This window comes from Ligilactobacillus sp. JN-6 (Y).1 (assembly GCF_058111525.1).
On the sequence record NZ_CM176599.1, the window covers coordinates 1,384,116 to 1,614,801 of the forward strand.

The following is a 230,686-nucleotide window of genomic DNA, read 5'->3' on the forward strand; positions in this document are numbered from 1 at the left end:
TGATATACTTTAAAAGTTGTCGTTTCAAGTAATTAATGATTGCTTTAGATAGTCAGCTGTATAAATTAAATTAAATAATTCTTGACAGGAAATTAATATTTTGATATCATACAGTTGTTACGGAGAACAACAAGTAATAAGTAAGTAGATCTTTGAAAACTGAACAAAGTTTCGACAAATCAAATGTGTGAGGTCGCTTATCCTAGTGATAAGTGCAAACAACATTTGCGAAGTCAATTCGCTAGTAAAATTTATGAGTCACAAACTTTAAAATGAGAGTTTGATCCTGGCTCAGGACGAACGCTGGCGGCGTGCCTAATACATGCAAGTCGAACGCAAACTGCCGACATTGAATGCTTGCATTCAGCGTTGGCAGGGCGAGTGGCGAACGGGTGAGTAACACGTGGGCAATCTGCCCAAAAGTGGGGGATAACACTTGGAAACAGGTGCTAATACCGCATCGACCGGCTGACCGCATGGTCGGCCGGGTAAAGACGGCTTTTAGCTGTCGCTTTTGGATGAGCCCGCGGCGTATTAACTAGTTGGTAAGGTAACGGCTTACCAAGGTGATGATACGTAGCCGAACTGAGAGGTTGATCGGCCACATTGGGACTGAGACACGGCCCAAACTCCTACGGGAGGCAGCAGTAGGGAATCTTCCACAATGGACGCAAGTCTGATGGAGCAACGCCGCGCGTATGAAGAAGGTCTTCGGATCGTAAAATACTGTTGTCAGAGAAGAACACGGGATAAAGTAACTGTTGTCCCGCTGACGGTATCTGACCAGCAAGTCACGGCTAACTACGTGCCAGCAGCCGCGGTAATACGTAGGTGGCAAGCGTTGTCCGGATTTATTGGGCGTAAAGGGAACGCAGGCGGTCTTTTAAGTCTGATGTGAAAGCCTTCGGCTTAACCGGAGAAGTGCATTGGAAACTGGGAGACTTGAGTGCAGAAGAGGAGAGTGGAACTCCATGTGTAGCGGTGAAATGCGTAGATATATGGAAGAACACCAGTGGCGAAAGCGGCTCTCTGGTCTGTAACTGACGCTGAGGTTCGAAAGCGTGGGGAGCGAACAGGATTAGATACCCTGGTAGTCCACGCTGTAAACGCTGAATGCTAGGTGTTGGAGGGTTTCCGCCCTTCGGTGCCGCAGCTAACGCACTAAGCATTCCGCCTGGGGAGTACGATCGCAAGATTGAAACTCAAAGGAATTGACGGGGGCCCGCACAAGCGGTGGAGCATGTGGTTTAATTCGAAGCAACGCGAAGAACCTTACCAGGTCTTGACGTCTTTTGACCATCTGAGAGATCAGCATTTCCCTTCGGGGACAAAATGACAGGTGGTGCATGGCTGTCGTCAGCTCGTGTCGTGAGATGTTGGGTTAAGTCCCGCAACGAGCGCAACCCTTATTGTCAGTTGCCAGCATTCAGTTGGGCACTCTGGCGAGACTGCCGGTGACAAACCGGAGGAAGGTGGGGATGACGTCAAGTCATCATGCCCCTTATGACCTGGGCTACACACGTGCTACAATGGACGATACAACGAGTCGCGAGACCGCGAGGTTCAGCTAATCTCTGAAAGTCGTTCTCAGTTCGGATCGTAGGCTGCAACTCGCCTACGTGAAGTCGGAATCGCTAGTAATCGCGGATCAGCATGCCGCGGTGAATACGTTCCCGGGCCTTGTACACACCGCCCGTCACACCATGAGAGTTTGTAACACCCAAAGCCGGTGCGGTAACCAGTTGGAGCCAGCCGTCTAAGGTGGGACAGATGATTGGGGTGAAGTCGTAACAAGGTAGCCGTAGGAGAACCTGCGGCTGGATCACCTCCTTTCTAAGGAAAAATTACGGAAACTCACACGATTTGTACAGAAACTTTGTTTGGTTTTGAGAGGTCTACTCTCAGATCCGTTCTTTGAAAACTGAATAACATTTATTTCTTGATCAATAATTTTATTAAACCGAGAACACCGCGTTTGAAAGAGTTTCAAACAAGAATTCAAAAATGAAGTAGTAAACGCAAACTCATGACCCATTTATCTACGATAAATGTCAGGTCAAGTTAGGAAGGGCGCATGGTGGATGCCTTGGCACTAGGAGTCGATGAAGGACGTGACTAACTGCGATATGCTTCGGGAAGCTGTAAGTAAGCAATGACCCGGAGATCTCCGAATGGGGCAACCCGATGACTGTAACGAGTCATGATCGCTGGCTGAATACATAGGTCAGGCGAGGACAGACGCAGGGAACTGAAACATCTAAGTACCTGCAGGAACAGAAAGAAAGATCGATCCCCTTAGTAGCGGCGAGCGAACGGGGGACAGCCCAAACCAAGAAGCTTGCTTCTTGGGGTTGTAGGACTGGACATTTGAGTTAGCAAGAAGCACTGTAGCTGAACGACTTGGGAAAGCCGGCGAGACAGGGTGACAGCCCCGTAAGCGAAACAGTCCTTCCTCAGTCCAGGATCCTGAGTACGGCGGAGCACGTGAAACTCCGTCGGAATCCGGGAGGACCATCTCCCAAGGCTAAATACTACCTAGTGACCGATAGTGGACCAGTACCGTGAGGGAAAGGTGAAAAGCACCCCGGGAGGGGAGTGAAACAGTTCCTGAAACCATGTGCCTACAATTAGTCAGAGCCCGTTAAGGGGTGATGGCGTGCCTTTTGTAGAATGAACCGGCGAGTTACGTTAACGTGCCAGGTTAAGGTGGAAAGACCGGAGCCGCAGCGAAAGCGAGTCTGAACAGGGCGAATGAGTACGTTGACGTAGACCCGAAACCAAGTGACCTACCCATGTCCAGGTTGAAAGTGCGGTAAAACGCACCGGAGGACCGAACCCGTGTATGTTGAAAAATGCTGGGATGAGGTGTGGGTAGCGGTGAAATTCCAAACGAACTTGGAGATAGCTGGTTCTCTCCGAAATAGCTTTAGGGCTAGCCTCGGGAGTTAAGGATCGTGGAGGTAGAGCACTGTTTGGACTAGGGGCCCGTCTGGGGTTACTGAATTCAGATAAACTCCGAATGCCACTGATCTTGTCCCGGGAGTCAGACTGCGAGTGATAAGATCCGTAGTCGAAAGGGAAACAGCCCAGACCACCAATCAAGGTCCCTAAATATGTGTTAAGTGGAAAAGGATGTGGGATCGCACAGACAACTAGGATGTTGGCTCAGAAGCAGCCACCATTCAAAGAGTGCGTAATAGCTCACTAGTCGAGTGATCCTGCGCCGAAAATGTAACGGGGCTAAACACATTACCGAAATTGTGGATCCGACCGTCAGGTCGGGTGATAGGAGAGCGTTCTAAGGGCGACGAAGCCGGACCGTGAGGACCGGTGGAGCGCTTAGAAGTGAGAATGCCGGTATGAGTAGCGCAAGGTCAGTGAGAATCTGACCCACCGTAAGACTAAGGTTTCCTGGGGAAGGCTCGTCCTCCCAGGGTCAGTCGGGACCTAAGCCGAGGCCGCAAGGCGTAGGCGATGGGCAACAGGTGGAGATTCCTGTACTGGACCGGTCTGTTTGAGCGATGGAGGGACGCAGGAGGCTAACGGAGCGTGCAGCTGGAAGTGCACGTCCAAGCAGCGAGTTGCAGGACGAGTCAAATGCTTGTCCTGGCGGAAGATGAGCTGTGATGGGGAGCGAAATTTAAGTAGCGAAGGAAGTCAGGTCACACTGCCGAGAAAAGCTCCTAGCAAGGATCGGTCCACCCGTACCGCAAACCGACACAGGTAGTCGAGGAGAGTATCCTCAGGTGAGCGAGTGAACTCTCGTTAAGGAACTCGGCAAAATGACCCCGTAACTTCGGGAGAAGGGGTGCTGGTCTGACGACCAGCCGCAGTGAATAGGCCCAGGCGACTGTTTATCAAAAACACAGGTTTCTGCAAAATCGTAAGATGATGTATAGGGGCTGACGCCTGCCCGGTGCTGGAAGGTTAAGAGGATGAGTCAGCGTGAGCGAAGCTCAGAATCGAAGCCCCAGTAAACGGCGGCCGTAACTATAACGGTCCTAAGGTAGCGAAATTCCTTGTCGGGTAAGTTCCGACCCGCACGAAAGGCGTAACGATCTGGGCACTGTCTCAACGAGAGACTCGGTGAAATTATAATACCCGTGAAGATGCGGGTTACCCGCGACAGGACGGAAAGACCCCATGGAGCTTTACTGTAGCTTGATATTGGGTGTTGGTGCAACTTGTACAGGATAGGTAGGAGCCGTAGAACACGGGACGCTAGTCTCGTGGGAGGCAGTGGTGGGATACTACCCTCGTTGTATGAACACTCTAACCCGCGCCGGTTGATCCCGGCGGGAGACAGTGTCTGGTAGGCAGTTTGACTGGGGCGGTCGCCTCCCAAAAGGTAACGGAGGCGCCCAAAGGTTCCCTCAGAATGGTTGGAAATCATTCGCAGAGTGTAAAGGCAGAAGGGAGCTTGACTGTGAGACTGACAAGTCGAGCAGGGACGAAAGTCGGGCTTAGTGATCCGGTGGTCCCGCATGGAAGGGCCATCGCTCAACGGATAAAAGCTACCCTGGGGATAACAGGCTTATCTCCCCCAAGAGTCCACATCGACGGGGAGGTTTGGCACCTCGATGTCGGCTCATCGCATCCTGGGGCTGTAGTCGGTCCCAAGGGTTGGGCTGTTCGCCCATTAAAGCGGTACGCGAGCTGGGTTCAGAACGTCGTGAGACAGTTCGGTCCCTATCCGTCGCGGGCGTAGGAAATTTGCGAGGATCTGTCCTTAGTACGAGAGGACCGGGATGGACACACCGCTGGTGTACCAGTTGTCTTGCCCAAGGCAGCGCTGGGTAGCTAAGTGTGGTCGAGATAAACGCTGAAAGCATCTAAGTGCGAAACTCACCTCAAGATCAGATTTCCCATTCCTTTCTGGAAGTAAGACCCCTGAGAGATGATCAGGTAGATAGGATGGCAGTGGAAGTGCCGCGAGGCATGGAGCGGACCATTACTAATCGGTCGAGGACTTGACCACAGAGTGGCGCAGGACTCGGTAAAAGCAGCGAGCAAGGATGAATGTTAGTCAGTTTTGAGGGAGCGGATCTCTCAAAGAAAGAAATACGAGTGCGGTGGTGCGGGCACGAAGGCTACACCTGTTCCCATGCCGAACACAGCAGTTAAGCTTCGTCACGCCGAGAGTAGTTGGGGGATCGCCCCCTGTGAGGGTAGGTAGCTGCCGCGCATTATTAGGTCATTCCTTTTTTTAGGGATGGCCTTTTTTAGTGGTTTAATATTTGATTTTAAATTTTTAACAGTCCGGACTTTTTTATTAAAATTGGCGTTATCTTAAATTTTGGATAACCGGATTCTCGATATTCAAGAGATTTATAACAAAATTTTTGACGATGTTGCGTATATCTCGCCTTTATTGTAAGATTTGAGAAGTGGTGGCATTCCTCTCTTTTTAATAAAAGGAAGCCCCCTGATAATTAGTTCAAGAAAAAAGCAACTATTATTCCGAAAATTAACTACATATAGAACCTATAAAGTAAGTTTCAACTATGTGAGATTAAATAAAACATAGTACTGTTGGATCTGCTCAACAACGCAAAAAGTGTAACCAAGTAATGATCTGTGGCTTTTTGTTAGTTATATTGTTTAAAATACGTTAATATTAGTAAAGAAAGTGATAAATAGAAAGGTGATGGAAGATCGATACATGAAATCAAGAATGGAACTTAAGCAAGAAGCAAAGGGTCTTTTGAAAGGACATTGGGGTAAAGCCATTGGCTTAAATATTCTACAGATCTTACCCATTTTTTTGGTTATTTTTATCGTAGCTGCGGTTTTTGTAATAGTCTTTGCGTCTTTATCTCAAAGTCCGGATGGTAGTTTCGCCGATGGAGTTGCTACAGGAGCTGCAAATGGCGAGAGTAGGACATCTTTTTTTACCAATATTTCTTCTTCTTTGATCGAAACACTTTTCATGGTTGGTGTTAATTTCACTTTATTGGATTGGTTACGCACCAAAAATTCAGATTTCAGCGTTGTGCGGGGGATCTTTAGTGTTTTTACTAAAAGAGATTTCTTGCCGGTAGTGGTTTTGTGGATCATTCAAGGCTTATTTGAATTTTTCTGGACATTGCTTTTCATTATCCCAGGGATCATTAAGTCATATGCATATTCACAGACTTACTATATTTACAAGGATATTGCAGACGATGGCGGCGATGAAGATTTAAATTATTTAGATTATGTGACCAAGAGCCGCCAGTTAATGAGAGGTCACAAATTTGAATTCTTCGTTTTACAACTAAGTTTTATAGGGTGGGATCTTTTAACTATATTGACGCTTGGAATTGGACAAATTTGGTTGATCCCATATAAGAATGCAACATACATGGCCTATTATCGTTCCTTAGCCGGCAATCAATTTAAAAAAGATGTATCCCCTGATACAGATAATGATGCTTATTTTGAAGCATAACAACTGGACAGCAAAAACGAACTCAATTAGCAGGGTAAGTAAATTTACCAGCTAGTTGAGTTTTTGACTTTGAGTTACTCTGAATAAGAGTGTTCTAAAAATTTAAGTAGAAATAAAAAAATTAACTTGCTAAAGAGCGGCAAAATGCCTAATGTATTAATTAAGATAATAAATAATTAAGGATGATCAAAATGGAGAAAGCTGGAATTTTTCATGATGCACAAGGCGCCATGCTTTTTGAAAGTGGTGTAAATGCCATCACGCTTCGTTTTAAAAGTAAACACGATGATGTAGCCAGGGCAGAATTGTTATATAGTGATCTGTATGCTGAGACAGATCCCGAGAACGGTTGGCACCCGGATGTGGCAGGAATGAAAGTTGTGTTGAAGAGTAGTGAGACAGATTATTGGAGTGTTACTGTCCAATTGCCTAAGACCCGCAGGTTAAAGTATGCTTTTCATTTGGTAGCATCCACTGGTGAAGAATACATTTATGACTCGCTTAAGATAGAGCTTTTTACGGCTGACAGTTTAACACATAGTACACCATTTATTGTGCCATATTCATATCCAAATGAAGCTTTTAAGCAGCCAGCCTGGATCCAAAATACTTTATGGTATCACATACTTGTAGATCGGTTTGCTAATGGTGATCCGCATTCTGATCCAGATGATGTAGTTGAATGGAGAACAAAAGAACCATCAGATACAAATTTTTTTGGAGGAGACCTCCAAGGGATCAAGGATCATTTAGAGCATCTTGGAACGTTAGGAGTAAATGGTTTGATTTTAAGCCCGATTTTTGCGGCTTTCTCTAACCATAAATATGACGCAGTTGATCCATATAGTATTGACCCTTATTTTGGTAGGAAAGAAAATTTTAGGAGTTTAGTTGAAGAAGTTCACGAACATGGGATACATATTGTTTTAGAAATAGTGTTGGATCACCTAATGGATTTTTCTCTTCAATGGCAAGATGTTAAACAAAAGGGGGAAGAGTCTGCATTTTTTAATTGGTTTTTGATAGACTCACTACCTTTAGAATATACACCAACTGATGAGCCAAGTTTTTCAACTGATATATCCTATCGTGTTAAAGGTAATGACCCACATCAGCCTAAACTTAACTTGCATAATGTAGAAGTTCGCCAGTACCTGTTTGATTTAGTTAAATATTGGATCACTACTTTTGATATTGATGGCTTCAAAGTCCTGAACTTACAGGAAATGGATGCAAGTTTTTTAAACGAATTAATAAAGATCATTAAAAAAATCAAACCAAGTTTTTGTTTAATGAGTGAAACTAATAGTCAAGCGCCTGCTTTGCTCAATGGTTCGCTTTTAGATACAGCTGTAAATAGAGATGTAATTCAGATTTTAAATGACTACTTCGTCCAGAAAAAAATAAATGTGTCCGAAATGGTCACTGCACTAAATGACAATATGATGGAATATAAAGAGGCAAGCAACAAATCACTGTTGCTTCAATTTGACGGGCCTAATTCGCCGCGTTTAATGTCATTGTGTGAAGAAGACGGACAATTAGCCCGTTTATTACTTGCTTTTGTTTATTTGCTACCATTATCTCCTAGCCTATACTATGGCACTGAATTTGGGTTAAAGGGTGGTCAAGTTCCTGCTAATCGTGAATGTATGCCCTGGAAAGCTAGCGAACAAGATCAAACGATGTTTCGTTTCGTAAAGTTGCTCGGTGAGTTTCGCAATAAAAACAATTTGATTTTAAATGAAGGCAGTTTTAATTGGGTGCAAGTCAGCAATAAGAAAGATTACTTGAGCTTTACTCGGGGTTCAAATGGCAAACGTATTTTTGCGTTATTTAACGTTGGTTATGGCAGTATCAAGTTTATTTTTCCACCTAAAGCAAAACTGATCCTTAGCCAAAATTTGATCAAGGATCAAAATCGGATCGGACATAATGGTTTTGTGATCGTTGAAGCATAAAAAATACTTATAGTAAAAAAGAAGCGGAAAACCGCTTCTTTTTTGTTTGTTGCTTGATCAAATTTAATCGCAAGAGTCAATTCAAACAACTCTTTCTAAGGCTTATTAAGGATGAATATAAGTGTATTGGCTGGCATTAGAGATCGTTTGATAGTTAGGACCGCCTGGGTTAGAAAAGCCCATGCCGCCTTGAGAAATAGTAACGGTATTGCCGCTGACACTTTCTACATAAGCAACGTGTCCGGCGGAACCATCAGCTGTCCATTGACCACCAACTGACTGACCAGGATGGAAGACAACTAATGAACCGGCTGTTGGTTGGTTATTAACTGCAAATCCTTGTGAGCGTGCAGATGAATCCCAATTTCCGCCGTTGCCCCAGTAATTGCCAGCCCAACTTGCTCTATTTTTAGCAAACCACGTACATTGACCATAAGCATAGGTATTGCCGGCAACGTTAGTAGCTTGTCCATGTTGCTGATCAGGTTTAGCAGCAGGAGTAGTTTGAGTGTTATTGCTGCTGTTACTTGCTGATTGCTGTGGCTTAGAAGCTACATTAGTAGTTGAATTATGGCTTTGTTGAACATTGTTATTCGATGCTGATGTGTTAGGTTGCTTTTGAGTGTTTTGCTGTTTATTACCAGCATTTTGAGCAGGTTTTGCAGCCGAAGGATCCTTCGCTGGATCATTGATCGTCAAAGACTGGCCAACTTGCAAAGCTGACGATGATAAAGCATTTGCCTCACGAATAGAAGCAACCGTGACACCATAATCGTTAGCAATTGTAAAGAGTGATTCACCGCTCTTTACTGAATGTGATGAATGGTTAGCTGAGACCTTAGATTGAGCCTGGGCGTTATTTTGAACGGCATTGGTCTTAACAGGTTGAGCTTCTTGTTGCGACTGATCACTGTTTGAACTAGCTTGAGTCTTGGCAGGCTGAGCTTCTTGTTGCGACTGAGCACTGCTTGAACTAGCTTGAGTCTTGGTAGGCTGAGCTTCTTGTTGCGACTGAGCACTGCTTGAACTAGCTTGGGTCTTGGCAGGGTGAGCTTCTTGTTGCGACTGAGCACTGCTTGAACTAGCTTGAGCCTTAGTAGGTTGAGCTTCTTGTTGCGACTGACTATTACTTTGGCTAGCTTGTATCTTTTGCTGTGGAGCTGCTTTTGCTTCAGCTTGTGGAGCTTCAGCCCTTTTGGCAACTGGAGTTTCTTGTTTAGACTCCTCCTGTTGCACATTTTCAGTTTCAACTTGCTTAGAAGGCTGTACAGCTTTTTGAGACTGTTGTGGCTGAACACTTGGTGCACTTCCCTTAGCCGGAGTCACTGGAGTAGCTTTTTTGGCTTCAGTGGATGCCTGTTGTGCCCTTGCCTGTTTAGGAGCAGGAGTTGCAGCTTTGACAGCAGTCCCTTCAATTTTAAGTGTCTGCCCAGGTACGATCACGCTGTTAGTTCCTAAGGCATTTAATGAACGAATGTGATCAACGGAAGTACTGTACTTTTGAGCGATAGACCAAAGAGAATCGCCAGCTTTTACTTCATATGTAGAAGTTGCATTTGGCGTTTTTTCCTTAGGAGCTGCTTTAGTAGTTGCTTTTGCAGCTTTGTCAGGAATTTGAATAGTATGGCCTTTAAAAATCAAATGTGACTCTGAATCAACATGGTTTAATTCCTCGATCGACTTGATCGAAACCCCATACTTCTGAGACAGACCCCAAACAGTATCGTTTTGGGTCACCTTGTGTGTAGTATTGGCTGAGACTGTATTACCGCCAGCGAGAAATAAACCAGCGAGTCCTACAGTACCCAGTATCAATTTTTGCGATTTTTGTTCCAAATATTGTCACTCCCTATCTTTTTTTCTAATTTGTTCTTACAACTGAATGATTATATTCTAACTCATTAACGTATGAGTGCAAGGAAATAGCTCCTAATCTTTAAATTAGAGAACAATTCCGTCACACACTTAAATTATACCTTATTTTTGACAAAATAAAAAGCCATCCAATTTGGATGACTTTTCTATAATTATTAGTTTTGGTGGATAAATTGTACACCGGATGCACTAACAGTCTGAGTATTAGGGCCGCCAGGATTTGAGAAGCCTGTGCCGCCTTGCTGGATCGTTACTGAATTACCACTTACACCAGTAACATAAGCAACGTGACCTGCACCTGGAGCAGCTACCCAGTCGTATGCTCCGGAGCCGACTCCGTGAACCGTTTGGCCACCGCCAAATACAGCAATTGAGCCAACAGAAGGTGTGCTATTTACTGTGAAACCAGCACTTCTAGCAGAACTAGCCCAGTTTTGACCATTACCCCAATTATTTCCAGCCCAGTTAGCTACATTCTTAACATACCATGTGCATTGTCCGTATGGGTAGGTATTAGCACTGCTGCTGTTGCTAGCAGCCTTCTTTTGCTGTGTTGGTTGTTGTTGAGTTTGAGTCTTTTGAACCTGTTGTTTTGGTGCTTGATAATTTGAACGGTCCGAAACATTAGGAGTACTATTGTTACTTTGAGCAGCAGGTTGCGCAGCTTTAGGCTGAGCTTGAACTTTTTGTTGTGGCTGAGTCTTAGGCTGAGCTTGTGACTTTTGCTGCTGTTGCTGACTTTGAACGTTGTTATTATTTTGTGAACGAACTTGAGCGGCTTGAGCCTGTTGCTTAGCAGCGTTAGGATCCTTAGTAGGATTATTGATAACCAATGATTGTCCGATCTTAACTGCAGCGTTATTCAACGCATTTGCTTGCCGGATAGAATCAACTGAAACACCGTACTTATTTGCAATAGTGAACAATGATTCACCTGAAACAACCGAATGGTTTACATGATTAGCAGCAACTTGCGGTTGAGCTTTAGGTTGCTGATCCTGTTTTTGTGGCTGAGCAGGTTTCTGAGCTTGAACTGGCTGTTGCACCTGTTTTTGCGGTTGTGCCTGTTGTTGAGGTTTAGCTTGTTGCTGTGGCTGAACCTGCTTTTGCGGCTGTACAGCTGGTTTAGCTGGTTGGGCAACTGCCGTACCAACGACCTTTAATGTTTGGCCTGGTTGAAGAGCTGAAGAGCTCAAGTTATTCAGTGCCATTAACTTTCCAACACTGATCTTGTGGGCTTGTGCGATCGTCCAAAGTGAGTCGCCGGCTTTTACAGAGTATGTAGAAGTTTTGGCTGTTTGTTTTGGAGTAGTTGCCTTAGCAGGTTTAGCCTTAGCGTTTTTTTCAGGGATCTGAATATCTTGTCCAGGATAAATCATATGAGAATTTGAGCTAATATGATTTAACTGTTCAATAGATTGAACGGCTACACCGTATTTTTGTGAGAGACCCCACACTGTATCGTTATTTGCTACTTTATGAGTTGAGTTAGCTGAAACACTTGTAGTACCAGCTAAGAATAAACTAGCTGCACCGACAGTACCAACTAACAATGATTTTGTTGAATGATTCAATGTCTTCACTCCTGATTAATTTGTAATTTTAGTATTTGTTTGATTTCTACAACTGAATGATTTTATTATAACACCTAATTATTGCAGTCCAATTCAAATGAGTTTACAAAATGGTATAGTCCTGTAACAAAATTGCTGAAAGGTTGATATGTTGGTACTCTATAGAATTTTTTAAATTTAAATTTGACGAAGTGATTTTCAATATTTACTTGGAACAAGTATATTTTAATGTTTGAAGTGCTTTTTTATCTACAATGTTACAAAAAGATTACTCAATTTTTAAGAGGTTAAACATTGAGAGTACTTACCGGTATTCAAAAAAATTAACCGGCGGGAATTTTTTTGGTTAGGTTGTATTACAAAAATGTTTCTTAAAATTACATATGTGTTACAGAAATTTGGAGGAAAGTTTCTAAAACATGCTGTTAAAATACTATGAAATCGGCAACCGCTATTTAAGTCATTGAATCTAGTATTACAAATTTCTAAAGCAAAAGTGGTATAATGAAGTTCCTTGGCAGGGGCACTATACAGTTAGTCTTTATGAAAAACAGTGGGGTTTATTATTCCCGCTGTTTCTTTTTTTGTTTATTGATGGAGGAAGTTGTAGTGAGTACTAAAATGGATAGAATTAAGAAAATAACTAAACAGATCGAACGTGACCCACAAAATCAAGATTATACAAGTAGAGGTATTGGGCCATTATTTTTAGCAGATCCACGTGCCAAAATATTGATCGTTGGTCAGGCACCAGGACGAGTTGCCGAAAAAACAAGGTTGACTTGGAATGATCGTAGTGGGGATCTCTTGCGTGAATGGATGGGTGTTTCACGTGAAGAATTTTATCATTCTGGCTTGATCGGTATAATACCGATGGATTTTTACTTTCCAGGAGTGGGGAAGGGCGGGGATATGCCGCCACGTCCGGGATTTGCTCAAAAATGGCATGGTCCACTGAGGGAAACCATGCCTGAAGTTGAGCTGACCTTGTTGGTTGGCAGTTATGCTTGTCGCTATTATCTTGATCTAAAGAAAAGCGCTCGTTTGGCGGATGTTGTTCATGACTACCAAAATTATTTACCAACGTATTTGCCGTTGGTCCATCCATCACCACGCAACAAACGCTGGCTGAAAAATAACCCGTGGTTCGAGACAAAAGTGATCCCTAACCTCCAGAAACGCGTTGCCAGACTATTGAGACGTTAAAGTTCAGTTTCTGCTAGGATATTTTGATAAGCCTGATAAGTTTGGTCGTCAAAACAAATGATTTTAACGCTAAGAGAAAAACTTAAATCAGCCAGTGTCCGAATTGCGATCAGTGCGGCCTGGTTTAGTGGGAAACCATATATTCCAGTACTTATGGAAGGAAAGGCAATACTTTGACAATTGTGTTTTAAAGCTTCTTTCACACAATTTTTGTAGCAGTTTGCCAGTAATTGTTCTTCGTTATTGTTTCCACCATGCCAAACCGGTCCCGGAGTATGGATAATATAGTGGGCAGGTAGATCAAATCCAGGTGTCGTTTTAGCCTCACCAGTCAGACAACCGCCTAATTTCCTACAAGCTTCATCTAGTTTAGGGCCAGCTGCATGGTGTATCGCGCCATCGACACCACCACCGCCACGCAGACTTGTGTTAGCCGCATTAACTATTGCATCGACCATTTGAGTAGTTATATCTCCTTTGATAATTGTAATGTTAGTCATTTGATTCACTTCCACATATATTTTTACATTTAGTATAAAAAATTGTTGTCTATAAAACAAAGAAAACGCTATGTGGTAGTCTCTAAAAGAGATGACATAGCGTTTTTATTATTGATTATTTTTGATCAGTTACGGATAAGTTTAGCCGGGCAACACTTCTGAGAATCATTAAACCTAAGATCACCTCGATCGGAAACATGATCAAATTTTTAGGGCCACGAACCGCGATCAAGGCTGCCCAGGGAGCTTGGTATAAAACATGGATCCACAAAGTGTTGAAGAAGATATTAGTAACTAATGTTTGTACGGCCTCATACAGAACTAAGCGCTGCCAGGTTATTTTTTGGTTGTGTAAGAATAAACCTGTGATCACTCCAGAAATAAAGGCGGTCAATGTAAAGCCGATAAAAAATTGAGAACTCGTTGCTAGTAAGGTATTTGCAATTAGGTCATCCAAGATCTTAGCAACACCGCCAAGCCATGGACCCAAGAAATAGCCTAACAACATGGTGCCAATGAAGCCAAAGCTTATTTTGACTAGCGATTCCGAACCAACAGCCAACTTTCCTAAAATTACGTTTAAAGCGATCAAAAAAGCAGCTAATGATAAGGTCCGTGTAGTTAGTTTTGGACTTCTCCAAGATAGCATCGTCATAATAAACATCTCCCTAGATTATATTAGGTTGCGCTAAACTAGCTTAATTTGCTGCAAACCTTATTAAGGGGGAGACAAGCACCGAGAATATTAAATTTTTGGTGAATGCGGAAAAATAGCGCGAACCTATGACGGAGGTCCTTCTGTCGATGTTCACATTCCGTTCCATCGACCCTTGACGTTACAATCCCTACCCCTAACTGTTTAAATATAGCACAGACTATTATAAAATACTAGCAGCTAAGCTTACAAAAAGTAAGATAATTTCTAAAGGTGATTTAAAGGCGCCATAAATTACAACAAGATCCTTGATATTTATATTGTGGAAGTAAGCAAGTCAAATATTAGTTATGAGCCGTGCTGACCTTTTGTTTTAAGATCGCGCCGCCATAGAGTAAGGCTTCGATCACAGTGATGAAAAAGCTGACTGGCCAGTCGGTGACAAAACTAAGATATAATCCTAACCAGACTCCCACTAAAACAAAACAGAAGGTTAAGGCAATCATTTTATTTAATGAATGAACGAAATATTTTGCAGCCTGCGCTGGGATAGTCAATAAGACGAAAATTAATAATGAACCTACTATCTGAGCTGTAATACTGATCGTTAGAGCTAATAAAACCAAGAAAATGATCGAGATCAGTTGATTAAAACGCTGGTTGTATTCCGCCCCTTGAGAATCGAAGGAATTATAGGCAAGCGGACGAAATAACAAGGCGACGATCAACAATAAAACAATACTTAATAGGACTAAGGTGAGCAGGTTGGACCTGTCGATCCCGACAATACTGCCGAAAAGAATGCTCGTAGCATAACTCGATTGTTTTTGAGAGAGTGACAGAAATAAGATCCCCAACCCTAAAAAAAGGCCTGAAAAAACACTGATCGATGCTTCACGACGACCAACTTTTTCACCAGATAACCCGATAAATAAACCACTGGCACAAGTAAATAACAGCATACCAAATAAAGGCGGGATCCCCGCAAATACACCGAAGGAGGCTCCAGAAAAGCCGATTTCAGATAGTGTGTGAGTGAAAAAGGAGGTTTGCCGTGCGACAACGAAAACTCCCATGAATGCACAGATCAAAGCGATAAAAATACCGGCAATAAACGCATAACGCATAAAATTATATTCCAGCATTACTTAGTAACCTCCTTTTGACTTAAACTAGCAGTTTGAGACTGTAATTTTAGTTCAAAGTCGCCATATTTTTCGATCAATTCCGGATCATGGGTAATAAAGAGTACGGTTAGATCCCTGGCGCGCATGATGGATTTTAACATTTGCAATAAAAAGTTTTTGGATTCGGTATCTAAGCTGGCCGTTGCTTCATCCAGTATCAAAAGCTCCGGATCAGAGCACAAAGCTTGCGCTAGATACGCTCGTTGCTTTTCACCGCCGGAAGCGTGACCTAGTGGTTGAGACGCTATCTTGGCCAGCTTAGTCTCTTCCAAGATACCCTCGACTTTGGTCTTCATTTGCTTAGAATTCCAGGGTAAAAATCTTTTCTTGAGTCCAAATGATACAAAATCGCGGATACATAAGGGGTAATCATCATCGATATTGCGTAATTGTGGAACGTATTGGATCTTGTTGCGGCCGATTTTTGCTTGAACATGTTGAGTGCGATGATGACCCAAGTCCTCAAGGATGTGCTTGATAAGAGTTGTTTTACCTACACCATTTTCACCTGTGATACACGTTAATTTGTTTTTTGGAAACGAAAAATTAAGGTCGGAGAATAAAAGACGGTCAGGGATCCTGAGGTCTAAATGTGTAACAGTTATAATATTTTCCATGAGATCATTACTTTCTTTGAATTTATTGTAAAGGGTACTGAAATTTTAATTTATTGATGCTTACATAGAATGGTAGTTTCTGAAAACTATAATGATAAATCACCCTTAATACAATCACTTCGAACAATCGTACAGTTTATAAATGTTGCTGTCAAGCATGTTTGCTAGCGTAAGTGAAACAATTACTATTTACAAAAGCTTCAAATTTATGCTGTACTCAAGAAAACTGACACAAAATTACTATTTACAATGGGAAAAATAATTTTTTGTGGTCGTTGCATGTCTAAAGATTTCATCTATACTTAATATAGTGGAACTTTCCACAATAAAACATATGGTGGTTCGTAAACATCCCACCTAAAAAAACTAGGAGGTTTTTCATTATGGAAAAATCAAATCAGGCTGTTTCGGAAATGACCAAAACAGCTTTGATAGCGGCACTTTATGTCGTGCTCACGGTAGCGCTGATCCCATTGGCCTATGGCCCGATTCAGTTGCGTTTGTCAGAAATGTTAAATAATCTAACGGTATTCAACAAGCGTTATATTTGGGCAGTAACTTTGGGCTGCTTAATTGCAAACCTGTGGTCGTCGATGGGAGTGGTCGATGTCGTTTTCGGAACTTTAGGGACCCTAGTTATGACCTCGATCAGCTGGTTTTTGAGCAAACGTACATCATCAGTCCCATTAAAGTTGATCATCAGTGTGGTAGTTTGTACGTTGATGTCTTGGAGCGTAGCTTTGGAGTTACACATCGTAAGTCAGGCTCCGTTTTGGTGGACCTTTTTGACGGTCGGCATTGGTGAATTCATTGCTACGGCTGTCGGTGCAGTTTTGACATATGTAATTTCACAACACTTTGATCTAACTGCATAAAGGGCCAGTTTGAACTTGTAAGGATGCGGAGGAGCGTTAATTATGACATTTGAAAAAATACTACCTGAATTAAAAGTAGGCAAAAAAGCCGTTCGCCAAGAATGGGGCGGAAGTGAAAAGTATATTTTTGTTGTTGATGGAGATACCAGAAATGGCGAGGCCATCAATCCTTATTTTTTGATTAGAACAAAAGAAGAACCAGCTTTATCACAATTTATGCCAAATTCTTGTGATATTTTGGCTGATGATTGGAAGCTGGTCGAATAATGGCAGAAAACTTACCTTTTAGGAAACGTGTAGTTATTGTGACCGGTGCAGCCTCCGGTATTGGCCTGGCTCAAGCTGAACTTTTTCTAGCTAAGGGCGCTCGAGTGTGGGGCGCTGATATTCAGGAAACAAAGCCGGTCAAACAGATGGTGGGCAAATACCAAAAATATTTTTCCTTTGTTCGGTGTGATGTCCGGCAAAAAGCAAAAATAACTGCATTGGTCGATCAAGTATTAGCAGTTTCTCGACAGATCGATATTTTACTAAACACGGCAGGTATCTTGGATGCTTACCGTCCCACTTTAGAAACAAGCGAAGAGCAATGGGATAATGTGATGGCAACTAATTTGAAAAGCATGTTCTTGCTTACTAATAAGTGTTTGCCGCAAATGCTGACGCAAGGATACGGAACGATCGTTAATATGTCCTCGATCGCTGGTTTGGTAGCTGGCGGAGGTGGCGCAGCATACACAGCCGCCAAACATGCTGTAATCGGCTATACTAAACAGCTCGATCATGATTATGCAGGTCGCGGTATCCGAGCTAACTGTATTGCACCGGGGGCTATAAAAACTCCGATGAATAAGGCTGATTTTGAGGGGGAAGGACGAATGGCAAAAGAAGTAGCCGCTCAAACGCCTGCTTTGCGATGGGCACTTCCAGAAGAAGTTGCGTTGTTAACTCTGTTTTTAGCTTCTGATAAAGCTGATTATATTCATGGAGCGGTAGTCCCGATCGATGGTGGGTGGACCGAAAAATAGAAAGAAGCTCAACAAGCATATCACCGTGATATGCTTGTTGAGCTTTTATTTATCGTAAGGGCTTAAAATTGTATTCTGACCCGATTTGCTTTCACAATGAATGTATGGGATTCGATGTCATGGTAAAACTAACGGGTAGAAATTCTTGCTTACTTGAACTATAAACACTAAGCGATGCAAGCAAACCTAAAATACAGGGCTTATTTTTTTGCCTGCCATTCGTCTTTGAACTCAGAAAGAAAATCAAGCATGAAGCGTTGCCGATTTTCTGCGATCTGCTTGGCGCTGACAGTGTTTAACTTATCCTTGATCTTCAATAATTTTTCATAGAAATGGTTAATGATCGTTTCGTTTTGTAAGTTACGGTATTCTTCTTTGGTCATTGATTCGCGCGGTTTGATACGGGGATCATAGATCTTTTCAGAATGGTGACCACCAAAATAAATAGCGCGTGTAACTCCAATAGCACCGATAGCATCTAACCAATCGGAATCTTGAACGATCTGTCCTTCAAGCGGCAGTTGGACGGCATTTCCATCAAGCGTATGGGCAAAAGACATGTTTTGAATAATGAATAAAACTTTTTTAGACTGTTGAGGAGAAACTTCGCTCTCAGTTAAAAAACTTTGCACGTCATCTAAGGCTGCTTGTGGGTCAGCAACTAACTTGTCGTCGATCACATCGTGTAAGTACGCTGCGGCTAAAGTTACAAGGAGATCGGCATTTTCTTGTGCACTAAGCTTACGTGCCATTGCTACGACTCTTCTAATATGGTCAAAACCGTGGCCGGTCCTATCCTGAGTCATGTGAGCATGTGAGTACTCAGCTATTTTATCTAATTGTTGTTCACTGTTCATGAATAACCGCTCCTTATATATAAATTTTGATACAAATTTGGACAAGTATAGCACATGGTTGACGGAGTGCAAAGATATAAAATGTGCTTATTTTCCTTTTTTTGTAGAATCCGCGATAAATTTTGAGTAAATATCAATTAGATAAGGTGTAAAGAAAGCATCAGAACCATGAGGACAGTTTTTGAGCTTATATAGATCAACTTGGGTGTCCAAATGGTCCAAGAATTTAAAGAATGACAAGCTTTCTTGATAGTCTACTTGCTTGTCGTTATCACCATGGATCAACAAGAAAGAAGGTAGTTTACGTTTTCCTGCTAATTTAGATAAACTTGGAAGATCAAGGGAGTTGAACTTTCCTGAAATGGTGAGGCAGCTCCGAAAATGAAGAGGCAAAGTATGAACATCTTCTCGGTTGATCTTTTGTTGACCTGCACCTAAAACGGCTCCAGCAGCAGCGTAGGCGCCGTGTCCTTCACCCATCGCTATTATTCGGTTAGAGTCTAGCTGGTATTTCCACGCGTGCAGCATTAAAAAACGCCCCGCCGAATTAAAATTTTTCAGTGGTTCTCGTTTTATTTCATCTAATAAAGCAACTGCATAGCCCTTGTAAGTAAACTGTAATAGCGCATTCAAGCGGTCGACCTTATCGGCAGGTGCAAATAAAATGACTGGATAATGCGGCTGTTTTTGTCCGCTTAAATTTGGTGGAACACACAAGGTTAGTTTTGCAGTTTGATGGAGGTCTTTATAGTAAACAAGATCTTGCCAAATATGTGTGTGCTGTTCTTTGAGCGGTTCTTCTAATTCATAGATATGATTTGTTTTTTGCAACTGATGAGCCTCCTTAAAAACAGAGCGGAGCATGGCGTCCAGAAGGCAAGTCCGTTAGGCGCAACCTGCTGCCATGCGCAGCTCGACTAGAAAAACAGGGCGGAGTGAAGCGAGAGAAAGTGAGCACTATCGTAGTCTAGCCATATAGTGCGGTCTTGGCACTGTGAGGTCTGAGCTAGATAAGCGGAATCGCTTGTCTAAACCCTGTTTTAGAAAATTGTTTTTCTTTTCCTATATATGTTACTCTATTCTTCGCGTGAAAGGTTGTATTTCAGACTTAAATAATTTAAACTGTAGGAAGTGCGTGAAACATTATTTAAGCTGTTTTGTTTCACAAAAAGAAACGAAGAGGACCTAAATGAAACCAGCAGAATTTTATAAGACACTACAAAAACAGAATATCGAACTAACGCCACGACAGCAAGAACAATTTGCTACATACTTTAAATTATTGGTGGACTGGAATCAAAAAATCAATTTGACTGCCATCACAGCCGAAGAAGATGTGTATTTGAAACATTTTTACGATTCTTTGATCCCTGCTTTTTATTTACCAGAATTACGCAAAGAAGCATTATCTTTTTGCGATGTCGGTGCCGGTGCTGGCTTTCCATCTCTGCCTTTAAAGATCTTGTTTCCGGCGTTAAAGGTCACGATCGTCGACTCATTAAACAAGCGGATCAAGTTCTTAGATGATTTAGTCAAGAAGTTGGAGCTCGAGGATGTGACTTTGATCCACGCTAGAGCCGAGGACTTTGGGGCACGTAAAAGTGAGGTTAGAGAGAGTTTTGATATTGTCGCAGCCCGTGCGGTCGCTAAATTACCAGTTTTATCGGAATTGTGTTTGCCTTTGACGAAGGTCGGCGGAAAATTCGTCGCTTTAAAAGCTCAAAAAGCAGAAGATGAGTTAGACCAGGCCAAATATGCATTTCAAATACTAGGTGGTCAACTGCAAGAAGATATTGAAACTCAGCTACCTGAGAATGGTGAACAAAGGCATATTATTGTGATCAATAAAGAAAAGACCACTCCGAAGAAATATCCGCGTAAGGCTGGCACACCTAGCAAAGAACCCTTAGTAAAATAAAAAGCTCCAATTAGGCTGATCATTAATAGTATTTTGTAATGTAAATATATAGCATCGAGGAGGCAAGTCATGGCATTTTCATTTTTTGGCAAGAATAAACACGAAGAACAACCACATAAAAGTGATGAAATTGTCCAGATCCCTTTAACGGAGATCATCTCTAACAGATTTCAACCCCGACAAATCTTTACTAAGGAAAGTATCTCCGAATTGGCGGATACGATCGATGAACATGGATTGTTGCAACCGATTATTTTACGGGAATATGAGTCCCACAAGTATGAGATCATAGCGGGTGAGCGACGGTTTAAGGCCATTGAGACTTTAAATTGGGTAAAGATACCAGCTATTGTGCGTAAAATGTCTGATACTGAGTCTGCTTCAATGGCTGTTATCGAAAATTTACAACGTGAAAGTTTGACGGCTATCGAAGAAGCTCAGGCTTATCAACAGTTAATGAAACTGAATGATTTGACGCAGGGGCAGCTAGGCCAAGCAATAGGTAAAAGTCAGTCGTTCGTGGCTAATAAGTTAAGGTTGTTAAAATTATCAGCTCAAGTTCAACAGGCCATTTTACAACGTAAACTCACTGAAAGGCACGGGCGGGCACTTGTCAGCCTTGAACCACAGGAACAAGATAAAATACTGGCTCAAATCGTAAAACAAGACCTATCAGTCAAAGAAACTGAACAGTTGGTCCAAAAAAATGCCAAGAAAAAGTCGCGGCCTAAAAAGAAACCGAAAGTTCACACCAAAGGGACTTCTAGAAGCATGAAGGTTGCGGTCAATACGATCAAGAAGTCAGTCAAAATGGTCCAAGATGCAGGCGTTGAATTAAAAACGAGTGAAGAGGATGTTGCTGGCTTTCATAGGATGATCATTGACATTCCCTTAGATGATACAGAGCAAAGAGATAAGGACAAATAATTAGGAGGTAATCATTCCGATGGGAGTAGTTATTGCGTTAGCGAACCAAAAGGGCGGCGTTGGTAAGACAACGACTGCGATCAATTTGGGAGCCGGACTGGCAGAAAAAGGTAAGAAGGTCCTCTTGATCGATTTGGATGCTCAAGGCAACGCAACAAGTGGTTTGGGTGTTAGAAAATCCGAAATAGAAGAAGATATCTATGATGTTTTGGTTAACGAAACACCAGTTGAAGACGTGATCATCAAGACAGACACAGAAAATTTGGATCTGCTTCCTGCTACTATCCAGTTATCGGGTGCGGAAATTGAGTTGACTTCGCAAATAGCGCGCGAAAAACGTTTGTCAGATGCGATCTTGCCGATAATAGATGATTATGATTATGCTTTGATCGACTGTCCTCCATCATTGGGCTTATTGACGATCAATGCTTTTACCACCTGTGATAGTATCTTGATCCCCGTTCAAAGTGAATATTATGCTTTGGAAGGATTGAGCCAGTTGATGAATACTGTTCACCTGGTTCAAAAACATTTCAATCCTGATTTGTACATTGAAGGGGTTTTGTTAACGATGTTTGATTCCCGCACAAATCTAGGTAATCAAGTTGTGGAAGAAGTTCGGAAGTACTTCAAGGAAAAGGTGTATAAGACTATCATTCCACGCAGTGTGCGTTTATCTGAAGCACCAAGTCATGGAATGTCGATCATCGAGTATGATCCAAATTCTAAAGGAGCTTGGAAGTATATGTCATTGACCAAGGAGGTTTTAGCTGCCCATGGTGAATAAGAAGAAAAATTCAAAGGGATTGGGTCGTGGGATAGAAGCTTTGTTTGAAGATTTTTCGGAGGAAGCTTCTGAAAATGAAACTGTTGCCGAAATTTCTTTAACTGAGATCCGCCCGAATCCGTATCAGCCTCGAAAAAACTTTGACGAAAAGGGCTTGTCGGAATTGGCAGACTCGATCAAAAAAAGTGGTGTTTTTCAACCGATAATAGTAAGAAAGTCAACTGTTAAAGGATATGAGATCATTGCTGGCGAGCGGCGTTTCCGTGCTTCAAAATTGGCTGAGAAAAAGACGATCCCAGCAATTGTTCGTGAAGTTGATGAAGAACGAATGATGGAGATCGCGGTTTTAGAAAATCTGCAGAGGGAAGATCTAAATCCGGTCGAAGAGGCTGAAGCATATAATACTTTGATGGAAAAATTAAACTTGACTCAAACTCAAGTCTCTGATCGTTTGGGCAAATCACGCCCCTATATTGCAAACTATTTACGTCTGCTAAGTTTGCCGACTGAAGTAAAAACTATGATCCGGCAAGAAAAACTGTCTATGGGACAAGCACGGACCTTATTGTCTGTTAAAGACAAGAAAAAAATATTGGGTCTGGCTAAGAAGGCTGTAGCAAAGAAAATGACTGTTCGCCAGTTAGAAGCGGCAGTTGATGCCTTGAACGGTGATTTAAAAAAGCAAGTTAAAACAAAGCACAAAAAAACTTCTCCATTCATTAAAGAAAGCGAAGAGCTTCTTGGTGAAAAATTTGGAACAAAAGTCGCTATTAAGGGCAATGAAAAGTCTGGCAAGGGAAAGATCGAGATCAATTACCTGTCAAATGATGACTTAAACAGGATCTTAGATGTTTTGAATATTCGTTTGGATTAAGCAGGTGAGAAGATGTACGAATTACATGATTTTGTAGAAATGAAAAAGCCGCATCCTTGTGGCACAAATCGCTGGGAAATTGTCAGAATGGGGATGGATATTAAAATCAAATGCACAGGTTGTGGTCGTTTGGTAATGTTATCCCGCAAAGAATTTGAACGGCGCATGAAAAAAGTATTAGCTAAGTAAGCAGTATTGAAAATAGAAAGTAAGGAAGAGTGAAATTAGACTATGGCATTGACAGCAGGTATCGTAGGTTTGCCTAATGTTGGTAAATCAACATTATTTAACGCAATTACAAAAGCGGGCGCTGAGATGGCCAACTATCCATTCGCCACGATCGATCCGAACGTGGGTATGGTTGAAGTACCAGATAGTCGTTTGCAACGGATCGATGAGATCGAACCAGCTAAAAAAATCATCCATACGACCTTTGAATTTACCGATATTGCTGGGATCGTTAAGGGTGCCAGCAAGGGCGAAGGTTTAGGAAATAAGTTTTTGGAAAATATTCGCCAAGTTGACGCGATCGTGCACGTTGTTCGAGCTTTTGATGATGACAATGTGACACACGTATCTAACAAGATCGCGCCCTTAGACGATGTTGACACGATCAATTTGGAATTGGTTTTGGCAGACCTTGAGGCCGTTAACAAGCGTTATGCGAAGGTTGAAAAAGTTGCCCGCACGACGAAAGACAAGGAAGCTATCGCTGAATTTAAAGTTCTCGAAAAAATCAAGCCGGTGTTAGAAGATGGCAAGTCAGTCCGGACGATCGAATTCAACGAAGATGAGCAAAAAATCGTTAAGGGCCTGTTCTTGTTAACTGCCAAACCAGTTTTATACGTAGCTAACATTGCTGAGGAAGATATGGCTGATCCGGAAGCAAGCAAATATTTTAAAGAGATACAAGAATTTGCAGCCACTGAAGGTTCGCAAGCTTTGGCCGTCTGTGCACAAACCGAAGAAGAAATCGCTGAGCTAGATGATGATGACCGCCAAGATTTCTTAGAGGCTGAAGGTGTTGAAGAATCCGGCTTGGATCGTTTGATAAAAGCTTCGTATAAATTGTTGGGCTTAGCAACCTTCTTCACTGCTGGTGGTAAAGAAACACGTGCCTGGACGTTCAAAAAAGGGATGAAAGCCCCGCAAGTTGCAGGTGTTATTCACTCAGATTTTGAGCGTGGTTTCATCCGAGCAGAAACAGTTTCATTTGATGACTTGGATAAATACGGCAGTATGCAAGCGGTCAAAGAAGCTGGCAGGTTACGCTTAGAGGGCAAGGATTATGAAGTTCAAGATGGTGACATTATTGAATTCAGGTTCAATGTCTAAAACAGGGAGGAGTGAACCGAAAGACCTCGAACACTAATGGGCTCTGCATTATGATGTGTAGGCTTCACATCCTGATGCCAGAGTAGATCAGGCAGAAAGGTCTGGTTCATGGAACTCGACTAAAAAACAGAGCGAAGTGTGGCGTTTAGAAGGTGAGCATATCGAACTTAGATTTGATAGTGCGTTTTTTGCACTATGAAGTCTAAGTAGGATAAGTGGAACTTTCTGCCATACGGAGCCCGACTAAGAAAACAAGCCATTTAAGCTGGGGTTACACCGTAACATATTTTTATAGGCAGAAAATCGCTTTGGCCTATGACAGACACAGCTTTTAAAATTAACATTTGGCTAGGAGAATGGAGGACTTTTCTTGAAAAAAGGAACAGTTAGGGAGAAAAATGAAAAGGCCGCAAAAAAGCAGGCTCAACATCAAGAGCATGCTGAAGTTACTGTATGTGATGGTGAATTTGCTGGATTGACTAAGCGCAGCGAAGATTTCATGTTTCATTTGAATAAAAATTTGGATGAGCATGATTATGATCCTGTAAAAAAAGAAGAAGTATTAAACGAAACTTATCGTGAATTATTGGACAAGCAAAAAAGTGGTATTACAGCGGCTAAATTGTACGGCCCTGTGACAACATATGCTGAGAAAATTATTCACGGGCATAATCAAAAAAAAGAAGAACGTTCTACCAGTAACGTCTTTTGGCTGATGGCGTTGGATAATGGTTTGATCATGTTCATTATGTTCTGCTTAATGTATGCTTTAGTGGGATTTTTCGATCAAGGCAAGAATTCAGTCAACGGCGGCTGGGTCACCTTACTTGGTACATCGGTCATCGCCGGTGTCGGATTGGCATTCTTCTACGTCATGATGGACCCTAATAGATCTAAAGGATCAAATCATAAAATCGCGCGTGGGATCATCGTCACGCTGGAATTAATTGCAATTTGGATGGTAGCGTTCGGTTTGATCGCGCTGGTACCAGCTAGGTTTAATCAAACATTGAACCCAGTTATCTACGTAATTTTAGGTGTTGTTGCCTTTGGTGTCAGATATTTCTTGAACCAAAAGTTGCATTTCCCCAAAATGGGTCGTACTGCTCAAAGAAGGTAATAATAAAAAACAAGTCAGTTCTTCACATTTGTGAGCTGACCTGTTTTTTCGGGCGCAGAAATTTGAAATTGTCTGAGTTTCGCAGTCCGACTAGAATTTGAGTAGTTGAGTTTTACGCTTAAACGTTTGGTAATTGTTTCATGCCAGTATATTTACGAATAGCTTCAGCAACACCGCCATTATCGTTCGAACTAACAACGTGTGTGGCGGCTTTTTTTACTTTAGGAAAAGAGTTTTCTACAGCGATCCCGATACCGGCTTCCTTGATCATTGGCAAGTCATTTTCTCCGTCGCCGATAGCCATTGTTTGTTCTAAGGGAATGTGCGTCAGTTGAGCAACGGCTTCGACTGCTTTCATTTTTGAAACATTTTGATCAACGATCTCCAAATATGTTGGTTTTGAACGGAGGTAACTTAGCTGCAATCCAGGCTGCTTGTCTAGCTGTTCTTCTAAAATATTGATCTGGGCAGGATCGCCCATACAAAGGATCTTATGTATGGGTTGATCCTCAGACCCTAATTGTTGATCGAATGGTGCGACTGTTGCTGATCCTCCTGTGATCTCTTCTTCTTGTTCGACCCAGTCGTTATGCTGTTGGACTAGCCACTTTTTTCCGGGAAAAACATTAACGCTGACAGACAGGTTTTGTTGGTCCACGATCTCCAAAATATTAGGCAAAACATTGGTATTCATTGTTTTTTCAAACAAAGTAGTAGTCTGGGTCGAATCTTTTGCTGTTTGTAAGACCAAGGCACCATTTAAACAGATCTGCAACGAAGCACAGCCAAGTTGCTTTGCCAGTGCTTGTAACCCCATTGGTGGACGAGCGGAAGCCAATACAAAGGTCCCACCAGCACCAACATAATCTTGAATTGCTGAGCTGACCTGAGGTAAAAGCTTATTTTCACTTGATGTCAATGTGTTATCTACATCGCTGAATACTATTTTTATCTCGAGCATTGATTTTCCTCCTGACCTATTCAGTTTTATCTTACAATTATTTGAAAGTCTTATCAAACAGAATCAATGGTCTATGTATGTTATGGAATACACTATCATGATAAAACATGGTAAAATTTATATAAATATATAGAACTCAAGGGGTGTTTGAGATGCCGTTGCTTGTAGTGGTCATTAGTGTTGTGTTGCTAGTAGTTTTGATCGTTAAATTTAAAATGGAAACTTTTAGTGCTTTGCTTTTGATCTCACTGTTAGTTGGCGGAATCTTGGGGATCCCCCTTGCAAAATTACCGCAGGTGATCGTTGACGGGATGAGTGAACAGCTGGGTGATTTGGCGTTGATCATTGGGTGCGGCTCAATGATCGGTAAACTACTTGCAGATGCTGGTGGGAGTTATGTAATTGCAAACAGGTTGATCGGTCGTTTCGGTAAGGCAAAAATGCAGCTTGCGGTTGTGTTGGCCTCCGCGATCATCGGCTTTGCACTTTTCTTTGAGGTTGGCTTAGTGGTTTTGATCCCGATAATTTTTGAGATCGCCCGTGAATTGAAGGTTCCACTAGCCAAATTAGCATTACCGATGGGGGCCACTTTAAATACGATGCATGGGCTGTTGCCTCCTCATCCGGCACCAACAGCTTTGGCTGAGATCGTAGGAGCGGATATTGGGGATGTGATATTAGTCGGGGTAGTAGTAGCGATACCTGCAATGCTGATCTCTGGACCTTTATGGAACGCGGTTTTACAACACTTTTTTCCTGGGATCTATCGTTATCAGACTAAGCTAAATGGTTTTGATGAAGATGAAAACTTGCTGCCAGGACAAAATTTACCTAAGTTTTCTACCAGTCTTTTGACTACGATGATGCCGGTGATCCTTATCGGTATCTTGACGATGATCCGTCAATTTGTGGATTTATCTCCAGCATTTGCTTCTGTGATCAAATTTTTTGCTGATCCTGATGTCGCGATGGTCGTGTCTTTATTATTTGCTATTTATACGATGGGTAAAAGACAGCAACGTACGATGAAACAGATCACCCATTCTTTAAACAAGGGGATCAAGCAAGTCATACTTGTTGTTTTTCTGACTGGTGCAGGCGGAGCGTTCAAAGCTGTTTTGGAGCAAGGAGGGATCACTACATACATTTCTGGTTTGTTTGGAGGGATCCATTTTTCTCCGATCGTCGCTGGCTGGCTGATCGCCGCCTTAATGCATGTTTCTTTAGGCTCATCTACGGTAGCTGCTATGACCTCTGCAAGCCTCATGGGGCCATTGATAGTGCAAACTAGCGCGGATCCAATACTAGTTGTTTTAGCTATCGGAGTCGGGAGTATCTTTGGTGATAACGTGACAGATGCTGGTTTTTGGATGGTAAAGGAGTATTTCGGTTTTTCTGTTAAGGAAACTTTTATTACATGGACGACAACAACAGCAATGATTGCTCTATCCGGCTTAGGTGTGATCTTGTTAATAAATGCCATTTGAGAAAAGCAAATTTTTTGATTCTGTCTTTTTCTGTCCTATGATGTAATTAGTTGTTAAAAATAGCGATGCGAGAATAAAAAGGGTGGTTTTTTGAGTAAGCTGGAAAATATGATCCCTATGACAATAGAGGTCAGGGATGCTTATGTGCATAATTTGAAACATATCGACGTTGATATTCCTTTACATCAAGTAGTGGCGATCTCCGGATTATCAGGGTCAGGTAAGTCTTCTTTAGCCTTGGGTGTTTTATATTCAGAAGGTTCGCGAAGATATTTAAGTGCTTTGTCTACTTATACAAGGCGCAGAGTGACACAGGCAAGCCCAGCTCAGGTATCAGCTGTCAAATACTTGCCTGCAGCTATTGCGTTACGTCAACGACCAAGCGTGCCCGGAAGTCGTTCGACAGTCGGAACGATGACAGAGACCTTGAATGTCTTGCGTCTGATGTATTCGCGCTTGGCTTCGCACCGTTGTCCAAATGGACATCAAGTACCACCAACGATCGAAGTTGCCCGTAAAATGGCAGTTGCAGGAGATGAGATGGGAAAGATAACTTGCCCGGTTTGTGGAGTGAAGTTTGCGGTCCCTGCTGCCGAAGATTTTGCATTTAATTCGACCGGCGCTTGCCCAACTTGTGGCGGCAGTGGACAAGTCCGTCAAATAGACCCTGAAACTTTGATCGCGGATCCGACTAAATCGCTCCAAGACGGGGCAGTAGCTTCGTGGCACTTGCCAGGTCGAAATTTCATGCCTTACGTGATCGAGCAGTTGGGTGTCCGGATCAATGTTCCATATCAGGACTTGACGGAAAAAGAGAAAGACTTGGTTTTACATGGTGAAAAGAAGCAATATCAAATTACGATCCCGTCGTCTACCGGCCGTGTTTTCAGTATGGATCATGCTTTATATGAAAATGCTTATCAAGCAGTTGAAGATACTGCCAAAAATTCAACTAACGAACGGACTTTGGCACGGCTAGATCGATTTTATAATTTTGCACAATGTCCAACTTGTCATGGAACCCGGTTGGCGCCACATTTATTGACGAGCTTGCTCGATGGTAAAAATATTGCCGAAGTCAGTGCAATGACACTTGAAGAAATAGCTGATTTTGTCAAGCAGCTTAGAGGACATTTGCCAGAAAATATGAAGACAATGGCTGAGCAGATCATCAAGGAGCTGACACAATCGTTGACCCCCTTGCTAGAACTGGGCCTTAATTACTTGTCTTTAGATCGTCCTGGAGCTTCTCTGTCAACTGGAGAATTACAGCGGATCCAGCTGGTCAAAACTTTGCACAGCCAGACAACAGGGGTTTTATATGTCTTAGATGAGCCCTCGATCGGACTACATCCGGCTAACGTGACTGGCTTGATCGACATTATGCACAGGCTAGTTCAGATGGGAAATTCAGTGGTGGTAGTTGAGCATGACCCAACTATTATCGCGGCTAGCGACTATATTATTGAAACCGGACCAGGAGCTGGGAAGGTTGGTGGGCAAATCGTTGCCTCTGGTACTCCAACACAGATCATGCAAAATGATGATTCCTTGATCGCACCGTATTTGTCGCGTGAAAAGGAATTGACTCAGCGTAGACTTATTCCTGAAAAAGAAACTTTTGCTGAAGGCAGCTTAGGTATACATGTGACTGATAAGTTTAATTTACATGATGTTTCAGTTGACTTTCCCCTCAAACGTTTGTCGATCGTTTCAGGATTTTCCGGAGCCGGTAAAACTAGTTTAATTTTAGATTCATTGATACCAGCGATCCAGGCACAGCAAAAAAAGCGTCCGTTGCCTAAGCATGTTGAGCGTTTAAATAATGATGAAATAAAAACTGTCAAGATGATCGATTCGACACCAGTTGGTAAAAACGTTAGGTCAACTGTGGCAACTTATTCAGGAATATTTGACCAGATCAGGTCGTTATTTGCCTCAACTCCTGCAGCTAAGCGTAAAAAATACACAGCCAGTCGTTTTTCTTATAATGTCAAGACAGGCGCGTGCCCTACTTGTAAGGGCACGGGAGTTATCAATTTAGACATTCAATATTTGCCGGATATGGAAGAAACCTGTCCAACGTGTGGTGGGCGTAGATATAATGATGATACTTTAAAGATCAAATGGCATGAATATTCGATCGCTGATATTTTGTCTTTAAGCATTGAAGATGCTCTTCCTGTATTTAAAGACCAACCTGCGATCTACCATACTTTACAGTTATTGAATGAGATCGGATTAGGTTATTTGATCCTAGGCGAAGGAACGCCTGCACTTTCAGGCGGTGAGGCACAGAGGTTGAAGTTGGCCTCACAGATGGGACGAGAACAAACTGGCACATTGTTTGTGTTCGACGAGCCAACAGTTGGTTTGCATCCTAAAGACGTTGAAGTTTTGCTTGAAGTTCTTGGAGGGTTATTGGAACAAGGAGCAACGATCATAGTGATCGAACATAATTTGCAGATGATAGCAAATGCTGACTATTGTCTTGACTTAGGACCTAAAGGCGGGAAACAGGGCGGTCAAGTCTTGGTTGCTGGCAGTTTAGAGCAGCTACGGCTGAGTTCAAGTTCGCTTACCGGCCAATATCTGCGTAAAGAGTTAAAAAATAGCAGTAAATAAATCAAAAAACGAAAAGATGAGGGCGAAAAATGGCAGGCATAGATGGACAATTGGCACTCGCATTGGCTAGTAGGCTTCAAATAGAAGAATTTCAGGTCGCAGCGATGATCCAAGACAATACCGGCAAAACTTTTACTTTGCGGGAACAAAATGTATTTCCTGGAGCTAGTTTGTTAAAAATTGGTATCGCTGACTATGTGAAAAATATTTGGCAACAAGAGCCTGGTATTTTGAAGCAAACCTTACATGTTCAATCTGAGCAACGAGTGGCTGGAGCAGGTGTCATGCACCATTTGGCACAAGACAACTGGAGTATACGCGATGTGGTGGCATTGATGCTATCTACTTCTGATAATACGGCTGCTAACATTTTGTTGGATCATTTTGGTATAAAAAATGTTAATGATTGGTTAGCAGACACCTTTCCCGGCATACAGTTACAGCGCAATTTTATTGCCCCAGTGGTCGCTGGCAAAGATAATTTTTTGACAGCAGAAGCCTTTTTGCCGGCTTGGCAGGCACTTTTTAAACAAGAAAATGAATTTACTGCCTTTTGCCAAACTGCATTGCATGAGCAGACAGAACGCGGTAAGTTGGTCTATTACGCCGATGACTTACAATTTACCGGTGATATGTATAATAAGACGGGCGACCTGGCCAATGTTGAACATGATTGTGCTCGTTTGAGATCGGGGCAAAAATGGTTCGATTGCATCGTGCTGACAAAGTTTGTCGAGCCTAAGGAACATCAAGCTGCTTTGGAATTGCAACGCGATATTGGGAAATTATTGATGCAAAGTTTAATGAGTGAGTAATACTGGTGAACTTTTGGTGGGTTTACCTTGCTGATGTAATTATTATTTTTTAGAAGCCTATTTTTTATTACCGCCTTCTAAGGGATCCTATGTGATTATGATTAGTTCTTTAGTAGTTTACGCCAGCTATTATTTGTTGAAAAAAGTGTGAAGAATAAATCTTAGTTTAAGCTAGATAAATAAATTTAAGGATTTGTTTATCTGGCTTTTTTTTTAACATAAATTATTTTTGGTGTCCCTTGCAAAATTAAGTCAAAGATCGAAGCGCATTTTTAGCCGGTGAAATGGACTAAAATAATGGGTATAAAACTACCTGCTTTTGTGAATTTTAATAGTTTCTACCGCAAATGTGATCAGATATAACGTGCCTAAAATACTATCTATCGCTACAATTAAAAGTGTAACTATTGTTTCTTTACTAAAGAGAGCAGCAATATTTAAAAGTGTTACTGGAGTTACCAGAAAGTTTAAAGCTTTGAACCATTTAGAATATGGTTGCAATATTTTATTCTTTTTTAATAATTCATCACCTGCTAGATATTAGCGCGTTTGAATAACATTAATTCAAGTATCAAAGTTTTTCGATCATAAAATTATACTGTTAAATGTGCACCTGAAATATTTGAAGAAAAATGCTTTAATTTGAAAAAGGTGTTTGTTGAATGTTTTTTGTGCAAAAGTAGTGTTTATTCACTATTATTAATTGCTGTTAGGTTTAAAAATTTATATAATAGAGATAGGAAATAGTTGTTGTTAACTCTAAGCAAATAAAGGAGCAGTGTTCAAAATGAATAAAAACATGTGGCTTGCCATTGTTATCGCTGTTTTAGTGGTACTTAGTATTATTTATGAATACATGACGCACAATTTTTCATGGGGGATCATTTTGCTCCAAGTTTTGTTTTTGGTTTATGCTTTACTCCAATTTAATAAACGGTAATGATATGCGGCCGTAGGGGTTGAATATTCTAAGGCACTCACTATTAAAGAGATGAGTGTGCTTTTTTGCGAAGGAGGGCCATATTAATGGCAGAACTTTATTTAATGCGACATAGTCAAACGTTATTTAATCAATTACATCGGATTCAAGGCGCCAGTGATTCACCACTAACGCAGAGAGGGATCGAAGATGCAAAAGAAGTAGGTGCTTATTTCAAACAACAAGGGATAAAGTTTGATCATGCCTACTCATCTACTCAGGAACGAGCTTGTGACACTCTTGAATATATAACAGACAAGACTCAAGGGATTAAAAGAGTGGAATTTTGGAGTATTTGAAGGTCAAAGTGAACAAATTAACCCTAAAGATGATTCAAAACGGCATTCTTATGGTGATTTTTTCTGCAATTTGGGGGAGAGTCGGATCTGCAGGTTCAAAAAAGGATGAATGATACATTGACTGAGATCATGAACCAGCCTGACCATGAACGTGTACTGGCTGTAAGTCATGGTGGAGCTTGTTTTATGTTTTTACAAAAATGGTTGCCTTATGAAGAAATTCTGCAACGTGTCAGTGATTTTCATAACTGTTGTATTTTAAAATTTACCTTCGAAGATGATAATTTTTCTTTTGTTGAAGCAACCAATGTCAAAGACCTTAAAAAAAAGACACGTGGAAGCTAGCTGTTGTGGTTGTTTGTTGTGAGTGATATCTTGAAGTTAGGAAAAGTTTAAAATAGGGGATGGACCAATAATGAAAACGCTCAATTTATATTTAGTACGCCATGGCCAAACTTACTATAATATTTTTAACAAGTTGCAGGGTTGGAGTAATTCACCATTGACGCAAAAGGGGATCGATGGAGCCAAGGACATTGGGCAACGACTGGCCGAGGTCCCATTTGCTGGCGCATTTTGTTCGGACACGGGTCGTGCGATCGCTACTGCCCAAATTATCCTAGCTGAAAATCAAACTTCAAACGTTAAGGAACCTAAACCTGCTCCTTATTTCCGGGAAGAATTTTATGGTTATTACGAAGGCACGGATATGAACCAATCCTGGTATTTGGCAGCCGGACCGCACGGACTCAAGACTCTTGGGCAAATTGTTGATAAATATTCATTTGATACCGCTAAAGATTTCTTAAAAGAAGCTGACCCGTTTGGAATGGCAGAAAATCATGAAGAGTATTGGGAGCGTGTTGATCAAGGGTTTGAATTGATCGCTTCAGATGAGAACCTTCATGATGGCGACAATGTCTTAGTCATTTCTCATGGTAATACATTGTTGAGTTTGATGGACAGATATGCAGCTGGACGCTATGACCTTAGCGAACGTCCTGCAAATGGCAGTTTGACAAAGTTAAAACTTGTTGACGGGAAGATCGAAGTTGTGAGCTATATCGAATAGCGGATACATGATGGCAAATTTGAATAAATAAATCGTGTTAAATAAAGCAGCTGGCGTAACTATATTTTGCAATATAATTACACTAGCTGCTTTATTGTTATACGGGATCGCTAAGTGATGGTCGCTGTAGAGAGCATTTTGTTGGATGTTAGGAGATTGTTTTTGAATCGATACGAGTAAAGAGGCTGATTAATTGGTCGTATGTATGGAAGTTGAACGTCCGGTCAAACGCTGACCGGCCTAAAGTATGAAAGATGAGCGTCTGGTCAAGGAACGACTGGCCCAAAGTAAGGAAGATGAGCGTTCGGTCAAAGTCCAACCGGGTAAAATTTGGTGAAAGCTATTTACACAAACTATAAAAATATAAAACTGCTTCATAACCAGAGGCAAGAGCCCTAGCTATGAAGCAGTCTGATAATTGGGTCTGAATTTTTTCAATTTATGTTAGTTATTTTTACTTGGAGCAAGTTGACGCAAGCCTGGTAGTGAGATCATTACTAAGAAACTGACGATATAAAGAGCTGACAAGAAGCCCATTGTGACGGCCAAGTTAAAGTGATCCATCAAAAGTCCGATAGCAACAGACGAGAAACCGCCGATCGCTCTACCAACGTTCATGATCAAGTTATTAGCTGTGGAACGGATCTCCGTTGGATATAAGCGACTGATCACAGCACCGTAGCCGCCGAACATGCCGTTTGAGAAAAAGCCGATGATCGCTCCGATGATCAACATTGACACATTTGTTTTGGCAAATAAGATTGCGAACATCACAGATGCTGAGCCTAATAAGAAAATTGTGAATGAAACGCGGGGGCCCAGTTTATCCATCAATTGGCCAAAGACGACCATGCCGAGGCTCATTCCGAGAATGGTTGAGACCATCCATAAAGAAGAGCCTGAAACTGTCAAACCTTGTTGTTTTTGCACAATGACAGGCAACCAGTTCATTAATCCGAAGTAACCAGCGATTTGTACGATAGTCATTAACATCAAACCAAGTGTTTGGATCGCTTTGTGTGGAGTATCAAACAGTTTTTTGAAAGAGGGCTTATTACGAGTTTCTTTTTCTTGTTTTTGAGCTGCGATAAAATCGGGAGTTTCCTTGACATGGCGACGAATGAAGTAAGTTAATATTACCGGTACGACTCCCAATAAAAACAAGGCATTCCATCCAAAATGCGGGATGATCAGGGCTGCCATCACGGCGGCAAAGATGGCACCGATTTGACCGCCGATCGCAGCGATCGAAGACATCCTGCCTATTTGATCAGAACGAAAGTTTTCAGCTAGTAAAGCTATCCCTACACCATATTCACCGCCGGCACCGACTCCTGCCAGAAAACGCATTAAGTAGATCGTCGGCAGTGAATGTGCAAAAAACATAGCTCCCGTTGCCAAGGCAAAAATAAAGATCGTGTAAGAAAAAGTTCTAACACGACCATACCGGTCACCAATAATGCCAAATAAGGCGCCACCGACCAACATGCCAATGTTAGTTAGTGAACCGATCAAACCAGCCTGGCCGCTTGAGATCCCGAGCTCTGAAATGATAGAAGCTAAGGAGAACGATAAAAACATGATATCCATGTTCTCGAGGGTAAAACCTGCTGCTGTAGATGCCGTTACCCATTTTTGCTGCTTAGTAAAGCTGTCTTTTGCCGTTGCTTCGACAGAATGATGCACTTGTTCCATATTCAATTCCTCCAAATGGCGCTCTCTGACACCGGTTATTTGTTCTTAAACATTCTTGCATAGTTAGTGAAAAAAAACAAGGAAAAAATGATAAAATCTCACAATTACAGTGTTATGGGAGACGACTTGTTGTAGAATGGGGGGTGTTACTTGAAAATTGGAGGAAATATGTATGAAAGCAATTCGTCACATGGAAAATGTGCATCGGCTTGTGATAAAAATTGGTACTAGTTCCTTGATCCATACCAATGGTAAGATCAATTTACAGGCGATCGACCAGTTGAGTTACACATTAACAGGCCTAGTCAATGAAGGTAAACAGGTAATATTAGTGTCCTCCGGTGCCATAGGTGTTGGTATGGGACAGCTGGGGTTGACTAAACGTCCCGGACAGATTCAAGCACAACAGGCGCTCGCTTCGATCGGTCAAAGTGAATTGATGACCGTTTATCAGCAGCGTTTTGCAGTTTATGGGCAGAAAATCAGCCAAGTTTTATTAACTCACGATGTTTTGGATTTTCCTGAAAGTCGACAACACGTACATCAGACAATGGAACAGTTGCTAAAGTGGGGGGTGATCCCTGTAGTTAATGAAAATGATACAGTTGCTGTTGATGAATTGGATCATCATACAAAGTTTGGTGACAACGATCAGCTTTCAGCAATTGTTGCGACACGGTCAAATGCGGATCTGTTGGTCATGCTTTCAGATATTGATGGTTTCTATACTAAGAACCCTTACAAGTTTACCGATGCCAAATTGATCGATGTTTTGCATGAGATCACTGAAGATTCGATACGCAAAGCCGGAGGTGCGATCACCGAACTAGGAACTGGCGGAATGACTACTAAATTAAAGGCTGCTCAAAGTATTTTGAACAATGACAAAATGATGGTTTTGGCTAATGGAGCAGACCCGTCCATTATTTTTAGGATCATGAATAATGAGCCAGTAGGCACGTTATTTATTGCCGCTCAGGCTAAGAAAAATAAAGAGGTAATTTAAGATGACAGAATTACTGAAAGATATGGGTAGTAAAGCACAACAGGCTTCAACAAGCTTAGCACAGCTGGCAACTACACAAAAAGATCGAGTACTTGAACAAATTGCTGTGTCGCTGGAAAAACATATCCCAGAAATCATAGAGGCTAATGAATATGATGTTGAACATGCTAATGGCTTGGATCAGAAGTTCGTAGATCGTTTGACGCTTGACCGAGAAAGGATCTTAGCAATGGCAGAAGGCGTACGCCAAGTGGCGGGTTTGCCTGACCCGATCGGTAAGGTTGAGCAAGGTTGGACTACTGAGGCCGGCTTACAGATCAGTCAACGGCGCGTTCCGTTGGGAGTGATCGGTATGATTTTCGAGGCGCGGCCAAACGTGACGGTCGATTCGGCTGCTTTGTGTTTTAAGTCGGGGAATGCTGTGATATTACGCGGAGGTAAAGAAGCACTGCAAACTAACATCAAACTAGCTCAGATCATACGTGATGTATTGCAAGAAGAAGGCTTGCCGGTCGATGCGGTCCAGATCATACGCGAAACTTCCCATGCTTTAGCCCAGGAGTTTATGCAATTGACAGATCACCTGGATGTTTTGATCCCTCGTGGTTCAGCGGGCTTGATCCAAACGGTGGTAAGAAATGCTTCCGTTCCCGTGATCGAAACAGGGGCAGGAAATTGCCATATTTATGTCGACGAAACTGCGGATCTTCAAATGGCCTGTGATATAGTTGTGAATGCAAAGACACAACGACCATCGGTTTGTAATGCGGCGGAGAAGCTGGTTGTTTCTAGTGAGATCGCGTCAAGCTTTTTGCCGCTAGTTGCTAAGGCTTTGCATAAGTACAACGTGGAATTACGTGGTGATGAGCGAGCTTGTGCAATACTCGGTGACCAGGCAGTCGCAGCTTCAGTGGACGATTGGGATACTGAATATAATAATTACATTATGGCGATCAAAGTTGTTGACTCATTGGATGAAGCGATCATCCATATCAATCAGCATAATACCAAACATTCCGAAGCCATTATTACTAAAGATTATCAGCATAGTCGCGAGTTTACTTCACGGATCGATGCCGCTTGTGTTTATGTGAATGCGTCTACGCGTTTTACCGATGGATTTGAATTCGGTTTTGGTGCCGAGATCGGAATTTCAACGCAGAAACTACACGCCCGTGGCCCAATGGGATTAAAAGAACTGACAACTACTAAATATGTGATCTTGGGCGAAGGACAGATCAGAAAATAAAATAATAAAAGATGACAGTCGCAGCAATTCCTTATGTTAGCTTGATAGGGAAAATTCCTGACGACTGTCATCTTTTTTGTTTATTCATCTAGTTCTTTAGCGGTTATATTGTAGCCACACACCGTATCAAAATCACCGCTCTTAACCGCAGTGTAGTGTCTTGGTCAGGAACGGATCGAACTGTCAGTTCATGAGCGTTATGATTAGAAGCCCTTGAATAATTGGTCTATCTGATCATACTCGTCTTGGCTTAAATTAACATCTACGGCAGTAATGTTGCTCTTGACTTGGTCTGCGTTCCGGGCACCAGGAATGACAACACTGATGTCTGGATCTTTCAAATACCAAGCAATGATAGTTTGGGCGACCGTTGCATCGTGAGCCTTTGCGATAGCGCGTACTTTGTCTAAAGCAGAGGTTATTGTCTGATATTGGTCTGCAGTATATTGCTTAAATTTGCTACCATCATCAGGACCATATTTACCAGTCAGCAAACCTGCAGCCAGTGGGAAGTATGGTACAAATGAGATCTGATTTTCCTTTAAGTAAGGGAATTCCGTTTGTTCAGCATCACGATGGACCAAACTATAATTGTCTTCAGCGATGTCCACGAGACCATCGGCGTTTGCTTCCTTGATTTGAGCAGGGGAGAAGTTGGAAACACCGATAGCACGGATCTTTCCAGCTTCTTTAAGTTCATTTAAAGCACCCACAGCTTCAGCTTTTGGAGTACCTTCGTCTGGGAAGTGAATGTAGAAAATATCAATATAGTCTGTGTTCAAACGTTTTAAAGCGTCATCAACTGATTTTTTCAAAAATGCAGGCGAATTGTTAAATTCTCCGTTTTTGCTTGGATCGTGAGCAGCCTTTGTGGCGATTACGATTTTAGAACGGTCATACTCTGAAATGACGTCCCCAATGATCTCTTCTGAACGGCCATTACCATAAGCAAAAGCAGTGTCTAACAAAGTAATACCTGAGTTTAGGGCTTCCTTAACTAGTGCATAACCATTTTCATCTTGTAGATCGTTAAATAAATTATGGCCGCCGACCTTGTTAGTTCCTAAGCCTAGTGTATTAGAAACTGTGACGTCACTCTTGCCGATCTTGATTTCATTAGTCATCAAAAATCCTCCTTATAAAATATAGAACATAGCAAGCCGCTCGATCCGCGAACATTATCGGAGTCAAGCACTGCAACGCGCCCTTCACGATGCGGTGTCTAACTTGGATAAGTGGAACGACTTAGCTTGCGCAGCTCAACTATGAGCAAAGTTACACCTAAATTTGTTTTCGGCTGCGCTTTACTGTTCAATTTCAGTATAGAAGAAAGTGAAAGTAAATCAAATTATTTTGTTTCTATAGACTGGAGAAATTTTTACTGTAAGTTTTTGATCTCTGCAATTGGCCTAAAGACCTAACTCTAACAGCTAATAATAATTTATAGGTGCAAGGTGAATTTCTTTGCCAAATTAAGCGGATCATTTTTTAACTTACCGTATTCATCGATTAAAGCATGAAATTCTTGTGCGTCGTTAGGTGAAAACTTCATTTTGCGTTCAACTTTTTGTTTTAATTGAACATAAGTAAAATTTTGGCCTATTAATGCGGCAAATAATTTTCGAGCATAAGCATCTGCTACAAAAACAGAACGGTCAAAAAGATATAATAATAAGACGTCTGCTGTTTCCGCACCAATTCCTGCAATTTTTAACAGCTCACGACGCAAGTCGGCCGTTTGTAGTTGGTTCAGACTATGAAAGTGCTCTTGATACATAGCTAAGATATTTTTTAAATAGTTTGCTTTGGCATGGTAAAAACCACTTGGCTTGATCAGTTTTTCTAGCTGTTCATTTGGCAATTGACGGATCGTAGTGGCATCGAAGGCAGTTGCTTGGCGTAAGTTCTCGAGCGATCGGGCAGCAGAATCCCAGTTCGTATTTGGAACTAAGATCATACCGCATAACATTTCCGGAACGCTTTCTGCCGGCCACCAATTTTGTGGACCAAGGTAGTTTGATAATGTTGCATAAAGTTGTTCTAAATTAGTGGACAAATTTATTTCCTTTCTTGAAAATTTGAGGTGAAATTGTGAATTTATCGTAACACTTTGAATAATAACATAGAAATTCAGTCTTTTTTTTATTATAATGACTGTGAAAGAAGAATTAATGAAATAGGTAAGCCGAGTAAGTATGTCATTTGCAAAAGCTATGTAAATTTAAGAAAACAATGTTAAGTGGTTGTTGTAAATTTTCAGTCTGAAAAAATAGTTGTGGAGGATAAATCGATAATGCAAGAAAATGCGGGGATCAAATTATTTGCGCTTAATGGAAACCTAGAGTTAGCAAAAGAAATTGCTGATCGTATGGGTGTTACTTTATGTCAAGCTTCTGTTAAACATTTTAGCGATGGAGAAATCCAGGTCAATATTGATGACAGTGTGCGTGGCGACGATGTTTTTATTGTCCAGTCGATCTCAGCTCCAGTCAACGAAAACTTCATGGAGTTGATGGTCATGATGGATGCTTTGCAGCGTGCTAGTGCTGGCTCGATCAATGCTGTCATTCCATACTATGGCTATGCTCGTGCCGACCGTAAGGCGCGCTCCCGTGAACCGATCACGGCTAAATTAATTGCCAATTTCATCCAACTTGCGGGTGCTGATCGTGTGATCACAATGGATCTGCATGCCGGTCAGTTGCAAGGTTTTTTCAATTGTCCAGTCGATCACCTATTGGCAATTTACGTGCAAGCACAATACTTTAAGGATTCTGGAATAGCTGATGATGTAGTCGTAGTTGCTCCTGATCACAATGGTGTTAAGGCTGCTCGTAATTTGGCAGAATTGTTGAAGGCTCCGATCGCGATCGTAGATAAACGCGATGGCGCTCGAATCGACCCTAAAAAAGCAATGGTCATTGGCGATGTTAAAGATCATAAGTGTATTGTGATCGATGATTTGATCGACACTGGAAGCAAAGCTCTTGATGCAGGGCTTGCATTAAAAGCAGCGGGTGCCGGCGATATTTATACTTGTGCAACACATGCGATCTTGTCTGGCAGTGCAGCTGAAGAATTACAAGAATCTGCATATAAGGAAGTTGTCGTCACTGATACGATCCAGATCCCAGAACAAAAGCGGGTCGATAAGTTAAAAGTCTTGTCAGTTGCACCGATTTTCGCAAAAGCATTGTCATTGATCTACCACAATCAATCAGTTGATACATTATTTAGTAAAAAAGATAATATATAATTTACGCGTGGTGCTAGTTCGTAATAATTTCATTTTTGTCAAAATCGAAAAAGCCGAGATTATAAACAAAAACTGTCAGTTCAATTTTTAACCCAAAGTCGATAACTGACCGCGTTAAATTAAGTTCAATACCGTAATTATCTACTAAAACTGCAAAACGTGCTTCGATCGTGCGGCGTGATCTTTTTAAAGCAACACTATTATTGTCCTAAATCACCTTGTAAATTACGCCGTTTTTGTTTGAACTTTAAGTGGTCCAATATGGTTATACTCCTTTTTGTTTGATTACTTAAAGGTCTAACCATATTGGGCTTTTTTGTAAAATTTGGGACAAAATTTTCTAATGTTACGAACTAGCACCGCGCGTTGTATGATTTAATTAGCCATATAAACCATAACAATGGACGGTATGGCTTTTTTAAATCGTTTGATATGGTGTTCCTCATAAAATTAAAATTAAATTAGAAAAATGGTTGTAAGTGATTTAGTTTTGATGCTAAAATTTAAACATGTGAAAAATAATGTGAAATGAGGGATTTTTTTGACAAAAGATCTAACTGCCAAAGACCTGCAAGAATTTAAAGCAGATTTAGACAAGACTCCTGCTAGTCAAGTAATAGCTCGAACTGTGCAACAAAATGGTATTCTAAAAGCGAGTGCTGATCATTCTTTTTTGAAAAATTTAGACAGAACTTTTTCGGTGGAAGTTGAAACTGATTCTGTAACTAACCAAAAACAAAGCGGGCGTTGCTGGCTATTTGCCACACTTAATACGTTGCGCCATGATTTTGCGAAAAAGCATCAGATCAAGGACTTCCAGTTTTCGCAAAACTATAATTCATTTTATGACCGATTAGAGAAAGCCAACAAAATGCTGGAATGGTCGCTTGATTTAATCGATCGTCCCGATGATGATCGTGAGTTTTTGTCGATGTTGCAATGGGGAAATGGTGACGGCGGTCAATGGGCCAACGGAGCGGCATTGATCAATAAATATGGCTTGGTCCCTCAGAGTGTGATGCCTGAAACATATAACAGCGATAAAACGAAAGAAATTTCGGACGTGTTGAACTATAAGCTAAAGAATGATGTTGTTGATCTACGAGCTTGTTATCAAGTTGGAGCAAGCGAAGACGAGCTGCGTGCTAGCAAGAAAGAAAAAATTGGAGAGGTTTACCGCATGTTAGTTTATGCATTTGGGCAACCTCCTGTTAGTTTTGACTTTGAATATCGTGATGATGATAAAAAGTATCATATCGACCGTGATCTAACGCCGCAACAATTTTTTCAAAAATATGTTGCAGTAGATTTTGACCAATATGCCGTATTGGCGGATGCTCCTGACCATGAAAGTAGACAAAATTTCAGTTTGCCGAGCCAAAATTATATTTTTAACGGTAAACCGGTGGAACTTGCTAATGTGGGTGTGAAAGCAATGAAAAAGGCTGCCATCGCTTCCTTAAAAGATGGTAAGATAGTTTGGTTCGGTTGCGATGTAGGACATTATTCTGACAGACAACTAGGGATTTTAGCTCCAGAATATTTCCAGAAAGCTGAATTATTCAACATCGATTTGACGATCAATAAGGCTCAACGTTTGGCAACACGTGAAGGAGAATGTTCACATGCGATGACATTAACTGGTGTCGACTTAGTTGAGGGAAAGCCCATCAAATGGAAGGTTGAAAACAGTTGGGGCGATAAAGTCGGTGAAAAGGGCTATTTCGTTATGTCGGATGAATGGTTCGATCAATATGTTTATGAGATCGTGGCGAAGCGCCAGTACCTTACTGCAGATGATCTGCAAGTAGTAGACGCACCAGCCAAAGAATTGGCACCGTGGGATTCATTAAGCTAAAAAGTGAAAAAATACCGTGAAACTATTTACTGAGTTTCACGGTATTTTGCGTTAAATTTTAATGAAAATTTTTTCTAGATTTATAAATTTTTGTAGACGGTCTTTCTTTGAACTAATTTGACGATCTCAACGATCAAGATCATTAAGATCACTGCACCAAAGATCATTCCCCATTGAGTAAGATTTAAAATTGTCACATGGAAAATATTGTTAAAACCAGGAATGAAGATCGTGCAAGCTAAGAGAATGCCAGAACCCAAGACCGCCCAATTGAAGAATTTATTTTCAAATGTTTTTGTTGTGAAGATCGAGCGGTGGATCGACTTACAGTTAAATGCATGACTCAGTTGCAACATGCCTAATGTGATGAAAGACATCGTTAAAGCATCAGCGTGGACCATCTCGGAGCTTTGGTGTATGGGGTATAAGATCGCAAGCAGGTAAACGCCTAATGTTAGAAAACTTTCCAAAATACCCTGGTAAATGATACTTGAACCAACACCATTTGATAAGAAAGTCGAACTTTGTCCCCGTGGCTTATGCTCCATCGCATCGGGTTCTCCCTCTTCCACTCCCAATGCAATGGCAGGGAAAGTGTCAGTTACTAAGTTGATCCATAGAATTTGGACTGGTAAGAAAATGTCCCAGTTGGCAAATGTCATGATCGATAGCGTCAAGACTTCCCCCAAGTTGGCCGATAGCAGGTATTGAACTGCTTTTTGAATATTGGCAAAAACTTTACGTCCTTGCTCAACTGCCGTGATGATCGTGGCGAAGTTATCATCTGCCAATACGATGTCGGCAGCTCCCTTAGAAACTTCGGTCCCAGTGATACCCATTCCAACACCGATATCTGCTGTTTTGAGAGCAGGCGCGTCATTGACGCCGTCACCTGTCATAGCAACGATTTTATCATGACTTTGCCAGGCTTTGACGATCCGGACTTTATGTTCAGGCGAAACACGGGCGTAGACGGAATATTTGTCAATATCTTGCCGTAACTGCTCATCCGAAAGTTCGTCCAATTGACTCCCTGTCACTACACCTTGACCATTACCTTTTTCAATGATCCCTAAGCGAGTTGCAATTGCCTGGGCGGTCTCTTTATGGTCACCTGTGATCATTAACGGGCGGATCCCAGCTGCTTTGGCTTCCTTGACTGCATCTTGAACTTCTGGACGCTCAGGATCGATCATTCCAGTCAGACCTACAAATATCAAATCATTTTCATAAGCTTCCGAAGTTGCTTGTTCAGCAACTTTGTTGACAGGCTTATATGCATATGCAAGTACACGTAAGGCTTGATGTGCTAAATGACTATTGGTCTCTTCGATCTTTTGGCGGTCTTGATCAGTGATATCTTTAACTTCATCGTTGATAGCAATTTTTGTTGTGCGCTTCAACAAGACATCAACAGCACCCTTGGTCAAACAAAAAACTTCATCATTTCCATTTTTCACGATCGCACTCATTAGCTTGCGGTCCGAGTCAAACGGTACGGAATCGATCCGCTCGTATTGCTGTTCAACTTCTTGTGGGTCATCTTTTTTGTCGATGAAATATTGTATCAAAGCAGTTTCTGTAGGATCACCGAGTAAACCGTCTTTAGTTTGTTGGCTGTCATTTGCTAGCAACATGATCGAGGCCATCCGAGAAGACAACGGTAAAGAATAGTCGCTAACTTTTACTAGTTTTTGATCTGTAAAGATTTGTTCGACCGTCATTTTATTTTGTGTCAAAGTCCCGGTTTTGTCGGAAGCAATGATCTCAGTAGTACCTAATGTTTCGACGGCTGGTAACTTACGGACTAGGGCGTTTTGTTTGGACATCGTCTGAGTTCCTAATGCCAAGGTGATCGTTACGATTGCCGGCAGTCCTTCTGGAATAGCTGCAACTGCTAGTGAGATCGCGGTCAGCAACATGTCAAATGGAGTCTCACGACCAGTTACAGTTCCAAAGATAAAGATAATAGCTGCAATAGCCAAGATCAAGATACTTAGGATCTTACTGAGGTTATCGATATTTTTTTGTAACGGAGTGGTTGTTTGCTGTACTCCCGAGATCATACCGGCGATCTGACCAACTTGCGTGTCCATTCCGGTCCCCGTTACAACGGCTTCAGCAGTTCCGTACGTCACGTTGGTGTTCATGAAAGCCATGTTGTCTTGATCACCGATCCCAGGCTTTTCATCTGTCAGCACATCACTATTTTTTTCTGTTGGCACTGATTCACCGGTCAAAGCGGACTCTTCGATTTTTAGATTGTGTGCTTCTAAGATCCTGGCGTCAGCAGGAACAACATCACCGGCTTCTAATAAAACAATGTCGCCAAGTGTAACATTGTTGCTTTGGATCTGTTGGATCTGACCGTCTCGGCGGACTCTGGTATAAGGTGTCGTCATTTCTTGCAACGCATCGATCGCGTTTTCTGCTTTGGATTCTTGGAAGACACCAAAAGCAGCGTTTAATACAACTACCAAGAAGATGATCAAAGCGTCAGAGGCTTCGCCGATCAGTAAAGAGATGACCGTTGCGATCAATAAGATAATGATCATCAAGTCTTTAAATTGATTGATAAATTTTTGAAGGATAGTAGTCCTTTTTTCACCAGCCAACTCATTTTTACCGTATTTTTGAAGTCTGTTTTCTGCCTGCCTTTCTGTTAAGCCATCCTGTGTTACATCAAGTTTCTTTAAAACATCTTGGGTGGGATCTTGATAGTAGTTTGCATTCAATCGCTGGACCTCCTTGTGAAATTTTGAGTGAATGTATTTAAAACGGCAAATTACCGTTCTTAAGGTTATCCTACCATATGCTTTGAATAAAAAGAAAATGATATCCTTGAAAAATGCTAAAGATTTAATTAATTTATTTTGGGGGTCAAAACGGAACAAATATAGTCAGTGATGAAGGCAAATAATCAATCACTTTAGCAAGAAAAATTAAGCTGATTGTTTGTTCGGAGCTCTCAAATAATTGAAGGATCCATAGTTAAATACCCGTTTATCATTAGGAAACAGCTCATTGGTGCATGATAATTTGACAGAAAAACTTGAAATTATTCGCAATTTTCGGTAGAATACTTCAGTGCATAGTTATCTGAAGGGAGGAACATGAAATGTCACATAATGATCATATCGGTACAGCTAACGACCGTCGTAAAGTTAACAATGTCAACGTTAAGAATCGCCGTAAACAGCATCTTGCAGTTCTTGACTTCTTGAAGAAACAAGAAGAAGCTGAAAAGGCTGCTAAATAGTTTCAGCACTGCTTGGCCTCATGCCTAGTGGAGCTGACCTTAAGTGAGATCATAGCACGGTGTTTCCGGCTCGAGCGGAATGGCCGCGTTCTTAATTAAGGAGTTAGTTTCAATTAATTGAACAAATTGATAGCTCCACATGGGCCCATTATTTGAGCACATGTGGATTTATTTTTGCTTTTAATTAATTAAGCCGGTTTGTTTTTTTGCAGTCTGCGGTCGTTTAGTGCATACTACGCTAGGTAGTGGTTGCGAATTTTTAAACAAGTTGGACCAAAAATATTTTTCCGATCAGATAATCATTTGGAAACGTTCGGTGAGCGAACTTGAATGGATAGAAAAAGCCACAGGAGATAGGAGAATTAAGTAATGAGTATTTTAGAAGTTGACCATCTATCAATGGCTTTTGCAGATAAACAGTTATATGAAGATGCATCATTTCGTTTAAATAAAGAAGATCACATGGGGATCATTGGTCAAAATGGAGCGGGCAAGTCCACATTGATCAAATTATTGACAGGAACTGAATTGCCAGACGAAGGAACTATCAAATGGCAAAATAAAGCCACAGTTGGTTATTTAGATCAGTATGTGAAAGCTGGCGCTGGTCAAACGATCGAAGAGTTTTTGCATACAGCTTTTGCTGATTTGTTTAAAATGGCGGATAGGCAGGCTGAATGTTATGCTCAATACGCACAGGACCCTAAAGACGAGTTGCTAGAAGAAGCCGGCAAGATCCAAGAAAAATTGGAAGCTGCGGATTTTTATGCTATCGATACCAAGGTCGCTCAGGTCATGACTGGCTTAGGGATCGACACGATCGGAGTAAATAAACAAGTTAGCGAGTGTTCTGGCGGCCAGCGTTCGAAGATCATTTTGGCAAAACTGTTGTTGGAAGAACCAGACGTTTTGTTGCTGGATGAGCCGACTAATTATTTGGATACAGCACATATAGAGTGGTTGACCGACTATTTGAATTCATTTGCAGGCTGCTATATGGTCATTTCCCATGATTTTGAATTTTTGGAAAAAATAACCAACTGTATCATTGATGTAGCCTTTGGGAAGATCACCAAGTATACGGGCAGTTTTCGTTCGGCTGTCAAACAAAAGGAAGTCAAAAAAGAAGTTCAGCGTAAAGCTTATGAAAAGCAGCGTCAACAGATCGAAAAAGATGAAGCCTATATTAGAAAAAATAAAGCCGGCACGCGGTCGACTATGGCTAAATCTCGGCAAAAGCGTTTGGACAAGATGGAACGGATCACCCCGCCAAGCGACAACTTGCAGGCACACTTCAACTTTCCTTACGTTAGTTTGATGTCATCGGAAGTTTTAACAGTGCAGGGTTTATCGGTCGGTTATCAGAGCCCTTTATTAGAGCCTGTCACTTTTTCTATGTCGCATGGCGAAAAAGTTGCCCTTCAAGGTTTCAATGGTGCGGGTAAGTCCACTTTGATCAAGTCTATTTTAGGTGAGATCCCAGTTTTTGCTGGTTCTGCCAAATTTGTGGATGCGGCTCAGATAGCTTATTTTGATCAGGACTTGGCGTGGGATGACCCTGATCAGTCACCGCTAAAAACGATCCAAAATGAATTTCCTAAATTAGAACCGAAAACGATCCGGCAAAGATTAGCACGAGCCGGTTTGAATGCGTCAAATGCCATGAAACCGATGAAACTGCTGAGTGGTGGGGAACAGACCAAAGTCAAGCTATGTACCTTAGAGTTGATCCCGAGTAATTTTATCATTATGGATGAACCTACTAATCATTTGGACTTGAAATGTCAAATTAAGTTAGAAATAACATAGCTGTTTATCTGTGATGTTTTCCATGAATACCTCAATTGGTGTTTTATAATTTAATGATTTTCTTGGAATATGATTACGCCGGCTACTGACTTGTTGAACTAAAGCATTTGGTAAATTGCGAAAATCCATGCTCTTGTTGAGACCATCTCGTCTAATTAGTCCATTATTATTTTCGTTTAAGCCACGCTGGTTAGGAGCCCCAACTTCGGCAAAATAAGTACTAATATCATGCTTATTTGCGATTTCTTTCCAACCAGTGAATTCTTTACCATTATCAAAAGTAATTGACTTGAAAAGGTGTTTTGGCTGTTGGGACAACCATTGATTAAGATGTTTGTTAACGCATTCAGCCGATTTTTGTTGGATGTTTAAAATGATTTCAACTTTGGAGAGACGCTCAACTAAGGTCATAACTGCACCTTGATGTGCTTTGCCTTGGACGGTGTCTGCTTCTAAATGACCAAATTCATGTTGAAAATGAGGATAATCCTGATAGCGTTGATAAATACTTCTGCCGAGTCGGCCAGCTTTACCACGCCGTTCAACGTAACCATTTGGATGCCTTTTACCTTTCATTGGCAACAATTTCACATTGAAAACACCTCTTTGAAAAAGTCGGTATAAGGTTCTCATACTACAACTGATCTGTATCTCAGCTCGACCAATAATCGTATCAGGGGTCCAACCTAATGCGAGTTTCTGCTTAATGTATTTGGTTTCATCTTCTGGTAATTCAATTGCTTTTCGACCGCAATGAGTTTTATTAACTCGATGATTTTCTTGAAATTGACTAATTGAATTACCAGCATCTAGAAACCGGTAAACACGATAAACGGTTTCGCTGGAACGTTTAAGAGCTTTAGCGGCATGATAGGCTTTAATATCTTGTTTCCAAAAATTATATATAAAGGTTAATTCACGTGTGGTAAGATGTTTATAAGTCATTTGTGGTTACCTCTCTTTTGATTAGGGATATTCAAAAGTCTACCACAAATGGCTTTTTTATTTCTAACTTAATTTTACAAACGACGGGATGACGAAACGAAGCATGCTCTACGTGACTCATTGCAGTCTTTTGAAGGTAACGTGTTGTTAGTGACGCATGAACCCGACTTCTATGAGAGTTGGATCGACAAGGTTTTTGACGTCGCTGCTGCTAGGATCCAAAAATAAAATCTGTTAGATTAAGTCAAATGTTTGCTGATAGGAGCATTTGGCTTTTTTGTATACAAAATGAAGTGATCCGGAGAAAGGTGAGCACTAGCCAGCTTTGACACTTAGTCCTATTATTCGACTTGTTGGCGAAGTTGGATAGGCGGAAACTTTTGGTTACGAAACAGGACTAAGATAAAAAATCAGCATTGGACCGGATGGAAATTAGCGAAAGCTCCCACCAGTTGCTAACAGAGCTAGGAGAGTCGACAGAGATCCTAAATGCACAGCAATAAATTCCTAATTTGCAACATGACTACCAACTATTTTGTGAGTTCGAATTACAAAATAGTTGACTAAATCGATGAATGCGCTTACGATTTTCAACGGGTGGAGCATAACCATTAATTTAATGTAACAGGGTAAACTAAATTTATCTGAGGACTGGTATTTATAATAATTAGGAGGAGAAATTTTTCATGGTGCAAATACACAATAAACATACATACCATTTAGTTTTGGCTACTTTGTCGGCAGCTGCATTTTTTGGTGGGGTTTTTTTGATGGGGAAAATCAAACCTGAGGTGCACGCAGACCCAGTACCGTCGGCTCAGATCAACGATTTGCCGATTTCTGATAAACAGTATCGAGACGCTTCTGCCAGTGAGTTGGCTCAAATGATCCGCGAGGGCAAGGTTACTAGCCAGGAGCTTGTTAAGCACGCAACGGCGCTGGTCAAAAAAGAAAATCACGATTTAAATGCGGTCATCACTTTGCGTGAGGACAAAGCACTTAAGGAAGCGGGTGCTTTGAAGGATACAGGACAGCCGTTTTACGGGGTCCCGATTTTGATCAAAGGGCTAGGCCAGGAACTTAAAGGCGAGTCCAACACAAGAGGGTTACTACCTTTAAAAGGGAGAAATGCCGCTGAAACTTCGGATTATATCAAACGCTTGCAAAAGCTTGGATTCGTGATCATTGGTCAAACTAATTACCCTGAATTGGGCCTGACAAATGTAACTAAATCTAAACTTTATGGCGACGCGCATAATCCTTGGGATCCGAAATATAACACTGGCGGTTCTTCCGGCGGTGGAGTCGCAAGCTTGGCCAAAAGTATCGTGCCATTAACAACAGGAAATGATGCTGGCGGCTCCTTGAGGATCCCTGCTTCGTGGACTGGTGTTATTGGATTGAAGCCAACTCAAGGTGTGATCGTAGGCGATGATACCGTTCCTTCAAGCGTGAATTTTGCCAATGCAAAGAATGTTGATGACCTTCAGAAATATTTTGCCGGGATGACCAATGAAGATAATAAGCAAGAATTGGTCAAAGACCCGCCAAAAGGCCTCAAGAAATATCCAATAGCGTATTCTACTAAATCGCCAGTAGGGACAAAGGTTAGCAAAGATGCAGTCAAAGCGGTCAAACGAGCAGTCAAGTTTTTACGTTCTCAAGGCTACACTGTGGTGAAGAAAAACGCGCCGGTCAATGGTAAGAAATTGATGATGACTTACTATACAGAATCAACGCCATCTGGAACGAGTGCTAATGAGTTGATCAAAGAAAAGACGGGGCAAAACATGAAGTACAAGGATGTTTCACCGATGACTTGGGCTTTGTATCAGGCTGACAAAAAACAGCCGAGATCTATGGAAAAGCAGATCGCTAAAGAAAATAAGTTGGTCGACAAACAAATGACCGCATTTCATAAGAAATACCCGCTATATCTCACGCCAACGACAGCTAAAACAGCTGCTAAAAATAGTGATCCGGCTTATCTGCCAAAATATACTAAAAAGTTGCACAATATATCTAAGCTGGGCCATAAAAAACAGATCCGTCTGATTTATGCTGCTTGGCTACACGGATTAGCGAAAACGCCTTTTACTCAGTTAGCCAATGTTTCGGGTGAACCAGCACTTAGTTTGCCAACTTATGTTTCCAAAAAGGGGTTACCTCTTGGGATCCAGCTGGAAGCAGCTAAGGGGCAGGATCAATTATTATTGCAGATCGGGCAATTGTTCCAAGAAAAAGAGCAATTACACTTTTTGGATGATCAGCAGACACAGAAATAAACCATTTAACGTTCTTCCAGGGCCTGTGGAAGAACGTTTTGTTTTAGTAAATTCAGCTTTTCTGCAATCAAACTGTGAAAAATGTAAGTCGTTGTTTCTGTTTACTAAAATAAAACCACTAAATCGGGAAATCAAATTTGGCTAGTTGTCACAAAGACAGTCAAATCATACAGGGAGCTGTAGTATAATAAAAGTAGAAATTTTGAAACAAAGGAGGATCGAAATGAAGGACGAAAATAAAATGACGCTTAAGCAGGAAAAAATATTTAACTATATCAAGAAAAACAAAAAAAGCGTTAAGGATTACAGTTTACGGCAATTGGCGGCAGAATTAAATGTTTCGCCTGCTTCTGTAGTCAGGACGATTCAGAAGATGGGGTACAAACATTATTATGAATTAGGTAATCAGCTTGAAAAGGAAATACACGATCCCATTGAGTATGATGATACGACTTTACTAGCTAAAAGTTTCTTGGAAAATTTGGATAATATTGAAATGTATGATCAAAAGATCCAAGCTTTTAAGAAATTAACTGCTTTTTCAAAGACTTTCCTTTTTTATGGAGCTGGAACTTCTAGTTACCTTGCTAGCTATGGCACCAGGCAATTTGTTAACAATGGTTTTGACGCTTTTTCAATTGATGATCCTTTTTATCCCGCTCAGTTAAATAAAAATCCAAATTCAGAAAGAACCTTTATTGTTTTGTCTGTTAGTGGTGAGACTGAACAGACTTTAGATATTACAGCTAATTTTAAAGATAAAGGTGCTAAAATAGTTAGCATTACTAATAAAAAAGAAAACTCGGTTGCTGGTATGTCGGACCTCAATTTTTCGTATGAGGTCAAGTCGCGTGTTATTGGACAAACTATTAACTTAACTAGCCAGATCCCGGTTATTTATATCTTAGAGCGACTAGCACGTGAATTAAGACCGTAACAATTATTACTAAAAAGTTCGAAAATAAAGAAAAAAGTTTAGAAGACAATGCTGATGAGCACTGCATTCTAAACTTTTTAAATTAGTTGCTAGTAAAACAATTATTGTTGTTTCTTTAATGCGGAAATTTCTTCATAAACATCAACAAAATCTTTTGCTAAATCAACAAAAGTAATTGCTGTCATTAAGTGATCTTGGGAATGAACCATTAGCAAAGTTACTTGCGTGTGCTCACCTTGAGCTTCTTTTGTCAGCATACCTGACTCGTATTATGCGCTTCAACTAAGGCTTTTTGTGCCTCGTCTAATTTAGCGTGAGCTTCATTGGGATCGCCAGATCTAGCTGCTTTAATGGCCTCGACAGCAAATGATTTTGCGTTACCTGCGTTAATGATCAAGCCCATAGTGGTTTGTAATTGTTCTTCTTCGGTTTGTGTTTCTTTTTTATCTTGTTCAGACATTATAATATAAACCTCCATCTAAAGTCATCATGTATCAAACGATCATTCACTCATTAGATCATAAGTTTGTTGGATAACTTTTTGACCATCCATCATACCGTAAGCCTGCATATCGATAACAGAAACAGGAATATTTTTATCTGCTACTTTTTTCTTGAAGTCTGCTTCCATTTAGCAAACCTGGGGGCCTAATGAAATACAATTGATGTTTTTAGAGTCTAATTGTGAATCGGCTTCAGCAGCTGGAACGGCAAAAACTTCGGCATCCTTTCCCAGACTATCTGCAGCTTGTTGCACTTTTTGTGACTAATAAACTGGTGCTCATACCTGTGGCTCAACATAACATTATTGTTTTTTCTCCATCATGCTCATATTCTTTCATCAATAATTAAGCGGCATTTTTTTCTGCCAAAACTTTTTCATGATCCATACTTCTAAAGAATACTAAGTAAATTAATCCATCCAAAACAATATTAACGATCTGCATTACTGCACCTGAAATATGTCCAGTTGCTAGGTAACCAGAAATGATCGGTGGAGTCGTCCATGGGACCATGATACCCATAGTTTTAGCGACCAACCCCCAGTTCATAGCCATATATGTTGTCAAAACATTTGTTAAAGGCGCAGCTATGAATGGGATCACCATTTTATAATTCATAACAATTGGCATCCCAAAAATAATTGGCTCATTAATGTTAAATATTGCGGGGCCGACTACTAATTTACCTAAAGTTTTGTACTCTTTACTTCTGGATGCAAATGCGATCATGAAAGCTAAACCTAGAGTAGCTCCTGACCCTCCCATATGGACAAAGTTGTCATAGAACTGCTGGGTCACAATATTAGGCAAGGCCTTGCCTGCTTGAGCTGCAGCAGCATTTTGTGCCATCGAACCTAACCAAATGGACATCATTACCCCGCTGACTGTATTCGAACCGTGGATACCAAAAAGCCATAAGACACAAATAATAAGTTCAGTTACTAGAGCTCCTGGCAAGGAATTATTCAGGTGACTCAAGGGGGTTTGCAGTACAAAATTAATGATATTAGGGATACTTTCCATTGGGGTTGCTTCAACGACCACCCGAATGACCCAAACTAGTAATAAGGATAGTGCGCCGGGGAACAAAGAAACAAATGAGTTGCTGACAGCAGGTGGTACGGTTGCCGGCATTTTGATAGTTAAATTCTTGTGTACAAGCCAAACGTAAAAGTCGGTAATAAACAATCCGACCAAAATAGCTATAAATAGACCAGAAGAATCTAATTGTTCTAATGGGACCCATAGAGCACCTGATTTGTCGGTCTTTAAAGGAATAGTTAATATAAAGGCGCCTACAGATACGATCATAGCCGAAAATGGATCAACTTTATAACTTTTGGCCAGATTATAAGCAATACCAGCAACGGCAACTAATCCCATGATATGGAAAGAAGCATTAGCCGGATATTGAATAATGGTAGCCCAGTTACTCCCAAAAGTATGTGACATAAATGTTTGATAACCTTTAATAGGGAATTGCGCAATGATCATAAAAATGGAACCGATGATGATCATTGGTACTGCGGCTGTCATTCCATCACGTAAGGCTACCAAATGTCGCGAGCTAGCCATTTTCCCAAATACCGGGATCACTTTTTCTTGTAAAAAATTACCAGGTTTGCTCAAATCAATTACCCCCTAATTTAAATCTTGACCATTGGATCCAATAACTCTTTGATACCAATAAAAAGAATCTTTTTTTGAACGAGCCAAGGTCCCATTGCCTTCATCATCTTTATCAACGTAAATAAAACCATAACGTTTGGACATTTGTCCGGTACCGGCTGAAACTAAGTCAATACATCCCCATGGAGTATAGCCCATTAAATCTACACCATCTTGAACAACTGCCTTTTTAGCCTCTTCGAGGTGAGCTCGTAAATAATCGATGCGGTAATTATCGTGAATACTGCCGTCTTTTTCTATCTTGTCAACGGCACCAAGGCCATTTTCTACGATAAATAAAGGTAAATGATAGCGATCGGTCAGTTCGTTTAAACCATATCTTAAGCCGGTCGGATCAATTGCCCAGCCCCAATCACTAACATGCAAATTTGGATTATCGACGTCTGCGTCTACCGGATCTTTGAGGCGGTCTGCGCTTACTTTTTTAGCGCTGACAGTCGTGGATTTGTAGTAGCTAAACCCGATATAATCGACTGTGCCTTCTTTTAAAACTGTCTGATCTTCAACGGTGATGTCTGGACGATAGCCATTTTGTTGAAGATATGTTTCTACTCCTTGTGGATATTCTCCCCAAGCTTGAACGTCTGAAAACCAAAAGCGACGTTGGTTGGCTTTTTGAGCTAGTAAAATATCTTCAGGATCTGAAGAAGCAGGGTAAGTAGGGGTGTAGCTGATCATTGAACCAATTTTGAAGTCTGGGTCGATCTTCTTGCCAGCTTTCACAGCTAAAGCACTAGCAACTACTTCATAATGCGCTGCTTGATACATTACAGCTTCGTTGTTTTGACTATCATGTAAGAGAACACCTGAATTAGTAGCCATTGAAAAATCATTATTGAAATCGGCCTGATTATCAATTTCATTAAAAGTCATCCAGTATTTAACAGAATCCTTGTAACGCTCAAAGCAGGTCGTTGCAAAATTAACGAAAAAATCGATAGTTTTACGACTAGCAAACCCGTTGTACTTTTTCACTAAATTCCATGGCATTTCAAAATGAGACAAAGTCACTACTGGTTCAATCCCGTATTTATGACATTCTGCAAAAACGCCATCGTAAAATTTTAGTCCTTCTTCATTTGGCTTATCTTCATCCCCGTTGGGAAAGATCCTTGTCCAAGCAATTGAAGTTCTGAAGCAATTAAACCCCATCTCAGCAAATAATTTAATGTCTTCCTTATAGTGTTCATAAAAATCTATCGCTTCATGGTTAGGATAATTTTTTTCCGGCAACACTCCATCAGTAATCTCTCGTGGAACACCGTTTGCGCCCGCAGTCATAACATCTGCGACAGAAACTCCTTTGTTGCCTTCTTTCCAACCTCCTTCAAGTTGGTGGGCAGCAACCGCTCCACCCCATAAAAAATCTTTCTTAAAGCCATCCATATGTATATTCTCCTTTCTTAGATAACGCTTACAAAGCACATTATAGCTTTTTGTTTCTAAAATTCAAGTATAAAATTAAATTTTATGAAACATGTTTCTGAATGAACTTATACTACAATGATAAAAACTAATTGAAAATGATAGGGTTGCCGAAATTCGGACCAGTTAGTGAGTTTAAAATGGCTGAATTATGAGAATTATTTGGGGAATGTAAAATTTACTTGTGTAAAATGCTAAAATAGAATGGAATACTATTTGAATAAAGGAATGATTTAAATGAACGAAAGCGCATGTACTACGATCTTAGTCGGTAAGAAAGCAAGTATCGATGGCTCAACGATGATCGCGCGTAATGATGATACATTCTTGCCGTTAACGCCACAACGCTTTGTGATGCAGCCGGCTGTTTCTGGGCGTAAGGAAACTTTGAGATCAAATATCAATGGTTTTAAGGCGCCGCTTCCAGAGTCAGGTTATAAGACAACTTTTACTCCTAACGTTGAAGTTGACAAATGGGGTGTCTTTAATGAGACTTCGATCAATGAAAAAAACGTAGCAATGTCATCGACTGAATCAGTCTACGGCAATGAACGAGCTTTAGCTTATGATCCATGGGTCGAAAAGGGCTTGGCAGAAGATTCCTTGCAAACGATGGTTGCACCATTTATTGATTCAGCTCGGGATGGTGTGCAATACTTGGGCAATTTGATCAAGGAATATGGTTCCCCCGAAGGAAATGGGGTCTTGTTTTCTGATTCAGATGAAGTTTGGTATATGGAAATCGTAACGGGTCATCACTGGGCAGCAACACGTATCCCAGACGATGCTTATGCGATCGCAGCTAACCAAGTAGCTCAAGATCATATTGATTTCGATGATCCTGAGAATTTTATGTGGTCGGATGGACTCCAAGAGTTTGTTGAAGAACATCACTTGAACCCAGCCAAAGATGGTTTTAATTTCCGCAGGATCTTCGGCACTGACAACGAAAAAGATCGCCACTACAATACTCCTCGTGTTTGGTATGGTCAACGGTGCTTTGACCCAGAGATCGAACAAGACCCGCAAAGCAGTAACTTGCCGTTTATTTGTCATGCAGATCGGTTATTGTCTGTGGAAGACTTGGAGGATGTTTTAAGTTCGCATTATAATGAAACACCATATGACCCAATGGGACACGGTTCTGAAGCAGATAAGAAGAGATTTCGGCCGATCTCATTGAATCGGACACAAAACTCACACGTTTTACAGATCAGAAATGATGTGCCGCAACAACAGGCAGCCTTAATGTGGATCTGCTTTGGAGTGCCAACATTTACGCCGTACGTTCCATTTTATAGTAATGCTAACGATACTGATCCGTCATGGAGCGAGACATCACGTGATTATAATATCAAGGACGCATATTGGATGTACCGGACATTGTCAATGTTGACGGAATCTCACTATGCGAACTTCTTGCAAGAAAATCGTGATTATTTAACAGATGCTAAGGAAGAACAACATCGTTTGGTTGCAGAAACAGACAAGAAAGCTGCTGAACTTAGTGGGCAAGAATTAGTCGATTATTTAACTACTAGAAACCACGAAATGGTTGCGGAAATGCGTGACCGGACGATGAAAGAGATCGGTAGCTTTGTCAAGCAAGGACTGCAATTGTCTAAGTTGACATTTAACATGGATGCTAATTTGTAATAATTTAAGGGCCTGCCGTAAATCAGTAGGCCTTTTTTGTGTTTTCGTTAAGAGAGAAGAGTTAATTTGAAATTAGTGATCGTCATTTCAAATAAATTGTCAAATAAGGGACGGATCTCTATCCGGTTGACCACGGTAGACCGGATAAGCGTCGGCGAAATATCTCACCAGTCCAGCAGGAAACGAGCACAACAGCCAGGGGTAAAAGCGTGTTAGAATAAACAAAGAGATATAGATATAGTGTTCAGATAAAGGATGGAGAAAATTGAATGGACAATAAAAAAGCACTCCATGAAAACTTAGAGAACTGGGATGATCGCGCGAAACTGCATGCAAATGGCGGCTATGGTGACCTAAAGGAGTTCGCAGCTGACCCACATGCGATCAGTCCTACAGTTAAACGTGACTTAGAAGTTTTACAGCCCTTTTTGCCGAATGGTTCAGTTGCAGGGCAACGTTTGCTGCACTTACAGTGTCACATTGGAAATGATACACTCAGTTGGTGGCGATTGGGAGCTAGATCCGTGTATGGACTGGATTTTTCAACCAGGTCGTTGGATCAGGCCAAAAAATTAGCAGAAAGTGCCGGTGCTGACATCACTTATGTTGAAGGTGATGCTCGTTATGCTTCAGTCGCGTTGCCTGATAAATTTGGACAGTTTGACGACATCGTTACTAGTGCGGGAACGATCACCTGGTTGCCGGATCTAAAGGATTGGGCACAGTCGATTGCTGACCTGTTAGCTCCAAATGGGATCTTTATGATCCGCGATAATCATCCATTGTTGTTTGCTTTAGATAATGAAGGTTTTGAGATCAAGGAAAACTATTTCAGCGGCACTGAGACTTTTTATGAGGACGATAGTTCATATGTAGTCAATGACAATGCAAAGACTGATGCCAAAATTAAACATACTAAAAATCATAACTGGGCTCATGATTTTCAAGAGATCGTGTCTGTCTTGCGAGCAGCAGGTTTAACGATCGAAGATTTAGGGGAGCACCGAACTACGGATTGGCAGTCTTTACCAATGCTAACTTATGACCCGAGAAATGAAGAGTGGACGATGCCAGCTGATCATCCGCAGATCCCACTGACATTCTCGCTCGTAGCTCGTAAAAATTAGCAAACTTTGCTTTTTTCAAATTTGTCAGTATAATGTTTGCTAGAAATTCTTAGAGGGTGTGGGATAAAATAATGCAGATCGCGGTTAAAGAATTTATAGAAAAGATAACTAATGAAAATTATGAGATCAAACAAGTGGAAGCTGCCAAAAGTGATTTTGCTAAAAAAGGCGAGAAACTGGTCGATCAAATGATCACAAGCTTTTTGCAGATCACTGATAGCGATAAATTAGTAGAAAGCAGGCTTTTGTTAAAGACAGAGGGAGAACCGGTCATTATCAGTTTAGAAAGCGGCGTGATCAACTTGCCGTTTGAAAATGTTGGTCAAGTCGATAATTTCTTTGATCAACCAGAAAATGAAGTGAACGTTATTGTTAATTTGATCGTTAAGGCACCATCAGTCAATGCATCTGGGTTACGTATCGATCAGGTTGGAACAGTGGATGAGTTGCAAAAACGGCCTGGGGAATTGGGTAACAAAATTTCTGATAGAATACAAGAGTTGTTGGATACTATTCAGGCAAATACAGCTAGTGAAAAATAAACTGGCTGAATTAACAGTCATCGAGGGAAAAGTACATGGAAAATATTTTGGTCGTGATCCAAAATGTCAGGGATCAAGTCAGCAAAAAAGAACGCATTTTATGTGATTATATCCTGGAAGAACCAGCTAAAGTAATGCAGTTATCTGTGCAAAGCTTGGCCAAACGTTGTCAAATCAGTGCAGCCACAGTCGTTCGCTTTTGTCGCCGTTTGGAACTTAATGGGTATGCCGACTTAAAACTCCGGTTATCTGCGGCAGTGCAAGAGGCTCAGGGAGAAGAGTATGCCGAGATCAAGCCTGGGGAAAGTGCGGCCGATATTAGTGGTAAATTGCAACTGCACTTTGAAAATGCGCTGAAGGTGACGACTAAAAAATTAGATGACCAAGTAATTGAGAGGGTCGTGACCGCGATCCATGAAGCGCATCAAGTGCAGCTTTTTGGAGTCGTGTCGTCTTCTCTTGTGGTGCAGGATATGTATCAAAAATTGAGTCGGGTCGGTGTTAGTGCCATGGTCAATAGTGACGTTCATTTGGCAGCAACGGCTTTAGCTGCCGGGAGTGATGAAGATCTGTTGATCGTCGTTTCGACTAGCGGCACGACTAAAGAAGCCGTTTCTTTGCTGCAGTTCGCTAAGGAAAAGAAGATCACTACGATTTTGATAACTGCAAATGTTGACTCTGTCGGAGCTTTGTTGGCGGACCATATACTTGAATCGCAAAACTTGGGTGAGTCAGTTATCAGACCAGGTGCTTCGACCTCTTTGGTGACAGAATTTTTTGTAGCGGATGTTTTATTATTTCGCTACGTGGCACGTTATTATGCGGAGGTCTTGGTTAAGTTAAAAGACTCGCGCAAGTTGATCGAATATTTGAATAATAACTAATTGTCGGCACCTCGGTAGGTGTCTTTTTTGCCTGAGAACTACTTTTTGATTGATATTTAAGAAATTTTATTTCATAATTGTAACAGCTAAGTTTAATACGACTGAATAATATTTGAATAATGCGTTTTCAAATGCTAAAATTTGGTTGGTTAGACATTAAAAAATGGAGAGGGGTACATAAATGCAGGTTGATCTAAGCAATTTGACGACTGAACGTCGTAATGACGCTACAATGAATTTGGATGAATTGTCTGTAGAAACGGCTGCGAAGCTGATGAATCAAGAAGATCAAAGAGTTGCTCCTAGTGTTGAGCAAGTATTACCGCAGATCTCTCAAGCAGTTGGTCAGATCATTTCGGCTTTTAACAAAGGAGGCCGCCTAATATACATGGGGGCTGGGACTAGTGGACGCCTAGGTGTGTTAGATGCCGCAGAATGTGTTCCGACCTTTGGTGTTTCTAAAGAAATGGTAGTTGGATTGATCGCAGGTGGTGCACAGGCAATGACGGTCGCAGTCGAAGGAGCAGAAGATTCCTTGACCTTGGGGCCACAAGATCTACAAGATTTGAATTTGACAGAAAATGATGCGGTCGTGGGTATCGCAGCTAGTGGTCGGACACCTTATGTGATCGGCGGCTTAAAATATGCTGCCAGTGTTGGTACTGCTACGATCTCAGTAGCATGTAATCCAGAAGCAGAGATCTCTAAGTATGCTCAAACGGCGATCGAAGTTGATTGCGGGCCAGAATTTTTGACTGGTTCAACACGTCTAAAATCAGGGACAGCTCAGAAGCTGATCTTAAACATGTTGTCGACCTTATCCATGATCGGGATCGGCAAAGTTTACAATAATTTGATGGTCGATGTGAAAGCAACGAATGAAAAACTGGTCGAACGCTCTAAGAGGATCATCATGCAGGCAACGGGTATCAACTATTCTAAGGCCGAGCATTATTTGGATGAGGCACAGTTAAATGTCAAAACGGCGATCGTGATGGCAAAAACAGGCCTGAGTAAAGTGCAGGCAGAAGAAAGATTGGCCGACGCAGGTGGTTTTGTTAAGAAAAGTATCACAGATAAATAAAAGGGGGCTGTTTTATTATGGCTGATGAATTTAATGCTAAAGAAGTCGCGGAAAAAATTTATAAGTATTCCGCGGTATAGACAATGTGGAGTCCTTTGAAAATTGTATGACTCGGATCCGGCTCGATATCTATGACCATGATAAGGTCGATGAAGCCAAACTTAAAGAGCTTCCCGGAGTGTTGGGCGTTGTCAATGATGAACAATTGCAGGTTGTTATTGGGCCCGGAAAAGTTAACAAAGTTGACGCAGCAATGGAAGCTTACTCTGGCAATAAGTCTGGCGAAAAATCTGACAGTAATCGGACTTTAGCTGCAGAACGTGCCGCAGAAGTTAAGGCTGAAACTAAAGAAAAACAAAAGAAGTCGCCATTTAAATCATTGTTGAAAGATATTGCTAATATCTTCGTTCCAATGATCCCAGCTTTTGTTGGTTCTGGTTTGATCGCCGGTATCGCAGCAATTATTTCCAACTTGATCACTTCTAAGACCTTAACAGGTGATAGTTGGAATCAAATATCTCTAGTTCTTAATATTATCAAAAATGGTATGTTTACATACTTGCCTATCTATACTGGGATCAATGCCGCTCGTGTTTGGGGAGCAACACCAACACTTGGCGGAGTTACTGGTGCGGTAGTCCTACTAACGGGTATGGATCCTAATGCACCGATCAAGAACCTTTTTAATGGCAGTGCATTAGTTGCTAACCAGGGCGGTATCATTGGCGTTATCTTGGCAGTATGGGTGCTGTCTGTTATTGAAAAAAAGATGCACCAGTGGATCCCTGATTCGATCGACATTATTATCACGCCAATGGTCAGTTTATTGCTGGTCGGTTTGGCAGAGATCTTTATTATCATGCCGTTAGCTGGTTTTGTTTCCGATGGTTTAGTTGGGGCGATCAACTGGGTGTTGAACGTTGGTGGTGCTTTCTCTGGCTTTGTGCTGGGCGCATTGTTCTTACCGATGGTAATGCTAGGCTTACACCAGATCTTAACACCTATCCATGTGCAAATGATCAGCCAGACTGGTAATACGCCCCTGTTACCTATCCTAGCTATGGCTGGCGGTGGCCAGGTCGGTGCTGCGATCGCGCTTTGGATACGTCTGCGTCATGATAGGAAGTTAGTCGACATGATCAAGGGTGCTTTACCAGTTGGTTTCTTAGGGATCGGTGAGCCGTTGATCTACGCTGTAACATTGCCATTAGGCCGGCCATTTATTACTGCATGTATCGGTGGTGGTATCGGTGGTGCTGTGATTGGTGCTATCGGCAAGATCGGCTCCATTGCCATTGGACCATCAGGTTTGCCTTTGATCCCACTGATCGACCATGGTCGTTGGTGGGGCTATGTTATTGGCTTGATCGCATCTTATCTCGGCGGTTTCATTGCCACTTACTTCTTCGGCATCCCGAAGGACAAGTTGGCAGTTGAAAAGGCTGACGCTGCTGCAGAACAAGCCGGTGCTACGGTCGAAGAAACTCAAGAGGATAATTCTACGAAAGAAGAAGTTCAACCACAAGCAGATACTGCAATTGAACAGGAAATTTTACAAGCAGCTGTTAGTGGCGACCTCGCAGATATTACGTCTTCTGTGGACGATGTATTTTCCCAGAAGACGATGGGCGATGGTTATATCGTTGAACCAACGAGTGGTGAAATTTACGCACCAATTAATGGAACGATCAGTTCAGCCTTCCCTACCAAACATGCTTTGGGGATCACTTCAGCGGGTGGTTTGGAGATCTTAGTTCACTTGGGGATCGATACTGTTGACCTCAAAGGTGCACCATTTGAGGTCAAAGTTTCTGAAGGGCAAAAAGTTGCGGCTGGTGACCTCTTAGTTAATGCTGATTGGCAAGCTGTCACAGATGCTGGCAAATCCTCCGAAACGATCATTGCCATTACTAATATGGATCAAGTCGCTGATTTTGACTTAACTAAGACAGGACAGGTCTCTGCCAAAGATGAAGTCGGCGAGATCAAATTGAAATAAAATAGTTTGATGAAATTGGGTCGCCACGCATGTTTTGGGCGGCCCTTTTTTTATTAATTAAGCAGTTTGCCATCAATACCTAATGTAAGTATAAAAAAATAGTTGACAAACCTTATTTTAACGCTTAATATCAAAGACATTAAGAATATATAAAACGTTGAAGAGAAGAGTAGTTTTCCTTAGTACATTTTAAGAGACCTTCGGTGGCTGCAAAGAAGGATGGAAAGAGAAGATGAAGATGAGCTCTGAAGTTGACTGTTAGTGCAAGCTGATAGTCCGCTGATCGCGATACCATCACAGTCTTGTTAGAGACTAAGCGGCTATAACTGTAAAGTAATGGCAATCAAGGTGGTACCACGGGGTCCTCGTCCTTTTTATATAAAGGAAGAGGGCTTTTTTTATACACAGGAGTGGAGTAATAAGTTGTTAGCGTAGTTTAACGAGGTCTTTTGTTCGGCAGCTTCGGTTAAAAAAGAATGGAGTTTTAAAAAAGGTTAACGAAATATATTCGCAGAAAACAGCTAGAGTTCAGATGAAAATACCATGATCATTTGTAATAACATAAGTTAGAAAGTAGGACAGGTCTAATGATAGAGTTAAAAAACATTTCTAAAACCTTCCAAACAAAGGAAGGAGAAGTTAAGGCTGTACAAGATGCCAGTTTGACGGTCGACAGCGGCGAAGTCTACGGAATAGTTGGATTTTCCGGTGCGGGTAAAAGTACTTTGGTTCGAATGTTGAATGGCCTAGAAATGCCGACGTCAGGTGAAGTTTTGATCGACGGAACAAGGACCGATACGTTGAGTGGTGAAAAGCTGCGTGACCAGCGTAAAAAGATCGGCATGATCTTTCAACACTTTAATTTACTTTGGTCGCGGACTGTTTTGGGAAATATCATGTTTCCGATGGAGTTAAGCGGGCTTTCCAAGAGTGAACGTGTTGAAAAGGCACGTAGATTAGCTGACCTCGTTGGGCTGGGTGATCGAGTGAATTCATATCCGTCACAGCTTTCTGGCGGTCAAAAGCAACGGGTCGGTATTGCTAGAGCGTTGGCTAATGATCCGGATATTTTGATCTCGGACGAAGCAACGAGTGCTTTGGACCCACAAACGACAGACGAGGTATTGGACTTGTTAGACAGCATCAATCAAAAAATGAACCTGACGATCGTTATCATTACTCATGAGATGCATGTTATTCGACGTTTGGCAGATTCTGTCGCAGTGATGGATGATGGTAAGTTGATCGAAAAAGGACCAGTTTCGACGGTCTTCACTGATCCACAAGAAGAATTGACTAAGCGCTTTGTCAGTTCAGAGGTGGATAAGAGTCAAACTCCGGATATTCAACAGATTACGGCTGATTTGATCAAGAAGTATCCCCAAGGCAAGATCGTTTCGCTTAAGTTTCATGGAGATCAGGTCAAGTTGCCGATCGTGACTGAAATGATCCGCGAATTTCCAAATGTAACAATGAGTATTTTGGAAGGTTCGATCCATCAGATCGGTGATAAGCAGAGTGCAATAGGATCGTTATTTGTGCAACTGCTAGGGGAGCCTCAAGATATTGATGGTGCCTTGGACTTCTTAAATAAAATGCGTGTAGAAACGAAGGTGATCAATAATGGGTGAGCAGGGACTTGCTTCATACTTTCAGTTTAATAATGTTGACTGGGCAAATGTTTGGACCGCAGCATGGGAAACTTTATGGATGACAGTTTTGTCTGTCGCGATCGTAGCTATTTTAGGTATTTTATTAGGCCTATTATTATACCAAACAGATGGCAGCAAGAACCCAGCGGTTAAGATCTTAAATTGGATAGTGGGCTTCTTCGTCAACGTCTTCCGGTCAATACCGTTTATTATTTTGATCGTCTTACTTTTGCCGGTGACTCAAGTTATCGTTGGTGCCATTACCGGTGCCAAAGCTGCGATCCCTTCTTTGGTCGTATCAGCAGCTCCGTTTTATGCCCGCCTGGTTCAAATTGCGTTTAACGATGTCGACAGTGGCGTGATCGAGGCTGCATACTCAATGGGGGCAAGCAGCTGGCAAGTTGTTCGTAAGGTTTTGATCCCAGAAAGCATGCCGGCCTTAGTCTCAGGTATCACTGTGACGGCGATCTCATTGATCGGCTATACGGCCATGGCTGGTGCAATAGGTGCCGGCGGACTGGGTCAGCTGGCTTACACAGATGGCTTCCAGTCATATAACAACGCTATTACCTTGGCAGCAACAGTCGTGATAGTGATCATTGTGTTTGCATTTCAGTATTTGGGGGATCTGGTCACTAAAAAGGTTGATAAGCGTTAGTGATCGGTTTTAATTAACAGGATAAAATTAAAAACTAGGAGTTGAATAACATGAAAAAGAAACGTTTATTGAGTTTATTGACCATTGCAGCAGCCAGTGTTTTTCTGTTAGTCGGATGTGGTTCTAAGGATAGCTCAAGCCAAAAGACCACGACCATCACGGTCGGGGCTTCATCTAATCCACACGCAAAAATTTTGGAGCATGTTAAGCCACAGTTGAAAAAGCAAGGCGTTAATTTAAAAGTCAAGGTCTTTGATGATTATGTAATGCCTAATAAGGCCTTAGCTTCTAAGGAATTAGATGCTAACTACTTTCAACATAAACCGTTTTTAAATAATTGGAATAAAAAGAACAAGGGTAATTTAGTTGATGCTGGTGGTGTTCATTTGGAACCGATCGGTGTTTATTCCAAGAAGTATAAGGATCTAAAGGATCTGCCTAATAATTCAACAGTTTTAGTTTCCAGCAGTGTTGCTGATTGGGGTCGAGTTTTGCAGATTTTTAAAGATGCTGGTTTGATCACCGTCAAAAAGGGTACTAACCTTGAAACTGCAACATTTGATGACATAGCAACCAATAAGAAAAACTTGAAGTTCAAGCACACCTATGAACCTAAGTTGATGCCTAAGTTGTATGAAGCAAATGAGGCCGCAGCCACTGTGATCAATGCTAACTATGCAGTGCAGGCTGGTTTAAATCCACCTAAAGATAGTATCGCATTGGAGAAAAAATCTTCCCCGTACGTAAACATCGTAGCTGTTCGTAAGGGTGATACTAAGAAACCAGCTATCAAGAAACTAATGAAAGTCTTGCAATCAGATTCAACACAAAACTGGATCAAAAAGCAATATAAGGGCGGCGTACTTCCGTCTAAGTAGATGTAAAAATATGTGGTATCGAAAGGTCGTTGTTAAAAGCAGCGGCTTTTTTGTATACACCGGTCAAAATTTGGGGCGAAATTAGGGGTAAACCAGGACTTCAGGCTAATAAAAGCAATTTGGTATTTCAACTAGCATAGTGCTAAGTAACTAAGGACTTAAATTTTCCTTCCTTCTGACAGCGAAGTTTATACATAACTTTGACAAAAGGTGCTATTATATATTTAGAATAAATATAAGTATATTTTAGAAATGAGGAATGACTTAATGTCAAGTGGTCAAGCGATCACGAATTTGATCATCGTATTGATCGTATTCTTTTTTGCGGCTTTTTTCGTTGCGTCGGAATTCGCCATTGTAACTTTGCGTAAAAGTGCGGTAGAAAGTGCTATTGAGAACGGAAATGGCAATCAGCGCAAATTAAAATTAGCCTTACAGATGATAAATAATATGAATGAATATTTGTCAACTACACAGGTCGGAGTTTCGTTGACCGGGATCATCTTAGGTTGGATCGGTGCTGATTCATTAACTAAGCTCTTTCTCGATTTGTTTGGGGTTTTACCTGTTAATCATACAACGGCTGTTTCGATCAGTGCTATTTTGGGTGTTGTTTTATTGACCTACTTGGAAGTCGTCTTGACTGAGATCGTACCGAAAAATATCAGTATCGATATGCCGATGAAAATGATGATGTTCATTGTTACTCCGTTACATTATTTTCACATTGCCTTTTACCCATTTGTTTGGTTATTGAACGTTTCCGCAACTGGGATCGTGCGTTTGATAGGGTTAAAACCTGCGGGTGAAGATGATGACGTTTTATCTCAAAACGAAATTTTGAATATCTCTAAAAACGCTGTTACTGGGGGGTCGATCGATCGTAATGATTATTTGTATATGGAGCGCGCTTTCGAATTTAATGATAAAGTCGCCAAAGATATCATGGTCGATCGGACTAGTTTAGAAGTTATTGATGTGACAGATACAGTGGACGATGTCACTGATCCTTATTTGGAACAAAAGTTTAGTCGTTATCCGGTTGTAGCTAATAATGATAAAGATAAGATCTTGGGCTACGTCTATATCTATGATATTGTACGGCAAGCCCAAGTTGATGGTTCAGTTCGTGTCGCCAAGTTAATGCGGACGATCAGTACTGCTCCAGAGGTTACTCCTATTCAAAACCTATTGAAACAAATGATTCAAAAGCACGTTCCAATGGTAGTGATCTTGGATGAATATGGTGGGACTAGTGGGATCGTGACCGACCGAGATATTTATGAAGAATTGTTTGGTACGGTCAAAGATGAGGCTGATGACGTTTCACCTGATGATATTATTGACAATGGTGATGGGACATATAGTGTTTCTGGTAAGACTACTCTCTATGATTTTGAACGCTATTTTCGTTTTAAAGACAAGTATTTTCAAGAGTCTGAATCTGTAACTGTTGCCGGGTACTTACTTGAAAACTATAAGATCAAGCTTGGCAGCCAGATCCAAATCGGTCAGCTTAATATAAAGGTAACAGAGTTCAATCGAAATTATATTGAATGGATGATCGTTGAAAAGTTGCCGGAAGAAAAACCTGTGTCTAGTGACGATCCAGAAACAAACAACTCGACTGAAGACTAGTCAATATGTTTAAATAGTAGATGAAGGTGAAAAAGACGGGAGATCAAGCCCCGTCTTTTTTTAAATAAAGCTTTTCAAAAGCGATTGATTTTGTTATCGATAAGAAGTTTGAAGGGGTGACTGTTTTGGAAAAAGATCGGATGTTAAAACTCAAATTTGGTGTGAACTTTCGCGAAATGGGTGGTTATCCAACCAAGAATGGCCAAGTAACTCAGTGGCACAAACTTTTACGGAGCGGTAATCTTGGTGAATTAGCACCAGAAGATGTGGATTATTTGAAAGATTACGGTCTCAAATATGTGGTCGACCTACGTTCAGAGTCGGAGTCCACTTATTTTCCAGATAAGATGCCTGAAGGGGCACATTATTACAACTTATCAGTGTACCCATTCGCATCGTCCTTATTTAAAAATTTAGGCGTTGTTGGTTCGATGAAGCTGAAAACTGGCAACTTGTCTTTTGTTGATGAATCATACGCGCAAATGTTGGCAGATCCGCACGCCCAACATGTTTATCGCAATTTGTTCCAACTGTTATTAAAAAATGACCGTCCCGCTGAAAGCTTGGTATTTCATTGTGCAGCTGGCAAGGATCGGACTGGTGTCGGCGGATTTTTGGTCTTGAATGCTTTGCAAGTTAAAGAAGAGGCAATTTTGAATGATTATTTGATGACCAATCTTTATTATTCTAATGCTTCGAACGATATGATAAATAACATTTTGACTGATAATGACCAGGATAGTTTGGCTAATGAGTTGAACTCTAATTTGGCTGTAGCCGGTGAAAACTTTGATACTCTGTATCATACAGCTGACACAATATCTGGCTCTGTGCAAAACTATTTGCAAGACAAGATGAAATTGTCGGATGAAGATCTTGAAAAGTTGAGTAAGTTGTACCTCAAATAGTGAGAAGGGATCATGTGACCGAAAAAGTTAATGCGCAAACTTATCGTTCTCCGTTGGGAGAATTATTGTTGGCTAGTGATGGGCAAGAGTTGATCGGCTGTTGGTTTGAAGGACAGAAGTATTTTGCTGCGGGGGTGGACCAAGCGCAGATCCAAGTGCAAGAAGACCGAGTTTTGAATCAGGCCGCTGTTTGGCTCGACCAGTATTTTGGCGAACAAAGACCTGATTGTAACTTGATCAAGTTAAGACCACAGGTGACCACGTTTAGACAGTCTGTTTTACTTGCTTTACGAAAAGTACCTTACGGGCAAACGATCACTTATCAAGATTTGGCTGCTGTAGTAAAAAACCTGGCCATGTCTGCCAAATACGCGCGTTCTGTCGCTGGAGCTGTCGGTCACAATCCGCTCAGTATTTTTATTCCATGCCATCGGGTGATCGGCAGTGATGGTTCCTTGACCGGGTATGCTGGCGGTTTGCAACGAAAGCAAGCTTTATTAGAACTTGAACATGCGACTTTAAATCAATACTAGAAGGGATTTTGCCATAATGTGCAAAGTCCCTTTCTTGACAAAATTATCGTCCTTAAATCAGGCACCAAAAAGGGAGACAGGAATTTGTTTTTAATTTCTGGCTCCTTTTTGAGTGTAAACACTATTTTTTTACGTTCTTAGATTCCTAAATGAAGAACAAGTTGACTCCGATCACGAGCGCCCCGAGGATGATCCGGTACCAACCGAAGGCTTTGAAATCATTGTTCTTAATGTAGTTCATTAAGAACCGGATAGACAGGTAAGCTACGATAAATGAAACGATCATACCAACTAATAAGATCACTCCTTGTTGCCCTCCCAGTGAACCACCTTTGGCGAAAAACTTAACGATTTTCAATAGTGATGCGCCAAACATCGTCGGGATCGCTAGGAAGAAAGAAAATTCAGTTCCGACATAACGAGAAGCCCCGATCAAGATGGCGCCTAAGATCGTTGCACCTGAGCGTGAAGTTCCAGGTATCAAAGAGAGAACTTGGAACATACCTATAAAAAGAGCAATGCTGTATGGTAGGCTGCCAAGATCTGAATATCTCGCGTGGACGTCTGATTTTTTCTTTTCATTACGATTCTCGACAACGATGAACAGGATACCGTAAATAATCAAGGTTGCTGAAACAACCGCCCAATTCATCAAATGTTCGTCCATCCAGTCATTAAGCGGTAAGCCGATGATCACCGATGGCAAAACCGCCACGACTACTTTAAACCAGAGATCCCAGGTATTTTTCTTCTCCTGTCCCGATTTTTTGGGAGACAAGGGATTAAGTTTGTGGAAGTATAAGACGACCACAGCGAGAATGGCACCTAATTGGATCACAACATTAAACATATCTGTAAATTGCTTAGGCTGCTGCATCTTGATGAATTCATCGACCAAGACCAAGTGGCCAGTTGAACTGATCGGCAAGAATTCAGTGATCCCCTCGACGATGCCTAAAATTATCGATTTTATAATATCCAAAAGAAATTGATCCTTTCTTGCGTTAAATATGTACGCTATTTGTTTAGTAACAGAAACTATCATAGCTATTTTTTGGATTGTGTTCAAGTTTTCATACTAAATTTATGGAAATTTAATTTTTATAGGAGATATTACTCGCTTTCTTTGTTTCAGTAAAAAAGTAAGGAATATCCTTTCTAAAACCCTAATTTCAAACGCATAAAAAAGGCTCAGCTCTCAAACAAGAGAGCTGAGCCAAACACATTGATGTGTTAATTTTCAAATATTAGTCAAAGTCGACACTGTGTGGGAAACGTGCAACAGGTGCTGTACCCTTGAGTTCTTCTTCAATACGGAGAAGTTGGTTGTACTTTTCAACACGTTCTGAACGTGCCATAGCACCAGTCTTGATTTCGCCAGATTCTGTGGCAACAGCGAAGTCAGCGATGAACGTATCGCCAGTTTCACCCGAACGGTGTGACATCATAACTGTCCAGCCATTCTTCTTAGCCATGCGGATCGTTTGCAATGTTTCTGTAACTGTCCCGATTTGGTTAAGCTTGATCAAGACAGCGTTACCGCAACCCTTCTTGATAGCGTCACGAACGATAGCAGGATTTGTAACAACTAAGTCATCGTCAACGATTTGAACTTTGTCGCCAACAGCTGCAGTGAACTTAGCGTAGTTATCCCAGTCGTCTTCGCCAAATGGATCTTCGATAGAAATGATCGGGTATTTTTCAACTAAGCCCTCGTAGTACTTGATCATTTCGTCAGGAGTCTTCTCTGTTCCTTCGAATTTGTAGTTACCAGTTTCATGGTCGTAAAATTCTGATGAAGCAGGGTCCAAAGCAATAGCGATCTCTTCGCCTGGTTCGTAGCCTGCTTGTTTGATAGCTGCAACGAGCATTTCGATCGCTTCTTCAGTTGAATCCAAACGTGGAGCAAAGCCACCTTCGTCACCCAAGCCTGTTTCGTAGCCCTTTTCAGCCAAAACACTCTTTAATGTATGGTAAACGTTAGCGATTTTTTCGATGCCGTCACGGAATGATTCTTTCTTAACTGGAGAAATCATGAATTCCTGTGTGTCGATACCAGAATCGGCATGTTTACCACCATTGATAACGTTGTGGAATGACTGAGGTAATTCTGCATGTGTACCACCAAGGTAACGATACAAAGGAATACCTTCGTAATTAGCTGCTGCACGGCAGTTAGCCATGGATACACCCAAAATAGCGTTGGCACCTAAGCGGCCTTTATTATCAGTACCATCAAGGTCGATCATGATTTGGTCAACTGCTGCTTGGTTGAATGGGTCTACACCATGCAAAGCATCATTGATTTCAGTATTTACATTATTAACAGCCTTCAAAACACCTTTACCTTGAAGACGGTCACCACCATCACGTAATTCAACGGCTTCTCTTTCACCAGTAGAAGCACCAGATGGAACAGCAGCGCGACCCATTGTGCCGTCTGACAAGATCACATCGGCTTCAACAGTCGGGTTGCCACGGGAATCAAAGATTTCGCGCCCTTTAACCTTTTCAATATAAACAGACATTTAATAAGCTCCTCTCTTTCATGTGAAACCACTCAAGTGATCTCACTAGTCCAGAAAAAATATTTTTGATGAACTCACTGACATTCATCCACCTTCATTATTTTATCGTTTTTAGTGATGAAAAACAAGCTAAATATGTGAATATCTAAGCAAACTAGCTAATGTTTTCATAAGTTTTCAGAAAAAGCGATTTCTTATTTGCAAAAAGCTGCTATTTATCTAGATAAGTATGATCTAAAAGCTGATTTAGCGTGAATGAGCTGAAAAATTGACCGTTCAAAGTTTTCTTTATAACATGTTTTAAAACATTAACTTGAAAAACGTGTCGAAATGAACTGTTGCATTTTTATTTGGGCACCTTAAGTTTGAACTTTTATTAAAATACGAGGAGGTAATTCTGTGGGAAAAACAAACAAAAGTGCGGATCTGATCGAGGTCATTCCTAGGCCGTTAACTTTTCACTTGCATAATTCTCAAGTCAGCTATATTTTAGGGGTCGAAGATGAGAAAATATTAGCCCATCATTACTATGGCACTGCGGTCGATCATTATTCAAATTTGCGCCGCTATCCTCGTTTGATGCGTCATTTTGCTCCCAGCCCAGAAGATATAGATACCAGAGATTTTTCTTTAAGTACTTTGCCGCAGGAATTTCCGGGAGCGGGTGGTGCCGATTACCGGGAACCTGGGATCGTGGTTGAATTTGCTAATGGTTCGCGGACCGTCAATTTCACCTATGATTCTTATTCGATCTCAGCGGGTAAGCCTAAGTTGACTGGTATGCCAGCAACTTTCTCCAGGGAAGATGAGTCTGAAACGTTAACTATAAAATTAGTTGAAAGTGATGCCCACTTGGAACTCTATTTGTCATATACGATTTTTCGAGATCTTCCTGTTATTACACGCAACACACGTGTCAAAAATATGGGAGATCAGCCTGTACGAGTTGAACGGTTGTCTTCATTTAGTTTGGATTCACCTGATAATGAATTAGACTTGTTGCAATTAAACGGCAGGTACGCACAAGAAAGAAATGTGACTGTCGAACCATTGAGCACGGGGATCAAGATCTTAGATTCCAAACGTGGAGCATCAGGACATACGCAAAATCCATTTTGTGCACTGGTCGATCCGCATGCTACTGAGTTTTCTGGGGAAGTATTTGGCTTTTGTTTGATTTACAGCGGGAGTCATAAGTCTGTGATCCAAATGGACGGTTACAACCAGGTTCGTGTTCAGATGGGGATCAATGATCAGAATTTTGAATGGTGGTTAAAACCACAAAAGTCATTTCAATCACCAGAAGCAGTTTTAGTGCACAGCGATCAAGGCTTGAACTCGATGTCCCAAAGTTTCCACAAGTTATTTTTGGAGCATTTGATGAAAAGCAAGTTCTCTCAGCAAACACGTCCGATCTTGCTGAACAACTGGGAGGCCACCTATTTTAATTTTGATGAAGAAAAGTTGCAAGAAATTATTTCATCTTCCCATGAACTAGGGATCGAAATGTTTGTCTTAGATGATGGTTGGTTTGGTAAACGGGATGCACCTGATAGTTCACTGGGAGATTGGATCGTTGACCGTAAGAAGTTGCCCAATGGGCTAAAACCGCTGAGTGATTATTGTCACAGTTTAGATATGAAATTTGGACTGTGGTTTGAACCGGAAATGATCTCCGTTAAGTCGAAATTATACCAGGATCATCCTGATTGGGTCTTGGAGATCCCAGGTCAAAGGCGATCGATCGACCGCATCCAATTCGTGTTAAATCTTGGAAGAAAAGAAGTTCGCACTTATTTATTTGAACGGATATCTTATATTATTGAGCATGCTGATCTTGATTATATCAAGTGGGATATGAACCGCAATATGACCGAAATTTATGACACGCAGCTTTCTGCTTCAGAACAAGGAGAGGTCTCCCACCGTTATATCTTAGGGCTCTATGCTCTATTAGAACGTTTGACTGACGAATATCCCGACATTTTATTTGAAAGTTGCTCTGGTGGGGGCGGTCGATATGATGCTGGGATGTTGTATTATATGCCGCAAACATGGACCTCCGATAATACGGATGCAATTGCACGTTTGAAGATCCAGTACGGCACGAGTTTATTATACCCGGTTGTTTCAATGGGTGCCCATGTTTCCGCGGTGCCTAATGAGCAGACGGGCCGGATGACCCCATTAAGGACCCGCGGTCTTGTAGCCTCAAGCGGGAACCTGGGCTACGAATTAAATCCGTTAAATTTATTGGAAAATGAAAGACAAGAGGTCAAATTACAGGTTGAGTGGTATAAGGCTCACCGACGTTTGATTCAGTTCGGTAAATTTTATCGCCTACAAAATCCTTTTGAAACAACTAGGACAGCTTGGATGTTTGTCTCTGAGGATAAAAAAGAGGCCGTGGCAATGTATTTTAATATCTTTTCCGAAGCTTCTACGCCTTTACACATGTTGAATTTTGTGGGATTAGATCCCCAGTTAAAATATAGTGTCAACGGTGAGTATACTGCATATGGTAGTGAATTGATGCGAATCGGGATCTACCCATTGACCCAAAATGAGGGCGATTTTGATAGTGCAGTTTTTGAATTGAAGGCAGTTAAATAGAGCATGTAAGTGTTTAATTTTACAAAACTATTCATCTATAATTCAGTGTCGCTGGTGCAGAATTTAGCAAATTAGTTTGCTATAATAAGTAAAACGATCCAGGCTGGAGGCAGAAGATGGGATTTAATAAGGAAGATTTTTTTAAGCGGATCGAGGAAGTTGATTTGCCGCAGGAACAAAAAGAAAAGTACTGGCAAATGTTAGACGAAGACTTTTTAGCAACATTTTGTGATGTTTTGGAGTATTCACCGGTCCTGACGGCTAGTTCTCCATACAAAAGAACTTATCAGGAGCGTCCATTTTCAGATGACCAAAATAACGCGTGGTACGTTAAAACTAAGATCGAACATGCTGACCGTGGCCCCTTACTTGGCAAGAAAGTAGCAGTTAAGGACAACATTATGATCGCTGATGTTCCGATGCAAATGGGGACGAAGTTGCTTGACGGTTATCGACCACAAGCTGATGCAACGGTGATCAGCCGTTTGTTGGCTGCCGGGGCTGAGATCAAAGGTAAGGCTGTCAGCGAAAATCTTTTTGTAGCAGGCAGCAGCTTTACAGCGGATACTGGTTTGGTCCAAAATCCACGGTTGCCCGGCTATTCAGCCGGCGGTTCGTCGAGTGGTTCGGCAGCTTTGGTGGCTAGCGGTCAAGTTGATTTTGCCTTGGGTTGTGACCAGACTGGTTCGATCCGTATCCCAGCTTCTTGGTGTGGAATATACGGTTTCAAACCCTCACGTGGTTTGATCCCTTATACAGGGATCGGGTCCGTCGACCAGCTATTAGATCATGTGGGGCCAATGTCACAAAGTATGGCTAACATTGTTTTAGCTGCAGATGTTTTGGCTGGTCCAGATGGCTTTGACAGCCGGCAAAATGAAATACAGCAGACATTTGATTTTGCTAATAATTTGACAACAGACCTTCGTGGTAAAAAAATAGGCCTTGTTAAAGAAGGCTTTGGCTTGAAACGCTCTGAAAAAATCGTGGATGAAACTGTGAAAACTAATATTTTGGCTTTCGAAAAACTTGGTGTAAAGGTCGAGGAGGTCTCGCTCCCCGACTTTGATATGGGACGCACGGTCGTGGATACCATGAATACGATCTCGACATACCGTCAGCTGATCAAAGCAGGTGGCTCAAGTATTGGTAGTGAGAATTACTATCCAGTTGATTTGAGTGAGACGTTGGAGAAACAACTAATGCCGGAGACATATCATAAATTGCCGCCGATCGTGCAGGTCATCTTGTACAGTGGGATGCTGGCCGATCACGCGTCAGTCGATTATTATGGCAGGGCACAAAACTTACTCCTTAGGTTGAAAGAGAAATTTGCCAAGGTGATTGAAGGTTTCGATATTCTTGCGATGCCGGCAACGCCCTTTACTGCTACTAAATTGCCAGCCTTGGATGGCTCATTAGAAGATTTAATTATGGGCTCGCTGGGCATGGATACCAACTTAGGAATATTTAATGCTTTAGGTTATCCTGCAATTTCCGTCCCTTGCAAATTCAGCGAGCATGAAAAGCCGATCGGAATGCAGTTGGTGGGGGACTTTGGCGCTGATCAGACTGTGTTGAATTTTGCCCAAGCATATGAAGATATGAAGTAAACAAAACGAGCGCCTAGTGCAAATGACGCTCGTTTTGTGTTTCTTCTTATTTTTTATCTTTTTTTGGAGATAATTCTGGGAACCATAACTTGATCTCATTTTCTGCATTATGCGGATCATCCGAACTGTGAACGACATTGCGTAAGATGCCATCGTCAAACATGCGGCCAAAGTCGCCGCGGATCGTGCCAGGGGCTGCTTGATTTGAACTTGTGTCGCCTGCAATGGTATGTAATCCCTTGATTACGCGGGAGCCGCTAGCGATGATCGCTACGATCGGTCCTTCCAACATGTAACTTTCAATTTCAGAAAAGTAGGGTTTATCCACCTTGTCAACATAGTGTTTTTTGAGTAATTCCGGTGTAGCCATTGTGACTTTTAACCCGTCGATCGAATACCCTTTGTCTTCGATCCTTGTAATGATCTGGCCGATGTGGTGAGCCTTAACTCCATCTGGCTTGATCAAGATCAGTGTTCGTTCTGTTGCCATATTTTGTGACCCCCATAAAATTAATTTTAATTCTTAGCTAAATTGCTAATTATGTTAATGATAAGCAATTTTTTTTAAAAAAGAAAGAAAAACCTGAATTATTCATACTTTTCCCTTAAGGACTACTTTTTGTTGTTGTCATGCTAGTTCGCATCTTTTTCGTTTTTCACCTGTTGGGTGTACAAAAAGAGCACATCCTGTGCTATTGTTAAGTCGTTGAAAACCACAAAGAACAGGAGTGCTCCTTATGTCAACTTTACATCATGAAAAACTTTTATTCAATGACCAGATCAACATTTCTAATGACGGTGGTGAGTTAGCGAACGATGCCGGAACTTTATTAATTGCTGAATTTCTGCACCAAATTCACTTTGACCAGCTCTTAGAAGATAACTTGCATTTTAAAGATGACCGTAAATATTGTACCTTTCCCTTGAACAATTTATTTAAGCAGTTGCTGTTGCAATTGCTGGCAGGATACTGCCAAGATCAGTCGGCTAATACCTTGTCACACGCCGTTGATTTTAAGCTGGTCTTGTCTCAAGCGGTCGCTTCCCAGCCGACACTTTCACGCTTTATCAATCACATTTCAGCGTCTGGGCTCTTTTCAGTCAAATCATTGCTCGGCTCGGTAGCTCACTTTGTTCTTGGGCAGCTAAATCAACATCAGCTGATCCTTGATCTAGATTCGACACATGCCGATACGTTTGGTGACCAAGAAAAGAGTGCTTATAACGGTCACTACCAGACCAACGGTTATCATCCTTTACTAGCCTTTGATGCTTTATCGGGCTGCTTGTTGAATGCTCAATTACGCCCCGGCAATCGCTATACTTCCCAAGGTGCGACTAAATTTTTATTACGGAGCTTACGGGCCTATGACGGATCTTCCCTGGATGTCTTAGTGCGGGGAGATTCTGGTTTCGCAGCTCCAGGGATCTACCATGCGTGTGATAAAAAGCAGGCTAAGTTCGTGATTCGTTTAAAAGCGAACTACCAGCTCCAAAGTCGGGCTGAAAACCTGATCCAAGTGGGTGACCAGGACTTCACCGAAGCTGAAGTCCAATGGCATGTCCTGCGAGACTATTGTCCTCAAAGTTGGTCACGACCTTATCGTGTGATTATTAAATCAACGCGGCCGGCGGGCAACTTTCTGTTTGACCATGAGTTTATCGTGACCAACTTGGAAGAATTAAGCGGTCCACAAGTCTTTGCCCTCTATCACCAACGCGGTTCCATGGAAGACTTGATCAAAGAAGTTAAACGTGGCTTTCACTTTGATAAAACGGACAGTTCTAGTTTTGAGGCCAATGAGTTCCGGATGCTGGTAGCTGGGGTCGCTTATAATATACTGCAAGCCATGAAGAACTTAGTTTTACCAACAAAGCTTAAACACGCTCAGGTCGGGACGATCCGTTTTAAATTACTCCATGTGGCAGCTAAGGTCACGCACCATGCGCGTCAAGTCTGGGTCCATTTATCTCAGACCAATGTGTTCGATAAATTATTTTGGCAGACACTGTTCAAGATTCAAAATCTAAAAATATATCCGCTGTGAACTCACAAAATAAAAAATGTTTTTCTTAGGGAAAGGGTGAAGTCTGTCCTTTTTTAAACAGTCCGACAACAAAACTAACAAAAAGCTGCTTTTTTTACACACTAAAGTAACTTTGCACAAAGTTTTAACTGCAACGAAAAGTATGAATAATTCAGGAAAAATGGTAAACGTTAATGTAACTTAAATAATTTAAGCGGGCAGTGTTTCGCTCTATGTTTTTCAAACCAGGGTCACAGGAAATTTTACTATGTCCAATTCACGCCCCCCAAAATGTTGCATAAATCTGCAATCATTAAAGGGAGTTGAAACAGGAATGAAGAGAGACTGGGGGTAATAGAAATGAAACCTGAACAAAATGTTGTGGCAGCTGTCTTGATCGACGGGGACCAAATCTTGACTGGTCAGCGTCAGACTCATCGAGTTGGTGGTGGTTACTATGAATTTCCAGGCGGTAAGATAGATCCGGGTGAAACACCGCGACAGGCATTGAAGCGTGAGGTCGAAGAAGAATTAGGCGATGAGGTAGTTTTGGGACAGCAGATCCCTGCACCTACAGACTATGAATATAGTTATGCCAAGATACATATTCAGTTTTTTTGTGGTCGCCTGCAAACTAACAACTTGCAACATGAGGCACACACTAAGTTTCGATGGGGGACACCCGAAGAACTAGCGGACTTAAAGTGGTTACCGGCTAGCCGGCCTGTTTTAGAATGGTTGAGCCAGCACGATCTAAGGAAGATAAAATTTGATGAATGATAACTATGAATTGAAACAAGCTGTCATGCATGGCTTGTTTGATCAACAAAAATACACGGGTAACGAAATGCTAACGCCTAAGTTACTGGTTAATAGCGAACAAGAAACGATCTGGGAACATTTACTGGATGAGTTTGCTGTCTGCCAATCTTTTAGTATCGCTGTCGCTTTTATTACTAAAGATATGCTGACGCCTTTTAAGGCAGCTATGAGCGAGCTGGCTGTTAAAAATGTCTCCGGATATTTGCTGACTTCGGATTATTTGGGATTCAATGAGCCGATAATGTTTGCCGAGCTGAAGAAGATCCCTAACTTAACAGTCAAGATCACCGAAGTTGCCGGTTTTCATACTAAGGGATATTTGTTTGATGATGGTACTGAAAAAACAGCGATCATCGGCAGTGCTAATTTGACACGTGCGGCTATGTTGACCAACTATGAATGGAATATCCGATTAAGATCAACTGTTCAGGGTGCTTTGTTTACCCAAATTGAACAGCAATTTCAGCAACAATGGGAAAAAGCTTCATTGTTAACTGACGCATGGATCAAAGAATATGCGGCTAGTTATGTTGAGGCACAAAGAAGACCTGGGACTGTAAGGAACAGTTTAACGACTAAAAAAATCATTCCTAACAATATGCAACGCCAAGCGTTGACTAATTTGAAAAAATTGCGGCAAGATGGTGCACGCAGAGCTTTACTGATCTCGGCAACGGGGACAGGAAAGACGTACTTGGGAGCTTTTGATGTGCAGTATTTTGCTCCCAAACGATTTTTATTCATTGTTCATCGCGAACAGATTTTGGAAACAGCCCGTGATTCATTTCATAATGTACTTGGCGGAACATCTCAAGATTTTGGGATACTATCAGGTAAACACCAACAAACTACTGCCAAATATTTATTTGCAACTGTGCAAACTCTTAGTAAACCAGCGGTAATGGAACAGTTTTCTCCAAAAGAATTTGACTATGTGATGATCGATGAAGCACATCGTAGTGGAGCTCAAAGTTATCAAAGGATCTTAAACTACTTTCGACCCAAATTTATATTAGGAATGACCGCTACACCAGAACGGACAGATGATTTTGATGTTTTTGAACTGTACGACCATCATATTGCTTATGAGATCCGTTTACAACAGGCCTTAGCAGAAGATATGCTGTGTCCATTTCATTATGTTGGAGTCACCGATTATGAAGTAGATGGAAAGTCGATCGATGAAACAGCCAATTTGAGCCGTCTAACTTCTGAGGAACGAGTCGATCATGTCTTGCGTCAAGTGGACTACTATGGTGATACTACACGACCACCGCACGGCTTGATCTTTTGCAGTCGTCAAGACGAGGCAAGAGAACTGGCAGATTTGTTTACCAAACGAGGTCATCCAAGTCTGGCACTGACTAATGAGCAAAGTATCAGCCAGCGTGATGCTGCTGTGAAAAGGCTGGAAGATGGGCAAGTCGAATATTTAGTGACTGTCAATATCTTTAATGAAGGGATCGATATTCCGTGTGTTGATCAGGTCATTTTGTTGCGTAATACGCAGTCGAGTATAGTTTTTATTCAGCAATTGGGGCGCGGTTTACGTAAGTATCCGGGTAAGGATTACGTGACCGTGATCGATTTTATTGGTAACTATAAGAATAACTATTTGATCCCTATCGCATTACATGATGATCATTCTAGAAGCAAGGACAGTGCGAAAAGAGAATTAGCGTTCAAACCGATCTTGGGCTTATCAACGATCAGTTTTAGCAGCATCGCCAAGCAGCGGATCTTTGCGGCATTGGACGCAGTCAAGCTAGATAGTTTAAATGAGCTGAAAAAAGGGTTTGCGGAACTTAAAGAAAGACTGGGACGTGCACCTTTACTGTGTGATTATTCAGAGCAAAATTCTCTTGATCCAAGAGTTTTTTTAGGAAATGCGCGGATCAGCAACTATGGTCGATTTTTGCTTAAAATGCACGAAAATATATCTTTGACTAAGTATCAAGACCAAGTCTTGACTTTTGTTAGCCAGGAATTAGCCTATGGCAAACGTCCCCACGAATTGTTATTGTTGCGCTTGTTGCTGCAAGAAGAGTCAGTTTCAGAACAAGAGTTGGTGGATGAATTTGATAAATACGGCTGTTATTACAATGAGCAACTGTTTAATTCGCTAGATACGATATTAGGCCTAAATTTTTTTGCCGTTAAATCAGGCAAGAAGATCAAGTCAGATGAATACGGTGGATGTTCGTTGATAGTCCACGATGGTTTTTACTACCAACTGGCTCCTAAGCTTAAGGAAGCTGCCGGTCAAGACAGTGATTTTATTTCTTTATTGAAAGACGTGTTAAATTGCGGTCTTCATCTAAACCAGGAATATGATAATAGCCAGCAATTCACACTTTACCAACGTTATGATCGCAAAGATGTCTGTCGTTTGTTGAATTGGACAAAAGATTTGAGTGCCCCTATGTACGGCTATTGGGTCGGAGAGCAGGAATGTCCGCTATTTATTACCTATCATAAAGGTGAAAAGGTTTCTGAAAGCCGTAATTATCAAAATGCGTTGGCTAATAATTCAGCGATCAGGTGGTATACACGCAGTCCACGGACCTTAGATTCGGCAGAAGTCAAACGGTTACTAGCGGTTGATGAAAATGGTGACCAGAAGCTAAAATTGATGGTTTTTGCCAAACGCAGTGATGCTGAGGGTAAGGGATATACGTACTTAGGCCCAGCCAATGTGGTACCAAACAGCGTGGCAGAAGAAACTATGCCGTCTGGTAAATCTAAACCTAAACGCGTTGTTGGAATGGATCTGAAATTTAAACGACCCTTGCCATATAAGCAGTTGAAGTATTTAACGGGACAAGAAAACAGCTAATAACGGAACATTTTTGCTGTTATTGCTGATAAAGCGTCCCAAAGACGAAATCTTTTTGTGAGAGTACAAAAATAGTTAACTTTTTTATTAGGAAAATCTAAGAAAGCTTGCAATCGCAAGCCTTTTTTTGTACATTAGAAAACAATATATTCATATAGGATAAATTGAAGTATAAGACCAAGATCTGTATTTGCCAAGTTTAGCCTAAGTAATAAGTAAAATACCTATTTGTTCACTAAATGAAAAGGAGCGTTTTTTGATGTCTAACTGGGAGACAAAATTTGCCAAACAAGGTTTGACCTTTGATGATGTATTGTTGATTCCGGCTGAAAGTCACGTTTTGCCGGATGAAGTTGATTTGGGTGTACAACTTGCTCCAAATCTAAAGTTAAACGTCCCGATCCTCAGTGCAGGAATGGATACGGTCACTGAATCACAGATGGCGATCGGGATGGCAAGGCAAGGCGGAATGGGCGTTATTCATAAAAATATGACGATCGAAGCTCAGGCTGATGCAGTTCGTAAGGTCAAGCGTTCTGAGAGTGGCGTGATCATTGATCCTTTTTATTTAACACCACAAGACACTGTTGCACAGGCAGAAGAATTAATGAATCGGTACCGGATCAGTGGTGTGCCGATCGTTGAAACAATGGAAAACAAGGTATTTTGCGGGATCATTACCAACCGTGATACGCGTTTTGTCAATGACCCTAAAGTTGCGATCGATGAGGTCATGACTAAAGATAACTTAGTTACCGCAAATGAAGGTACGTCTTTGGATGAAGCAGAAAAGACTTTGCAATCCAATAAAATCGAAAAACTGCCGATCATTGATGATGAAGGGCGTTTGTCAGGCTTGATCACGATCAAAGACATTGAAAAGGTAGTTGAATATCCCAACTCCGCCAAAGATAAACATGGACGTTTGTTAGTTGCAGCAGCCGTCGGTGTAACAAGTGACACATTTGATAGAGCAGCTGCTTTGCTCGATGCAGGTGCGGATGCTTTGGTGATCGACACTGCCCATGGTCATTCAGCCGGAGTTTTACGTAAGATCGCTGAGATACGAGAGAAGTTCCCAGAGGCTATTTTGATCGCTGGTAATGTAGCAACGGGTGCTGCAACAAAGGCCCTGTATGAAGCGGGTGTCGATGTGGTCAAAGTTGGTATCGGCCCCGGTTCGATCTGCACGACACGTGTTGTAGCAGGCGTGGGTGTCCCTCAGATAACTGCAATCTATGACGCTGCTGAAGTTGCGCATCAGTATGGTAAGAAGATCATTGCCGATGGTGGTATCAAGTACTCAGGAGATATTGTTAAAGCATTAGCCGCTGGTGGCAATGCAGTTATGCTTGGTTCAATGTTGGCCGGAACGGATGAAGCTCCCGGCGAAACTGTGATCTACCAGGGCCGTCGTTTCAAGACTTACCGTGGAATGGGCAGCATGAGTGCAATGGACTCGACTCATGGTTCAGCTGACCGATACTTCCAAAGCGGAGTTAATGAAGCTAATAAACTTGTTCCGGAAGGTATCGAAGGGCAGGTTGCCTATAAGGGTAAGGTTGGCGACGTTGTTTATCAAATGCTGGGTGGTCTCCGTTCAGGCATGGGATACTGTGGAGCACCTGACCTTGAATATTTGGCAGAAAATGCCCAGTTTGTTCAAATTACTAGTGCAGGTTTGATCGAATCACACCCGCACGATATTCAAATCACGAAAGAAGCTCCAAATTACTCAAGAAGCTAAATCTGGTTTGGGATAAAATGATTTTTAAAGCACAATAGGATGCAGACGCGTCCTATTTTTTATACAGTTATTTGGATACAAAGCGGTGTCAAGTATTTACGGCATTTTTGGACAGAGCAGATAGAAGTTTGGGAAAGATCTCATCAGTCGGAGGGAAAGTAGATGAAAATATACAGAAGTTCCCATCAGTTCAAGGCAAAGTAGATAAATTCTTTAAATTACAACAAGCAAAAGAAGATCCCAGCGATTTTTTAAAACCACGGGGATCTTCTTTTGCTATAAATTATTTACTTTGAGAGTCTGTGGAACTGTCTTGGTCAACACTTGTCTCTAAATCTTGTGGATCAACATCGGATAGTGCGGCTTTTTCGGGAGCTACAGCATCACGAATATCAGTCAGTAATTGAACTTGAGGATCAACTTCTTCTTCCTCTTCTTTTTTAGGCATGATCTTATTGACAGCTTTAACGATCAAGAAGACAATGAAAGCAATGATCAAGAAGCTGATGATCGAATTAATAAATGTACCGACCTTAAATTTGGCGTCGCCGACTTTTAAGATCCAGTCTGAGAAGTCGATCCCACCAATAAACAAACCGATCAGCGGGTTGATCAAGTTTTCAACTAATGAATTAACAATTGCTGTAAAAGCACTCCCAATGATGACACCTACTGCCAAATCAAGCACATTTCCTTGCGCAATAAATTCTTTAAATTCCTTTATCATGTATTAAGCACCTCTCTTAAAATATGTACATCGTCCATTATAATCACAGTCATTATTTTGCGAAAATAATATGCTTATCTTTTTTGATAATTATTTAACCGATAATTGATATTCAAGCAGCGTAGGTACTTCTACTTTGCTTAAATTCCATTTATAATGAAGATAAAGAGAGAGATAATTACTTATAGAAAGGGAGTAATTAAAATGGATTTTGAGCAAACTATCTATCAGCGTCGTGCGATCAGAGATTATTCTGAGAAAAGTGTATCTGCTGCTGACTTGCAAGATATTATGGCTGCTGGAGAAGCAGGTCCGGTTGGTATGGGAGAGTACGAAAAGTTTCATTTCACTTTACTAACAGATCCAAATGCTATCAAACAAGTTGAAGCTGACAGTGTTAGCAACCCATACTATGGTGCACCTGCTATTATTATAATTTCTGCTCAAAAAACAGGAAGTTCAGTCGGACCAATGGAATGTGTTTCTGCTGGGACAATGGTAGAAAATATGGCGTTGGCAGCGACAGCGAAGGATCTGGCAAGCTGTGTGATCATGGGTGCGTTAGTACCTTTGAGTAAAGATGATGGTCTATTAAATAAATTGCAGATCCCAACAGGTTTTTCACCAGTGATCTCCTTAGCTGTTGGTTATCCAAGTGAGCCAGTACCAAAAGCTGAAAAGGGGCGGCATGAGGTAGCTAAAAATAAAATTGAAGAATAATTTGGTTTTTTAAGCAAACATTTGTCGAAAGAGTGAGCGTCTTTATAAAAGGCGGTTGCTCTTTATTTTTGCTTTGTGACGATTCAAAGTTGAATTTTTATAAGAAGTAACGTAGTTTTTTTACACTAGTTTGAAAAATTACGTTGAAGTTACATCAATTCCTAAAACAGCCTAAAAAATCTTAAAAATTGGTTTTTTTGAAAAAAGAAACAAAAAAATTTCCTGAAAACCAAAAAAATTTCTGAAATCACCTCTAGATTTTTTAGATTTTGTTACATAACCAGTGCAGTTATTAAGTGCTACGCTTAAGCGTTTTATAACTACTTTGTGGACAATATTCTTAGAATTAATGTTACAAAAGATTACGTTTGTAACATTATATTACGAAAGAAAAGTAGTGGTGTTAGCAACACGAAACGTCTATGTAACATCAACTGCATATACTAGTCAACGTTGGTTCGAGAGATGAACCGAAATATACTAAGTAGGCAAGTCGGTCAAGCACAAGGCTTGAACTTGTCAGGGCTCTAAAAACTTTAGAGCTGCTAGCCAAAAAAACACAGGAGTGAAATATTTTTTATGAATTTAAAGCAAACATTACTTACAGTTACAGCAGCAGCCGGATTATTCGGAATGACAACTATCGCAGCTAATGCTGACACAGTTACAGTTAAAGCAGGAGATACAGTTTCAGGTATTGCTGCTGCTAACCACACAACGGTTGCAGCGATCGAAAAGGCAAATGAATTAGCTGATATCAACTTTATCCTTCCTGGTCAAAAGCTTGATATTGATAGCAAAGGTAATGTAAAAGTCGTAGAACAACCAAAACAAGTGCAAGCACCTGCCAAAGCACAGGCACCTGCTCAACCAAAAGTTTCGGTTCAGCATAAAGCACCTGCACAGAAACAGGCACCTGCTCAAAAAGCAACAACTTCTAATAACTCCTTGAGCTCATCAGAAGCATCTGCTAAAGACCAAATTGCAGCTCGTGAGTCTGGTAATTCATATTCAGCTCAAAACGGCAGATATGTTGGTAAATACCAATTAGACCGTTCTATGCTAAATGGTGACCTCTCACAGGCTAACCAGGAAAAAGCTGCTGACAATTATGTCAACAATAGATATGGTTCATGGTCGAATGCTTTAAAACATTCAAATGAATTTGGTTGGTACTAAGATAAACGCTTAGTTAAGAACAAAATAAAAGCTAGGTAAAAGATGTTCAATGTCTTTTTACCTAGCTTTTTTGCTGTTGATGACCGGTTTTATTTTGTGTACTCGAAATTTGTTTCATTATTTATGATCAAAGTGTTTAGCTATTTGTCGCGGTTCCAACAAATACAACTCTCTTAGCAGGTTTAGTCTACAGTGTTTTCTCTTAAAACATCAGTTAAGGTTTGCGGAGCGATCCCATGACCAAGATAGTATTCATGGTAATGGACGTTTGTAAAATGGTCGAGCATGACTTTATAAATATGTTGGCCAACTTCAGTACCAAAAAGAGGATCTAATGTTCCTTGGGAGATAAAGATCCGTGGGCTGGATAAATTAGCAGCTAGAGTATTTTGTGCTGTTTGTTCTACGAATAATGGCATTCTACCACTAAATAATTCTACTTGTTGAAAAAGTTTCGGTTGACTAACTATCAAACCGGTCCCGATGATGGCTCCCTGGCTAAACCCAAGGTAATGTAGAGGATGAGCACTTAAATTTTCTTGCTCTAAAAGATCGTGGATAGATGCATAAACATTTTCGATCGCCATATTGATAACGTTTTTTTCTTTTTCTGAACCTCGTTCAAAATTTACGTCAAAAAATTCATAACCATCATGGAAAACTCGATCACCTTGTAATGAAAGCTGGATCTCTGATGAAGCAATCCGATCTAGTACTGGCTGCAAATCATTGTAATCAGTCCCCATTCCGTGAACAGCGACAGCAACCGGAGTATTTTCATCCCAATTTTCGGGGTAATTCAGACGATAGAGGTATTGCATGATGACACACTCCCATATTAGTAATATTCTTATAAAAATGTTCGACTTTCTTTCTTGATGAGTTAAGCATATCATACTTACAAAAAGTAAACAAAAACTTTAATGGTACGTTTGACAAAGCGCGAGTATTTTTTCAATTTTTGAAAAAAACTGTTAGAATTAAGAACGAAAGGTCTGCAAGGGCTTTTAAACTTAAAGACCCTTGCCATTAATTACAGAGTTAACATAGGAGGGATCATTGCATGGCAGTATTAGTCTTGGGTGGGGCTGGTTATATTGGCTCGCACACCGTAGATCGTTTGGTACAAAAAGGTGAAGAGGTTGTAGTGGTTGATAGTTTAGTTACTGGACATCGTGCCGCAGTTAATGAAAAAGCGAAGTTTTATCAAGGAGATCTTTCTGATCAGGACTTTATGCGTAAAGTTTTTGCGGCAAACCCAGATATTGAAGCAGTTATTCATTTTGCCGCTTTCTCCTTGGTTGCTGAATCAATGAAAGATCCATTGAAGTATTTTGACAACAATACGGCTGGTATGATCAAATTACTTGAGGTTATGAATGAGGCTGGTGTTAAGAAAATTGTCTTCTCGTCGACTGCAGCGACCTACGGTATTCCGGAATCTATGCCGATCAAAGAAAGTGATCCGCAAAAACCGATCAACCCTTATGGTGAAAGTAAGTTAATGATGGAAAAAATCATGCGTTGGTCTGATGAAGCTTATGGGATCAAATTTGTTGCTTTGCGTTACTTTAACGTTGCTGGTGCTAAAGAGGATGGTTCGATCGGTGAAGATCACCATCCGGAAACACATTTACTCCCGATCGTGTTGCAAGTTGCTATGGGCAAACGTGACAAATTAATGATCTTTGGTGACGATTACGACACACCAGATGGAACTAATGTCCGCGATTACGTCCACCCAACTGATTTGGCAGATGCCCACATTTTGGCCGTAAAATATTTAGTAGCTGGCCATGATTCGGATGCTTTTAACTTAGGATCTTCGACAGGTTTTTCTAATAAGCAGATCTTGGATGCGGCTCGTGATGTTACAGGCAAAGAGATCCCAGCTGAAAAAGCGCCTCGTCGTGGTGGGGATCCCGATACACTGGTGGCAGCTTCCGATAAAGCACGTGAAGTTTTAGGTTGGAAGCCGCAGTTTGATAATATTCATAAAATTATTGAAACAGCTTGGAATTGGCATTCAACGCACCCAGAAGGGTATGCCGATTAAAAACAAGGTGGAGCAAGGCGCTTAAGCCTCGAGCATTATCGAGGTTCGATACTATAGTGCACTTTTCAGCGGTGTAGTGCCGGACCTGGATAAGCAGAAAGGGATGGATCGTGTAAGTCGACTAAACAGTAACTTCCTTGCTAAAAAAAGAGGCTTAGCTTATGATAGAGACAAATGAGCAGTGAGGTGAGCGATTATGAAACGAAGATTACAGAACCGTTTAAATCAGGCCGCTTTTTTGTCAGGAGTAGCGGCTTCAGGTTTTGTACAAGCGGGACTTAAAGCAGCATCTGCGCCTAACAGACATCTGCAAAATAAGCGCGAAAAAGATGAAAAGGTCTCTTTGGGTCGTGTTAAATATCGTCCCGACGTTACAGAACCAGCTGATGTTTTAAATGGGATCAAGAATGATTTAGATGATATTAAAGATGCACTGGTAGATATTGCTGAGAAAAAGTAAAATAAACTAGTTACTATGTTAGTTTTCTTATTTTACAAAGGAAAAATAGGATCGGGATTTTGTTTGGCTAACTAAAGACAGTATGCTAAAATAACACCGACTAACAAATCATTGTCTCAAGGCAGCGTAGGAAAGCTACGTTGTCTTTTTTGGTAAATTTGTAGAAGAAAAGATGTCACGCTCTTTTAGAAATGAACGTGGCATCTTTTCTTTTATTCAGTTATAAGGTTAATAAAGAGCTTGCGTGATCAACGAATAGTTTCAGTCAATTTTTTTAAAAAGTTGCTCTGCCTTTTGGGCATCGAGTGGCAAGAAAGCATCGCCGATGACAGAGTCATCAATTTTTAATTCATAGTCATCTTTTAAGTCAGCTACAAGCGGTGAAAGATTGTTCAGCTGTTCTGATTCAAATCTGTTGAAAGAGAAATTACGTAGATTCTTCATATTGTTTTCTAAAGCTACAGAAAAAACTACTCGTAAATAATGACCTGCATCATTTGAAATTGTCCATACCTTATCCTTTTCTTTACGTGCTTCAGTTTTTTCTACAACAGTGTTATTCATACTAATTCCTCCAATTCAATTATCTGTTTCTCTTGATGTAATATACCATACTCTATCGGCGGGTGGAATGCAAGTTTTTTTGACTATTTAATAGTTAAATAATGATTAATGCTTAATTTAAAATCCCTTTATCATAGGAAATGCGTTACTTGTAAGGAGTAATCAGCAAATAAAAGCAATTAAAATGATTATTTTTAAATAACTATACCAATTTCAGAAAAATAGAGCGAACCATTTATATTGATGTAACCGCTTTTAAAGCATTAAAAAATGCGGTACACTTGAAGTGGATGATACAGAAGACATGGTCAGAAAGAAGAGGGAATCTAATGGATATATTTCGCAGCGTCGTAGAAAATTATGAGGGACATGTGGTCACTAAGATCAGATTAGTTAACGATAATGGGACAGAAATTTCTTGTTTCACTATGGGGGCAACGTGGAATGAATTTTTAGTACCATCAGAAGATGGGGACAAGCAAAATATTTTACTGAATTTCGCTACAGTAAGACAGTACTATGTCAATTCTCTTTGTTGTTGTCAATCCATCGGACGTGTTGCCGGACGAATCAAAGATGGACAATTTGAATTAAATGGGACAAAGTATCAGGTACCAACTAATGAAAATGGTAATACCTTGCATGGAGGAGACCATGGTTATCGTTTCTTGAATTGGGGGTATACGACCTCACGAGCAAATAACAGTGTCAGTGTGATCTTCCAGAAACATATCAAAGAGTCACGTGACGGTTTTCCAGGAAATTATTTGGCAACAGTTATTTACACTTTAGATAACAATGACCGCGTCATGATCTCATATAGTGCTTTGAATGGCGAACATGATACGCTTTTTAATCCAACATGTCATGCCTATTTCAATCTAAGTGATAAACGTGATCTTTCTACTCATTCTTTAATGGTCAATAGTAATGAATACTTGCAAACTGATGATGAAACGATCCCGACAGGGCAGGTCTTGCAGGTCGAGGATACTCCATACGATTTTCGTGAGTTTAGAAACCTGAAGCAAGCTGCAGATGAAAATAATGGTTTTGATGATGCTTTCGTGGTCAATGGACCCGGCATGGCTACGCAGCCTGTCGCAATTTTGCGCGATGATGACAGTGGCCGGCAGGTTACTATTAATAGTGAAGGTACTGGTCTAGTGATGTATACCATGCCAGAGATCGATGATGGTATCAAGTTAGCGCGGGATAATGGCTTAGATGCCTTGCCAGGTGAAGGTGTAGCTCTAGAGGCCCAGCAGTTGCCAGATGCAATCAACAATGAAAACTTTGGTGACATCGTTTTAAAGAAAAATGAAAAGAAAACCTACCATATTTCTTTCGAATATAAACAACAGTAAGGTTTAGAGATGGGAACACTGTTCTTTAAGTAAAATTAAGGAACAGTGTCTTTTTTTCTTTGAGCAAATATTTTATTAGCTGGGAAAACTCGTGAAAATTATGGAAATAGACAGACAAAATGTTAAAATCGAATTAGCGGCTGGGTAGTACTCGCTACTTCCCGCTTACTTTTGTTCTGTTTTGTAGTCGAGCTGCACAAGCCAAGCCTTTTCGCTTATCCAAGTCTGATACTACACCGCTGAAAAACACGCCATAGCATCAGACTCCGATAATGCTCGAGGCTTACCCGGCTTGTTGTGCTCTGTTTTATAGTCGAGCTATACGAGACAAGAGATCCACTTATCCAACTTAGACCGCACAGTGCTAAAACCGCACTATAAGGTCTAAGCCCGATAATGCTCATCTCTTAGGCGTCTCGTTCCGCTCTGTTTTAATAATAAAGGATGGAATTTAAATGGAGACTTTTTTGTTTGATTTTGACAATACTTTGGCCGACTCTGGGGAAGCTTCTATCATGGCGGTCCAGAAAGTTTTTGGGGATGCCGCTAAACCCGTGCCGACTAGGGATATGATCTTTTCTGAAATGGGTTTGCCGATCGAAACGTCTTTTCCGATTTGGGAAAATTTAGATAAAAATGATGTACAGTTACAAAAAATGTACGCGGAATTTCGCGAATATTATCCGACGATCGAAGATCGCAATACTAAATTATTTCCTGGTATCAAGGAAACATTGGGGGAATTAAAAGGGGCTGGACATAGTTTGTACGTTGTTTCGAGCAAAGGTTCGGACTCGTTAGGCCGTAATTTGGATAAATTAAGGATCGGCCAATACTTTACTGATTTGATCGGGTCTGATTTGGTGGCTAATTATAAACCTGCCCCTGATGGTATTTTGAATTTAGTGGACCACTATCATGTCAATAAGCAACAAGCCGTGATGATCGGCGATGCGGTCTTTGATTTGCAAACGGGAAAAAGAGCTGGAGTCAACACTGCTGCCGCTGGTTGGGGTGCATATGATATTCATGCTATAAAAGCTGAGCGGCCGACATATTTGTTAGAGCAGCCACAACAATTATTAGATATTTAGGCCGGGCAGGCACATAAATTACTTCAATTATGGTGAATGTAGTTTTGAGTTTAAAGGTGATTTTCATTACTTTATGTGCCCGATGATGTAGAATTAACAGTATGACTAAATATGTTTTCGGTTTAAAATTTACAAAGCTACATAGCTGGTCATAGTTGAGATCTGCATGGAAAGCTCTTGTGTCTATTGGACTATGAGCACCGTGCTCTTTAATTGTTGAGGGGGAGAGAATGATGACTATTTGGGAAAAATTTATTAACAATATTCGGTTGCGACGTACGGTAGTCCTAGCTGTGATCATTGCAGTCTTATTTATTTTTCGTGGTTTAATGAACACAATATTATTGACTTTTATTTTCACTTTTTTAGTAGTACGGTTGATCAATTTTATTCAAAAAAAGGTAAATATACCGACTATCTTGATCGTGTTGGCGGTATACGCAGTGATACTGTATGGTGTTTACTTTGTCGTGACTAAGTATGCACCTAAGATTTTTGGTCAGTTTGAAGAAATGATCAGATCGGTGATCAGCTTTTATCAAGACCCTCCGCAAGGAGCCAATGAAGTCGTGTCATATATCAGTGACTACATAAGCAAGTCTGATATTACAGCTCAAATTAAAAACGGAGCATCATTATTATTTCAATCGATCACAACTTTGGGTTCTTTTGGAGTTTCAGTTTTTATAGCACTTTTGTTAAGTTTCTTTTTTACAGTTGAAAAAGATAGGATGTTTGCTTTTTCGCGCAACTTTTTTAAAGGACCCTACTCGTGGTTTTTTAAAGACGTGCGTTATTTTGCCAATATCTTCGTTAATACTTTCGGTGTTGTATTAGAAGCCCAATTTTTGATCGCGATCGTCAATACTGTTTTGACTTTGATCGGATTAAGTTTGATGAAAATACCTCAACTCGATAGTTTAGTAGTCATGATTTTTATTTTGAGTATGATACCGGTGGCTGGCGTGATAATTTCTGCAGTTCCGATGTCGCTGATTGCTTATACTGATGGAGGTATTAAATCGGTGGCTTATGTTCTGATCATGATACTCTTGATCCATGCTTTGGAATCGTATGTTTTAAATCCGAAGTTTATGTCTAGTAAAACCAACCTGCCGATCTTCTATACCTTTGTGGTGCTCTTTGTTTCAGAACATATTTTTGGAACTTGGGGGTTGATAGTAGGTATCCCGATCTTTATCTTTTTATTAGAGGTATTGGGGGTTCAATCAGCGGGTAATGATGAAAAAGGTACTAAAAACAACCAAGTAAAAAAAGGAGAGTCTAGTGAGTGAATAAAGAAGAATTTTTAACGAAAAATGCAGTTGAGCGTAGGAATACGTCTTCAGTTAAATGGGATGGTATGCAAGAAGAATTTGGTAGTAGTGATCTTTATCCGTTATGGGTCGCCGATACAGAATTTAAGATCCCTGAAAGCTCCATAAACGCTCTTCAAAAAAGGGTAGCCCATGGCGCGTTTGGGTATTCGATCACACCTGAAAGCTATTACGATGCTTATTTTGGATGGCAAAAAGAACGCTATGGCATTGAATTGCATAAAGAGTGGCTGCGTTTTGGTACCGGAGTAGTGCAATCGTTAAGTACTCTATTGCAATTTTTAACAGCGCCTGGTGATTCAGTAATGATCATGGAGCCGGTATACCACCCATTTCGTCATGTGATAGAAAATAATGACCGCAAAGTTGTTGCTAATGAGTTAGTGGATTTTGGCAACGAATATAAAATGGATCTCGAAAAGATCGAGGAACAAATGGTGGCCAATGATGTTAAAGTTTTGATGTTGTGTAATCCACATAATCCTGTAGCACGTGTGTGGACGGAAGAAGAACTAACAGACTTATTGGAGCTGTGTCGTAAAGAACAGGTACTGGTGATCAGTGATGAGATCCATCATGACCTTTTGCCTGCAGATAAAAAATTTGTCTCGGCATTGTCGATCAAAGATGGTTTTTATCGGGATAACATGATCATGGTAGATTCACCGTCTAAGACTTTTAACATGGCCGGGTTATTGATCAGTCATGTTGTTATTCCTAACCCGCAATTACGCGACCGCTATGACCAGCAACAAGAGGTCTTGCATGCTCCGGCAAGCAATATTTTAGGTTTAGTTGCGGGAGAGGCAGCTTATCGTGATGGTGCGGACTGGTTAGAAGGCTTATTGGCGGTGGTCAAGGATAACTATGATTATCTGAAGTCACATTTGCAGAATGCTTTCCCAAAAATCAAAATAACTGATCAGGAAGGAACTTATTTAGCCTGGGTCGATTTGTCGGAAATTGTGACACCTGAGGATCTCAAACGCGTTGTTCAAGATCAAGCGAAATTAGCAGTTGATTTTGGAAGTATGTTTGGCAACGGCGGTGAAGGTCATATTAGGATCAATTTAGCAACTACACCTGAAAACTTGCGATCTGCTGTTTCATCCTTAGTGAAAACACTGCAAGAAGATCAAGCTTAAATTTTCACAAAATACTGTTAATTTTGCAAATTTGAGTGTAAAATGAACTTGTATAATAAAAATATAGAAAGAGGTCTGTACTTAATATGCCAAAATTAGTATTCATCCGTCACGGACAAAGTGAATGGAACTTAGAAAACCTTTTTACTGGCTGGGTTGACGTTGACTTAAGCGAAAAAGGTGTACAAGAAGCTACAGAAGCAGGAAAGAAACTTAAAGAAGCTGGGATCGAATTTGACCAAGCTTATACTTCAGTTTTGACACGTGCTATCAAGACCTTGCACATTGCTTTGGAAGAAAGCGGCCAACTATGGATCCCTGAAACCAAATCATGGCGCTTGAATGAACGTCACTATGGTGCATTGCAAGGCCAAAACAAAAAAGAAGCTGCTGAAAAATTTGGTGAAGAACAAGTTCATACATGGCGCCGTTCGTACGATGTCTTACCACCACTTTTGAAGCCTGATGACGAAGGTTCTGCTGTTAAAGAACGCCGTTATGCTAACTTGGACCCACATGTTGTTCCAGGTGGCGAAAATCTGAAGGTTACTTTGGAACGTGTAATGCCGTTCTGGGAAGATCATATTGCTCCAGATCTTTTGGACGGCAAGAACGTTGTTATTGCAGCGCATGGTAATTCATTGCGTGCCTTGACCAAGTATCTTGAGAATATCTCAGATGATGATATTGTTAGCTTGGAAATGGCTACAGGCCAACCAGTCGTTTATGACATGGATGACCAATTGAACGTAGTTAATAAAGAAAAGCTTTAATTTAAAATAGTAAGTGATAGAGTATTTGAAGACCCATAATGCCGAGTACCCGCATTATGGGTCTTTTTTTGTTTGGGAAGAAAATATCTATATTGAGAAAAGCACAGAAATATTAAGAGTGATATGTAGCACAATTTTATATTTATTAAATTGAATGTTAACCTTTTAATCGTTAACAACTCCTGATGTTAACAGGCTAAGATAATGATTTGTTTTTGATAAAGCAAATCGGTGCTAAATAAATACACTTGTTTAAAGAAACCCAGTTGATTTGTCACTGGGTTTTTTTTATAAATGGCGGAGCTATTTGTTGGTAAATGTAGTGATCGTAGTTGACATCTCACGCAATTTTTCTAAAAAAAATTTATGTGTTAAATTATGAAGGTTGACAAAAGCTCAGATTGTCGCAATTGGTATGTTAGACCCACTCTGGTTAAGTGGGTTTTTTTACGGGATGGTTAGTGCGACGATTCTATGAGGCTTTGTTGCATAGATCAATTACAAGGAGAATTAAAATGCAAGATAGAGATACTTTATTAGAGGAAATTACTGATTTAGAACAAAATTTGAGAAAATATATTAGTAAGGGCAGATCTAGTGAGGCGGTACAGTGTCAACAGCAAATTTTAAAAAATAAATTGAAAATAGCAAAGATGAAACAAAACGAAAAATATGAGAATTAGCTGATTTTTATACTTAATTTAACCGCAACCTTTTAATGAAATGGTGGACATGTAACGAGGAAAGTAATCAGGTAGGAAATAGTTTAATATTGTAATGTTGTACAAGTAGTAATTATTATATAATTAAGCTATAATTTTTTATGTAATGTAGAAGGGAGGAGCTGGTCGCTCACCATAATATTTAACAGGCATTTTTTTAAATGATCAAATTGAAAATATTCAGAAACTGACAATTATTCAATTTGGTTGTGCAACATAAGAGCAGTATTAAACGGTGAAAATATATGATATGCTGAGATCGTATTGTTTTTCATTACAAGAGGGTAGAACAGGTAGAGCAAAAGACAAGAGGGAAGAGATTGAAAATAGATAGCAATAAAGGAAAGAGTTGGCTGATCATTGGGTTATTCACACTATGCTTATTTGCAGGTGTGTCCGGAGGAATGTATAGTAGTCAGCCGGTATTTGCAAATTTAGTTCCTGAAGATGGTCCAGCAGACCAAGCCGCTAAAAATGTGGGGGAAGGAATGAGTAATGAAACTACCAATCATACACTAGGTAATTCATTTGCAGCTAAAGCAAGTAATCCATATGGGACGGATGTTTTTAATATCGGTGATAGATCTCGCTCGAGGGTGGATGCCATTGATGTCGCATCATATCAGTCGAATATGACACCTGCTGATTACAAAAAAGTGAAGAAGGCTGGCGTTAAAACAGTGATCGTTAAATTGACAGAAGGAGCTTCATATACTAATCCAACTGCTTTGACTCAAATCAAAAATGCTGCTGCGGCCGGCTTAAATGTAGATGTTTATCATTACTTTACTTCAAGTACGATCAGCGGTTCCAAGAAAGAAGCAAATTATTTATTAAACTTTTTGAAGAAAAACAAGTTGAGTAAAAAGATACTGATCATGAACGATGTTGAGGATGAATCAACGCAAACGACGCAAATCGCAGCAAATATAAACGCTTTTTGGAAGATCTTAAGTTCAGCAGGATATAAACAGCATGGTATTTATACGGGCGGTTCGTACTTGTACCGTGATGCCGCAGCAAATACGGTCGGCTTTAAAAGAACATGGAAAGCACAGTATCCATATCATCCGAAAGCGGGAACAAATTGGCAAACAGATTACGGGGCTTGGCAGTTTAGTCCCACAGCTAAGATCCCAAACGGTAATTATACTGGCTATGTCGATGTAGAGATGGACTATGCTAATTTATTTACCAAATCAGCAGGAACAAAACCGCTTCAATAAATAGGTAAATTTAAAACTTGCAGATAAGAGAACTAGCATTTTTAAAGCAAGATAGATTTGAAATAAAAAAGAACTCTTACATGAAAGGGTAAGGAGGCCGGCGAGAACACAGCTTACCTGATCTATGTGAGAGTTCATTTTTATTATGTTTGGTGGACGAGTTCGCCGGAAGCTTTAAGAACTACTTTCAGATGTAATATAAATTTTGTCTAAGATAAATTGAATAGCGATGCACCACACACTGCATATAGGATCTGACCGGGTGCAACCAGCCAGACATCAAACGTTAGTAAAACACAGATAATGTTTATGATCAATTTTTTTACATCGTTGGACATGCTCATCTCTCCTTATCTAATTTCTAATTAAATTTAACTTTTTAGACATGAAATAAAAGTTTGCTCATCAACACACCAAGGCAAAGACCGCCAATAAACAAAATGATTTTAAGGTTACTGTCGTCGATTTGCTGTTGCTTTTCTAAGGCGAGACCTAATTCGACCTGCCCTTTATCAGTTAACTGTAATTTTTTGATCTGGTAGCGACCTGTCATGGCATTTGAATATAAAGTGTATCTCACGTATTTTTCTTTAAAAATCAATTCGGATAAAAGGTTGTTTGAATATGCCTCATAAGGCTCGATCTTATTTTGTTCGATTTTTTTCAAAAGGTTAATTTGTTGTTTATCCACTATCATCTAAGCTCCTTGAAAATTGTTGTATTTCCGCACATTCTCTATATCTTTGACCAAAGATATGATGATTTAAAAAACGATCCCCTGTTTTTTAAATGATCCGTTAGCGGCTGTCCGAAAATGAATTTATGGCAGATCCTTGGTATTAACTGACAAAGCCACTCGCTAATAGAACAGAGGCAGTTTATTGGCAGCTATTAATGCTTGATACGGACAAAATATCACAATAGTATTTGAAAATCACATTGTGAAAGATTTGTTAAAATTGAAATACCAGAAGTGTTTTCTTGCCGGAAATACAATTGCCCAAACTATAGGTTGGTATTTAACACATTGTTTTCATAATTCATTCAAAGAAGAAAGTTTGCAATTAAGATCCCCATGAACATTCCCATTACAAAGAGCGACATTACGAGCACTTTATTTTTCTTCCCTGTTCGTTTGTTGCGAAGTAGAGTAGTTAATTCGTCTTTGCCGCTTTCGGTTAAGTCCAGCTGAGAAACGTAATAACGACCAGTACGCTGATTAAAGTCAAGGGTATAATTGATAAGTTTTTGCTTAAAGACCATTTGTTTTAGTAGTTGATTTTCTTCGATTTCACCTGGGTCGATCTGACCAGTCGAAATCTTTTTTAAAAGTAGCATTTTCTCCTGATTTGATTTCATTTGGCGGCTAATGATCCTTCCTAGAAATACTTGAACCCACCTAATTGGGGTTAGAGGGTTTAGAGTCAAAATATCTGTGTTCGTTGCTTAAAATAGGTCTTCAAGATAATCATTGACGTCTTTGATCTTGTTATTTACTTTGTAAATAGATTGCAATCCCTTTTTATAATCATCATTTGTGTCGTTGATAGAGTTCAGATACTCTTTCACGCGACCATTTATGATTTTTTCCTTGCTTTTTCCCTTTTCAGTTAGTTCGATATAGACCTGTCGTTTATCGTTAGCTGAATATCTGCGCACGACCCATTCATTTTTTTCCATTCTTTTAAAGAGAGGAGAAGTTGTACCGTAATCGAGCTGCAAAAGAGAAGTGATCTCACTCATTTTTACAGGCCGTTGTTCTTGCCAAAGCACTAATAAAGTTACATATTGAGTGAAAGTCAATTTGAATTCTTTTAAGATCTTAGAGAAGAATTTTGCAAAACTTCTTTCTGTAAAATAAACTGCGAAACAAAATTCACTTTCCATTGTTGACAATTCATATTTATTTTTTCCCATTCTATAATCTCCCAAATTTAATAAATAATTTTAAGTAAAGGCAGAAGGTTCACAAAATCACAATAAATTATACTTATTTTTTTCATTAGTATTTCCTTGGATCTCCCTCCTTAGTAGTTACAGTAATTTATTGTAATCAAAAAGTTTATTCTCCAAGTGTGAGCTGTCAAGGTCAAAGACAGCTTTACATATGGGAGTACAAACATGTAAAAGTTTAACATAAAAAAATATATGTATAAAATTGTTCACAATAACATTATAGTTAATCATGTATACAATAATTAAAAGAAGTACAACATTAACTATCAACATAATGTTCTCCCGGCTATACCAATTTAGCTAATTGATTCATCTATTCGTTAATATTTTCCGCCGAATATGGAAATATTTTTCATCGTTCAGTCTGAATATATTCTATTTGATCACAAAAAAACAGCGCGATCCTTGTGAAGATCTGCTGTTTTTAAGCGTTTTTTTCCATGTTTTTTGAAAGCTAAAAGTGGAGAGTGCTTCAACTGCCAGTGTTAATCTACTTTAAAGTATTCTTTGATCGCATCCAAGATCCACTGTGATGCATATCCATCACCGTAAGGATTAGATGCTTGTGCCATTCGCTGATATTCTTTTTGATCATCGAGCAAGTTGAGCATCTTAGTTTTGACGTTAGCGTAGTCGGTGCCGATCAATTGTAATGTTCCGGCTGTTACTCCTTCAGGTCGTTCTGTCGTGTCACGTAATACAAGAACTGGCTTTCCAAGTGAAGGAGCTTCTTCTTGAACACCGCCTGAGTCAGTCATTATAAAATAACTACGGGCAGATAAATTATGGAAGTCGATCACATCTTGAGGTGCGATCAAATGTACACGATCAATGCCATCAAACACCTCATGGGCAGCTTTTTGAACAGCTGGGTTTAAATGGACCGGATAGACTATTTCTACATCTGGACGCATAAGCAAGACATCTTTCATGGCTTGAAATACTTGGTACATTCGTTGTCCTTGGTTTTCACGCCGGTGCATAGTGACCAATATCATTCGGTGCCCTTTTGTAATATTGGTCAGTACTTCATTTTGATAATCAGCTTGTACTGTTTCTTTTAAAGCGTCGATCGCTGTATTACCTGTGACAAAGATCCGCGATTTGGGATGGTTTTCAAGTAGAAGATTTCTTTTGCTTTGGCTAGTCGGTGCAAAATATAAGTCAGTTAAAGCGTCAGTCATTTGACGATTCATTTCTTCCGGGTAGGGTGAATATTTGTCCCAGGTCCGTAAGCCAGCCTCGACATGTCCCAGCGTTCTTTTTTGGTAAAATGTTGCAATACTAGCAGCTAAAGTAGTGGTGGTGTCACCGTGAACTAAAACAATGTCAGGTTGTGTTTTTGAGATCACGGCAGACATTTTTTGCAAAACTTCAGTGGTGATCTCACCTAAAGTTTGTTCTTGATGCATAATGTTAAAATCATAGTCTGGGTCAATATGAAAGCTATGCAAAACTTGATCTAACATTTCCCGGTGTTGCGCGGTGACAACAGTTATTGCTTTAAATTCCTGGGGCCTTTGCTGCATTTCTTTGATCACCGGAGCCATTTTAATTGCTTCAGGACGTGTGCCAAAAACAGTCATTACCTTAATTTTATTCATCTTTCTCCTCCGATTTCTAATATTTATTGACCAGTTGTTATCAGTATTTCTTTTAGCTTTTGATAAACTTTATGTTATTTTCTAGAAAACAACGAATGCTTCCATTTTAATAGGGCCATAAGTATCGAAAAACAATTTATATAAAAACGAAAATCAAAAAAATTATTTATAACTTTAAAAATAAACACCTCTTTGCCGACTTATTCCTGATCTGCTAAAACATATGGTCTTAGATAATGCTATATATAAGGCGTTTGCATTTCAAAAACGAACTTACTACTAGTGATAACAGTTTAGCTTGTTTAATAATAATGTTGTACAACTATTAGTTATTACTAAAGATATATTATACTTATCGAGCTGGTAACGAAAAATGTTGTGATATTCAAAAATAGAAAAATATCATAAGTGCGAATAATAATTTAGCTAAAAATAATCCAAAGGACTGAATGGGTCAGGTAACAGCTAGTGATTTTGAGTGAATAGTCTGCGAAATAATTTAATACTTTGCAGAAAGGGCTAAATAAAAAGTGCCAACATTTGCGTGCCAACTTGGTTTACTTTTATTTCATAGTATGAGAGGAGAGTTTATTTTGTATAAAAAACATAAGGTCGAAACTAATCTGTTAGTTTCGTTTGTGTTGTTATCGTCCATTACTATTTTTATGTACTATATTGGCCTTTATTCACCGACGATATCGGCAGCCGTTGTAATTTTGCTTATTAGTGGTTTAGCTACTGGAATTTTTATCCCTAATATCTTAATAACTTGGGCTGTTCTTATACTTACTACTATCGGGAGTGCTGTCTTGTTACTGGGCAACGTCACGATGCCGCTGCATTTAAAGTTGTTTTTGATCGCGGTTTTTCCGCTGGGAGCTGTGGTGATGATCATTTGTCGCTACATGATCGGCGAGTTTGGGTGGCTTGATTCAAATCGAAGTGCTATTGAAAAATACGCCAAGCATTATGATCAGATCACTAAGTTTCAAACCGCTCATAATGCAGAGAAAATATATCAAAAAGCGCTTCGGTTCATAAAAAACGACTACGATAAGGCATTTAAAGTACATATTACTGCTGTTCACTGGGCACACAATACTCAATTCCGTCAATTTCACCCGGAGGCATATAGCCAAAGCTTAGAACAGATCGCCAAAGTCTTTAAGCATGATCGTTTGCCATCTGAGTCAATTTATTATCTTGGAGATGCAACTTTCTTGATCATTTCCTATGACTTAGCGGACAAGCCGTATCAGAAGTTAAATACAGCTACTAAAGAACATTTAAACCAACTCAGGCTTTTGAAAACTGATTTACAGTTTAAATGGGGTGATGTGGAAGTTAATTATTTTAATTCAACGGAATTTTCAGATTTGAAAGATGCAGTCCGCTATATAGATCGCAAAATGGAAACTGATATCGTAACGGAATATTTGAAGGGAGACGAAAGTTAGTGAATGAATTCTTTTTTTGGATGATGGCCATTATCAGTTTAATATTTTTTGTTGTACGCGTGGTGCTAGTTCGTAACATTCAACTATTTAGTACAAAATTTTACAAAAAAAGCCCAACAAGGTTAGACTCTTAAGTGACTTAAACAAAGGAGACCTGATCTTGTTGGACCACTTAAAGTTTAAACAAAAACGACATAATTTACAAGTCAATTTAGCTCAACTTAAAGTTCTTTGTGCTGAGCTTTATCAAAAATACTGCCCGCGCTATATTTCGCAACGCCGTAACACCACTAAGTCTCGTGTTTCTGATGTGCAGATCTTAGCCTTACTGTGTTTACAGGTCATTACACAGATGCACTCCCAGCGTAAATTCTTTGCCTGGGCACAGACCTTCATCCCACATCAATTGAACATTGAGCGCTCCCGTTTTAACCGACGAGCACAACGTCTTCTCCCAGTGGTCATGGCCATGCGGCAGGGGTTGACTCGCGACTATGCGCAAACAGGACAGTTTGCGATCATTGATAGTTTGCCTAACCCTTTATGCCAAAAAGTTAGAAATAAGCGGGCCAAGGTTTTCCGCGGCATAGCTGACCTAGGCTACAATGCGACCAAAGACATGTATTTTTACGGGTTTAAGACTCATTTTGAGACCTCGCTCAGCGGTTATATCTTAAATTACACTGTCACCGAGGCCTCTAAACATGACACCCAAGCGGCGTCAACTTTGATCGCAGGCTGTCCGTGTCCCTTTGTTTTAGCGGATGTCGGTTATGTGGGACAGCCCTTACAAGAAGATTTTGGCGAGCTAGGTTATGAGCTCTGGACACCTTACCGTTCAAACATGAAAGGAGCCAAACAGCACAATGTTCCGGCTTTGAAAGATCTCCGGCGCACGATCGAATCCCGTTTCTCGATCCTAGTTGAAGATTATGGAATCGAAAAAAATCTCACGCGGTCAGTGGTAGGCTTTTGGTTAAAAATTGAATTGACCGTCTTTATTTATAATTTAGGCTTTTTTGATTTTACAGAAAATAGAATTATTACGAACTAGCACCACGCGTTTTGTTGTAATTTTGATTATTTCTGTTTGCCAATGGATCATTTATTTTCGTGTGGAAAACACTCTTTTAGGTAAAAGTGTGACTAGTGAGTCATCCGCAAGTTATAAAGAGGTGAAATGATCGTGGTTCCTGAAATTTTGATGATCATTACGTTGGTTTCCATTTGGACATCACTGTTAATGTCAGTAACGACCCTCAGTGGGGCAACTCATTTTTGGTTAAGTCACAGTACCAAGGTGGTACATACAGGTCCTTTACCTTCGTATCCGAAAGTCACGATAGTTGTGCCTGCTCATAATGAAGAGATCGTAGTTGCGCAAACTGTTCAAGCAATACTTAACTTGAATTACCCTAAGGAACGCGTCGAATTATTGTTATTCGCTGATAATTGCGATGATCAAACTTTAAGTGAAATGCATAAGGTGGTCAATTTACCGTGTTATTACGGCCGAGATGTTAAAATAATCGATCGCAACGGTGATGGCGGGAAGGCGGGCGTCTTAAACGATGCTCTCAAGATGGCTCACGGCGATTATATTGGTGTTTATGATGCTGATGCTATGCCAGAAGAAAATGCCCTTTATTTTCTGGTAAAAAAGGCTTTGGAAAATCCAGAACGTCACATGGCGGTTTTTGGCCGCAACAAAACGCGAAATGCAAAGCAAAACTTTCTAACGCAATGTATTAACCAGGAAATCGTTGTTACTCAACGGATCCAACATTGTGCGATCTGGCACATGTTTAAAATTGGTCGGATCCCTGGTACAAATTTTATTATTAACCGGGATTTTGTGAAATCGATCGGCGGTTGGAGAAACGGAGCGTTGACAGAAGATACAGATATCTCCTTTAAAATTATGCAAAGCGGAAAATTGATCGCCTTGGCATATAATTCTGAAGCGTTTCAGCAGGAGCCGGAACGTTTGCATGATTATTATTATCAGCGTTTGCGATGGGCCAAAGGAAATTATCAAGTGGTTATCCACAACTTTAAGTATCTTTTTAAACGTAGCAACTGGCGTGTCAAAATAGAAACTTTTTATTATTCCTGTACCTTTTTTTGGTTTAATGCAGCAATTATTTTGTCGGATCTAATATTCGTAACTAATATGTTGTTTTTGTTTGTTAGAATTTTTAAACCTGGCTTAGAATTGCCGTTCACTTTTGGAAATAATAGTGGGATGATCATGCAGCTTCTGCTGATCAATTGGATATTGATGATAGTGTTATATATTTTACAAATATCAGTTGCGTTATCGACCCAATATGGGCAAGCCACAACTCAACAAGTTTGGCTGTCCTTAATATCATACTTTACTTATTCGCAGTTGTTTATCGTGATTTCCGTTCATGCAGTGTCTTCCGTTTGTTTAGATGCATTATTCCATCGCAATGGAAATATTTGGGTCAAAACTAAACGGTTTAATAATTAATGGAAAGGAAATTTTGGATGAAACACTTAAGGTATATATGGATATTTTTGGGGATCATAGCGTTGATTTATATCGGGACTTTAACTTCTGTGCGCGTTAAAAATTCAAATAAAATACAATATAAGATCTATGAGGCTTGGCAAAAAGGCTATGTTGTCAAACACGATAAAAACCAATCGTTTGTGAATACTAGCAATAATAAGGCTAAACCTGTAGCACTTTCCGAAGGTCAAGGATATGGATTATATATTACTCAAAAAGCTGGTTCTAAGGGATGGGCAAAGCGCGAGGATTTTGATAACTTATTAGACTATTATTTAGCTCACCGTGATCGTGTTGGTAAAAACAACGAGACTAAGACTTGGCTGATGGAATGGCGGCAGTCTGAAAAGGATGGGAAATGGACTAGTGAAGATAATAGTGCAACAGATGGTGATATCTATATTGCCTATAGTCTTCATCAAGCAGCTAAGGTTTGGCCTAAGCGAGCCGCTTATTATAAAAAAATCGAGCACAATATAACAAAAGATATCTTAACTTATGAATATAACAGTCAGACTCAAGCTTTGACCGTAGGAGATTGGGTCAATAAAAAATCTCCATACAACAACTTAATGCGGACCTCTGACGTTGCTCCAGAGTTTTTTGAGTCATTTTATCAGGCTAGTGGAGACAAACGCTGGCTGTCAGTTAAAAACACCATGCTTGACCGAATAGAGGATTTAAGTAAAAAGCAACATACTGGACTCGTACCCGATTTTGCTTGGATCAGCAGCACTGACGCGAGACCAGTCAAAGGAAAAGTAGTTTCTTCGAAAAATGATGGCGATTATTTTGCAAATGCCTGTCGGGTACCAATGATGTTAGCTAACAGTGATGATCCGCGAGCACAAAATGTCTTGAAAAAAATGCTGAAGTTTTTCAACGATCAAGGTCAGCTTTTGGCAGGTTATGCCCTAGATGGTAAACCGATCAAGCATTATCAAACAAATAGTTTTAAGGCTCCGATCTATTATGCGAAAAATGTAAATAAAAAGCACAAAGACCTAAGACAAGAAAAAATTTTTGCGCAGGCATTGACACAGAATAATTATTATGATGCGACACTGACTACTATCGCTGCCGTAGATACGATGAATGACAAACTTGCTAAATGAGAGGAGGTGAGAAAATGGACTTCTCTAGTTTAATTAACTTGATTTCGCAGATGTCAAGCGAAGCTACAGGCTTGATCAGCCAATTTTTGAACCTTTTTTAATTGATCAAACAGGTTCACAATAGGTTCTTGTATTATTTTTATAAAAACTGACCCTTTCAACAAGTTTTTAGATAACAAACTTATTTACTACGTTTGTTATCTTTTTGTGTTTTAAGCAATAGCAATTATATTAAGTTGTCTAATCAAAAAGACTGTTAAATTTAAGATGGAAGGAAAAGCTAATGATCAATCGCAAGCAGTTAGAAGTTAGTGCCAAATTTGCCCTTACTTTCTTGATAGTACAAATGTTTCTAAAACTGATACACCTGTCGTCTATGATCTGGACTTTTTCAATACTGCTGGCTATTTTTCATGGCTGGTTGCTTCCTTTATTCGTTGTAGGGATCCTGGTTTATTATCTGTGGGTAACAAGTATCTGCTACCTGGTGTGCAGGGTCTTGAATTATGTGTTTAATTTAGTTTGGCGTTAGTTATTTTAAGAATGAAAACGTAAAAATGTGGTTCAAACAGCAAACTCGCTTTTCGAATCACATTTTTTGCAACAACTCAACTTTGTTCTTAAAATTATTGATCACTTGTTCACTAATATGTGATGAGTTTTTCTTTTATTCCTGATTGCTCTTTAACGGCGTTCAACAAATATTTCTTTAGAAAAATGCGGGTAAGATAGTAAGTGCTGAACTTTACAGGCACTTCTTAAAGTGAAATATTTCACTAAAAATGATAGTATTATTAGTGTAAAAGATAGTCGGTAGTTAAGCAGCAAAATTAGCTGAGCTACAGTAAGTAAGAAGTTCCGGTTATCGAGTTTTTTCTTGCTTACTTTTGCTTTGCTGTTTTAGAAAGGAGTAACGTCATGACTTTGGAGGATGGAAAGTATCAAGGAACTTCTCGCGGATTTGAAGGGGAAACAAAGGTTTTAGTTACGATTGAAGACGGACTTATTAGTAAGGTGGAAGTTGCAGAGATCAATGATACAGAAGCTGTGTCTCATAGTACCGTTAGGACGATCCCGCTGCGAATTATTCACGAACAAACACCGGAAGTTGATGTTGTTTCTGGCGCAACGGAAAGCTCACTGGGCATCATAGATGCGACAAAGAATGCTATAAAAAAGTCTGGGACCATTGATAGCCAAAGCGTAAAAAAAGAAAAGCAGAAGTCAGTTGTTCGAGACAAAGAAATGACGAATAACGTTGACAAATATCAAGATTGCGACAAAGAAAAAACAACTGACTTAGTTATTATAGGTTCAGGGATCTCTGGTCTTTCAGCTGCGGTCCAAGCCGGTGAAGATCAAATAAATACCGTTGTTTTAGAAAAATTAGCGGCTGCCGGTGGTAATGGTGGGGGCGTCGAAGGGCAATTTGCTCTTAATTCGAAACGGCAACAGGAGCTGGGAATTAAAATAACTCCAAACGAGATCATGACTGCTGAACATCAGATGGGACAGTACCGTGCTAATGGAGCCATTTGGTTGGATCTGATAAATTCATCTGCTGAAAATCTTAATTGGTGTCAAAAAAATGGCGTTGAATATTCTGGTCAGGTGGATAATTATCATACCGGATTATTCAACACCTTTCATTGGTTTAAAGATGGACATGCTTCGACTGGTTACGTGCCGCAAATGGTTTCAAAAGCTAAATCATACGGAGTAGACTTTGTTTTTAATACAGCAGCTAAACACGTACTTTACAATGATGGAAAAGTAGTTGGTGTTGTCGCAGAAAATGAAGACGAAGAAACCGTTAAATATAACGCTAAGGCGGTTATTATTGCTACAGGCGGTATCGGAGGCAACCGCGGTTTAATACAAAAGCAAGGTTGGGATACCGAAAACATGGCTTTAACGGGTATGCCATCAAGTGTTGGTGATGGATATCTCATGGCACAAGAAGTTGGTGCAAAAGATACGATCAATGAATCAAGTCAGTTGATCATGAATTATGTGCAAGCCTTCCCTACCACTACTCCACCTTTGTATATGGATCCAATTAATGGTAATCGGGGCTTTACGACAGGTGGGAAGATCCTTTTTGTTAATGAAGAGGGCGACCGTTTTGTTAATGAAAATATTGCTGCATTTAACTTAATGTTGCAGTCTATGGCAATGAAGCAAAACAAAGCAAATTATGTTATTTTTACACGTGACATTTTTATGGATTTCGCCAAAAATGTTAAGGGTCTCAATAATGGAGCGGAAATTCTAGATACTGCAGTCAAAGAAAACAAGGGTCACAGTTTGTATAAAGCTGATACGATCAACGGCTTGGCCATTGAATTCAATATTCCTAGTCATAATTTAGAAGAAACGATCAAACATTATAATGAATTGTGTAAGAAGGGTAAAGATACTGATTTTAACAAAGATAAAGAGATGCTAGTATCAATCGAAAATGGACCTTTCTATATTGCACAAGTAGATCAAGATTACTTGGTTGGTATCGGAGGTATCGGTACAAATAAACGTTTTGAAGTTATCAATGACAGTCATGAGGCTATATCGGGACTTTACGCGACAGGTATGGATGGTGTAATGCTTTACAAGAATGTTTATACCATGAATATGCCAGGGACAGCTTGTGGTTTCGCTGTGCATAGTGGCAGACATGCAGTCAAGAATGCGGAAACAATAATATAAATAATACTCAAAACTGTTGCCTTAGCACTATTGAAACTCCATGAGTAATAGTTTCAGATACGTAAAAACTGCGGACATGCCCACTAGTAAAAGTATGAGCGTGCCCGCAGTTAAATATTTTGCTTTCTAAAATTTTGGCCACTGATCTAATTGTACTGATAAGACTTACGCCAGTCATAATTTTTCCTATTTTTTTACTAATCAATGTGTTGAGTTTTCATATTGCCTAGGTTAATATAAATGCTGACAAAGAACATATACATATACACATCGTTAAAAATCTTTGAGTAATAGGAAAAGGGAGATCCAAAAAATATATGAATCAGAAAACACAAAATTATAGAAAAACTGACGCTAAGATCATCAATGCTCTGATCACCATTGGTTCAGAAAAGCCGCTAGCGAAAATAACCGTTAGTGATATTACCAAACGTCTCAAAATCAATCGAGGCACTTTTTATCTCCACTATTCTGATAAAGATAAATTAGTAGAAAGTATTGAAGAAAATTTGACTAAACAGGTCGAACAAAAATTATTAGGAGTCATGGAAGAGCTCACGGCTGTAAATGATGATCCACAAGCAGCTCATCCGCAGCTAATAGCATTAATGCATTTTCTCAGACAAAATAAGAAAGCTTTGATTTGGCTGATGGGCCAAAATGGTGATCCTAAATTTATTCAGAGCTTATCTGAGCTTTTGAAAAGAAAACTTCTAGAAATGGTAACTAAGGTCAAAGGAAAGTTGTCTTTCATTTCCACGATCCCTGACGACTATGTTGTTCAAATTGTTATTTCAGGTATTATAGATATTATTCAGTTCTGGTTAAAAGAAAAAGAACCATTGTCTGAGGAAGACATTGCCGATATCATAGTTAAAACACGCATGCTCTCTCCTTATCAGTTGTTGGACCTTAAGGGCTGATTAAAAAATTATGTTGACTTTTTAATCTCAATTCATTACACTCATTATTAACAAATAAAGACATAAAAAGACAATGCGTAGAAGAGTAGTTGGCAAGCGGATTTCCAGAGAGCTTCTGTGGGGTGTAAAGAAGCAGTTTGCTTGTTAGTGAAAGTAATCTACAAGTCGCGGCTATGATTTTAATTGTAGTAGCTGATGGGAGTGCGCCCATTAAAGCAATGGAGTATCGTTTGGTAAAGTAAAACCATTTTGGCGGACTGTACTTTTAGAGATAGCTATCGAGAGATAGTTGTGAACATAGGTGGTAACACGCATTTGCGTCCTTGATCATGAAAATGATCGGGGACTTTTTTTACAGAGCGAAGAAACTCAGGAGACAACGAGCATTATCGTAGTCCGACCATCTTTAGGAGTCTGACTAGTAACAGAAACCACTACTAAAAAAGGGACTGTTCCATTACCCGCAAACAAGTAAGTATGAAATTTAATTTTAGTGTTGTTTACGAGGAGAGATCACTTATGAAGGAAAACGAGGCATTATCGACCAAGCAGTATATTATTTTAGCATCTTTACTATTTGGATTATTTTTCGGAGCTGGTAATTTAATTTTTCCGATTCATTTAGGACAATTATCTGGAGCAAATTGGGTATCAGCCGCAGGCGGGTTTTTGATCTCGGCGATTTGTTTGCCGCTGTTTTCGATTTTAGCGATCAGCATGACAGAAAGTAATAGTATGTATGATTTAGCATTGCCCGCCGGCAGAGTTTTTGCTTTGCTGTTCTTGATCTTGACTCATGCTTCATTGGGACTTTTAGTTGCCTCTCCCAGAACGGCAACAGTTACGTTTTCAATGGGTGTTCAGCCATTTATTCCTAAATCTTGGACACACTGGAGTTTGCTGCTTTTTTCGTCAGTCTTCTTTGCCGCCGTTTTCTTGCTGGCGTATAACGAAAAAAGTATTACCCGTAATGTTGGTAAAATCTTGAATCTACTTTTGGTTTTGGTATTGACTGCCTTATTTTTTATCGCTTTTGTGATCAAAGGCAAAGATGTTTTTGCTTTGTCGATGTTGCCGTTCGATGGAAAAGGGACTGGTAATTTTATTACCGGCTTTCTGGAAGGTTATAATACTATGGATGCTCTGGCAGGACTAGGTTTCGGTGTAACGATCGTTGCAGCACTTAAGCAGTTCGGCCAAAATGATAAAGATCGACGTTCGCGTTCGGTAGCGAAGGTCGGTACATTGACCATGGGCTTTGAAGCGTTGATCTATGTTTTTCTGATCATTTTAGGAGCCTCGAGTTTAGGGTATAGTAAGCTAACTTCTGAAGGGGGAAGTGCTTTTACGGTGATCATGCAACATTACACTGGGATCATCGGCGCTTCGATTTTGGCGATCCTAACATTATTGGCCTGTTTAACGACTGCCATTGGTTTGATCACTTCATTGGCCCAAGATCTTGGCAAGCTTTTCCCTAATATTGGTTACCATCGTTTCCTGTTTTTCGCCTCATCGATATCTTTTTTGATCGCTAATTTTGGATTAGATCAGATCATCGCGTATTCTTCTCCGATACTAAGTTTCTTATATCCGCTAGCCATTGCTTTGATCATTTTAGGAATGATGTATCCGTTTATTAGACGAGATAAGATCATGTATCGTACTACGATCGTCTTGACGATGATCCCAGCTATTTTAGATTTTATCCATAATTTGCCGTCATTTTTCTTCAAATTCCCATTAGTTGCTACCTTGGATAAATGGGCTGATAAATTTATTCCATTATATAGTGTTGGCTTGGATTTTCTTCCATTCTTATTAGTGGGTATTATGGCCGGTTGGTTTGTATCAAAAGTTATGCAGAAAAACGTCGGCGTTGAAACAGACAATATATAACGTAGTAGGTTTTTCAGGATAGATCAGCATGGCTTAGTAATTTGAAGTCGCCGGATAAGACAACAAAAAAAGCCGATCATTTAAATCAGCCTTTTGCAGTTATTTTAAATTACGATCGGGGTTATTGGTCATTATCTGACAGCACCTTTTCATTTCATTTTAACAGTGATTTTTAATTGAAAATGTCGGGCTTGGAACCGGTAATCTGTTGTCGCAGATACTAACGATCCTGTGTGATCGCAATCGTATCTGCGGCTTTTTGTGCTGACCATTGCTGCTCAAACCTGTCCAACAACTCGCGTGCCTGTGCGGTGTTTTTAGTATCCATCAAGGCGATCCGCAAGTCGGACGCGTAGTTGAAGTGACGGACATAAATTTTGAAGAAACGACGTAATTTTTTGAAATTGAGTGGGCCATAATCTGCATTGAATTTGTCATACAGATCCAACTGCATCCGCAACAAGCTCAACGTTTCTTCTAGCGAATGTTCTTGTGGCTTCTCCTCAAAGGCAAAGGGGTTTTCAAATATCCCGCGACCGATCATGATACCATCGACACCAGGATGTTGCCGCACAAGTTCTAGTCCGTCTGTTCTGTCTTTGACGTCACCATTAATTTGTAACAAGGTGTGTGGAGCGATCTCGTCACGCATTTGCACTAACCGGTCAATGTATTCATAATGCGCCGGCACTTTGGACATTTCCTTACGCGAACGAACGTGAACCGTCAGTAAAGGAATGTCTTGTTCCAATAAGAAAGGGATCCATTTTTCAAATGTGTCGAGTTCGTTAAAGCCAAGACGAGTTTTAACAGAAACCGCCAACCCGCTTTTTTAGCACTGGCAATCACCGTAGCTGCATCATCAAAGTGACGGATCATGTCGCAGCCCCCACCGTTTTTAATGATAGTTCCGGAAGGGCACCCCATATTGATGTCAATAGCTTGATACCCGTGTTCTTTTAGGTCTTGGGTAGCAGTTTCAAAATCGATCCCACGATTTCCCCAGATCTGGGCAACGGGCATCTTTTCACCCTCTGCCACATGCAGACGTGCTTGGGCTGAGAATTTTGCTTTTGGATGTGTGATACTGCGTGCATTTGTAAATTCAGTGAAATACACGTCTGGCCCACCAGCATGAGCAACGACCCGGCGAAAAACAGAATCCGTGACAGCTTCCATCGGGGCCATTGAGAAAAATGGGATCTTATCTAAACCGGGAACTGCCGGGTGTTCTTGTGCTTTGACGACTACATTTTGCCAGTAGGCAGAGTTTACTTGGACCATGGTTGATTTCCTTTCTGATGCTTATTGTGTTTATTAGTATTGTGCAATTTAAATTCTAGACTTTATCTATATTAGCGGTATTTGATATTATTTTCAAGATTCTTATATTATCTGAAAGAATAAAAATTCTGTTAGTTAAGAGGGGTAAGCTTTTTAGTTGTGGGACCTTTTTTGGTCAAACGTGGTAAGATCCTAATGGAGCCATCAATATTTGTAGAGATATGGCATTTTTCTAGGAGTGAGATCATTCTATGAAATATAAGGAGGCATTCTTGTGAAAGTGTTAGGGATTTTAGGTTCACATCGGCGTGATGGAGTTACAGCTAAATTATTAGATGCAGTCCTAAAAGGAATTGACAACGATAACGAAAAAGAAGTGCTGTATTTAGAAGACTATAATTTCAAGCCGGATACATATGAAAGAAAAGATCCGGATCTAGACGAATTAGAAGCTAAGTTGCTTGGAAGCGATGTTTGGGTAATCGCGGCACCGACTTACTGGCGAGATCTGTCTGGCAAAATGAAAGATTTTTTTGACTGTATGCGACAAAGACTTCTTCGGTTTGACAAACTAGGTGAAACTCATCCAGACCGGTTTAAAAATAAACATTATCTTAGTATTACCGCTTGCTATACGGGCACTTTTGAAAATTGGGTAACCGGTGTGACCGATCAAAGTTTGCGAACGATCGATCGAATTATGTCTGCAGCGGGCGTGATCAAGGTGAATGAGATAGTCATGACAAATACCTGGGGCATTCAGGAATTACCTGCCGCTAAACAAAGGGAATGTTTGAAACGGGGGCAACAGTTGAATTCAATTCAGAAAAGGGATGACAGTACAGTGAAACGATATATTCAACTCTTTTTTATGGTGGCGATCATGGCACTGGCAGCGATGGGGATCCAAGTAGGCTTGGGTTTGTTGCCTAAGACACATTTTTGGCTGAGTTATAGTTCGTTTGTAGTGATCTTTTTTGCTTTACTGGCGGCGATCTTACATTTTGTCACCTATGTAAAACACCGGCGTAAATAAACCCTACATTGAAAATAGAAGTTTTTGATCAACCGCTCTTAACTATACAAGAGTTTCTAAATGTGCTATTGTTAGCTTTAAGCGAAATAATTTTTGTCGCCGGACGAAGGTAATGAAACTGCTCTTAGGCCATTGTGAGCAGCTTTGTTACCTTTTTTTGTACAAAAGGAGGGACGATTTTTGACATGGATCAATTTGGTCATCGCTAGTTTTTTTGAAGTGTTTTGGGCTACGACGATGAAGTTGAGTAATGGTTTTAGCAAACTAACTTTTTCAATATTGACGATCATAGGAATGATCTTGAGCTTTGTATTTTTAGCTCAAGCTGCCAAACATTTGAATTTAAGCATTGCTTATCCTGTCTGGACAGGAATTGGTGCTTTAGGTTCAATTATAATGGGTATTTTTTTGTTCAATGAACAAATATCTTTACTAACCTGGATCTTTATTATTTTCTTGTTAGTTGGCATTATTGGTATTAAACTGACTAGTTAAAAAGGAGTGATCTCGATCATGATAGATATTAAAAGAGTTGCCACAGATCAAGTAAATACGTTACAAAAAATTAGCCGGAAAACCTTTCAGGATACTTTTGGGTCCAATAATACTGGCTCCGATATGGAGGCTTATTTAGACCACGCTTATGGGCGTGAACAGTTGTTAGGTGAATTAACAGAACCTAACTCCCTTTTTTATTTTGCTTATCAAAATGCTGAAGTAGTTGGTTATCTAAAGCTAAATATTGATGAAGTACAGACTGAAAAGATAGGGCCAGCTTCACTAGAAATTGAGCGGATCTACGTGCTGCCTGAATATAAAAGGCAAGGGATCGGTTCTCAGTTGTATCAAGTGGCCTTGGAAGCTGCGGAAAAGAAGCAAAAAAGTAAGATTTGGCTGGGTGTTTGGGAAAATAACGAGCCGGCACTTAAATTTTACTGTAAATTGGGCTTTAAACAGATAGGCGATCACGTTTTTCAGTTGGGCAGTGATGCACAAAGAGACCTGATCATGCAAAAAGAATTATTTTGATAAGGTGGATCTATTGTGCCCTTGCAAAACCAGCTTATTGGCTTGTTCCACACATAATTACTTTGTCATTTCCACAAATTCTCGTGGTATTTGATCTTTTACTGTTTGAAATGCCCAATCAAAGGGCAAGAAATAGCTGATTTGATATGCATGCAAGTACATCTGGTCTGCAGGGATCGAGCTATATAATGGATCACCAACGATCGGCATGTTTTGGTGGGCCAGATGTACTCTGATCTGGTGAGTGCGCCCGGTTTCCAATGTTAGTTTGACTAGTGCAAATTTAGCGTTATGCTGTAAAACTTCGTAGTGAGTGAGTGCGGACAAGCCAGAGGAGGTCACTTTTCTCTTTCGCTTGTCAGCAGGATCCGGTCCGATGGGTGCATCTATTGTTCCTTTTAGCGGCATTCCCAGTTCGAATGATACGACGGCAACGTAGTTTCGCTGCATCGTTTTGCGTGCTAATTGGCGTTCTAAGATCGGGATCACCAGCGGGTCTTTACCGACCATGATCAGTCCACTGGTCAACATATCTAACCGGTGAAGCATCAGCGGAGGAGTATCTAAGTAAGTTACAAGTTGATTATATAGCGTGCCGTTTTCGTCTGGCCGATTCGGATGAGTTTTGATGCCGGCTGGCTTGTTAACGATGATCAGGTCTGAATTTTCAGCAACAACTTCGAAATTGACTAAAGGTGCTGGCAGATAGTGTTGAATTTTGATATCAGTATCTAAAGTCAGGTCAATTTGATCCCCATTTTTCAATAAATTATTAAAGGAAAGATAACGTCCGTTTACTAAGATGGAGCGGTTGATCCGTAATTCATGTTGCCATTTTTTCGGAACGAGCCATTGCTGCAGTGTTTGGCGGACACTCAGTGGTTCCGGCATGTGTTTGATTTGAAAATGTCGTTTTAAGATCACAAGGCGATACTCCTATTCATTATAATAATGCCTATTATAGGTTATCTTTTCCCCAAGCAAAAGGCCTGCCATTCAGTGAAGGGAAAAGTGCGGACTGTAAATACTTTGACACGAGGATATTTGTTGTCAAATTACCTAAAAAATTGTTACTATTACAACAGAGTCAGAGTGATTTTAGTGGAGTTGTACAAGACAAGAGAATTCACTTATCCAACTGCGACTTCACAGTGGCAAAATCGCACTATAAGGTCTTAGTTCGATAATGCTCGAGGCTTGATCAGCTTACTGTGCTTTGTTTTGAGGGGGAAGATCATGAATTTGGGAAATATTTTTGTCTTTGCGTTTTTTGCACTTTTATTTACTATTTTTTTCAAATATGGTGGACCTGGTAAAAAATGAGTGACGTAAGAATTACTGTGATTCAAAAGAAAGGGAGGAACTATAAATGTACGAAAGAAATAGGTTTGATCCTTTTTCGTTGATCATTGGAATTTTGACAGTTGTTGTCGGAGTGTTAGCTCTGAAAAATCCTTTTGCATCTTTTAGTACAATTATTTTTTTGATGGCTATTTCGGCGATCATCGAAGGGATCTTTAAGATTTTTGAAGTTCGAAATATTGCCAGGTCGATCAGTATGAACAGCGGCTGGTGGACTTTCAGCGGGATCGTTGACATTTTATTTGGTATTTTATTATTTTTTGTTCCAAATATTGGAGGAGTTGTCATTTGGATCTCGATAGCATTGTGGTTTATTATTGATTCGTTCTTTGAACTGTGGTTAAGCCGCTTTTTGCGAGACAATAATAAAACTTATTATTGGTTCACCATTATTATTGGTATCCTTGGTATTGTATTAGGTGCGATCCTCTTGTTTGAGCCAGCATTTGCAATTTCGACTGCGGTTTTTCTTTTAGCATTTTATTTGTTACTTTTTGGTGTCAATCAAATTATTCGTTCATTCTAAGATGAATGATGAGGCAGGCTAATGATGAAAAAGTCTAAAAACAAAATTTTATTTAAATTATTGTCCGCGTTTGTTGCGGGCTTTTTGATTTGCTTTAGAAGAGGGCGTGAATTTGAACGGATCTATCAGATCGTATTGCCACACGCGTGGGGGTTCTGGTTAAAATTTTTCGTGCTAATCACTCTTAAAGAACAAGTCTATCTTTTACAAAAAGGTGATCATTGGGACAAACAGGCCATTCGGTTATACATTAAAAAAATTTTGAATAGTAGTGATGAAACGACCGTTTTTCAACATTGTGCGGCAACCTTTGAACAAACTCAGCAAGTTGGCTCTGAAATTTATACTTCCATGTATTTGGGAAGTCGTTTGAAAGCAAAGAAAAAATTACGGTTAGTCTTGCGTCATTTAGGGGCGATGGTTGATGATAATGGCTTTTTGAAACTTAATGGCACGCACAAGTTCGCAAAAAATTTGTCGCCACACGCTGATTTTTATGCGGCTTTTCGGGAAGATGTTTGTCGGACATACTCGGGCACGGATGGATTGAACACGGATATCTTGGGTCAGCGGTTGCATTTATTTCGTAGTTGGATCGATCTGCAAAACATCAAGTATATTCGCCAGAATTTCATTGGTGCGACTGACTTTGAAAAATTGCAGGATTACGCCAGATCTGAAAAACAACCTTTAGATCTAACTACAAACGCAGCTTTTCATAATCGTTTTGCCCAGACTTTCAATTATCCGCAAAATATGAAAGTGCAGGTTCCTGCGACAAATACAGTCACACCATTGAACCTTAATAATGCCCGGATGGCCGAGTTTATTATCAATATTACTACCGAAAGTTTTGTAAGCGAATGGAATGTTTACCGTGACAATCCTGATGGTCGCGTGGATGCAGATCCTCAGCATTACTCGTCTGATCAGTTATATCAAATCGCCAACACAGAGTCCTTTAATTATGGGATCCCTAAAGGCCAGCAACACGATTTGCCAGCTAAGGATCATACTCATTTTTATATCGATGTTCAACATCCTGCCGACTCGCAAGTTAGGCAAGTTGCTACGCATACTTTTCATAGCCCGCGACCAGTAGTAGCAAGTGTTCAATATGTTGACCTTATCAAGCATTTGTCAGACGTGGCTGCTTGGCAAAAAGTCCCGGTGGGTCAGAGACAAGAGATATATCAAGATTACACGCGCTTTTGTAGGGAGTATGGAGAGGTAGTTGGTTTTGAATCATACTGGTCCACCTGAGAGTCAATTAATGACATTCTAAATTGAAGTGATCAACTGCTGATTTGTTTTTGGCTTATAAATTCACTGCTAAAGTAAAAGTTGATTGTTTTCTCTTAACAGGTATAGAAGCATTCTTTTTTCTGCTATTTTCTAAAGTAAGCACCTTGAGTGTCTAGATCGAAATAGACAATATACCATAATTTGCTTGTTATACCGCACTTGCAACCAATAGGTGCTACCTTTTTATCATTTGATATGGTTAACTAAAAAGCGAAGGAGGTAATCTTTTATGCAAATTGGTGAACAATTAAAAAGGCAGCGTGAATCTAAACATTGGTCACAGCAATATTTAAGCGACCAACTACACATTTCGCGTCAATCTATTTCAAAATGGGAGCAAGGGTTATCTTTACCAAGCTTTGCTAACGTAGTGGCCATCAGTGATCTCTTTGATATTTCGTTGGATGATCTTATTAGAGGAGACGAAAAGCTTATGAAGGACCTTAAAATAGACCAAAGTTTTACTGCAGTTGAAAAAATAGTTTGGAGCAGTGTAGGGATAGCAGCCGTGCTTTTTTCGGTCTTATTAGCTTTGCATGCTGATTTCATGCAAATAACTCCCTGGCTTCAGGTAGGCGGTTTCATTTTTCTAGTCGCCTTAATTTTTTCCATTGATTGGTCTAAAGTTAACAAAGCATTGTCAAAAAATTCTGTTATTTTAGGAACTATTACTGCTGTTTTGTTTTTAATACCTTATCTATATAATGAAATGATCAGCTTTTTTGAAGGTGTATCGGGACAATAACTTAGATCAGTAATCAATTTTAAATACAATTATGAAGGAACATAGAATTAGTTATGTTCTTTTTTGTTAAACACAATTGCTTTTTGTTATCAATTATATATTAAATATAATTAACATTATTAAAAGGAGGCACGAAAATGAAGGCAAGAGATATTTCACATAAAAATGGTTAAACATAAGCAAAATATTGTTATTACCTATAAACAACAGAGGCATCATTCAGCATCTTGAAAAGGATGATATTGATTGCTCCTGTAAGTTTGTGTTTAGCATGTCTGAGGCATCCTCATCCACTATTCATTGGGTATGACGAGACATCGAGTACCATAGGAATTTTGTCGTTGACGTAGCACCAATTTAGACGAAACCGGCAAATTATGTTATAATTTATAAAGGTTAATCAGAAAATTTAATTGTTCGTTAGGCACTGTGCGCGTCGTACGGTGCTTTTAATTGTATAGGAGGATTGCATCAATGGCTAGAGTTGTTCAGCAAATTAAATTAGTGGTCAACAAGGAACCATCATATTGTGTCTACATGGGAACAAAAGAAGAGAATGACGCTGATATCACTGGTGGTAAGGGTCATTTAGTTGTGATCTGTCCTGGTGGTGATTTTGAACCAGACATGCTGGAACATCGCGATGGAAGTGAGTTTAAATTAAGTAAGGACAACAAGATCTCAAAGATCAAAGTCCGTGAAGCTTATCGGATCGATGATATTCCGTATACAGCTATTATTCCGGACATTGTAGATCCTGACTAAGAAAAACAAGAAGAATAATTACTAACGTCTTTCCTATCTATCAATTAGGAAGGGCGTTTTTTAAGCTGAATGTTTGGGGGTAGGACTTAAAATAGATACAATAGAATTAGTAGTTACGCGTGGTGCTAGTTCGTAACATTCAACTATTTAGTACAAAATTTTACAAAAAAAGCCCAACAAGGTTAGACTCTTAAGTGACTTAAACAAAGGAGACCTGATCTTGTTGGACCACTTAAAGTTTAAACAAAAACGACATAATTTACAAGTCAATTTAGCTCAACTTAAAGTTCTTTGTGCTGAGCTTTATCAAAAATACTGCCCGCGCTATATTTCGCAACGCCGTAACACCACTAAGTCTCGTGTTTCTGATGTGCAGATCTTAGCCTTACTGTGTTTACAGGTCATTACACAGATGCACTCCCAGCGTAAATTCTTTGCCTGGGCACAGACCTTCATCCCACATCAATTGAACATTGAGCGCTCCCGTTTTAACCGACGAGCACAACGTCTTCTCCCAGTGGTCATGGCCATGCGGCAGGGGTTGACTCGCGACTATGCGCAAACAGGACAGTTTGCGATCATTGATAGTTTGCCTAACCCTTTATGCCAAAAAGTTAGAAATAAGCGGGCCAAGGTTTTCCGCGGCATAGCTGACCTAGGCTACAATGCGACCAAAGACATGTATTTTTACGGGTTTAAGACTCATTTTGAGACCTCGCTCAGCGGTTATATCTTAAATTACACTGTCACCGAGGCCTCTAAACATGACACCCAAGCGGCGTCAACTTTGATCGCAGGCTGTCCGTGTCCCTTTGTTTTAGCGGATGTCGGTTATGTGGGACAGCCCTTACAAGAAGATTTTGGCGAGCTAGGTTATGAGCTCTGGACACCTTACCGTTCAAACATGAAAGGAGCCAAACAGCACAATGTTCCGGCTTTGAAAGATCTCCGGCGCACGATCGAATCCCGTTTCTCGATCCTAGTTGAAGATTATGGAATCGAAAAAAATCTCACGCGGTCAGTGGTAGGCTTTTGGTTAAAAATTGAATTGACCGTCTTTATTTATAATTTAGGCTTTTTTGATTTTACAGAAAATAGAATTATTACGAACTAGCACCACGCGTTAGTAGTTATATAAGTTTTACAAAATGAAAAGCAGCGATTAATTGTGATGCAAAACAGCTGTGTTTTTTGTTTCATAATGTTTGTAGTCGAGTTCCGTGTGGCAGAAGGTTCCGCTTGTCCAACTTAGGATTCATAGTGAAAAAAACGCACTATAAATCCTAAGCCAGATATGCTCGCCTTCTAAACGCTACACTGCACCTTGTTTTAATAATACGAGGAGGAGTTTATATGGCAAATATAGCAAAGTCTAGTATCAAGCACATTGGTCGTCAGGTTACGGCTGAATCAGGCGGTCATTCTATTATTTTAGATGAGCCAGTTAGCTCTAAGGGTACGGATGCAGGTGCAAACCCTGTTCAATATCTCTTGATGGCACTTAATGGCTGCTTATCTATTACAGCTCAATCTTTAGCTGCCAGCCGTGGGGTCGACTTAAAAAAGTTTGATATTACAACAACGGGCGAGACCAAACGTTTTCCGGATAAGACATCCAAAGTTGCTAAGATCAAAGTGGTTTTTGATATGGAATCAGACCTTGGTTCAGGTGATCAGCAGCAATTTATTGACGAAGTTCTCAAACGTTGTACTGTGCACAATTCTCTTGACAAAGATATTGAATATCAATTTGAATATTAAAAAAGCGGCTGGATAAGCCGCTTTTGGTGCGTAGTGAGTGGTTATTTCAGCATGTTCAGCTCATGACCGGCAACACTGTGAACTTGTTCGACTACGATCATGGCGCCAGGATCGATCTGTTCGATCAGGGGAAATAGCTGGGCTGATTGTTTTTTTGTACAAATAATGTAGATCATTGCTCGTTTTTCTCCACTATAATAGCCGTGGGTGTGGACCATAGTGATACCTTGTTTTAGTTGATCAGAAAGAGCAGCTGACATTTGCTCAACATGTGGTGTAATGATCTTGAGTGAGTATTTGGCTCCAAACATGCTATTAAAAATATTGAGCACTATCGCAGAAATGTAAAGTTCGATCACTGTTAGGAACATGCGCTCAACTCCAATGATCAGACCCGAAGGGAAAGCTACGATTAGGTCACATAAAAGCATGGCAGTTCCTGTTTGGATACCAAAATATTTGTTAAGGATCGAAGCAATGATCGTGCTGCCGGCGATCGTCCCGTTTGCTCGGTAGATCAGTCCTAAAGCAATGCCCATAAATGCACCGGCAATGAGCGCAGGGATCAAGGTTTGCTCGGTGTGATAGTGCAAGACCGTTGGCAATTTAAGAAAAATAGAGATCCAAACGACACACCATAAAGAATAGAAGATCGTTTTTTTATCTAATAGTTTGAAGCCGACCAATAATATGATCGTATTGAGGACAATATTGGTAATGGCTGGCTGAATATGTAATGCATAATAGCCGATCGCAGTCAATCCGGTTACACCGCCTTCACCGATCTGGTGGGGGATAAGCAGGTCATTGACCGCGACCGAATAGATGAAAGCACCAAAGATGATCCTAATGCAGTTGCGTATCATAGCTGAAGTTGATTTTTTCATGCCGTTTTCCTCCTGTACAAATACATTCTATGTTTCAGCATGCCATAGGTATTAGCTAAAATCAATTGCAACCGGGGGAAGTAGGCTGCATTTAACAAAAGTCGTTCAAAAAATTGGATAAATTTTGTTGGATATGGTCAATGTAGCTTGTTGATGCCGTTTACATTGTGCATGTGTCAGTATTTTAAATTGGGACGTACCAATTTTTAAAAAGGTTGACTTTTAGCAAAAATGATTTATCATAGAAATTGAAGATCGGGTGACCGGTCAGTGATAAAAATAATCAAAGGTTTAGCAACTTATATAAGGAGTGTGCTTAAAAAAATGCCTGTAAATTATGATTCAAAAGAATATTTAGAACTTTTAGACAAGTACTGGCGCGCAGCTAACTACGTTTCAGTAGGACAGCTTTTCTTGCGTGACAATCCTTTGTTGAAACGCGACTTAACAGCATCAGATGTTAAGATCAAACCAATTGGTCACTGGGGTACTATTGTTTCTCAGAACTTCATCTATGCACAATTGAATCGTGTTATCAATAAGTACGATTTGAATATGTTTTATATTGAAGGTTCCGGCCATGGTGGACAGGTTATGGTTTCTAACTCATACTTGGATGGCAGCTATTCCGACATTTATCCTGAGGTTTCTCAAGATGAAAAGGGCATGAAGAATTTATTCAAACAATTTTCATTCCCAGGCGGAGTTGCTTCTCATGCCGCACCTGAAACACCAGGCTCGATCCATGAAGGTGGGGAGTTAGGTTACTCCTTGTCACATGGTACTGGTGCTATCTTAGACAATCCTGATGTGATCGCTGCTGTTGAAATTGGTGACGGCGAATCAGAAACTGGTCCATTAGCAGCTTCTTGGTTCTCCGATAAGTTCATCAACCCAGTCAAAGATGGGGCTGTATTGCCGATCATTAACCTGAATGGTTTCAAGATCTCAAACCCTACCGTACTTTCACGTATGAGTGACGAAGACTTGACAAGCTACCTCAAGGGAATGGGCTGGAAGCCTTACTTCGTTGAAGTAAACGCAGATACAGATCATTTGGAGGCTTCAGAAGAGTTTTCAAAGACTTTGGACACTGTGATCGAAGAAATCAAGGATATCCAGAAAAAGGCTCGCTCAGCAGCTAAAGCAGCCGATGGCGAAGCTGATCTGCCTAACTGGCCAATGATCATCTTCCGTTCACCTAAGGGCTGGACTGGTCCTAAGTTCAATCTTGACGGTGATCCGGTCGAAGGTTCATTCCGTGCCCATCAGGTTCCGATCCCTGTGGATGCAGAGCATATGGAACACAAGGACATGTTGATCGACTGGTTGAAATCATACAAGCCAGAAGAGCTATTTGACGAAAATGGCACTTTGAAAGACGAGATCCGTGCAGTTGCTCCTAAGGGTGACCAACGGATGTCAGTTAACCCTATCACTAATGGTGGGCTTGATCCTAAGCCGTTGAAGTTCCCAGATGTCCGTGATTTTGCCGTTAACTTTGACAAACGCGGTGTGGAGCAATATTCAGATATGTTCGAATGGTCGAAATGGTTAAACAAGGTCGCTGAATTAAACCCAAGTAACTTCCGTGGCTTTGGTCCTGATGAAAGTGAGTCCAACCGGTTGTATGCTATCCTCGATGGTCAGAAGCGTCAGTGGATGGAAGATATCAAGGAAGGCAATGATCATAACTTGGCTAACTCTGGTCGTATGATCGATTCACAATTGTCAGAACATCAGGCTGAAGGATGGCTTGAAGGTTACGTTTTGACAGGTCGTCATGGTTTCTTCGCAACTTATGAATCATTTGGGCGTGTTGTTGATTCAATGTTCACTCAACACTTCAAGTGGTTGCGTAAAGCTAAGGAACAGTCATGGAGAAAACAATATCCTTCATTGAATATCGTTGATACTTCAACTGTCTTCCAGCAAGACCACAATGGTTATACTCACCAAGATCCAGGTTTGTTGACACATTTGGCTGAGAAGAAACCTGAATTCATTCGTGAATATATCCCAGCTGATGCTAATGAATTGTTGGCTGTCGGTGACAAGGCTTTCCGTGACTACGAAAAGATCAACGTGATCGTTTCATCCAAACACCCACGTCGTCAGTGGTACAGCATTGAGGAAGCTAAGAAGATCGTTGACCAAGGTTTAGGCTATATCGACTGGGCTTCAACTGATCAGGGTGCAGAACCTGACTTAGTTATCGCCGCTGCTGGTAGCGAACCTAACTTGGAAGCTTTGGCTGCAATTTCATTGTTGAACAAAGAATTCCCAGAAATGAAAATTCGCTTCATCAACGTTGTTGATATTTTGAAGCTGCGTGCACCTAAGAGCGACCCTCGTGGTTTGACGGATGAAGAATTCGACAAATACTTTACGAAGGATAAACCAGTGATCTTTGCATTCCACGGCTATGAAGATTTGATCAAAGACATCTTCTTTGACCGTCATAACCGGAACGTTCACATTCATGGTTACCGTGAAAACGGTGATATCACAACACCATTTGATATGCGTGTCTTGAATGAATTGGATCGTTTCCACTTAGCTAAGGATGCAGTTCAATCAATTCCTGCTTATGCACAAAAAGGTGCTTACTTCGCAAACCGGATGGATGATATGGTTGCAAAACATCATCAATTTATTCGTGATGAAGGTACTGATTTGCCAGAAGTGGAAAATTGGAACTGGGAACCATTACAAAAAAAATAATAAAGACCTGTAAATAGGTTAGGAAGCATCTTGTCAAAACGGCAAGGTGCTTTCTTTTTCTAAAATTTAGTAAATCGCCTTTAATTTAGCAAAAAAATATGCTAATTTTAGTGAATAATTTGAGAAAGGGAGAGTATTATCTATGGCGCAATTTCGACAGATCGGGCTAAAAATCAACGACAAAGATATTCATGCAGTATTTGTTGGGGGACAAACAGGCAAAGGTCATATTGTTATGATCTCAGCAGATGAAGAACCTACGACAAGTATGCTCAATCATAACGATGCACGTCAGTTTAACTTAACTGAGGAAAATACGGTACAAAAAATCGATGTTAAAGATGCATATCGGATCAATAATATTAAGTATGAAGACATTGCAGATGACGTAGTCGAGCAGGAATAATATAAACAGAAACAGCCATTGTCGATTTTCGGTGATGGCTATTTTTTTGTAAAAAAATTGATAAAAACGTGTTGTTTTTGCGTATATGTTGTCAGGGAGGCGTGATAGATGAGAAAGCAAACTCTTGAACAGCAATATCTGGAAGTTCTTCAGGAAAGGGCACAGTTAAAGACGTCCGAAAAACAACATTTGCAACGACTAGCACGTGGTTATGTGGGTGAATGTAATTTGGATAAATTCGTAGAAGAATTTTTGGGAAGCCCTGAATTGGTAATGGATGATTTGAATTTAGCATACGGTCAGGAAAAAATTCAGGTCGATAAGTTGATAGTTATTGGAAATGATGTTTATTTGATAGATGTTAAAAAGTATCGGGGCAACTATGCCTATCAAGATAACAGCTGGTATTGTGGCGGTCAACTTTTGATCAATAATATCTTTCGGCAAATCGATCGTGCCTATGATGTTTTAATAAAGATTTTCAGCGCAAAGGGTCTACATAATTTAAAAGTTAAGCGCGTTTTGATTTTTATGGACCCTGCAGTCACAGTCGAGATCAAACAACCAATCGTACAAATGGTTTTACGTGTTGAAGAGCTTGGGTCTTGGTTAATGCATTTAAAAGAAGAAATGAAGGCGTATCAGCAATTTATCTCTGATCGTTGGCGCTTAGCACTAAATGACTACTTGATCCCAGCTTATTGTCCACAAAATGATTTTAGCAGTCAAAAGGGACGTCCTTTGCAACCGGGAATTTGTTGTCCAAATTGTAAAAAATTCGTTTGGACATCTTATCGTTATTATTTGCAATGTTGTCATTGTGGTTTTTGTCAAAGTAAGGAAGTGGCTTATGTCAGAACTATTTGTGATTATGGTGTCCTGTTTTTCAAAAGTAACTTGAAGCGTAAAGAGTTGAAGAAGTTTTTTGGAAAAGAGTGGAGTGAGAAATATATACGAAATCAATTAAAAAAACATTTTCAGCCATTAGAACTTTGTGGAAGAGAAAGTAGTCATTACAATTATGGTTTGAGATTTGAGTATTGGTTTGTAAATAAAAAAGATTATTTCATCGACTTGCAACAAAGAAGAGAATGGAACGGGAATTGATTTAAGTATTGGTTTTATGAAGGAAATTCAGGCTGGTAACAAACAGAAAACTTGCAATCGGCCCTAAATCAGGAAGATGTTGGTCCGAAAAGGAGCTAATTGGCCCCAAGTTGGAAGGATGTTGGTCCGAAAAGGAGCTGATCGGCCCCAAGTTGGAAGGATGTTGGTCCGAAAAGGAGCTAATTGGCCCCAAGTCGGAACGATGCGGGCAAAAAGAGAAACTAATTAGTTCCAAGACTAGGCGAAGTGTCTTGTCAAATTTGTTTCCTGTGAGAAACTTTAACAACACAAACATCCCCAGCTGCCCACCAACAAGGACAACTGGGGATATATTTTTATGCAAAAACATTTGTAGCTAGAACTTGCTTGATTCGACCGACTTCGGACTGAGTCAGTTTGTATTTTTCAAAAACAAATTGGTCGATTTCAGTCAGTGAGTTGGTACCAGCTAATTGTTGGTCCACCAATTTTTCCAAAGTATCGCGATCCTTGACCGAGAGTCTTGTAAACGGTAATTTCTCTAAATTGCCACGTAAAACTTTTGAGCTGGCAAATAAAATCTGGTTAAGATATTGAAATAGTTGGGAATTTAAAAATGCCATGACTGTTTTGACGCTGTGAGTTGCGACTTGTGGAACTAAAATGTTCGCACTATTCAAAGTTAATCGTTTTTGGTTATCGTACGCGAATATCAACTGGTCGTTGATAAATTTATAGATCAGCTTTTCTGGGGCACGGTAAATCGCTTCTGCTGCTGTTTGCTGAAATTTATTACGCCGAAATTCTAGGTAATTTTGTGGTTGTCCCAGCTTAAACGGGTGTACTTCTTTGCCAGTGATGAGAGGTTCAGCATTTGGACCTCTCTCTTGCAAAACAAAGCGATGATTGTCTCCTGTCACGATCCCTAACCCCCACGTGCTTTTCGTCAAATCAGTGTATTCGGTTGCCCAAATGGTACGCAAGATCTCTCTATCAGCGGTCTTTAGTGGTAATAGGTTTTGATGAGGCAGTTCTTTTAAGAACTTCTGTGGCATTTCGATGGATCGTTTTTCTTTGAAAAATGTTACTGAGTTATCAGGCTCTTCGCATTTACTTAATACTAACAAAACTACGTCTGAAACGACTCCTTGGAAGAGATTTGGCAAATACGTAATAGACCTGACCTGGATTTTTTCCAAAATTAATTGCCTGATCGGCTGATGTGTCGCAATATTTAAAATAGAGACGGGCAAAACGAAAGACAAAGAGCCGCCTGGTGTTAATTTTTGTAAACTTTTTTCAATAAAATATGCGAAGGAATCAGCTTTGTGAAATTTACTAGCGGCGATTTGGGTCATTTCTTTGACACCCCACGGCGGGTTACCAACGATATTAGTGTATTTTTTATCTAAAGTTGTGCTTAAATAATCACCGACCCGAATATCTGGATATGAGTTGTCAGTCGCTGGTGCTTGCAGTAAAAGATTGGCTGTCGCCAGCAGTGCTGCGGTTGGATCGATATCTTGACCATGCAAATTAGAAATAGGGAGCTTAAATTTCCTGACTAGTTCACTTAAAAAAATGCCCGTTCCAACTGCAGGATCAAAGAAGTCCTGCGCACTAGTCAAGGGTGTTTGACGTAATAAGCGGTCAACGACGTCTGCCGGGGTGTAGTATAAGCCATTTTTGTTTCTTGCACCTTCTGATTGCAGAGTCTGATAGAGAGCGCCAAGAAAGTCAGGCTCTTTTAAATCGACCTTGAATAAGTCATTATCGGACAGTTTTGTCAAATTGGGCACTTGTTTTATTGCAGTCTGTAAAAAGCGTTCCTTATTTTTCTGACAAATGGTTTGCGACCTATTGACTTCATGAACTGCTATTTGGCAGATAAATTCTTTAGGATCAAGTTGGTTTTCGGCGATGAATTCAGCAATAGTTAAGATTCTTTTTTTGTGAATAGGATCTACTATATATTTGTCTGGAAAAATTCGGCGCAGCGAATCTGTTTTATTTGCTCGGTGAAGTAATTTTTTGTCACCACTGCCTAAACGTTGCCAATTTGCTAAAGTCGCTTTGCTGACGTTTTGTTTCATGATCGTTCTCCTAAAGTTAAAAGTAAAAGAATTACGTCTATTTTACCATGAAGAAGTTAGATTTGGGCTTACATCCGTGCTGCAATAAATTTTATCATTTGCTTAAGTTATATCTCTGTTAGTTTTAAGTTAAAATTTCATTTACATACTATGGGTGAATACTTATTTTGCTTCACAAATTCCAATATTTTTGCTAGTTTAGTTTTATCGCTGTTTTAGCCCATTTCTTAATACGAGCTGGACACAAATTTCTTATCAAAGAAGAAGGTTCTTTATGTCAAATAAAAATCAAAAACGGCATTTTTCGATGCCGACTGCTTTTACCATCTTGTTCTTTCTGATCGTAGCAATTGCTATTTTGACCTGGATCATTCCGGCCGGAAAATACAATATGGATCAAGCAGGAAATGTTCTTAGCAATAGTTATCATACCGTAACGAGCAAGCCGCAAGGAATATGGGATGTTTTGATGGCGCCTGTGATCGGGATGGTTGGTAATGCTAAAACTGATGGTGCAATTTCGATCTCATTGTTCATTCTCGTCATCGGTGGTTTTTTGGGTGTTGTTAATGAAACTAATGCTTTAAACGATGGCATCAAAGTTTTAGTCAATAAGTATTCTAAGCAAAAGAAAATGTTGATCCCATTACTTACTTTGTTATTTGCGCTAGGTGGATCTACTTTCGGAATGTCTGAAGAGACCATGGCATTTTATCCTTTATTGATCCCGATCATGAAGGCTATGGGGTTAGATGCCTTGGTTGCAGTGGCGATCCCGCTGGTCGGTACTCAGATCGGTAACTTAGCGTCAACGGTTAACCCATTTGCAACGGGTGTTGCTTCTCAAACACTCCACATCTCTATGGGTGACGGGTTGATCTCAAGGTTGATCTTGCTGGCGATCACTTTAGTCTTTTCTATCTGGTATATTTATCATTATGCTTCTAAGATCGAAAAAGACCCTACGAAATCCTTGCTTTATTCAAACCAAAGTTCCGCCGAACTCCATGATGACATGAAGCAAACTGAAAATATCCCTAAATTAACTAAGGGTCAAAAAAATGTTTTATGGATCTTTGGACTGACATTTACCATTATGATCATTGGATTGGTCCCGTGGCAAACTATCAATCCGAATTGGACTTTTTTCGGATCATTTTTGAAATGGCTTAGAAGTGTACCGTTTTTAGGGGCACTATTTGGTAAAGATATCGTCGCCTTTGGCAGCTGGTACTTCAACGAGATCACGATGTTATTTTTGGGAATGTCGATTCTGATCAAATTCGTTTATCATATGCCTGAACAAAAATTTGTGGATTATTTCATGGCTGGTGTCAAAGACTTTGCCAGTGTTGCGATCGTAGTCGCATTAGCTCGTGGGATCCAAGTTGTGATGGACGCCGGCATGATCACCGATACGGTTTTGCATTGGGGCGAGTTGGCCTTGCAAGGATCTAACAAGATCATGTTCACTTTGGCGACTTATGTTTTTTATGTGCCAATGACTTTCTTGATCCCGTCAACTTCTGGTTTGGCTGCAGCTACGATGGGGATCATCGGACCGATGGGGCATTTTGCCGGAGTCGATTCAAACATTGTAGTCAGTGTTTATCAGGCGGCCTCTGGTTTGGTCAATATGTTGACACCAACATCAGCTGTGGTAGTTGGTGCAATGCAGATCGCTAATATCAATATTTCAACCTGGTGGAAATGGGTATGGAAAATGTCAGTGGGATTGTTTGTGATCTCATGCGGGTACTTTGTCATTTTAGCAGTATTGTAAAAATACGAGGAGGATACTTAGATGGATAAACAAAGACAAATCAAGCTTTTACAGGATCTGATCCAGATCGAAACGATCGATGATCATGAAAAGCAGGTAGTTGATTATTTGGAAAAATTATTTGCACCTTATGGCGACCGGGTACGTTTTGTTCGTGTACCTTATCAAGGCGATCGTGAGAGTGCAGTTATTTCGATCGGCCCTAAAAATGGCGATTTTACACTCGGGTTTTCTGGACACATGGACGTGGTCAATTTGGGCGACCGTTCAGCTTGGAAGGACGACCCATTCTCTGGCAAACTATACGATAATGACAGCAAGATGTATGGTCGTGGAACGACTGATATGAAAAGCGGGCTAGCTGGCATGATCGGTACTTTTCTGACTTTGCTCGATGAAGGTATCACACTCAAAGGAGAATTACGTTTGTTGGCTACAGTTGGTGAAGAGACAGGAATGTGGGGCTCTAAGGAGCTGACAAAACAAGGATATATTGATGATTTAGATGTTTTGGTGATCGGCGAAGATACGACTGATTTGAACGTAGTGTATGCCAGCAATGGGGATATCGACTACACGATCACTTCGCATGGCAAAGTTGCGATCAGCTCACAAGCAGGTGCAGGTGTCAACGCCCTGGACAATATGATGGACTTTGTCAAACTAGCCAATGAAAGAATGCGCAATTTGCCACGCATTCATGAAACATTAGGGCCAGTAGTTCATAATGTAACGATGATTTCTGGTGGTGATCAGGTCAACAGTATTCCTGGTAAGATCACGGCTCGGGGCAACATCCGGATCAATCCGCTTTATACGGTCTCTGAGATCCAACAAATATTGGAGGACGTTGTTGCGCAAGTCAACGAAATACCACAACATAAATTTGATCTGCAGTATGAGTATCTAGGTGAGGCTGTAGATGGTGACTTGCAAGGTGAATACGTTACGACTGCTAGATCCATGCTGACTGATATTGTAGGTCATCCGGTCAAAATTGTCGGCGAGCCAGGCGCAACTGATGCTTCTAATTTTGTCAAAAGCTCTACAGCTCCTACGATGATCGTTGTCGGTCCGGGTAATGATTCTGTTCATCAGATCGATGAGTATGTGGATGTTGATAAGTATTTGGCAGCTGCTGAATTTTACGAGAGATTTGCGAAGAAATATTTAAGTTAATAATGTTTGAAAAGCGGCCTATGAATAAGAAAGGTCGCTTTTTTGGTGTAATAAAGAGTGAATGGATATTGCTAGCAGATTTTTTAGTTGTTAAAGAACGGGGTAGAGGATAGCAAAGGGTCGCTTTGATTTGATAGAGACCAGAGAAGTGTCAAAAGGCTATCTACATTTAAGAACAGAAATTTGTGAACAGGAAAGTAGATCAATTGAATCAAATTGAATCAATATTTTTTAATATCATTTTTGTTAAATGGTTGCTAAAATAACTATGATAATAATTATAATACGTTCGTTAATGGGTATATTTATTAGAGAAAAGAGTGACAGATTGCCGTGAAAAATAAAAAAGTTATTGATATGAAGACAATGATAGGTTTGGTGATCATTGCTATCTTTTGGTTTTCTGGTAGTTGGGGCGAAATGTCTAGCGATGCTGTAAAGGTCGCGGGTGTTTTTGTAGGAACGCTTTTTTTGTGGCTGACTGTTGACATTGCGTGGCCAAGTTTGTTAAGTATCGCTTTACTGACACTAGTACCTTCACTTGGACCTGAAACAGTTTTTGCCAGTGCGTTTGGTAATGATACGTTCTTATTTTTGTTGTTTACTTTTATTATTACATATAATTTATCACAAACTAGTATAATCACACGGATCTCAATTTTATTCGTTACCAGCCGGTTTGCTCAGCGTGGTCCATGGAGCTTTATCATGTCGTTCTTTACTGTAGTTTTATTGTTGGGCATGTTTTTGTCTCCCACGATCCTGTTTTTCTTGTTATTTTCGATTTTGCAAGAGATCTTTCGTCTATTAGATCTGCAAAAGGGTGAAAGCTTTGCTTCGATGTTGTTGGTCGGTTTAGTGGCTTTCACGTGTTTGGCAGCAGGAATGACACCGATTGCCCATGTTTATCCTGTGATCTCATTGGGTATCTTAAAATCTCTGACCAATATTTCGATTGGAAATTTTGCTTATATGGAATTTGCTGTGCCTGCGGGACTGTTAATTTTCGTTTTAGTGATTTTAGCGTGGAAGTTTTTATTTAAACCAGATTTGTCAAAATTTAAGCAATTGAAGCGTCAGGATTTCGTAGGTACTACCTTCACTAAGTTAAGTCAACGAGAGAAATGGATCATTGCTATTTTTACTCTTGTTACTCTTGCTTGGATCTTGCCGGCTCCCTTGAAAACAATCTGGCCTGGTGTTCCGTTTGATTTGGGCAAATATGGTAATGCTTTTCCGCCACTTGTAGGTACAGCAGTAATGGCGTTGCTACAAATAGATGGCAAGCCTCTCCTAGATTTAAGAGAATCATTGGCAAAAGGAGTTTCGTGGCCGAGTTTATTGATGGCAGTTGGTACTTTGTCACTGGGTTCTGCGTTGACTAATAAAAGAGTCGGTTTGCTCGAGATCATTCAAAGTCAAATGGAAATTTTGATCAAGGGACGATCATTGGTTTTGATTATTCTTTTGTTTATAGTTTGGGCGGCGGTTGAGAGTAGTTTTTCTTCTCACATTATGACTGCGCAGGTTGTAACATCGTTAGCAGTTCCAACGGCCTTAGCCACTGGTCAGTTGAATGTTACAGCAATGGCTTGTGTGATCGGAATGGTTGCTTCGACTGGTATGGCGGCTCCATCTTCTATGCCAGCTGCTGCAATTGCTGGTGGATCGGCCTGGGCCGGGACTTCAGCACTGATCAAGTATGGTTTGGTTTTGATGTTTGTAGTTATCGCGGTTGCAGCACTTGTGGCTTATCCCTTAGCTACAGCCTTACTATAAAAGCTTTGAATTATAAAACGTACATGTATCTTGATGTGGAAATCGTTTTAAAGAGGTAGGTAAGAAAATTATGGAAACCATTCAAGAAGTACTGACCGATAGAGTCAGTGATTTAATAGAGACACTACACCATAGCGGCATTGATCAAGTAGTTTTATCTCCGGGTTCACGGTCAACGCCTGTTGCGATTTGGTTAGGAAAGTTGCAAGACGAAGGAAAAATCGAGTTGTATGTTGATGTTGATGAACGGTCGGCTGCTTTTTTCGGCTTAGGTATAGCGAAGATGAGTGGAAAGCCGGTCCTTTTAGTTTGTACGTCTGGTACAGCTGCAGCTAACTATTATCCAGCAATCTGGGAAGCTAAGTCTAGTAACATCCCACTGGTCGTGCTGACGACTGATCGTCCTCCTGAATTACAAGAGATTGGCGCCCCACAGACACTGGACCAAACTAAAATGTATAGTTCAGCTGTCAAGAGTTTCTACCAACTGCCAACACCCAGTGCAAATGGGAGCCCAGCTGATTTATCCTATACAGCTTATATTAGCCAGAAGGCAGTAAGCGAAGCTATGCGGCACCCACGTGGTCCAGTTCACATTAACTTACCCTTACGTAAGCCTTTGATGCCTAATGTCGATCAAATACCAACTATGCAGCAACAAGAAACTTGGCAAACTCAATTGAAACCGATGTTAAGTGAAGCTGCCAAGAAACATCTTACTCAGTTATTTGCTGGGAAAAAGGGAATAATAATTGCTGGCCCCGTCCAAGATGGCGGTCGAAATGTGCAAGCTATTGCGAATTTTTCGCAACAAATGGGTTGGCCGTTGTTAGCAGATCCTTTATCAGGACTTCGTGGTTATCCCAATGTCGTGACAACTGCTGACCAAGTCTTTAAAGTTTTGCTGAAATTGCCTAGTTGGTTGCAGCCAGATATTATTTTGCGAACAGGCGCGACATTGGTGTCTGCCTCAATGACGAACTGGCTGGAAACTAAAAGTGCTCCGGTCGTTTATTTGGATGCGGATCGAAGCTGGCTTGACTATACATTGAGTACGACTGAATGCATTGCGGCCTCGCCTGATCAGATTTTACCCCAACTAACTGATATTCGAGGAGCACCGTCCGGGTGGAGCCATAGCTGGAGTAGACTTGGTGCAGTGATCAGAGAAACACTGCGAGTAGAAAGAAAACGAGAACCACTAACGGAACCCACAGTTGCGGCTGTTTTCAGTGAAAATTTGCCACAAGATTCGACTTTATTTGTAAGTAATTCTATGCCTATCCGTGATATTGACATGCAATTTGACCCTAGAAATATTGGCATTAAAGTTTTATGCAATCGAGGTGCAAATGGGATCGATGGTGTAAATTCAACTGCTTTAGGAGTAGCAACTCAAAACAAAAGTAATTATCTATATATCGGAGACCTGGCTTTTTTCCATGATTTGACAGGACTGATGATGGTACAGCCGTATCAGCTTAACTTGACAGTTGTTGTACAAAATAATAATGGGGGAGGGATTTTTTCGACATTGCCACAGTATCAAGAACGGACACAGTTTGAAAAAGTTTTTGGTACTCCACTGAATTTAAATATTGCGGCCATTGCTGATTTGTATAATGCACGTTATGAAAAGGCCAACAACAGTTTTAAACTTGCTAAAATTTTAGCAGAAAAGCCACAAGGCTTGACAATTATCGAAGTCCAAGTGATGCGTGGTGATGTCCCTAATGAGCAAAATCGATTGCAAGAAAAAGTAGCCCAAAAAGTACAGGAGTTTTTAAATGAGAATTAAAGTTGATCAACAAGAATATTATTTTTTAGTAAGTGGACAGGGAAAACCTGCTTGGCTTTTCTTACATGGTTTTATGGGTTCACACAATGATTTTTCTGAGGTCACTCAGAATCTACTTGGGCAAACCCTTATTCCCGATTTGTTAGGCCACGGACAAACGACCAAGAGTTATGATTCAAATGATTACAAAATAGAGAAACAAGCTGATGACTTGGCTGATCTGTTGGATAAATTCAGGGTTGATCAGGTGGTCGTTGTAGGCTATTCGATGGGGGGACGGTTGGCTCTTGACTTTGCCTTGCGTCATTCGGAAATGGTGGCCGCTTTAGTGCTGGAAAGTTCAACACCAGGTATTACTGATCCGCAACAGCGACAAGCAAGGATCGAACATGATGAGTTACAAGCGCAGCAGTTGGAAAATGGTTCATTCGCGGAGTTTATTGTACACTGGGAGCAGTTACCTTTGTTTGCATCTCAAAAGAAACTTCTGCCCAAAATCCGTCGATCTATTAGACACCAAAGGGAAATGCAAGACCCGCAGGCTTTAGCAGCAAGTTTGCGTGGGATGGGTACAGGATCCATGCCAAATTTGTGGAGATCATTGTCTCAACTGGACTGTCGGACAGTCTTGATCACTGGTGAATTTGACAAGAAATTTCGAAAATTGACTAATCAAATGAAGGAGTTATTGCCTAACGTACAGCGAATTGTAGTTGAAGGAGCAGGGCATAATGTTCATTTGGAACAACCAGAGTGTTATGTGCAAATATTGCGGGAGGTCATGAAAGTTGAAAATTGTTAAACTTCACCTTATTCCGACTGTGTTAAAGCTAAAGCAGCCGTTTGTTTCCGGACATGAAATTTTAAACCAACGTGAACTAACGATAGTTGAGTTAAAGGATGAAACAGGTCTGTACGGTTTTGGCGAATTAGAAGCTTTTTCACGACCATTTTACACTAGTGAAACTCAGGTAACAGCACGATGGATAATTGAGCATGTTTTGGCGGACCTGATTATTGATGTTGAGTTTGATAAACCGCAGGAATTATATGACAAATTAAACGTGGTCAAAGATAATCGATTGGCCAAGGCAGCAGTCGATTCAGCTGTGTGGGACCTTTATGCCAAACAACAGCAGAGCCCATTGGCCGATGTATTAGCGGTTGAAGCACATACTAGCAGGCAAGCAAGAGTTCAGGTTGGGATTAGTATCGGTATCTCAGACAAAAAAACGACTTTTGCGAGCTTGAATCAGGCGTTGCATCGAAAATATGGACGGATCAAGTTGAAAATTCAGGGGAATGACGATCTCAAACGGGTCGTAAGAGTTAGGCAAAAATTTCCAGATACGCCTCTGTGTGTGGATGCTAACGGGTCGCTTATTCATACGATGAGTTTGGCACAGGAAATCGATGATTTGAAACTCACAATGTTAGAAGACCCATTTTCTATAGCAGCACACGATCAGGCAGCCCAACTCCAAGAACAAATGCAAACACCTCTTTGTTACGATGAACCGATCAGCACTGTGAGTAATGCACTTCAGGCAATTAAAAACAAAGAATGTCAGATCATTTCTATGAAAAGTAGTGTCTTGGGAGGGCTAACACCATCCTTAGCGATGATCTCTGCTCATAAAAAGTATCACTTTCCACTCTGGTGTGGTGGAATGGTCGAGGGTGGAGTCGGTCGTGCAACTAACCTAGCATTGGCCAGCTTAGATGAGTTTGCCTTTCCGGGTGATATTTCTGAAACAGCACGTTTTTACTCAGCTGATTATACTACGCCTGAGTTTTACTTGCGAAGCGGCACACTGACAGTTCCCCAACAAGAGGGCATCGGGGTCAATATCTGTCCAGAAATAAGCGGTGTGAATAGTTCAGGTTAAATTAAGTTAATTAAAGTTCATGCCGATAGCTTTTATGGGTCCATTTCTGGTACAATTTATTATGAACGCAATTATCTTGAGCGGGAATACGAAAGGATGAATTTAAATGGCTTGGATCATTGTTATTGTGATCGTAGCAATCGTTGCGATTTACTTGTGGACTAGTTATAACAAATTACAACGTGCCACTAACAGCATCAATACTGCAGAAAAGCAGATCGACATTCAATTGAAATACAGAGCTGATCTGATCCCAAACGTGGTTGAAACAGTTAAGGGATATGCAACTCACGAGCAAGAAACATTTACTAAATTGACAGAGATGCGTAGTAAAGTTGCTGATTCAAGTTTGGATGTTAACGAACGTTCAAAGGCTGACCAGCAGATGTCGCATACTTTAGGTAATTTATTTGCTGTGGCAGAAAATTATCCTGATCTTAAGGCAAGTACGAACTTCTTGAACCTACAAGAACAGCTGACAACGATCGAAAATAAGGTCGCTGCTGCTCGTCAAATGTATAACAAGCATATTTTGTACTATAACAATGTCGTAACGACTTTCCCGTCTAATTTGGTAGCTAAGATGTTCAGCTTTAGTACCAAACAAAACTTGGAAGTTATTACTGACGAAGCACAACGTGAAGCTCCACAAGTTAAATTTTAAGGCGGCGACTGAATTATGACCATTGAGGAACAAATTGCGAAAAACAAGCGCAATTCAACTTTCGTCATGATCGGTTTTAGTGGCTTGGTGACTGTGATCGGACTTTTTATAGGCTATATTGCGGGATGGATGTCATCTGATGATCCTAAAGGGATCTGGTCGATCACTTTGGTTGTCGCGGGTGCCTTTTTGATCGCGGCATTATTTTATTCCTTATATATTTATTATAATACGACCAGCGTTTTTATGAGTTCGGTCAACGGGAGAAAATTGGAGCCCGAAAACGCCTCGTTAGCTGAAAAGCAGTTGTTAAATGTGATCGATGAGTTACAGATCACAGCTGAGATCCCGGTGCCTGAGGTTTATTTGGTCAAAGACCAAGAAGCGAATGCCTTTGCGACGGGACGAGACCCACAACATGCAGCTATCGGTGTTAACACAGGTTTGCTTGAAATGATGAATCGTGAAGAGTTAAAGAGTGTTTTGGCCCATGAAATGTCACATATTAAAAATTATGACATTCGTTCGGGATCGATCACTGTGGCTTTAACCAGTTTTATCGCTGGAGCGGGTTATTTGTTGATCGAACTTGGAGAGGATACGTTGTGGTTTGGAGGCAACCGGAGTAGTCGCAAAAAAGATGATGACAAAAGCAGCGCGATGATCGGGTTGGTGATGCTGATTGGTGGTTGGTTGATCCAATTGATCGGTGTACCGATCGCTACACTTATGCAGCTGGCATTGTCACGTCAACGTGAAAGTTTGGCAGATATTTCCGGAGTAGATATGACCCAGGATCCGCAAGGATTGATAGATGCCTTGACCAAATTAAAGGGAGATCAAGTTCCTAGTTCATATGCTACCAGCAAGGCTGCAACCTTGTGCATCCGGACTCCATTGTCTAAAAAAGACTTGAAGGAAATGAAAGACAAGGGATTATCAGAACCAAAGCAGCACAAATTTAATTTAACAAATTTACTTGATACCCATCCGCCATTGGATGATCGGATCGAGAACCTTAGAAAACTGATCGAATAATTTAAAACACAACGTTTAACCAAATTTAAAGTTGGATCAAAACGTTGTGTTTTTGTATTAATTTGTGACAATAAGATCCGCGGCAACTTTCTGCAGCTAATGGCTGTTTTATAGCAGAAAGTTGCCGCGGATCAGACATATTAAGGGGGAAGGTTGAATTAAGTGAAATCAACTACCATCCGTCCGACGATTTGATTGTTTTTCATTTCATCGATAATATCATTAACTTCGGACAATTTACGGGTCTGAACGATCGGTTTTACCTTTCGTTCTGCACCGAATTGGAAAGTTTCTGCTAAGTCTTGACGTGTTCCAACTAAGGAACCGGCAACTTTGATACCATCTAAAATTGTTTTAGAAATATTGAGAGCCATATCGCCTTGAGGAAGTGCGATCGCTACCAATGTCCCATCTGCTCGTAATGCATTTACAGCAGTCGTAAAGGAATCTTTGTTGACGGCCGTGACGATAGCGCTGTGGACACCACCAACTTTATCTTGCAAAACTTGAGAAGCATCTTCTTTTTGGGAATTGATCGTCATGTCAGCCCCTAACTCTTTTACTGCTTCTAGCTTTTCGTCATTAATATCGACAGCTGCCACGTGAGCGCCGAAAACATTGTGAGCATATTGAACAGCTAAGTTACCCAAACCACCGGTACCGACAACTTCGACCCATTGGCCTGGTTTGAGGTCACCAGTTTTAAGTCCTTTATAAACTGTGACTCCAGCACAGGTTAGGGAAGTAGCTTCGATCGGGTCTAGATCATCTGGGACCTTGACAGCATAATCTGCAGGAACAATACATTCTTTTGCCATCGCACCGTCAACGCTAAACCCAGAATTCAATACATTACGGCATAATGTTTCTCGGCCAGTCGTGCAATATTCACAGTGGCCACATCCGGAATAGAACCAAGCGATCGAGACACGGTCGCCGACTTTCAAATTAGTTACGTCGCCAGCAGTTTTGATAACCTTACCGACTCCTTCATGTCCGATGACTCTGCCAGGAACTTTACCGAAATCTCCAGCGGCGACATGCAAGTCTGTGTGACATAACCCGCAATATTCCATTTTTACTAAGGCTTCACCTTCATGTAAAGAACGTAACGTAACGTCTTTGATATCAACATACCCATCACAATTATCACGAACTACAGCTGCTTTCATTAGACATCCTTCTTTCTTTTAAAACGTTATCCACTACCTAAATCATAGGTAAAAAATAGCGAATAGTCAAGTGAAAATAATAACAAATATAGTTTTATAACTTGGATAACTGCCTAAACAAGCGATTTATATAAAAACTATTTATCACAATCTTCATGCGAAACGAAAATGGTAGTTTAAAAACTGATTAAACACAATTTAGTATCGTTTGTTATGAGATGAGTTTTTTACCAATGTTATTCTTTATATGAGATGTGCGTTTGTACGATTCAAAAGGCGACTTTAAAAAGCAGATAGACAAACTTTTTCTCGCAAAATTGTTGACAATCTCCCCAATTTTTTTGTATTGTATTTCTCGTGCGCTCATATCAGTACATCTCAATGAGAAAGGGGAAGATCGTTTTGAAAAAGTTTAGGATCCAAAGTTTTGTTTTAATTTTGTTAGCCTTTGTTTTAGGTTTTAGTGAATTCATTATTGTGGGTATTTTGGATGATATAGCTAACCAATTTTCAGTTAATATTTCTGTAGTGGGGTACTTAGTCACGATCTTCGCCCTTGTTTACGCAGTGAGCACACCGATCGTTACCAGTTTGATTAAAAGCAACCTTTTCCGGGCGTTGTTGCTGCTGATGGGCGTATTTACCCTAGGAAATTTAATGACGGCAGTAGCACCAACTTATTCAATATTGGTTATTTCTCGGATCGTGACAGCCATTGTTTCAGGCGCTGCGATCTCTTTAGCAATGACTTTTGCGACAGTGATCGCACCATTAGAACGTAGGGCATGGCTCATTAGTTGGCTTTTTTCCGGTTTTAGTATCGCATCAGTGTTTGGGGTACCGCTCGGCACATGGATCAGTACTACATTTGGCTGGCGTGATACCTTCTATACGATCACTGTATTCAGTGTCATTACGTTCTTGCTGGTTATCAAATATTTGCCGCATGATTTAGAGCAGAAAAAGGCTGGAGGGATCGGTGCCCAATTTGTGATCTTCAAAGATCCGCGGATCTTGTTGAGTGTGGCAGTTGCTATGTTTAGTTTAGTCGGTGTCTATGTTTTTTACACTTACTTGCGCCCGATCTTATCGCAAACGCTGGGTTATTCGCCTTCGCTTATTACTTTAATGCTGACATTGTACGGGATCATGTCGCTCTTTAGTAATCAATATAGCGGCAAGATCGCTGATAATCGCGGTTTAAGAGCAATGCCGACGATTTATGTGATCGAATTGCTGGCACTGGGATTGATGCCCTTATTCTTGAACAGCAAGGTCGTTGGAACAGCTGATGTGATGTTAGTTGGTGCTTTGATGTATTTGATCAATTCGCCGGTTCAATTGCATATCTTAGGTGTGGCAGAGCAGGACTACCCACAATCGATGGTCCTAGCTTCTTCGCTGAATTCGATCTTTTCAAATTTTGGGATCTCCTTAGGATCTGCAGTCGGCGGATTAGTCGTCAGCAATTTTGGTATTCAAAACGTTGGTCTCGGTGGTGCCATTTTTACTGTGATCACACTGATCGCCATTATCATGCTAAATCGAACAAATGTGAAATATGAAAGTTAAATAATAATGAACACCATTCGGCAAAGATAGTTTTTGACTGGATGGTGTTTTTTGTATGAGTCGAAGTACATCTTCTTGACTGACAAGCTGCATAACTCCACCTCCTGCGAAACAGCCGATGAATGAGCCCTAAAGCATTACAGTATAAGTAGTGAGTAATGAGTATTTTTGTTAATGAAAACATCATTAGCCTATTTTTGATAATCTGTAAAAGTAGTCAAAGATAGATAATATCTATACTAAAAAATACAACTGAAAGCATACTAAAATTAAAGACTATCCAGTTAAAATATAAATGTTTCCGAGTAATTTTTTGTAATTACTGCTTGACAACAATTGTGTAAGCGTTTATTATCATAGCTGTAATAAAGATATTACCTTTTTTAAAAAATAATATCTATTTTGAATAGTATAAAGGAGATTTCATTCATGAAGATCAAGAGTTATGAAACATTTCAAGTTCCACCACGTTGGCTGTTTTTAAAAGTTGAAACGGATGAAGGGATCAACGGCTGGGGTGAACCGGTGATCGAAGGGCGTGCGGCGACAGTCGACGCAGCTGTCCATGAATTAATGGACTCGTTGATTGGATCTGATCCAGCACGGATCGAGGACGCCTGGGAAAAAATGTATCGTAGCGGCTTTTATCGCGGTGGTCCTGTGTTGATGAGTGCGATTGCCGGTATTGATCAAGCTCTCTGGGATATTAAAGGTAAGTCATTGGGCCAACCTGTATATCAACTTATGGGTGGTGCCGTGCGCGATAAGATCAAAGTGTACTCTTGGGTAGGTGGAGATCGTCCAAGTAATGTAGGTGCAGCTGCTTTAGAAAGAAAAAATGCTGGTTTTACTGCGATCAAGATGAATGCAACTGAAGAATTGCAGATCATTGATAGTTACGAAAAAGTGCAAGAAGTAGTCGAACGTGTTAAGGCAATTCGTGACAGTTGTGGACCGTACTTTGGCATCGCAGTAGATTTTCACGGGCGTGTTCATAAGCCGATGGCAAAGATACTTGCCAAGGAATTAGAACCATTTAATCTGATGTTTATTGAAGAACCTGTTTTACCAGAAAATGATGAAGACTTAGCAAAAATAACTGAATTAACTAAGACGCCAATTGCGACAGGCGAAAGACGCTTCACTAGATGGGATTTCAAGAAATTGTTGGAAAGTGGCAATGCTGATATTATCCAGCCGGATTTGTCACATGCTGGCGGAATCACTGAATGTAAGAAAATCGCATCAATGGCTGAAGCATATGACGTTGCTGTGGCCTTCCATTGTCCATTGGGTCCGATCGATTTAGCTGCAGCTTTACAAGTTGATGCTACAGTCTACAATGCCTTCATTCAAGAGCAAAGTCTAGGAATCCACTATAACAAGTCAAATGATCTGTTGGATTATATTAAAAATCCAGAAATTTTCGAATATGATGATGGTTTTGTTAATATTCCACAGTTGCCAGGCTTAGGTGTTGAGGTCAATGAAGAATTAGTCAGAGAAAAAGCAAAAGAAGCTGCTAATTGGCATAATCCAGTATGGAGACATGAAGACGGGACTATTGCCGAGTGGTAGTTTTGAGGTGAAATAATGAAAAGCATAATTACTATCGATACTGGTACAACTAATACTCGCGCTGTTTTATGGCAGGAGGATCAGGTAATAGCTAAAGATTTCGAACCAGTCGGCGTCAGAGAAACCTCAGTGACTGGTAGCAAGCAAAATTTAAAAGAGGCAATAAAAAGGGCTGTCGCTTCAGTTTTAGATGAGGGAAAAATTACTGATCATTCACAAGTCGAGCTTATTGCGTCGGGCATGATAACTTCAGATCTCGGTTTGGTAGAAATTGAGCATTTACAAGTCCCAGTTGGTGCTGAAGATCTAGCTAAACACCTGGTTAAAAAAGAATTTCCAGAGATTGTTGACCGACCGATCTGGTTCATTCCAGGCGTGAAAAATGCGCCTGCCAGCATTGACCCGGAAAACATCACTGAAATGGATATTATGCGTGGTGAAGAGGTTGAAGCAATTGGAGCCTTAAAATACCTTGATATTAAAGGACCGTGTGTATTGATCTTGCCTGGCTCACATACAAAGATCATTAAAATTGATGCAAACCAACGGATCGTGGGGTCCTTGACTTCAATGACAGGTGAATTGTTGGAATTTTTAACTAAACACTCGATTTTGGCTGAAACAGTGGCAGAAGAGTTTACTGATTCACTGGATGAAAAGGCTTTAAAGCTGGGTGCACAAACATGTGCGGTCAAAGGCTTAGGACAAACATCATTTTCTGTGCGGCTGCTTGGGATGTATACAAAATATTCCCGCAACCAGCTGGCTAATTATCTGTTGGGTGCAGTTCTAGAAAATGATATTCAAGCAATCAAGAATGCAACGGCGTTTAAAGTCGAGCAAGACGATTCATTTATTATTTTAGGAAAACCTGCACTACGCGGTGCCCTAAAAATTTTGCTGGAAAGCGATCAGAGGTTGAATGGATCTGTCAGTACAAACGATTTGCCAGAACTGGCGGGACAGGGTGCTCTTTCAATTGCAAAATTAGGTGGATCGATATAGGAGGCATTTAGAGATGGAAGTTGAAAATTACCCTAAACTCACAGTTATAATGAGAGGATACACTTATGATCAAGCCATGCTCATTATCAAAATTTTGAGTAAGTATGATCATCAAATCGGCGTGGAAGTCACGACAAATAACCCAGACTACTTGAAAATCATTAAAGAGGGAAATCAACAGCATGGTGATGAGGTCGATATTGGTGTGGGGACTATCTTGAAGCTTGAGCAAGCTCAAGATGCGGTCAATGCAGGTGCAAAATTTATGCTGGGACCGAAAACATTCTCAGATGATATTTTTAAACTGGCTAAGAAAGAAAACGTAATTACTGTTCCAGGAGCGATGACGCCGTCAGAAGTGGTTGATCAATTTGACCGTGGGGCAGATATTGTTAAAATTTTTCCTGCTATTACAACGGGTGCGGGTTATTTTAAGCAGATCCAAGGACCGCTTGGACCGCAGAAGTTGATGGCTGTCGGTGGAGTGAACATTGAAAATGCGCCTGAATTTTTAGCCAAGGGAGCAAGTTATCTCGGGATCGGCTCCAGTTTCTTTGACAAAAAAGATGTGCAAAATATGGATGAACAGGCCTTAAGTCAGTCTGTGGAAAAATTTCTAGCAGTTACTAAGTAAAAACAAAAATTAGAGTGCTTTTCTCTGTGCTTCGTTTGGAGCGGGAAAAGCACTTTTATTAAAAAAGCAGGAGTTGAAGCGCAATGCCACTATTAATTGTTATTCTGGGAGTTATCTTATTAATATTTTTGATCACTAAATTAAAACTCAACACCTTTGTCTCACTGATCATTACATCGTTTGCAACAGCATTAGTTCTGGGTATCCCGCTTGATAAGATACCCACGACTATCACTGATGGTTTAGGCTCGCAACTGGGAGATCTTGCGATCGTTTTCGGTATGGGATCGATGATGGGTAAGTTAGTGTCTGATGCTGGTGGTGGACACCGGATAGCCCACACTTTGATCAACAAATTTGGTAAAAGGAAAATTCAAATTGCTGTGATCTTAGCCTCATTTATTATTGGTTTAGCCTTGTTCTTTGAAGTTGGATTGGTTGTGTTACTACCAATTATTTTCATAATTGCACGTGAATTGGAGATGCCATTAATGGAATTAGCTATTCCAATGGCAGCCGCACTGAATGTGATGCATGGTTTTATTCCACCTCATCCAGCACCAACGGCGATCGCCGGCGTATTTAACGCTAATATCGGCCAAGTAATTCTATTTGGAATAATAGTCGCGATCCCGACTGTTATAATTTCAGGACCAGTCTATAATCACTTTCTACGCAGGTGGTATCCAAAAGTATACCGAGTACAAGATGAAAATCCAGCTTTAGGTGAAATCAAGGAATTTGACTTGGATCAAACACCTAAATTTGGGATCAGTGTTTTGACGGCGATGATGCCAGTGATATTGATCGGTATCTCAACTATTTTTGAATTTATTTTACCGAAACATTCATTAGCTTTGGAAATTATCCAATTTGTGGGTAATCCTGATTTTGCAATGCTGTTTTCTTTGTTATTTGCTATTTATACAATGGGTGTTCACCAAAAAATCAGCATGAAACAGATCGGTAATACCTTAGAGAATGCGATCGTGCAAATCGCTGGGATGTTATTTATTATTGGTGGTGGCGGTGCTTTCAAACAAGTACTGGTTTCCGGAGGTACCTCGGACTATATTTCAAATATCTTCACAAATATGAACATGTCTCCTCTATTAGCTGCGTGGGTGATCACAGCTGTCTTGCGCGTTAGTTTAGGTTCATCAACAGTGTCAGCACTTACTGGTGCAGGACTAGTTGCCCCATTGATCGCTTCGACTGGAGCTGATCCTGCCTTAATGGTTTTGGCAGTCGGTGCTGGTAGTGTTTTTGGCGGGCATGTCAATGATGCAGGTTTCTGGATGGTCAAAGAATACTTTGGTTTGTCATTGAAAGAAACATTTACTGCTTGGTCACCACTTACCTGTGTGATCGGCGTTGCGGGATTATTATCGGTAATGGTCTTGTCGATTTTCGTTTAATTTCAATAGTTACGTTTAAAAAGAGATCGCTTATCTCAGATGGTAAGTGGTCTCTTTGATATAAATAGGTTAACATGGAATTAATAATCTAAAGTGAAGGTCGAGAAACGTATGGCAAATAAAAAACCGTCTGTTTATGAACAGGCACTAACAAAATTAAATGAAAATATTGACAAGAAAGTCTGGAAACCGGGGCAGAGGCTGCCGACAATGAAACAACTAGCAAGTGAATTGGGAATCAGTATTACGATTATCCGCGAAGCTTTACACACGTTAGAGAATCAAGGAGTGATCAGTATTGAACACGGTCGGGGGATTTATTTGAGAAATGACCCGAATGCCGGAACAGAAGATGTCAAGCTCAGCGATAAAAATGTTCCATTACTGTCGTTGTTAAATGCACGGTTATTAGTGGAACCTGAGCAAGCCTATTATTGTGCACAAAGAGCTGACGATGAATTATGTCGACAATTACGTTTTGTAGCTCAACAATTAGATCAAGAAATGCAGGTCAGTGATGATTTTCTTGCAATAGACTTAAAGTTTCACCAATTGATTGCCAAGGGCGCACAGGAACAGTCATTACAAATTATGACTATGTCTTTGGAGTCTTATCAGATCGAAAGTCGTCGAATGACCAACACTTTGCCACAAATGAGGACAAAGGCTGCTTTGTATCATCAGTTGATCGCTGCCGCAGTGACGACTCATAATGCCCATGAAGCTCAAGAATTAATGAGGATGCATATTGAATCAATGATCAAGCCTTTGACCAAGATCCGTAAAGATGTGAATGATGGTCAGTAATCATTGGGATAAACGCGGCTAAAAATAGTTCCTAATTGGAGGTAGATCAGATTCGAAAAATTATGATTTATAGTGAAAAGGGAAACAGAAAATACCAGTTTTGGTTTCTGTTTCCTTTTTTGTTTCTAGTAACATCTTGACCTGATCTGGTTTACGAAAGTTTCATTAAGGCTTCCACAATATCCCAGCCTTTTTTGTCGCTCAAATACGGAGAATGTGATATATAGTATAAGCTAAAGGAAGTGAAAAAAGTGAAAGGTACTTCTGAGAGACGTCGAATTATTTTGGAAAAATTAGTTAATGTTAAGCGGACTACGGCTACTGAATTAGCAGGTGAGTTTGGCGTTTCTACCAAAACTATTTATAAAGACATTGCTGCATTACAGTCAAAGTTTAAAAATAATGGATTTCAGATAGAAAGCCGACCACATCATGGGATATATATAAGCGGTGATAAAAAAGAAGCGTTAAATGCAAGCAAACGATCAGACCCTTTTGAGGGGATCCCTAACAACGATCAAGAAAGGATCTTTTATATTTATAACCGTTTCTTGCACGCTAATGATTTTATTTCCCCGGTGTGGTTTTCGCAAAACTTATATGTCAGTGAGCGAACGATCGAACGTAACATTGCCAGTCTAGCACGTGACCTTAAGAGTCGTAACGTTGACTTGGAGAAAAGCTCTGGACGAGGATATAGATTGAAGGTTTCAGAGACTAAAAGGCGTAATTTGATGTTTCAAATGCTCAACAGGTATTGGGGGCAGTCTTGGAAGATCACTGAGAACGGTCAGCAAGCTTCGATCAAATTCGACAAGGAAATTGATGATGATCGTTTTATTTCAGGTTCTTTGGTCCAAAAACTGACTGAAATATTAGATCACTTTTCTGAGCAACAGTCTTTTAATTTTAATGATTATGAATTTCAATCTTTGGTGATCCACCTGGCTATTGCTATTAGTCGAGTACAACAAGGTCAACCTCTAGATAAAAAGCTGGCACATACTGACAAGAGGGACGATCAAAGGAAGAATGCAGAAAAGTTAGCTAAAATGATCAAAAGAAAGTTGGGTATTGCATTACCACCACAAGAAACAAGTTATATTCAACTGCACTTGATCGCTGCAATGGACAACCCTGAACAGTTGCGAAAAAAAGAGACGGATACAGATGTTAGCGAACTTATCCGTAACGAATTACTTGATGTTGGCTATGATGACAAGCTAGTACAAGGTTTAGCAGTTCATTTGACATCAGCAATCAAACGTTTGAATGTTCAGATCTCGATCTCAAATCCGTATACCAAGCAAATCAAGAAAAACTACCAACAAGCTTTTAATGTGGCTTTGCAGCTAGCGAAAGCGGTTGAAAGCAAATACAAAGTAGTCCTTAACGACGATGAGGCTGCATATTTAGCCTTGCACGTTGAAGCTTATTTAGAAAGGACCCGTTTTGATCGGCATATGATCAATGCTGCTATAGTTTGCAGTACAGGACAAGGATCGGCACAATTGTTGGCAGCTAAGATCCGTAATGAATTTCCGCAGATCAATATTAGCGGTATTTGGTCCGCTTCGGAGTTAAACACCAAAGACTTTCTTAAGATCGATTGTATTATTTCAACTATTAATGTTGAAATGCTAGGGATCCCTACGATAGTAGTCTCACCATTTTTAACTCAAGATGATCGTCAAGCTTTAAATAACTTTGTCGAAGAAACGCTCGGGTCTGAAAAAAAAGATCAACAGGAATTTTCTCAGTTGATTTTTCCTAAATTGATTTGGGCACACGCTAAAGCTAAGTCTCAAACGGAAGTACTACAGATGATCTGCCAACAGTTAATTGCTGATGGTTTTGCTAAAACGGATGTTTTTGAAAGCGTTCTCCGACGAGAGCGAATTTCTTCGACAGACTTTGAGATGTATGCGATCCCTCATGCTGATCCAAAATTCGTGAACCAGTCAGCCCTGGCAGTTTGCACATTAGAACGGCCGATCGAATGGGGTGAAAATGAAGTTTCAGTTGTTTTCTTTTTGGCAATGGATGGAACTAAATCTCAACAAGAATTAGATCATATTTTTGATTACTTTTATCAACTGACATCTGATCAAAAATTGATGCAGAAACTTACAAAGATCACGGATAGTCAACAGTTATATCAAACTATTATAGGAGAGAATTAAATGGAATTAGGAGAAATTATCAAGCCGCAATTAATTGAATATGATCTAGAGGGTGCTACACAAAAAGAGGTGATCGATCGGATGACAGCCTTGTTTATTAAGGCAGGTGTTGTCAACGGGAAAGAAGACTTTATAGATTCAGTTTTAAAAAGGGAAAGGACTGGAACGACAGGTATTGGTTCAGGTATTGCAATTCCACATGGACAAGCAGACACGGTGGCAAAGTCTGCAGTAGCCATAGCCAAGTTGAAAGATCCAGTGGAATGGCACGCATTAGATGATAAGCCGGTTCAGTATGTTTTTTTGTTAGCGATACCAAGTAACGGGTCCAATGAGCATTTACAATTGTTATCTCAATTAGCTGAAACATTAATGGATGACGATGTTCGTCAAGATTTAGCTAAAAGTACTTCAGTAAATGATATTGTCAAAGTTTTCAAAAGATAAGGAGAATGCCAAATGGCTAGAAAATTAATTGCAGTTACAGCATGCGCAACAGGGGTCGCCCACACTTATATGGCACAAAAAGCTCTGATCCAAGCTGCTAAGAAAATGGGCGTGTTGATCAAAGTCGAAACTCAAGGCGCAACGGGGATCGGGCACAAGTTGCCACCAAAAGACGTTCAAATTGGCGAAGCTGTAATTTTTGCCACTGACACTAAAGTTAGGGAAAAAGAAAGATTCGACGATAAAAAAACACTCGAAGTTGGTGTTAGTGAACCAATCAAAGATGCAAAAAAAGTAATTGAAGATGCGTTATCCCTGGCAGACAAATAGGAGGGATCTTTAGATGAGTTGGAAAAAAGTAGGTAAACAGCTTGAACAACATGTCATGACAGGTATTTCCTATATGATCCCAGCCGTGATCACTGGTGCGGTTTTAATGGCGATCAGTCGGATCGGTGCTTCATTTTATGGTATTACAGATATTTGGGATGGAAAATGGGCCAATAATGCCAATGTCTTTATCCAATTCTTGCATACGGATGATGGTTGGGGTAGTTTAGCTTTAAGTTTAATGTTCCCGATCATTTCAGCTTATATTTCGTACTCTATTGCTGATAAAGGCGGGATCGTTCCTGGCATGGTCGGTGGTCTGCTTGTTTCAAACATGAATGCCGGATTTTTAGGCGCATTAGCTTCAGGTTTGATTGCCGGTTATACTGTTAAGTTAATGATAGATAAGATCCATTTGCCAAAAGCAGCTGAGTCAGTCTTGCCGGTGTTCATCGTTCCGGTATTTGGAACGTTGATAACCCTACTGATCATTCAGTATATTATTGGTACGCCATTTGCGGCGTTAAACACTGGATTAGCAGCTTGGTTAAAAGGTTTGACCGGAATAAACAAGGTCATGCTGGCGGCAATCGTTGGCGGGATGGTCGGCCTTGATCTAGGTGGGCCGGTCAATAAAGCCGCTGTCACAACAGCTATGGCATTAGTGACCAGCAATGTTTACGACCCGAATACAGCAGCTCAGGTGGCAATTATTGTACCACCTTTGGGTTTAGGCTTGGCAACAGTAATTCAGAAGAGAAAGTTTAGTCCAGAACTTCATGAAGCCGGCAGTGCTGCTTTAGTTATGGGGTTGATCGGCGTCAGTGAAGGTGCGATCCCCTTTGCAGTCGAGTCACCACTAAAAGTTGTTCCGGCAAATGTGATCGGTTCAGCGGTCGGGAGTGCATTGGCCGTGGGCTTAGGCGCCGTGAACCGTGCACCGATCTCTGGCTTTTATGGTTGGTTCGCGGTTGAAAAATGGTGGTTCTATGTTCTAGGTATCGTAGTCGGGACAGCTATAGTGACTATTTTGACCTTATTATTCAGAAAAGAATATATCCCTCAAGATGTTGAAGACGATTTTGATCAGAACGAAGAAGAAGAACAATATTTCTCGGAAGATGAGTGGGAAAACTAAAATTTTGTGAAACGGTAGTAACTAGAGTTAGGAGAGTTGAACAAAAACTATGGAACAAACTAAAGTCTACCTTGTAAATCATACTCATTGGGATCGTGAATGGTATTTTTCTAATCAAGATTCCACAGTTTTGAGTGATTTGGTGTTTACGGACGCGATCGATGAACTTGAGAAACACCCTGACGCGAGTTTTACTTTAGACGGTCAATCTTCTATTTTAGAAGATTATTTAAAAATCAGACCAGACATGCAAAAGAAAGTGGAGAATTTGATCAAAGAAGGGCAGTTGCTAGTCGGGCCGTGGTTTACACAACCCGATGCGCTGCACATCAGCGGTGAATCCTTGTTACGTAATGGGATAATTGGCAATTTAACTGCTAGAAAATTTGGTAAAGTGGCTGATATTGGTTATTTGCCGGACACTTTTGGCTTTAACCCGCAAATGCCAGTGATTTTAAATGAGCTGGATTTGGATAACTTTATTTTTTGGAGAGGGATAGATCCTAAACAAACTGGTAGTTTTTATTTTAGGTGGGATAGTCTCGGCAAAAACAGTAAAGTTACCGCGATCAATTTTCCTCAGGGTTATGGTGTCTGCAAAGAATTCGCCAGCTCGAAAGAGTTCGTAGAACAGAGCCTTGATCCAGCTGTCAAATTTATTCAAGATAATTCAGCTGAAAAACCGCCGAATATCTTGATACCGATCGGTAATGACCAAATGGCGATCAAGAAAGACTTCTCAAAACAAGTGCAGCAAATAAATCGTTTAGGTCAGTATGAATATGAAGTATCTGATTACAATACTTTTAGTGAAAAGCTGACACATGAAGATCTTAATGATTATACTGGACCGTTGATCGAACCGCTTTTAGCACGGGTCCATCGGACTTGCGGTTCCAGCAGGATGGATATCAAAATTGCTGCTAGTCATTTGGAAAGTAAACTTGTCGGTCAAGTTGAGCCTTTAATGATCATTGGCAAGAAATGCGGGATCGATTTAAAACAAGGAGTTTTGGTGGAAGCTTGGAAAAAACTGCTCGCATCACAGGCACATGATAGTATGGCTGGCAGTATCACCGATCCGGTCGCAGCAGATGTCATCCACCGTTTGAAAGAAGGCGCTGAGATCGCCGATGGTATCATCAATACTATTGAACGTTTGTTGGCTGATCAGCTCAAATTAACAAAAAAACAGGTCTTACTCATAAACCCATTACCCAAAAAAGTGAATGACTACCAAAAGCTGCAGTTAGTGACTCATGGAAAGAGAGTTACTTTTCCAGGGGCAGATGATACAGTCCTGGACTCACAGAAATATGTTTCGGAACGAAAAAATGTTTTTCAAGAGACAGTCACTGGACAGCAATATGGCATAGAACCAGGGTATTATATTAGTGATTATTTAGTGAAGGTGCACTTACCAGCTTTAGGGTATCGGATCCTTGAGTATCAAGAAGTCCCTGATGAAGAGGAACTGGCTAACGACAAAACACTAGAAACTAAGATCTCAGGAAACGATATTGCTCTTGAATTTGCTGATAATTCTCTTTATTTGAGAGAGCAAGAAAACACCTACAAGGACTTTTTGACTTTAGTTGATAGCGGCAACACCGGTGATACCTACGACTCTTCACCACTCCAAGGAGAAAAGCCATATGAGCTGCGATTCAATACAGCCACAGTAGCTGTTTCAGGTGAAGTCTCAACCATAACTTTGTCTGGCATGCGAAAGTTGCCTCGTGATTTGACGGAGCGTCGTTTGCAAAAAGAAACTGTGGACTTTAACTACCAAATGAAGATCAGTCTATTTCCTGATGATCACTTGCAGATTCATGTTGACTTTGACAATAACGTTTTTGATCACCAGTTAACGTTGAAAATCAAGACAGCTAAGGATTCAAAATATCAGGCCGGCGTACCTTTTGGTAGTTATCAGTACCAAGATAATGATCTTAAAGATTGGCGGGGCAAATATGCTGAGAAGCCGCTGTCCGTTTGGTCCTTCGATCATTGGGTCACAGCCTATCAAAGTCAGGAAGGTCTGACCGTTTACACCGCTGATGTGAAAGAGTTTTCCACAGACGATGATGAGCTGAAGTTGACCTTGCTAGCGACGACTGATCAGCTTGGCAAAGAAGACCTGATAAATCGGCCTGGGCGTGCCTCAGGTGATACGACTCAATTTGGGCATCCGATGATCCCAACCCCACAGGCCGAATTGCAGCAGCATTTTGACTATGATTTTACGTTGCAATTTGGTAAGGGCTTAGGTCTAAAGCAAGCAGCGAATCTACAAGAAAAGGAAATTTTTCGGCCTTTTGCTTATCAAAAACAGGAGTTGAATCTTTTTTTAAATAGGTTGGATAATAAACTGCAAGATGATCTGATCAAAGAACTGCCTTTACCACAAGACCTAAGTGTGTTGAATGTGCCAGAGCAAGTTACAGTTACTGCCTGTTATCCTGGTTATTTTAAGACAGATAAATTCGTGGTACGCATAAATAATCCATCGGAAAAGCCGATCGCTTTTGAGCTGCCAAATGGTGCGCAAGCAGTCAATGCTTTGGAAGAACCAATAGTTTATGCTGGAACGATCGCAGTGATGGATGTTTTAACGGTGTTGATTTGATAATAATAATTAATTGAGACAGGGCACTTTTAAGTAGAAGTGTGTTGTCTCATTTTTTATACATATTGGATCGTTTGTCTCAATTATTTGAAGACATTGTGGATGGATGATCCTAGGGTCGTCAACCGGCCCCAAGTATGGCAAAGAGAGTCCGGTCAAGAAGCGACTGGCCTCAAGTATATCAAAAAAGAGTCCAGTCAAGAAGCGACCGGTCCCAAGTATGGCAAAGAAAGGATCAGTCAACGGTTTTGTGGCCTTCCAACCACTACTAAAAAATTCCCGGATATTTGATATGACGAAAGAGGGATAAGGGGTCACTTTTGCTACGAAAATATGGTTTAATATAGTTAAGAAAGCGCTTACCAAAAATGTTTTTTCACTCGTGTTAGGTTTTTGAGCAGATCGCCAGGTAAGCTCAAGGAAGTGAGATGGTTAATTGATAGGCCCTCTGGTTGAGACCTTGCAGCTGACATTAGGGCAGTAGATGTAAGGTGCGCTTGGTTATTTTAGGAAGGAGTTTGTTATGGTTGATGTAATGGTATTAACTAGAAAGGTCATAGTGGGACAAGCATTAAAAATCGTGCTGAATAATTTTCAAAATATTAACGCTAACTTAGCAGCAGATGGCAAAACTGCGCTCGATCCTGAAAATATATTTGATGTGATTTTGGTGGACGTTGATATCGAAGATGTCGATCGCTCATTAATTTTAAAAAGTCCACTTAAAAAGAATAAAATCATCATGTTAGAGTTCTTGGAAAATGATTTTCGCGAGTACCGGTTCGTGCTTAGCACTTGTCTGGGATATGTTTTGCAAACAAAAGAAGTTTCGATCGAGGGACTATACGCAGATATCCTCGGAGACGCCCAGGAAACATATATATATCAAACACCCGAAACAGCTAAAGTTTGTAAATTATTTTCAGAAATGGCTTGTCCGCAAAATGCGATCCGCGTTGAAGAGCGAGCCCTACGAGATATCTCAGTATCGGAGTGGGATATTATCAGAAACATTGGTTTAGGACTGACCAACAAGGAAATTTCTGCCAAAATGTATCTTTCAGTTGGAACAGTTAGGAATTATCTTTCTAATATTTTGTCCAAATTAAATTTTAGAGACAGGACACAGCTGGCAATTTGGGCTAACCAGTCCGGCTTGGTGAATGAAGCTCCGCAACAGCGACCATTCTTAAATTATATTTCTTGATAGCAACTTTTATTGACACTCTCTAACAAATGTTAGGGGGTTTTATTTTATCAATAACTACTCTTTTAGAAATTAGTGACAAATGTCACATTTTCTTAATGACACTAGGCACCTTAAAAAGCTAAGTGAGATTGATAAAATTTAATTGTACATTATGAAAAACAGAGCGCAGCGTGGCGTCTAGAAGGTGAACAATAATTCTAATGTGTTTTTCAGCATTGTAATGCCCAAGTTGGCTGGGCGCAACCCTTTGCCCCGCGTAACTCGACTAAAAAGAAGGTGGAGAATTGAAATACATTATATTGATCAGCCATGGTAAATTTGCTGAAGGATTGAAATCAGCATTGGAAATGTTTGCGGGCGAGAAAACAGCTGAAGTCTTTGCTATCGGACTAGAGAAAGGCGAATCGGCGGATCAATTCGGCAAACGATTTGAACAACTTATTGACCAAATTGATTCAACAGCAAGTTTTGTGCTTTTAGCGGATATAGTCGGTGGCAGTCCCTTGACGACGGCTTGTAACATCTTAGCACAGGCAGGTAGGATGGAAGGGACGATAGTACTAGGTGGAATGAATTTTCCGCTGGCATTGAACGCTGTTTTATACAAGGACTCTTTGGGTGAGAAAGAATTTGTTAAGACAGTTTTAGGTGAGGCTAGTGCTGCATTACAACAATTTGAACCTACAGCTAGTGCTGATGAAGATGATGACATTTAGCACTTGATGAACCTGTTGGAAAAGATAATAACAATGGAGGGATAACTATGGCAGTTTCATTTGTAAGGATCGATGACCGAATGATCCATGGATTGATCACAACTCGTTGGGGAAAGGAGCGCCCGTGTGATGGGATCGTAGCGATCAACGATTACGCAGCGCAAAATCCAGTTTTAAAGTCAGCTTATAAAGCTGCAGCGGGAAATAAGAAGACTTTTGTTTGGACGATGGAGCATTTTAAAAAAGTGCAAGACAGAGTCCTTAATTCAGACACCAGATATTTTTTGATCACTAAAAAACCAGAAGATATGAAGACTATTCTTGTTGACTGGGGCTTCAAACCTAGTGATATCAAGACAGTCAATGTTGGTCCCGGAAATGAACGCGATGACGCTATCAAATTGGGAGACAACCAGTCTTTTACTCAAGCCGAGGCGGATGCATTTGAAGCAATCGAACAGGCGGGGTACCTCGTTGATTTCGCGTTATTGCCTGATCAAAGGATCGGCGAGTGGAAGAAATTTAAGGGGAAATTTGGCTACTAAGTATGTGGTCAAATGATTTCGGAAAAATGACACTTTTGAGAAAGATAAGATAATCTCATTTGTGTCGACATAAAAGGAGATCGTAATTATGACAATTAATTGGTTTCAGGCTGCGATTTTAGGCTTCTTTGCCTGCCTTTGTTCCAATTCATGTATGGCAGGGCAAGCTGTTGGTAATTATACGATTGGACGTCCGTTAGTTGGTGGTCTCGTCTGTGGGATCGTTTTGGGAGACATGAAATTAGGGATTGCTTGTGGGGTAGCTATGCAGTTAGTTTATATTGCTTTAGTTACACCAGGCGGAACTGTTTCTGCCGATGTTCGTGCAATTTCATATATCGGGATCCCGTTAGCGATGGTCGCAATTTCTTCTCAAAGTCTAAACCCTGTTGGGGGCTCAGCAGCTAACCTGGCAAAATCCGTTGGTACCTTGGTTGGTACTGTTGGGACAGTTCTTTATTATGCTGTCGCTACTTTGAACTTGGTCTGGCAGTCATTTGGTTGGAAGGATGTCAAAAGCGGGAAGTTAGACAAACTATATGGCGTTAACTTCGGTTGGCCATGGATCTCACATGCGATCTTTTCATTTTTGCCAACAATGCTGATGACATATTACGGGGCCGGTGCGGTAACGGCTTTGCGTGCTGCTTTACCAATGGATGGCATTGCAATGAAGACCTTGTTCACGGTCGGTGGAATGTTGCCCTGTGTTGGGATCGCGATACTATTACGACAAATTATCGATAAAATGATAGACTTTATCCCGTTCTTCGTCGGCTTCACGTTGGCAGCTTCTTTGCATCTTAATCTCGTTTCGATAACTGTTATTTCATTGATGTTTGCAATTATTATGTACGAAATTAGAATGAATACCGGTTCCGGAACTCCACGGACAGCTGCTTCTGGTGGCGAAGGCTCGAATGATTATGACGATGATGAGGAAGAGGAGGATATCTAATATGGAGACTACACAACATACAGGCGAGAAAAAGCTAGATAAAAAAACACTGTCTCATTCGTTTCATCTGTGGTTTTGGGGAGCCTTAACGTGTTTTTCTCAGGAGCACATGCAGACTTTCGGGTATATGTCTTCAATGCTTCCTGTTATCAGAAAATTGTATCCTAAGCATGAGGATCGAGTTGAAGCTATTCAAGCATATACCGCTTTTTTCAACACTAATCCTATGTTAGGCTCCGTGATCGTTGGTATTACGACTAGTATGGAAGAAGCGCGTTCCAACGGTAAAGAAATTCAAGGCGAAACGATCAACGATATGCGTGCCGGTTTGATGGGTCCGATCGCAGGTATCGGAGATTCCTTGATCGATGGTACTTTAGTCCCGATCTTATTGGGTATCGCATTAGGAATGTCGACTGATGGTTCACCGCTTGGTGCAATTTTTTACATCGTTGTCTGGGTCTTGTTGGCCTACTTTGGTCAGCGTTTCCTATACTTCCGTGGGTATAGTTTGGGTGATAAGGCGGTTGCATTTTTGGTTGGGAAACAAGGCGCGGCTGTTCGTTATGCGGTCAGTATCGTTGGTAGCATGGTCGTTGGCGGGGTCCTGGCATCCTGGGTCAACGTCGAAACGTCACTTAAATTACGTGGGGCCAATGGGAAAGTCTTCTTGAATTTGCAAGATAAGATCGACAGCATCTATCCTGGTTTGTTGACCGTGATCATAACGCTGTTTTGCTGGTGGCTAATGTCTAGAAAACATGTCTCAGCTATCTGGACCATGTTGATCTTGGTTGTTGTTTCCTTTGTCGGCGTACTTGTTGGGTTCTTTGATCCAGGGTTGTCCTACTAAAATATTTGATGAAACCTAAGAAAGGATGAGCGAGATGACGCTTGAAGAAATGACTAAGGGCTACGAAAAAGAAGTAGCTTATCAAAAGCACATGCTTAAGAATTTAGGATATTGGTTTCAGTTAAATACTATGATCAGTGGGATCGGTATCGTGATGTTTTACTTTTTCCATGGCGAAAATCTCTGGCTGAATATCTTGGGGATCATTTTGTTTGTGGTCGGAGCTGTGGGAATGCTGCTATTTGGCTATACCGGCTGGAGAGGGCAAAAAAATGTGAAAGCAGTTGTTGCAGACTACGAAAAAAAGGTCGACTATCTGCAAAAACGATCACGAAAACTTAGCAAGAACCACAAAAAAGGATAAGAAACTTAAATATCATTCAAAAGCGGGTCGTGAAAACACTCGCTTTTTGAGCATCATGAACTTTTTGTTTTGGATTTTCTTGATGATAAAAGTTAAAAAGGAGGGAACTCATTGTGAAATTACAGCTAGCATTAGATGATATTAGTTTAGTTGATGCTTTGGTTTTAGGGCAAAAAGTGCGTGACTATATTGATATCTTCGAAGTCGGTTCACCATTGATCATTGAAGAAGGTCTGGACGCAGTGCGTGAATTTAAAAGATATTTCCCTGAAAAAGAGATCTTAGCTGATACTAAGATCGTTGATGCGGGAGAATATGAAGCCGGACTAGCATTCAGGGCAGGAGCAGACTATTGTACAGTTATTGGAATTACTGACGAACTAACTATCAGTGAGTGCTTAAAAGCTGCTGATCAACATCAACATCACAAAAGTGTCTTTGTGGATACTATCAACATCACAGATATTGACAAACGGATCCCTCACTTAGAAAAACTGGGAGTTGATCACTTCAGTGTACATGTCGGTGTAGACCAGCAAGCTGTCGGAAAAACGCCCCTTAACACACTAAAGGCGGTCCAGAAGGTAAGTACAGGGTCGACTATCTCAGTAGCTGGTGGGATCAACGTTGATACCGTGGAACAGTGTAGTTCTTTAGGTGCTGATATTATTATTGTCGGTGGAGGGATCAACCACGCGAAAGACCCAGTTGCTGCGGCAAAAGCACTGTCTGATAAAATACATTAGATCAAGCTAGAGTTTAGTTGAATGGTTTGTGGAAAGAGGTAGGACTTAATGAGATCTGAAGCACTTCATAATATCGTTGAGGAAATCTTACAATATAGTGAAAAAATCGATGGCCGACAGGTAAAAAAAGTTGCACAAATGTGCCTGCAAGCGAACCGGGTTTTTGTTGCAGGTGCGGGGCGCTCAGCTTTTGCTGCGCGCGGATTTGCTAATAGGTTGATGCAGCTGGGCTTAAATGTCTATTTTGTCGGAGAGACCACGGTTCCGGCGATCAAGAAAAATGATTTATTGTTGATCGGATCGGGTTCAGGCAACACTGCAAGTCTAGTAATTGATGCAAAAAAGGCACGAGATCAAAGAGCCACAGTCGCAACGTTGACCATTTACCCTAATTCCAAAATTGCAAAGCTTTCTGATGCGATGATCATGCTCCCAGGCGGTACTCCAAAAAATGAATCCAAAGATGAAGATACTGCTAGTTCTATTCAACCAATGGGTACTTTATTTGAACAACTTAGCTGGTTAACTTATGATGCTTTAGTTTTAGAACTGATGTGGCTAACTGGCGAAACAGATGACACAATGTTTCCGCGCCATGCGAACTTAGAGTGATCTTTAAAATTAGGGTTGAAAGAAATAGAGCTCAGGCAGTTTTGGTGTCTGAGCTCTATTTTTAGTGTTTCATATTTTTGAAAAAAGAATGCCGACCACCAATGCTAATCATCGATCATACAGATCATGGCATGGTGATAAACGTATGCCTTGCCGCGCTTCTTCCCGTCAACGTAATATTTATGGGACCTAGCAGTACCGTCTTTGATCTTATTGGTTAATGTGATCATGTCTTTGAGATACTGTATTGTCATTGGTTTATTGTCAGGGGTGTATTTTGGCCCGCGTTTTTTATTGGCGGGATCAGTTTGCCATTTGTGTCCGGGCATGAAGATAGGATCCCTTAGATTTTTAACTTGTGCGTATAAATGGTTCAATGTCTTTTGATAAGTGTTTAAATTCTTCTTATCAAATAACCATACGAAACTAGATCCAATCGAATCGCCGCTTGCGACTAAGCTATTTTTATGATCAACATATGTCACACTGCCTGGGGTGTGAGCCGGTGTTTCGACCACGGTAAACATAAAGTTGCCGAGATCGAGCACGTTTCCTTCTTTGACCCAGGAGTAATTGTTCGGATAATGTTTACCTTTGATCTTATCCTTTTTCGGATAATAGATCGTATTGGCTTTAAACAAAGCCAATTGACCAGTATGGTCTTCATGATTGTGTGTTACCGCAATTTCCAAAGGAGTCGTGCCCCGTAACTTATTGACGATCGCTGCCAATTCTTTGCGAGCTTTGATGTTTTTGTTACCGCCATCCACCAACAAGGCTTTATCGCTGCCTTTGATCAAATACATACTAGCAGGATTGATACCTTTTTTACCGCCAGTTGATTTGGAATGGTCGTTGATATGGTAAACGTTATCGCGTAGTTTTTCGATCGAATAGTAGCCTTGAATTTTGGTTTGGCCGTCTTTTTGAGGAATTTTGACCTTGCCGGAAAACTTTGGCGCATGGTCGATCACTTGTGCGTGACCATTGGTGCTTGAAAAAAGAAACATGAGTGAGGAAAAAATTATCGTAGAAAGAACAACAAGTATGATTTCACTAATGCCTGGGCGTTTTACAGGTTTGCTTGTCATGATCCAAACGCTTCCTTTCGTCTGACGATTTCTCTAACGCAACTGGTGGACAGTTTTCCCTGATAACAGCTCCCTTCTTTTATATCAGGTCAAATATAACACTTTATCATCGAAAATGATAACATATCTACTTGGTGCGTTCGAACCACTTCAAAAGAATATGAACAAACAGGCATCCATGTTAAAATAAATATTGTAAGCGCTGATCTCACTAAGAATAAAGCATTCCAATACGAGGAGGAAACAAAATGAGGCCAGAACAAACGGATATTGTGGTAATAGGTGCTGGCGGAGCAGGTTTTGCGGCTGCATTGTCGGCTGCGGAAAGCGGTTTAGAAGTTTTGGTGTTAGAAAAAACAGAATGGCCAGGCGGTTCGACCCGGATGTCAGGCGGCGGGATAGCTGCACCGGGTACTAGCTTTCAAGAGAAGGCTGGCATAACAGATAGTAAAGCAGATTGGTTAAAATTATGGAAACAAAGACAGGCAACTTCGAACCCTGACGGCCCTTATCCAGATTATGCTTTCGTGGATAAATTTATGGATCAAGCAGTGACCACGACAGAGTGGTTAGCTGAAAAACAAGGACACTCATATGAAAAACCTGCTGGATTCGGCCAAGATCCTGAAGAGCGGATCCATTTTCCTAAAGGTACTCCTGGTGGGCTCGGCGGTGGTAAACAACTGATAGCTAATCTGACCGCTACTTTGGAAAAAAGAGAGAATATCACTTTATTGACGGAAACAAAAGTGACTAAATTGTTGACTGATGAAGGAAAAGTCACTGGAGTTTCGGTCGCTGATAAAGATGGTACAGGCGAAATTCATGCGAAAAAAGTCATTATTTCTGCTGGTGGTTTTGTCCATAATCAGGAATTGATCGCTGAACACGTTCCAGCAGCAAAAAGCGCCAGTCAGTTTGCGGTTGGCGGGGCTGGTGACAAGGGTGACGGTATCGTAATGGCACAAGGCGTTGGTGCTGTTTTGTACAAGGATCCCTGGGTGATCGGAATGGGGATCACGACAGCCATTCCAGAGACTGGGTCACTTTTGATGGATTGGGATAAATTATATGTTGATGGTCATGGCAAACGTTTCTTGAATGAAGCCAGTCATTATGCCGTTGTGGCAAACGCAGTTTTAACTGCTGATGAACCGTGGATCGTACTTGATTCCGCGACTGCAAATAAGTCTTTGTTGAAGCCTTTAGATGATGCAGTTGCTGCTGGCCGTGCCGTTAAAGCAGACAGCATTGCTGAGTTGAGCCGGCAAATGAATATCCAAGATGAGTCATTAGAAAAAACCGTTAATGAGTACAATGACGGTGCCAAAAGTGGGCATGATAGTATGGGGAAAGACGCAGAACATGTTGTGCCGCTAAATACTGCACCATATTACGCGGCTCGTATCTATCCTGTTATTATGGGTACATTTGGTGGAGTAAAAACTAACGAAAAATATGAAGTATTAGATAAAGATGGTCAAGTTATCGCTAATCTTTTTTCGACTGGTGAGTCAGCTAATAAACGGCTCTACAACCATGTATATATGTCTGGTAGTTCAGTGCAATTTGCGTTGACTAGTGGGCGTGTAGCAGGTCAAACAGCCGCTGAACAGGCCAAACAAGGTACGAAATAGCTAGATGATCTATGAATTGTGGAAATAAAAAATAATGGGCTTCATTCGCTTAGCAGAAAAATCGTTCTGTTAAGCGTTTTTTTAGCTTTTATTAGATATCGTTTACTATATGATTACTATAATCGTTATTGACACGTGTGATTAATAGGGTTATTATACAGTAAACGTTTACTAAAAAACGTTTGCAATTAAAATTAAAAAGCAAAGGAGTATTTGTAATGGGCATTGAAGATTTAACCAAAATAAAAGTTGATGAGGTCAACCGGACTATTTCACCCGAAAATATGACTGGTGAAAAAGGTAAAGCGGCAATGTCAGGCAGCGATTTAGGACCTGCAAGAAAAGGTAAGGGTTCGATCGATCTGCCGCAAGGTGAGACTGTCACTTTGGCTGATATTAAAACTAGCGGTGAGATCCGCCATATCTGGATGACTATCACCGACGCCACACCTAAGGGCAGCTTTGTTTTACGTAATGTTGTTCTCAGAATGTATTGGGATGGTTCTGAAACGCCTGCAGTTGAAGCACCGATCGGAGATTTCTTCTGTAATGGTTTTGGTGAAAGATGCGATATCAATTCAGCATTGATCACAGTCAACCCTAGTGGTGGTTTCAACTCATATTTCCCAATGCCGTTCAAAAAAGAAGCTAAGATCACCATTACGAATGAACATGACAGTGATATTGATGACTTTTTCTATGGGATAGACTATGTTGAAAAGCCGGTAGAAGATGAAACCGGGTACTTCCATGCTTATTGGAATCGAACAGAATATACGGAAAAACAAAATGATTATACGGTCTTGCCCACGATCAAGGGTACAGGACATTTCGTTGGTGTTTATTTTGAAGTTTGTGCTCTGCAACGATATTGGTGGGGCGAAGGTGAGTTTAAGTTTTATATCGATGGAGACAAGCAATATCCGACGGTAACTTCAACTGGATCAGAAGATTATTCCGGCGGTGCTTGGGCATTTAATAATAAAGATGAAGACGGCAACACCTTCGCGCAAACATTCCAACGGCCATTTATGGGTTATCCTTTTATGTCCAAAGTTGATACGACGAGAGATAATTTTGAAACCGGTCAATTGATGTCGCCGCATGCGTTTGGTAATGACGCACTGCCGATGCATGGCTTGTATCGTTTCCATATTTTAGATCCTATTCGTTTTAAAAATGACTTTAAAGCTACGGTCCAACAGATCGGTAATAATGACATCGGTTTATTTGAACGCTCTGATGATGTTGCTTCAGTTGCTTACTGGTACCAAGATTCTCCTTCTTCCAATTTGCCAACTATTTTACCTAAAGAGCAACGTTTACCACGCTAGGAAGGGATGAGCATTATGAATAATAAATCAGCTAATGTGAAATTATCTTGGCGCGAGCGGTTTGCTTTTGGACAAATAGACCTTGCTGGGCTGCTTGTTTATAATATGATCACAGTTTATTTGTCATATTTTTTGACTGATGTGGCTTTGATCCCTGTTGGGGCGGCCGGGATCATCATGCTGATCGCCAGAGTTTTCGATGCGATCGACGCGCCGGTTTGGGGCATGTTGATCGATATGACTCATTCTAAATACGGCAAGGCTAGACCTTATTTTCTCTGGATCATTGTGCCATTTACGTTGTTTGGTATTCTTTTATTTTCAGTTCCAGATTGGCCGCTAAAAGCTAAGATCGTTTATTTTACTGTCACTTATGTAGTTACTAATGTCTTATATACCGGTTTAAATACGCCGCTGATAACTGTATTGTCTTTGATGACAACTAACACTCATGAACAAGAAATTTCTAATTCTGTGCGGTTAGCTGTGGCACAGATCGGTGTATTGATCGTTAACGTGTTTGCACTGCCAATGGTCCATGTATTGGGTAAGGGCAATAAAGTCGTCGGCTTTCGTTGGACGATCATCATTTTAGCGCTAACAGGAATGGTACTCACTTTGATCTCGTTTGCCAACATCAAGGAGCGTGTTACCCTCAAAACAAAAAAGGTCAGCTTAAAGAGCAGCTTTAAAGCGATGAAGGGGAATTGGTCATGGTTTTTGCTGATCATTGCAAACCTTCTGTTCTGGACTGGTCAAACGGCTAGATCTTCTACTTTAGTTTATTACTTGACCTATAATTATGGTCATCAAAATGTGATCTCAATAGTTAACGGACTCAGTATTTTACAAGTAGTTACTACAACTTTGGTACCTTTCATTAATCATAAGTTGTATAAACGGACTATCTGGATCCACGGAGTTGTCCTGTTAACTGTCGGTCAATTACTTGTTTTGATCTCTGGACATAATCTATTTGGTATCATTACTGGCTGGGTCATTGGTAGTTTAGGTGTAGGATTTGCCTTATCACAACCATTTGTCCTGATCGGCTCCGCTGTTGAATATGGTGAGTGGAAAACAGGTATTAATGCGGCTGGACTGCTAACAGCATTCGGTACGACCTTCTGTACTAAGATGGGTACTGGGATCGGTGGAGCTATTCCAACCAAGCTAATGTCAATGTTTAATTATGTTCCAGGACACGCACAAAGTGCACAAGGTTTATTAGGGATCCAGCTGTCATTTATTTGGTTCCCGATCGTAGTTTTCTTGCTGTCGATCATTCCGCTATTGTTCTATCGTAAATATGAAAAGATGGAAGGTAGGATCAGGCAAGATCTTTCTAAGATGCGTCAAGATCAATGAAATTAACGTGAATAAATATGGATGTCAGATTATTTAAAAAAGAGTTTCATGGATCACTAGTTGATATAGTATAATACTTCTTAGAGAGGTGAGGCGATATATTGGCTAATAATTCACCGAGCATTAAAGATGTGGCAGAATATGCAGGCGTTTCGATCGCTACTGTATCACGTGTGATCCACAATAAACCCGGTTTTTCTCAAGTAACGTTGAAAAAAGTACAAGATGCAATGGACGCTTTGGGCTATCGTCCAAATAAGCTTGCGCAGGCCTTAAGATCCAACTCCATGCGTATTGTGGCTTTAAGCCTGCCGTTTATCTGGCACCCGTTTTTTTCAGAATTTGCCTTTTATGTTGAGTCAAGGCTGGACGCCAATGGGTATGGAATGCTGCTTTCAAATAATCAAAGTGACCCACAAAGCGAGTTAAATTTCTTGAAAATGGCTCAAGAAAACAAGGTCGATGGCCTGATCGGGATCACCTACAACGATATCGAGCCGTACTTATCCAGCAAGATACCCTTTGTCAGCATTGACCGTTACTTTAACACGCAGGAATATCAGCATGTTGCAACAATTACTTCCGATAATTTCCATGGAGGTAAGATCGCTTTTGACGAACTAAGGGATCGCGGGGCACAAAAGATTGCTTATGTTGGCGAAGTTGCTCCTTTTCCGAACAACACAATGAAAAGGAAACAAGGTTTTATCGGAGAAGCCAAGAAGCAAAAGGTTGATGTTCAGATTTATGAGTGTCCGGAAAATTCTTTAGAAAGTCAGTATCTTTTAGACCAAGTGGTTACTAATATTGAGGAGATCGATGGAATATTCTGTGTTAACGATGAAGTTGCCTATCGCTTGATCTCTAAGTTGAAAAAGACCACGGTCAAAATTCCCGCAGACGTGCAAATTGTTGGGTTTTACGGCTTTAATATACTAAATGAGTTGCCATCTCCGATATCGAGTGTCCAGCAGTCTGCTAAAGTGATGGCCTTTGCAGCCGTAGACAGTTTGCTTTCGTTGATCAAGGGAGACCAAGTTGACGACCAAGTAATACCAGTTTCTTTCCGACAAGGAGAAACTACTCGTTTTATAGGTCAGAGCAACTTGTACTAAAGTAGTTTATTCATTATATAGTGATGTTATTATACGCGAGCTTCGCGAGACAGGAGATTCCGCTTATCCAACTTAGACCTCACAATGGTTAAACTGCACTTATAAGGCCTAAGCGTCGATAACGCTCATCTTTTAAACGTCTCGTTCCGCTCTATTTTCATACTCGAGCTCCAACAAGCAAGAAGTTCCGTCTATCCAGTTCCGACACCATATCGCTTAAAACCGCGATATACTGTCGGAACCCGATAGTACTCGCTTCTTCCCGCTTGTTTACGCTCTGTTTTCATAGTCAAGGAGGAAAGAAATATGCTGGTTGGTTCAGTTGAAGCAGGAGGAACAAAGTTTGTTTGTGCCGTAGGTGATGAGGATTATCGGGTCAAAGATCAGGTACAATTTCCAACGACTACACCGGAAGAAACACTAAAACAAGTTGTGGATTACTTTAAGCAATATCCGGTCGAAGCTATTGGGATTGCTTCATTCGGTCCGATCGAGATCAAGCAAAGTTCACCAAAATACGGTTATATTACCACGACGCCTAAAGCACATTGGGAAGATACCGATTTTGTGGGTTATTTAAAAAAGTATTTGAATATTCCGATCTCTTGGACCACGGATGTGAATGGTTCTGCTTACGGTGAATATGAAATGTCACTGTTAGCTAATGAACAAGTTAATTCGCTGGTTTACTATACGATCGGGACTGGTGTCGGTGGCGGTGCCGTGATCAACGGTGATTTTGTCGGCAGTGAAGGGCATCCGGAAATGGGACACGTATTATTAAAACACCATCCTGATGATCTAGACTTTAAGGGAGTTTGTCCTTACCACGGCGACTGTTTGGAAGGTCTGGTTTCCGGCCCGACTTTTGAGGCGCGTGTCGGTAAAAAAGGGCAAGACGTTCCTTTAAGTGAACCAGTCTGGGATATTATGGCCTACTACATTGCACAAGCGGCCTTACAGGCAACCTTGTTGTTTCGGCCTGATAAGATCGTTTTTGGCGGTGGTGTGATCAGCGAATCAGTTTTGGATAAAGTCAGAAATGAACTTAGTAAAATGATCAATAGTTATTTACCACTGCCGGATTTGGACAAATACATCGTCATGCCTGAAGTGAAGGATAATGGCTCGGCAACCTTAGGTGACTTTGCTTTGGCAGTTAAATTGTTGCGGTCATAGTTTAGACTTGCAACATCAGTGGTCCGAAGAGTAAAAAGCGATGCGCTCTAAAAATGGTGCTGGTAGAAGTTCAAACCTTCTACCAGCACCATTTTTTTGTGTTCGGGTTATTGAAGCAGTGTTGCATTATTTAGTTCTAAATCTGTACAGCCGCAAAAACTAGAGACATACAAGAACTTTGTCAAGGGCTTGTATGCCTCTAGTTTTGGGATTTTGATGTAACAACTTAGTTTTTCACTTGCTGAAAGATTTTAGTACGCCAACCGCTTTTTTGCTTAGTTACGAAATGACCTGTCGGGCGTAACGAAAAGTAAAATACACAAACGTTGATGAGCCAACTGATCACGTTAATTAAAGTTGTATCAGTATTACCAGAAAGAGCTGTTAAGACAACGAAAAGAAAAAGTAGGCCAAAAATTGATAAGTTGGTCAAGCCTGTGTCCCTCAAACGTCGAACAGCTAATGACAGCGCAGGGAGCTCAAAGAACAGAAAAATTAAAATAAACACACCCCACACAAAGGCAATATTCACTTGTGCATCCATCAAACCAAATGTTAAGAAGAATGTCGCAAAGGCAATTCCAATCGAAAGGATTTCTATCCACCAATATTCGTCAAAAGTTGAAGTTCCTGTAAAATTTAAACTTCTCTTCCAAAAATCTGAGAGAGCAGTTTTAAAGTTCACGGTTTCATTAGGTGGTTGGGAAATATTTTTATGTGCCATAGGAATACACTCCTTTTAATTAGTGGTGATTTCACTTGAATGACTCAGTATTTTTCAGAAAAATTTATCTAGTTATTAATAAATTATGCATGTGGGAAAGAATGGTTTTATGCTTGGCTAATCATTGCTTTTGTCCGCTTACTGTCAAGGTAACATAGATAAGTAAACGATATCAAACGATCGGGACCGCGTCTTCAGTCATGATGAATATCGGAAGTGATTTGTTTCAAACTGGTGAATTTGTTACTTCCATTGGATGGCGGCTAGATAATAAAGTTACTTATGTAGCAGAAGGAAATATTAATTATGCCGGTGCTGTTATTAATTGGTTAGTTGATGATTTAAAATTGTTGAGCTCACCTAAAAAGGCCGAGACATGTGCACTATCAGCCGAGAATAAAGACCAGACTTATTTGGTCCCTGCCTTTTCCGGCTTAGGGGCTCCTTATTGTAAACCTAACGCTGCTGCTTCTTTGACGGGAATGACAAGAACAACTGGAAGAAATGAAAATTAAAGCCTGCCTCGATTCAATAGGCTTCCAAATCAATGACATTTTACGCTTGATCGAAAATCAAACCGGCTTTACGCCCAAGGATCTTAATGTTGATGGTGGTGTCACTGCAAATGGTTATTTAATGCAATTTATCAGTAATTTGTCCGACCTCGAAGTTAAAGTCCCTGAAATTGCAGAGTTTAGTGCCCTAGGTGTGGTTTTATGTGCCGGCCAAACTCTTGGTATATATGTAGGACAAAACAACGATCCTCTAACAGCATTTAGGAGTTATTTTAGTGAGATGACCGAGGTTCAGCGAAGAAAAATAACTGCCGGTTGGGAAAGAGCGGTTCAGCAAATTTAGAGTTGTTTTGCTGGTATTTTTTGTTCCAAGTTTATTTAAAATTAGATTCTGATGAGTGAGCTTAAAAGCCTGGAGAGAAAAACACAAAAAGTTAAAGAGCAAAACCCTAGTCTGAAATAAGAAATTTCGGATCGAGGGTATTTTTAGATAACAAAGCTTAAATTAGTCTTGGTAGTAACCTTCTTTCGTTTATCGAAAGAAAAGATGTTTTTTTCTTTTGTTAACAATGTATTCGAATGAATATAACAGAGTATATTTCGTTTAAACCAAGTGGTGATTAGTTGGTTGGTTTTATTTTTGGTTGGAGTTAACTATCTATAGAGTACTGGGAAAATCTAAGTCTTGATTAATAGCGCTTAGAAAAGGGGTAAAGTATCTTTCGAGTAATATATGTTTGTTTATAGCTATATGCTAAAATTAATTTATTGAGAAAACATAAACTAAGTGAGGCTGTGCTTTTATGAAAAGAGAAAAGAGAATTGGCATCAGAGATGTGGCGCAAGAAGCTGAAGTTTCTCCAGCAACAGTTTCACGCGTGTTGAACGATCATGGATATTTAAGCAAGGAAACAAAAAATAAGGTATTTGCAGCTATGAAGAAGTTAGAGTATTATCCCAATGATTTAGCACGGGCTTTGTATCAAAAGCGTTCATTTACAGTCGGGCTTATTTTTCCCAGTATTACTAATCCTTTTCACGCTGAATTAATTCAAAATATCGAAAACGAGTTGTCAAGTAAGGGTTATAAGGTTCTTCTTTGCAATAGTTTAAACAATTCAGATAAGGAAGCTAAATATATAGCGATGCTGCGAAAAAACCAAGTTGACGGTATTATTGTTGGTACTCATAATACAAATGTTAAGGGTTATAATATTCCCGAGCTGCCTGTTGTGGCAGTAGATAGAAGTTTAGGCAAAAATACAATTACTGTGTCTTGTGATAATTATTCCGGTGGAAAAAAAGCCGTTAATTTGTTGGTTGAAAGTAAGTGCCAAAATATCCTATGTATTAGGGGTGACAGTAAAATCAAATTACCAGCCAACGCCAGAACACGAGCTTATCAAGAAATTATGGCGGCTAATAACCTACCTGCGAAAATCTTGGAGGTGGCGTTTGTTGAAAAATATTTAAATAAAAAACACTTAATAGAAGAATACTTGGGCGATCATGAAGAAATTGATGGAATTTTTGCAGGTGACGATCTTTTGGCTAACATCTCAATCCAATATTTACAGAAAAGTGGGCGTTTGGTGCCTCAAGATGTTAAAGTCGTTGGTTTTGATGGCGCTAGGCAGACTTTGGCTTTTAACCCTTATTTGACTACGATTTGCCAACCAATTACAAAGATTGCTCAAGTTGCCGTGGGAAAGTTAATTAATAAGATTAATGGAATTGATGAGCATGACGACATAAGAATACCTGTAAAATTACATAAAGGTTTTACGGCGTAAAAATAAAATTTATTAAGGTTATTCGCTTGACATGAAACGGGTTTACATATGAAACCGGTTGATATATATTTGAACAGTATATTTGATTGTTTTTGTTCTTAGAGAGAGCTTTTGAATTAAAGGAATTTTTTTAGTGGTTTGTTTAATCAATGAAACGTAATCATTAACAATAAGTGGATTGAGTTAAAGCCATCTGAAAATAAGGAGTATAAAAATATGATTGAGAGGTTAGAAACTAATTTTCAATGTAAAGTTTGTAATTTGTGACATTACTTTAGGAGGATCAGCAAGTTGAAAAAAAATGACATATTAAATTTTCTAGAAATGAAAACTCACGAAACAAACTTAGACAATTTAGAAGACGCTTTTACTGCTAACGGGGTTGCAAACTCTTTAGGTATGAAGCGAAATACAGTCAGCCTTTATTTAAATGATTTATACAATGACGGGAAGTTAATTAAAATTAATTCTAGGCCAGTGTATTTCTTGCATAAACAGGAAGTTGAGAATGAAAATCACGCTGTTAAGAAGAGTAACTATAACACATTGCAAAAATTCTATGATGAAATGAGAAGTAGCGACGTTTTAGGACAGTTTGCAATGATAAATCCTAGTTTAAGAGAAAGCGTCGAAAGAATAAAAGCTGCATTATTATATCCAAATGGAGGATTGCCGCTACTGATTACTGGGCAAAGCGGGACCGGCAAAAGTTTTCTTGTCAACTTAATATATCAATTTTGTGTTGCAAAAGATTTGATTAAGCCCGACGCACCGTTTATTTCAATTAATTGTGCACAGTATGCAGATAATCCTGAATTATTAACAAGTAACTTATTTGGCTATTCAAAGGGGGCATTTACTGGTGCTAACGATAACCATAGAGGAGCTTTTGAGGAAGCGGACAATGGAATTCTTTTTCTAGATGAGGTACATCGCCTGGGTCCTAAAGGACAGGAAAAGCTTTTTACCTATTTAGATAAAGGCATCATATATAGAGTCGGAGATACTAATAAACCAATAAAAGTTGATGTTAGAGTATTTTTTGCGACAACTGAATCTTTAGTGGACAATTTTTTGACTACCTTTATGCGAAGGATACCTGTTAAAGTCAACATGCCATCACTAGAAGAAAAGGATAAAGATGAACGCTTAAATTTAATTGTTACCCTTTTAAAGGGGGAGCAAACAAAAATTGAAAAACCAATAAAAGTAGATAAGAACTTTTTGAATTCTTTAGTGAATTACCAGCCTGCTGGGAATATTGGGGAACAAAAAAATGCAATTAAAGTTGCTGTAGCCAAGGCAAATGCAGAGCAGCAAAATGAAAAGATAATCGAATTATCAGTCTATTATTTGTCTGAATCTGTGCTTTCTAAAACGAAAAACTTGATTTTAGATGGAGATAGGGATGAGCTATTTATAAGGGACAGTACAACAATTAACGATTTAGTTCAAAAAGATGACCCTCATAAGAATATTTTTTTAAGTAGTTTGAAAAATATTTTGCAACTTTTTCAAACATCCGATTATGATCTGGATGAATGCGAGACAAAGCTAAAACAAGAAGTCTATCAAATCTTCGACTATCTTATTTTTGAAAATAACAATAAAGAAAAGAAATCAATTGTTTCGTACCTGATAGAAAATGTAAAGCGTATCTTTGATCAGTTAAAAAATGCATACCAATTAAGGGTTAGTGGTAATGCGGCTTATGCTGTGACCTATTATTTGTATGAAAGGCAAAAATTGAATTTAACACTTCCAAAATTTATTGATGATCCTACAATGCTTAAATTACATGAAGCTGTTAAAGAAAGATATTCTGAAGTTTATCGTTATGTTCTTAAGTTAATAAACTTGATTAAAGATAATTTAGATATCGAATTAAAGAACTTCGATTATGTTTTATTAACAGTATATCTTAACAAGCTGGAGATTCTAACTAAGACTGGTCTGATGAAAGCGGTTATTATTGCTCATGGTTATTCCACGGCAAGTAGTATTGCTAACGTTGCAAATCGTTTTCTAGATTCACATGTTTTTGAATCTTTTGACATGCCTTTTAATGTTAGTACAATGGAAATTGCAAATCATATCTTAGATTATAGTGAAAGCAATGATATTTCAGAAGGATTAATTATTTTGGTAGATATGGGATCTTTAAAAGAGATTGAAGAACTTTTTCCAAGACAACTAAATACCCCTGTGTTGTTGATGAATAATGTTTCTACGCCTATGGCATTAGGCGTTGGTGAATATATTTTAAAAGGCTTGAATTTTAAAAAGATAATTAAAAAAACGAAAGAGTTAAATAATTTAGATGTAAAGTTAACCTATCCTAGAATAAAAAAGGAAAGCGCTATTTTAACAACCTGTCATACTGGTATTGGAACAGCTACTCATGTCGCCAAGTTGTTAGAAAGGTGTTTACCTTCTGCGAAAAAGGTTGAAATTATACCGTACGATTTTAATACTCTAAAAAGAGAAAAAAGTAGTGAATCTGTGTTCAAAATGTACGACGTTTTGGGTGTTATAGGTACTGATGACCCTGAGATTGAAGGTATCGGTTTTGTTTATTTAGAAAAAATACTATCATCTAAAGGGACTGAAAGCTTAAAAAGTTGGTTAGAAGGAGTTTTAACGACCGATGAAAATGATGCTTTTTCCGCTCAATTGGTTAAGAATTTCTCTTTAGAGAGAATTATAAATTCGATTACAATCTTGGATGCGCAAAAAGTAATTGAAATGATAACTATTTTTATTCAAGAGACGGAAAGAAATTTGGATGTTAATATACCAAACGATAAAAAATTCACGTTATACGTGCACATCAGTTATTTGATAGAGCGTTTAATTAGAAAAGAGGCTGTTGATTTAAAGCAAGAATTTAAGGATTCTTACTTGAAAATTCACAGGAAAGAATTAAATGTTATAAAAAGGTCTTTTAGTGTGATTACAGATGCATACAGTGTGAAAATACCATTGCCTGAATTGATTTATATTGACCAGATAATTTTTAATAGGTCTTAAAACCGTTTATATACCAACACTATATTATAAAAGAGCAAGTCGCATAGCCAAAGTTGGCACACGACTTGCTTGTTTTTATTATGTAAGAATGAAAAATATAAAAGAAAGGAGAAGATTTTGTTCTGGAATTTTTCAATATAATGTAAGAAGTTTGTACTACTAATTCGATGTTATTTAATTTTGGTAATTGATTGTATTGTTATTCCATGACTCTATTTCAAGTATTTTAAAATCAAAGTATTTTTCAAGAGGAGGAAAAATTATGCTGTTACAGAACCTTTTAGTTGTTATCTATGGTTTTCTTATTAATTATGATAAAGAGGGTCCTAAATTTGGTATTTCGCAACCTGTTGTAGCCGGTTTCTTGACAGGATTGATCATGGGAGACATGAAAACAGGGTTATTCGTTGGAGCTACTTTACAATTAATGACCTTAGGAATCACAAGTTTTGGCGGAGCTTCAGTTCCCGACTATCAAACGGCTGCATTAATTGGAACTTATATCACTATCGCAACTCGCCAATCCACAAGTATTGGGATTACCTTAGCAATTCCGGTTGCTCTATTGATCGTTCAAGCGGATGTTTTAAAATGGTCAGCAAATATATTTTGCCAGCAAAGAGCTGAAAGATATGCTGAAGCGGGAAAGTATCGAATGGTAGAGTGGATGCAATACCTTGCAACCATATTTACTACATGTGTTTCTGGGATTCCTGTATTGTTAACGGTAATTCTTGGACCGAAATTAGTTGGTAGTTTTATTAATTATGTGCCGGATTGGCTTTCAGGCGGGTTGAAAACAGCCGGTGGCCTATTACCAGCAGTTGGTATTGGAATGTTGTTACGCTACTTGCCAACTCGCGACTATTTTCCATACCTTATCATTGGATTTGTCTTAGCGGTATACCTTAAGATGCCAATTTTAGGTATTTCTCTTATCGGTTTGGCAGTTGCACTTATCCTATTTAAAAACAATTCAAAAGCTAATAATTCAGAAAGTACAGAGCAAGCAACGAATGGAGGATTTGATGAAGATGAGTAAGAATAATAAAAAATTGCACAGAAAGGTAGTAACTCGCTGGATTTTTAATGGTGCCACATCACTTAACTATGAAAAGTATGAAGGCTTAGGTTACACTTACGCGATGTTGCCATTCATAAAGGAAAATTATCAAGATGATCCTGAGCAATTGAAGGATTCAGTCAAGACACATTTGCAGTTTTTCAATACTACGCCCTTTACAGCTCCGTTTATTCTTGGTGTTAATGTTGGTATGGAAGAAGATGGTAAGGGAGAATCTCTCGAAGCAGTTAGTGCTTTGAAAACTGGTTTGATGGGACCTTTGGCGGGTATTGGAGATAGCTTGTTTGTATCTATTCCCTGGACTATATTTGGGGCAATTGCGGCTAATATGGGGCTCAGCGGAAATCCTTTTGGCGTTTTCTTATGGGTAATTGGTTCCATTTTGATTCGGTGGACTGCGTACCCGTTGTTTAATTTAGGAGATAAATCAGGTACAAAGATCCTTTCTTCAATGAATACTACCCTAAGATCCATTACTAATTCGGCTTCTGTCTTAGGACTGATGGTGGTTGGAGCTTTGGCGGCTACAGTAGTTAAAGCTAATTTAAACTTTACTTTCAAACAAGGAAAGTTGTCGATGACAGGCGATAGTATCCTAAATCAAATTATGCCGGGATTATTACCAGCTGTTGTCGTAGGGATAGTTTATTATTTGCTGGGCAAGAAAATAAAGCCTGTTTATGTAATTTTAATTGTATTAGTAGCTGGTGTGGTGCTTAATGCTTTGCACATTTTAAAATAAGGAGAGAGTTAAATGGCTGAAAGTATGGAAGGAATTATTCATGTAAGAATTGATGATCGTATGATTCACGGACAGGTTGCGACTCAATGGAGCGGTAGGCTCAGTGTGACAAGGATTATGGTTATTAATGACGCTATTGTAAATAACGATATGAGAAAGTCGATCGTAAGGATGGCGGCTCCAGGTAATGTAAGTACATCAATATTAGGAAGAGATAAGGCGCTTGCCAATATTAAGAGTGGGAAATACAAAGGGCAGCGTGTTTTATTGATTTGTGTATCTCCAATGGATGTTGAGTTTCTTGTCGATAGTGGACTCCCAATTGAAAAAGTTAATGTCGGTAATATGGCTCAGCGAGAAGGAACATCGAGAATCCGACCTTCCATTAATGCAACTGAGGAAGAAATTAATAGTTTCAAATCATTAGTTGATAAGGGAATAGAAGTTACTGTTATTCCAACACCACAAAGTCAGACAGTTTATCTGAAGGATTATCTATAAAAATGTGAGGAGAGTTAGATGTTTAATGTCGTTATTGCAAGCCATGGTTGCCTTGCCGATGAGTTTTTGAAAGTCCTTAAGTCTTTTTTTGGAGAATTGGAAAATGTTGAAACTTTAAATTTATCAGATAAGGGTCTTAATACTTTTTCAAATGAAATAGAAACACTTACGAAAAATATGGAAAACGAAGATACTTTTGTTCTCTGTGATATACCTGGTGGAACTCCATTTAATGAACTCGCTAAAAGAAGCTTCAATTGGAATGCAAATTTTTCGTTACTTGGAGGCGTAAATTTGCCGATCTTAGTTGAAATAATGAATTTACGAATGCAAGGTCAGAGTCTTGAAAAGGTCAAGAATCATATTCAAACTTTTTCCTCGTTTAATTTTTTTGAAGCTACTGAAGAATTTAATTCTGATGATGAATAGAAGTATAAGAAAGGAAGAGAAAATACATGCAAAAGATATTTTATCAACCGCAAGGCTATTGGTTCGGAGATTGTATGCCATTTTACAATGAGGAGGATGAAACTTTTTATTTGTTTCATCAAAGAGACACTCGTAAACCTGAACCTCTAACAGATCCGTTTGGCTGGTCATTAGTCACAACAAAAGACTTCGTCAATTTCGAGGATCATGGTGTGGTGATTCCGAAAGGTGAGCACGATTCCGCAGACCAATTTATTTATGCCGGTAGTGTTGCGCAAGGAATAGGCGAAAAAATAGCCTTTTATACTGGCCATAATAGGCAAGCTAAATTAGCTAAAAGAACTTCAGAAATTTTAATGACTGCAACAAGTGATGATTTAATTCACTGGAAGAAGTCTGGTAAAGCCACCAGCTTGGTTCCTCAAGAAGGTTACGATAAGAATGATTGGCGCGATCCACATGTGGTTTATGATGAAGAGAGTGGCAAATATGTATTAATTTTGGGTGCTAGAATTCCAAGTGACAAAAAGAAACCAACTGGCAGGTTAGTTTATTTTGAATCTTCAGATATGAAAAACTGGGATTTTAAAGGCGACTTTTATGTTTCGAATGAATTCAACATGTTGGAAATGCCAGATGTGTTTAAAATTAAAAACGATTGGTATCTGATCTTTTCTGAATACAGTGAAGATAAAGTTACAAAGTATCGTATTGGTGAAAAACTCTTTGGCAATTGGAAATCCCTTTACGATGAGGCTTTTGATGGAAAAGCATATTATGCTGCTAGGACAGTTGGAAACGAAAAAGTTGGCAGGTATTTAACCGGCTGGGTCGCAACTAAAGAAAACAATGATGATAATGCTAGCTGGGATTGGGGCGGAGCGCTTGTTCCCCATAAAATTGTACAACGCGAAGATAAGACTTTAGGAGTAAAATTACCACAAACTATCATTGACCATTTTGATAAAACTGAGAAAATAGATGATTTTGATTTATCTGATCAGTTTGGGAAAAAGGAAAAGAACTTAGTCGACAAAGTTGATAGCCAATTCTTATTAGAAGCTACGGTGAAACCTTTAGAAACTACAAAAGAATTTGGTTTTAAAGCGCTTGTTAATAATGAAACTCGGGAGGGCTATCAATACAAGATGTCTGCGCCTGAGCACACCCTGAAATTTACTAAAACACCGAATTATAAATGGCCACAATATTTTACAACGGGATTGGATCGTCCAATTTCTTTAGAAAAAGGAAGAGAATATGATGTTAAATTGATCGTAGATGATTCAATTATTGTTATTTATGTGAACAATGTTGCCCTCAGTGCCAGAATGAATGAGAAAACAGGGAATGCTCTTAGTTTCTTTGTTAATGAAGGTAAGGTCAATGTTTCTAATATTAAGTACCGTTCTGGCTATGAGACTGGGTTTTGATAAAATTAAGGAGAGATTATCTTGTTATTTAATGGTTTACAACATGTAGGAATCCCCACTGTCAAGTTCGATGAAAGTAAGAATTTTTATGAAAGTTTAGGTTTCAAGTTAATCAATAGTGAAGTTAATGAGGGTAGCAAGGTTGCCTTTTATAAATTGAACTCGTTGACCCTGGAAAGTTGGGAATCTGAGGAAGAAGCTACCGGTAAAGTTGGAGCTATTAACCATATTGCTCTGGATACGGATGATATCGAAGCTACTTTCGATTTTGCCAAAAAACTGGGTGTTGAGTTTGTTGATCCAAACATTAATGACCTGCCATATTGGGAACATGGCATAAAGTTTTTCAACTTTTATGGTCCGAACCGTGAAATCTTTGAAGTGTGTCAAATACTGTAGTCTTTATGTGTTTAGCATGTTGGGCGACTTACTTTGACAGTTAAGTGATTATGATTATATTTGGTAATTAATAAACTGTTGTATACAAATGAAGATCAAGAACGGCGCTTTTCTTGTTGGTATTGATGAAATAATTATTCAATTAAAAAATAGTTGGTCTACTTTATTTAAGTTGCTTGTTCCTGAATGGAATGAGCAACTTTTTTGTGCGAAATAATCATACGGGTCGCTCAAAAGATTTTTTTACTTGGGAAAAATCTTGGTGATTGTTTTCACTATTGACGCTTGTATATACAAGTGTCAGTATGACTCTCGTTAAGAAAACGTTTTATATCAGCCGTGAAAGGAGGAAACTATACAGATTCTTTACGGAGTATTGATTCTTGTTTTTAAAGTGTAGGGAGGACTAGCCCAATGAAAAAAAGAATTAACAGTGTATTGGTTGCAATTTTTACTCTTTTTCTAACAGTTATCGTAGGGGTTATTACAGCAAATGCTGCAAGTACAAAAAGGAGTTTGAATGAGGTTAAAATTTACTTACACGTCACGGCGAGACAATAGCCAACGTGATGCACCGTTCGATTATACTTTGACCAAAAATGGAGTTAACGGAGCAAAATATTTAGGCCATGGTTTAAGAAAAGTGAAGTTTAAAGCAGCTTATTCCAGCGACTTGACGAGACAGGAAAAAACAGCTAAAGGAGCATTGAAAGCTTCTAACAATAAAAAGGTTCATGTAAAAATAGATCCTAATTTGCGTGAGGGTAATTACGGAAGTTACGAGGGACGTCCTGATAGTGTTCAAAATGATCCTGTAATTGCAAAGCACTTTGGGTACAAAGATGTTGATGAACTTAAGGAAAAGAATGGTAAGTTAGCGCAAAACAAAATGCAAGACGGCTATTATGAATTGGATAAACAAAACGCCTTGAAGACTGATCTGCCAAAAAAGTATCGAGCAGAAAGCTCAAAGCAAGTTGAGCAAAGAATGACTAAGTCCTTGACTAAGATTGCAAAAAAACAGCAAAAAAATGGTGGAGGCAATGTACTAGTTGTTAGTTCTGGAGCGGCAATAAATCTGTTTCTCTCACAACAAAACTTTGTTCAATTTAAGGGAGAAGGCTTGGGCAATGATGCAGTAACTAAACTAAAATATAAAAACGGCAAGTTTAAACTTTCCGGTGATATAGGATCGATGAAATATTATAATTCTGGCAAAAAGGTTTTAACTCAGTAAGAGATGAAAGGGTGAGAATGAGTTAACTGTTAGGTTACTTTTTAGGGGAGATAAACTTCCCTTTGAAATTTTCATTTCTAAAGGTAAAGCGTAAGAAGGGTACCGTTAGAGGAAGAAAACTTCTAACAGTACCCTTTTTGATTAGTACGATGCTAATAAACCACACGTTATACGTGTGCGACTCGAGAAGCTTCTAGCAAAAAAGACCTTCCTTCAGCTAAAATAGTTAGTGGCTACCAACCGCTAACTAAAGAACGAAGGGAGATCTTAAAGTGTCTAAAGACAATAGTAGTTTAGCACATACGAGGTGGAATTGTAAATATCATTTAGTATTCACACCAAAATATCGTAGAAAAGTTATTTATAATGAAATTAGGAAAGATATAGGACAAATACTGCGACGGTTGTGTGAAAATAAAGATGTCGAAATTATTGAAGCTCATGCAATGCCAGATCATATTCATATGTTGGTCAGGATTCCACCAAAATTAAGTGTTTCATCGTTTATGGGATATTTAAAAGGAAGAAGTGCGGTATTGATGCATGAGCGTCACGCCAATTTAGTCTACAAATACGGTAATAAGTCGTTTTGGGCTAGAGGATACTATGTCAGTACAGTTGGTCTTAATCAAAAAACAATTCAAAAGTATATACGCGAACAAGAGTCAGAAGATCGTTTAGAGGATAAAATGACAAAAGGGAATATTTAGACCCATTTAAAGACGAGGTAAATAAATATAGAAAAAATAAAAAATATAAGTAAGGTAGCATAAAAGCATTGGCGGTTGGCAGGGATTTTCTGGGCCTCTTTCAGAGGCTATGCCACAGGTCAAGCCCTTTTAGGGCATGCCAAAAAACCACCAGTTCTACTGGTGGTTTTTTATTACTAACCCTAGTTTTGTTCCACTTTGAAAAATTTATTTTAGAAGGATATCGTTAACAGTAAGTTGGCTGTTATGAAAGAGGAAGTAAAAAGTATGTAACTAAAAACAGCCCTTGGTTACTCTTTCGCTGTATACTTTATATAGTCTCTTGTAACTTTTGCTTAGTTCTTATTTCTAACTATTGTTATCATTCAACGCCCTGTATAAGTTGTTAGGCACAGAATGTTCCAGTTTAAGGGTAAAGTTTATTAATTTGGTATTTTTTCCTTCAGAATTGAGCTTTTTCTCATTTTTAGCATTAACAACTCTAGCGGAACCTAAGTAATAGAAATCATTTCCTTCACGTTTGTCATCATCAGATTTTTTTACAAAAAGTTGGATCATTCCAAATTTATGGTTATTAATTACGACGTTTTCTTGACGACTTTCAGTGCTGCGGCCGCTTTTGGAAAACCAACGCATTGTGTTGTGATCTACGAATTTATCTTCATAAGCCATTTTGTTTTGAAATTTTTCTGTTTTTTCTAAAGCAATAAAAACAGGAAAGAATTTTTGGTCAGAGCGCATAATGTAACCCCCGACATTCTGTCCGTTTTGTTCTTTAGACCAATTCAATAACTTTATGACATCACTACGATAATATTTTTTACCAATGGTGAAACGCTCATTTAAACTAAAATCGCCTTTTTCTAATTCACAGAGATTAGCTGAAAGCAAATCCTGAACGTAGTTTTTAAACTGGAAGTCATCTAACTGGTCTTTGAATATTTTGTTTAATTTCCAAACACCATTATTGCTTTCAACTACCGGAAGTGAGCCATATTTTTCCTGATTTTGTTTCATAAAATATGTTAGGTCCAAAATAGTTGAAACATTAGACAATGTTTCTTGATCGAAAAAAATTCCTTTAGTTTTTAGAAACGTCTTTATTGTTGATTGGTCAGTGATTCGTTTTTAATTAAGTATTGTATTATGAGTGCTTCTATTGCTCGCTTAGAGACCGCTATTTCTTTTGAAAGGAAAAGTAAAAAAGTCTCTTGCCTTGTATTAAATTTAAATTGTAATTCTTTTTCAAATTTTTTGTGCATTTCATAAAGTGTCTTAAACTTGCTTATTATATCGGACACATTAATACTACCAAACTGTGCAAAATCTAGGAGCATTGGTATACGCCCAATTTTATTCTTTGTGTTTGAATAAGCTTCTCTAAAGCGCTTCATAGAATCTAATTTTACTTGACCAACTGCTTGTAAAACACGTTTTCTTGCTATTTCTTCAAAATTAATTGTTGAAACGCCAGAGATGCTAGGGGAAATTATTTGCTTCCTTATTTGTTCTTTATTACTTGAGCGGGATTTATCAAAAGCCATCGGAATCATATAGTTTTCACTATAATTGCCAATAAAGTCAAGAACGGTCACATAGTCTTTTCCAGGATATTTACGTAAACCGCGTCCTAATTGTTGCAAAAAGATAATACTTGATTTAGTAGGCCGCATCATTATTATTTGATTTAAACATTGGATATCTACGCCTCCATTGAAAATATCGACCGTTAAAATATAGTCAATATCACCATTTTCTAGTTGTGCTACTGCTCTTTCGCGCTCGGTGATGGTGTTTTTGGAATAAACAAATTTTGCGTTAATCCCACGTTCGCGTAATTTGTTTGCTAAATTTTGCCCTTCTTCAATACGACTAACAAAAATTAAACCGTGGACATTTGGCTTTCTAGGTCCATAATAATTAGTTTTATCGATAATATAGTCCACTCGTTCTTCTGATATTAGGTTTTTTAAATTCGTTGTATCAGTGATTGTTTCACCGTCTTTTTCGTAATCTGTTACCCCTATATAGTGAAAGGGTGCCAGCAGGTTTCTATCTAACGCATCTAATAAAGAATCCTCGTATGCTAAATTATAATCAAAGTACTCGTAAACATTAGTACCATCTGTTCTTTCCGGAGTAGCTGTCATACCTAACATAAACTTCGGGTTATAAAAATTCAATAATTTTTGATACATAGTTTGCTGCTGATCATTCTCACTGTGGCTAACTCTATGTGCCTCATCGATTAAAATGTAGTCAAAAAAGTCTGAGCCCAGAAGATTTTGAATGTCTGGGCGGGAGATCATATTTACTGTTGCAAAAGTGTACTTACAACTTAGGTTACGTTCAGTACCACTTAAGATTCCATAGGATGAATCATTGCCTCCTAGTACTTTTTTAAAACTCTCTTTAGCTTGCTTTAGAATTTGCTCCCTGTGCACAACATAAAGCATTCTTTTAGGTTTAAAATTTCTTACATCGAATGCTGCTAAGTATGTTTTACCTGTTCCTGTAGCGGCAACAATCAGTGCTCGTTTCGCTTCCTTGTCTTTTCTAAGAGAATTAAGTGACATCAAGGCTTCTTGTTGCATTGGATTTGGTTCGATTTTTTGATTAAACTCTTCAAATTCTTGATCTGAAATAGTTGAGTACTCATTGAAAGTACGGGGGTGCCAATTTCGTCTATATTTTTCGACCCATTGCGAAGTTAAAGGGGCTGAATTATTCCAAAGTTCATTTAAGCTACTTTTTATTTTTTGAACAACGTCACCGCGGTCTGTTGAAGTGACTCTTAGGTTCCATTCGAAATTACACTTGAGAGCATCTTGGGTTAAATTTGAACTTCCAATAATCGCACTTTCGTATGTACCATGATCAAAGTAGTAGGCTTTTGTATGGAAACCTTGAGCGCCTAGTATATGAACATCGAGATTTGGAATTTGCAGCAAGTCTTCAAAAGCCTTTGGGTCGTTAAAGTTTAAATAAGTTGATGTTATTAAGTTGCCATGGATACCTTTAGTGGCAAGGTCAGCAAAAATTGATTTTAAATCGATAAGGCCACTTGTTGTAACAAATGCAACTGCGATGGTAAAACTTTTAGAAGTTCTAAGTTCATCTTCAAGAGTATCTAAAACTGTTGCATCGTGTTGATTAGTTATCAAAGAAGGTTGATACATTTCTTGAGATTCAACCTGATCATCAACAAAACCAAATTTGATAGCTTTAGAAATTTCTTCTTTAGTTCTCATTCCTGAAACCTTCCTTTACTAATTCTTTTATGACGGGCACGTCGGTTGGAGCCCACTCTAGCATTTTTGACTCTGATTCGGTTACCCAACGTAACTCGTCATGTTCAATTGTTCTTACGATTTCACTGTCTAAACGCGTGTGGTAACAATGTAAAATAACCTCGCCAAAATCATATTTCTTATCACCGTTTATGAGGAACGGCTCAAAGACAGTTGATTTCGCGCCAAATTCTTCAAAGATTTCTCGCTCTAATGCTTGTTCGGGTGCTTCATTCGGTTCGATCTTGCCTCCGGGAAATTCCCAAAGAGAACCTAATGAACGTCCCGCTGAACGTTGTGCTGCCAGTAATTTATTATTTTTTATTATAATCGCTCCAACTACTTCTATTTTTTTCATTTTTAATGTGCTCCTTTAATTAAAATATTGTACAGTTTTTTTTAATTTTTAATGATCATTTATATATATGATATATTGAATTTAGCAATTTGTATATTTGATTATCCAAATTCGTAAAAGTATATGAGATACTTCTTGTATAGAAATTGTTTACCATAAAAGATATAATTTAATTGGTTAAAAAATGAAAATTAATTTTATTGATAGAATATAATGGAGGAAGATACCATGTTTGGTTTTTCTGTGTACTTAAGCGCATCAGTTACAAAAGAAACAAAAAATAGAATAGATCGTATGGCTAAATCCGGTTTCGAAGGTGTCTTCACCTCCTTAAACCTCCCAGAGGATGATCCATCGGTCTTGTTACAGCGACTGACTGATTTGGGGGCAGAGTGTCGGCGCTTGCGGATCGAATTGACAGTTGATATTTCAACAAATGCTTTAGAACGCTTGGATATTAGTTTGGACAAAGTCCATGAATTGACTGACATTGGCGTCACGCAACTGCGAATCGATAATGGGATACCAATGCCATCGGTGGCTGCATTGTCACGCAAGATGGGGGTTGCTTTAAATGCCAGCACGATCAGTGAAGAAGATATTGAGCTATTAAAGGAAAGTCAGGCTAACTTTGACAATTTGGAAGCCTGGCATAATTATTATCCGCGTAAAAATACAGGCTTGGAAGAAAAATGGTTCAATCAACAGAATACATGGTTGAAGGAAAACGACTTTACGGTCATGGCATTTGCACCTGGCGACAGTGATTTGCGTGGTCCTGTTTATGCAACTTTACCGACCTTAGAAAGTGGTCGCTACCAACATCCGCTTTCAGCTGCTTTAAACTTGCTGAACAATAACGTAGACAAGGTCTACATTGGAGATGAAGATCTGCAAGTTGAAACAGCAGCGCAGTTTGATTCTTATTTTAGATTCGACACATTATTATTGCATGCCAACACTGAAGTTGACCTGCCAGCTTATTTAACTGCTGGAGAGCTCGTTTTCCATCAACGACCGGATGTTGCTAGAGATGCAGTCCGTTTGCAGGAAGGGCGCAGTTTAAAAGAAGGTACTATCGAGCCGGCTAACATCAAGGAACGAGTTCGTGGGGCGATCACTTTGGATAATAAGTTGGCTCAACGCTATGAAGGTGAGTTGCAAGTGATCAGGCATGACTTGCCTGCTGATCCAACGGTCAATGTTCTGGGGTACGTTACTCCAACAGATTTGGATCTTCTAGAAGCTTGTGGAGCCGGTCAGGCTATCCAGTTAGTTTTTTAATTTAGCTTGCTAACAGAGTAATGTGATTTGTAAAATTATTATGGGATGTTTTTAGGGGGCGGAGACATGAAAAAAGAGGAAATGGAACAGACGTATCAAGCGGCAATTGGAATGATCAAGGATCATCGTTCTGATGAAGCGCGTCCTTTATTGACACGGATCTACCGCCAAAAAGACGACTATAAATCAGTTAGCTATTACCTGGGCAAAGCTTGTTACCGTCTAAAACAATATGAAGATGCAAGTCACTATCTGCATCTTTTTTTAGATTTGAAGAAGAAAACTAATCGTGGTCAGGCTTATCGTTTGCTGGCACGGACAGCGATCGGACAAAAAGAACTTGATGCTGCCAAAGAATACATTGCAGCTGCACAAAACGCAGGAATGTCTGTGAAGAAATTAACTGCTGTCAAACAAGCAGTGGAAAAACTAGAAGAACAATTAGTTGAGGATGGCAAGAAGCAGGAAGAGTTACGCGAACGTGGCTATGCTCAAATGCAGTTTCGTTTTATCAAACTCGCAAAAAATGGCACACCGATCGCTGAAAATGATAGTGATGAGTATCGACACTCTTACTTTTTCATTAACGGTATGACAGTCAAAAAACTACGTGAATTTAAGGATGGGGAATGGCATGAATTAGATGTCACAGTCCCTAAAGCAGCCGACTTTCCTGGCTACTACATAGTTTCTCTGACAGATCTGCGTACCTATTACAAAGATATTATTCCAAACTTAACAGAATTGCGTTACCGTTCTGCCTTGAACGACAGGATGGAAGATGATCCGTTTTTTGAGCAGAGGTGGGAAAAGTCACGTGTCTTTTCACTTTTGTTGTTACCCGCATTCAACAAAGAAGAAATTGAGTATCTACTGACCGAATATAATTTGTTGGACGCTAAAGCTAAAGAACATCTACAAAGCTGCGATGATCTGATCATGCTAAAGTCGCAAGGTGAAACTTTGCCCTTATCTCAGCAGCATTTGGTCAGTAATTTAGACTTATTACGGGAGTTCGGCTATATTTGCGCAGACAATTGCAACAATACGCTTCATTTGCGTGAAAAATGCGAAGGTGAGCGTTATTTAGTTGAGATGTTGACTGAAGACCATTGCCGCTATCACCATTTAAAGCCGACATTTGGCAAGTTTAAGCCTACTGTTGAACAAAAGAGGTTTATTTCCTGGCTGAAAAAATCGGATTGTCGCGTTGACGCACTCTTGGGTGTTGGCGGAAGTGGTAAGACTTATACTTTAGGAAAAATTTTCAACACCAGCAAAGTTTTGGCTTTGGCACCGACACATAAAGCACGGATCAACTTGATCTTGAATGGTTTTACTAACGCCCAAACGATTCAGAAGTTGGGCTTTGACATCGATAATGGAATGAAGGACAGTGAGATCTATCAAGAATATGGGGATTTTGACACGATCATTATTGATGAGATCTCAATGGTCACGCAGGATATTTTGGTCAAACTTATGAAAACCTTTAGACACGGAGTCCGCTATTTATTTTTGGGTGACGACAGACAATTGCCGCCGGTAACTAGTGATACCGAGGCCTTGGCTGTCTCCGGTAATGTCATGGAATTATTGAAGAAAAAAGGGCATTCTTTTTTCTTTAGTGATAATGTTCGGTGCAAAGATGATAGAACGAGAGCGTTTATCGCGCAATGTCGGGCTAAAAGCTGGGATGGACATAGTGATGCTCCTCGGTATTTTCACGAGAATTTAAAAGAAATGTTACGCTACAAAAAAGATCATATCGACATCTCGGAGTGTATGATCTTGGCTTTTCGTAACTATAACGTGGCGCAGATCAACCAAGCATTCTTTAAAGTACTTACACAGGATAAACAAAATGTGATCCCGTTTGAAATTGAAAACAATAAGGGACGGGGCGGCTTTTTTGTCGGCGCACAAGTCGTTTTTTATGAAAATGGGTGGGCAGGTAAAAACTACACTAATAGTGAATTTGGTGTGGTGACTGCTGTGTCTATGCCTAATAACCATAGTAAAGGGCAGATCAAAGTTCGCACAGACTTGAATGAATATGAACTGCCATTGTGGAAGGCCAAGAGGGACCTCTTACTGGCTTATGCGATCACGATCCATAAAGCGCAGGGAAGCGGTTCGGATAAGGTTTATGTCGTTGAAACTGGCAACTATGGTTTAGCATATACCGCCGTTTCTCGTTCTAAGGGACAATTGAGCTTTGTAAACATGTCCGAGCAGTCGTTGCTGGATAGTTTGGAAAAGCCGACTGATGTTAAGAAGAATGTTTATGAGTATGGTCAGGCCAAATAGCGTTATCTCTCTTTTGAATTTCCATAATTCTATATTTTATAAACCAAGAAACTGCTCTTCTGTATGTTGTAGTTACATATAGAATTGCAGTTTTTTATTTTTAAAACTTTCCAAAATTACTTTGGAGAATACTTCATCTTTCTTAGCTAACGAAGCTGATATCTAATATTCATTCAAGTAGTAAGATTCAATATGGTGAACAGTTAAGTTGGCTAATAAGATTGTATTCGTTTAGCAAGTTTAAAAAGTAAATACCTCACAAAATAGTTCGCGTTTTTTTAAAAATAAATATTTGTGAAAAATAAACTAATTTTACTTTTTAATGTTACTAATAATACTTTTTGTTTTTAAGTTATGCTAACACATCCTTTTAAAATTATAAAATATCAGCCATTAATTTGAACTTTTTAAACAAAAGTTTTACAATGAACTTATTTCACAATGAGGAAAGGCAGAATTGAAAAATTATCCGCCTTGCTGAAAATAATTGGAGGTATGGTCATTGGAAGAACTTAAAAAGCATAAAAAAGTTGTATTGGTAGGTGATGGTACAGTCGGGTCTTCCTATGCGTTTTCATTAATTCAAAATGCCGTTGCCGATGAGGTAAGTATTGTCGACATTAAGCCTAAGGAAAAGCACACTAATGGTGACGTATGGGATCTTGAAGATGCATTGGCTTTAACCACTCCCACTAAATTGCATGCAGGTTCGTATGAGGATGCTGGTAATGCTGATATTGTCGTGATTACCGCTGGAGTTCCTCGAAAAGCGGGTGAATCACGGCTGGATCTGGTCAATAAGAATGTAACGATATTAAAATCAATTGTTAAACCGGTCGTGGCAAGCGGTTTTCAGGGCATTTTCTTGATTTCCTGTAATCCAGTCGATATTTTAACGACTTTAACCCAAAAAATCTCAGGATTTCCGAAGGAACGAGTTATTGGTACTGGCACCATGTTGGATTCAGCCAGACTCCAAGTGGCGTTAGCAAAACTGTTGGACGTTAGTTTACAAGATATTGATGCTAAGGTCTTAGGAGAACATGGGGATAGCTCATTTGCGGCATATAACGAGGCGAGAGTTAAAGGACATTCTTTGATGGATTTTGCTGCGCAGAAAAACATTGAGCCCGAAAAGTTAGATCAGATTCAACAAGAGGTGCATTCCAAAGGAAAAAATATTATTGAAAGTAAAGGTGCTACTTTTTATGGGGTTGCAACGGCTTTGATGCGTTTGACTAAAGCAATCTTAGGTAATGAGAATTTAACAGTACCGATCAGCGCTCCCTTGACAAGACAATATGGAATAGAAGGCGTGTATCTCGGGTCACCAGCAATTATTAATGCTAACGGAATAGTCCATGTGTTTGAAGAAAAGCTTTCACCAGATGAATTAAACATGATGAAGGATTCAGCAAACAAAATGTTAAGTGTCTTAGAAAATGTGCAACGAACAGTTTGATATAGCAATTCTGCAATTTTCAATTTCATTTGGGGAGATGATGCCTTAAGATAATAAATTTTTGGTTTATTGTTTAGTGGCTTGTGTGACAAGACGAAATAGTAAAAATTTTTTCACAGTTGTTTACCTGTGAAAGTAGTTATTTCTAGCTATTAAGAATGCAATAAACTTACAGAATTAGTTCATAATTACTACAGCATAAAACTGCATGAAGAGGAGAAAACAAAATGAAACTTAATAAAGTGAACTATAAAAAGTTTTTCTGGCCGATAGTTGTCACGGCACTGATTTGGTTTTGCTCACCATTTAAACCAGCGGGTATTCCGCTCGATGGTTGGCATATCCTAGCAATTTTTGTAGGGACGATTCTAGGATGTATTACACAACCATTACCAATTGGTGCGATCGCAATCATCGGGTTAACTATAGCTGTATTATTACAAGTTGTTAGTATTGATGATGCAGCAGTTGGATTTGGTAATAAGACAGTATGGATGATTGCCATGGCATACTTTTTCTCGCGTGGTTTCATCAAGACTGGTTTAGGTCGTAGAGTGGCCATGTTATTCATACGTTTATTTGGTAAAAAAACTCTTGGGTTAGCCTATTCGCTGATTGGTGTAGATCTAGTGACTTCTCCAGCCACACCTAGTAATACTGCTCGTGCAGGAGGGATCGTCTTTCCGATTATTGAAGCACTGGCACAAACTTTTAACTCAAAACCTAATGATAAATCTAGTCGTAAAATTGGGTCATTCTTAGTATTTGCTGAATATCACGGTGACATAATTACTAGTGGTATGTTTTTGACAGCTATGGCACCAAACCTGGTAGCAGTTGCCCTAGCAAAATCTTTTAATGTTAATATTCCATGGTTTACGTGGTTTTTGGCAGCTTTAGTGCCTGGAATAATTTCGTTGTTAATTGTTCCTTGGTTGATCTATAAGATGTATCCGCCTGAAATTAAAGAAACTCCAAACGCCAAAGAATGGGCAGATTCTGAATTGGCTAAAATGGGTAAGATCACTAAGCCTGAAATCATTATGAGTTCTATTTTCGTACTTGCTCTCATTTTGTGGATGTTATCAAGCTTTATCGGACTTGACGCAGCAACAGTAGCTTTCTTGGCAGTTTCATTAATGTTGTTGACGGGGATCCTAAATATTAAAGATATTTTAAGTGAAACTGGAGCTTGGAATACATTGTTGTGGTTCTCGATTTTAATTTTCATGGCAAACGAATTAAATAAACTGGGTGTTATTTCTTGGGTCTCCAAGACAATTTCTAGTTCATTACAGGGTGTCAATTGGATTTGGGCTTTGCTGATTTTAGCAGTAGTTTATTTTTATTCACATTATTTATTTGCCAGCGGGACTGCTCATGTTTCCGCAATGTATGGTGCCTTGTTAGGCGTTGCTATTGCTTCAGGTACTCCGCCAATGTTAGCAGCGATCATCCTTGGCTTTACAGGTGCAATTTTCGGATCTACTACACACTTTGCTAATGGTCCAGCATCGGTACTATTTGGCTCAGGCTATGTTAAACAAAGTGATTGGTGGAGAATGAATGCGATTTTAGGTATTGTCTATTTGATCGTTTGGATAGGAATAGGAACACTTTGGATGAAAGTTATCGGTCTGTGGTAAAAATAGGAATATAAAAAACAAAGCTTAGTTGGCTTTGTTTCTAGTTTGAATCTAATTTGCGTTATCGCGTAGTTCTAGTAATACGCGGTTAGCTACTGCTTCATTTGTAACGAATTCGGTTAAAAGGTGACCTCGTAAAGCACCGAGTAATGCACGAGCTTTAAACTTGCTTTTAACGATCCCGATCCTGCGGGTTGTTGCCATGATGTTATCAATTGGGATCCCAAAAGTCTTGTCATCTTTGGTATTTAAAATATTTCCATCGATATCATAGGGCCGGCCGTAAATCATACCACATACTTGATTCAAATCGACATTTGGAAAAATCTCATTTCGATGGCGTTTCCAAATTGGAACGGTGTCAATGGATGAAAGAGTACCGATCCCCGTAAATAAAAGATCCATTTTTGATGAATTATTAAAAGCAGGAAAAAAAGCCGGTTCTTTACTCAATACTTCACGCGCGTTGTCGTCTAAGATATACAACGGTCCTGGCATCATGATATATGGAGCTCCGAATTTTGTAGCAGCTTTTTCAACTATCGGTGTTGCTCCTGAAAGTGAATTGTATTTCATGTTGTCGCCAACAAATTGAGTAAATGTGACATTATTTTTTACTTGTGCTTGGAAATGTGAGATTACACTTAACACTGTGTCTCCCCATGTTAATCCTACGTAATTACTTGTGTCGATCAACGTTTGTATTTCTTTGGCAGCGTATTGAATTATATTTTCATTATCTTCATCTGGGGTGTCAGAGTCTTTGATAATAAATGCATCTCTAATATTGAATCTTTTTTTAAATGCCGTTTCGAGTTCAACGTTACGTTGGATCGGTGTTGCTATATTGATTTTAACTATCCCACTAGTTAGTGCTTCATCTAGTGACTTTGTAATAAGATAGCGACTTAGTTTGTATTTGTCTGATAGGTTTGCAATAGTCATCTTTGACAAGTAATAGTCACGAGCGAGATTGGTTAATAGTTCTTGTTTTTTAATATCCATAGCCATAAACCTCCATACATTGTTAGTATAGCATATTGTTTTTGAAAAGTTAAAATTCATTTTCAAATTTAAAAATTTATATTTCTTTTATTTTATATATTTAAAATTAAAAGGTAATATTTGATATTTTTAAATTTTTGAAGTATTCTAAGGGTGAAATATTCTGATTTACGAAAATAAGGGGATAGTATGGATGGTTAACCAAGATGATGTTTTAAAATTACATGCTTTGCATACAGGAGTTTTGGATATTAAGTCGGATCTTCCTGTGACCAATCGAGACGAACTGGCTGAAGCATATACGCCGGGTGTGGCGATCTTATCGAAACTGTTAGCTGAAAAGCCGGAATTACGAAAGCAGTATACGATGAGTGGCAAGTTAGTTGCGTTGATCACAGATGGTTCTGCGGTATTAGGGTTAGGTAATGTTGGACCAGTAGCAGGTTTGCCGGTCATTGAAGGTAAGTCATTGTTGCATAAAGATCTAGCAGGTACCAATTCTTTGCCATTAATTATCGCTCAAGGTAGTGTGGATGAATTTGTTGAAACGGTTAAAAGCATGGCAAATTCTTTCGCAGCTATTCATCTCGAGGATATTGCGGCTCCAAGATGTTTTGAAATAGAAAAGAAGTTAGCTGCACAACTAGACTTACCAGTTTATCATGACGATCAAGAAGGAACGGCCATTGCTGTTTTGGCGGGATTAAAGAATGCCAGCCAAGTAGTTCACAAACCATTGCAGAAATTGAGAGTCGTGATCAATGGAATCGGTGCTTCCGGATATGCCACTGCACGATTATTATTAAAAGCGGGCGTTACAAATATAATACCGATCGATAAATACGGCGTAATAACACCACACGATGATAGATATAATTCTTATCAACGCCAGTTAGCACTGGACCTAGACATAAGTTCGAGCATGAAGGACCTTGAATTATCCGAGGTAATTAGTGAGCAAGATGCCTTTATTGGTTTATCAGTCGGAAATGCTTTAAAACCAGAAGATGTCGCACAGATGAACCAAGATTCGATTATTTTTGCCTTGGCTAATCCAACACCTGAGATACTTCCGCAAGATGCTAAAGAGGCTGGTGCTGTTGTCGTCGCAACAGGATCCAGTGAGTACGCGAACCAGGTCAATAATATTTTGGTTTTCCCTGGTTTATTTAAGGGGATATTGCAATCTGGTATTAAGCATATTGATGGTGGTGTTCAAGAAAAGGTAGCAGATGCACTTGCAAAGATAGTTAAAGAACCGACAGAACACCAAATTATCCCAGATGTTTTTGATCCAAGCGTTGTTGAGACTGTCAGTACAGCAGTGAACAATTATATACAGAGTGGTCAATAAGTGTAAAGAATGGCAGTGACTGATATGAAGAATGCTAAATTTGAAACTCTAAATTTAAACAGGAAAAGTAATTTTAAACTATGGAAAAATTTTTTAATTGACCATGGTATCAGTAATTTTAATGATGTTGAAGTGAAAAAAATTGACCAAACTGTGGGCGCATTTGATGAACAGCACAAGATGATCGCAACAGGTTCGGTTTCAGATAATGTTTTAAAATATGTTGCTGTTGAGGATGGTTCCGCAGGTGCACTATTTAACCAGGTAATAACAAAGCTAACCACACTTTTGGCACAACAGGGTATTTTTCATTGGTTTGTATTTACTAAACCGAAATACGCACAGAGCTTTCAAAATGTCGGTTTCTTAGAGTTGGCTACTTCACACTGGGGCGTGATTTTGGAAAAAGGAGACCAGACGGTTGGCGATTATACTGAGAAGTTGTTACAAGGACCACAACAGTCGCAACAAAAGGTCGGAGCAATTGTAATGAATGCAAACCCCTTTACGAAAGGCCATCATTTTTTAGTGAAGCATGCGGCTGATGAAAATGACTTAGTATATATTTTCGTAGTAAATAATGATGTTGCATTATTTACTACGAAAGAACGAATAGAGTTAGTAAAAGAGGGTACTAAGGGTTTGGAAAATGTAGTCGTAGTAAATGGCGCTGATTACATGGTAAGCTATACGACGTTTCCGGCCTATTTTATTAAAACTTCAGAAGATATTGCCAAGTACCAAACTACCTTAGATGCCCGAATCTTCAGGAATAAGATCGCTCCGCCATTGAATATAACGAGACGTTATTTAGGGACAGAACCATACTCGAGAGTCACTGATATATATAATGAAACATTACGAGAAGAATTACCCCCGGTAGTCAAGCCTATAATTATTGAACGTAAGCAGTCGGATAGTGGTCAATTTATTAGTGCATCAAGCGTACGACAGAAAATACTGAGCGGTCAATTGCAAGAAGTGCAGGAAATAGTTCCACGAACAACATTTGATTTTATTTCCTCAAATCTACAGGATCTGCAGAATAGAGCAGAGAAATTATAATTAATCATTTTAGAAAGGAATGAACAATAGTGAAAATCAAACAAACAGCTGTGGCGGGAACTTTAGAATCTTCTGATATTCAGATCATGCTGAGCCAAGGCAAAGATGGTATTCAAATTGACCTTGAATCTGATGTTGAGGCAAAGTTTGGTGATCAAATCAGAAAAACAATTTCTGAAACATTACAGAAATTTGAATTGGAAGGTGTCCAAGTTAGCGCAGTTGATAAAGGGGCACTGGACTGTGTGATCAAGGCACGTACAATTACTGTAGCACAAAGAGCGCTAGGTACTACGGACAAACCAGATTGGGAGGTGTATTAAGGTGGAAGATAATACAGAACGTTTACGCCGGACGATGATGTTTGTTCCAGGGAATAATCCGGCAATGTTACAAGATGCAGGAATATATGGCGCCGACTCAATTATGTTTGATTTGGAAGACGCTGTCTCGATTACTGAAAAAGATGCTGCGAGAGTATTAGTTTATCAAGCTTTAAAAACAGTTGATTATGGCGATGCTGAGCTGGTCGTTAGGATCAACGGTGGAGATACACCTTACTATGAAAATGATATTAGAGCAATGGTCAAGGCTCAGGTCGATGTAATTCGCCTGCCAAAAGCCGAGTCGGCTTCAATGATCAAAGATCTTGAAGAAAAAGTTGAAGCTGCTGAAAAGCAATTCAATGTTCCTGTCGGATCTACACATTTGATGGGTGCGATCGAGAGTGCAAAGGGTGTTTTGAATGCCTCTCAAATCGCCAGTGCATCTGACCGAATGATTGGAATTGCTCTGTCTGCTGAAGACTACACAACAGACATGAAAACTCACCGTTATCCAGATGGCGCTGAATTAGAGTTTGCCAGAAACATGGTGTTACATGCCGCCCGAGCTGCCGGTATAGCTGCTTTTGATACAGTTTTCACAGATATGGATGATACTGAAGGTTTTTATCGTGAGACACGTTATATTCATCAACTTGGTTTTGATGGCAAATCTCTTGTTAACCCACGTCAAATTCCGATGGTCAATAAAGTTTATGAACCAACTAAAGGTGAAATAGAAAATGCTTTAGATGTAATTGATGCAATTGATGAAGCTAAGTCTAAAGGCTCAGGTGTGATCTCGTTGAACGGACAGATGGTCGACCGGCCAGTAGTTATGCGTGCACAACGTGTCATGAAATTAGCTCAGGCTGCAAATTTAGTTAACGAGGAGGGTGACTATATTGGAGAATAGTGTTGGACGAGAATTATCAGATGATGTAATGGAAAAATACAATTATCAACCGTATAAGACAACTGAAATCGGTAATCCTACCGTAAAAAGGTCCGCGCCAGCGGTTCGTGTTTCGACCGGTAATGATAAATATAGTGAATCATTAGCTGAGACTGTTAAGAAAACAGTTAAAGATGATATGACTGTCTCCTTCCATCATCATTTTAGAAATGGTGATTTTGTGGTCAATCAAGTTATGCGCGTGTTGATAGATAGTGGAGTTAAAAATCTAACCTTAGCACCGTCTTCGCTGACAGGTGCAATGAATGACATTGTAATTGAAGCGATCAAAAAAGGAACTGTTACAAATATTACCAGCTCAGGTATGCGCGGGGAACTAGGTGAATTTGTTTCACAGGGTAAACTAGAAAATCCGGTTATTTTCAGGTCACATGGTGGTCGTGCTCGCGCAATCGAAGAAGGAAAAATAAAAATCGATGTTGCTTTTCTTGGTGTCCCTAACGCTGACAAATTAGGAAATGCGAACGGTATGTATGGCAAGGCGGTCTTTGGTTCACTGGGCTATGCTTTAATGGACGCACAGTACGCAGATAAAGTAGTATTACTGACCGACAATGTTGTTTCTTATCCGAATACGCCTGCTTCTATCAAGCAGACTCAAGTTGATTATGTCGTCAAGGTACCAAAGGTAGGAGACCCAGAAAAAATTGGTTCAGATGCTACACGCTTTACTAAAGACCCGAAAGAACTAAAAATCGCTCAAACGGTCAATCAAGTTATCACTAACTCACCGTACTTTAAAGATGGATTTTCATTTCAAACTGGTTCTGGTGGTGCCGCATTGGCAGTGACTCGCTACTTGCGCCAGGCGATGCTCGATAAGAAATTTAAAGCTTCATTTGCTTTGGGTGGTATAACAAAGCCAACGACTGATTTGTTGAATGAAGGTCTTGTAGACCGAGTAATGGATGTGCAAGATTTTGATAAGGGTGCCGCTGATTCGATGCATACTAACCAAATGCATCAAGAAATTGATGCTTCATGGTACGCTGATCCTGATAACAAGGGCGCAATGGTAGATCAGTTAGATGTTGCAATTTTAAGTGCGTTAGAAATTGATACAAAGTTTAACGTGAATGTTATGTCAGGCTCCGATGGTGTGATCAGAGGGGCTGTCGGCGGGCATCAAGATGCATCTAATGCGAAGTTGACCATCATCTGTGCACCACTGACTAGAGGACGTCTGGCAACAGTAGTTTCTGATGTTACTACGGTCGTTACGCCGGGTGCTTCAATTGACGTTTTGGTTACTGAAGTTGGGATCGCCATTAATCCTGCACGCAAAGATTTGCTAGATATCTTCAATGATTTGCCAGGTGTGCCTGTTTATACTATCGAAGAATTACAACAAATGGCACAAAAAATCGTTGGTGTCCCGAATGAGATCGAGTTTGATGACCAAACAGTCGCTCTGATCGAATACCGCGATGGTACTATTATCGATAGCATTAAGAAAGTTAAGTAAGTTTACCAAGTAAATTTCTAAGGAAGAAATCAGTTATGAAGAACACACTTTTTGCAAAGGGCAAACCGCAAGGCATTAGTGATGTTTTGCAAAATAAAGAGCATCGTGTTTTTGTCCAACAACAATTATGTATGCATTACCCTGAAGATATCGTGATAGCTTTAAAATTGAATATTCCGGGACCGATCAAAAATAACGAGGAGTTGAAAAAGCTTTTTTGGACCGGTGCAAAAGAATTAGAACTAAGATGTCAAAGAGAAAATTTTGGCAGATTCAAAAAAACGATTTTTTGGAATGAAGTTACTGGCAGTGAACTATTCGAAGTTTATGAAGTTACGCCTAAGCAGGCAAAAAGTGTCACGGTGGATTTTGAAAATGAATTTCCTCTAGGGCGGTTGTTCGATGCCGATGTTTTAAGCAAACAAACAGATTTTCAGCCAGTATCACGAGCTTCCTTAAATATTGCAGTCAGAAAATGCTTGTTGTGCGATCGGCCTGCTAAAGAGTGCGCTCGTTCCCGCAAACATTCAGTAGCGGAACTTCAAAAGGAAATAGCTAAAATGTGGCAGGAATTTCAGGTTTGATTTCAGGCGAACAGCAACCTAAAAGATGGAAAAAGAGTCTTTAGGTACTGTTCATTTTTGTTTGTTTGGAACTTATCAGCCTGCAGATGATGTATGAATTTAAATCTATGTATAAACGAGGCATAAAAGCATTATAGACATCTCAGAAGAAATTTATTATTGTAAGAGGAGTTACTCTTGCTACAAATTTAGTCGGATAAAAATATCACTAACTTTAGTAAAAAGCTTTGTCTAGTTTGTACTTTTTATTAGTGCTTGGCACACATTACTTAATCTAAGTTATAAATAAGCAGGTCAGGAAAGAAGAGAAATCATGGTCAGTCCGTTAGAGAAAGAAAAAATAGCAGATAATGCAGTCCGCTCTATGCTATATGAAGTTACGGTCACTCCTAAACCAGGCCTAGTGGATCCAGTTCGTTCTGGAGCACACCCTGATATGGATGTGTTTGACTTTATTGATAGCGCACTGTGTTTACGCCCGTATTTTAGTAAATGTTTCAGCGTGGGAGCTGCTTATACTGAAAAAGATCTCCGTGGTTTATTCAAGTCGGTCAGAGGATATGGGATACGCGCCGAAAAAAAGATGTTATCAGTTACTAATGACCTTAATACCCATAAAGGTGCTATTTTTTCTTTAGGTATCCTGGTGACTGCGATCGGTTATCAAAGGCAGCATGATAACTTTTCAATCGATGAATTACCTACAATTATTATTTCAATGCTTGAAGGAATGATCCAACACGATTTTGCTGATATTTATTCTAAAGATCCAAAAGAAATAACAACTGGAGAAAAGCAATTTGTTAAGTATGGTATCACTGGTGTTCGTGGACAAGCAGCAGCTGGCTACCCAGCAGTATTTAAATATGGTCTGCCGTATTTGTGTCAAACAACCGGAACGCGTAATCAGCGTTTGCTTGATACTTTTATGAAGATCGTCTCTTGTACCCAAGATTCTAATTTGATCAAACGAGCAGGAAGTGTTGATATAGTTAAGCGTGTTCAACGACAAGCAGAAGATTTTTTAAAGTTAGGTGGCAGCAGAACAAAAATCGGGATGAAAAAGCTCCAAGAAATGGACAGGTTCTTTATTCAAAAAAGCTTGAGTTTGGGCGGTTCGGCGGATATGCTGATTTTAACTATCTTTCTGGCTTTATTGACTGATAATTTATAATATACAGCATGAAAAATACGAACTTGTAATTTAATGAAACGAAAAATTACAGGTTCGTATTTTTAATTAATGTCATCAACTTAGTGATTCAATGAACGTTGACCGCACTGATGCGAACCCAATTAAAAACTAAATGAATAACTGTCCAAAAGAACTTAAAATAAAGAACTGGCGGCACTTAAACAAAAAGTCCGTCCTTTTTGGTTTGGACGAATAGGTCGAATAATTGATTAGTTACTTTGCGTTGGTTTTCAGTCAATTTCTGTTTAGGAGTACAAATATAGATAGTCCTTTGCAACGGAAAGTTTCTGATTTTTGCTAAATGTAATTTGTGACCGATGTCCTGCCACGTTACGGCTGGAACAAAGCTGGCTCCGACCCCTGATTCCATTAGTTGACGGACTGTAGATGGAACATCTGCTTCATATTTATAATTGATCATCAAACTAGTTTGTTCAAAATATTTGTCGACCGTACGGCGCAACTGGCTTTCCGTACTCAAACCAACAAAAGAATAGTCGTAAAGGTCTTTAAAATCAATGATGTGTTTTTGTGGTGTATCTGAATTTTTGACACCTATTAGGATATCTTCCGTTAATACAGAGACGCAGAAAAAATCAGGGATTTTTTCACTGGTTAAAATCATGTCATATTTACTTTTATCGTTTTCCTGACTAAGTTTTTGCGAGATTTGAAGACGAACATGCGGCAACGACTGTTGAATTTGTGTCGCAATTTTGCCGATCATATCTGAACCCACTTGAAAGAGAATGGAGAATTGTTCTTCTTGTGCCTGTTTTTGGCTCTTAAGGGCTACGATCCCGCGCTCTAACTCTTCCAAACTGTTGTCTACATAACTTAAAAATAACTTACCGGCATCATTTAAATGCAACGAACGACCAGCCCTATCAAAAAGTTGGACTGAAAGAATGCTTTCAAGTTGTTTGATCATTTTACTGACGGCTGGCTCAGATATATATAGCTCCTGTGAGGCTTTTGTAATGCTTTCATGATGAGCCACAACTGAAAAGCATTGAAGCTGATTTAAATTCAATGATTTGACCTCCTTAGTGGGATATATGTACATTACAGACCGTTAAATACTGTAATTTAAAGTTAACGTTTTTTGTTGCACCATGTAGAATCGTACCATTATTTAATGTTTTATCTAAATAACTTATTGGTTATCTTTCTTTCTATTTTACTATTTTACCAATGGCTTGCACGCATTTACACTTAGACAAGGAGGGTATTTTGTGAGGTTTAACCGGTCTGAGATACGTTCTAATATATTAGCTTTATTTTAAGCAGATTTGTTTTGCAAAATTCATGCAAGTTAGTTTAACTAAATGGCATATTTTTGTGTTGGTAAGGGAATGTTCGTTTTTAAGTAATTGAAGCTTATAGCTATTAAGTTTATTTTCACAGATATTTGTAAAGAAGGTGGATTTGTTTGAAAACATTTTGGATGTTTCCTGGTCAAGGTAATCAATTTCCTGGCATGTTGCGTGATGTTCCCCCGAAGCTGATTGCTAAAGTAAAAGACTTGACTGGTTTTGATTTGCCTGATGATGAGGAAGCCTATCAAGATCCCGTCCAGATCCAGTTAGCGTTGCTTGTTTTACAACTTAACGACGTTTCCTTACTTAAAGAAGCGGGAGAAACACCAGACATTGTCGGCGGTCATTCTTTAGGGATCTTTGCTGCAGCTGTCTGTTCCGGTGTTTTGAGTGAAGATGATGCGCTTAAGCTGGTTTTGAAGCGCGCAACATTGATGAAAAATGCATATCCCAATGGCTTTGGAATGGGAGTGATCATTGGCTTAACTCGTACTGAAGTTGAAAACTTGACTGAAAAAGTTAACTCGAAGCAGAACCCAGTCTTCACGTCAAACCAGAATGCTGAATTACAGATTTCGCTATCAGGTTCTTATGAAGGGATCGACCAGGTTTTGGAGCTGGCAAAAAAGCAGAGCGCCCGTACTGCTAAACGTCTGTCGGTCCCTTCTCCTTCGCATTCCCCATTGATGAAAGCCGCAGCACAAGAACTTGAACAGTATGTGGGCAGACTAAATCTACAGGACGCTAACTGTGTATATCTGACTAATTATAACGGACATGCAGTCACGAAAGCTGAGGATATCGCATATGATTTATCTCACAATCTGATGTACCCCGTTTATTGGGATACGATGGCAGAAGTAGCATTGGAGTTGGGGGCCGAGGTGAGTATCGAACTTGAACCAGGGCAGACGTTTACTAAATTAATGAAACAAAAGACATCAGATATTCAAAATATTTCATTAGCAACGATGTCAATTGATGATGTTTCATTTCTACTAAATAAATGGAAGAGAGGTTTTAGTAATGGCTAATAGTACAAAAAACTGGAGTACACATCGTGAGGCCAAACAAGCTAAATTAAATAGATTAGGTGATACGGTTAAAGGAAAAATTTCCGATCCTGAAAAGATCGAACAACTTTTAGAAGCGGTTATTTCCCCAAATGACAAAGTCGTTTTAGAGGGTGACAACCAGAAACAAGCTGACTTTTTAGCAAAGTCTTTAACAAAAGTTGACCCTGAGAAGATACATGATTTGCATATGATTATGTCATCAATTTCGCTGCCAGAGCATTTAGACATTTTTGAAAAAGGAATTGCCAGTAAGATGGACTTCTCATTTGCGGGACCACAAAGCACGCGAGTGGCTCAGATGATCGCGGATGGCACAATGCAGGTTGGAGACATTCACACTTATTTGGAATTATATGCTCGGATGTATATTGACTTGATCCCGAACGTTGTCTTACTGGCAGCTGATAAGGCGGACAAAGACGGTAACCTGTATACTGGCTATAACACTGAAGATACACCAGCAATTGCCGAAGCAGCAGCCTTTAAAGATGGGATTGTTGTGGTCCAAGCTAATGAGATAGTTGATAAGGTACCACGGGTTGATGTTCCGGGCGACTGGGTCGATGTTGTTGTTCCAGCTCCATATTCATACCACTTGGAACCGTTATTTACTCGGGATCCGCAGAATATTACGGAGATTCAAATTTTGATGGCCATGATGGCACTCCGCGGTATTTACGAAAAGCATAATGTTCAATCAGCTAATCATGGTGTCGGCTTTAACACTGCAGCTGTAGAGTTATTGCTGCCGACTTATGGTGAACAGTTAGGTTTAAAAGGTAAGATCGTACCAAATTGGGAATTGAATCCGACACCAACCTTGATCCCTGCGATCGAAAGTGGTTGGATCAAATCAATTCACAGTTTTGGCGGCGAAGTTGGAATGGAAAAGTATATTGCAGCTCGGCCAGATGTTTTCTTTGTCGGTAAAGACGGCACAATGCGTTCCAACCGCGCCATGGGTCAAGTAGCTGGACAGTACGCTTTGGATATGTTTGTCGGCTCGACCTTGCAGATCGATCAATTCGGTCATTCTTCGACCGTTACTAATGGACGATTATCAGGTTTCGGCGGTGCGCCTAATATGGGCAGCAACCCGACTGGCCGTCGTCATTCAACTCCTGCATGGCAAAGTCTCAGACCAAAGAATGATCCGCTGGGCAAGGGCCAGAAGTTGGTTGTTCAAATGGTTGAAACATTTGGGGCAAATAAAAAGCCGACATTTGTCGATCATTTAGATGCTGAACAAGTACAAAAACAGGCTAAGTTAAAGAACGTTCCTGTCATGATTTATTCGGAAGATACGACACATATTGTCACCGAAGAAGGGATTGCTTATTTGTACAAGACTGACAGCATGGATGAACGCAAAAAAGCTATCGAAGCTATTGCTGGTGTGACGCCACTTGGATTGAGGAGCGACGGTGATTCTTTAAGCGATTTGAGGAACCGTGGTATTGTTGCTTTGCCTGAGGATCTGGGTGTAAAGAGAGGTCAAGCTAAGAGATCATTGTTGGCTGCCCAAACGATGGATGACATAGTTGAGTGGTCAGGCGGTTTATATAACCCGCCGGCAAAATTTAGAAGTTGGTCATAAAAAGTAATTTAAGACTAAAACTATCCTAAAACAGAAATCAAAAAGAACGCTTTTTGAGCTTAATATTATTGTGGGATGGCCTAGTATAATAATTACTCACGTCTAAAAAACTGTTTAAGTATCTGTTTGTGAGAAGTTTATTCTGGCAAAAATATAGGGAGTGAAAAATAAATGGAAAAATTGTCTTTTGAATTTGAAGCATCGAATCCAATTAAAAAGCCGGTGCATGTTGGTGTTGTTGCTTCAGGTGACCTTGAAGTTATTTTGAAACCGACTCAAGGCACAAAAGCAACTTTAAAAATTGTTACAGGTAGTGATGGATTTAAAGAAATTTGGAAAAATGTATTAACACGTTTCTTTGATCGTTATTCTTTGTTGGCAGATTTTGAGATCAATGATTTTGGTGCCACACCTGGAGTAGTTAATCTACGTTTGACTCAAGCAATGGAGGTGCTAAATCATGAATAATAGTTTTGTTGAGCTTAATGGTCGTGAGCGTGCTGAAGCTTTATTAGACCCACATACCGGTCGTGAATTAGTTGGACCATTTGATGATATGATCTCACCACATTTGGAGCCTCAAGGGATCGTGCCTGAAAGTGACGATGGTGTGATCGTGATGAAGGGTCAGATAAATGGCAAGGATGCTGTTGTGATCTCAATTGAAGGAGCTTTTCAAGGCGGCGGGATCGGCGAAGTCAGTGGTGCTAAGATCGTAGCTGCTTTAGAAAAAGCGTTGGAAGATAATAAACAAGGCAAAAAGATTTATCCGGTCTTTATCCTTGATACCGGCGGAGTTCGTTTGCAAGAGGCTAATTACGGGTTGCTATCTATCTCTGAAATGCAAAATGTGATAATTGCCTTAAAGAAGTATGTTCCAGTGATCGGATTAGTACCAGGCCGGGTTGGTTCTTTTGGGGGGATGTCCATTACAGGAGCTATTTTGTCATACTTGATCACAACGCAAAAAGCCAGGATTGCTCTGAACGGACCGGAAGTTATCGAACAAGAAGCTGGTGTTCGCGAATTTGATTCCAGCGACAAAAATCTGATATGGAATACATTGGGGACCAAACAACGTGTAGCTACCGGTTTAGCGGATGAGGTTAGTGGAGATTCAGTCGATGCAATTCGTAATGCCGTTTTCAATGCGATAATTGGAGAAAAGGATGCACATCGAACTGAACATGTTGACTTTTACCTGTCGGTGCTTGATCAGTTAGATCTTTCAGCTGAGGCAACTCCTGATAGTTATCGTAAACTGTATGAGTGTGTAATTGCCAAGAAACATTCTCTGTCTGAGGCAACAGAAGGCAAGAGGACCAGCGAAAATGATCAAAGCCGAGGTCGTTTGTGGTTTGAAAGCTTGACAGGGATCAAGAACGCGACAAGTGATGTGCCGACAGTGTTGCATGCCACGGTTAATGGTATTGAATATACTGCAATTGTCCCTGATGAAAACAACAGCTTCCCCCGCGTCCGCCACGGAGAGGTTGGATTAGAAGAGGGATTTTCCATGGCTAACGTTATCAATCAGGTAGTGAAAGAAGACAAAGACAAAAATGTCAAGCGTCCAATCGTCGCTGTGGTCGATGTTCCAAGTCAAGCTTATGGATATAAGGAAGAGCTGGTCGGCATTCACGTTGCTCTGGCTTCCAGCGCAGCTGCCTACGCCAAAGCACGGCAAGCAGGACATCCTGTCATTGGCTTTATTCCTGGAGATGCTCTTTCAGGCGGTTTCTTGGCTCACGGCTTGCAATCCAATCGTTTGATCGCTTTAGACGATGGTTCGATCACGATCCAGGCTATGTCTAAGGAAAGTGCCGCTCGGATCACATTGAGAACGGTCGATGAACTTGAAGAAGCCACGAAGAATGTGCCGGCAATGGCTTATGATGTGGATAATTACAATAAGTTAGGTGCTTTATACAAATTACTTCCTGGAATTGAGTCTTGGAAGCCAACAGCTACTGGAGTCAAAACGGTCATTGACACGATCGAAGCTGCAATCAATAGTGCGCGAGAGGGCGAAAATAATATGCATTTTCGTTATGAAACACCGATCGCCAAGGAAAGTGGACGGAAAGCCACGATTACGATGCGTCAAGCAATAGCACAGCAATGGGACAAATAAACTTGTGGCCACATGATTTGATCACATTTCCAGACTTGAATATGTTTCAATGTCAAGGAAATTTTCCTTCGTGGGCGATTGAAGCATTGGCTAAAACGCACACAGTCGTCGTTCGGCGAGGACTGCAAGTTCAGGGAATGATTCCGGCTGGAATACGGGGATATGAACGAGCTCACCGGTTGGGAGGCTTTTTGAAAGTGCAAGACGCTGCTACTTTTGAAGTTACCACACCTTATAAATTAGTGGAAGAACGGATTTGGCAACAGTTGGAGAAACAGCGACTGCAGTTACCTGCACTTCATGCGCTTGATCAAATTAGTCAAGAATTACATGGTTATCAGTGGGGAGTCGGTGGTAGCAGTGGCTATGAGCTGACAACTGGTTTTCCAACTGTAAAATCCAGCAGTGATTTGGACTTGATATTAAAAAATTGTTCTAAGATGACGAGCAGAGAAGCGCAAAGTTTGCTACGAAAAATCAATTCTCATGGAGTACATGCTGACATTCAAATCGTTCAAGGACAAGATGGATTTTCGCTGGAAGAATATGCTAATGCACGTGCGCGATCCATTTTGATCAAAACTGCTGGAGGACCGATTTTAAGTCAGACTCCATTTGACCAGCTAGGTCGGAGTTGATTTGAGGCAATAACTAAAATAAGCCCTACTGAGAATTGAAACAATAGATTCTCAGCAGGGCGTTTTTGTTGCAAAGTAGGCCCAAGGTACCGTACCCCCACGTATTTTTATTTGTGATGCAAACTAGACAAAGGTTTGAGTTATATTCAACTCAATCGAAGATCGTTTCGACTAGAAGCAGATTAAATTTATGTATGTAAGATTATTTTTATTGAGTCAGCCACTGCCTGCAGTGTTTTTATAGCTGATCCCAAGCAAATCAGTAAAAATCTCCACTAAGAACTATTGAATTTTTTTAAGAATTAAATATACAAAAAACTCCTCCGAAAAAATCAGGAGAATTTTTTTCGGAGGAATATTCAGTTTGCAGCAATCTTAGATCTGATGATAAAGTTCTTGATCTTGATCCAAATTATATGGAACAATACGGCGGATAGAAATGATAGGCACCAGGTCAGTAAATAGATCACTAAGATCGAAAGTGCTGGATGGGCTGTTTTAGCCATTGATCCACCAAATAAGCGCCAAATTACTTGCAACCAAAAAACATTTGAGAGATATGCCCGATATGCATAAGTTGCTAAAAAGTGAAAAGTAGTCAACACTGGCGAATTATCTCGAATGTTTTTGAAGGCTAGCGAGGCAATCAGCGCAATCACCACTAAACAATAAAGTGTCATAGAAATCTTATAATAAGGTGCGTTCGTTAATAATACAGGAAAACCAAAGCTAAATAACTCTTTGTTCGTCCAAATAACTATGACGATATAGGCCATTACAAATAAAAACCATGTCTTTTTAAGAAAATCTTCGGCAGTTTTATGAAATTTCCAAGTTAAAACACCTAAAACCCCATAAATGAAAAAACTTACAAAGATCCGGTCAAGTAAGTACCAAGTGGTCATATGTGGACCGTGAAAGATTTGTTTCTCATAGAATGCAATCCAAGCAAAGAAAAGTGCTAAGCTTATGATCAATGCGCCCCATGCATGATTTCTGCTGTTATTGACGTAATTAGCTAAGATCCAAAAAATAGGCATTAATATAATGAACTGCAGCATCATTGTGTTGTACCACAAATGCGGCGCGGCATTGCCGTTGATAAATTGCCACAAAAATGTACCAACATCGTGAAATTTCGTAACTTGTTGGACGTTTGGAAAAATCAGCAAGTAAGCTAATGTCCACCAAATAGTCGGCACAAACAACGCTGCCCATTGGTTGCGCATATAGTTGGGATAATCTTTCAAAGTACTATCTGGGTTACTTCGAATTGTAGAAAACAGGATCCCAAAAATAAACGCTGGTGCCGTGAATTTGACAAGATTATAAGCAATGCCAACACCCATTTGTTGGAAGTGTGTCAAACCGGTAGAAAGTACTAAAGATAAAACAGATTGTAGTATGACAGCTGTACAGGCAAAAGTTTTCATGTAATCGCCCACATCAGCATTGGTGCGTTCGTTCATGAGTTATATCCCCTCCCTTTATTATTTTGATCAGTAGGAAATAAATATGACCCTACACCTATAATCAGTATAAGGGAGTTCGAACCAACTAAAAATTATCAAAATAGAATTACATATAACGTATTGGTTATTTATCATACTTGTTTAAATTGCAATTAGATATACATATAATACAGGGCAGACAGTAGATTAAAGGAGTAAAGGATGAGACTTCAAATTTATGTGTAGAGAGGGCTCACGTCTATGTTTGCGTTTTCTCGCTAGAAAGGACCAACGTTATTTTTAGTGGGAAAAAGTAAAAGCAAAAATTGCTTCATTTTAACAATTACTTCTTCTTTAGCAGTCGTTTCTTTATTTTTAAGCCACCACAGTGCGGTTTGTCTGAACGTTCCAAGTAAAACTTGATAGGTAAAGACGGGTCTTGAAGCAGAGTAGAATTTTGCTTTGAAAAGTGATTTAGCCGTCTTTTGATTTACATTTCAAGATAGTTGTTGGCAATCTCAAAGCGGAATTCGTCAATAGATCGTATTTTAAAATGGAGTAAGATTTTTTGATAACTCTCAATAAGTTGAAGTACTTTTTCGAAACAAGTCAAAAAGTAGTCCAGTAGTGTTTCAGTATCAGTATCAGTCTCGATCGCTTGAAAAGTGTCTTTTTGGATCGTGTGGATCACAAATTTAACGAAGTCGTATTTATCATTAAAGTGTTTATAAAAAGTCGGTTGTCTTATATGCAAGTTCCACTGTGATCTTTTGCAAGAAGAGTCTGCCACTATAATTCCTTTGCTTAAGTGGTCAGTCCCGTTAAACAGATATTAATTTTATATAGAAAAGAGTAGTGCTGGACATTTTATACTTCCAACACTACTCTTTTAACTTATTTAGTTTCGTTTTTATCTAATAATTCTAGAGCTTTTTCGATAGTTTCTGACTGCGAAAGGTTTAAACGGCGTGAAAGATTCAGTAGTAATTTACGGGTATCTTGTGACGTGTTGACATGGATCGATTGCTCACGTTCTTTTTCGTCTGCCATATAATATTCCTCCTAAGATATATTCTTGTTGCATTACTAAAGTGTACTTAAGTTTTTACAAAATGACCTAAAATATTTGAAACTAAATATCATCTCTCAGTTCGTGTTTTACACCATTTTGATAGTTAACTCAAGGGTTATCTATTTTTTCAAAGCAATTTTTGTGCTATATTCAAATTGAGGACTATTATGATAGTTAATAGATCGTAATAATTTGGCAGTTTCACTTTATTGGAGGAATTAAGACATGATCAACATTGCGTCAACGACTGACAGTGGGTTTGCCGATAATTTACTAACATTTTACGTTTCTATTTTGGAGCATAATTTGGATGAACCATTTCATTTCTATATTATCGATGATAAGTTAAGTAAGGCTGACCGTCAGTATTTAAGTCAACTTAAGGACATTTATGGTAATTGTAGAGAGATCACATTTTTAGAAGGGAATTTTGACTATTATAAGGAAGCCAACACTGATTCACCAGACTCGGCGATCAAGGAAAATACTTACTACCGCTTGGAACTTCCAGAATTAGTCGATTGTGATCGCATCTTATATCTGGATAGTGACATGATCTGTACCGGCAATATTTCAGAACTGTGGAATGAAGATCTGGAAGGAAACGTGATCGGTGCTGTGGAAGATCAGGGCTATGTCGACCGTTTAGAAGAAATGAACGTTCCGCATACCAAAAATATTTATTTTAACGGCGGCTTACTATTATTCGATACTAAAAAGTGGCGTCAGGAAAATATTACTGAAAAAGTGCGGCAATACATCGTCGACCACCCAGATAACCTGATCTATCAGGACCAAGATGCTTTAAATGCGGTTTTGGTCGGCAAGTGGAAAGTCTTACATCCGAGATACAATGTCCAGTCTAAACTGGCACGCCACGATTTAGCTAATCCAGATCCAAAGGCCGAAGAATTGGCACTTGATGCACGGCGCGATCCTTTATTGATCCATTTTTCTGGCTGGAGTAAGCCCTGGGTCCACGTTGGTAAGTGGGTCCATCCTTGGAGAGATGAATTTTACCGCTATAAATTTATTTCTACACAGCGGTTACGAGAACATGCTGAAGCTTTACAAAGCGAAAATAAATAATTAAAAATCAAGGTCTGCTGCTTTGAATAAATTTTAAAGTAGCGGATCTTTTATTGTGAAAAGGCTGTCATTTGATTACAAATGCGGTATCATTGGGATGAAAGACAAGCTTTATCTAAGAGGAGGTAATTTTTAATGAAATATACTTTAGCGGACTTTAGCCAAATGATCGACCACACTAATTTACATGCAGATGCTTCTTTTGGTGATATGGTCAAGCTTTGTAACGAAGCGCAGCAATATCATTTTAAGATGGTAGCGATCAATCAGACCCAAACAGCAACTTGCGCCAAATTACTGAAGGACAGCGATGTTCATACAGGAGCTGCGATCAGTTTTCCATTAGGGCAGACAACCTTACGAGCTAAATCGTTTGAGGTACATGATGCTATCGACAAAGGTGCTGATGAGATCGACTATGTTGTTAATTTAACAGCAGTTAAAAACGGGGATTTTGATTACGTTAAAAATGAAATGCAGACGCTTGTCCAGCTTTGTCATGATAAAAATGTTTTGTGTAAGGTCATTTTCGAAAATTGTTACCTAACTAAAGATGAGATCAAAAAACTGGCTACGACCGCTAAGGACGTTAAGCCTGACTTTATCAAAACGTCTACTGGTTTTGGGGCAGGCGGGGCAAAAGTCGAAGATGTCAAACTAATGAAAGAAACGGTCGGAGACGAGGTCATGGTCAAAGCCGCCGGCGGGATCCGGAATACGGATGATTTCTTGGCAATGATCGAAGCAGGCGCCGACCGGATCGGAACTAGTTCTGGTGTCAAAATTATAGATACTTTGAATGAACGTTTTTCTAAAGATCGCATCGATTCGATCGAATTGAGAGCTGGTGAAAAAGAAGCACCTAAAGTCGATGTTGGACATCCTGATAGTCATGAAACAGAAGGTGAATATGACTTGTGGTCTGACCTTTACGAATAAGGATCATTGATTTTCAGAGCACTGTTGGTCGATAGCTGACAGTGCTTTTTGCATTAAGCATACATACATTTTGGACGATCATTTTCTTGGTCACTTTTGTTTGAAACCGTTTGCTTTTGGTGGTATTCTAAAAGTGATAAGGTTCACAAAGAAAGGAGAGGTTTAGTAATGCAAAAAGGTAGTTGGGTCAAAGCAGTTGTTGCCGGTGCGGCACTTTGTTTAGGTGTAGCTGGGATGGGATCGTTGTCTGGTGCCGATAAAGTTTCGGCAGATAAGGTCGAGAATGGTCAGGTCAATAAGTTTGATAAGTACAAGGGTCATCAAATATATGAATACACGATCGAAAACAAGAACGGATTGAAAGTTTCCGTTTTAAGTCAGGGTGGTACTTTGCATGGGATCTATGTGCCTAAGGGACCTAAAGACAAACGCAATATTATTATGTCTTTCAAGCATACTAAGCAATATTATGATAAGAACGGCAAATCACTATATGTTGGGCAACAGGTCGGCCCAGTCGGTAATCGGATCCGTAATGGTAAATTTAAGATCGATGGTAAGAAATATTCGGTCCCGACTAATGAAAAAGGCAACACGTTACATGGTGGTCCTCATGGTTATAACTCGGTCCGTTGGAAGGGAGAGACCGGAACATATAAGGGTAACCCGGCAATTACTTTACGTCATACATTTAAGTCTAAGTACACAGGTTTTCCAGGTAATGTAAAAGCGACTACCAGATATGTGGTCACTGATGATAACAAAGTCCAAGTTTTGATGAGTGCTAAGACCGACAAGGACACTATCTTTGACCCGACGATCCATGCTTACTTTAACTTGGGCCAAGAAAAGACTATTAATAATCAAGTCTTAACGATCAATGCTCCACAACGTTTGGATCTAAATAAAGAAAAGATCCCAACTGGTAAATTCATCAACAACATTGGTAAATATGATTTCACCAAGGAGAAGCCATTAAAAGACCACTTAGATAAAATGAAGAAAACTAAAGAGGGCGGTTTTGATACGATGTTTAGTGTTGAACCTGATAAGAACCAGCAGATCGCCAAATTATCAGATCCCAAGACGGATCGTTCGGTCACTTTCCACTCAGAACGTAATGGCTTGGTTGTCTTCAGTGGTCAGTCATTTAATAAGAAGATCTCATTTGAATCAGGCAAAGGTCACAAATATGGTGCGATCGCACTTGAACCGCAGATGCTGCCAGATACGGCTAACCATCCAAGCTTTGGCGATGTTTCGTTGAAAGCCGGTCAAACTAAAACTAAGGCGATCACCTATCAAATTGATTACTAGGGGACCAACATTAAAAAGCTGCTTACTTTTGTAGGCGGCTTTTTTGTGTCTTGAAAAACAGTTATCTTGATAAATGAAATATTGTTTTACAATAGGAACGTTTGTTCGTATAATAAATATGAGGTGATAAACATGACATATAAAAAGCAATTAAAATATAACCCAGACGATTTTAATGAAGCAGAACTGCAGCATTTTTTTGATTACGAATATCAGGATCGGGGAATGTTGAAATGGCAGGGGTTCTTTTTATCAGATCATACTAGTGCTTTGAACAAGGAAAGTGAAGAAAAAAAGCCGCTAGGGCGTCCTAAACAAAGCGAGACCGAAATTTCCGAGCACTTAATACAAGCCTGGCAAAGTAAACGGCAAGTAACGATCCAGTTGGAAGAAGTAGATGATGATCAAGTCCCTCAAGAAGTGAGTGGAAAAATTGCAGGCTATCACGAAAATGAGATCGTAGTTCAGTCGTTAGACTCAGAAAAAAATGTCATGGTATTACTGGATTCAGTGCGTAATATAAGGGATGGGAAATAAGGTAGACCAATTTCTGTAAAAAGAAAGCGCAAATTCCGTGTTATCGTTTGCGCGAAAAGCAAACTAATACTACAATATTATTGTTTGATTATGTTGTTGACGGAATGCAGAAGATTTTCAGCAAATAATATACCGCTAGCTCGAATCATTGAATATAAAATATACCAATTTGATAGTGACCTATTATTTTTCTTTGCAGATCGTCGGGTAAGCTTTCATTTTATAGAAAAGAGGAGTTTCTATGTCCGAAAACAATGGTTCTGGACCCAATTTCGTTGAGAAACATCTGATGCCGCTGGCTGTCAAGTTAAGTCGCTTTAGACCATTGATCGCTATTCGTGATGGGATCGCGATCGCTATGCCATTGATCATTATTGGTTCTGTTTTCATGATATTGGGCAGTTTTCCGATCGAAGCCTGGACCACTTGGCTAGCGGCAACATCGCTTAAAGGAGTGTCTTTAGCAGACATTTTCGCTAAGATCACTAACGGTTCTTTTGGGATCATGGAGCTAGTAGGCTGTTTCGGGATCGCTTCAAGTTACGCAGAGCAATTCAAAACAGACGGAAAGTCTGCCGGAGTGATCGCGATCGCCTCGTATTTTGTAGTGACCCCAAGTATTATGACAGGGGATAAGGTCCCGTTAGAAGGAATGCCCTATGGTTATTTAGGAAGCAGTGGACTATTTATCGCGATCATTATCGGATTGATAACTGGTGGGGTCTTCCAATGGTTCATCAATCGTGACATTCGGATCAAAATGCCAGATACTGTTCCACCTGCTGTTTCGGATAGTTTTAGTGCGTTGATCCCTGGCGCAGTTATTATTGGGTTATTTGGGATAATTTATGCATTATTTGTTTGGACCGGCTGGGGCAATGTCCACGATATCATGATGAAATTACTATCTAAGCCGCTCGGGTTACTAGGTGATACTTTGATAGGAACGATCATTGCGATCGCTTTGAATAGTCTCTTTTGGTTCGTCGGGATCCACGGTGCGAATGTTATCAACAATATCATTTCGCCAATTTGGCTCATAAATACAGGTGCCAATAAGCAGTTAGCAGCAGCTGGTAACCTTGATCTAGCTCACCATGGGCACATTATCACTCAGCCATTCATGGATAATTTTGTTTTCATGGGTGGAGGGGGAGCCACTTTAGGATTGGTCCTTTCGATGGGGATCTTAGTAGTGTTACGGCGTTCCAGCAAGCAAATTAAAACGTTGACGCCGCTGACGTTGACACCTGGACTATTTAATATTAATGAACCGACCATGTTTGGGTTGCCGATCGTTTTAAATATGAATATTGTGATCCCGTTTGTACTTGCACCTGTCCTCAATGTGATCACAACTTATGTTGCCATGAGTTTGGAATGGGTCCCCCTATGTACAGGAGCGGTTATCCCGTGGACGATGCCGCCGGTTATTTCTGGTTTCTTAGCCACGAACAGTTTGAATGGCTCAATTTTACAGATCGTTAATATTGTGTTGGATATTTTAGTATACTTTCCGTTTCTTTTGTCGTTGAACAAGCAATATGTACTGGAAGAGAAAGGTCAATTGGATGAAGCCGAATAGTTAAAAGAAAGGGAGAAAATGATGGTCAAAAGGTTACTTAGTGCAGATACTAGCGAAGTTTTAGCAATGAATGGTTCACAGCTCAAGCAAAGCATTAAGGCAAGCGAGGGACGCGTGATAGTTAGTGAAAATGTTGTGGTCCATGAAGCTTTTGATGGCTTGACTACCTCCGAATTGGCAGCAGCGTTTGGAGCTGACCTGATCTTACTGAATGCCTTCGACGTTTTTGAGCCGCTTGTTTTAGGTCTGTATCCTGGGGAAGATACTTTAGGACAAGCAAAGCCGCGCCATGATGGTGGAATTATTCATCGCCTGCAAAAGCTCGTCGGCCGCCCGGTCGGGGTAAATTTAGAGCCGGTCGATCCCCAAGCAGCCATGGCTGAGGATCGCTTAGAAATTCCGGCAGGACGCCAAGCCAGTGAAAAGACGTTGCAAGAAGCTGAAAAATTAGGTTTTAATTTCATTGTATTAACTGGAAATCCCGGCACAGGCGTGACTAACAAGCAAATTGCAACTAATATTCAGGTTGCTAAAAATAACTTTAGTGGATTAGTGATCGCTGGTAAGATGCATGGAGCTGGTGTTGAGGAAGCTTTTGTTAGTGTTGATGCGGTTCAAGATTTCTTACAGGCGGGGGCTGACGTAATATTAGTTCCTGCAGTAGGGACGGTACCCGGTCTGGATGAAAAGCAGCTGACAGAAATAGTGCATCTTGCTCATGGAGCAGGAGCGCTGGTAATGAGCACGATCGGCACTAGTCAGGAAGGTTCTGGAGCTAGTTATCTTGAAAACATTGCGATCAGAAATAAAATATGCGGCGTTGATATGCAACATATCGGTGATGCTGCTTGGGGGATCCAATCTCCATTTGAAAATATTTATCCTTTGAGTAAAGCACTCCGTGGTGAACGACACACGATCCAAAGAATGGCACGCTCGATCAATAGATAGGATCGCGAAACGAATAGCCTAAAAATGTACAGGTCAAATTTGGCCTGTTTTTTAAATTAAAAAATAGAATTTGCCTTTTTTGGCGTATATATATGTAGGACTTGTGGACAGTCTGAAAATAAAGACAAATGAGGTAAAAAGTATGCAGAAATTCGTATCATTGACAATAGCGATATTGCTCAGCTGCAGTCTGTTGACAGCATGTGGGTCCAAGCAAGAAGAAAGTTCATTCGCTAGCGGCTCGAAAACCGAAAAAGTGTCGGGCCATAAGACGACTGATAAGGAGAAAGGAATGCAACAGAAGTCTAAAAAGGTACATAAAAAAAGTACAACTAATAAACAACAACTTGAAATCAACTATGAGAACTACAAGCTAAAGGGACAAAAAGACTATGCAGCTGACTTTACAGACAAAAGTTGGGCCGGTACTAAAGTTGTGATCGACAAGGTGCAGATCGCTCAAGTCGAGAGCCAAGAATACGATTCGGCTAATGACGGAAAATTTGACGTTAACGGTTTTGCACGTCTACACATGCAAGTGACTCCGAGTCGTGATATTAACTTCTATCCGACCCAAGGAACGGCAATTTATAATGACGGTCAGCAACAAGAAGCAACAGGTAACGAAAGTTGGGATGGGGAGATCGCCAAGGGTGCCACGAAGGATGGCTGGATCTCTTTTCCGATCAAAGAGCTGAATGATCCTACAGCTCTGACCAGTCTCAGATTAAAGTTCACTGCGGACTATGACACAGATGATTACGATGATGACGGGGCCTATCAGGATTACGATCTGACGTTAGAGTTGAAGTAGCAATAAAAATGGGCTGCAAGAGCACCTTACGATCTCTGCAGTCCATTCTTGTTTCATATTTTTGGCGCAAAAGAAATTATTTATTGAACTCTACCATTGAGTCTTCATAGATATGAATAGCATCCCTTTCAGTCACGGGAACATAAGCATCGGTTGCGAGCTTACCACTAGCGACTGCTGCTTTGGCCATTTGGTCAAATTTACTATCGTCAGTAATACCAACATCTGGCAAAGTCATTTCTGAATTAAGCGACTTGAGCCAGTCATGTGTCCGGCGAATTGAATTTTCCGCTAATTCCATATCGTCATAGCCGTATTGATCCCAAACGGCTCTAGCAAAACGTGCAAATAACGGTTTGGTATTGGAATTTAAGGCAAATTGCATCCAGCGCGGTGTTAAAATGGCTAAGCCAATTCCGTGGGTAATGTCATAATGAGCAGACAATTCATGTTCAAGCGGGTGAACAGTCCAGCTATTGATCGTGCCAGTGCCAACGATCCCATTTAAAGCCATCGTTGCGGCCCACATTAAGTTTGCCCGTGCATCGTAATTTTCCGGTTCATTGACTGCGATCGGTGCCCAGTGGATCACCGTGCGCATTAAGCCTTCGATCAAGCCTTTAGAAACATCGTTGTTAGTATTATTGTCGAAATATTGTTCACATAGATGACTGAAAATATCACTGGCACCAGCCGCAGTTTGGCGTGGGGGAACAGTGTAAGTTAAAGTTGGGTCTAAAAAGGAAACAGCCGGTGAATTAGGACCGCCGGTACCCTTTTTCTGTGGTATCTCAGGGTTTGAGATCACAGAACCAAAGTTCATCTCTGAACCAGTTGCTGACAACGTTAAAATATCAACTAATGGAAGTTGGTCAATTTTAAAACGCTTAGCTGGATCAGTGACCAGATCCCAAGGATCACCATCGTAGTAGGCAGCGGACCCAATAACTTTAGCGGCGTCGATCACAGAACCGCCGCCGACTGCTAAGATCACATCGATCTTGTTTTCTTGGGCGAGCTTTTGTCCTTGACGGATCGAGTCGATCTTGGGATTAGGTGCGATCCCAGAAAGTTCAGTAACATTAAGATCTTTGATCAGCCCTAAAACACGTTCATACAAACCGCTATTCTTGATCGAATGTCCTCCATACACTAATAGGACATTTCTTCCATAGCGACTGAGAACATCATGAAGTTCGGCATCGATATGGTCATTGCCGAAACGAATATCGGTGGTATTTTTAAAAGTGAAATCTAACACGTAAATCTCCTCCTTATATTAAATGAGGTGCTATTTAACGCTCGCTAAAATACATAACAATTATAGGCAATCTTTGCTTGATATTTCAAGACATTTGCCAAATTGTCGACAATTTAATGTGCTGGTCGTTGTTAAGTGACGTTAGTTATTGTAACATCAAGGTGACTAAAGAAATTAAGGGGAATTTTTTAATGAAGGCTTTTATTTTTGATATGGACGGAGTGCTGGTCGACAGCGAAAGATATTATTATAGCTTAAAGCTTGAGTTTTTAGAGAAAATGGGGGAAAAGCCTGGGACCTCGAGCGTGACAGATATTGTTGGGCTTTCTGCTGATAATAGCTGGAAAAAGCTGGTGCCTGCTGATGAAAAGCGCGAAAGATTACATGCTTTATTTGAAGAGTATCGCAACCATCATTTGATCGATTATGCTAAATATTTAAACGCAGATGTGCCAGAATTTTTGGCTGATATTAAAAACGATGGGCAGACGATCGCCTTGGCATCTGCCGGCTATATTTCTGGCATTGAAAATATGATCAAGGAATGCGATCTTGAACAGTATTTCACCTCAGTCCTCAGCGGTGAGCATGTGGTCAATAATAAACCAGCACCTGATATTTATGTGCAAAGTGTGCAAAAATTAGGGTTAAAGCCTACTGAATGTGTGGCAGTTGAAGATAGTGCAGTGGGGATCCAAGCAGCCAAAAGCGCTGGGTTGGAAACATGGGCAGTCAAGTATCCATACTATAAGTTGGATCAGCATCAAGCGGACCACATTTTTGCCGGTTTTGGTCAAATGCGAAAATATTACCAACAAGAGTATGCCGGTAAGTAATTATGATAAGAATTAACTGTTGTGAGTGCAGCTTTTCGGATTTTTGTTCGGTTTTACCACAGAAGTGAACTTGACTTATTAGTTGATTCAGTTAAAATATATCTTTATTAGAAGAAAAACGTTGAACGAATGAGTAGGTCGTGTGAGAGTCCAGAAAGACGGCGGTTGCTGTGAGCCGTTCTTTTAGCTGCTGAATATGGTTCGGGAGTTTTACTAGTCAAGCAAAAGTTAGACTAAGATGGTCGGTCCATTATCCCAACAGTTTATACTGAGTGAGGAAGTAGGCGCGAGTCTGCTTTGAAGCAGAGTGGTAACACGGTCATACGTCTCTGCAACACTGCAGCAAAGGATCCAATTTGTCGAAGGGCAGATTGGATTTTTTAGTTTACAGGGCTTAGCATTCATCGAAGTTTTTTTCTATAGATACGTGCATTTATATTTAGTATAGATAGTTTGAAAATAGAGGCTATTTCTTACCTGCTGGCGAACAATAACTGGTACGATAAGAGCGTGATAGTCTTGTTGTTTTCATCATTCGTGGAAAGAAGGAGTTATGTATGGCAGATAAAAAGGGTTCTAAGGGACTTTCAGTACAGGCGGTTGTTGCTACCGGGATCGGGATCGCGATCGTTTTTGTTTTAAAGAGGTTTTTGCCGATCCCAACTGGTGTTCCTAACACTACGATCGATCTGGGGGAAGCTTTTTTAAGTTTTCTTGGCGCATTATTTGGCCCAGCGGTTGGCGGTTTGACGGCATTTTTTGCCCATCTTTTTACTGACTTAACTTGGGGAGATCCTTGGTGGTCATGGATCATTGCTGATGCTTTATTTGGGATCATGATCGGTTATTCGCGAAATTTTCTCAAGATCAAGCAAGAACCGCTGACGACAGGTAAGCTGGTTAAATTTAATGTCTTGCAAATAGTAGCTAATATCGTATGTTGGGGTGTGATCGCACCCTTAGGTGATATCTTGATTTATTCACAGCCGGCAGGAAAGGTCTTTTTACAGGGGGTTGTAGCCACCCTGACAAATGCAATTGCAATTGGGGTCGTAGCGACCTTATTGTTGATCGCATATGGCAAAACACAGACTCAAAATAAGAAATTAACGAAGGAATAATTTATGGCGACAACACCGATCATCTCATTAAAAAATGTTACTTTTCAGTATCAAAATCAATCAGAACCGACTCTAAAGGGAATCGACTTGGAAATTCGGTCGGGAGAAAAGGTCCTTATAACTGGCCCTTCTGGTTCTGGCAAATCCACCTTGGGCAACTTGTTAAACGGTGTGATCCCAGAAGAATTTACGGGTGACCTGTCTGGACAGATCAAAATTGATGGTAAAGAGCTGGCGGACCTTGACTTAACGGCACTTTCATTTGAAGTTGGCACTGTTTTGCAAGATCCTGATTCACAATTTGTAGCCTTAACTGTCGCCGAAGATATTGCTTTTGCCTTAGAAAATGATGGTCGCACGGTTGAAGATTTGCACCAGCGTGTTTCACAATGGGCTGAGATCTTACAAATGCCCGAACTTTTAAGACAAAAACCGCAAGAATTGTCTGGTGGTCAAAAGCAGCGAGTTGCTTTGGCCGGAGTGTTGATCGATGATGAGCCGATCTTGCTTTTAGATGAACCGTTGGCTAACTTGGATCCCGCTGCAGGTAAAACTTCCATGGAATTATTGGATCGTTTGGCACAAGAACGCGGCTTGACAGTGGTCGTGATCGACCACCGGATCGAAGAGGCTTTGCAAGTCCCATTCGATCGAATCGTAGTTTTAAAAGAAGGGCAGATCGTTGCCAATGATCGGCCAACTGCTGTGTTGCAAAGTGACGCCTTACTTTCAAACGGGTTAAGAGAACCGCTTTATGTGACAGCACTTAAGGATGCTGGTGTGGATGTGAGCCAGATAGAACGTTTAGATGATCTATCTGCTGTTCAGCTGAGCCCAGCGGAACAGATGAAATTGGTCTCTTGGCAACAACAACTCCCGGCTAACGGTGACCAGGTACAACCAAAACCGCTTTTGTCTGGAACAGGGATCACTTTCGGTTATCCGGATAAAAAGTTGATTTTTGATAATTTTGATTTTTCAATCAATCAAGGAGAAATGGACGCTTTAGTAGGACAAAATGGAACTGGAAAAACCACCCTGATCAATTTGATCACTGGTTTTTTGAAACCACAGTCTGGCAAACTCATACTAGGGAATGAGTCCTTAGATCCACTGTCTGTTAAAGAGCGTGCTGAAAAGATCGGTTATGTGCTCCAAGATCCTAACCAAATGATCTCCAAAACAATGGTTTTTGATGAGATAGCTTTAGGATTACAGTTAAGGGGGGTCTCGGAAGATGACCAGAACAAACGAGTCGAAAGGATCTTACATGTTACAGGATTGTATCCATTCCGTAATTGGCCGCTGTCTGCCTTGAGTTTTGGACAGAAAAAGCGGGTCACGATCGCTTCTGTGCTGGTACTTGAGCCGCAAGTTTTGATTTTAGACGAACCAACAGCAGGACAGGACTTGGCACATTACGCTAAAATGATGGATTTCTTGCGGGAAATGAATCAAACTTTAGCGGTCACAGTTTTGATGGTGACTCATGACATGAACCTTATGATAAGTTATGCGGACAGAACGTTAGTCTTAGATGAAGGGCGGTTATTAGCGAATGCAGCGCCCGCAGAAGTGTTGACAGATCAAGCTTTGATCACCAAGGCTCATTTGTCACGTTTGAGTTTGCAAGAATTGGCAGCGAAGGCAAAGATCACTGACGCAATTGATTTTGCTGAGAAATTTAGTGTTTATGAAAGGAGGAAACATGATGCAAGCAGAATCTGATATCAAAGAAAGCTCACAGACTAAGCTGCCTTGGATCAGTCGTTTGTCAGGAACGACCAAGATCGTTATCTTGTTAGGACTTTCAGCTATTGGAATGGTCAGCTATGACACAGCTTATTTAATTTTTTTGACAGTTTTTGCTTTTGTTTTCTACTATTCCGCGCATTTGAAATGGCGTAAGATCAAAGGTCTAGTATATGCCATCAGTGCATTCACCTTACTCAATCTGGTCTTAGTCTATGTTTTTAATCCGGCTTATGGAGCAGAGATCTATGGGACCAGCCACGTTCTTTTAGGAAATGGATTTTTTGCATTAACAACTGAGGAACTGTTTTACTTATTTAATATGACTTTGAAATATATATTCATCGTACCGTTGATCTTGGCTTTTTTGTTTACTACAGACCCTTCGGAGCTAGCTGCCGGCATGAACCGACTAAAGATCCCATATAAGATCTGTTATGCGGTCGAGTTGTCATTGCGTTATATTCCAGATTTTACGCGTGATTTTAAGCAGATCAGTTTGGCACAACAAGCGCGTGGCTTAGAGATCTCTAAAAAGGCTAATTTGTGGCAAAGGATCAAAGGCAGTACACAGATCTTGATCCCCCTAGTTTTTTCTTCGCTCGATAGGATAGAAGTGACTACTCGTGCGATGCGTCTGCGGCGTTTTGGCACGCAAAAGAAACGTTCTTGGTACATGTCTCATTCGCTGACGAAGCTTGACCATGTTTTGATCATAGGGACGATCGTTTTGATCATTATAGGCATTCTACTGTTTAAGGTTAATGGCGGTAGATTTTATAATCCATTTGTGTGATTTGAATAGTAGCTCTCAAAACGAAAAATAGTTACAAGGTAAGGGTCAGACAAAAAACTGATCCCCACAATAAAGCCGCAGTGTAATGGAATTTGATATTTTCCATTACACTGCGGCTTTATTATGATCTCTAAGGAGATTTTATGCATGTTACTAGTTTTCTTCCAGTTCCTCTAATGTACATTATTTTACTCCTAACCTCTTTTTTAAAGCTTGCGTCAAAATGTCAGAAAAATTAACATTGTTTTCTTTGGCTTTTTCATTTAAATATCCTGGAATAGTTAAAGTCTTTTTAACAACTTTTTTATCATATTTTCTTTGATATTCAGATATATTCAGCGTAACAAATGTAGGTGTTTCATTTTTTTTAGTTGCAGGTAATATCTCTGTTGCTTTTGGTAATTCATTTTCGAGACTATATGTTCCAATATAATCCTGGGCCATGGATAATGCATCTTTTAAATTTTTGCCTTCGGTGTACCCGTCAAAATCTGGTAGATATACCGTATATGGGTAATTGTCATCTGTGTCTTTGGTTAAAATTACTGGATATACTACTTTTTGATCGATCATATTTTTTCCTCCTAATATATTCTGTCTGCAACGAACAGAGCGGTTATTTTAAATTATGCTTTTTTTTTAAACCTTTTGCTAGTGTTTCTTTAATTTCGGGGTGTCGGGGTAGTTGTTCCTTTTCTTTATCATTAGTCCAAATATCGTGGTTACCACCGTTCATTAATAAATACCACCCATTTTTCTGAAAGAGTTTTTCTAATTTTCGTCGTTGCATACAATCTAACTTCCTTTTTTACTACTCCAATATAGCACGTATTTGCACGTATTTAAACAAAAAGCTAGTTTTGTTTTAGTGCTATTTTCGATAAATATGTCGAAAAGAAATTATTTTTGTTCTTTTTTGTAATAATTGCTCAACATGTATCGAAATTTTGTTATAAAAGAAATAAAGGCGAGATGATTGGTATCAAAAGAATTTTATCTAATGCTGTTAGAAAAATCTTGTCCCAATATTACTAAATGTTACAAAAAGAATGCATTTTTTCAAAAATACACAATTTAGTAAATAATCTGGTATTTTATTGTTACATTGGTTGGCTATACTAAGTGTCGTTGAATGTTACATAGACTTGATAAGCTTTTTAGGAGCTTGTCGCCAAAATAAAAAGTAATTATAGGAGTGTACAACAGACCATGAATAAAAATGTTAAAAATGCTTTACTCTCAGTCACAGCTGCCGCAGGTGTATTCGCTGCAGGCTCAGCTGTTGCTAACGCCGATACAGTTACCGTAAAACCAGGTGACACAGTTTCAGATATTGCTGCTAAAAATCATACGACGATCGCGGCTATCGAAAAAGCTAACAAATTATCTGATGTTGACTTTATCCTTCCTGGCCAAAAACTCGACATCGATGGTGATGGTAATGTTAAAGTAGTTGAACAACCAAAACAGACACAAGCATCTGTTCGGCAAGCTGCTCCAGCACAAGCACCTGCTCAAAAACAACAGGTACAGGCTCAGCCTAAAGCACAGGCACCTGTTCAAAAACAACAAGCACAGGCTCAACCTAAGGCACAGGCACCTGTTCAGAAGCAACAAGTTCAAGCACAGCCAAAGGCTCAAACATCAGCTCCTGTTCAGCAAGCTGCACAGCCACAACAACACAAAGCGCCAGTTCAAACTCATCATAATTCTGGTTCATCTTTATCCAGTTCTGAAGAAGCTGCACGTCAATTTATCGTCGGTAAAGAATCAGGTGGTAATTATAACGCTAAAAACGGCTTGTTCCGTGGTGCTTACCAGCTTTCTGATGATAAATTAGGCGGCGACTATTCTAGAGCTAACCAAGATCGCGTAGCTAACCAATACGTTCATGATCGTTATGGCTCATGGTCCAACGCAAAAACATTCTGGAACGAACATAACTACTATTAAAAAGAAATTTAAATGGCACATGGCTTCCCTTTTGGGGGCCATGTTTTTTTGACCAAAAATTTTCAGTCATCTTTTGTTAGCAAATATTTTTTCAGCTTAATTTTATGAATTCTTCATTGTATAATTGAATTGGTATTAGAGAAAGTCCTAGACTAGTTATCTGGCTTAATTTTTGGGAGGTGGCGGCTCTGGTCAACGCACGCTTGAAACAACAAATAATCGAAGTTAGTCAAAAAATTGGGATCAATAAGATCGGTTTTACCACAGCAGATGATTTTGAGCATTTGCGACCGAGTTTAGTAGCCCAAAAGGCAGCTGGTCATACTTCGGGTTTTGAACATCAAAATTTAGCTGAACGTTTAGATCCTGATTTGATTTTTGATAAACCACGTTCTATCATTGCGATCGCTTTAGCATATCCGACAAGAATGAAAGAACGTCCACCACGGACTAAATATAAAAGAGGTCATTTTGCGCGCGCTTCTTGGGGTGATGATTACCATTCAGTTTTGCGTAAAAAAATGAATACTTTGATCGAGCGCATCAAAGAGTTGGCGGAAACTGAGGTTAATTTTAAACCAATGGTAGATACTGGCGAATTAATTGACGTAGCGGTGGCCCAGCGAGCGGGCTTAGGCTTCATTGGCAAGAATGGTTTGCTGATCACTGAAGAATTTGGTTCTTTTGTCTATTTGGGTGAGATCATTACAGACCTTGAGTTTGAACCAGATGAACCGCTGGGCTCTCAGTGCGGTGATTGTACTCGTTGCATTGATTATTGTCCACCAGATGCGTTGATAGGCGATGGGCGTTTAAATGCGCAACGATGTCTATCTTATCAGACCCAAACAAAAGGAATGATGCCTGAAAAATACCGTCCCATGATACATAATGTTATTTATGGCTGTGATATTTGTCAGTTAGTGTGTCCCTTTAATCGTGGGAAAGATCATCATTTTCACTCGGATATGGAACCCGACCCAGAAAAGGTGTCTCCTGAATTAGTCCCATTGTTGACCATATCTAACCGTCAATTTAAAGAAAATTTTGGACCAATGGCGGGGTCGTGGCGTGGTAAAAAGCCCTTACAGCGCAACGCTTTGATTGCTTTGGCGAATTTAGGCGACCGCAGCGCTTTGCCGCAGATCTTGGAGGTCATTGACAATGACCCACGTCCAATGATCCGCGCGACTGGAGCGTATGCGGTCGGACGGTTGGTTAGAGAATATAATCCCGAGATCATTGATTTTTTACAGGACAAAAATGCGCAAGAAAAGTCTGCAGGACAAGAAGAACAATATTTGTTTGAATATCGAAATGCTATCCAAAAAATTACAGCTCTAAATAAAGGATGAGAGGTTCGGACCTGTGAAAAAGAGAGATTTATTTTTTTGTGATGATACCAGCAGCGATATTTTTAGTTAGTTATGCAAATTCCACTCAGACAGATGAGTCTGCTAATTCGCTCGGGAGTCTCTTATCAGATCAAAAAGAAAAATAGATCAATTGGCAAGAAGAATGTTACCGTAAAAAAGGCGCTGAGAAACAAAAGTTGCATGATAAAGATAGGGTAGTTTTCATCCTTAAAGATATTTCAAAATAAACATAGATAATGAAGGGCTGACACGGGTAATTTGTGGCAGCCTTTTTAGTTCATTTTGATTGAAATATAACTAAATATCGCTTTTAATTAAGGTAAGCTTGTAAGTAAAGAAGGGATGTGCATGAGTGTGATCATGATCGAAGGACCGATAGCTGCTGGTAAAACTAGTTTAACCGAATTATTAAGCAACCGTTTGGAAAGTACGCCGTTTTATGAGCCAGTGTCGGATAATCCGGTGTTGCCGTTGTTTTATGAAGGCAACAAAGCTGTCGCTGCCGGCAAATGGCAAACGAATCCTTATGCGTTTTTATTACAGATCTTCTTTTTAAATCGCCGTTTTAAAATGATAAAGCAAGCTTTTAAAGATGATCATAATGTACTTGATCGTTCGATCTACACCGACCAGCTTTTTTGTAAAATGAATTACGACCGGGGCAATATGACAAAAATTGAATGGGAGACCTATCGTGACTTGTTAGCGAATATGCTGGAAGAATTACCTGATGCAGCTCATAAAAAAGCCCCTGACTTGATGGTCATGATAGATATCTCTTATTCGACGTTGATCAAACGTATCAAAATACGTGGCAGAGAATATGAGTTGCCAGAACAAGATCCTAGCTTAGAAGATTATTACCAAGATCTGTTGCGACGTTACGACACTTTCAACCGACAGTACAAAGAATCACCTTTATTGATACTTGATGGTGACCGTTATGATTTCGTCAATTCAGCCAAGGATAGAGCAGAGATCTTGGAACAGATCTACACAAAAATGTACAATTTAGATAGTTTGACTAAAAATGAGTGGCGACGTTTATTAAAAGAGAAAACTTATTAAACAGTGGCTTTTATTTGAAATAAAGCTTACTTTTTGTTAGAGTTATTAACGATGAAGTGCTTGGAGATCAAGTTTAGGATGCAGATATGCAAACTACAAAGGAGGAGTTTTAAATGGCAGTTAATGTAAAAAAAGCAATTGGAGCTGGGATTGCCGCTGGATTGATCTCTGGTTTGGTTAAAATGGGCTGGGAGAATGTTTTCCCGCCACGGACAGAGGAACGTGACGCTAAAAATCCGCCATACGAAACAATGAAGTTTTTAGGGATCCCCGATAAAGTGATCCACCAAAATTATACATTTTCAGGCCATAAGATCGAATGGCCAGGTTTTGTCATCCATTATGGCTTCTCTGTTTCTTGGGCAGTCCTCTATGAGCTTTTGCGTCACCGGTACCCAGCAATCACTAAGGATCATGGTACTTGGTACGGAATTGGCGTTTGGGCAGCATTTCACTTAGGAGTTATGCCTGCGTTAAATGTAGTTCCGTCTGCTAAGGATCAACCTAAGGATGAGCATTTGTCTGAATTGGTTGGCCATATGGTATGGATGTGGACAAATGATATCGTGGGCGGAAAAGTTTACGATGAATTAAAGGAAAAAGATTAACTTATTCTCAAAGAAACAATCGCTGGTAAGATCCGGGTCGTTAACTGAGCCCGGGTCTTTTTCAGTAAAACTAGGTGGTTTTCAATATGGCTACAAAATGAAAATGCCGCAGCAAAGGAAGGTGTTTCAACTATGAAGGATAAGAACTATGAAACTGGTTGGGTCGAACGGATCAGTTACGGTTTAAGTGACGCAGCCGACAACCTGATCTTTCAAATGATGAGTTCTTATTTGTTGTTTTTCTATACTGATGTATACGGGCTACGAGCTCGAGATGTTGGTATTTTATTTGCGATCGCTCGCTTTATGGATGTTCTGGAGAGTATCATTTTGGGATTAATGATCGATCGGACTCATTCTAAGTATGGGAAGAGCCGGCCGTTTTTCTTGTGGTATACTGTACCGTATGTCGCTGTCGCGGTTCTGACCTTTGTGACACCTGATTTTTCGGGGACTGGAAAATTAGTATGGGCGTATGTTACATACCTTGGGTTAGGGTTCTTGTACACGGCTGTTAACTTACCAGTAACTTCGATCTTACCAACAATGACTGAAAACGACCGCGAGATCACGATCTTAGGGGTAATTCGTCAATTCTTCGGCAGTTTGGTACAGGTGATCGTTGCAACGTTTACTATTCCTTTGGTCAAATTGATCGGCCAAGGCAACCAGCAAAAAGGGTTTTTAGGCACTGTTATTATTTTTGGGATCATTTCGTTAGTTCTGATATTGAATACCTTTATTCATGTGCGTGAACGTTATACTAATGAAGAGATAAACCATCAGCCTTTGGGCAAAGTTTTTAATATGCTGCGGCAAAATCGTCCGTGGATCATTTTATCGCTAGTTGTTTTTCTATACTGGTTATCTACGGCTATCAAGAATCAAACAACGATCTATTATTTCAAGTATGTCTATAATAATGACGATTTAGTTTCTTGGGCCAATAGTTTTATGCTGGCATCGATCATTGGTGTTTTATTGATTTTACGTTTTACCCAAGTTAGAAGTAAGAAGACTACCATGTCGCATGGGATCTTGATTGAACTTTTGGGACAGATCATTATTGGTGTTGGTGCTTATACCAAACTTTTGTCACTCACATTTGCTGGTATCTTCGTTAATTCGATCGGTAACGGGATCGTTATCGGGTTAGTTTCGATCATGATCGCGGATACGATCTCTTATGGGGCTACCATGGGGATTCAAGCTGAAGGGCTTTTGGCTTCGACCAGCGATTGGGGCGTCAACCTAGGGTTAGGTATCGGTGGTTTAGTTACTGCGACAATGTTTGATGCTTCTGGATATGTGGCAAACCAAGCACAAAACGCCGCTACCATTCACATGATCGACCTAAACTTTGTTTGGATACCAATGCTCATCTACGTAATAATGTATTTGGTCTTAAGAAAATATGATGAAAGTGTAATGCAAGCACAAGAATAAAAAACTTGTTGCCAAGGGTCTGGGAGGTGCTTCCAGACTTTTTGTTTCAAAACGATCAACGTAAATGTGTCACGGTCAGATGAAATGGCAGTATCTTTTCAGGCAAACAGTCTGCTTTTAATTTGGTCAAATGTAAGTAATAATGAAAATAATATATTTTAAAATATGAAAAGGAGCACTGACATGTGTACTAGTATTTTGCAAGTCGCTCAAGACGGGAGCCATATGTTTTCAAGGACGATGGACTGGCATGAATTAGAGTCTGGTCCAGTCTTTTCTCCACGAGATTATGAATGGGTCGAAGATTTTGATGGCCGGACTTTGAAAAATAAATACGCTATTATCGGTGTCGGTCGCAATAAGGAAAATGCTATTGATATGAGTGATGGTGTTAACGAATGCGGATTAAGTGTCCAAAAGTTGACTTTCAGAAATGGCACTTATTTGTACGATGAACCGCAACCTGACGCAGAGCAGTTAGCACCTTATGAGGTCCCGTTTTTCATGATGGGAAGGTACAGCTCCGTTGCTGATATTATCGACCATTTAGATGAGCTCAGATTAATGAGCGGGAAAAATGCAGCTGTTAAGTACGGTTATCCAGAATTACACTATGCCGCAACGGATCCAACTGGCCGGATCGTGATCATCGAACCAACTGTCCAACCTATGAATGTGATCGAAAATCCTATCGGAGTAGTGACTAATGCCTTTAATTTTAAACATCAAGTTGAACAACTACAAGATTATATGGCATTGAAACCAGACCTGCAAAAAGATCGCCCTTCTGCCGTCGAACCGCACATTAGCACGGGCAGTTTTGCTGGTAAGAAAGTTCCATCTTCAGCATATACGCCAACCGGGAGATTTATCCGTGCTGCTTATTATAAAGAAAAAACGGACCAACCGGTAAATGAACAAGAATCAATTATCAGCAGTTGGCATTTGTTGAATAGTGTTACTGTTCCTAAACTCAAAAGGTATCAACAGACCTATTCGGTATATCGTTCTGCGACCTGCCTGGAGTCTCGTAGTTATTACTTTGAACCGTATAATCGGTTAGGGATCACCAAGTATCAACTGACAGATGAGATGCTGGGGTGGAAACATCCACATTTTTATGATATCGATGATAAATTGAAGCTTGATTAAATAACAGAGTGTAGGAAGCGGAAGAAAGCGAGCACTATCGTAGTCTAGCCATATAGCGCGGTTTTTGAGCTGTGTGGCTAGACTGGGATAGGCGGAGCTTTCTGCTTCACGGAACTTGATAATGCTCATCTCTTGTCTCGTGTAGCTCGACTATGAAAACAGAGTGTATCAAGCCGCTTTCGCTTTGGTCTCATTAGGCGGAAAGTCAAGGCTTGTGGAATTCAACTAAGAAAGTACAGCGAAATGCTATCTTTCTGCTTCAAGTAGTTCTATCACAAAATAGGACATTTCATCACTATCAAAAGAGGCTATAAAAAAAAGGCACACTTATGAGAAGTATTTTTCTCAAGGCGTGTCTGTTTTATGCTAATGTCAACGTAAAAGATAGCCGCCATCGACAGGGATCATGACTCCATTTAAATAGTCTGCGGCATGGCTAGCAAGGAAAACAACGGTGCCCATTAATTGTTCGGGTTGAGCCCAACGTCCCGCAGGAATATGATCTATGATCTCTTCGTTGCGGGCAGAGTCTTCTTGTAGGGCTTTTGTCATCGGAGTATCAACATATCCTGGAGCGATCCCGTTGACCTGAATGTTTTCTGATGCCAAGGCATCGGCGTAAGCTTTGGTCAATCCTAAAACCGCATGTTTACTGGAAGTATATGGGAATATTCTTTTCCCAGCGCGATAAGATTGCATCGAACCGATGTTAATGATCTTACCGCTATGTTGCTGCAACATAACTTTTGCAACTTCATGGGAAAGGTAATAAAGCGCATTGAGGTTGATGTTGATCACTGCTTGCCAATCTTCATCCTTGTAGTCAACTAAGTCGTTGCGAAGTTGTAAACCAGCATTGTTAACGAGAATATCGATTTTTCCGTATTCTTGTTGACAGGCTTCTACGATCTTTTGTGGTGCATCTTTTTTTGTTAGGTCTTGTTGGAAAAAGGCAATTTTGCCGCCGTCTTGTTCAACTTCGGAACGTAATTCGTTCCATCCTTTCGTAGATCGCGAAACTACAAAGACTGATGCGTGCGCCGCACTCAGCGCTAAACTGTAATATTTTCCTAGTCCGCTGGCACCGCCAGTAACGATCGCAGTTTGATTTTCTAATGAAAATTGATTTAAAGAAAATTCCGTCATATGGATCAACCTTTCTGATAAGTTATGCTACTAGCATACCACCAAAAACTTATTTCAAAAAAGTGTTAGTTAACTAAATGCTTATCTTGAAAAGCATTTTCTTTGCGTTCCTTTGAGAATTTGGTGTACTCTAACTTTGAGTAAGAAAATATTTGTTAAAGGGGAGTCAGATCTAATGCCAGAAAATGGTTATCAATATGATGTATTATATATCGGTGCGGGACACGGAACTTTTGATGGTGCCGCTCCTTTGGCCGCCAAAGGTTATAAAGTGGGTGTGATCGAGGCTGATACGATTGGGGGAACATGCCCTAACCGTGGCTGTAATGCTAAAATCACTTTGGATGCGCCAGTTGAATTGATCCGTTTCCAAGAACGGATGAAAAAAATCGTCAGTGGTGATTTGACATTTAACTGGGCAGAAAATGTTAAGCATGAACATGAAGTGATCGATGGCTTGCCTGATTTCATCAGTGGCTTGCTGAATGATTCAGGTGTTGATATCATCAAGGGTCATGGGAAATTAGTTGATGCACATACTATTGATGTGGATGGTACACAAAAGACTGCTGAAAAGATCGTTGTTGCTACTGGTCAGCGTCCTCATCGTTTGGATATCCCGGGAACAGAACTCGCTAATGATAGTACTGATTTTATGGCTATGACGGAATTGCCACAAAATATTACGATCATTGGCAGTGGCTATATCAGCATGGAATTTGCAACGATCGCTAATGCTGCCGGTGCAGATGTAACTGTTTTGATGCACAGAGACAAAGCTTTACGTTCCTTCCATCAGCCTTATGTTGAGCATGTCATTGCTGATCTTGAAAAACGCGGTGTTAAATTTGTAAAAAATGCCAATGTAGCAGGATTTGCCAAGAATGGTTCTAAGTACACAGTTAGCTACGGCGACGGCCAAACGATCGAAACAGATTGGATCTTGGATGCATCTGGCCGGATCCCGAATGTTGAAAACGTTGGTTTAGATGAAGTCGGTGTTAAATACAATGAGCATGGTATTGAAGTAAACGACCATTTACAAACGAACGTTGACAGCATTTATGCTTCTGGTGACGTGGTTGATAAGAAACAGCCTAAGTTAACACCAACTGCTATTTATGAAACAACATACTTGATGAAATTGTTCAGCAAAGAAACTGATGCACCACTTGTTTATCCAGCAATTCCTTCAGTAGTATTTACTTCACCAAGAATTGCGCAAGTTGGTGTCGACCCAGCTTCTGTTGCTGATGATAGTAACTACTCAGTTAATGAAAATGACCTGTTAGACGGCTGGTATCGTTTAGTTGATAATGAGTCATATGCTAAGAATACCATCGTTTATGATTCTGAGCATAAGATCGTTGGTGCTTCTGAAGTAAGCGAAAAGGCTGATAATGCTATCAACTCTATCCTCCCAGCGATTGAATTTGGTTGGGGTCCAGAAGAATTGGGTCGCTTAGTTTATCTCTTCCCATCACTGGAATCTGATACAAAAGATTTATTGTAAGATCTAGTTATTTTGTATTGACCTTAATATTTTGGCAAACTCTTTGCCGGATATTAAGGTTTTTCTTTTACCAAAAATGTATTGCTAATGTCGTGGCTATTTGAGGGAGACGGTACGTCAAAAAGCTGATATTTCTTTTAGCAAAAAGGACGACTAGTTTTAAATTTTATACAATATTAAATTACTTAGGTAATTGTTTTTTTTCTCCGTTCGGTGTATAGTAAGAACTGACTGGTTTATAAAATTTTATT

At 40.0% G+C, this 230,686-nt stretch carries 194 protein-coding genes, 3 rRNA genes, 8 pseudogenes, 2 riboswitches and 2 other annotated features; of the genes and pseudogenes, 157 read left to right on the plus strand and 48 right to left on the minus strand.

The window, feature by feature from the left end; translation table 11 throughout:
• Positions 1–268: 268 nt before the first annotated feature.
• The 5 genes from AC3XNE_RS06395 to AC3XNE_RS06415 all read left to right on the plus strand — a co-directional run bounded on the left by AC3XNE_RS06395 (position 269) and on the right by AC3XNE_RS06415 (position 8,391).
• Positions 269–1,833: ribosomal RNA gene (locus tag AC3XNE_RS06395) — 16S ribosomal RNA — on the plus strand.
• A gap of 221 nt (positions 1,834–2,054) precedes the next feature.
• Positions 2,055–4,978 (plus strand): 23S ribosomal RNA (locus AC3XNE_RS06400).
• 90 nt (positions 4,979–5,068) lie between these two features.
• A 5S ribosomal RNA gene (rrf, locus tag AC3XNE_RS06405) occupies positions 5,069–5,185 on the plus strand.
• Together the 16S, 23S and 5S rRNA genes form the textbook arrangement of a ribosomal RNA operon.
• Before the next feature lie 477 nt (positions 5,186–5,662).
• Entirely contained in the window at positions 5,663–6,430 is a 768-nt protein-coding gene (locus tag AC3XNE_RS06410; RefSeq protein ID WP_489831282.1) for a DUF975 family protein, read from the plus strand.
• Positions 6,431–6,621: 191 nt separating this feature from the next.
• Entirely contained in the window at positions 6,622–8,391 is a 1,770-nt protein-coding gene (locus AC3XNE_RS06415) for an alpha amylase N-terminal ig-like domain-containing protein (RefSeq protein WP_489831283.1), read from the plus strand.
• A 105-nt stretch (positions 8,392–8,496) separates the two neighbouring features.
• On the opposite strand, the gene AC3XNE_RS06420 is transcribed toward AC3XNE_RS06415, so the two are convergent.
• Both AC3XNE_RS06420 and AC3XNE_RS06425 read right to left on the minus strand, forming a co-directional pair.
• Positions 8,497–10,227 carry a LysM peptidoglycan-binding domain-containing protein gene (locus tag AC3XNE_RS06420; protein ID WP_489831284.1) on the minus strand — a complete coding sequence of 577 codons (1,731 nt, stop codon included), beginning with the start codon at positions 10,225–10,227 and terminating at the stop codon, positions 8,497–8,499.
• 194 nt (positions 10,228–10,421) lie between these two features.
• On the minus strand, positions 10,422–11,840 hold the full coding sequence (locus AC3XNE_RS06425; RefSeq protein WP_489831285.1) for a LysM peptidoglycan-binding domain-containing protein: 1,419 nt from the start codon (positions 11,838–11,840) through the stop codon (positions 10,422–10,424).
• A gap of 621 nt (positions 11,841–12,461) precedes the next feature.
• Between AC3XNE_RS06425 and AC3XNE_RS06430 the strand changes: the two genes are divergently transcribed.
• Positions 12,462–13,046 carry a uracil-DNA glycosylase family protein gene (locus AC3XNE_RS06430; RefSeq protein WP_489833381.1) on the plus strand — a complete coding sequence of 195 codons (585 nt, stop codon included), beginning with the start codon at positions 12,462–12,464 and terminating at the stop codon, positions 13,044–13,046.
• On the opposite strand, the gene AC3XNE_RS06435 is transcribed toward AC3XNE_RS06430, so the two are convergent.
• From AC3XNE_RS06435 to AC3XNE_RS06450, 4 genes are all read right to left on the minus strand, one after another.
• Positions 13,043–13,546 carry an O-acetyl-ADP-ribose deacetylase gene (locus AC3XNE_RS06435; protein ID WP_489831286.1) on the minus strand — a complete coding sequence of 168 codons (504 nt, stop codon included), beginning with the start codon at positions 13,544–13,546 and terminating at the stop codon, positions 13,043–13,045. The genes AC3XNE_RS06430 and AC3XNE_RS06435 overlap by 4 nt on opposite strands.
• A gap of 115 nt (positions 13,547–13,661) precedes the next feature.
• Positions 13,662–14,201: a folate family ECF transporter S component gene (locus AC3XNE_RS06440; RefSeq protein WP_489831287.1), complete on the minus strand. Its 540-nt coding sequence runs from the start codon at positions 14,199–14,201 to the stop codon at positions 13,662–13,664.
• Between the two features lie 97 nt (positions 14,202–14,298).
• Positions 14,299–14,401, minus strand: a riboswitch (THF riboswitch).
• Positions 14,402–14,545: 144 nt separating this feature from the next.
• Positions 14,546–15,346: a metal ABC transporter permease gene (locus AC3XNE_RS06445; RefSeq protein WP_489831288.1), complete on the minus strand. Its 801-nt coding sequence runs from the start codon at positions 15,344–15,346 to the stop codon at positions 14,546–14,548.
• A complete protein-coding gene (locus AC3XNE_RS06450) occupies positions 15,346–16,005 on the minus strand; it encodes a metal ABC transporter ATP-binding protein (protein WP_489831289.1) in 660 nt (219 codons plus the stop codon). Before AC3XNE_RS06450 ends, AC3XNE_RS06445 begins: the two co-directional genes overlap by 1 nt.
• A 331-nt stretch (positions 16,006–16,336) precedes the next feature.
• A riboswitch (PreQ1 riboswitch) is annotated at positions 16,337–16,381 on the plus strand.
• A 7-nt stretch (positions 16,382–16,388) separates the two neighbouring features.
• Between AC3XNE_RS06450 and AC3XNE_RS06455 the strand changes: the two genes are divergently transcribed.
• The 3 genes from AC3XNE_RS06455 to AC3XNE_RS06465 are packed head-to-tail and all read left to right on the plus strand — an operon-like array spanning position 16,389 to position 17,908.
• Entirely contained in the window at positions 16,389–16,880 is a 492-nt protein-coding gene (locus AC3XNE_RS06455) for a QueT transporter family protein (RefSeq protein ID WP_489831290.1), read from the plus strand.
• Positions 16,881–16,922: 42 nt separating this feature from the next.
• A complete protein-coding gene (locus AC3XNE_RS06460) occupies positions 16,923–17,147 on the plus strand; it encodes a DUF2829 domain-containing protein (protein WP_489831291.1) in 225 nt (74 codons plus the stop codon).
• Positions 17,147–17,908 carry a 3-oxoacyl-ACP reductase gene (locus AC3XNE_RS06465; RefSeq protein ID WP_489831292.1) on the plus strand — a complete coding sequence of 254 codons (762 nt, stop codon included), beginning with the start codon at positions 17,147–17,149 and terminating at the stop codon, positions 17,906–17,908. The genes AC3XNE_RS06460 and AC3XNE_RS06465 overlap by 1 nt, the downstream gene beginning before the upstream one ends.
• A 200-nt stretch (positions 17,909–18,108) precedes the next feature.
• Here the strand turns inward: AC3XNE_RS06465 and AC3XNE_RS06470 are convergent, their stop codons facing one another.
• Positions 18,109–18,765 carry an HD domain-containing protein gene (locus AC3XNE_RS06470; RefSeq protein WP_489831293.1) on the minus strand — a complete coding sequence of 219 codons (657 nt, stop codon included), beginning with the start codon at positions 18,763–18,765 and terminating at the stop codon, positions 18,109–18,111.
• A gap of 87 nt (positions 18,766–18,852) precedes the next feature.
• On the minus strand, positions 18,853–19,596 hold the full coding sequence (locus AC3XNE_RS06475; protein WP_489831295.1) for a prolyl oligopeptidase family serine peptidase: 744 nt from the start codon (positions 19,594–19,596) through the stop codon (positions 18,853–18,855).
• A gap of 358 nt (positions 19,597–19,954) precedes the next feature.
• Between AC3XNE_RS06475 and rsmG the strand changes: the two genes are divergently transcribed.
• From rsmG to AC3XNE_RS06510, 7 genes are all read left to right on the plus strand, one after another.
• Positions 19,955–20,683 carry a 16S rRNA (guanine(527)-N(7))-methyltransferase RsmG gene (rsmG, locus tag AC3XNE_RS06480; RefSeq protein ID WP_489831296.1) on the plus strand — a complete coding sequence of 243 codons (729 nt, stop codon included), beginning with the start codon at positions 19,955–19,957 and terminating at the stop codon, positions 20,681–20,683.
• Positions 20,684–20,752: 69 nt separating this feature from the next.
• On the plus strand, positions 20,753–21,610 hold the full coding sequence (gene noc, locus AC3XNE_RS06485) for a nucleoid occlusion protein (protein WP_489831297.1): 858 nt from the start codon (positions 20,753–20,755) through the stop codon (positions 21,608–21,610).
• A gap of 19 nt (positions 21,611–21,629) precedes the next feature.
• On the plus strand, positions 21,630–22,397 hold the full coding sequence (locus AC3XNE_RS06490) for a ParA family protein (RefSeq protein ID WP_489831298.1): 768 nt from the start codon (positions 21,630–21,632) through the stop codon (positions 22,395–22,397).
• On the plus strand, positions 22,387–23,271 hold the full coding sequence (locus AC3XNE_RS06495) for a ParB/RepB/Spo0J family partition protein (protein ID WP_489831299.1): 885 nt from the start codon (positions 22,387–22,389) through the stop codon (positions 23,269–23,271). Before AC3XNE_RS06490 ends, AC3XNE_RS06495 begins: the two co-directional genes overlap by 11 nt.
• A 12-nt stretch (positions 23,272–23,283) precedes the next feature.
• Positions 23,284–23,460: a DUF951 domain-containing protein gene (locus tag AC3XNE_RS06500; protein ID WP_489831300.1), complete on the plus strand. Its 177-nt coding sequence runs from the start codon at positions 23,284–23,286 to the stop codon at positions 23,458–23,460.
• Between the two features lie 42 nt (positions 23,461–23,502).
• The gene (ychF, locus tag AC3XNE_RS06505; protein WP_489831301.1) at positions 23,503–24,606 is read left to right on the plus strand and encodes a redox-regulated ATPase YchF; all 1,104 of its coding nucleotides are present in this window, start codon (positions 23,503–23,505) and stop codon (positions 24,604–24,606) included.
• 370 nt (positions 24,607–24,976) lie between these two features.
• Positions 24,977–25,726 carry a DUF1129 domain-containing protein gene (locus AC3XNE_RS06510; RefSeq protein ID WP_489831302.1) on the plus strand — a complete coding sequence of 250 codons (750 nt, stop codon included), beginning with the start codon at positions 24,977–24,979 and terminating at the stop codon, positions 25,724–25,726.
• A gap of 118 nt (positions 25,727–25,844) precedes the next feature.
• On the opposite strand, the gene AC3XNE_RS06515 is transcribed toward AC3XNE_RS06510, so the two are convergent.
• Positions 25,845–26,687 carry a Cof-type HAD-IIB family hydrolase gene (locus AC3XNE_RS06515; protein ID WP_489831303.1) on the minus strand — a complete coding sequence of 281 codons (843 nt, stop codon included), beginning with the start codon at positions 26,685–26,687 and terminating at the stop codon, positions 25,845–25,847.
• 152 nt (positions 26,688–26,839) lie between these two features.
• Between AC3XNE_RS06515 and AC3XNE_RS06520 the strand changes: the two genes are divergently transcribed.
• From AC3XNE_RS06520 to AC3XNE_RS06545, 6 genes and pseudogenes are all read left to right on the plus strand, one after another.
• The gene (locus AC3XNE_RS06520; protein WP_489831304.1) at positions 26,840–28,174 is read left to right on the plus strand and encodes a gluconate:H+ symporter; all 1,335 of its coding nucleotides are present in this window, start codon (positions 26,840–26,842) and stop codon (positions 28,172–28,174) included.
• 108 nt (positions 28,175–28,282) lie between these two features.
• Positions 28,283–30,799, plus strand: coding sequence for an excinuclease ABC subunit UvrA (locus tag AC3XNE_RS06525; RefSeq protein WP_489833382.1), 2,517 nt, complete (start codon positions 28,283–28,285; stop codon positions 30,797–30,799).
• Positions 30,800–30,828: 29 nt separating this feature from the next.
• Positions 30,829–31,614: a serine hydrolase gene (locus AC3XNE_RS06530; RefSeq protein WP_489831305.1), complete on the plus strand. Its 786-nt coding sequence runs from the start codon at positions 30,829–30,831 to the stop codon at positions 31,612–31,614.
• A 787-nt stretch (positions 31,615–32,401) separates the two neighbouring features.
• Positions 32,402–32,554, plus strand: coding sequence for a hypothetical protein (locus AC3XNE_RS06535; protein ID WP_489831306.1), 153 nt, complete (start codon positions 32,402–32,404; stop codon positions 32,552–32,554).
• A 104-nt stretch (positions 32,555–32,658) separates the two neighbouring features.
• Positions 32,659–33,237 (plus strand): annotated as a pseudogene (locus AC3XNE_RS06540) (histidine phosphatase family protein).
• Between the two features lie 70 nt (positions 33,238–33,307).
• Positions 33,308–33,964 carry a histidine phosphatase family protein gene (locus AC3XNE_RS06545; RefSeq protein ID WP_489831307.1) on the plus strand — a complete coding sequence of 219 codons (657 nt, stop codon included), beginning with the start codon at positions 33,308–33,310 and terminating at the stop codon, positions 33,962–33,964.
• Positions 33,965–34,408: 444 nt separating this feature from the next.
• Here the strand turns inward: AC3XNE_RS06545 and AC3XNE_RS06550 are convergent, their stop codons facing one another.
• The gene (locus AC3XNE_RS06550) at positions 34,409–35,659 is read right to left on the minus strand and encodes an MFS transporter (RefSeq protein WP_489831308.1); all 1,251 of its coding nucleotides are present in this window, start codon (positions 35,657–35,659) and stop codon (positions 34,409–34,411) included.
• 172 nt (positions 35,660–35,831) lie between these two features.
• Here AC3XNE_RS06550 and proB point away from each other — a divergent pair, with 172 nt between their 5' ends.
• Together proB and AC3XNE_RS06560 are read left to right on the plus strand one after the other, a co-directional pair.
• Positions 35,832–36,665, plus strand: coding sequence for a glutamate 5-kinase (gene proB / locus AC3XNE_RS06555; RefSeq protein WP_489831309.1), 834 nt, complete (start codon positions 35,832–35,834; stop codon positions 36,663–36,665).
• 1 nt (position 36,666) lies between these two features.
• Positions 36,667–37,914 carry a glutamate-5-semialdehyde dehydrogenase gene (locus AC3XNE_RS06560; protein WP_489831310.1) on the plus strand — a complete coding sequence of 416 codons (1,248 nt, stop codon included), beginning with the start codon at positions 36,667–36,669 and terminating at the stop codon, positions 37,912–37,914.
• Positions 37,915–38,117: 203 nt separating this feature from the next.
• On the opposite strand, the gene AC3XNE_RS06565 is transcribed toward AC3XNE_RS06560, so the two are convergent.
• Together AC3XNE_RS06565 and AC3XNE_RS06570 are read right to left on the minus strand one after the other, a co-directional pair.
• Positions 38,118–39,038: an aldo/keto reductase gene (locus AC3XNE_RS06565; protein WP_489831311.1), complete on the minus strand. Its 921-nt coding sequence runs from the start codon at positions 39,036–39,038 to the stop codon at positions 38,118–38,120.
• Between the two features lie 317 nt (positions 39,039–39,355).
• Positions 39,356–39,970 carry an endonuclease III domain-containing protein gene (locus tag AC3XNE_RS06570; protein ID WP_489831312.1) on the minus strand — a complete coding sequence of 205 codons (615 nt, stop codon included), beginning with the start codon at positions 39,968–39,970 and terminating at the stop codon, positions 39,356–39,358.
• A gap of 237 nt (positions 39,971–40,207) precedes the next feature.
• Here AC3XNE_RS06570 and AC3XNE_RS06575 point away from each other — a divergent pair, with 237 nt between their 5' ends.
• Positions 40,208–41,170: a ribose-phosphate diphosphokinase gene (locus AC3XNE_RS06575; protein ID WP_489831313.1), complete on the plus strand. Its 963-nt coding sequence runs from the start codon at positions 40,208–40,210 to the stop codon at positions 41,168–41,170.
• 13 nt (positions 41,171–41,183) lie between these two features.
• Here AC3XNE_RS06575 and AC3XNE_RS06580 read toward each other — a convergent pair.
• A pseudogene (locus AC3XNE_RS06580) lies at positions 41,184–41,378 on the minus strand (IS982 family transposase); the annotation flags it as partial.
• A 333-nt stretch (positions 41,379–41,711) separates the two neighbouring features.
• Between AC3XNE_RS06580 and AC3XNE_RS06585 the strand changes: the two are divergent.
• Positions 41,712–43,028, plus strand: a complete 1,317-nt coding sequence (locus tag AC3XNE_RS06585; RefSeq protein WP_489831314.1) for a C1 family peptidase — start codon at positions 41,712–41,714, stop codon at positions 43,026–43,028.
• 80 nt (positions 43,029–43,108) lie between these two features.
• Here AC3XNE_RS06585 and AC3XNE_RS06590 read toward each other — a convergent pair whose 3' ends face one another.
• Positions 43,109–45,763: a cation-translocating P-type ATPase gene (locus tag AC3XNE_RS06590; RefSeq protein ID WP_489831315.1), complete on the minus strand. Its 2,655-nt coding sequence runs from the start codon at positions 45,761–45,763 to the stop codon at positions 43,109–43,111.
• A gap of 383 nt (positions 45,764–46,146) precedes the next feature.
• Here AC3XNE_RS06590 and AC3XNE_RS06595 point away from each other — a divergent pair, with 383 nt between their 5' ends.
• On the plus strand, positions 46,147–46,287 hold the full coding sequence (locus tag AC3XNE_RS06595; RefSeq protein ID WP_010497167.1) for a hypothetical protein: 141 nt from the start codon (positions 46,147–46,149) through the stop codon (positions 46,285–46,287).
• A 369-nt stretch (positions 46,288–46,656) separates the two neighbouring features.
• Positions 46,657–48,096, plus strand: coding sequence for an ABC-F family ATP-binding cassette domain-containing protein (locus AC3XNE_RS06600; protein WP_489831316.1), 1,440 nt, complete (start codon positions 46,657–46,659; stop codon positions 48,094–48,096).
• On the opposite strand, the gene AC3XNE_RS06605 is transcribed toward AC3XNE_RS06600, so the two are convergent.
• On the minus strand, positions 48,082–49,041 hold the full coding sequence (locus AC3XNE_RS06605; protein ID WP_010500073.1) for an IS30 family transposase: 960 nt from the start codon (positions 49,039–49,041) through the stop codon (positions 48,082–48,084). The two genes, AC3XNE_RS06600 and AC3XNE_RS06605, sit on opposite strands and share 15 nt — an antisense overlap.
• Before the next feature lie 686 nt (positions 49,042–49,727).
• Between AC3XNE_RS06605 and AC3XNE_RS06610 the strand changes: the two genes are divergently transcribed.
• Positions 49,728–51,326, plus strand: coding sequence for an amidase family protein (locus AC3XNE_RS06610; RefSeq protein WP_489831317.1), 1,599 nt, complete (start codon positions 49,728–49,730; stop codon positions 51,324–51,326).
• A gap of 223 nt (positions 51,327–51,549) precedes the next feature.
• The gene (locus AC3XNE_RS06615; protein WP_489831318.1) at positions 51,550–52,263 is read left to right on the plus strand and encodes a MurR/RpiR family transcriptional regulator; all 714 of its coding nucleotides are present in this window, start codon (positions 51,550–51,552) and stop codon (positions 52,261–52,263) included.
• Positions 52,264–52,364: 101 nt separating this feature from the next.
• Here AC3XNE_RS06615 and AC3XNE_RS06620 read toward each other — a convergent pair.
• The 4 genes and pseudogenes from AC3XNE_RS06620 to AC3XNE_RS06635 form a co-directional block, all read right to left on the minus strand.
• Positions 52,365–52,723, minus strand: a pseudogene (locus AC3XNE_RS06620) (PTS sugar transporter subunit IIA).
• Positions 52,724–52,765: 42 nt separating this feature from the next.
• Positions 52,766–53,048, minus strand: a pseudogene (locus tag AC3XNE_RS06625) (PTS sugar transporter subunit IIB).
• A 63-nt stretch (positions 53,049–53,111) separates the two neighbouring features.
• Positions 53,112–54,401: a PTS cellobiose transporter subunit IIC gene (celB, locus tag AC3XNE_RS06630; protein ID WP_489833383.1), complete on the minus strand. Its 1,290-nt coding sequence runs from the start codon at positions 54,399–54,401 to the stop codon at positions 53,112–53,114.
• Between the two features lie 6 nt (positions 54,402–54,407).
• The gene (locus tag AC3XNE_RS06635) at positions 54,408–55,841 is read right to left on the minus strand and encodes a 6-phospho-beta-glucosidase (RefSeq protein ID WP_489831319.1); all 1,434 of its coding nucleotides are present in this window, start codon (positions 55,839–55,841) and stop codon (positions 54,408–54,410) included.
• Positions 55,842–56,117: 276 nt separating this feature from the next.
• Between AC3XNE_RS06635 and AC3XNE_RS06640 the strand changes: the two genes are divergently transcribed.
• The 12 genes and pseudogenes from AC3XNE_RS06640 to AC3XNE_RS06695 all read left to right on the plus strand — a co-directional run bounded on the left by AC3XNE_RS06640 (position 56,118) and on the right by AC3XNE_RS06695 (position 69,439).
• Positions 56,118–57,536, plus strand: a complete 1,419-nt coding sequence (locus AC3XNE_RS06640) for a C69 family dipeptidase (protein WP_489831320.1) — start codon at positions 56,118–56,120, stop codon at positions 57,534–57,536.
• 269 nt (positions 57,537–57,805) lie between these two features.
• A complete protein-coding gene (locus AC3XNE_RS06645) occupies positions 57,806–58,663 on the plus strand; it encodes a class I SAM-dependent methyltransferase (RefSeq protein WP_489831321.1) in 858 nt (285 codons plus the stop codon).
• Positions 58,664–58,734: 71 nt separating this feature from the next.
• Complete coding sequence (locus AC3XNE_RS06650) at positions 58,735–59,205, plus strand: hypothetical protein (protein WP_489831322.1); 471 nt, start codon at positions 58,735–58,737, stop codon at positions 59,203–59,205.
• Positions 59,206–59,240: 35 nt separating this feature from the next.
• On the plus strand, positions 59,241–60,089 hold the full coding sequence (locus AC3XNE_RS06655; RefSeq protein WP_489831323.1) for a MurR/RpiR family transcriptional regulator: 849 nt from the start codon (positions 59,241–59,243) through the stop codon (positions 60,087–60,089).
• A gap of 181 nt (positions 60,090–60,270) precedes the next feature.
• Positions 60,271–61,173 carry an N-acetylmuramic acid 6-phosphate etherase gene (murQ, locus tag AC3XNE_RS06660; protein ID WP_489831324.1) on the plus strand — a complete coding sequence of 301 codons (903 nt, stop codon included), beginning with the start codon at positions 60,271–60,273 and terminating at the stop codon, positions 61,171–61,173.
• 14 nt (positions 61,174–61,187) lie between these two features.
• A pseudogene (locus AC3XNE_RS06665) lies at positions 61,188–63,172 on the plus strand (glucose PTS transporter subunit IIA).
• Positions 63,173–63,320: 148 nt separating this feature from the next.
• Positions 63,321–63,548, plus strand: a binding site (T-box leader).
• Positions 63,549–63,759: 211 nt separating this feature from the next.
• Entirely contained in the window at positions 63,760–64,803 is a 1,044-nt protein-coding gene (locus tag AC3XNE_RS06670) for a methionine ABC transporter ATP-binding protein (protein ID WP_489831325.1), read from the plus strand.
• Entirely contained in the window at positions 64,796–65,482 is a 687-nt protein-coding gene (locus AC3XNE_RS06675) for a methionine ABC transporter permease (protein ID WP_489831326.1), read from the plus strand. Before AC3XNE_RS06670 ends, AC3XNE_RS06675 begins: the two co-directional genes overlap by 8 nt.
• A 50-nt stretch (positions 65,483–65,532) precedes the next feature.
• Positions 65,533–66,360, plus strand: coding sequence for a MetQ/NlpA family ABC transporter substrate-binding protein (locus tag AC3XNE_RS06680; protein ID WP_489831327.1), 828 nt, complete (start codon positions 65,533–65,535; stop codon positions 66,358–66,360).
• 267 nt (positions 66,361–66,627) lie between these two features.
• On the plus strand, positions 66,628–67,998 hold the full coding sequence (locus tag AC3XNE_RS06685) for a hemolysin family protein (RefSeq protein ID WP_489831328.1): 1,371 nt from the start codon (positions 66,628–66,630) through the stop codon (positions 67,996–67,998).
• Between the two features lie 116 nt (positions 67,999–68,114).
• Entirely contained in the window at positions 68,115–68,906 is a 792-nt protein-coding gene (locus AC3XNE_RS06690; protein WP_489831329.1) for a tyrosine-protein phosphatase, read from the plus strand.
• A 14-nt stretch (positions 68,907–68,920) separates the two neighbouring features.
• The gene (locus AC3XNE_RS06695; protein ID WP_489831330.1) at positions 68,921–69,439 is read left to right on the plus strand and encodes a methylated-DNA--[protein]-cysteine S-methyltransferase; all 519 of its coding nucleotides are present in this window, start codon (positions 68,921–68,923) and stop codon (positions 69,437–69,439) included.
• 145 nt (positions 69,440–69,584) lie between these two features.
• On the opposite strand, the gene AC3XNE_RS06700 is transcribed toward AC3XNE_RS06695, so the two are convergent.
• On the minus strand, positions 69,585–70,484 hold the full coding sequence (locus tag AC3XNE_RS06700) for an undecaprenyl-diphosphate phosphatase (protein WP_489833384.1): 900 nt from the start codon (positions 70,482–70,484) through the stop codon (positions 69,585–69,587).
• 202 nt (positions 70,485–70,686) lie between these two features.
• Positions 70,687–71,967, minus strand: a complete 1,281-nt coding sequence (eno, locus tag AC3XNE_RS06705) for a phosphopyruvate hydratase (RefSeq protein ID WP_489831331.1) — start codon at positions 71,965–71,967, stop codon at positions 70,687–70,689.
• A 399-nt stretch (positions 71,968–72,366) separates the two neighbouring features.
• Here eno and AC3XNE_RS06710 point away from each other — a divergent pair, with 399 nt between their 5' ends.
• Both AC3XNE_RS06710 and AC3XNE_RS06715 read left to right on the plus strand, forming a co-directional pair.
• Positions 72,367–74,580, plus strand: coding sequence for an alpha-galactosidase (locus AC3XNE_RS06710; protein ID WP_489831332.1), 2,214 nt, complete (start codon positions 72,367–72,369; stop codon positions 74,578–74,580).
• A 116-nt stretch (positions 74,581–74,696) separates the two neighbouring features.
• Positions 74,697–76,193 carry an amidase family protein gene (locus tag AC3XNE_RS06715; protein WP_489831333.1) on the plus strand — a complete coding sequence of 499 codons (1,497 nt, stop codon included), beginning with the start codon at positions 74,697–74,699 and terminating at the stop codon, positions 76,191–76,193.
• A gap of 46 nt (positions 76,194–76,239) precedes the next feature.
• Here AC3XNE_RS06715 and AC3XNE_RS06720 read toward each other — a convergent pair whose 3' ends face one another.
• Positions 76,240–76,683: a nucleoside-diphosphate kinase gene (locus AC3XNE_RS06720; protein WP_489831334.1), complete on the minus strand. Its 444-nt coding sequence runs from the start codon at positions 76,681–76,683 to the stop codon at positions 76,240–76,242.
• A gap of 247 nt (positions 76,684–76,930) precedes the next feature.
• Here AC3XNE_RS06720 and AC3XNE_RS06725 point away from each other — a divergent pair, with 247 nt between their 5' ends.
• The 4 genes from AC3XNE_RS06725 (at position 76,931) to guaB (ending at position 83,625) form a co-directional block, all read left to right on the plus strand.
• The gene (locus tag AC3XNE_RS06725) at positions 76,931–78,241 is read left to right on the plus strand and encodes an IS1380 family transposase (RefSeq protein WP_010499933.1); all 1,311 of its coding nucleotides are present in this window, start codon (positions 76,931–76,933) and stop codon (positions 78,239–78,241) included.
• Positions 78,242–78,580: 339 nt separating this feature from the next.
• Positions 78,581–79,000 carry a (deoxy)nucleoside triphosphate pyrophosphohydrolase gene (locus AC3XNE_RS06730; protein WP_489831335.1) on the plus strand — a complete coding sequence of 140 codons (420 nt, stop codon included), beginning with the start codon at positions 78,581–78,583 and terminating at the stop codon, positions 78,998–79,000.
• Positions 78,993–81,878: a DUF3427 domain-containing protein gene (locus AC3XNE_RS06735; protein ID WP_489831336.1), complete on the plus strand. Its 2,886-nt coding sequence runs from the start codon at positions 78,993–78,995 to the stop codon at positions 81,876–81,878. The genes AC3XNE_RS06730 and AC3XNE_RS06735 overlap by 8 nt, the downstream gene beginning before the upstream one ends.
• Positions 81,879–82,137: 259 nt before the next feature.
• Positions 82,138–83,625, plus strand: a complete 1,488-nt coding sequence (guaB, locus tag AC3XNE_RS06740; RefSeq protein ID WP_489831337.1) for an IMP dehydrogenase — start codon at positions 82,138–82,140, stop codon at positions 83,623–83,625.
• A gap of 283 nt (positions 83,626–83,908) precedes the next feature.
• Here the strand turns inward: guaB and mscL are convergent, their stop codons facing one another.
• Positions 83,909–84,352 carry a large-conductance mechanosensitive channel protein MscL gene (gene mscL / locus AC3XNE_RS06745; RefSeq protein WP_489831338.1) on the minus strand — a complete coding sequence of 148 codons (444 nt, stop codon included), beginning with the start codon at positions 84,350–84,352 and terminating at the stop codon, positions 83,909–83,911.
• 204 nt (positions 84,353–84,556) lie between these two features.
• Between mscL and AC3XNE_RS06750 the strand changes: the two genes are divergently transcribed.
• On the plus strand, positions 84,557–85,072 hold the full coding sequence (locus AC3XNE_RS06750) for a nitroreductase family protein (protein WP_489831339.1): 516 nt from the start codon (positions 84,557–84,559) through the stop codon (positions 85,070–85,072).
• 579 nt (positions 85,073–85,651) lie between these two features.
• Complete coding sequence (apf, locus tag AC3XNE_RS06755) at positions 85,652–86,251, plus strand: aggregation-promoting factor (RefSeq protein ID WP_489831340.1); 600 nt, start codon at positions 85,652–85,654, stop codon at positions 86,249–86,251.
• 182 nt (positions 86,252–86,433) lie between these two features.
• Here the strand turns inward: apf (AC3XNE_RS06755) and AC3XNE_RS06760 are convergent, their stop codons facing one another.
• Entirely contained in the window at positions 86,434–87,072 is a 639-nt protein-coding gene (locus AC3XNE_RS06760; protein ID WP_489831341.1) for an alpha/beta hydrolase, read from the minus strand.
• Positions 87,073–87,314: 242 nt separating this feature from the next.
• Between AC3XNE_RS06760 and galE the strand changes: the two genes are divergently transcribed.
• On the plus strand, positions 87,315–88,307 hold the full coding sequence (galE, locus tag AC3XNE_RS06765) for a UDP-glucose 4-epimerase GalE (RefSeq protein ID WP_489831342.1): 993 nt from the start codon (positions 87,315–87,317) through the stop codon (positions 88,305–88,307).
• Between the two features lie 196 nt (positions 88,308–88,503).
• Positions 88,504–88,767 carry a hypothetical protein gene (locus AC3XNE_RS06770; RefSeq protein ID WP_489831343.1) on the plus strand — a complete coding sequence of 88 codons (264 nt, stop codon included), beginning with the start codon at positions 88,504–88,506 and terminating at the stop codon, positions 88,765–88,767.
• A gap of 261 nt (positions 88,768–89,028) precedes the next feature.
• Here the strand turns inward: AC3XNE_RS06770 and AC3XNE_RS06775 are convergent, their stop codons facing one another.
• Positions 89,029–89,331, minus strand: coding sequence for a hypothetical protein (locus AC3XNE_RS06775; RefSeq protein WP_489831344.1), 303 nt, complete (start codon positions 89,329–89,331; stop codon positions 89,029–89,031).
• 329 nt (positions 89,332–89,660) lie between these two features.
• Between AC3XNE_RS06775 and AC3XNE_RS06780 the strand changes: the two genes are divergently transcribed.
• From AC3XNE_RS06780 to AC3XNE_RS06810, 7 genes are all read left to right on the plus strand, one after another.
• Positions 89,661–90,698 (plus strand): aldose epimerase family protein, encoded by a 1,038-nt coding sequence (locus tag AC3XNE_RS06780; protein ID WP_489831345.1) that lies wholly within the window; start codon positions 89,661–89,663, stop codon positions 90,696–90,698.
• A gap of 455 nt (positions 90,699–91,153) precedes the next feature.
• The gene (locus AC3XNE_RS06785) at positions 91,154–91,792 is read left to right on the plus strand and encodes an HAD family hydrolase (RefSeq protein ID WP_489831346.1); all 639 of its coding nucleotides are present in this window, start codon (positions 91,154–91,156) and stop codon (positions 91,790–91,792) included.
• A 233-nt stretch (positions 91,793–92,025) separates the two neighbouring features.
• Positions 92,026–93,087 (plus strand): AI-2E family transporter, encoded by a 1,062-nt coding sequence (locus tag AC3XNE_RS06790; protein ID WP_489833385.1) that lies wholly within the window; start codon positions 92,026–92,028, stop codon positions 93,085–93,087.
• The gene (locus tag AC3XNE_RS06795) at positions 93,084–94,274 is read left to right on the plus strand and encodes a MalY/PatB family protein (protein ID WP_489831347.1); all 1,191 of its coding nucleotides are present in this window, start codon (positions 93,084–93,086) and stop codon (positions 94,272–94,274) included. The genes AC3XNE_RS06790 and AC3XNE_RS06795 overlap by 4 nt, the downstream gene beginning before the upstream one ends.
• Before the next feature lie 86 nt (positions 94,275–94,360).
• Positions 94,361–95,047 (plus strand): 2,3-diphosphoglycerate-dependent phosphoglycerate mutase, encoded by a 687-nt coding sequence (locus AC3XNE_RS06800; protein ID WP_489831348.1) that lies wholly within the window; start codon positions 94,361–94,363, stop codon positions 95,045–95,047.
• A 515-nt stretch (positions 95,048–95,562) separates the two neighbouring features.
• Positions 95,563–95,730, plus strand: coding sequence for a hypothetical protein (locus tag AC3XNE_RS06805; RefSeq protein WP_489831349.1), 168 nt, complete (start codon positions 95,563–95,565; stop codon positions 95,728–95,730).
• Positions 95,731–96,089: 359 nt separating this feature from the next.
• Entirely contained in the window at positions 96,090–96,995 is a 906-nt protein-coding gene (locus tag AC3XNE_RS06810) for a GH25 family lysozyme (protein WP_489831350.1), read from the plus strand.
• A 209-nt stretch (positions 96,996–97,204) separates the two neighbouring features.
• Here AC3XNE_RS06810 and AC3XNE_RS06815 read toward each other — a convergent pair whose 3' ends face one another.
• The 5 genes from AC3XNE_RS06815 to wecB all read right to left on the minus strand — a co-directional run bounded on the left by AC3XNE_RS06815 (position 97,205) and on the right by wecB (position 100,555).
• The gene (locus AC3XNE_RS06815; protein ID WP_489831351.1) at positions 97,205–97,333 is read right to left on the minus strand and encodes a hypothetical protein; all 129 of its coding nucleotides are present in this window, start codon (positions 97,331–97,333) and stop codon (positions 97,205–97,207) included.
• 41 nt (positions 97,334–97,374) lie between these two features.
• Positions 97,375–97,686 carry a hypothetical protein gene (locus AC3XNE_RS06820; protein ID WP_489831352.1) on the minus strand — a complete coding sequence of 104 codons (312 nt, stop codon included), beginning with the start codon at positions 97,684–97,686 and terminating at the stop codon, positions 97,375–97,377.
• 353 nt (positions 97,687–98,039) lie between these two features.
• The gene (locus tag AC3XNE_RS06825) at positions 98,040–98,354 is read right to left on the minus strand and encodes a hypothetical protein (RefSeq protein WP_489831353.1); all 315 of its coding nucleotides are present in this window, start codon (positions 98,352–98,354) and stop codon (positions 98,040–98,042) included.
• An 87-nt stretch (positions 98,355–98,441) separates the two neighbouring features.
• Complete coding sequence (locus tag AC3XNE_RS06830; protein ID WP_489831354.1) at positions 98,442–98,912, minus strand: MarR family winged helix-turn-helix transcriptional regulator; 471 nt, start codon at positions 98,910–98,912, stop codon at positions 98,442–98,444.
• Positions 98,913–99,436: 524 nt separating this feature from the next.
• Positions 99,437–100,555, minus strand: a complete 1,119-nt coding sequence (gene wecB, locus AC3XNE_RS06835; RefSeq protein WP_489831355.1) for a non-hydrolyzing UDP-N-acetylglucosamine 2-epimerase — start codon at positions 100,553–100,555, stop codon at positions 99,437–99,439.
• A 593-nt stretch (positions 100,556–101,148) separates the two neighbouring features.
• Here wecB and AC3XNE_RS06840 point away from each other — a divergent pair.
• The 7 genes from AC3XNE_RS06840 to brnQ all read left to right on the plus strand — a co-directional run bounded on the left by AC3XNE_RS06840 (position 101,149) and on the right by brnQ (position 111,194).
• On the plus strand, positions 101,149–102,012 hold the full coding sequence (locus AC3XNE_RS06840; protein WP_489831356.1) for a hypothetical protein: 864 nt from the start codon (positions 101,149–101,151) through the stop codon (positions 102,010–102,012).
• Between the two features lie 160 nt (positions 102,013–102,172).
• The gene (locus AC3XNE_RS06845; protein WP_489831357.1) at positions 102,173–103,066 is read left to right on the plus strand and encodes an IS982 family transposase; all 894 of its coding nucleotides are present in this window, start codon (positions 102,173–102,175) and stop codon (positions 103,064–103,066) included.
• 126 nt (positions 103,067–103,192) lie between these two features.
• Positions 103,193–104,509, plus strand: a complete 1,317-nt coding sequence (locus tag AC3XNE_RS06850) for a glycosyltransferase family 2 protein (protein WP_489831358.1) — start codon at positions 103,193–103,195, stop codon at positions 104,507–104,509.
• A gap of 17 nt (positions 104,510–104,526) precedes the next feature.
• Complete coding sequence (locus AC3XNE_RS06855) at positions 104,527–105,666, plus strand: glycosyl hydrolase family 8 (protein ID WP_489831359.1); 1,140 nt, start codon at positions 104,527–104,529, stop codon at positions 105,664–105,666.
• Positions 105,667–106,584: 918 nt separating this feature from the next.
• Positions 106,585–108,372 carry an FAD-dependent oxidoreductase gene (locus AC3XNE_RS06860; protein ID WP_489831360.1) on the plus strand — a complete coding sequence of 596 codons (1,788 nt, stop codon included), beginning with the start codon at positions 106,585–106,587 and terminating at the stop codon, positions 108,370–108,372.
• 317 nt (positions 108,373–108,689) lie between these two features.
• Positions 108,690–109,295, plus strand: a complete 606-nt coding sequence (locus AC3XNE_RS06865) for a TetR/AcrR family transcriptional regulator (RefSeq protein WP_489831361.1) — start codon at positions 108,690–108,692, stop codon at positions 109,293–109,295.
• 64 nt (positions 109,296–109,359) lie between these two features.
• Positions 109,360–109,623 (plus strand) — a binding site (T-box leader).
• Between the two features lie 191 nt (positions 109,624–109,814).
• A complete protein-coding gene (gene brnQ, locus AC3XNE_RS06870; protein ID WP_489831362.1) occupies positions 109,815–111,194 on the plus strand; it encodes a branched-chain amino acid transport system II carrier protein in 1,380 nt (459 codons plus the stop codon).
• A 220-nt stretch (positions 111,195–111,414) separates the two neighbouring features.
• Here brnQ and AC3XNE_RS06875 read toward each other — a convergent pair.
• Positions 111,415–112,478 (minus strand): annotated as a pseudogene (locus AC3XNE_RS06875) (tRNA dihydrouridine synthase).
• A 274-nt stretch (positions 112,479–112,752) separates the two neighbouring features.
• Here AC3XNE_RS06875 and AC3XNE_RS06880 point away from each other — a divergent pair.
• From AC3XNE_RS06880 to AC3XNE_RS06890, 3 genes are all read left to right on the plus strand, one after another.
• Positions 112,753–113,514, plus strand: coding sequence for a flavodoxin family protein (locus tag AC3XNE_RS06880; RefSeq protein WP_489831363.1), 762 nt, complete (start codon positions 112,753–112,755; stop codon positions 113,512–113,514).
• 180 nt (positions 113,515–113,694) lie between these two features.
• A complete protein-coding gene (locus AC3XNE_RS06885) occupies positions 113,695–114,009 on the plus strand; it encodes a DMT family transporter (RefSeq protein WP_489831364.1) in 315 nt (104 codons plus the stop codon).
• A gap of 18 nt (positions 114,010–114,027) precedes the next feature.
• Positions 114,028–114,543 carry a GNAT family N-acetyltransferase gene (locus tag AC3XNE_RS06890; protein ID WP_489831365.1) on the plus strand — a complete coding sequence of 172 codons (516 nt, stop codon included), beginning with the start codon at positions 114,028–114,030 and terminating at the stop codon, positions 114,541–114,543.
• Positions 114,544–114,600: 57 nt separating this feature from the next.
• Here AC3XNE_RS06890 and AC3XNE_RS06895 read toward each other — a convergent pair whose 3' ends face one another.
• Entirely contained in the window at positions 114,601–115,467 is an 867-nt protein-coding gene (locus AC3XNE_RS06895; protein WP_489831366.1) for an RluA family pseudouridine synthase, read from the minus strand.
• Positions 115,468–115,912: 445 nt separating this feature from the next.
• Between AC3XNE_RS06895 and AC3XNE_RS06900 the strand changes: the two genes are divergently transcribed.
• From AC3XNE_RS06900 to AC3XNE_RS06925, 6 genes are all read left to right on the plus strand, one after another.
• Positions 115,913–116,431, plus strand: coding sequence for an HdeD family acid-resistance protein (locus AC3XNE_RS06900; protein ID WP_489831367.1), 519 nt, complete (start codon positions 115,913–115,915; stop codon positions 116,429–116,431).
• A gap of 21 nt (positions 116,432–116,452) precedes the next feature.
• A complete protein-coding gene (locus tag AC3XNE_RS06905; protein ID WP_489831368.1) occupies positions 116,453–117,694 on the plus strand; it encodes a DUF3114 domain-containing protein in 1,242 nt (413 codons plus the stop codon).
• Between the two features lie 271 nt (positions 117,695–117,965).
• Positions 117,966–118,481, plus strand: a complete 516-nt coding sequence (locus AC3XNE_RS06910) for a helix-turn-helix domain-containing protein (protein WP_489831369.1) — start codon at positions 117,966–117,968, stop codon at positions 118,479–118,481.
• A gap of 474 nt (positions 118,482–118,955) precedes the next feature.
• A complete protein-coding gene (locus tag AC3XNE_RS06915) occupies positions 118,956–119,246 on the plus strand; it encodes a hypothetical protein (RefSeq protein WP_489831370.1) in 291 nt (96 codons plus the stop codon).
• Positions 119,247–119,466: 220 nt separating this feature from the next.
• Positions 119,467–120,360, plus strand: coding sequence for an IS982 family transposase (locus tag AC3XNE_RS06920; protein WP_489831357.1), 894 nt, complete (start codon positions 119,467–119,469; stop codon positions 120,358–120,360).
• A gap of 239 nt (positions 120,361–120,599) precedes the next feature.
• The gene (locus AC3XNE_RS06925; RefSeq protein WP_489831371.1) at positions 120,600–121,007 is read left to right on the plus strand and encodes an OsmC family protein; all 408 of its coding nucleotides are present in this window, start codon (positions 120,600–120,602) and stop codon (positions 121,005–121,007) included.
• A gap of 41 nt (positions 121,008–121,048) precedes the next feature.
• Here AC3XNE_RS06925 and AC3XNE_RS06930 read toward each other — a convergent pair whose 3' ends face one another.
• On the minus strand, positions 121,049–121,894 hold the full coding sequence (locus AC3XNE_RS06930) for a YitT family protein (RefSeq protein WP_489831372.1): 846 nt from the start codon (positions 121,892–121,894) through the stop codon (positions 121,049–121,051).
• Positions 121,895–122,218: 324 nt separating this feature from the next.
• Between AC3XNE_RS06930 and AC3XNE_RS06935 the strand changes: the two genes are divergently transcribed.
• The 3 genes from AC3XNE_RS06935 to AC3XNE_RS06945 all read left to right on the plus strand — a co-directional run bounded on the left by AC3XNE_RS06935 (position 122,219) and on the right by AC3XNE_RS06945 (position 126,131).
• Complete coding sequence (locus AC3XNE_RS06935; protein ID WP_489831373.1) at positions 122,219–124,618, plus strand: phosphoketolase family protein; 2,400 nt, start codon at positions 122,219–122,221, stop codon at positions 124,616–124,618.
• Positions 124,619–124,760: 142 nt separating this feature from the next.
• Positions 124,761–125,024, plus strand: a complete 264-nt coding sequence (locus tag AC3XNE_RS06940; RefSeq protein WP_489831374.1) for a hypothetical protein — start codon at positions 124,761–124,763, stop codon at positions 125,022–125,024.
• A gap of 108 nt (positions 125,025–125,132) precedes the next feature.
• On the plus strand, positions 125,133–126,131 hold the full coding sequence (locus AC3XNE_RS06945) for a nuclease-related domain-containing protein (protein ID WP_489831375.1): 999 nt from the start codon (positions 125,133–125,135) through the stop codon (positions 126,129–126,131).
• A 335-nt stretch (positions 126,132–126,466) separates the two neighbouring features.
• Here AC3XNE_RS06945 and AC3XNE_RS06950 read toward each other — a convergent pair whose 3' ends face one another.
• Positions 126,467–128,203, minus strand: a complete 1,737-nt coding sequence (locus AC3XNE_RS06950) for an N-6 DNA methylase family protein (RefSeq protein ID WP_489831376.1) — start codon at positions 128,201–128,203, stop codon at positions 126,467–126,469.
• A gap of 274 nt (positions 128,204–128,477) precedes the next feature.
• Between AC3XNE_RS06950 and AC3XNE_RS06955 the strand changes: the two genes are divergently transcribed.
• The 8 genes from AC3XNE_RS06955 (at position 128,478) to AC3XNE_RS06990 (ending at position 138,333) form a co-directional block, all read left to right on the plus strand.
• Positions 128,478–129,986: a YfcC family protein gene (locus tag AC3XNE_RS06955; RefSeq protein WP_489831377.1), complete on the plus strand. Its 1,509-nt coding sequence runs from the start codon at positions 128,478–128,480 to the stop codon at positions 129,984–129,986.
• Between the two features lie 21 nt (positions 129,987–130,007).
• Positions 130,008–131,165 (plus strand): ArgE/DapE family deacylase, encoded by a 1,158-nt coding sequence (locus AC3XNE_RS06960; protein ID WP_489831378.1) that lies wholly within the window; start codon positions 130,008–130,010, stop codon positions 131,163–131,165.
• A gap of 333 nt (positions 131,166–131,498) precedes the next feature.
• The gene (locus AC3XNE_RS06965; RefSeq protein ID WP_489831379.1) at positions 131,499–132,944 is read left to right on the plus strand and encodes an SLC13 family permease; all 1,446 of its coding nucleotides are present in this window, start codon (positions 131,499–131,501) and stop codon (positions 132,942–132,944) included.
• Positions 132,945–133,014: 70 nt separating this feature from the next.
• Positions 133,015–134,742, plus strand: coding sequence for a 2-succinyl-5-enolpyruvyl-6-hydroxy-3-cyclohexene-1-carboxylic-acid synthase (gene menD / locus AC3XNE_RS06970; protein ID WP_489831380.1), 1,728 nt, complete (start codon positions 133,015–133,017; stop codon positions 134,740–134,742).
• Complete coding sequence (gene menH, locus AC3XNE_RS06975) at positions 134,732–135,544, plus strand: 2-succinyl-6-hydroxy-2,4-cyclohexadiene-1-carboxylate synthase (RefSeq protein WP_489831381.1); 813 nt, start codon at positions 134,732–134,734, stop codon at positions 135,542–135,544. The genes menD and menH overlap by 11 nt, the downstream gene beginning before the upstream one ends.
• Complete coding sequence (gene menC, locus AC3XNE_RS06980) at positions 135,531–136,631, plus strand: o-succinylbenzoate synthase (RefSeq protein WP_489831382.1); 1,101 nt, start codon at positions 135,531–135,533, stop codon at positions 136,629–136,631. The genes menH and menC overlap by 14 nt, the downstream gene beginning before the upstream one ends.
• Before the next feature lie 106 nt (positions 136,632–136,737).
• Positions 136,738–137,295 (plus strand): LemA family protein, encoded by a 558-nt coding sequence (locus tag AC3XNE_RS06985; RefSeq protein WP_489831383.1) that lies wholly within the window; start codon positions 136,738–136,740, stop codon positions 137,293–137,295.
• A 15-nt stretch (positions 137,296–137,310) separates the two neighbouring features.
• Positions 137,311–138,333 (plus strand): M48 family metallopeptidase, encoded by a 1,023-nt coding sequence (locus AC3XNE_RS06990; RefSeq protein ID WP_489831384.1) that lies wholly within the window; start codon positions 137,311–137,313, stop codon positions 138,331–138,333.
• 158 nt (positions 138,334–138,491) lie between these two features.
• On the opposite strand, the gene adhP is transcribed toward AC3XNE_RS06990, so the two are convergent.
• On the minus strand, positions 138,492–139,505 hold the full coding sequence (gene adhP, locus AC3XNE_RS06995; protein ID WP_489831385.1) for an alcohol dehydrogenase AdhP: 1,014 nt from the start codon (positions 139,503–139,505) through the stop codon (positions 138,492–138,494).
• 402 nt (positions 139,506–139,907) lie between these two features.
• Here adhP and AC3XNE_RS07000 point away from each other — a divergent pair, with 402 nt between their 5' ends.
• The 20 genes from AC3XNE_RS07000 (at position 139,908) to hxlB (ending at position 159,250) form a co-directional block, all read left to right on the plus strand.
• Entirely contained in the window at positions 139,908–141,077 is a 1,170-nt protein-coding gene (locus AC3XNE_RS07000; RefSeq protein ID WP_489831386.1) for an MFS transporter, read from the plus strand.
• 429 nt (positions 141,078–141,506) lie between these two features.
• Complete coding sequence (gene dgoD, locus AC3XNE_RS07005; RefSeq protein WP_489831387.1) at positions 141,507–142,655, plus strand: galactonate dehydratase; 1,149 nt, start codon at positions 141,507–141,509, stop codon at positions 142,653–142,655.
• 15 nt (positions 142,656–142,670) lie between these two features.
• Positions 142,671–143,660, plus strand: a complete 990-nt coding sequence (locus tag AC3XNE_RS07010; protein ID WP_489831388.1) for a 2-dehydro-3-deoxygalactonokinase — start codon at positions 142,671–142,673, stop codon at positions 143,658–143,660.
• Between the two features lie 13 nt (positions 143,661–143,673).
• Positions 143,674–144,294, plus strand: coding sequence for a bifunctional 4-hydroxy-2-oxoglutarate aldolase/2-dehydro-3-deoxy-phosphogluconate aldolase (locus AC3XNE_RS07015; RefSeq protein WP_489831389.1), 621 nt, complete (start codon positions 143,674–143,676; stop codon positions 144,292–144,294).
• Between the two features lie 83 nt (positions 144,295–144,377).
• Positions 144,378–145,712 carry a gluconate:H+ symporter gene (locus AC3XNE_RS07020; protein ID WP_489831390.1) on the plus strand — a complete coding sequence of 445 codons (1,335 nt, stop codon included), beginning with the start codon at positions 144,378–144,380 and terminating at the stop codon, positions 145,710–145,712.
• A gap of 111 nt (positions 145,713–145,823) precedes the next feature.
• On the plus strand, positions 145,824–146,519 hold the full coding sequence (locus tag AC3XNE_RS07025) for a FadR/GntR family transcriptional regulator (protein ID WP_489831391.1): 696 nt from the start codon (positions 145,824–145,826) through the stop codon (positions 146,517–146,519).
• 251 nt (positions 146,520–146,770) lie between these two features.
• Complete coding sequence (locus AC3XNE_RS07030) at positions 146,771–148,702, plus strand: BglG family transcription antiterminator (protein WP_489831392.1); 1,932 nt, start codon at positions 146,771–146,773, stop codon at positions 148,700–148,702.
• Entirely contained in the window at positions 148,703–149,149 is a 447-nt protein-coding gene (locus tag AC3XNE_RS07035; protein WP_489831393.1) for a PTS sugar transporter subunit IIA, read from the plus strand.
• A 12-nt stretch (positions 149,150–149,161) separates the two neighbouring features.
• Entirely contained in the window at positions 149,162–149,479 is a 318-nt protein-coding gene (locus tag AC3XNE_RS07040) for a PTS fructose transporter subunit IIB (protein WP_489831394.1), read from the plus strand.
• Between the two features lie 13 nt (positions 149,480–149,492).
• Positions 149,493–150,617 (plus strand): PTS fructose transporter subunit IIC, encoded by a 1,125-nt coding sequence (locus AC3XNE_RS07045; protein WP_489831395.1) that lies wholly within the window; start codon positions 149,493–149,495, stop codon positions 150,615–150,617.
• 49 nt (positions 150,618–150,666) lie between these two features.
• Entirely contained in the window at positions 150,667–153,246 is a 2,580-nt protein-coding gene (locus AC3XNE_RS07050; RefSeq protein WP_489831396.1) for a glycoside hydrolase family 38 N-terminal domain-containing protein, read from the plus strand.
• 102 nt (positions 153,247–153,348) lie between these two features.
• Positions 153,349–153,537, plus strand: a complete 189-nt coding sequence (locus AC3XNE_RS07055; RefSeq protein ID WP_489831397.1) for a hypothetical protein — start codon at positions 153,349–153,351, stop codon at positions 153,535–153,537.
• A gap of 232 nt (positions 153,538–153,769) precedes the next feature.
• The gene (locus AC3XNE_RS07060; protein ID WP_489831398.1) at positions 153,770–154,453 is read left to right on the plus strand and encodes a response regulator transcription factor; all 684 of its coding nucleotides are present in this window, start codon (positions 153,770–153,772) and stop codon (positions 154,451–154,453) included.
• 287 nt (positions 154,454–154,740) lie between these two features.
• Complete coding sequence (locus AC3XNE_RS07065) at positions 154,741–155,172, plus strand: PTS sugar transporter subunit IIA (protein ID WP_489831399.1); 432 nt, start codon at positions 154,741–154,743, stop codon at positions 155,170–155,172.
• A 47-nt stretch (positions 155,173–155,219) separates the two neighbouring features.
• Positions 155,220–155,717, plus strand: a complete 498-nt coding sequence (locus AC3XNE_RS07070; RefSeq protein ID WP_489831400.1) for a PTS sugar transporter subunit IIB — start codon at positions 155,220–155,222, stop codon at positions 155,715–155,717.
• 88 nt (positions 155,718–155,805) lie between these two features.
• The gene (locus AC3XNE_RS07075) at positions 155,806–156,675 is read left to right on the plus strand and encodes a PTS mannose/fructose/sorbose/N-acetylgalactosamine transporter subunit IIC (RefSeq protein WP_489831401.1); all 870 of its coding nucleotides are present in this window, start codon (positions 155,806–155,808) and stop codon (positions 156,673–156,675) included.
• Positions 156,650–157,528 carry a PTS system mannose/fructose/sorbose family transporter subunit IID gene (locus AC3XNE_RS07080; RefSeq protein WP_489833386.1) on the plus strand — a complete coding sequence of 293 codons (879 nt, stop codon included), beginning with the start codon at positions 156,650–156,652 and terminating at the stop codon, positions 157,526–157,528. The genes AC3XNE_RS07075 and AC3XNE_RS07080 overlap by 26 nt, the downstream gene beginning before the upstream one ends.
• 34 nt (positions 157,529–157,562) lie before the next feature.
• Positions 157,563–157,892, plus strand: a complete 330-nt coding sequence (locus AC3XNE_RS07085) for a DUF202 domain-containing protein (RefSeq protein ID WP_489831403.1) — start codon at positions 157,563–157,565, stop codon at positions 157,890–157,892.
• Positions 157,893–158,005: 113 nt separating this feature from the next.
• Positions 158,006–158,638 carry a 3-hexulose-6-phosphate synthase gene (hxlA, locus tag AC3XNE_RS07090; protein WP_489831404.1) on the plus strand — a complete coding sequence of 211 codons (633 nt, stop codon included), beginning with the start codon at positions 158,006–158,008 and terminating at the stop codon, positions 158,636–158,638.
• A 48-nt stretch (positions 158,639–158,686) separates the two neighbouring features.
• A complete protein-coding gene (hxlB, locus tag AC3XNE_RS07095; protein ID WP_489831405.1) occupies positions 158,687–159,250 on the plus strand; it encodes a 6-phospho-3-hexuloisomerase in 564 nt (187 codons plus the stop codon).
• 104 nt (positions 159,251–159,354) lie between these two features.
• Here the strand turns inward: hxlB and AC3XNE_RS07100 are convergent, their stop codons facing one another.
• Positions 159,355–160,341 (minus strand): MBL fold metallo-hydrolase, encoded by a 987-nt coding sequence (locus AC3XNE_RS07100; protein ID WP_489831406.1) that lies wholly within the window; start codon positions 160,339–160,341, stop codon positions 159,355–159,357.
• Between the two features lie 248 nt (positions 160,342–160,589).
• Here AC3XNE_RS07100 and AC3XNE_RS07105 point away from each other — a divergent pair, with 248 nt between their 5' ends.
• From AC3XNE_RS07105 to scrK, 5 genes are all read left to right on the plus strand, one after another.
• The gene (locus AC3XNE_RS07105; RefSeq protein ID WP_489831407.1) at positions 160,590–161,978 is read left to right on the plus strand and encodes an FAD-dependent oxidoreductase; all 1,389 of its coding nucleotides are present in this window, start codon (positions 160,590–160,592) and stop codon (positions 161,976–161,978) included.
• Between the two features lie 218 nt (positions 161,979–162,196).
• Positions 162,197–163,312, plus strand: coding sequence for a glycoside hydrolase family 172 protein (locus tag AC3XNE_RS07110; RefSeq protein ID WP_489831408.1), 1,116 nt, complete (start codon positions 162,197–162,199; stop codon positions 163,310–163,312).
• Between the two features lie 15 nt (positions 163,313–163,327).
• Positions 163,328–164,680 carry an MFS transporter gene (locus tag AC3XNE_RS07115; RefSeq protein ID WP_489831409.1) on the plus strand — a complete coding sequence of 451 codons (1,353 nt, stop codon included), beginning with the start codon at positions 163,328–163,330 and terminating at the stop codon, positions 164,678–164,680.
• 101 nt (positions 164,681–164,781) lie between these two features.
• Positions 164,782–165,795, plus strand: coding sequence for a LacI family DNA-binding transcriptional regulator (locus AC3XNE_RS07120; protein WP_489831410.1), 1,014 nt, complete (start codon positions 164,782–164,784; stop codon positions 165,793–165,795).
• Positions 165,796–166,101: 306 nt separating this feature from the next.
• Positions 166,102–166,974 (plus strand): fructokinase ScrK, encoded by an 873-nt coding sequence (gene scrK / locus AC3XNE_RS07125; protein WP_489831411.1) that lies wholly within the window; start codon positions 166,102–166,104, stop codon positions 166,972–166,974.
• Positions 166,975–167,200: 226 nt separating this feature from the next.
• On the opposite strand, the gene AC3XNE_RS07130 is transcribed toward scrK, so the two are convergent.
• Positions 167,201–167,698 (minus strand): DUF805 domain-containing protein, encoded by a 498-nt coding sequence (locus AC3XNE_RS07130; RefSeq protein ID WP_489831412.1) that lies wholly within the window; start codon positions 167,696–167,698, stop codon positions 167,201–167,203.
• A gap of 179 nt (positions 167,699–167,877) precedes the next feature.
• Between AC3XNE_RS07130 and AC3XNE_RS07135 the strand changes: the two genes are divergently transcribed.
• From AC3XNE_RS07135 to tnpA, 12 genes and pseudogenes are all read left to right on the plus strand, one after another.
• Positions 167,878–168,213, plus strand: coding sequence for an FGGY-family carbohydrate kinase (locus AC3XNE_RS07135; RefSeq protein WP_489833387.1), 336 nt, complete (start codon positions 167,878–167,880; stop codon positions 168,211–168,213).
• Entirely contained in the window at positions 168,203–168,556 is a 354-nt protein-coding gene (locus AC3XNE_RS07140) for an FGGY-family carbohydrate kinase (RefSeq protein WP_489831413.1), read from the plus strand. Before AC3XNE_RS07135 ends, AC3XNE_RS07140 begins: the two co-directional genes overlap by 11 nt.
• 460 nt (positions 168,557–169,016) lie before the next feature.
• Positions 169,017–170,006, plus strand: coding sequence for a LacI family DNA-binding transcriptional regulator (locus AC3XNE_RS07145; protein WP_489831414.1), 990 nt, complete (start codon positions 169,017–169,019; stop codon positions 170,004–170,006).
• Positions 170,007–170,297: 291 nt separating this feature from the next.
• A complete protein-coding gene (locus tag AC3XNE_RS07150; RefSeq protein WP_489831415.1) occupies positions 170,298–173,036 on the plus strand; it encodes a sigma 54-interacting transcriptional regulator in 2,739 nt (912 codons plus the stop codon).
• Between the two features lie 262 nt (positions 173,037–173,298).
• Positions 173,299–174,078, plus strand: coding sequence for a PTS mannose/fructose/sorbose/N-acetylgalactosamine transporter subunit IIC (locus AC3XNE_RS07155; protein WP_489831416.1), 780 nt, complete (start codon positions 173,299–173,301; stop codon positions 174,076–174,078).
• Positions 174,071–174,862, plus strand: a complete 792-nt coding sequence (locus tag AC3XNE_RS07160) for a PTS system mannose/fructose/sorbose family transporter subunit IID (protein WP_489831417.1) — start codon at positions 174,071–174,073, stop codon at positions 174,860–174,862. Before AC3XNE_RS07155 ends, AC3XNE_RS07160 begins: the two co-directional genes overlap by 8 nt.
• A 12-nt stretch (positions 174,863–174,874) precedes the next feature.
• Entirely contained in the window at positions 174,875–175,363 is a 489-nt protein-coding gene (locus tag AC3XNE_RS07165; RefSeq protein ID WP_489831418.1) for a PTS sugar transporter subunit IIB, read from the plus strand.
• 18 nt (positions 175,364–175,381) lie between these two features.
• Positions 175,382–175,792, plus strand: coding sequence for a PTS sugar transporter subunit IIA (locus AC3XNE_RS07170; protein WP_489831419.1), 411 nt, complete (start codon positions 175,382–175,384; stop codon positions 175,790–175,792).
• Between the two features lie 26 nt (positions 175,793–175,818).
• Entirely contained in the window at positions 175,819–177,225 is a 1,407-nt protein-coding gene (locus AC3XNE_RS07175) for a GH32 C-terminal domain-containing protein (protein ID WP_489831420.1), read from the plus strand.
• A 21-nt stretch (positions 177,226–177,246) separates the two neighbouring features.
• Complete coding sequence (locus AC3XNE_RS07180) at positions 177,247–177,624, plus strand: VOC family protein (RefSeq protein WP_489831421.1); 378 nt, start codon at positions 177,247–177,249, stop codon at positions 177,622–177,624.
• A 520-nt stretch (positions 177,625–178,144) separates the two neighbouring features.
• Positions 178,145–178,861, plus strand: a complete 717-nt coding sequence (locus tag AC3XNE_RS07185; RefSeq protein ID WP_489831422.1) for a histidine phosphatase family protein — start codon at positions 178,145–178,147, stop codon at positions 178,859–178,861.
• A gap of 272 nt (positions 178,862–179,133) precedes the next feature.
• A pseudogene (tnpA, locus tag AC3XNE_RS07190) lies at positions 179,134–179,624 on the plus strand (IS200/IS605 family transposase).
• A gap of 295 nt (positions 179,625–179,919) precedes the next feature.
• On the opposite strand, the gene AC3XNE_RS07195 reads toward tnpA, so the two are convergent.
• The 3 genes and pseudogenes from AC3XNE_RS07195 to AC3XNE_RS07205 all read right to left on the minus strand — a co-directional run bounded on the left by AC3XNE_RS07195 (position 179,920) and on the right by AC3XNE_RS07205 (position 183,219).
• Positions 179,920–180,462 (minus strand): DUF3427 domain-containing protein, encoded by a 543-nt coding sequence (locus AC3XNE_RS07195; protein WP_489833388.1) that lies wholly within the window; start codon positions 180,460–180,462, stop codon positions 179,920–179,922.
• A 39-nt stretch (positions 180,463–180,501) separates the two neighbouring features.
• Positions 180,502–182,822, minus strand: a pseudogene (locus tag AC3XNE_RS07200) (DEAD/DEAH box helicase family protein); the annotation flags it as partial.
• Complete coding sequence (locus AC3XNE_RS07205) at positions 182,812–183,219, minus strand: (deoxy)nucleoside triphosphate pyrophosphohydrolase (protein WP_489831423.1); 408 nt, start codon at positions 183,217–183,219, stop codon at positions 182,812–182,814. The gene AC3XNE_RS07205 and the pseudogene AC3XNE_RS07200, both read right to left, overlap by 11 nt.
• Positions 183,220–183,447: 228 nt before the next feature.
• Here AC3XNE_RS07205 and AC3XNE_RS07210 point away from each other — a divergent pair, with 228 nt between their 5' ends.
• From AC3XNE_RS07210 to AC3XNE_RS07225, 4 genes are all read left to right on the plus strand, one after another.
• Positions 183,448–184,503 (plus strand): MupG family TIM beta-alpha barrel fold protein, encoded by a 1,056-nt coding sequence (locus AC3XNE_RS07210; RefSeq protein WP_489831424.1) that lies wholly within the window; start codon positions 183,448–183,450, stop codon positions 184,501–184,503.
• 66 nt (positions 184,504–184,569) lie between these two features.
• On the plus strand, positions 184,570–186,813 hold the full coding sequence (locus AC3XNE_RS07215; RefSeq protein WP_489831425.1) for an AAA family ATPase: 2,244 nt from the start codon (positions 184,570–184,572) through the stop codon (positions 186,811–186,813).
• A gap of 502 nt (positions 186,814–187,315) precedes the next feature.
• Positions 187,316–188,275: an L-lactate dehydrogenase gene (locus AC3XNE_RS07220; protein WP_489831426.1), complete on the plus strand. Its 960-nt coding sequence runs from the start codon at positions 187,316–187,318 to the stop codon at positions 188,273–188,275.
• Between the two features lie 227 nt (positions 188,276–188,502).
• Positions 188,503–189,921 carry an anion permease gene (locus tag AC3XNE_RS07225; protein ID WP_489831427.1) on the plus strand — a complete coding sequence of 473 codons (1,419 nt, stop codon included), beginning with the start codon at positions 188,503–188,505 and terminating at the stop codon, positions 189,919–189,921.
• Between the two features lie 51 nt (positions 189,922–189,972).
• Here AC3XNE_RS07225 and AC3XNE_RS07230 read toward each other — a convergent pair whose 3' ends face one another.
• A complete protein-coding gene (locus AC3XNE_RS07230; RefSeq protein WP_489831428.1) occupies positions 189,973–190,932 on the minus strand; it encodes a sugar-binding transcriptional regulator in 960 nt (319 codons plus the stop codon).
• Between the two features lie 187 nt (positions 190,933–191,119).
• On the opposite strand from AC3XNE_RS07230, the gene AC3XNE_RS07235 reads away from it, so the two are divergent.
• From AC3XNE_RS07235 to citG, 7 genes are all read left to right on the plus strand, one after another.
• The gene (locus tag AC3XNE_RS07235) at positions 191,120–192,280 is read left to right on the plus strand and encodes an NAD(P)-dependent malic enzyme (protein WP_489831429.1); all 1,161 of its coding nucleotides are present in this window, start codon (positions 191,120–191,122) and stop codon (positions 192,278–192,280) included.
• A gap of 9 nt (positions 192,281–192,289) precedes the next feature.
• A complete protein-coding gene (gene citC / locus AC3XNE_RS07240; RefSeq protein ID WP_489831430.1) occupies positions 192,290–193,345 on the plus strand; it encodes a [citrate (pro-3S)-lyase] ligase in 1,056 nt (351 codons plus the stop codon).
• Between the two features lie 29 nt (positions 193,346–193,374).
• Positions 193,375–193,668 (plus strand): citrate lyase acyl carrier protein, encoded by a 294-nt coding sequence (gene citD / locus AC3XNE_RS07245; protein ID WP_489831431.1) that lies wholly within the window; start codon positions 193,375–193,377, stop codon positions 193,666–193,668.
• A gap of 1 nt (position 193,669) precedes the next feature.
• The gene (citE, locus tag AC3XNE_RS07250; protein WP_489831432.1) at positions 193,670–194,584 is read left to right on the plus strand and encodes a citrate (pro-3S)-lyase subunit beta; all 915 of its coding nucleotides are present in this window, start codon (positions 193,670–193,672) and stop codon (positions 194,582–194,584) included.
• Positions 194,574–196,109, plus strand: a complete 1,536-nt coding sequence (citF, locus tag AC3XNE_RS07255; RefSeq protein WP_489831433.1) for a citrate lyase subunit alpha — start codon at positions 194,574–194,576, stop codon at positions 196,107–196,109. Before citE ends, citF begins: the two co-directional genes overlap by 11 nt.
• Before the next feature lie 35 nt (positions 196,110–196,144).
• Entirely contained in the window at positions 196,145–196,693 is a 549-nt protein-coding gene (gene citX / locus AC3XNE_RS07260; protein WP_489831434.1) for a citrate lyase holo-[acyl-carrier protein] synthase, read from the plus strand.
• A 313-nt stretch (positions 196,694–197,006) separates the two neighbouring features.
• Entirely contained in the window at positions 197,007–197,867 is an 861-nt protein-coding gene (citG, locus tag AC3XNE_RS07265) for a triphosphoribosyl-dephospho-CoA synthase CitG (RefSeq protein ID WP_489831435.1), read from the plus strand.
• A gap of 178 nt (positions 197,868–198,045) precedes the next feature.
• Here the strand turns inward: citG and AC3XNE_RS07270 are convergent, their stop codons facing one another.
• The gene (locus AC3XNE_RS07270) at positions 198,046–198,921 is read right to left on the minus strand and encodes a LysR family transcriptional regulator (RefSeq protein ID WP_489831436.1); all 876 of its coding nucleotides are present in this window, start codon (positions 198,919–198,921) and stop codon (positions 198,046–198,048) included.
• A 399-nt stretch (positions 198,922–199,320) separates the two neighbouring features.
• On the opposite strand from AC3XNE_RS07270, the gene AC3XNE_RS07275 reads away from it, so the two are divergent.
• The 5 genes from AC3XNE_RS07275 to AC3XNE_RS07295 all read left to right on the plus strand — a co-directional run bounded on the left by AC3XNE_RS07275 (position 199,321) and on the right by AC3XNE_RS07295 (position 204,652).
• Entirely contained in the window at positions 199,321–200,241 is a 921-nt protein-coding gene (locus AC3XNE_RS07275; RefSeq protein WP_489831437.1) for an ACP S-malonyltransferase, read from the plus strand.
• The gene (gene mdcA / locus AC3XNE_RS07280) at positions 200,234–201,880 is read left to right on the plus strand and encodes a malonate decarboxylase subunit alpha (protein WP_489831438.1); all 1,647 of its coding nucleotides are present in this window, start codon (positions 200,234–200,236) and stop codon (positions 201,878–201,880) included. The genes AC3XNE_RS07275 and mdcA overlap by 8 nt, the downstream gene beginning before the upstream one ends.
• Positions 201,881–202,051: 171 nt before the next feature.
• Positions 202,052–202,348, plus strand: a complete 297-nt coding sequence (locus tag AC3XNE_RS07285) for a malonate decarboxylase subunit delta (RefSeq protein ID WP_489831439.1) — start codon at positions 202,052–202,054, stop codon at positions 202,346–202,348.
• Positions 202,341–204,014: a biotin-independent malonate decarboxylase subunit beta gene (gene mdcD / locus AC3XNE_RS07290; protein ID WP_489831440.1), complete on the plus strand. Its 1,674-nt coding sequence runs from the start codon at positions 202,341–202,343 to the stop codon at positions 204,012–204,014. Before AC3XNE_RS07285 ends, mdcD begins: the two co-directional genes overlap by 8 nt.
• Positions 204,002–204,652: a malonate decarboxylase holo-ACP synthase gene (locus tag AC3XNE_RS07295; protein ID WP_489831441.1), complete on the plus strand. Its 651-nt coding sequence runs from the start codon at positions 204,002–204,004 to the stop codon at positions 204,650–204,652. The genes mdcD and AC3XNE_RS07295 overlap by 13 nt, the downstream gene beginning before the upstream one ends.
• Before the next feature lie 359 nt (positions 204,653–205,011).
• On the opposite strand, the gene AC3XNE_RS07300 is transcribed toward AC3XNE_RS07295, so the two are convergent.
• The gene (locus AC3XNE_RS07300) at positions 205,012–206,121 is read right to left on the minus strand and encodes an acyltransferase family protein (RefSeq protein ID WP_489831442.1); all 1,110 of its coding nucleotides are present in this window, start codon (positions 206,119–206,121) and stop codon (positions 205,012–205,014) included.
• A gap of 876 nt (positions 206,122–206,997) precedes the next feature.
• A complete protein-coding gene (locus tag AC3XNE_RS07305) occupies positions 206,998–207,153 on the minus strand; it encodes a hypothetical protein (protein ID WP_489831443.1) in 156 nt (51 codons plus the stop codon).
• A 247-nt stretch (positions 207,154–207,400) separates the two neighbouring features.
• Between AC3XNE_RS07305 and AC3XNE_RS07310 the strand changes: the two genes are divergently transcribed.
• The 7 genes from AC3XNE_RS07310 to AC3XNE_RS07340 all read left to right on the plus strand — a co-directional run bounded on the left by AC3XNE_RS07310 (position 207,401) and on the right by AC3XNE_RS07340 (position 214,407).
• Positions 207,401–208,264 carry a glycosyltransferase family 8 protein gene (locus AC3XNE_RS07310; RefSeq protein ID WP_489831444.1) on the plus strand — a complete coding sequence of 288 codons (864 nt, stop codon included), beginning with the start codon at positions 207,401–207,403 and terminating at the stop codon, positions 208,262–208,264.
• 135 nt (positions 208,265–208,399) lie between these two features.
• Positions 208,400–209,203, plus strand: coding sequence for a deoxyribose-phosphate aldolase (deoC, locus tag AC3XNE_RS07315; protein WP_489831445.1), 804 nt, complete (start codon positions 208,400–208,402; stop codon positions 209,201–209,203).
• 168 nt (positions 209,204–209,371) lie between these two features.
• Positions 209,372–210,520, plus strand: coding sequence for an aldose epimerase family protein (locus tag AC3XNE_RS07320; RefSeq protein ID WP_489831446.1), 1,149 nt, complete (start codon positions 209,372–209,374; stop codon positions 210,518–210,520).
• Positions 210,521–210,652: 132 nt separating this feature from the next.
• On the plus strand, positions 210,653–211,057 hold the full coding sequence (locus AC3XNE_RS07325; protein ID WP_489831447.1) for a hypothetical protein: 405 nt from the start codon (positions 210,653–210,655) through the stop codon (positions 211,055–211,057).
• A gap of 241 nt (positions 211,058–211,298) precedes the next feature.
• Positions 211,299–212,642, plus strand: a complete 1,344-nt coding sequence (locus AC3XNE_RS07330; protein ID WP_489831448.1) for a PTS sugar transporter subunit IIC — start codon at positions 211,299–211,301, stop codon at positions 212,640–212,642.
• A gap of 21 nt (positions 212,643–212,663) precedes the next feature.
• A complete protein-coding gene (locus tag AC3XNE_RS07335) occupies positions 212,664–213,593 on the plus strand; it encodes a DUF7916 family protein (RefSeq protein WP_489833389.1) in 930 nt (309 codons plus the stop codon).
• 142 nt (positions 213,594–213,735) lie between these two features.
• Positions 213,736–214,407 (plus strand): hypothetical protein, encoded by a 672-nt coding sequence (locus AC3XNE_RS07340; protein ID WP_489831449.1) that lies wholly within the window; start codon positions 213,736–213,738, stop codon positions 214,405–214,407.
• A 76-nt stretch (positions 214,408–214,483) separates the two neighbouring features.
• Here the strand turns inward: AC3XNE_RS07340 and AC3XNE_RS07345 are convergent, their stop codons facing one another.
• The gene (locus AC3XNE_RS07345) at positions 214,484–215,668 is read right to left on the minus strand and encodes an iron-containing alcohol dehydrogenase (protein ID WP_489831450.1); all 1,185 of its coding nucleotides are present in this window, start codon (positions 215,666–215,668) and stop codon (positions 214,484–214,486) included.
• 191 nt (positions 215,669–215,859) lie between these two features.
• On the opposite strand from AC3XNE_RS07345, the gene AC3XNE_RS07350 reads away from it, so the two are divergent.
• The 4 genes from AC3XNE_RS07350 (at position 215,860) to AC3XNE_RS07365 (ending at position 220,173) form a co-directional block, all read left to right on the plus strand.
• Complete coding sequence (locus tag AC3XNE_RS07350) at positions 215,860–216,504, plus strand: HAD family hydrolase (RefSeq protein WP_489831451.1); 645 nt, start codon at positions 215,860–215,862, stop codon at positions 216,502–216,504.
• 557 nt (positions 216,505–217,061) lie between these two features.
• Positions 217,062–217,625, plus strand: a complete 564-nt coding sequence (locus tag AC3XNE_RS07355) for an ECF-type riboflavin transporter substrate-binding protein (RefSeq protein WP_489831452.1) — start codon at positions 217,062–217,064, stop codon at positions 217,623–217,625.
• Positions 217,626–217,628: 3 nt separating this feature from the next.
• Positions 217,629–219,353: an ABC transporter ATP-binding protein gene (locus tag AC3XNE_RS07360; RefSeq protein ID WP_489831453.1), complete on the plus strand. Its 1,725-nt coding sequence runs from the start codon at positions 217,629–217,631 to the stop codon at positions 219,351–219,353.
• The gene (locus tag AC3XNE_RS07365) at positions 219,337–220,173 is read left to right on the plus strand and encodes an energy-coupling factor transporter transmembrane component T family protein (protein WP_489833390.1); all 837 of its coding nucleotides are present in this window, start codon (positions 219,337–219,339) and stop codon (positions 220,171–220,173) included. The genes AC3XNE_RS07360 and AC3XNE_RS07365 overlap by 17 nt, the downstream gene beginning before the upstream one ends.
• A gap of 183 nt (positions 220,174–220,356) precedes the next feature.
• Here the strand turns inward: AC3XNE_RS07365 and AC3XNE_RS07370 are convergent, their stop codons facing one another.
• Together AC3XNE_RS07370 and AC3XNE_RS07375 are read right to left on the minus strand one after the other, a co-directional pair.
• The gene (locus tag AC3XNE_RS07370; RefSeq protein WP_489831454.1) at positions 220,357–220,746 is read right to left on the minus strand and encodes a type II toxin-antitoxin system HicB family antitoxin; all 390 of its coding nucleotides are present in this window, start codon (positions 220,744–220,746) and stop codon (positions 220,357–220,359) included.
• Positions 220,747–220,789: 43 nt separating this feature from the next.
• The gene (locus AC3XNE_RS07375) at positions 220,790–220,963 is read right to left on the minus strand and encodes a type II toxin-antitoxin system HicA family toxin (RefSeq protein WP_489831455.1); all 174 of its coding nucleotides are present in this window, start codon (positions 220,961–220,963) and stop codon (positions 220,790–220,792) included.
• A gap of 419 nt (positions 220,964–221,382) precedes the next feature.
• Here AC3XNE_RS07375 and apf (AC3XNE_RS07380) point away from each other — a divergent pair, with 419 nt between their 5' ends.
• From apf (AC3XNE_RS07380) to AC3XNE_RS07405, 6 genes are all read left to right on the plus strand, one after another.
• On the plus strand, positions 221,383–222,126 hold the full coding sequence (gene apf, locus AC3XNE_RS07380) for an aggregation-promoting factor (protein WP_489831456.1): 744 nt from the start codon (positions 221,383–221,385) through the stop codon (positions 222,124–222,126).
• 203 nt (positions 222,127–222,329) lie between these two features.
• A complete protein-coding gene (gene queG, locus AC3XNE_RS07385) occupies positions 222,330–223,481 on the plus strand; it encodes a tRNA epoxyqueuosine(34) reductase QueG (RefSeq protein WP_489831457.1) in 1,152 nt (383 codons plus the stop codon).
• Between the two features lie 375 nt (positions 223,482–223,856).
• Positions 223,857–224,570: a deoxynucleoside kinase gene (locus AC3XNE_RS07390; protein ID WP_489833391.1), complete on the plus strand. Its 714-nt coding sequence runs from the start codon at positions 223,857–223,859 to the stop codon at positions 224,568–224,570.
• Between the two features lie 113 nt (positions 224,571–224,683).
• The gene (locus tag AC3XNE_RS07395; RefSeq protein WP_489831458.1) at positions 224,684–225,178 is read left to right on the plus strand and encodes a DUF1440 domain-containing protein; all 495 of its coding nucleotides are present in this window, start codon (positions 224,684–224,686) and stop codon (positions 225,176–225,178) included.
• Between the two features lie 132 nt (positions 225,179–225,310).
• Positions 225,311–226,624, plus strand: a complete 1,314-nt coding sequence (locus tag AC3XNE_RS07400; protein ID WP_489831459.1) for a glycoside-pentoside-hexuronide (GPH):cation symporter — start codon at positions 225,311–225,313, stop codon at positions 226,622–226,624.
• Positions 226,625–226,807: 183 nt separating this feature from the next.
• Positions 226,808–227,776, plus strand: coding sequence for a linear amide C-N hydrolase (locus AC3XNE_RS07405; protein ID WP_489831460.1), 969 nt, complete (start codon positions 226,808–226,810; stop codon positions 227,774–227,776).
• A 372-nt stretch (positions 227,777–228,148) separates the two neighbouring features.
• Here AC3XNE_RS07405 and AC3XNE_RS07410 read toward each other — a convergent pair whose 3' ends face one another.
• Complete coding sequence (locus AC3XNE_RS07410) at positions 228,149–228,922, minus strand: SDR family NAD(P)-dependent oxidoreductase (protein WP_489831461.1); 774 nt, start codon at positions 228,920–228,922, stop codon at positions 228,149–228,151.
• A 175-nt stretch (positions 228,923–229,097) separates the two neighbouring features.
• On the opposite strand from AC3XNE_RS07410, the gene AC3XNE_RS07415 reads away from it, so the two are divergent.
• Positions 229,098–230,435, plus strand: a complete 1,338-nt coding sequence (locus AC3XNE_RS07415) for a dihydrolipoyl dehydrogenase family protein (protein WP_489831462.1) — start codon at positions 229,098–229,100, stop codon at positions 230,433–230,435.
• Positions 230,436–230,686: the final 251 nt, after the last annotated feature.

Bases quoted from the DNA above. Each gene is read 5' to 3' on its own strand.
- AC3XNE_RS06640 (WP_489831320.1), top strand. From the start codon at position 56,118: ATGAACGAAAGCGCATGTACTACGATCTTAGTCGGTAAGAAAGCAAGT.
- ychF (WP_489831301.1), top strand. From the start codon at position 23,503: ATGGCATTGACAGCAGGTATCGTAGGTTTGCCTAATGTTGGTAAATCA.
- AC3XNE_RS07300 (WP_489831442.1), bottom strand. From the start codon at position 206,121: ATGAACGAACGCACCAATGCTGATGTGGGCGATTACATGAAAACTTTT.
- AC3XNE_RS06935 (WP_489831373.1), top strand. From the start codon at position 122,219: ATGCCTGTAAATTATGATTCAAAAGAATATTTAGAACTTTTAGACAAG.
- citX (WP_489831434.1), top strand. From the start codon at position 196,145: ATGAAGAACACACTTTTTGCAAAGGGCAAACCGCAAGGCATTAGTGAT.
- AC3XNE_RS06985 (WP_489831383.1), top strand. From the start codon at position 136,738: ATGGCTTGGATCATTGTTATTGTGATCGTAGCAATCGTTGCGATTTAC.
- proB (WP_489831309.1), top strand. From the start codon at position 35,832: ATGAAAGCAATTCGTCACATGGAAAATGTGCATCGGCTTGTGATAAAA.
- AC3XNE_RS07050 (WP_489831396.1), top strand. From the start codon at position 150,667: ATGGAACAAACTAAAGTCTACCTTGTAAATCATACTCATTGGGATCGT.
- AC3XNE_RS07130 (WP_489831412.1), bottom strand. From the start codon at position 167,698: ATGGCACATAAAAATATTTCCCAACCACCTAATGAAACCGTGAACTTT.
- scrK (WP_489831411.1), top strand. From the start codon at position 166,102: ATGCTGGTTGGTTCAGTTGAAGCAGGAGGAACAAAGTTTGTTTGTGCC.
- AC3XNE_RS06575 (WP_489831313.1), top strand. From the start codon at position 40,208: ATGCAAGAAAATGCGGGGATCAAATTATTTGCGCTTAATGGAAACCTA.
- AC3XNE_RS06925 (WP_489831371.1), top strand. From the start codon at position 120,600: ATGGCAAATATAGCAAAGTCTAGTATCAAGCACATTGGTCGTCAGGTT.
- AC3XNE_RS07025 (WP_489831391.1), top strand. From the start codon at position 145,824: ATGGCAAATAAAAAACCGTCTGTTTATGAACAGGCACTAACAAAATTA.
- mdcA (WP_489831438.1), top strand. From the start codon at position 200,234: ATGGCTAATAGTACAAAAAACTGGAGTACACATCGTGAGGCCAAACAA.
- AC3XNE_RS06650 (WP_489831322.1), top strand. From the start codon at position 58,735: ATGCAGATCGCGGTTAAAGAATTTATAGAAAAGATAACTAATGAAAAT.
- AC3XNE_RS06520 (WP_489831304.1), top strand. From the start codon at position 26,840: ATGCCGTTGCTTGTAGTGGTCATTAGTGTTGTGTTGCTAGTAGTTTTG.
- AC3XNE_RS06465 (WP_489831292.1), top strand. From the start codon at position 17,147: ATGGCAGAAAACTTACCTTTTAGGAAACGTGTAGTTATTGTGACCGGT.
- AC3XNE_RS06990 (WP_489831384.1), top strand. From the start codon at position 137,311: ATGACCATTGAGGAACAAATTGCGAAAAACAAGCGCAATTCAACTTTC.
- guaB (WP_489831337.1), top strand. From the start codon at position 82,138: ATGTCTAACTGGGAGACAAAATTTGCCAAACAAGGTTTGACCTTTGAT.
- AC3XNE_RS07045 (WP_489831395.1), top strand. From the start codon at position 149,493: ATGAGTTGGAAAAAAGTAGGTAAACAGCTTGAACAACATGTCATGACA.
- murQ (WP_489831324.1), top strand. From the start codon at position 60,271: ATGCAGGTTGATCTAAGCAATTTGACGACTGAACGTCGTAATGACGCT.
- AC3XNE_RS06960 (WP_489831378.1), top strand. From the start codon at position 130,008: ATGGATAAACAAAGACAAATCAAGCTTTTACAGGATCTGATCCAGATC.
- AC3XNE_RS07040 (WP_489831394.1), top strand. From the start codon at position 149,162: ATGGCTAGAAAATTAATTGCAGTTACAGCATGCGCAACAGGGGTCGCC.
- AC3XNE_RS07175 (WP_489831420.1), top strand. From the start codon at position 175,819: ATGCAAAAGATATTTTATCAACCGCAAGGCTATTGGTTCGGAGATTGT.
- AC3XNE_RS07105 (WP_489831407.1), top strand. From the start codon at position 160,590: ATGAGGCCAGAACAAACGGATATTGTGGTAATAGGTGCTGGCGGAGCA.
- dgoD (WP_489831387.1), top strand. From the start codon at position 141,507: ATGAAGATCAAGAGTTATGAAACATTTCAAGTTCCACCACGTTGGCTG.
- AC3XNE_RS06430 (WP_489833381.1), top strand. From the start codon at position 12,462: ATGGATAGAATTAAGAAAATAACTAAACAGATCGAACGTGACCCACAA.
- AC3XNE_RS07235 (WP_489831429.1), top strand. From the start codon at position 191,120: ATGGTTAACCAAGATGATGTTTTAAAATTACATGCTTTGCATACAGGA.
- AC3XNE_RS06865 (WP_489831361.1), top strand. From the start codon at position 108,690: ATGAATCAGAAAACACAAAATTATAGAAAAACTGACGCTAAGATCATC.
- AC3XNE_RS07020 (WP_489831390.1), top strand. From the start codon at position 144,378: ATGCCACTATTAATTGTTATTCTGGGAGTTATCTTATTAATATTTTTG.
- AC3XNE_RS06415 (WP_489831283.1), top strand. From the start codon at position 6,622: ATGGAGAAAGCTGGAATTTTTCATGATGCACAAGGCGCCATGCTTTTT.
- AC3XNE_RS06445 (WP_489831288.1), bottom strand. From the start codon at position 15,346: ATGCTGGAATATAATTTTATGCGTTATGCGTTTATTGCCGGTATTTTT.
- AC3XNE_RS06600 (WP_489831316.1), top strand. From the start codon at position 46,657: ATGAGTATTTTAGAAGTTGACCATCTATCAATGGCTTTTGCAGATAAA.
- AC3XNE_RS06890 (WP_489831365.1), top strand. From the start codon at position 114,028: ATGATAGATATTAAAAGAGTTGCCACAGATCAAGTAAATACGTTACAA.
- AC3XNE_RS06410 (WP_489831282.1), top strand. From the start codon at position 5,663: ATGAAATCAAGAATGGAACTTAAGCAAGAAGCAAAGGGTCTTTTGAAA.
- AC3XNE_RS06680 (WP_489831327.1), top strand. From the start codon at position 65,533: ATGAAAAAGAAACGTTTATTGAGTTTATTGACCATTGCAGCAGCCAGT.
- AC3XNE_RS06700 (WP_489833384.1), bottom strand. From the start codon at position 70,484: ATGATAGTTTCTGTTACTAAACAAATAGCGTACATATTTAACGCAAGA.
- brnQ (WP_489831362.1), top strand. From the start codon at position 109,815: ATGAAGGAAAACGAGGCATTATCGACCAAGCAGTATATTATTTTAGCA.
- AC3XNE_RS06685 (WP_489831328.1), top strand. From the start codon at position 66,628: ATGTCAAGTGGTCAAGCGATCACGAATTTGATCATCGTATTGATCGTA.
- AC3XNE_RS06855 (WP_489831359.1), top strand. From the start codon at position 104,527: ATGAAACACTTAAGGTATATATGGATATTTTTGGGGATCATAGCGTTG.
- AC3XNE_RS07185 (WP_489831422.1), top strand. From the start codon at position 178,145: ATGAGGTTAAAATTTACTTACACGTCACGGCGAGACAATAGCCAACGT.
- AC3XNE_RS07340 (WP_489831449.1), top strand. From the start codon at position 213,736: ATGCAGAAATTCGTATCATTGACAATAGCGATATTGCTCAGCTGCAGT.
- AC3XNE_RS06850 (WP_489831358.1), top strand. From the start codon at position 103,193: ATGATCGTGGTTCCTGAAATTTTGATGATCATTACGTTGGTTTCCATT.
- AC3XNE_RS06720 (WP_489831334.1), bottom strand. From the start codon at position 76,683: ATGGCAACAGAACGAACACTGATCTTGATCAAGCCAGATGGAGTTAAG.
- mdcD (WP_489831440.1), top strand. From the start codon at position 202,341: ATGAATAATAGTTTTGTTGAGCTTAATGGTCGTGAGCGTGCTGAAGCT.
- AC3XNE_RS07320 (WP_489831446.1), top strand. From the start codon at position 209,372: ATGCAAAAAGGTAGTTGGGTCAAAGCAGTTGTTGCCGGTGCGGCACTT.
- AC3XNE_RS06770 (WP_489831343.1), top strand. From the start codon at position 88,504: ATGAAACGAAGATTACAGAACCGTTTAAATCAGGCCGCTTTTTTGTCA.
- AC3XNE_RS06435 (WP_489831286.1), bottom strand. From the start codon at position 13,546: ATGACTAACATTACAATTATCAAAGGAGATATAACTACTCAAATGGTC.
- AC3XNE_RS07370 (WP_489831454.1), bottom strand. From the start codon at position 220,746: ATGATCGATCAAAAAGTAGTATATCCAGTAATTTTAACCAAAGACACA.
- AC3XNE_RS07405 (WP_489831460.1), top strand. From the start codon at position 226,808: ATGTGTACTAGTATTTTGCAAGTCGCTCAAGACGGGAGCCATATGTTT.
- AC3XNE_RS07035 (WP_489831393.1), top strand. From the start codon at position 148,703: ATGGAATTAGGAGAAATTATCAAGCCGCAATTAATTGAATATGATCTA.
- AC3XNE_RS06655 (WP_489831323.1), top strand. From the start codon at position 59,241: ATGGAAAATATTTTGGTCGTGATCCAAAATGTCAGGGATCAAGTCAGC.
- galE (WP_489831342.1), top strand. From the start codon at position 87,315: ATGGCAGTATTAGTCTTGGGTGGGGCTGGTTATATTGGCTCGCACACC.
- AC3XNE_RS06930 (WP_489831372.1), bottom strand. From the start codon at position 121,894: ATGAAAAAATCAACTTCAGCTATGATACGCAACTGCATTAGGATCATC.
- AC3XNE_RS07015 (WP_489831389.1), top strand. From the start codon at position 143,674: ATGGAAGTTGAAAATTACCCTAAACTCACAGTTATAATGAGAGGATAC.
- AC3XNE_RS07210 (WP_489831424.1), top strand. From the start codon at position 183,448: ATGTTTGGTTTTTCTGTGTACTTAAGCGCATCAGTTACAAAAGAAACA.
- AC3XNE_RS06860 (WP_489831360.1), top strand. From the start codon at position 106,585: ATGACTTTGGAGGATGGAAAGTATCAAGGAACTTCTCGCGGATTTGAA.
- AC3XNE_RS07055 (WP_489831397.1), top strand. From the start codon at position 153,349: ATGGATGATCCTAGGGTCGTCAACCGGCCCCAAGTATGGCAAAGAGAG.
- AC3XNE_RS06825 (WP_489831353.1), bottom strand. From the start codon at position 98,354: ATGAAATCAAATCAGGAGAAAATGCTACTTTTAAAAAAGATTTCGACT.
- AC3XNE_RS07395 (WP_489831458.1), top strand. From the start codon at position 224,684: ATGGCAGTTAATGTAAAAAAAGCAATTGGAGCTGGGATTGCCGCTGGA.
- AC3XNE_RS06515 (WP_489831303.1), bottom strand. From the start codon at position 26,687: ATGCTCGAGATAAAAATAGTATTCAGCGATGTAGATAACACATTGACA.
- AC3XNE_RS07170 (WP_489831419.1), top strand. From the start codon at position 175,382: ATGTTTAATGTCGTTATTGCAAGCCATGGTTGCCTTGCCGATGAGTTT.
- AC3XNE_RS07165 (WP_489831418.1), top strand. From the start codon at position 174,875: ATGGCTGAAAGTATGGAAGGAATTATTCATGTAAGAATTGATGATCGT.
- AC3XNE_RS07360 (WP_489831453.1), top strand. From the start codon at position 217,629: ATGGCGACAACACCGATCATCTCATTAAAAAATGTTACTTTTCAGTAT.
- AC3XNE_RS07325 (WP_489831447.1), top strand. From the start codon at position 210,653: ATGACATATAAAAAGCAATTAAAATATAACCCAGACGATTTTAATGAA.
- AC3XNE_RS06500 (WP_489831300.1), top strand. From the start codon at position 23,284: ATGTACGAATTACATGATTTTGTAGAAATGAAAAAGCCGCATCCTTGT.
- AC3XNE_RS06495 (WP_489831299.1), top strand. From the start codon at position 22,387: ATGGTGAATAAGAAGAAAAATTCAAAGGGATTGGGTCGTGGGATAGAA.
- AC3XNE_RS06955 (WP_489831377.1), top strand. From the start codon at position 128,478: ATGTCAAATAAAAATCAAAAACGGCATTTTTCGATGCCGACTGCTTTT.
- AC3XNE_RS06450 (WP_489831289.1), bottom strand. From the start codon at position 16,005: ATGGAAAATATTATAACTGTTACACATTTAGACCTCAGGATCCCTGAC.
- AC3XNE_RS06645 (WP_489831321.1), top strand. From the start codon at position 57,806: ATGGACAATAAAAAAGCACTCCATGAAAACTTAGAGAACTGGGATGAT.
- AC3XNE_RS07140 (WP_489831413.1), top strand. From the start codon at position 168,203: ATGAAAATTAAAGCCTGCCTCGATTCAATAGGCTTCCAAATCAATGAC.
- AC3XNE_RS07415 (WP_489831462.1), top strand. From the start codon at position 229,098: ATGCCAGAAAATGGTTATCAATATGATGTATTATATATCGGTGCGGGA.
- AC3XNE_RS07350 (WP_489831451.1), top strand. From the start codon at position 215,860: ATGAAGGCTTTTATTTTTGATATGGACGGAGTGCTGGTCGACAGCGAA.
- AC3XNE_RS07060 (WP_489831398.1), top strand. From the start codon at position 153,770: ATGGTTGATGTAATGGTATTAACTAGAAAGGTCATAGTGGGACAAGCA.
- AC3XNE_RS06460 (WP_489831291.1), top strand. From the start codon at position 16,923: ATGACATTTGAAAAAATACTACCTGAATTAAAAGTAGGCAAAAAAGCC.
- AC3XNE_RS06525 (WP_489833382.1), top strand. From the start codon at position 28,283: ATGATCCCTATGACAATAGAGGTCAGGGATGCTTATGTGCATAATTTG.
- AC3XNE_RS06560 (WP_489831310.1), top strand. From the start codon at position 36,667: ATGACAGAATTACTGAAAGATATGGGTAGTAAAGCACAACAGGCTTCA.
- AC3XNE_RS06730 (WP_489831335.1), top strand. From the start codon at position 78,581: ATGAAACCTGAACAAAATGTTGTGGCAGCTGTCTTGATCGACGGGGAC.
- deoC (WP_489831445.1), top strand. From the start codon at position 208,400: ATGAAATATACTTTAGCGGACTTTAGCCAAATGATCGACCACACTAAT.
- AC3XNE_RS07305 (WP_489831443.1), bottom strand. From the start codon at position 207,153: ATGGCAGACGAAAAAGAACGTGAGCAATCGATCCATGTCAACACGTCA.
- AC3XNE_RS07115 (WP_489831409.1), top strand. From the start codon at position 163,328: ATGAATAATAAATCAGCTAATGTGAAATTATCTTGGCGCGAGCGGTTT.
- AC3XNE_RS07070 (WP_489831400.1), top strand. From the start codon at position 155,220: ATGGCAGTTTCATTTGTAAGGATCGATGACCGAATGATCCATGGATTG.
- AC3XNE_RS06815 (WP_489831351.1), bottom strand. From the start codon at position 97,333: ATGTCCAACGATGTAAAAAAATTGATCATAAACATTATCTGTGTTTTA.
- AC3XNE_RS06905 (WP_489831368.1), top strand. From the start codon at position 116,453: ATGATGAAAAAGTCTAAAAACAAAATTTTATTTAAATTATTGTCCGCG.
- AC3XNE_RS06785 (WP_489831346.1), top strand. From the start codon at position 91,154: ATGGAGACTTTTTTGTTTGATTTTGACAATACTTTGGCCGACTCTGGG.
- rsmG (WP_489831296.1), top strand. From the start codon at position 19,955: ATGAAACCAGCAGAATTTTATAAGACACTACAAAAACAGAATATCGAA.
- AC3XNE_RS07100 (WP_489831406.1), bottom strand. From the start codon at position 160,341: ATGACAAGCAAACCTGTAAAACGCCCAGGCATTAGTGAAATCATACTT.
- AC3XNE_RS06800 (WP_489831348.1), top strand. From the start codon at position 94,361: ATGCCAAAATTAGTATTCATCCGTCACGGACAAAGTGAATGGAACTTA.
- citC (WP_489831430.1), top strand. From the start codon at position 192,290: ATGGCAGTGACTGATATGAAGAATGCTAAATTTGAAACTCTAAATTTA.
- AC3XNE_RS06675 (WP_489831326.1), top strand. From the start codon at position 64,796: ATGGGTGAGCAGGGACTTGCTTCATACTTTCAGTTTAATAATGTTGAC.
- AC3XNE_RS06440 (WP_489831287.1), bottom strand. From the start codon at position 14,201: ATGACGATGCTATCTTGGAGAAGTCCAAAACTAACTACACGGACCTTA.
- AC3XNE_RS07355 (WP_489831452.1), top strand. From the start codon at position 217,062: ATGGCAGATAAAAAGGGTTCTAAGGGACTTTCAGTACAGGCGGTTGTT.
- AC3XNE_RS07335 (WP_489833389.1), top strand. From the start codon at position 212,664: ATGGTCAAAAGGTTACTTAGTGCAGATACTAGCGAAGTTTTAGCAATG.
- wecB (WP_489831355.1), bottom strand. From the start codon at position 100,555: ATGAATAAAATTAAGGTAATGACTGTTTTTGGCACACGTCCTGAAGCA.
- AC3XNE_RS07215 (WP_489831425.1), top strand. From the start codon at position 184,570: ATGAAAAAAGAGGAAATGGAACAGACGTATCAAGCGGCAATTGGAATG.
- AC3XNE_RS06635 (WP_489831319.1), bottom strand. From the start codon at position 55,841: ATGGATGGCTTTAAGAAAGATTTTTTATGGGGTGGAGCGGTTGCTGCC.
- AC3XNE_RS07230 (WP_489831428.1), bottom strand. From the start codon at position 190,932: ATGGCTATGGATATTAAAAAACAAGAACTATTAACCAATCTCGCTCGT.
- mscL (WP_489831338.1), bottom strand. From the start codon at position 84,352: ATGATAAAGGAATTTAAAGAATTTATTGCGCAAGGAAATGTGCTTGAT.
- AC3XNE_RS06900 (WP_489831367.1), top strand. From the start codon at position 115,913: ATGTACGAAAGAAATAGGTTTGATCCTTTTTCGTTGATCATTGGAATT.
- AC3XNE_RS07085 (WP_489831403.1), top strand. From the start codon at position 157,563: ATGACGCTTGAAGAAATGACTAAGGGCTACGAAAAAGAAGTAGCTTAT.
- apf (WP_489831340.1), top strand. From the start codon at position 85,652: ATGAATTTAAAGCAAACATTACTTACAGTTACAGCAGCAGCCGGATTA.
- citG (WP_489831435.1), top strand. From the start codon at position 197,007: ATGGTCAGTCCGTTAGAGAAAGAAAAAATAGCAGATAATGCAGTCCGC.
- AC3XNE_RS06455 (WP_489831290.1), top strand. From the start codon at position 16,389: ATGGAAAAATCAAATCAGGCTGTTTCGGAAATGACCAAAACAGCTTTG.
- AC3XNE_RS07080 (WP_489833386.1), top strand. From the start codon at position 156,650: ATGATGAGGAAGAGGAGGATATCTAATATGGAGACTACACAACATACA.
- AC3XNE_RS06910 (WP_489831369.1), top strand. From the start codon at position 117,966: ATGCAAATTGGTGAACAATTAAAAAGGCAGCGTGAATCTAAACATTGG.
- AC3XNE_RS06915 (WP_489831370.1), top strand. From the start codon at position 118,956: ATGGCTAGAGTTGTTCAGCAAATTAAATTAGTGGTCAACAAGGAACCA.
- AC3XNE_RS06950 (WP_489831376.1), bottom strand. From the start codon at position 128,203: ATGAAACAAAACGTCAGCAAAGCGACTTTAGCAAATTGGCAACGTTTA.
- AC3XNE_RS07365 (WP_489833390.1), top strand. From the start codon at position 219,337: ATGCAAGCAGAATCTGATATCAAAGAAAGCTCACAGACTAAGCTGCCT.
- adhP (WP_489831385.1), bottom strand. From the start codon at position 139,505: ATGAAAGCAGCTGTAGTTCGTGATAATTGTGATGGGTATGTTGATATC.
- AC3XNE_RS07160 (WP_489831417.1), top strand. From the start codon at position 174,071: ATGAGTAAGAATAATAAAAAATTGCACAGAAAGGTAGTAACTCGCTGG.
- AC3XNE_RS07225 (WP_489831427.1), top strand. From the start codon at position 188,503: ATGAAACTTAATAAAGTGAACTATAAAAAGTTTTTCTGGCCGATAGTT.
- AC3XNE_RS07205 (WP_489831423.1), bottom strand. From the start codon at position 183,219: ATGAAAAAAATAGAAGTAGTTGGAGCGATTATAATAAAAAATAATAAA.
- AC3XNE_RS06830 (WP_489831354.1), bottom strand. From the start codon at position 98,912: ATGGGAAAAAATAAATATGAATTGTCAACAATGGAAAGTGAATTTTGT.
- AC3XNE_RS07410 (WP_489831461.1), bottom strand. From the start codon at position 228,922: ATGACGGAATTTTCTTTAAATCAATTTTCATTAGAAAATCAAACTGCG.
- AC3XNE_RS06490 (WP_489831298.1), top strand. From the start codon at position 21,630: ATGGGAGTAGTTATTGCGTTAGCGAACCAAAAGGGCGGCGTTGGTAAG.
- AC3XNE_RS06775 (WP_489831344.1), bottom strand. From the start codon at position 89,331: ATGAATAACACTGTTGTAGAAAAAACTGAAGCACGTAAAGAAAAGGAT.
- AC3XNE_RS07295 (WP_489831441.1), top strand. From the start codon at position 204,002: ATGGGACAAATAAACTTGTGGCCACATGATTTGATCACATTTCCAGAC.
- apf (WP_489831456.1), top strand. From the start codon at position 221,383: ATGAATAAAAATGTTAAAAATGCTTTACTCTCAGTCACAGCTGCCGCA.
- AC3XNE_RS06735 (WP_489831336.1), top strand. From the start codon at position 78,993: ATGAATGATAACTATGAATTGAAACAAGCTGTCATGCATGGCTTGTTT.
- AC3XNE_RS06760 (WP_489831341.1), bottom strand. From the start codon at position 87,072: ATGCAATACCTCTATCGTCTGAATTACCCCGAAAATTGGGATGAAAAT.
- AC3XNE_RS06595 (WP_010497167.1), top strand. From the start codon at position 46,147: ATGTCACATAATGATCATATCGGTACAGCTAACGACCGTCGTAAAGTT.
- AC3XNE_RS06715 (WP_489831333.1), top strand. From the start codon at position 74,697: ATGGGATTTAATAAGGAAGATTTTTTTAAGCGGATCGAGGAAGTTGAT.
- AC3XNE_RS06725 (WP_010499933.1), top strand. From the start codon at position 76,931: ATGTCAACTTTACATCATGAAAAACTTTTATTCAATGACCAGATCAAC.
- AC3XNE_RS06605 (WP_010500073.1), bottom strand. From the start codon at position 49,041: ATGACTTATAAACATCTTACCACACGTGAATTAACCTTTATATATAAT.
- AC3XNE_RS06790 (WP_489833385.1), top strand. From the start codon at position 92,026: ATGACTATTTGGGAAAAATTTATTAACAATATTCGGTTGCGACGTACG.
- AC3XNE_RS06615 (WP_489831318.1), top strand. From the start codon at position 51,550: ATGAAGGACGAAAATAAAATGACGCTTAAGCAGGAAAAAATATTTAAC.
- AC3XNE_RS06945 (WP_489831375.1), top strand. From the start codon at position 125,133: ATGAGAAAGCAAACTCTTGAACAGCAATATCTGGAAGTTCTTCAGGAA.
- AC3XNE_RS06565 (WP_489831311.1), bottom strand. From the start codon at position 39,038: ATGACTAATGAAATCAAGATCGGCAAGAGTGACGTCACAGTTTCTAAT.
- AC3XNE_RS06545 (WP_489831307.1), top strand. From the start codon at position 33,308: ATGAAAACGCTCAATTTATATTTAGTACGCCATGGCCAAACTTACTAT.
- AC3XNE_RS07375 (WP_489831455.1), bottom strand. From the start codon at position 220,963: ATGCAACGACGAAAATTAGAAAAACTCTTTCAGAAAAATGGGTGGTAT.
- AC3XNE_RS07330 (WP_489831448.1), top strand. From the start codon at position 211,299: ATGTCCGAAAACAATGGTTCTGGACCCAATTTCGTTGAGAAACATCTG.
- eno (WP_489831331.1), bottom strand. From the start codon at position 71,967: ATGTCTGTTTATATTGAAAAGGTTAAAGGGCGCGAAATCTTTGATTCC.
- AC3XNE_RS06670 (WP_489831325.1), top strand. From the start codon at position 63,760: ATGATAGAGTTAAAAAACATTTCTAAAACCTTCCAAACAAAGGAAGGA.
- noc (WP_489831297.1), top strand. From the start codon at position 20,753: ATGGCATTTTCATTTTTTGGCAAGAATAAACACGAAGAACAACCACAT.
- AC3XNE_RS07310 (WP_489831444.1), top strand. From the start codon at position 207,401: ATGATCAACATTGCGTCAACGACTGACAGTGGGTTTGCCGATAATTTA.
- AC3XNE_RS06780 (WP_489831345.1), top strand. From the start codon at position 89,661: ATGGATATATTTCGCAGCGTCGTAGAAAATTATGAGGGACATGTGGTC.
- AC3XNE_RS07110 (WP_489831408.1), top strand. From the start codon at position 162,197: ATGGGCATTGAAGATTTAACCAAAATAAAAGTTGATGAGGTCAACCGG.
- AC3XNE_RS07010 (WP_489831388.1), top strand. From the start codon at position 142,671: ATGAAAAGCATAATTACTATCGATACTGGTACAACTAATACTCGCGCT.
- AC3XNE_RS07145 (WP_489831414.1), top strand. From the start codon at position 169,017: ATGAAAAGAGAAAAGAGAATTGGCATCAGAGATGTGGCGCAAGAAGCT.
- AC3XNE_RS07075 (WP_489831401.1), top strand. From the start codon at position 155,806: ATGACAATTAATTGGTTTCAGGCTGCGATTTTAGGCTTCTTTGCCTGC.
- menH (WP_489831381.1), top strand. From the start codon at position 134,732: ATGAGAATTAAAGTTGATCAACAAGAATATTATTTTTTAGTAAGTGGA.
- AC3XNE_RS06940 (WP_489831374.1), top strand. From the start codon at position 124,761: ATGGCGCAATTTCGACAGATCGGGCTAAAAATCAACGACAAAGATATT.
- AC3XNE_RS07155 (WP_489831416.1), top strand. From the start codon at position 173,299: ATGCTGTTACAGAACCTTTTAGTTGTTATCTATGGTTTTCTTATTAAT.
- hxlB (WP_489831405.1), top strand. From the start codon at position 158,687: ATGAGATCTGAAGCACTTCATAATATCGTTGAGGAAATCTTACAATAT.
- AC3XNE_RS06530 (WP_489831305.1), top strand. From the start codon at position 30,829: ATGGCAGGCATAGATGGACAATTGGCACTCGCATTGGCTAGTAGGCTT.
- menD (WP_489831380.1), top strand. From the start codon at position 133,015: ATGGAAACCATTCAAGAAGTACTGACCGATAGAGTCAGTGATTTAATA.
- AC3XNE_RS06805 (WP_489831349.1), top strand. From the start codon at position 95,563: ATGCAAGATAGAGATACTTTATTAGAGGAAATTACTGATTTAGAACAA.
- AC3XNE_RS06750 (WP_489831339.1), top strand. From the start codon at position 84,557: ATGGATTTTGAGCAAACTATCTATCAGCGTCGTGCGATCAGAGATTAT.
- AC3XNE_RS07400 (WP_489831459.1), top strand. From the start codon at position 225,311: ATGAAGGATAAGAACTATGAAACTGGTTGGGTCGAACGGATCAGTTAC.
- AC3XNE_RS06550 (WP_489831308.1), bottom strand. From the start codon at position 35,659: ATGGAACAAGTGCATCATTCTGTCGAAGCAACGGCAAAAGACAGCTTT.
- AC3XNE_RS07285 (WP_489831439.1), top strand. From the start codon at position 202,052: ATGGAAAAATTGTCTTTTGAATTTGAAGCATCGAATCCAATTAAAAAG.
- AC3XNE_RS06535 (WP_489831306.1), top strand. From the start codon at position 32,402: ATGAATAAAAACATGTGGCTTGCCATTGTTATCGCTGTTTTAGTGGTA.
- AC3XNE_RS06470 (WP_489831293.1), bottom strand. From the start codon at position 18,765: ATGAACAGTGAACAACAATTAGATAAAATAGCTGAGTACTCACATGCT.
- AC3XNE_RS06610 (WP_489831317.1), top strand. From the start codon at position 49,728: ATGGTGCAAATACACAATAAACATACATACCATTTAGTTTTGGCTACT.